This window comes from Pseudomonas sp. PS1(2021), assembly GCF_020405165.1.
GTDB lineage: Bacteria > Pseudomonadota > Gammaproteobacteria > Pseudomonadales > Pseudomonadaceae > Pseudomonas > Pseudomonas aeruginosa.
Genome location: NZ_CP084484.1, coordinates 7,242,592 through 7,468,891, shown reverse-complemented (window position 1 = coordinate 7,468,891; position 226,300 = coordinate 7,242,592). Strand labels below are relative to the sequence as shown.

Genomic DNA, 226,300 nt, shown 5'->3' with positions numbered 1-226,300 from the left:
AGTCATATCCGGTTTCGCCTCTTTCTTGCGCCTCCAGGGCGCAGAAGTGGAAGAGATTTTCGAACGCTCGGCGATCAACCCAGATGTATTAGGTGATCCGAACCAGCCGATATCCCTGCCGGCGTTTCTGAAGGCAATCGATACCGCAGCATTGCTGACGGATAGCGATAACTTTGGCCTTTGGTTGGGTAATCAGTACCGCCCCGAGTACTTGGGCTTATGGGGCTATATCGGCCTCTCGTCCGCCACACTTGGCGAAGCGCTATTGAACATGAGTCGGTACTTCCCCGAATTCCAGAGCCGCAGCTCGCTCAAGGTCAGCCATCACCAGGGCAAAGTGCGCGTTGAGTACGGGTTGCTTGATGGCAGCATTGTCAGCCGGCGACATGATGCAGAAATGACGTTGGGCAACGTGTTCAATATGATGCGCAGGGCTTTAGGCGAGTGCTGGGCTCCGCTAGGGATGGTCTGAAGTAGCCACGTATTTCTGGCCGACTACAGACCTCGCTGTTTTTTGAAGCGATCCATCGATCAAAAAGCGCTCAGATCGTCGTCTTATGTAGGGTTTTTAGCCGCTACGCGTACCCCGTAGCGGCTATTCGCCGTGTTACAGGCGCACCTCTCCTGTGTTCGCGAGTAAATGCCGCCGCGCCATCCACAGATTCGACAGCGCAAACAGCGTAATCAGTTGTGCGGTGTTCTTGGCCAGGCCACGGAAGCGCACCTTGGTGTAACCAAACTGGCGCTTGATCACCCGGAATGGATGTTCGACCTTGGCACGTACCTGCGCCTTGGCCTTCTCGATTTTGCGCTTGGCCTTGTACAGCGGGCTGCGCTTGCTCAGTTGCTGGTAAGTGCTGCGCCGCGCCGCAATCTGCCAGATGACCGAGCGGCCTGCATGCTCGGCACGCTTCTCGACGCCGGTATAGCCGGCATCGCCGCTGACCAGGTTCTCTTCGCCGTGCAGCAGCTTGTCCACCTGGGTGACATCGGCCACGTTGGCCGCCGTGCCCACCACGCTGTGTACCAGGCCGGATTCGCTGTCGGCGCCGATGTGCGCCTTCATGCCGAAGTAGTACTGGTTGCCCTTCTTGGTCTGGTGCATCTCGGGATCGCGCTTGCCGTCCTTGTTCTTGGTCGAGCTCGGCGCATGGATCAGCGTGGCGTCGACGATGGTGCCCTGGCGCAGCGACAGGCCACGGTCGCCCAGGTAGCCATTGATCACCGCCAGAATCCCGGCCGCCAGCTCGTGGCGCTCCAGCAGGCGACGGAAGTTGAGGATGGTGGTTTCGTCGGGGATACGCTCCAGGCTCAGCCCGGCGAACTGGCGCAGGATGGTCGTCTCGTACAGCGCTTCCTCCATCGCCGGGTCGCTGTAGCCGAACCAGTTCTGCAACAGATGCACGCGCAGCATCGCCATCAGCGGATAGGCGGGACGACCGCCTTCACCCTTCGGGTAGTGCGGCTCGATCAGGGCGATCAGGCCCTGCCACGGCACCACCTGTTCCATTTCGATCAGGAACAGTTCCTTGCGGGTCTGCTTGCGCTTGCCGGCGTACTCGGCGTCGGCGAAGGTCATCTGCTTCATCGGAAAGCTCTGCGGGTGAAGTCGGCGGATTTTGCCAAATCAGGAAGTCTTTTTCAGAGTTTCCCTAGAGGTGCACTTCAGCCATGGCCGACCGGAGTGCTGGCACGATCATCAGAAAGCGTTTCGTACCGAAGTTCGATTCGAACAGGGCTCCAACGCGCTGATTTTGAATGCTTCGGATCTATCCCGAGCCATGCCTGGCTCGGATCCCCAGCTTCTTCTCATCGCCAAGCAAAGCTTCAGCGTGTTGCGTCTCTCCAGTTCGGTGCGCTTCACCGTGGCCGAACGCGTGCGGTCCGAAATCGTAGAGTCCATCCATGCTGGGGTGCCACGTATCGAGCAGGTGGCGGACCGCTTAGGGCTCCCGGTTTGGACATTGACCCGCCAACTCAAAGACGAGGGGCATACCTTCTCCAGCCTGTTCGATTCAGTGCGCAAAGAGCTAGCTTGTTACTACCTCGAAAAAACCCCAATGAGCATCTCCAGACTCGCCGAACTTCTTGGGTATACAGAGACCTCTAGCTTTACCCACGCTTTCAATCGTTGGGCTGGGGTTTCTCCCAAACGCTGGAGGGAGCGGGCACGCGGCTCGGAAGGAATCGAAGAGCAGTTGTAGTGGTCAACTAATCCCGAATACTACGTCTGGCTTTTCTCGGGCGAACGCAGCCTTACATAGCCGTTAGAGCGATGTCGCTAGGGCACTCTGCAAATAAGCAGCACTGGATACTCACAGGAGAGGCAACACATGGACGAGAAGGCTGGCGTTATCGCGGATATTCTTCTGTACGTAATCACGGATCGTGCCACCTCACCTAGGCGTTCGTACCGTTTTTCATTGGCGTGCGCCAGGTAAAGTGCAGCACGAGTGTCGTGAACAAGAAGAACGGAAGGCCGACACCGAATGAAATTTTTTCTGTCATCAATAGACCGGCTCCTCCACCTACCAGCGCTGCAAGTATCAGAAACAAAATATCGCTTTTCCGCTTGGCTGGACGCACAAAGTATCTGAGCAAAGTCTGCATATTTACTCCAGTTTTCTAGTCTTAGAAGAACTCTCGAATAACCAACATCACGGCCAGACCGATCATAATCACGCCGGAAATTCTTCCTACGAGCCGTGCAACATTTGGACGGGTTCGCAATGCCTTGTTCGCCCCGAAGCCCACCATTGAATAGACCACCGAGCAGCTCGCCGTATAAACCAAGCCGAGAGCCAGGATTTGAGCGGGGATGCTCCAGCTAGCTGTTTCAGACGTCCACGGCGGCAAGAAGGCGAGGAAGAAGATGAACGCCTTGGGATTTAAGCCACTGACAAGCGCCCCCTGTCGGAACCAAGTCATCCAGTTGCCCCCATTTTCGGCTCCGCTATCAGCATGCGGGATAGGCGGATTGCGCAGCATCCCATAGCCCAGCCATGCCAAGTACATGGCGCCAGCTACGGTGAGGATAGCCATGAGAACCGGGTTACCGGCGATCAGTACGCCCACTCCCGCAGCAATCAAAATGGTCAGTACCACATACCCGGCCAGCAGCCCCAGAACGGAAGCGCCAACGCCTCGGTTGCGGATTCCAGCCGAGATCGCATATGCCCAGTCAGCGCCGGGCGTGAAGACAAAGAGAAGTGAAAAGGCCCAGAAAGCCACCAGTGTTGATTCGCTCATGCTGGCTCCAGGGGACTGAAGATAATCTGTGATGTATGCATGTTGAACTCGGAGTAAAAATCACCGCCCGTACCTATCCCGGAAACCAAGTCTGAGGTGGGTACGGTGCGTGGTAGATAAGCGTCAGAGATTTACTTGTGCAGCGAGAGACCCTTGATGGCCTTGTCGACTGCTTTTTTGGAGCCGCGAATGGCAATGCCGACGAAATCCATGTTGGCCGGATCCTCCTCTAGGAAGACCTTTCGATTCGCCTCGTCATGACCGGTAGAGAACATGGCGAACACATACGGCAGCATGGTCAGCTCACGCTCCAGGCCTACACGGTGGGCCTTCTGAATTTCCTCAAGATTGGCCTCGAAGATCAGCATTGGCTGGCCTGACATGTTTCCGTAGCAATGGCCGTTGGCATCCACGTAGGGCTGACCCATGACCTCAGGCGCTGCTGATGGGATGCCGCTTGCAAGAAAGGCGACGACGTTCATCCGCTGCCACATGGCAAGGTCATTGCGGACGATGATCGCTACTTTAGTGTCGAACATTTCGTACTCCTTCAAAACTGAACAGTGATGATGGAGTCGAGAGCTGGTTTCAGTCTGTTAGATTTGTGCACAGCCGCTGATAGGCTGCTGGTGTAAGGCGGTAAGCGCGGCGGAACCATACGCCCATATGGCTTTGATCGGAAAAGCCTACTTCGGCGGCCACTTCTGCTGCGGGCTTGCCAGCGGCCAGCAACGCTCGAGCAGCTCGCAGTCTGAGCCTAATCAAATAGGCGTGCGGCGTCTGGCCATAGGTACGCTTGAACTGCCGGGTGAGCCTGAAACGGTCAATGCCAGTGTAATTGGCAAGCTCATCGAGGCTGACGTCCGTGGCCATCAGAACATGCAGGAAATCTCTGGCCCTTTCTATCACGGGCGCCGACTCGGCCTTGTCTGATTGCTGCGTAGGTCGCAGGTGCTTGGAAAGTACCTCCATGAGGAGGTCCAGGCTCTCATCTCTAGCAAGACGGCCGTCGTTCTGATGAATAGCCAAGAAGGCGCGCTGTATCGCATCCCTGAGGGTGACATCGTCGGTCAAGGTGTTGCGAAAGGCGGCACCGAGAGAGGATGCATCTCCCACTCCGAGGCGGTCTGTCATGCTCGATACCCACCTCTGTGGGAGATAGAGCATGCCGTAGGTGAAGCCCTCAGGTTCGGGGGCGAAGCCATCATGCAGAGCGCCTGGCTCGATCAACATCGACCTGCCCGGTGTGCTGGTATACGTTGAGCGATTGCAGCTGAAGCGCTGCATGCCTTGGTGCGTCACTCCCACCAACATCTCATCATGATCGTGGGGATCGTAGGCGTGGCCTTGGAAGTGCGCATGCACGCTTTCGATCCCAGTATCCTGATCGCGGCGAATGTTGATCCAATCACTTCCGATTTGGCCATCGGACGGAAGAGTCATTTGAACACCTATGCTCTGGTCGTCGATGCTGAGCTAGCACTTTAGACGACTATTCTACTCCTTCGAGATTGAGCTGGTTACTCGGCGTACTGAGCGATGCCATTGCCGAACGACCAGTTCTCCTTCTTGACCTCCACCAGACTGATGAAAACGTCTTCCAGGCGCACGACTGCCTGCTCGTTGAGGCCCTTTGCGATGGTTTTGTAGAGCAGCTTTTTCTGCTCAGTCGTGCGACCTTCATTGAGTGTGATCTGGATGAAAACCTGCCCATCCGAACGCTTGATACCCAGATACTCGGGATCGTTCACCAGCCGATTGTTCTCATGTTCGGTCAGCACCTGGAAGTTGTCATGATCAGGAACGCTGATCGCTTCCCTCATGGCTTGGTACACGATCTGGCCCACCTTCTGAATGTGCTGAGGGTCGGAGTTTTTCTTGGTGTCGATACGAACCAAAGGCATGGCTGTCTCTCCTGGTAGGGGCGGCTTGGCGAAGCGCTGTCAGACCAAGGTCATCGGTACTGAAGCGGAATGTATGGGTTGCGCAAAATAAGATAATAACCATAATCTAATTTAGCAAGCGAACGGGCCCTAAGACACGGGGCCAAATTTCAACGTGTGGAGTCGAGCAATGGCAGAGCCCATCTATCTGGAAGACCTGGCGGTGGGAGATGTTTTCCTCAGCGACCATTACACGCTGGATGCCGAGCAAATCATTCGGTTTGCGACGGAGTTCGATCCGCAACCCTTTCACCTTGACCACCACGCTGCTCGTGACACATTTTTCCAGGGACTTGCCGCGAGTGGTTGGCAGACGGCCAGCATCACAATGCGCTTGTTGGTAGCAAGCCTGCCGCTGGCACGTGGCATCATTGGCGCCGGTGCAGAGATGGCCTGGCCTCAAGCGACACGCCCCGGTGACGTGCTGCGCGTCACCAGTAAAATCATCAGCATCACGCCGTCTCTATCCAAGCCAGACCGGGGAATCGTGGTGGTTGAATGCATCACGTCTAATCAGAAGGATGAGGTCTTGCAGCGGATGGTGACCACGATCTTGTGCTTCAAAAAATCTGGATGACACCATGGGACGCTCATCGCAGTCCAAAGCCAAAGAGAACCGTGCTCAGATAGTTCAGACGGCATCACGTATGTTTCGTGAGGCGGGTGTCGAGGGTGTGTCCGTAGCTCAGATAATGGCCGCCAATGGCATGACAGTTGGTGGTTTCTATAAGCACTTTGAGTCGAAGGACGCCCTGATTGCCGAGGCATTCTCCATCGCGTTTGAGCACTCTCTTGAGGCCTGGGATGAAGTTTTCATCCGAGCGGATCAAGCTGCTGAAGACAGAGCCTCTTCGTTGGTTCGTCAGTACCTCCGCAATAGCTCGGCGAAGAATCGCTGCCCCCTGTTGGCATTTGCCCCCGACGTAGCGACTGGAGGGGTGGATCAAACAGGCGCGTTAGCTTACGAAGCGGGCGCGAAAAGTCTGCTCGATAAATTCATGGAAGAGAGAGTGGATGAAGTGGGCGATCTGGCTCAGCCCACTGAAGCTGAAAACGAGGCATTGGTGATTTTCGCTGCCATGGTTGGGACGCGACTGTTGGCTCAATCGGTCGGCCAGAGCCTTTGGGTTCGAGCGATGGAGGCCGCTGTTAACAAGGCTGCCCGTAAGCAAAAAGCATGCAGATAACTTTCCGCCGATGAATCAGATGACGCGGTTGAGCGATGGTTGTATCTCGCAGTTGCGAGGATGATTGGATCGGTCGCAAGCATCTCCTTAACTAGCTTTTGCCGACAACCGCGAACGGCGGCTTTGGGCTGTTCTCTGCCGGTCATGTCCACGAATCGTGCTGGTCAAATCCGATGTAAATGACTGGTCAGGTCGAATGCAAATGGGTGGGCAAGTCTGTGCAATTACCCACCCCAGAATACATTCGCATGGAGATAGAAGGCCGCGCACGTCTTGCAGACTACTTCTCCCATGACATTCTGAATGAGGCGCAGGATAGTTATGGTGCGGCGGCGCATCTGAGGAAGGTACTCTTCCCACCATGTAGCTGAAGCCTCTCGCTTCGACAAGCTCACAAAGAGCTTCGCAACACTGTAACTGCTCACCATCGAGAACAATTAAATGGAAAGAATCACCTGGTTTGCCGCAGACAACCCCGAGAAGAAACGCATTCCGGAATGGCGCCGCTCATGCGGCTTCAGCGACAAAGGAACTGTTTTCGTGCCCGCCGCCATGGCAGGAGACGAGACAGAATTCAATGTGATGCTATGCGCTCAGGGTGACCGACAACATGTTGCGATACACCTCGATCATTACTTCGTCCCCAGCACCTGGCTCAAGCAGGAATTTCCCAAGCACCTCGAACTGATCGAGATCATCGAGAACCGTGTCCATCTGGCTATTGCGGAAATGTCCCAACAGCAAGCGACATCTGAAACGCTCTAAATTTGCGCGCCGCAAGCATGACCCCGAGCTTCAGCAGATTGCTTGAAAGCGCGGAGAATCCTCGGGACGCAGGCCATCGCCACCCAGATCAAACCGCCAATACCCAACGTCATGCCAGGCATTGAGCTTGAACCCGACCTGGGGAAACGTCCCGATGTGCTGGAAACCGAGTCGCTCATGCAGCCCAACACTGCCTTCGTTCGGCAAGGAAATTTCGGCATACGCAGAGCGATAGCGCCATGCTCTCCTCGAGGAAAGACCACCTCCTGCCAAAGTCTTCACATCACAGCAGCACCCAAAGCAATTGTGAACAGTCAGGGAATAGCGCTTTGGCGTACCTATCGCGCTCTGACCGCTAGGCGCTGAGATCATCCATCATCAGTCGTAGCGGCGCGGCTTTTGCGCCAAGGTGAACAAGTCGGGAGAGGTTATCCGGTTTGAAAAATGTCCGCTGTCAAGTCTTTCATGCAGACATGCAGCGGGACAAAAGGTCTTATGGGGTAATAGGTTAGGCTAGATTCCAGCCGTTGTGTGCTCTTGCTGCTTTTCGAGCTAGGTGCCGCATAGGCGCTTCGCGGTGGTAAACGCAAGGGCACCGCAGCAGGCAAGGTCGGGTCAGTCATCATAGTCCTGCCCTCCCAAAAGGCTCCGCAAAAGCGAAAGCGCAGCCAGTAGGCTGCGCTTTCTTGGTGAGCGGATGGCGGATGCGTCCGCATCGTCAACCTGACTTCGGGAGTGCAGCCTTGCTCCCGCCTCCCTTCCTGAATCCCCGGTCGCCGGCCATGAACGCCTCCAACATATGCGGGATCAGCGTCGTAGCATCGACCGCCTCGCCATACGCCTGCGCGTGCAGCGCGGCGTAGCGGTCGAGGTCAGCCTTGAGGCTGGCCGGACACGAGAACGTGAGCTTCGTGCTTTCGGTCTTGGGCAGTGGCCCCAGCCGCAGTTTCTTGGCCGTGCTCATTGCATGGCCCCCCTTTGGAAGAACATCGGCTGGTACGGCCGCAACACCAGATCGCGGTTGACGATGATCCGCACAGGCAAGCCCGGCCGCTCGGTCAGCGTCGGCTGGATATTCATGTTGCGCCGGGTCATCTCCTGGCCGACCTGGTTGATGCTGTCCTGCGCGCTGTCGCGCCCGGCAATCACGATGCGGTTGCCATCCTGCCGGTTTTCCGGCGCGGCCAGCTCGGCACCGACGCCAAGCAGGGTCGTCAGCGCCGCACCCGCGAAGACGCGATCCCAATGCCAATCGACCCCATCCTCCAGGCCGGCATAGCCAGCAGGATCGGTGCCCGCAAGGTTGTCGAGCTTCAGCGATGACGTGTCCGGCAGGATGACGCGGTTCCACACCACCTGCACGCGGCTCTGTCCATAGCTAACCTGGCTGTTGTATTTGCCGAGGATGCGCGATCCCTGCGGGATCAGCAGGAACTTGCCTGTGGCCGTGTCATAGATCGGCTCCGTCACCGTGGCGATCACGTCGCCCGGCAAATCCGACTTGATACCCGTCACCAATGCTCCGGCGATCACCGTTCCGGCCATGACCTGATACGGCGAGGATGGCATTTGCAGATTGCCGGAATTACGGGTTTCTGTAGAGCCTCCTTTCAGGAACGCCTTTTTCTGGTCTTGCCGGTTCTGCACGGTGGTCGGGTCGGATGGCTGGGCCGCCGTCGAGGCCGGCCCGGCGGCCAGCGGGTCGAAGCCGGCCAAGGCACTGCCAGGCGCAGCCGCAGCGGCTTGCGCCGTGACCGGCGCGGTGGCCTTGCCCTGGCTGCCCGAGCGGAAGAACACCGTCGAAGCCGCCGCGGCATCGGCCTCTTTGCGCCTCGCATCCTCCGGGTCGTGGCCCGGTGGCGCATATGTCTGCGTCACCGGCTGCTGCGACTTCACAATGGCCGGGCCGAGATCACCCGGCAGCGGTGGCCCCAGCTCCGGCACCTTGGCCGGCAGCTTGGAATAGTCCGAAGGCAGGCCGTCCAGCCCTTCGGACTTCGAGACGCGATCCACGTTGTACAAATCGGTCTGCTCGGCAGGACTGCGCCGATGCGGCTGCAACGACCAGATCGTGGCGCCGAGCACGGCGACCGATAGGCCGCCGACAAGGATGGCCAGCGTGCGCCGATTCAGGCGCGTGACCGGGCGCGGCTGGGCGCGCAGCGCCACCGCTTCGGGCGCTACCTTGCCCGCCTGTGGCGCGGCAAGGTCGGGGGTATCGTCCTGGCTCATGGTCACTTCCTCCGCGTTCCACCGGAAACGCCATCTGTGCGTTCGATCCGCACCACGTCGCCCTTGTCCCCTCCCAGGCGCAGCTCGGCCGCACCGAACAGGCGATCCACGATGTAGTACGGCGCGCGGAAGCGGTAGTTCACCAGTTGCCCGTCGCCTTGCGCGCCGATCACGAACAGCGGCGGCAGCTCGCCCTGAGCAATGCCCGGCGGAAACTGGATGTAGACCTTTTCGCCATCGTCGAAGGCGCGCAGCGGCTTCCACGGCGGATTGCTGCCGCTGACCGCGTAGCGGAATCGGATCTTCTCCAACGACAGGCCCGCATCGACCGGCGCGGCGGCGCTGGCCGCCTGCGCCTGGCGCTGCAAGGCCAGCATCTTGTCCTTCGGGTACTCCCAGGACACCGACGCCATCCACGTCTTCTCGGTCGAAGTCAGTTCCAGCAGGTACGTCCTGCGGCTGGTGGTGATGACGAGGTTGGTCTTGAGCCCCGAGCGGATGGGCTTGACCATCACATTGACACGCAGCGCATCGCCGCTACCGCTCGATGTGTCCCCGACGATCCAGCGCACCGTATCGCCCGCGGCCACCGTCATCAGCTCCTCGCCCGGCTGGAGCGCGATCACGGTCACGCGGCCCACGGCTGCATAGACCTGGTACAGCGCGCCATCGGTGAAAGGCCACACCTGAATCGCGTTGACGTAGCCTTCGCGTGTGGGCGCGATGCGCGCCTCGGCGTTGGCGCGGGACACGCGCACGGTTTCATCAGCGGGTTCCGGCGTGGGCTTGGCATCCGGCACAGGTTTCATCTGTGCCGGCATCGGCAGTACCTGCGGCACGGCCACCACCTCCACAGGCGCAGGCGGCTCCGGCAGCGGCTGGGCCTGCACCGGTTCATCGAGCGAGATGGACGGCGGCGGCTTGCCCTGCGTGGCGCAGCCAGAGAACAGCACGGTCGAAGCCAGAAGCATCACCGGCAAGGCGGATTTACGGAAAAGATCATTCATGGTTTTGCTCCTTCGTTTCCTTCCAGTTCGCGGCTCCACGACAGGCCGTTGACGTAGATGCCCAAGGGGTTCTTGCGCAGGCGCTGCTCGGTACGCGGGGTTTGCAGCACCGTGGAAACCACCGCGTTCCAGCGTTCGGTGCGATCCAGCGCGCCGTTCACAAAGCGCGTCTCCGTCCAGCGCACGTTGAACGACGTGTCGCTGGCGCGGGTCACACTGGACACCTGCACCGTCACTGACTCCTTGCCGATGCGCGCGAACGGGTCATTCGTGCGGGCGTACTCGTTGAGCACGACCGCGCCTTTGTCGGTCGTGTAGTCGTAGGCATCGAGCCAGTTCTGCCGCACCACGATGGGGTCGATGGACAGCGAGCGCACCAAGCCGATGAAGCGGCCCAGGTGGTAGGCGATCTGCGCATCGCTGGGCTTGTAGGGCGTGGCGGCTTCGCCGACGGCGCGCACCTGGCCCGCGTTGTCCACCTCGATGACGTAGGGCGTGACGATGGACTGCGCCGAGCGCCAGACCAGCCCGCCCGCCATCAGCGCGGCCAAGGTGAGGCAGCCAAAGGCCATGAAGCGCCAGTTCTTCGCCTGCACGCGGGCCGAGCCGATGCGCTCGTCCCAGACCTGGGCGGCGGATTGGTACGGGGTAGCAGGCTGCGGCGTATCGGCGTAGCGCACCTGCGGTCGTTTGAATCGCATGGGAGTTCTCCTTATGAATCGGAATCGCGCAAGGTCGGGCCTTGGCTGGAGCTGCCACCGTCGCCACCGCGCAGCGTGTGGGCGGCGGTCGTCGCGGCATGGGTGAGCTGCTGCCTGCGATGCAGGCGCTTGGCCCAGGCAGGCTGCGCAGTGGATGGGGTTGGCTCGTTTGCCGCCTGCGCGGCCCCGGCCCCCGACGCCGATCCGGTGTCGTCGGGCCGGAAGGCAGCGGCGACACGCTCTTTCATCGAGCGTGCGCCCTCGGCCACCTTCTGCCCGACCGCCTGCGCGCCAGTCTTGGCGACATTGCCCACGCCAGCGGCAGCGCCCTTGGGGCCGCCGCCGGCGGATGCAGAACCTGCCTGAAACGCTGACCGGGCGCTGCTGGCGGCTCCGGTGGCGGCCCGCGCTCCGCTGCCCGCCAGCTTGGCTGCGGCGGGCGCCATACGCGCCCCGGCAGCTACCGCACTACCGACGCCCGTGGCCGCAGCGCCCACGGCGACAGCAGCACCGGCCGCGCCCAGCGCGGCACCGGCCATCGCACCCGCGCCGAGCTGCGGCCCGCCGGACACCAGCCCGGTCGCAATGCCCGGCCCGAAGATGCCCAAGGCCAACAGCGTCAGCGAGGCCAGCATCACGACCACGGAGTGGTCGATGGATGGCTCGGCCGGCTGTACTTGAAACTCGGCGAACAGCCCGGAGCCGATGCCCACGATGACCGCGAGCACCAGCACCTTGATGCCCGACGACACCACGTTGCCCAGTACCTTCTCGGCGAGGAACGCGGTCTTGTTCCAGAGTGCGAACGGCACGAGCACGAAGCCCGCGAGCGTGGTCAGCTTGAACTCGATGAGCGTGATGAAAAGCTGGATCGCGAGCACGAAGAAGCACAGCAGGACGATCAGCCACGCGAGGAACATCACGACGATGGGCGTGATGTTCACGAACACCTCGGGAAAGCCCGCCATATCGCCGATCTGCTTCAGGATCGGCGCCCCGGCGTCGATGCCGACCTTCGCCAGCCGGCCCGGTTGCAGGAAGTTCTCCATGCTCAGGGTCGAGCCGCTGGCCGTCAGGCCCAGGCCAGCGAAGGAGCGGAACACGATGCCGGCCAGCCAGTTGAAGTTGCCGATGATGTAGGCGAAGGCGCCGACGTACAGCACCTTGCGGATCAGCTTGGCGATCACGTCCTCACCCTGGCCGGTGGCGTGGCTCATCGCCCAGAACAGCCCGGCGAGCGTCATGTCGATGGCGATCAGCGTGGCGGTCAGAAACGCCACTTCGCCGTGCAACAGGCCAAAGCCCGAGTCGATGTAGCGCGAGAAGGTGTCGAGGAAGCGGTCGATGATCGTTACGTCGTTCATGGCGAGTCCTCCTGCCCAGGCGTATCGGCATCGGCGGGTTCATCGAAGCTGGGCGGAATCGGCGGCAGGTCGGCGAGCGTTTGGTACTCGCCCGGCTCGGCCTGGCCGGAAAGAAAGCGCCGCAGGTCGGCCTGGGCCACCTGCGCGCAAAACGCGCCGTCGTGCGCGCCCGTGCTGCACTGCGCGCGCAGCGCGTGCAGCCGGGCCGGGTCGGCGGCGAGCGCATTCACCTGCACCTGCTGCGGCCGGTCACAGCCGGCCAGCACAAGCGCATGAACGGCGAAAGCGAACACGACGGGCGTGCGTTGCATGGCGGCCTCCATCAGCGGTTGTAGAAATTGACGGGCTGCGGCGTGTACGGCGTGCCAGTGCCCAGGAAGCGGCGCGTCACCTCGCGCCCGCGCTCCGTGGCCGCCGCCTGCCGCGCCAGTTCCAGCGAGGCCGCGCGGTCTTGCGTGATCTGGAGCCGCTGCGTCTGGATCGACTGCTTGGCCTGCAAGGCCAGCAACTGGTTCATGGCCTGCATCGCTTGCAGCGCGCCCTCGGCCGACTGGCTCTTGCCCACGAGGTCGGCCAGCACGCTTTCGTCGTCGCTCAGGTTCTGCGATGCCTGGGCCTGCATCTGCATGGTGGTCTGCAGGCCGTTGAGCGTGTTCTTCCAACGCTCCTGTGCATCGAGGTACATCTGATTGCCGCTCACCGTGGCGGCGTACTTCTCGGGGTACAGACGCGCGAACTCGCGGTCGATGCTTGTCACGTCGTAGGCCAAGCCCTTGGCCTGCGCGATCAGTCGCTGGGTGGTCGCCAGGTTCGCGCGCAACTGGCCGACCACGCTGGACGGCAGGCTGGCCAGATTGCGCGCCTGGTTGATGAGCATTTGCGCTTCGTTCTGGAGCTGGCGGATCTGGTTGTTGATCTGCTCCAGTGTGCGAACCGCCGTGAGCGTGTTCTGCACCAGATTGGTCGGGTCGAGCACGATGTCGCCGACGCCGAACAGCGCGTGCGCAGGCTGTGCGATGCCGAAGGCGAGCACGCAGGCGGCGGTCAGCGCGGCGAGTTTCGAGGCATGGGTTTTCATAGCAGGTTCTCCTGGGGGTGGTCAGCGGTACGGAGGGAACCCGGCGCGAGGCCGGGGAACGAGGGCAGCAGGTCAGCCGCCCAATCGAGGCCGCGATGGCGCAGCCAGGCGCCCGCGAAGCCGGGCACACCGGCATCCAGCAGCACACGGTCTATGTCGCGCTGGTCTTGCGGCGTGGAAGCGCCCGCGAAGGCCAGCGTCGCCGGCCCCAGGTCGAGGTCGAACACGCGGTTGCCGAGGCGGGATTGGTAGTAGTAGTCGCGCTTGGGCTGCGCGGTGGCGACGATCTCGATCTGCCGGCTGTTGAGGCCGAAGCCCTCGTAGATCGTGCGAATCTGCGGTTCGGTCGCTTGCGGGTTCGGCAAGAAAATCCGACTCGCGCAGCTTTCGATGATTGCAGGTGCGATGGCCGAGTCCTTCACGTCCGCGAGCGACTGCGTGGCGAAGATGACGCTGACGTTCTTCTTGCGCAGCGTCTTGAGCCACTGGCGGATGCGCGCCGCGAATACCGGGTCATCGAGGAACAGCCACGCTTCATCAAGGATCAGCAAGGTGGGCGCACCATCCAGCCGCTCCTCGAAGCGCGCGAACAGATAGCGCAGCACCGCGAGCACAGCGGCCTTGCTGTGCATCAGCTCCTCCATCTCGAACGCCTGCACGTCGGCCGTGCCAAGGCGGTCGTGGTCGGCATCCAGCAGCCTGCCGTGCGCGCCGCCCAGGACGTAGGGCGCGAGTGCCTGGCGCAAGGTGTTCGATTGCAGCAAGGCCGTCAGGCCCGTGAGCGTGCGCTGTTCCACCGGCGCGCTGGCCAGGCTCCCCAGCGCAGACCAGATGGCCGCCTTCTCGTCCGGGCCGACGGCCGCACCTTCGTGCAGCAGGCGGCCTTCCACCCATTCGCTGGCCCAGGTGCGGTAGCCCTCGCGGTCGATGCGCGCCAGCGGCTGGAAGGCGATCTCGTCATCCGCGCCCAGGTCGTAGTGTTCGCCGCCCATGCCCAGGATGGCCGCGCGGATCGAGCGCCCCATGTCGAAGGCGAAGATGCGCGAGCCGCAATAGCGGCGGAACTGCATCGCCATCGTCGCCAGCAGCACCGACTTGCCCATGCCGATGGGGCCAACCACCAACGTGTTGCCCACGTCGCCGATGTGCGTCACCAGCCGGAACGGCGTGGCGCCGTCTGTGCGCGTGACGATCAGCGGCGGCCCATCGAGATGCGCATTGCGTTCCTGGCCGGCCCAAACCGCCGACACCGGCATCAGGTGCGCCAGGTTCAGCGTCGAGACGATGGGCTGACGGACATTGGCGTATGCGTTGCCCGGAATGGACGAAAGCCACGCATCCACGGCGTTGAGCGTTTCGGGGATGGTGACGAAGCCCCGGCCCTGGATGACGCGCTCCACCATGCGCAGCTTCTCGTCAGCTACGGCGGCGTCCGCGTCCATGACGGTGACGGTCGCTGTCAGGTAGCCGAAGGCGACTTGATCGCTGCCCAGCTCCTGCAAGGCAACGTCGGCATCTGCGGCCTTGTTGTTGGCGTCGGTATCGACCAGCGGGCTTTCCTGCTGGAAGATCGTCTCGCGCAGCAGCGCGATGACGTTCTTCCTTTTCGCAAACCACTGGCGGCGCAGGCGGGCGAGTTCTTTTTCCGCCTCGGCTTTGTCCAGGCACAGAAAGCGCGTACTCCAACGATACGCAAAGCCGAGGCGGTTGAGGTCGTCCAGAATCCCCGGCCAGGTCGAGGTCGGGAAGCCCCGCACCGACACCACGCGCAGGTGCTGGTCGCCCAGCATCGGCGCCAGGCCGCCGACCAGCGCGGAGTCGGTCAGTAGCGCGTCGATGTGGAACGGCACTTCGGGAACGCCGACGCGGTAGCGTCGCGTCGAGACGGTCGCGTGCAGATAGGTCAACGTCTGGCTGTCATCGAGCCAGGCGATTTCCGGCATCACGCCATCGAGCAGGTCGAAGATGCGATCCGTTTCAGCGACGAAGGCGTGCAGCCGTTCGCGCCAATCCACGCCTTCGGTCGGCCAGTTTTCATACAGCAGGCCCGCGGCGCGGGCGCGGGATTCCTCGGACGGCAGGTAGGCCAGCGTCAGGTGATAGCCGCTCTCGAAGTGGTTGCCCGAATCCTCGAAGGCGGCGCGGCGTTCTTCATCGACCAGCCAGGACAGCGGTTCGGGGAAATCGGAGTGCGGGTAGTCGGCGGCAGACCGGCGCTCGGCTTCGATGAACAGCGCCCAGCCCGAACCCAGGCGGCGCAGCGCGTTGTTCAAGCGCGCCGATGTGGCGATCAGCTCGCCTTGCGTCGCACTGTCGAGGTCGGGGCCACGAAAGCGCGCCGTGCGCTGGAAACTGCCGTCCTTGTTCAAGACGACGCCCGGCGCGACCAGCCCGGCCCAAGGCAGCCAGTCGGCAAGCAGTGCGGGCCGCTGGCGGTATTCGGCAAGGTTCAGCATGGCGGCGTCCCCTCACACGTCCAGCAGCGGGCGGTGCTTGATGTGCCGCGCGAACACGGCCATGAACTGCGGATCGACGCGCGCGCCCCACATCGCCAGCGAATGGCCGACGATCCAAAGCACGACACCGGGAATCCACAGTTGCAGGCCCAGCCCGACGGCGGCGGCCAAGGTGCCGTTGGCGATCGCCACGGTGCGCGGGGCACCGCCCAGCAAGATCGGCTCGGTGAGCGAGCGATGCAGCGGCACCTCGAACCCGGCCGCGAAGGCGTCCGGGGCACTCATACGACGGCCCCGCCCGAGAAGCTGAAGAACGACAGGAAGAAGCTCGAAGCCGCGAAGGCGATGGACAGACCGAAGACGATCTGGATCAGCTTGCGAAAGCCGCCCGACGTGTCGCCGAAAGCGAGCGCGAGGCCCGTGGCGATGATGATGATGACCGCGACGATACGCGCCACCGGCCCCTGGATGGATTCCAAGATGGATTGCAGCGGGCCTTCCCAGGGCATCGAGGAGCCGGCGGCTTGCGCAGTGCCCGCAAGCAGCAGCATGAAGGCAGCGAGCATCAAGCCTTGCATGGCCGGGCGAGCCAGACCATCCAACCGTGCGGGGCTGGAACGACGGGGAAGCGGATTTACAGAAATACGGAAAGCATCAACGTGCGTCATGGCAGTTCTCCAGAAAGGTCGAGGGATGGGGAAGTCGCCGCAGCGGATGCGGCATCGGGAAGTGGCGGCAGCTCGGGAAACGGTGTTTCCATCGCATCCGCCAGTCGGTAGCCCACGCCATCGAAGCCGATGACGCGGGCGATGCTCTCGATACGGCGCTTGCGTCCGCGCCCGGCGATGTGGATGACCACGTTGACCGCTTCCGCGATCAGCGCACGGGGCGGGTTCACCGCCACTTCGAGAATCAGTTGCTCCAGGCGCAGCAACGCGCCCAGCGCGGAGCCGGCGTGGATCGTGGCGATGCCGCCCGGATGGCCGGTGCCCCACACCTTGATGAGATCCAGCGCCTCGGCGCCGCGCACCTCGCCGACGACCACGCGATCCGGGCGCAGGCGCATGGACGAGCGCACCAGCTCGGTCATGGACACCACGCCCGCCCGCGTGCGCAGCGGAACGTGGTCGCGGGCCACGCATTGCAGTTCCACCGTGTCTTCGAGCACCAGCACGCGGTCGCCCGTCGCGGCGATTTCCGCGAGCAAGGCGTTGGCGAGCGTGGTCTTGCCGCTGCTGGTGGCACCGGCGATCAGGACGTTCTGCCGCTCGCGCACCGCGCGCACCAGAAAGCCAGCCTGGGAGACCGTCATCATCCCGTCCACAACATACCGCTCCAGCGGAATCACGCCGATGGCGCGCTTGCGCAGCGCGAAGGCCGGCCCCGGCGCGGCCGGCGGCAAGATGCCCTCGAAGCGTTCGCCCGTTTCGGGCAGCTCGGCGGACAGCAGCGGCTGGCCGCGGTGGACTTCCGCGCCGACGTGGGCTGCGACCAGCCGGATGATTCGCTCGCCGTCCGCCTCGGACAGCTCCACGTCCATCGGCGCGCGCCCCGAGGACAGGCGATCCACCCATAGCGTCCGGTCGGGGTTGAGCATCACCTCCACCACGTCCGGGTCTTCGAGCGCGGCGGCGATCAGCGGCCCCATCGCCGTTCGCAGCATCTGGATGCGGCGGTCGAGTGAGGTGGCGTATGACGAGGGAACGGCGCTCATGAGGCACGCTCCTGCGCTTCGGCAACTGCCGCCGCGTCATCCATCCGCATCGGGTCGGGGTGCAGTTCCTCCACCACATCGCGCACCAGGCTGCGCCCGCGCAGCAAATGGCGACCGAGCTGCTCGACGAACTGCTCGAAGCGGGCCTTGCCCTGGGCGCGAGCGGCATCCTGATGGGCCTCGGGCACGGGTGTGCTCACCGTGAGGAAATAGCGGATGAACAGCGCCAATGTTTCGATGGCAATGTTCTGGTCGCGCTCCAGGCGCTCGGCGTGGCGCGACAGGCGGTCCAGCCGCTTGGCAATTGCCGCCTCGCGCTGGTCGGCCGCATCGGGCGACAGCCAGGAGGCCAGGGCCGCCGCGACGATGCTGGACTTGGACACGCCCTTCTTGGCGGCCAGTTCATCGAGCCGCTTGCTGTGCTCCGGCTGGATGAACACATTGAGGCGGTGTTGGGTCATAGGTCGATTCCGTCGTCAGGGTCGAGGGAAGCCAGCCGGGCCGTGCGCTGCAGGGCCGGATCGAGCTGGCGAGGAAGGGGATGCGGCATGTCGTCGTCATCGAGCAGCCCGAGGTCGGCTGCGGGCGCAACCAGGTCGGGGTCGTAGGTGACGGCTTCGGAAAGTTCGGGCTGGCGGCGTGGGCCGCTGTCGTCGGCCGAACCCAGGTTCTCCAGCCCATCGGCGGCGTCGGCCGTCGGTGCGACCGGCATGGCGGGAATCGCCAGCCCGCTCCAGTCGTCGGCGCGTTCCGGTGGCACATCGGCATAGCGCCCCTGCATGGACAGGGTTGCAAGCACCGGCGGCGGAAGCACGCGCCGCTTGAAATTGCTGTCCGCGTAGTAGCGCAGCTTCTTGGCCTTGATGGGCGCCACGCTGGACACCATCACCACGGCCTCGTCGGGCGGAAGCTGCATTACCTCGCCCGGCGTGAGCAGCGGGCGCGCGGTTTCCTGCCGCGACACCATCAGGTGGCCCAGCCACGGCGCGAGCCGATGGCCGGCGTAATTGCGTTGGGATTTCAGCTCGGTGGCGGTGCCCAGCGTCTCGGAGATGCGCTTGGCGGTGCGCTCGTCGTTGGTGGCGAACGTCACGCGCACATGGCAGTTGTCGAGGATCGAATGGTTCTGCCCATACGCCTTGTCGATCTGGTTGAGCGACTGCGCGATGAGAAAGCTGCGGATGCCGTAGCCGGCCATGAAAGCCAGGGCCGTCTCGAAGAAGTCCAGGCGGCCTAGCGCCGGGAACTCGTCGAGCATCAGCAACAGCTTGTGGCGGCGCTCGATGCCGTCGGAGCCGTCGAGCGACTCGGTGAGGCGCCGCCCGATCTGGTTGAGGATCAGGCGGATCAGCGGCTTAGTCCGCGAAATGTCCGAAGGCGGCACTACCAGATACAGCGATATGGGGTGCTCGGCGGAAATGAGATCGGCGATGCGCCAGTCGCAGCGCGAGGTGACTTCGGCCACCGTGGGATCTCGATACAAGCCGAGGAAGCTCATGGCCGTGGACAGCACGCCGGAGCGTTCGTTGTCGCTCTTGTTGAGGACTTCGCGTGCAGCGGATGCCACCACGGGATGCGGGCCATCGCCCAGGTGCGACGTGGTCATCATCCGGTGCAAGGTCAGCTCGAACGGGCTGGCCGGGTCGGAGAGGAAGTTGGCGACACCGCGCAGCGTCTTGTCCTCGCCCGCATAGAGCACATGCAGGATGGCGCCGACCAGCAGCGCGTGCGAAGTCTTCTCCCAGTGGTTGCGCTTTTCCAGCGCTCCTTCTGGGTCAACCAAGATGTCTGCAATGTTCTGCACATCGCGCACCTCATGCGCGCCGCGCCGCACTTCCAGCAGTGGGTTGTAGGCCGACGACTTCGCATCGGTCGGGTTGAACAGCAGGCAATGCGAGAAGCGCGAGCGCCAGCCGGCGGTGATGCTCCAGTTCTCGCCCTTGATGTCGTGAATGACGGCCGATGCAGGCCAGCTCAACAAGGTGGGAACCACCAGGCCCACGCCTTTGCCCGAGCGGGTGGGCGCGAATGTCAGGACGTGTTCCGGGCCTTCATGGCGCAGGTACTGCTGGCGATGCAGGCCGAGGAACACGCCCGCAGGCTGGTCAAGGCCCGCCTTGTGGATGTCCTCCGCATTGGCCCAGCGGGCCGAGCCGTAGGTCGTGACCAGCTTGGACTGGCGCGAGCGCCAGATCGACATGCCGATGGCAACTACCATCGCGATCAGGCCGCTGCCTGCGGCAATGGCACCGCCCGCGTCGAAGATATGCGGCGCGTAGGCGTCGAAGAAGAACCACCACTCGAACAGGCCCCAGGGGTGGTAGACCGGCGTACCGAAGAAGTCGAACCACGGCGAGCCCAGGCGTAGCTGGTAGCCCAGGGCCGCTGCTGTCCATTGCGTGGCGCTCCATACGCCAGCGATCACGATGCCGAAGACGACGGCAATCTGACCGAACAGCACGTTCGTTCCTTGCATTGGTCAACCTCCCACTACGGCACAGGAACGTGCCGTAGTGCCGAGGATCAAGGCGAGCGTGCAGGCCGGTCAAAGACCGTTATGGCGGGGATTCAGGCCAAAAGAGCCAGACTTCTTGCGGTGGCGAAGACAATAAAAATGCCGCATGCGCGAGCGCGCTGCGGCGTGATGAGGTAACTGCGAGAACTTTGTCGCGGCGCCGCGACGGAAGGTTACCTTATTGGGACTTCTGCTCCGGCCGGTCACCAAAGAAGCGGCGATTCGCGGCCTCGGCGGCACGTCGGCAGAGTTCTTCGCCGGCCTTCGCGCGCTCTTCCTTGCACAGGCGCTGGACTTCCTTGAGACGCTCAGGATGGGCCACGAGGAAGTCCACGGTTTCCGTCGGTTGGGATGGCCCACAGGAGGCTGTCAGTGCAGCGGCCATCAGCAGCGACAGGAATCGGGGCATGGCTTGGGTCCTTTCAGCAGGTGGATCAGGAGTCCTCGGCGGCGCTGGAGCCATCCGCCGAATCAATGGAGTCCACTCGTGCGATGAACCGAGCCAGCATTTCGGAGGGCTCCACGTCACGGTGCAGCAGATACGTGGCCAGCATCTGCGACTTGCCCGCCAAGCGCCGGGCCACAACACCTGGCCCACGGCCGGATGCAATGTGCGCGGCGCCCGCCAAACCAAGTGCCAATCCGGCGGAGACTAAGGTCATCATCACCTCATAGGACGCCACGCGCTGGGCGATCAGTGGCTGTTGCTCGTAGCGCTGCAAAACGCGATCAACTTGGCGTGCATGGCCTTCGCATATCGCCGGATCGCATAGCGCCAGCGGATAGCGCAGCACTTCTTCCAACGGAACGTGCTTGTGGGCCAGCACAGGATGGCGAGCTGGGACCGCCACCATCAGCTCGTCTTCCCACGCAGGCCTGACCACAATGCCGTCGCCCACCTCTTCGGCCATCGAAAAGCCGACGTCATACAGGTCATCGTGCAGACCCTTGATCTGTTGGTCCAACGGCATCTCAAATAACCGAATGTCAATCTCTGGATCTTCCTCTCGGCACCGTGCCAGCAGCGTCGGCATTCGCGAGGGCGTGATGCCATCGGACAAAGCGATGCGCAACTGTCCCTGAAACCCACTGGCGGCGGACTTGACGCCGTCACACGCCTGTTTCAGAGCTTCGAAGATTCGCGGCACCCGCTCCAGGAATGCCATTCCGGCAAAGGTCAGGCGGGTGCTTCGCGTGGTTCGCGTGAACAGTTGCGCCCCGAGCTCTTCCTCTATCTCCTTGATGGTGCGCGACAAAGGGGACTGATCGATGTGCAGCTTTTCCGCTGCGCGGCCAAAGTGAAGTTCTTCGGCCACCGCTATAAAGCAACGCAAATGCCGAAGCTCCATGGTGTATCTCATCCAAGTTAAAAGGCCTTGACGAGTTCCGGCACAGCCGCGAACAGGTCCGCCTCCAGCCCGTAGTCGGCCACGCTGAAGATCGGCGCCTCCGGGTCCTTGTTGATCGCCACGATCACCTTGGAGTCCTTCATGCCCGCCAGGTGCTGGATCGCCCCCGAGATGCCCGCCGCCACGTACAGCTGCGGCGCCACGATCTTGCCGGTCTGGCCCACCTGCAGGTCATTGGGCGCGTAGCCCGCATCCACCGCCGCGCGGCTCGCGCCGATGGCCGCGCCCAGCTTGTCGGCCAGCGGGGTGATGACTTCGTCGAATTTTTCCTTGCTGCCCAGCGCACGGCCGCCGGAGACGATGATCTTGGCCGCCGTCAGTTCGGGCCGGTCGCTCTTGGCGATTTCGCTGCCCACGTAGCTGCTCTTGCCGGTGTCTGCCGCTGCGGTTGCCGTTTCCACTGCTGCGTTGCCTCCGGTCGCCGCTGTGGCGTCGAAGCCGGTGGTGCGCACGGTGATGACTTTGGTGGCGTCGCTGCTTTGCACGGTGGCGATGGCATTGCCGGCGTAGATGGGGCGTTCGAAGGTGTCGGCGCTCACCACCTTGGTGATGTCGCTGATCTGGGCGACGTCGAGCTTGGCGGCCACGCGGGGGGCCACGTTCTTGCCGCCGGCCGTGGCCGGGAACAGGATGTGGCTATAGTTGCCGGCGATGGCCAGCACCTGGGCGGCCACGTTCTCGGCCAGGCCGTGGGCCAAGCCTGCGGCGTCGGCGTGGATGACCTTGGCGACACCGGCGATCTGGGCGGCGGCTTGTGCGGCAGCACCGGCATTGTGGCCGGCCACCAGCACGTGCACGTCGCCACCGCAAGCGGCTGCAGCCGTCACGGTGTTCAGGGTTGCGCCCTTGATGGATGCGTTGTCGTGTTCAGCAATAACGAGTACCGACATTTAGATCACCTTCGCTTCGTTCTTGAGTTTTTCGACCAGGGCGGCCACGTCAGCCACCTTCACGCCGGCGCCGCGCTTGGCGGGTTCGGTCACCTTCAGGGTCTTCAGGCGCGGGGCGACTTGAACGCCGAGGTCTTCGGGCTTGATGGTGTCCAGCGGCTTTTTCTTGGCCTTCATGATGTTGGGCAAGGTGACGTAGCGCGGTTCGTTCAGACGCAGGTCGGCGGTGATGACCGCGGGCAGCGTGAGGCTAAGGGTTTCCAGGCCGCCGTCCACTTCGCGGGTCACGGCTGCCTTGTCGCTGGCGAGCTCGACCTTGGAGGCGAAGGTGGCTTGCGGCAGACCGGCCAGCGCCGCCAGCATCTGGCCGGTCTGGTTGCAGTCGTCGTCGATGGCCTGCTTGCCCAGGATCACGAGGCCGGGCTGTTCCTTGTCGATCAGGGCCTTAAGCAGCTTAGCCACGGCCAGCGGCTGCAGTTCTTCATTGGTCTCGACTAGGATGCCGCGGTCGGCACCGATGGCCATGGCGGTGCGCAGCGTCTCCTGGCATTGAGACACGCCGCACGAGACGGCGACGATCTCCGTTGCCGCGCCTTTCTCCCTGAGCCGCACAGCCTCTTCGACGGCAATCTCGTCGAAGGGGTTCATGCTCATCTTGACATTGGCGATGTCCACGCCGCTGCCATCGCTCTTGACGCGGACCTTGACGTTGTAGTCAACCACCCGCTTGACGGGAACCAGGATTTTCATGGGAGGGTTTCCTTTCAGGATCATTCAGAGTTGATCGTCCGCCAGGGCCAGCGTGCTGGCGGCGCCGCCCGTGACGATGTCGCGCAGCATCGGCGCCTGCACCAGGACATGCGCCGCGTAATGGCTGGCTGTGGCGCGCTTGGTACCGAGAAAGCCCGCATCGCCCGCGCCCGCCGCGAGTTGCGCGGTAGCGGCTTCGGCCATGCGCGCCGACAGCCAGCCGCCGATCACGGTGCCCGCCAGCCGCAGGAAGGGCACGGCGCCCGCCGCGCACTGCGCGGGTTGACCGTCGTGGGCCAGCAGCCAGTCGACCGCTTCGTCCAGCGCCTGGGCAGCGGCTGCCAACGCGCGGCCGATCTGCGCCAGCACTGCATCGGGCGATTCGACCAACCGGCGCGCATCGCCGTCGATGCGGCCCAGCAGCGCCTTCAGCGTGCGCCCGCCCTCGCGTGCCAGCTTGCGGCCGATCAGGTCGTTGGCCTGGATGCCCGTGGTGCCTTCGTAGATGGTCGTGATGCGCGCGTCGCGCATGTGCTGGGAGGCGCCGGTTTCCTCGACGTAGCCCATGCCGCCATGCACCTGCACGCCGTCGGACGTGATGCCCTGCGCGCTGTCGGTACACCAGCCTTTGACCACCGGTATCAGCAGGCCGACCAGGGCCTGCGCCTGCGCGCGCTCCTGCGCATCGGCGTGGCCCGCGGCGCGGTCCATCTGACCGGCGCAGAAGTAGGCCAGCGCGCGCATGGCCTCGGTGCGGGCCTTCATGTCCATCAGCATGCGCCGCACGTCCGGGTGGCCTGCGATGGCGGTGCTGCCGCTGATCAGCGGCTTGCCCTGCACCCGCTCCAGCGCATAGGCGCGTGCGCGCTGGTAGGCGCGCTCGGAAATGCCCACGCCTTCCAGGCCAACGTTCAGCCGCGCGTGGTTCATCATGGTGAACATGCAGGCCAGCCCCTGGTGCGGCTCGCCGACCAGGTAGCCGATAGCGCCGCCGCTGTCGCCAAAACTCATCGACGCCGTGGGGCTGCCGTGGATGCCCATCTTGTGCTCAATCGACGTGCAGGCCAAGTCGTTGCGTTCGCCCAGGGTGCCATCGTCGTTGACCAGGTACTTCGGGCACAGGAACAGCGAGATGCCTTTCACCCCCGGTGGCGCATCGGGTAGGCGCGCCAGCACCAGGTGCACGATGTTCTCGGCCATGTCGTGCTCGCCCCAGGTGATGAAGATCTTGTTGCCGCTGACGTGGTAGTGGTCGCCCTCGTGTACGGCACGGCTGCGCAGCGCGGCCAGGTCAGAGCCGGCCTGGGGCTCGGTGAGGTTCATGGTGCCCGTCCAGCGGCCCTCGACCATGGGTGCCAGGAAGCGGCGCTGGAGTGCGTCGCTGCCATGGTGCGCAATGGCCTCCACCGCGCCCAGCGTGAGCATCTGGCACAGGCTGAACGCGAGGTTGGACGACTTCCACATCTCCAGCACGGCGGTGGAGACCAGCGTGGGCAGGCCCTGGCCGCCCCATTCGGTGGCAGCGGGCATGCCGTTCCAGCCGTTCTCGCAGAAGCTGGCCCAGGCTTCGCGAAAGCCGTCGGCGGGCGTGACCCGACCATCGTGCCAGCGCGCGCCCTGCACGTCGCCGGGGCGGTTGAGCGGATCCAGCACGCCAGCGGCGTAATTAGCCGCCTCCTGCAGGATGGCCTCGACCAGGTCGGGCGTGGTTTCTTCATGGTCGGGCTGGGCGCAGATCGCGTCCAGGCCGCCGACCTCTTTCATGGCGAACAGCATTTCGCGCAGGGGGGCTATGTAGACAGACACAGCGAATTTCCTTGATGGCTACGATCAGGCGTTTTGCGGCGTCTGTTGCGACGGGCGCAACTCGCGTGCAGCCTCTTGCGGGCCCACCGACGCCGGGCCGCCATGCCTGATGAACGCCAGGGCGATCGAGCCGATGATTCCGAAAGCCCCGATCACCAGGAAGTTCTGCTCCAGCGGCAGCTCAAGCGCAACGATCTGGCCGATTAGCAGCGGCGCCGCGATCGCGCCCAGGCGCCCCACGCCGGAGGCCATGCCGATGCCGGTCGAGCGGATGGACATCGGGTAAAACTGCCCGCAGTAGGCATAGGCCACCAATTGCGCGCCGGTGGTGCAGGCGCCGACCGCGCCGATGATCAGATAACGCAGCTCGGTCGAGGTCTGGAACGTCATCAGGTACAGCAGCACGCCGCCCAGCGCATACATCCCCACCAGCACCCACTTGATGTTGAACTTGTCGGCGAGCCACCCGCCTCCCACGGCACCGATGATGGCGCCAACGTTCAGCGCGATCACGAAGCTGAGGGCAGACCCCAGGCTGTAGCCAGCCATAGCCATCAGCTTGGTCAGCCAGCTGCTGAGCGCATAGACCATGAACAGGCCCGAGAAGAAGGCGATCCAGAACAGCACCGTGCTCGGGCCTCGCCCGTCCTGGAACAGCCGGGAGACCGGCGCACCCGCCACGCGGTCGGCGGTGGGCACGACGAACTGGGCGTCCGCCGGGTGCTTGACTCCCGGCTGGAGATTACGGGCCACTTCGGCCAGTTCGCCGTTGCGGCTGCGCGAGATCAGGTAGGTCATTGATTCCGGCACCAGCTTCAAGATGAACGGAATCAGCAGGGCCGGCACACCCGCTGCGATGAAAACGACCTGCCAGCCGTACTCGCCGATCAGCTGCTTGCCGAGCACCGCGGCCAGGATGCCGCCCAGTGCGTAGCCCGAAGTCATCAGCGCCGTCATCAGGCTGCGGATCTTCTTGGGCGAGTACTCGACCATCTGTGCCACGATGACCGGCAGCACACCGCCAATCCCCAGGCCCGCGATGAAGCGCACCACGCTGAAGCTGATGGGATCCTTGGTGAATCCGGCGGCCGCGGTGAACACGCTGAACAGCATAACGCCAATGGAGAGGGCCCAGCGCCGACCAATCCGGTCGGACAGCGTGCCCAGAACCATGGCGCCGAACATCATGCCGAACAGGGCCGAACTGGCCATGAAACCGGCAGTCGATGCGTTTACGCCCATCTGCTGCATGATGGACGGCAGGGCGATGCCCATCACGGCGATGTCATAGCCGTCGATGATGAGAATCAACAGGCACCACAGAAGCACCTTGGCATGAAAGCGGTTGAAGCGAGCGTCGTCGGCGAGCTTCGGCATGTCGATTTAGCACACGTGTTTGTCTCCTTTGAGTTAGGTTCTGGATCGCGGGGCGGCGGTCATCGCCGCTCCGCTACATGTCGTCCAGCGCACACAAGGAATCGTAGGTGCCGGTGCTGCGAGCCGCGATGACGAAGCGCCCCAATCGAATGACAAACGGCCCCTTTCTGAGAGCGCTGTTCAAGTGCGCCAAGAGGTCAAGCGTCAAGCTGAATATGGTCGCCGCGTGCGGCTGATGTTCCAGCACGAAGGGCGCTTCTGCCTGCTGGGAACACCCCGGCAGTGTTGGGCGCCCAGGGGCTCACGCCCCATCGTCGGCGCACGCCTGCAACGCCAGGACCTGTTCGCCTTCGCCGCCGTCAGCACGCACGATGGCGTGATGGACTCTCTGGTGCTGCCCTGGGCCAACGCTGAGACGATGCCGGTGTTTCTGGCCGAGATGGCGCGACGCCATGCCGTCGAGTTCATCATGATGGTCATGGATCAGACGGGTTGGCACATCGCGGGTCACTTGGATGTGCCACAGAATATGCGCCTAGAATTTCCGCCACCCTACAGCCTTGAGCTGAACCCGGTCGAGCATCTGTCGAAGGTGCCGTGCCAGGACTGGTTTGCGAACACGGTGTTCAAAGAACTGGAGGCCGTACACGACGCGCTGGCGCAAGGACTCATTGCTCTCGAAACACATCAGCAAAGAACCCAGTCAATGACAGGCTTGATTGGGTTACTTCTATATCCTTGAGGGCAATTTAGTGCATCAGGCGAGCCGATAGCGCATTACACCGTCTTCGTCTTCTGCAGACACGATTTCCCCACGCTGGTCGAGATAGTTCAGGTGGGCGAGCGTCTCTCCGGTCGCGAGGTTGAGGTGCATTTGCTCCGCAACAATGGACGAGCGGTACAGGGCGCGAACCAGGTCGATGACCCTCAGAGGCTGCGCAAGTTGTTGCCTGACGCGGTCGGTGCCTCTGACGGTGCTCGCACGCAGTTGCTCCAACCGTAGGTGCAGGCCATGGAAAGGTTCGTTGTGGGCAGGCAGAATCAGGGCGCTCCCAGGTACGCGTTGCATCAACCGGTCGATGGAATCGAGCCAACCCTGCAGAGGATTCGCATGCGGCTCGGTGGCGTACACGGAGGTATTGGAACTGATCCTGGGAAGAACCTGATCCCCCGATATCAGCAAATCCAGTTCGCGCGAGTAGAAGCACGCGTGCTCGGGGGAATGTCCTGTGCCGACGATGACTTCCCATTCCTGGTCCCCGATCCGCAACATCTGGCCATCCGTGAGCCGCACAAAGCTGTCAGGCAATGGATGGATCATTTTACCGAAGTCACCGAACCGGGTGCGGTACTCATCCACCTCGGTGTCGCTCCATCCGGCCCTCCGATAGAAGCGAACGCCATCGACTGGCGCTTCCCGCCCCGTATCGGCAAGCATCACCCGACAGCTCAAATACTCGTCTCGTGTCATCCAAAGCGCGCATTCGAAGCGACGTGTCAACCATCCCGCCATGCCCACATGATCCGGGTGCATGTGCGTCGCTATCACACGGGAGATGGGACGGCCGGCTAGCGGCCCCTGCGGAGCGAGCAAGGCGAGCCACGCGTTCCTGACGTCCACGCTGCGAATGCCCGTGTCCACGACCGCCCAACCAGGACCGTCGCTCAATGCCCAGAGGTTGATGTGATCCAGGGAAAACGGCAGCGGCATGCGCAGCCACAGCACACCTGGCTTGATTTCCGTGGCTTGGCCAGGGAGTGGGAGGTCCGAGAACGGATACGAAAGTGCCGAGGCTGCGTTGGTCATGATGCTTGATTTACATTCTGGCAGTGCCGCTCCAAATGGCGCACAGCCATCACTCCTATCCAGTGCGAGTTCAGTTTTAGCTTAGGAAGCTTAGAAGTCAGCCTCGACGGGTGGCAATGACGAATGACCTCGATAGGCTGACGGAAAGCGTCTGCTTCCTGCCGCAGCCTGTCGCTGCGATGCCGTCGGTGCAACTGCCAGGGCTGCAAACAGTCTCTTGAGCGCACGAGAGCCTCGCTCGATGTGGGCCAAGGCCCGGCAGCTATGAAGGCGCCGATCTTCTCAGTGGTCGGCTACAGCCTCGTGGCCGTGCCGGAATTGGTCGAATGCCTCTATGTAGGGTGCTGCCCGCTGCGCGAGCGGGCGCGGTAGGCTCCCGGCGCGCTGCCGGTCCAGACCTTGAAGGCGCGCTGGAAGGCGGTGCTGTCGGTGAAGCCCAGGTCGGCGGCGATGGCGATGAGCGAGGCTTCGCTGCTGGTCAGGCGCACGATCGCCATGTCGCGCCGCAGTTGGTCCTTCAGTGCCTGGAAGGAAGTGCCCTCGGTGGCCAGGTGCCGCTGCAACGCGCTCACCGACATGTGCAGGCGCTGCGCGGTGACGGCCAGGTCGGGCCATTCGGGGCTGGCCCGCTGCAGCACCATGCGGACCCGCGCGCTGGCGCTGCGCTCGTTCAGGTGCGGCCCCACCACGTTGCCCGGCGTGGCGCGCAGGAAGGACTGCAGCGCGTCCCGATCGCGCCGCACCGGCTGTTTGAAGGCGTCGGCGTCGAACCAGGCGGCCGTGCGCGGCTGCCCGAAGCACAGCGTACCGGAAAAGATGCGCCCGTAGCTCATCGCATGGAGCGGCTGCGCAAAACTGAAGTCGAATCGCTGCGGCACCAGCCGGCCGCCGTGCAGCCACAGCAGCAAGCGCCAGAACACGCGCAGCAGATGTGCGTGAAGGAATTCGGCATGTGCGCCCGCGCCGCCGCGCATCTCCAGCGCGAAGCCCCCCAGCGCGCCCTCGGTCACGGGCACCAGCGCCACGTCGTCCTGCAGCAGGGCGAAGGATTCGCTCAGGCGACGCAGGGCGTATGACAACGAATGGGCAGTGAACGCGCTGCGCACCATTAGCGCGAAGCTGCCCGGGCGCATGGGCCGCCCATGCAGGTAGCCCAGGCACTCGTCGTTCAGGCTGTCCTTGACGGCGATAAACAGCGCGTTGAACTGCTCCACGGTTACGCGCGAATCCTCCAGATCCAGTAGCGATTCGCTGATGCCTGCGCGCCCCAGCACGCCCTCCAGCCATTCTTGCGTGGCCAGCCCCTTGCCGCGCGCGCCGTCCAGCAGGCCATGCACGGCAAAGATAGGAGCGGTGAAGACGGGTTGCAGCATGGCGTGTTATCGAAGGGGTCAACGCCGGTCGCACGGGCCGAACGAAGTTATTTGTCAGTTGATTGAGGCAATCCGCCATCGCCCTTGCAGGGGCCAATTATTACGATTGTCGCATCCCCCAAAGCACTTCGGCAGTGGCGCTGTGCGGAACGCCCGGCGCGGGGTCATAAGCCAACATAATACAAGGAGACACGCTCATGCTGCCACAGCTGTATCGCCACGCCTGGATGGACGGCGAGATCGACGCCTTTCGCGAGCAGGTGCGCCGCTACGTTGCCGCCGAATTTACTCCCCAGCTCGACGAATGGCGCCGCCAGGGCTACATCCCGCGCGAGGTCTGGCGTCCGTTCGGCGAGATGAGCTTTCTGCTGCCCGAGATGCCCGAGACCTATGGTGGTGCCGGCGCCAGCCTCGCCTACCAGCTGGTGGTGCAGGACGAACTGGCCAAGGCCGAGATGCCGGTCAATATCGCGGTGCACACCATCGCTTCGCATTACATCCTGGACTTCGGCACCGAAGCGCAAAAGCAGCGCTGGCTGCCCAAGGTGACGAACGGCGAGATGCTGGCCGCAATCGCGATGACCGAGCCGGGCTGCGGCTCGGATCTGAAGGCCATCTCCACGCGGGCCCGGCGCGACGGCGACCACTACGTGATCGACGGCGCCAAGACCTTCATCACCAACGGCTTCACCGGAAACCTGCTGATCGTCGCGGCGCGCACCAGTGGCGCGGGTAGCAAAGGGGTGTCGCTGTTCGTATTGGAGACCGAGAACCTGCCAGGCTTTCGTGTGGGCCGCCTGCTTGAAAAGATCGGCATGCAGGCCTCGGACACGGCGGAGCTTTTCTTCGACAGCGTGCGCGTTCCAGCCGACCAACTGCTGGGGGGCGTTGAAGGCCAAGGCTTTGGGCAACTAATGGGCGCGTTGCCCTACGAACGCATGGTCATTGCAGTGCCGGCGGCGGCCGTCATCGACCGGGCGTTGGAGCTCACCATCGAATACACGAAGCAGCGCAAGATATTCGGCGCGCCTCTGTTCGACATGCAGACAACGCGCCAAAAGCTGGCCGAGATGGCGACCATCGCGCATGTGGTGCGCAGCTTCGTCAACGACTGTACCCAGCGACTGCTGGACGGCACACTCGACAACGAGGCCGCCTACATGGCCAAGTGGTGGTGCACCGAACAGCAGTGCCGCGTGGTGGACGAGTGTCTCCAATTGTTCGGCGGCTACGGCTACATGGCCGAGTACCCGATCGCGCGGATGTATGCCGCTTCGCGAGTGCAGAAGATCTACGGCGGTGCCAACGAGGTCCTGAAAGACCTGGTTTCGAGGAAGCTGTGAACATGCCGCACACGTCGCACACGCTGCAGTTGCCGCTGCACGGCGTCCGTGTGGTGGAGTTTGAGGGCATCGGTCCAGGCCCTCTGGCCGCCAGGATGCTGGTCGACATGGGCGCCGAGGTGATCGCGCTGGCACGGGCCGAGCAGGCTGCTGGGGCGCAGCGGCTGGGCGGGACGGTGGAGAACCCGCTGCACCGCGGTAAGAAGGTGGAGGTCATCGACCTGAAGTCGCCCGGTGGCAAGGCGCGCGCACTGGAGCTGATTGCCCAGGCCGACGCCCTAATCGAAGGCTTTCGCCCCGGTGTGATGGAACGACTGGGCTTCGGCCCCGCCGCATGCGCGGCGCGCAACCCCCGCCTGGTTTACGGCCGGATGACGGGCTGGGGCCAGGACGGCCCGCTCGCCCAGACCGCGGGCCACGACCTGAACTACGTCGCCCTGACGGGCCTGCTGTCGCTGTCGGCGCACAGGGGGCAGGCGCCCATCGTGCCGCCCTCGGTACTCGGGGACGGTGCCGGGGCGCTGGGCATGGCTTTTGGCATCGCCTGCGCGCTGGTCGATGCACGGGCCACCGGCCGTGGCCGGGTTGTGGACGCAGCCATCGTCGACATCGTGGCCATGCTAGGCACGCTGGTGCACTGGATTCGCGCCAACGGGCAGATCGACGGCGCACAGCCGAGCCCGTTCCACGATTCGCCGTTCTATGACGTGTACGTCTGCGCCGACGGCGGCTTCATCAGCCTCGGCGCGATCGAGCCGCCGTTCTACGCATTGCTGCTGTCCAAGTTGGGCCTGGCGGACGTGAACCCTGCAGACCAGTACGACACGGCGGCGTGGCCAGCGCTGAAGGAGCGCATCGCGGCCCTCATCCGCACCCAGCCCCAGGCGCACTGGTGCGCGCTGCTTGAAGGCAGCGACGCCTGCTTTGCGCCCGTGCTCAGTCTGGCCGAGGCGGTGCGGCATCCGCACAACGCTGCAAGGGGCATCTACCAATTGAGCCCCTCGGGCGCTATCGACGCAGGCCCGGCCCCGCGGTTCCAAGCACTCGATGCAACCACCTAGGAGACAAGCAATTGACCAGCACCGTCCAGTCCACAAAGCCCATTCGCGGCTGCCCGTCCACCACGGGCAACGAGCGCCAGCTCAACACCACCACGCTCATCCGGCACGCTGCGCGCACCCACGGGGACCAGGAGATCGTCTACCGCACACCCGATGGCGGCTGGGATCGCTACACCTATGCCGATTGCTACGCGCGCGTCTGCCGAAGCGCCAATGCGCTGCGCGCGCTCGGCGTTGCACCGGGCGATCGGGTCGGTATCCTGGATTGGAACAGTCGGCGCCACTTCGAGTTGTACTGGTCCATCCCCGGCCTGGGCGCGGTCATGCTGCAGATGAACTTGCGCCTGGGCGCCGAGGATCTGGGCTACGTGGTCGACCACAGCGAGGTGTCCTACGTTTGCGTGGACGAAACATTACTGCCCATTGCCGAATCCGTCGCGGCGAATTCGCCCCAGATCAAGGGCTGGATCGTCATGACTGACAAGCCACTGGACCAGATCAAGACCACGCTGAAACCGCTGCTGCACTACGAAGACCTGCTGGCCGCCGCCGACACGAAGATCGACTGGCCCGAAATCGACGAAACGTCGGCCTACAGCGCCTGCTACACCACCGGCACCACGGGCAAGCCCAAGGGTGTGTACTACTCGCACCGCGGCATCTACCTGCACTCCACGGCCATGGCCACCAATCTGGGAATGACGCTGAACGACTGCGTCATGCTCATCACGCCCATGTTCCACGGGCAATGCTGGGGCCTGCCGCAGGCCGCCACGCTGCTCGCCGACAAGATCGTGCTGCCGGGCCGCTACGTTGCCGAAGACACGAAGCCGCTGGTCGATGCCATGATCGCCGAGGACGTGACGGTCACCAACGGCGCACCGGCCATCTTCCAGCCCATGCTGCATTACATCGAGACGCTGCCGGTCAAGCCGGACTTCAGTCGCATGCGCATGCTGTCCGGCGCCTCCGAGCCGCCGCTGTCGATGATGATCGGTTTCTACGACCTCACGGGTGCCGAGGTGGTGCATGCCTACGGCGCCACAGAAGCCACAACGCTGGTGACGATGAACCGCCTCAAGTCCACGCTCAAGAAGCGCCTGACCAAGGACGAGCGGTGGAACCTCAAGCGCAAGCAAGGCCTGGTTCTGACCGGGGTGGACATCCGCATCCTCGATGCCGACGACAAGGACTTGCCACACGACGGACAGTCGGCAGGCGAGATCTGTCTGCGCGGCCCCTGGATAACGGTCAGCTACCACGACATGCCCGATTCCGGAGACCGCTTCCTTGAGGGCGGATGGTGGCGCTCGGGCGATGTTGGCACGGTGGACGAGAACGGCTACCTCAAAGTCACCGACCGCATCAAGGACGTGATCAAGAGCGGTGGCGAATGGATTTCTTCCATCGACATGGAAAACCTGCTCATGAGCCACCCGGCCGTACGCGACGCCGCGGTGGTCGGCATTCCCCATGCGAAGTGGCAGGAACGGCCGCTGGCCCTGGTGGTGCTGAGGCCGGGCCAGCAGGCGACCCAGGAGCAATTGCAGGAACACCTAACCAGCGCCTTCGCCAAGTGGCAGTTGCCAGACCAGATTCTGTTTGTCGAAGCCATCCCCAAGACCAGCGTTGGCAAGCTCGACAAGAAGCGCATCCGCATCGAGCATGCGGGCCGCTACGCTGAGTGAGCCAACCTTTTTGCACCAGGAGAAGAACATGAATAACCATGAACCCGTCATAGTCGGTGCGTTGCGTACACCCGTGGGCAAGCGCGGGGGGCGCCTGCAGAAATGGCACCCCGTCGATCTGTTGGGCGAGACGCTGCGCCAGTTGGTCGAGCGCTCCGGCATCAACCCCGCCGATCTGGACGATGTGATCGTCGGCTGCGTGCTGCAATGGGAGCAACAGCACGGTAACCTGGGTCGTCATGCCGTATTGGCGGCGGGGCTGCCCGAATCCGTCCCGGCGGTGACGGTTGACCGGCAATGCGGCTCCGGCCAGCAGGCGGTGAGCTTTGCCGTGCATGGCATCCAGGCGGGCGCTTACCAACTGGTCATTGGTGCCGGGGTTGAGTCGATGTCGCAGGCCCCAATGCCGCCGTCGTTCAAGCCCGGCGCGCCGCTGGGCTCGCAATACAGCCCGCGTGAGCTGGCGCGCTACCAGGACAACCCGCTGATACCGCAAGGCACTTCGTCGGAGTTGATGAACAAGCGCTTCGGCCTCACGCGCGAGGCCCTGGACGCGTTCGCCGTGCGCAGCCATCAGCGCGCCACCGAGGCGACGCAGGCCGGCCGCATCAAAGATCAGCTGGTGCAGCTGACCGAGGATCCGGCCGACCCGAACAGCCCGATCGTCGCTGCCGACGAAGGCGTGCGCGCCAACCCCGACCCCGAGAAGATGGCCACGCTCAAGCCGGTGTTTGCCGCCAACGGCACCACCACCGCCGGCAACTCGTCGCAGGTCAGCGATGGTGCCGCCGCGCTGCTGATTGCCAGCCGCGCTTATGCCAAGCAGCACGGCCTGAAGCCGCGTGCGCGCTTCGTCAGCACCGCCGTGGCCGCCGCCGATCCGGTGATCCAGTTCACCGCCGTGCTCGATTCCACCCGCAAGGCACTGAAGGAAGCGGGCCTGAGCATCAACGACATCGATCTGTTCGAGGTCAACGAGGCCTTCGGCGGCGTGCCGCTCATGTTCCAGCAGGAATTCGGCGTCCCGGACGACCGCCTCAACGTCAACGGCGGCTCGATAGCCATCGGCCATCCGCTGGGCTCCACCGGCGCGCGGATGCTCACCGACCTGCTGTACGAGCTGGAGCGCCGGGGTGGTCGCTATGGCCTGCAGACCATTTGCGAGGCCTCGGGCACGGCCAACACCACCATCATCGAGCGGCTGGCATGAGCGGGGCCAACATGAGCGAATCCAGCGAAGTGCTCGTCAGCCGCGAAGGCGCCATCGTCACCTTGACCATCAACCGCCCCCGTGCAAAGAACAGCTTGAACCGCGCGGTATTCGATGGCCTGCGCGCGCAGCTTGCGCAACTGCGCGACGACGATGCCGTGCGAGCCGTCATCATCACCGGCGCCGAGGGCGTGTTTTGCGCCGGAGCTGACATCACGGCGTTCGAGGTGCTGCGCGCCGCGCCGCTGCTGGGCGATCGCGCAGCGACGGGCTGGGACTTCTTTTCGGAACTGGGGAGCTTCCCCAAGCCCGTCATTGCGGCGGTGGAAAAGGTCGCGCTGGGCGGCGGCATGGAACTGGCGCTGGCCTGCGACATCGTGATCGCCGGCGAGTCAGCCAAGTTTGGCGTGCCGGAAGTCAAGCTGGGCGCCATTCCCGGTGCCGGCGGCACCCAGCGCCTGATCCATGCCATCGGCAAGTCCAAGGCGATGGCTCTGCTGCTGACCGGTGATTTCATCGACGCCCGCAAGGCCTGCGACGTCGGCATCGTCGCCGAAGTGACGGCTGACGGCCAGGCCCTGCCGACGGCGTTGGCGATGGCCAGCCGGATTGCGGCCAATTCGCCGCTGGCCGTGGCGCTCGCGAAAGATGCGGCCTTGGCCAGCTTTGAAACTCCGCTCGCGCAGGGCCTGGAGCATGAGAAGCGCAATTTCTTCGTCGTTTTGCGTTCGGCCGACAACCTGGAAGGGCAAGCGGCATTCCTGGACAAGCGTGCCCCCAACTTCACTGGCCAATAACGCCTGTCTGTCATCTATCAAGGAAAAACCATGAAACTGAATTCCGACATTTCTGCCGTCATCACCGGGGGGGCTTCCGGTCTGGGAGCTGCCACGGCCCGGCTCTTGGCCAGCCACGGCGTCAAAGTCGCCATCTTCGACATGAATGAAGCCGTCGGCCAGGCGTTGGCAAGCGAGCTTGGCGGCGTTTACTGCAATGTGGACGTGACGTCCGAGGAGCAGGTGGACGCAGCCTTCGCCAAGGCCCGCGCCGCGATCGGGCAGGAGCGCGTTCTGGTCAACTGCGCCGGCACGGCCGACGCCGTCAAGACTGTCAGCCGCGACAAGAAAACCGGCGAAATCCGCCCATGCGCGGCAGATCGTTTCAATCGCATCATTCAGATCAACCTGGTGGGCAGCTTCCGCTGCATCGCCAAGTCAGCTGCGGGCATGTTGACGCTCGCGCCGCTGGCCGATGGCGACCGCGGCGCCATCGTCAACACCGCTTCGGCCGCCGCGCAGGACGGCCAGGTCGGCCAGGCCAGCTATGCGGCCAGCAAGGCAGCCATCGTGGGCATGACCCTGCCAATCGCGCGCGACATGATGGACGAAGGGATCCGGATCAACACCATCATGCCGGGGATCTTCGGTACACCGTTGCTGCTGGGCCTGCCGGACAACGTCAAACAGGCGCTGGCGGCCAGCGTGCCCTTTCCCAAGCGTTTAGGCGACCCCGATGAATTCGCGCAGGCCGTCGAGTTTCTCGTTACTTGCGGCTACATGAATGCCGAGTCCATTCGTGTGGATGGTGCCATTCGCATGGCGCCGCGCTGACGCTGAAATTTTGATCAATCAGGGAACGTCAGCATGCCTGGAAATCCGGTAATTCTCGAAAAGAATGGTGCCGTCGCGACCATAACACTCAACTCGCCAAAAAAAATGAATGCGTTGAGCACGTCGGTCGTAAACGTGCTCGCTGGTGTCATTGCAGATGTCGAACGCGATGGCTCGATTCGAGCTTTGCTGCTGCGCGGCGAGGGCCGGATGTTCAGTTGCGGAGGCGACATCGAAGAAATGGTGGCCGCAGGCGATGCGTTGTCTACCTTGGTCGATGACGAACTGAGAGTGGCCGAAAGCATGATTCCTCAATTCGCCAGCCTGCCGTTCCCGGTAGTCTGCGCCGTACAAGGCGCGGTAGCCGGAGGCCGGAGGCGGTCTCGGGCTTGCCTTGGCCTCTGACTACCTGATTGCCGCAAGTGGGACGAAGTTTGTGGCGGCCCATACCGGCCTCGGATACGCGGGGGATTTCGGCATCAGCTGGCTACTTCCACGCGCAGTGGGTGGACGACGCGCACGAGACATGATCTTGACCAATCGCGTAGTCAGTTCGGACGAGGCCTTGGCCTGGGGATTGGTCGAGAAAGTGGTTCCTGGCGAGAGCCTGCTGGGCGAAGCGCGGCGTATGGCGGTGCAATTTTCGGTCGGACCAACGCAAGGTTATGCGGGCGCCAAGCGCCTGCAACTCGCTGCCTTCGAGAGTGATCTGGCGACCTCATTGAGGCTGGAGGCGGCCGAAATGAATCGAGCCTCGAAAACCACAGATTCGCTGGAAGCGGTTCACGCGTTCGTCGCAAAGCGAGTCCCGCAGTTTGCCGGACGCTGAACGGCTGTAGACGCATCCGGTCGGTAGGTGCTCAATCGCTGCTGGCGTCAGGTAACGGATAAACCCTGCTGCCGTCGGATTTGCCAGGATAGGGTGCCACCATGTACCTGCCCAGAAATCAGCATGCCGAGTCGTTGTTCGATGACCGGCGTCCATGGCACCAAGCTGAACCCCATACCATCATCGAGCATGGCAAAGCGGCCACTGGCGAGCATGAGGCTGCGCCGGTAGATGCCGGTCACGCGCTGGCCATCGGCCGCCAGACGGTGTTCCAGCCCGGTTTCGGTGGCAATATCCTTGGCAGCCCGAATCACATCCCGATCGCGTAGTGTCGCCAATAGATTGCGCGCGAGGATTACGCGCTGCCCGCGCCGCTCTGCCAGCCCCTGTTCGGCCAGGAATTCGGCGCGCTGCTGCATCGCCTGGTTGACCTCGCTGCCAAAGCCCAGGTTGCCCAGGCCCGAGCCGCCGCCGATCAACTGCTGGTCGAGCCAGGTGGCTCCGATCACGCGGGCCTGCCGCTCGATGGGCAGGTGCGATTTCAGCTCCACCGCCACGCCGCCCAGGCGCTGCGCATCGTAGCGACGGCCCTGCTCGGGCAAGTCGTCCGGCACCTTCCATAGCCCCTCGGCCACCCGTTCCACGATACCGGCACGGCGCAAGGCTTCCAGCCGGCGGACGTGGGACGCGACCACTTCCTGCGGATCGCGGCCGGGCACGGCCTGACCCTGCGCGATGGCAAGGTGGTGGTCGGTGCGGTACAGGCCATCGCTCGCCAACGCGGCGATGTTCTTGTCGGCCGCGCGCACGTCAGCCGATCTCCTTGCCTCCACCACGGCGCCGGTCGGATAGTTCGCCAGCTCGTCGCGGGCGTTGAGCGCAACGTAGTGGGCCTTGCCGTCCACGCCGTCGATGACCAGATAGCCCCGGTCGTGCAGTTCGTCGGCCAGCCCCTTCGCGGCCACGCGGCCGAGGATGGTTCGGCCATCGTCCCCAGGCTCGAACACCGCCAGTTCGCGTGGCTCGCCGCGCATGGCCCGCTGCATGGTGCGGATGATGTCGCCGCGCTCGCCCAGGGCGCGCAGGGTCTTTTCCGCATCGTTGTGGACGGTCCACGTGCCGGGCTGGGCCTCGTCGGCCAGGCCCAGGCGCTGCAAACGCTGCAACCTGCCGATCAGCAGCAGACGCTGGCGTTGCAGTCGGGGTTCGTTGAGCCGTTCGACATGCACCATGCCATCGTCGCCGGCCTCGCGCTTCAAGGTGCGATCCAGGCTCGTCCACCGCTCCTGATCCACCTCGCGCCGCAAGGTCTGCTGGATCTCCAGCTCGGTGCGCGGCCCCAGCCATTCGGTCGCCAGTTCGGCGGCGCGATGGCGGAACCCATCGGCGATGTAGTCGCCCGCGATGATGAGGTCTTTGCCGGTGTCGTCGCGCCCGCGCACGACGATGTGCGTGTGCGGGTTGTCGGTGTTCCAGTGATTGACGGCCACCCAATCGAGGCCCGTGCCAAGGTCGGCCTCCATGCGACCCATGAGGTGCCGGGTATAGGTGCGCAGGTCTTCCAGCTCCGCGCCATCTTGGGGGTTGGGGAGCAATGGAACTGAAAACCAACGTAAGCCGAATTAGAGTTCGTTTTACTCGTCAGCGACTGCCCGCCGCGTCAGGATAGTTGTCGTGTGAGTTGATTCGATGAGTCTTGGTCGGTGGGCGGAAGTGAGAGCCGTGTGGCGCGTTATTCGATAGAGCATCGGGAGTGGGTGGTGCGGCAGATGATGCCGCCCTTGAACCGGACGGTGCCGGAGCTGGTGGAAGCGACAGGCATTACTGATGCCACCCTGTATGCTTGGCGCAAACAGGCCAGAGCAGCGGGAGCAGTGGTGCCGGGAGATGGACAGCAGGCCGACCAGTGGTCGAGCCAGGACAAGTTTCGGGTGGTGCTGGAAAGCGCCAGCCTCAATGCGGCTGAGCTGGCGGAGTACTGCCGGCGCAAAGGCCTGTATGTCGAGCAGATCAACGCCTGGCGCGAAGCCTGCGAGCAGGCCAACAGCCTGGCTCAGCCGATCAAGACCCGGCGCGAACGCGAAGAGGAAAAGGCCGCGAAGAAGCGCATCAAGCAGCTGGAGCGTGAACTGCGGCGCAAGGATGCGGCGCTGGCAGAAACCGCGGCTCTGCTGGTGTTGCGAAAAAGCCGAGGCGCTCTGGGGAAGGACGAGGACGAATGATCAGCGCCCCGGATCGCCGTGAAACGCTGCAGTTGATCGAGGACGCCGTGGCGGCGGGAGCGCGGCGGGCGCAGGCCTGCGCCGAACTGGGCCTGTCGCTGCGCAGCCTGCAGCGCTGGCAGCACTGCCCGGAGGATCGGCGTCCTTCGGCACAGCGAGCTGAGCCGGCCAACAAGCTGACCCCGCAAGAGCGCCGCCGCGTGCTGGAGGTCGCCAACCAGCCCGAGTTTGCCAGCCTGCCGCCGCAGCAGATCGTGGCGCGGCTGGCCGATCAGGGCACCTGGCTGGCCTCGGAGTCGACCTTTACCGGTTGCTGAAGGACGCCGAACAGCAGCATCCACGCGGTCGTAGCCGCCCACCGGTGAAACGAGCGCTGACGACCCATGTGGCCGACGGCCCGAACCAGCTGTGGTGCTGGGACATCACCTGGCTGCCGACCACGGTCAAGGGCCGTTACTTCTACTGGTACATGATCAAGGACGTCTACAGCCGGAAGCTGGTGGCCAACGAGGTGCATGAAAGTGAAAGCGCCGAGCAGGCCGCCCAGCTGCTACGCCAGGCCTGCCTACGTGAACAGCGGGCAGGCCAGCCGCTGGTACTGCACTCGGACAACGGCAGCGCGATGAAGGGCTCGACCATGCTGGCGGCCATGCAGAACCTGGGTGTGATGCCCTCGTTCAGCCGCCCGCGGGTGAGCAATGACAACGCCTATGCCGAGGCCTTGTTCCGCACGGCGAAGTACTGCCCGCTGTGGCCGGAGCGGCCCTTCGACACGCTGGAGCAGGCCAGGAACTGGGTGAACAGCTTCGTGGCCTGGTACAACCATGAACATCGCCACAGCGCCCTGAAGTTCGTGACCCCGGCGCAGCGACATACTGGCCAGGCGGAAGAGTTGCTGCGCAAGCGTATCGAGCTGTACGAGGCGGCGCGTGCACGGCACCCGGAGCGCTGGAGCGGCAACATCAGGAACTGGGTGCTGGCACCAATCGTGTGCCTGAACCCGGAGCGGGAAGCGGTACTGCAGCAAACATCAAAGGCAGCGTGACACGCTCACGCGACAACTACCTTGAAAATCGCCGACTGCGAATTAACGAACTTTGATTCGTGAGAAAGGTTTATTGCACTGATTTTCGGGTGTTGGTGACCTTTCCTCGCGATAGCGGAAACGGTTTCATAAAACGGTCGTTTTTCGAAACTATCCAGACGTTGCAAGGGTTTGCGGGGCAGCGACTGAGCTTAAGTGCACTTTCTGTTCCGTTGCTCCCCCAACCCCGGATACAAATCTGGGGAGAATTTCGCTGGGCAGAAATGCTGCAAGTGCAAGCACGATCTGTTGCCCGACACAGGGAGTCACCGGCAGGCCCGCAGACTGGCGTTTTTCTTTACGAACGGCCAGGTACCGCGCCAGTATGGGTTGCTGTCTGGTACGAGCTGCTGGACGATGGTTCACGCCGCAAGCGCAGCAAAGGTTTCAGCTTCGGCACACCCAGAGCAAAATTCTCAACATCAGAACAGGCAGAGGCAGCGGCAATTGAGCGCCGAAATCTTGAGGAAGCACGTTGGTATAGTACGGTCGGTGTTCGTGAGCAGCGCCGTGTCAGTACGCTCTGACTTACAGCCATCGCCTAGCCAACTGTCAATGAATCCTTGACAGTTGGCCTTCATGGCCCGTCCGCAGCAGTTGGGTTCCCTCCAGTGTGAGGCATAGTTGTTCTCATATCTGGAGGTGATCCAATGTCTTTCGCTTATACGCACGAACAACTGCCAGCAATCAACTCGCTGGCCCGCCTGGTCAAACTTGTGGCTTTCGCCGGTACCGGTAAGACCACAACGCTAGTTGGCTACGCTCAGGCGCGACCGAATAAGCGCATCCTGTACCTGTGCTACAACAAGAGCGTCGAAATCGTCGCCAGGGAAAAGTTCCCTCTTCATGTGACGTGTAAGACCTCCCACGCGATGGCCTTTGGGCCGGTGGGTTCCAAGTACCAACACAAGCTCACAGGCAACCTGCGGCTGACCGATATCGCCCGTGCCATATCCAGCCAGAGCTGGGATTTCGTCCGCGCCGTTCAGGACACCCTGAATGCATTCCTCGCCAGTGCCGATGACTGCATTTCCATGGACCATGTGCCTTCGAGCCGGCTCAAGAACGAGCGCATGAAACGCGCGGCGGAAAAGATCGTCTCAAGTGCTGAGCATGTGTGGGGCCGGATGCTCGATGTGCGGGACGAATCGGTGCAGATGACCCAGGACGGTTACTTGAAGGCTTACGCGCTCTCCAGGCCCGATCTCTCAAGCCGCTTCGATATTGTTATGTGTGACGAGGCTCAAGACGTAAATCCACTGCTGGCCGGCTTTCTCGCTGACCAGGCGCGCTACGGAATGGGCGTGGTTGTATGCGGCGACGGCCACCAGATGCTCTACCGATTCCGGGGCGCGGTTGATGCGCTTGACGCAAACTGGCTCGACCAGGCGGAAACCCACTACCTCACACAAAGCTTCCGCTTCGGTCCTGCCGTGGCAAAGGTGGCGAACATGATTCTGCATTTCAAGGGGGAGTCGCGCCCGCTGGTAGGCCTTGGTGAGCCTACCCGCGTGACCAAGACTCTGCCTGTGGATCTGGAGCACCGCGCTGTGCTCTGCAGGACAGTCATCGGCGTGATCGAGACAGCCCTGATCGCACAGGCCAAAGGAGACAAAATCTTCTGGGCAGGCGGCATCGACAGCTACCACCTGCAAGACATTGAGGATCTGCATTCGCTTTCCAAGGGTCGAAGGGAGCTGATCAAGAACAAGCGGTTGCTGCAGGAATATCCTGATTACGACCTCTACGACGAGGTGGCGAACGAGAGCCAGGATAGCGAAATGCTTCGCACCATTCGGGTTGTGACGCAGTACAAGCACAACCTCCCCGAGTTGTTCGACAAGCTTCGCCGCACGGCGGTAAAGGACGAGCTAGAAGCCAGCTTGACCGTCAGCACCGCTCACCGGGCCAAGGGGCTTGAATGGGACGCTGTAGCCCTGAGTGACGACTTCAGCTTCGAGCCGTTCCACCCGGAGAACACCCGCGAGAAGTTCGAGGACGAAATGAACCTGCTGTATGTCGCCTGCACACGAGCGATGAAGGTGCTGGCGATCAATGGCCCGGTGCTTGAAATCATGGGGGAATTTGTTGGGCGGCGAGACGGAACGCGCCCAGCCGGTGGTCGCGCACGCCCCGGCGCCCTTGCCCAGAGCGAACGGGGACTCGCCGCGGCGCTCGGCCTAGCTGCGTCACAAGCCGCGCGCGATGACCATCCGCTGCACGTCGCTGGTGCCTTCGTAGATCTGGCACACGCGCACGTCGCGGTAGATGCGCTCGACCGGGAAGTCCTTGAGGTAGCCGTAACCGCCCAGGGTCTGGATCGCCGCGGAGCACACCCGCTCGGCCATCTCCGAGGCGAACAGCTTGGCCATCGAGGCCTCGCTCAGGCATGGCAGGCCGGCTTCGCGCAGGCAGGCGGCGTGGTGCACCATCTGCCGCGCCACGGCGATCTGGGTGGCCATGTCGGCCAGGCGGAACGCCACCGCCTGGTGCTCGATGATCGGCTTGCCGAAGGTGACCCGCTCATGGGCGTAGTCGCGCGCCGCCTCGAACGCGGCGCGGGCCATGCCCACCGCTTGCGCGGCGATGCCGATGCGCCCACCTTCCAGGTTGGCCAGTGCGATGCGGTAGCCCTCGCCCTCCTCGCCCAGGCGCAGCTCGGCCGGGATGCGCACCTCGTCGAGCTGGATCTGGCAGGTGTCCGAGGCATGCTGGCCGAGCTTGTCCTCCACCCGCACCACGGAGAAACCCGGCGTGTCGGTGGGTACGATAAAGGCGCTGATGCCCTTCTTGCCGGCCCCCGGGTCGGTGACGGCGAAGACGATGACCATGCCGGCATGACTGCCGGAGGTGATGAACTGCTTGGCGCCGCTCAGCACGTAGTGCCCGCCGTCGCGCCGGGCGCGGGTGCGCAGGTCGCTGGCGTCGGAGCCGGCCTGCGGCTCGGTCAGGGCGAAGGCGCCGAGCATGCTGCCTTCGGCCAGCGGGCGGAGAAAGCGCTGTTTCTGCGCCTCGCTGCCGTATTTCAGGATCGGCATGCAGCCCACCGAGTTGTGCACGCTCATGATGGTGGAGCAGGCGCCATCACCCGCCGCCACCTCTTCCAGGGCCATGGCGTAGGCCAGGTGGCCGGTCTCGGCGCCGCCCCACTGCTCCGGCACCAGCATGCCCATGAAACCCAGCTGGCCCATCTCGGCGATGGCCTCGGCGGGGAAGCGATGCTCACGATCCCAGTCGGCGGCGAAGGGTTTGAGCCGTTCCTGGGCGAACTGGCGTGCCATGTCGCGGATCAGTAGTTGTTCTTCGTTGGGCAGCATGGCTGGCTCCGATAATGCGGGTTAATCAATGACACGAACCATGGTGCGCACGGCCTAGGTGGCCCCGTGACACCCTACAGCCATCAATACAGCTCGATGGCTACCGCCGTGGCCTCACCGCCGCCGATGCACACCGCGGCCACGCCGCGCTTGTAGCCGCGCTGCTGCAGCGCCGCGAGCAGGGTCACCAGAATGCGCGCGCCGGACGCGCCGATCGGGTGGCCGAGGGCGCAAGCGCCGCCGTGCACGTTGAGCCTGGCGTGGGGGATGTCCAGATCGCGCATGGCGACCATGGGCACCACGGCAAAGGCCTCGTTGATCTCGAACAGGTCCACCTCGTCCAGGCTCCAGCCGCTGCGCGCCAGCACACGCTGGATCGCGGTGACCGGCGCGCTGGTGAACAGGTTCGGCGCCTGGGCGTGGCCGGCATGGGCGACGATGCGCGCCAGCGGGCTCAGGCCGCGCCGCTCAGCCTCGGACTGGCGCATCAGCAGCAGGGCCGCGGCGCCGTCGGAGATCGAGCTGGAGTTGGCCGCGGTCACCGTGCCGCCGTCGCGGAACGCCGGCTTGAGCGTGGGGATTTTCTCCGGCCTGGCCTTGGGCGGCTGCTCGTCGGCGGCGATCAGGCGCCGCTCGCGCCCGGCCGGAGCCTCGACCGCGACGATCTCGTCGGCAAAATGGCCGGCCTCCATCGCCTGCTGCGCCCGGCGCAGCGACTCCAAGGCGTAGGCGTCCTGCTCCTGGCGGGTGAAACCGTAGCTCTGCGCGCAGTCCTCGGCGAAGGTACCCATCAGCCGGCCGCGCTCGTAGGCGTCTTCCAGGCCGTCGAGGAACATATGGTCGAGCACCTGGCCGTGGCCCATGCGATAGCCAGCGCGGGCGCGCGGTAGCAGGTAAGGCGCGTTGGACATGCTCTCCATGCCGCCGGCCACCAACACCTCGGCGCTGCCGGCCAGCAGCTGGTCGTGGCCGAGCATCAGCGCCTGCATGCCCGAGCCGCACATCTTGTTTAACGTGGTGCACTGCGCCGCCTGGCTCAGGCCCGCGCCGAGCGCTGCCTGGCGCGCCGGGGCCTGCCCCTGGCCGGCCTGCAGCACGCAGCCCATCAGCACGGTATCCACCGCCTCGGCCGCGAGGCCGGCGCGCTCCAGGGTGGCGCGAATGGCGGCGGCGCCCAGTTCGGCGGCGGACAGGCCGGCCAGGTCACCGAGAAAACCGCCCATGGGGGTACGGGCGGCGCTGACGATCACGACCGGATCGGTTGCAGACATGGTTGTCTCCTGAAAGTCGTTGGGGTGCCATGGGTTGCGGTCAAGCCGCAATCCGGGTCATGTGTCGGTTACTTCGCCGCCATACGCAGCGCGCCATCGAGGCGGATCACCTCGCCGTTGAGCATGGGGTTCTCGACGATGTGGCGCACCAGCGCGGCGTATTCCTCGGGGCGGCCCAGGCGCGGCGGGAACGGCACGCCGGCGGCCAGCGAGTCGCGCACCTCCTGCGGCATGCCGGCCATCATCGGCGTCTCGAAGATGCCCGGGGCGATGCACATCACGCGGATGCCCGAGCGCGCCAGCTCGCGCGCCGCCGGCAGGGTCATGGCGGCCACCCCGCCCTTGGAGGCGGCATAGGCGGCCTGACCGATCTGCCCGTCGAAGGCCGCCACCGAAGCGGTATTGACGATCACCCCGCGCTCGCCCTCGGCATTCGGCGGGTTCTGCGCCATGGCCTCGGCGGCCAGGCGTAGCAGGTTGAAACTGCCGATCAGGTTGACCTCGACGGTGCGGCGGAAGCTGTCCAGGCCATGCACGCCACTGCGCCCCAGTATCTTCTCGGCCGGTGCGATACCGGCGCAGTTGACCAGCCCGTGCACGGCGCCAAAGGCCTCCAGTGCCTGCGCCACGGCCACACGGCCATCCTCCTCGCGGGTGATGTCGGCCTGCACGAAGCGGGCGCCCTCGCCCAGCTCTGCGGCAGCGCGCTGCCCCGCTTCGGCATTGATATCCAGCAGCAGCACCTTGCCGCCCTGGCCCAGCAGCTGACGGGCAGCGGCCAGGCCCAGGCCAGAGCCGCCACCGGTGATCATAAATACGGAATCTTCGATACGCATAGCACGCTCCAGCAACGAGTCAGAACCATGCTCGCGCCGAGCGCCGCCGTCGACAATGGCGAAAGTCGTCTATCGATCTGAGCGCTTTGGACAATCGGGCGTCGGGTGCATCAACGCGCGGTACTGCCCCGGCGTAGAGCCGGTCCACTTCTTGAACGCCTTGTAGAAGGCGCTGATATCGGCGAAACCGAGCACGCCGGCCAGCTCGACGAAATCGCCCTCGCCGGCATCCAGGCGGGTGATAGCCAGTTCGCGCCGCACCTGATCCTTGAGCCCCTGGTACGACTGGCCCTCCTGGGCCAACTTGCGGCGCAGGGTCGAGGGCGCCATGTAGAAGTGGCTGCTGAGCGCCTCGAAGTCGGGCCAGCGTGCGGCGCTCAGCGAGCGCAGATAGGCACGAATACGCGCCCCCAGGCTTTGCGGGTCGCGGTAGCGCACCAGGATATTGGCTGGTGCGCCGGCCAGAAAGCGCTTCAGTTCGCGCTCGCTGCGGCGCACCGGCTGCGCCAAGCAGTCGGCGTTGAACAGCAGGCGGCTGGAGGGGCGCTCGAAGCGCAGGTTGTCGCAGAACATCACCCGGTAGTCTTCGAGATAGCCCGGCGCGGGACAGCGCAGGTCGATGCCGAGGATCGGCAGGCGCCGGCCGGCCAGCCAGCACAGCAGGCCATGCACCATCAGCCACAGGGTGAAGTAGGCGAAGGCCCGACTGTGCTGACCGTCCGGCTCGTCCAGGGCGATTTCGGCCAGGCTGCCCTGCTGCACCAGGCGCGGGCTGAGGCCGTCGAAGACCAGGCCGCAGAAGGCCAGCACCCGTTCCAGCGCCGCGCCCAGGGTGGGCTCGCGCAGGGCGATGGCAGCCATGAAGGAGAAGCTGCCGGCCTTCATGCGCCGGGCGTTCATGCCGAAGAACTCGTCGTCCATGCTCGCCGCCAGAGCGCGCCAGAGCTGGCCGTAGAGCGCCGAAGGCACACGCCCGTAGGGGCGCTCCAGCGCCTGTGCAGGCAGGCCGACGCGCTCCAGCAGCGCCGCCACGTCGAGCCCGCGGCGGCGCGCCTCGAGCAACGCCTCGCCGACCAGTTGTACCGAGATGGTGCCCTTCTCCACTGCCATGCCGCCCCGCGTCAGCCCCGTCCTGCAACGCGGCCCAGTTTGCCTGCGCCGCCGACGCGAGGCCAGCCGCTCAGCGGCCGACCAGGCGCAGCGGCGGTGCCAGCTCAGCCTGCATCAGTTCGCGCATGCGAAACTTCTGCACCTTGCCGGTTACTGTCATGGGGAACTCCTCGACGAAGCGGAAGTGGCGCGGCACCTTGAAGTGCGCGATGCGCCCCTTGCAGTACTCGGCGAGCGCCTCGGCGGTGAGTGCCTGATCCGGGTGCAGCTTGACCCAGGCGGCCACCTCCTCACCGTACTTGCTGTCGGGAATGCCGATCACCTGCACGTCGGCCACCGCCGGGTGGGTGAAGAGGAACTCCTCGATCTCGCGCGGATAGATGTTCTCGCCGCCGCGGATGATCATGTCCTTGCTGCGCCCGACAATCTTCAGATAGCCCGCCTCGTCCATCACCGCCAGATCACCGCTGTGCATCCACTTGGCCTCGTCGATGCTCTCCTGGGTCGCCTCCTGGTTGTTCCAGTAGCCGAGCATCACGCTGTAGCCGCGGGTGCAGAGTTCACCGATCTGCCCGCGCGGCACCACGTTGCCCTGTTCGTCGACCAGCTTGGTCTCCAGGTGCGGTTGGGTGCGCCCGACGCTGGCCACGCGCAGCTCCAGCGGATCGTCGGCGGCGCTCTGGGTCGACACCGGGCTGGTCTCGGTCATGCCATAGGCGATCTGCACCTCGGCCATATGCATCTGCTCGATCACCCGCTTCATCACCTCGATCGGGCAGGTGGCACCGGCCATGATTCCTGTGCGTAGGCTGGACAGATCGAATTCGGCGCGGCGCGGATGATCCAGCTCGGCGATAAACATGGTCGGCACGCCATAAAGCACCGTGGCGCGTTCCTCGGCCACCGCCTGCAGGGTGCTCAGCGGGTCGAAGGCATCGCCCGGATAGATCATGGTGCTGCCGTGGGTCAGGCAGCCGAGGTTGCCCATGACCATGCCGAAGCAGTGGTACAGCGGCACCGGGATCACCATGCGGTCGTGCTCGCTCAGGCCCAGGCTCTCGCCGACCATGTAGCCGTTGTTGAGGATGTTGTAGTGGCTCAGCGTCGCACCCTTGGGAAAGCCGGTAGTGCCCGAGGTGTACTGGATGTTGATCGGGTCGTCGAACTGCAACTGGGCCTGACGACGACGCAGCACGTCGCGCGAGATCTGCCCGGCCAGGCCAAGCAGCTTGGCCCAGCCGAGCATCCCGGCGGTCGGCGTGCGCCCCAGGCTGATCACTCCGCGCAGGTCGGCAAGCCGCGTGGCATGCAGCCCACCGGGCGGGCTATCGGCCAACTCCGGGATCAGCTCGGCGAGCATGGCGTGGTAGTCGGAACTCTTGAACTGCTCGGCACAAATCAGCCAGCGGCAGCCGGACTGCTTCAGTACGTACTCCAGCTCGCTAAGACGGTAGGCCGGATTGATGTTGACCAGGATCGCGCCGACCTTCGCCATGGCGAACTGAGCGATGCACCACTCGGCGCAGTTCGGTGCCCAGATGCCGACCCGATCGCCCGGCAGCAGGCCGAGGGCGAGCAGGCCGCGGGCGCAGCCCTCGACTACCTCGGCTAGTTCGCCCCAGCTGTAACGAAGACTCTGATGGCGCACTACTAGCGCCTCTCTGCGTGCGTGCAGGCGCACCGTAGCGTCGAAGGCTTCGCCTATGGTCATGGCCAGCAGGGGGTTGTCCTGCGGGCCGCGGGTGTAGCTGAGCTGAGTCATGTCGGTACCCATTTGTTGTGCTTGTTATGGGGAATCCGCGAGCGCGGAGATCGCCGGCACTCCCAACAGGAAGCATGCCAAGGAGACGCAAGCCGTCTGTTCCCAGCGCCTGCTACCGCTGCGCGGTTTCAATCGGAGCGGTGCAGCTGTCTCGTTTTGCGACAGCTGTATGTCTTCGATACAGCCTGGCCAGCCCCGCGACCGCCAGCGGAAGCCCGCAGACGCAATCTGGCACGGCCTTGCCGGCACTGGCACAGGCGTTGCTTAAGCCCCGACACAAAACCACAACAAGAGGCTTCGTCCATGGAAACCCTACCGCTACACCGCAAAACCCTCGATTTCCTTGCCCGACCGCAACGCATGCTGATCGGCGCCCAGTGGCTGGATGCCGCCAACGGCAATAGCCTGCAGGTGCGCAACCCGGCCACCGGCGAGCCGCTGGCCAGCGTACCCTCGGCCAGCGCCGTGGACGTGGATCAGGCCGTGCAGGCTGCCCGCCGCGCCTTCTACGACTCCGCCTGGAGCCGCACCCGCCCGCGCGAGCGGCAGAACCTGCTGTGGCGCCTGGCCGAACTGATCGAGCGCGACGCCGACGTGCTGGCCGAGCTGGAATGCCTGAACAACGGCAAGAGCGCCCAGGTGGCCCGCGCCATGGACGTACAGCTGTGCATCGACTCTCTGCGCTACATGGCCGGCTGGGCCACCAAGATCGAGGGCAGCACGGTGGAGCCGTCCCTGCCCCTGATGCCGAACGAGGATTTCCACGCCTATATCCGCCGCGAGGCGGTGGGGGTGGTAGGCGCCATCGTGGCCTGGAACTTTCCGCTGCTGCTGGCCTGCTGGAAGCTCGGTCCGGCACTGGCGAGCGGTTGCACCCTGGTGCTCAAACCGGCCGACGAAACCCCGCTGAGCGCACTGAAGCTCGCCGAACTGGTTCAGGAAGCCGGCTACCCGGCCGGGGTGTTCAACGTGGTCACCGGCACCGGCCTGAACGCCGGCGCGGCGCTGTCCAGCCACCCCGGAGTGGACAAGCTGACCTTCACCGGCTCCACCGAGGTGGGCAAGCAGATCGGCAAGGCGGCCATGGACAACATGACCCGCGTGACCCTGGAACTGGGCGGCAAATCGCCGACCATCGTGCTGGCTGATGCCGACCTGCAGCAGGCCGCCGCCGGCGCCGCCAGCGCCATCTTCTTCAACCAGGGCCAGGTGTGCTGCGCCGGCTCGCGCCTGTACGTGCAGCGCAAGCACTTCGACAACGTGGTGGCCGACATCGCCGCCATCGCCAACGGCATGAAGCTGGGCAACGGCCTCGACCCCAGCGTGCAGATGGGCCCGCTGATCTCCGCCAAGCAGCAGGATCGGGTCACCGGCTACATCAACCTGGGCCGCGAACTGGGCGCCACCGTTGCCTGCGGCGGCGAAGGCTTCGGCCCCGGCTACTTCGTTCAGCCGACGGTGCTGGTGGACGTCGACCAGCGCCACCGCCTGGTCCAGGAGGAAATCTTCGGCCCGGTGCTGGTGGCCATGCCCTTCGACGATATCGACGAGGTGGTGCGCCTGGCCAACGACAACCCCTATGGCCTGGGCGCCAGCATCTGGTCCAACGACCTCGGCGCGGTGCACCGGATGATTCCGCGCATCCGCTCCGGCTCTGTGTGGGTCAACTGCCACAGCGCCCTCGACCCGGCCCTGCCGTTCGGCGGCCACAAGCTCTCCGGCATCGGCCGCGAGATGGGCGCCGCCGCCATCGAGCACTACACCGAACTGAAAACGGTGATGATCAAGCTGTGAGTTTTACGGGTGGGGGGCTGTCCCGAGCGGCCCTCTGCCCTTTTTTTATTCCGGGCGCGCCGGTGGCGCGCCATACACCACGCAGGCAAGCGGCCTGCTACCCCTGTTCCATCCCCTTGAGCTTGCGATACAGCGTCGCGCGGGCGATACCCAGGCTGCGCGCGGCGGCCGAAAGGTTGCCGCCGGCGGCCTCCACCGCGGCGCGAATGGCCCGCGCCTCGGCAAGCTGCAGCGTACTCCCCGCCTCCAGCGTCAGCCCTTCCCCCGCCACCGTCGCGGCCTGTTCGCCGCGGCCTGCGCGCACCTCGTCCGGCAGGTGCTGCACACCGATCTCGCCGTCATCCTCGGCCAGCGCCGCAGCCAGGCGCAGGCACTGGTAGAGCTGGCGGATATTGCCCGGCCAGTGATAGTCCAGCAGCGCCTGCAGCGCCGGCGGGCTCAGCTGGAGAGGCTGCTGTGCGGTGGCCTCGGCGCGCAGCAGGTGCTGGATCAGCGCCGCCAGGTCGCGTCGCTCGCGCAGTGCCGGCAGGCTCACGCGCAGGCCGTTGATGCGGTAGTAGAGATCCTCGCGAAAGCCCTGCTCGGCGCTGAGCTGCTGCAGGTCGCGGTGGGTGGCGCAGATCAGCGCGCAGTCCACCTTGATCAGCTGGTTGCTGCCCAGGCGGCTCAGGCTGCGCTCCTGCAGCACGCGCAAGAGACGGCCCTGCAGCTCCAGCGGCATGTCGCCGATCTCGTCGAGAAACAGCGTGCCCTTGTGCGCCTGCTCGATCTTGCCGATGGCGCCGCCCTTGCGGCTGCCGGTGAAGGCGCCTTCGACATGGCCGAACAGCTCCGACTCGATCAGGCTGGCCGGAATCGACGAGCAGTTGATGGCCACGAAGGCTTCGCCGGCCCGCGCACTGCTCTCGTGCAGCAAGCGGGCGAAGACCTCCTTGCCGGTGCCCGTCTCGCCATTGATCAGCACCGGGATGTCGCGGGCGAAGGCCTTGCGCGCCCGCGCCAGGGCATCCTGCAGCGCCGGGTCCTGCAGGCAGGCACCACTGTGCGGCGTCGGCAGCGGCTCGGCGCTGCGCCGCGGGCGCGGCGCCTCGGCCAGCATCGGCGCCGTTCGCTGAGGCGGGCCCTGAGTGATGCAGGCGTGCAGCTCGCCGCCGTGGTGGCTGCGCAGGCGCAGCGGCGCACTGAGGTCATGGCGGCGAAAACAGGCGGCGTGGGCGAAGGGCATGTCGAACAGCTCGGCGAAGTCCAGGCCCGCGCGCACCTCGCCCATACGCAGCAACTGGCCGGCGATGCGGTTGGCGCAACGCAGCTTGCCCGCCGGGTCAAAGGCCAGCAGCCCCTCCAGCGGCGTGCCGAGTATGTCCAGGCGATAGTGCAGGTGTACCAGCAGCACGTCTCCGAGCTGGGCGAACAGGCGGTTCTCAATGGCACGGGCGGCGAACACCAGCGACTCCAGAGTATAGACCGAGGATGCACCCTGCCGGCTGCTGGCGTCCAGCACCCCGACTATGCCGCCGTCCAGGCCGAAGATCGGCGTAGCCAGGCAGGAGAACTGACGGGCCTCCTCCAAATAGTGCTCCTCGCCGACGAAGAACACCGAATCGCCCTCAGCCAGCGCGCAGCCCGGCGCGGTGGTGCCGATGTTCTGTTCGGACAGCTGCGCGCCGACACGGAAAACCTGTTTCAGCTCGCGGCTGGCGCTACCGCGCCCGCTCAGGCTGCTAAGCACCACACCTTCGAGGTCGATGCAAGCCAGCATCCAATCCTGGGGGGCCAGCGCCGCGTGCAGCTGCTGCATCTCGGGCATGGCGCATTCCAGCAGCAGGCGGTCGCGCTCGGCGATCTGCTTGCCAGTGGCCACCAGCGGCGCCTCGAACAGCAGTTTGTCGCGCGGGCACAGGCCGTAATTCTGCGAACGCTGCCAGGAACGGGCGATTACCTGGGAATCGACCAAATGCTTAGCCGAGGTGGGCGTCGCGGCGGGGTCGCTCGATCTGTGCATGTCATATGTCTCACGCCAGGTGTCTCGAACTGCGCCAGCCCGGCCCGAGCCACTGTCTCAGATCGAGACAGCGATACAACGAGACGGCGCCCGCACTCTGTTCGACGACTCTTGTTGTTATATAAGCCATTGATTCAATTAGTCCAATTTGCGAAATAGAAAACTGGCACAGACTCTGCTCAATGACTTCACAGCGTCCGGGAAAAACCGGTACGACTACGATCTTAAACAAAAACAATAAAGGTGATGTCATGAAAATGAGCATAGATGCGGCTCGGCCCAAACCGGCCCGGCAGTGGCTGCATGCTTCGCTGTTCGGCCTGCTGAGCAGCTTTTGCGCCGGTGCCTCGGCGCTCGACGTAGACGCCGGCGATTACACCGCAATGCCTGCCGGCACCAACGTGGGCTTGCTCTACTACCAGCACGCCGAACGCAACCGCCTCTACGCCAACGGCGACAAGCTGCCGCTGGACGCCGGCCTGGATTCGGATATCGGCATCCTGCGCGGCGTGCACTTCATGGAGCTGGGCGGCTACATCGTCGACCCGCAGTTCCTCCTGCCCTTCGGCAACATGCGCGCCAAGGACGACCTGTCGGCCCTGGGCAGCGACAGTGGCACCGGCGACCTGATGCTGGCCGCCACCGTATGGCTGGTGAACCAGCCGGAGCAACGCCGCTACTTCGGCATCAGCCCCCACCTCTGGCTGCCCACCGGCAGCTACGACAACGACCGCGCCATCAACCTCGGCGAGAACCGCTGGATAGGGTGCACTGCAGGCCGGCTACATCGAGGGCCTGGGCGACAAGTTCAGCCTCGACCTGGTGGGCGACGTGACCTTCTTCGGCAAGAACGACGACTTCGGCCCCGCCAGCCAGACTCTCAAGCAGAAGCCGCTGTTCCAGGCCCAGGCGTTCCTGCGCTACCACGTCAACGAACGCTTCGACCTGCGCGCCGGCGTCTCGCGCCTGTGGGGCGGCGAGACAGAAGTGGACGGCCTGGACATGAACGACAAGCCGAACACCAGCAAGTTCAGCGTCGGGGCCAGCTGGTTCGTCACCCCGAGCGACCAGCTGATGGTCAACTTCGGCCGCGACATCTCGGTGGACAACGGCTTCAAGGAGCAGGGACGGGTCAACCTGCGCCTGCTACACGTTTTCTAAGCACCGCCGCTTGCCTTCCCATTCCAACAACAACAGGAGTTTCGCGTGATGCCTAACCTCACCCAATCACGCCGTTTCGTCTGCCTGCTCACCGCGCTGCTGGTCGCCACAGGCGCCCAGGCCGCCAAGGTCGACGAGGCCGCCATCCGTGCCAGCGAGCAAGACGGCAGCGAATGGCTCAGCCATGGCCGCACCTACGCCGAGCAGCGCTTCAGCCCGCTCAAGCAGATCGACGCCGGCAACGTCGGCAAGCTGGGCCTGGCCTGGTACCTGGATCTGGAAAACAACCGTGGCCTGGAGGCCACCCCGCTGGTGTCCGACGGCGTGCTCTACGCCTCGCTGTCCTGGAGCCGGGTGATGGCCGTGGACCTGCGCAGCGGCAAGCGCCTGTGGCAATTCGATCCCCAGGTGGATCGCGGCCGCTCCCGCTACGCCTGCTGCGACGCGGGCAACCGCGGCGTCGCCCTATGGAACGGCAAGGTCTACGTCGGCGCCCTGGACGGTCGCCTGATCGCCCTTGACGCCAAGACCGGCCGCGAGGTCTGGAGCGAGCAGACCACCGACCCGGCCAAGCCCTACAGCATCACCGGCGCCCCGCGCGTCGTGAAGGGCAAGGTGATCATCGGCAACGGCGGCGCCGAGTACGGCGTGCGCGGCTTCTTCTCCGCCTACGATGCCGAGACCGGCAAGATGGCCTGGCGCTTCTACACGGTGCCGGGCGACCCGGCCCAGCCCTACGAGCACCCCGAACTGGCCGCAGCGGCCAAGACCTGGAAGGGCGACCAGTACTGGAAACTCGGCGGCGGCGGCACTGTGTGGGACAGCATGGCCTACGACCCGGAGCTGGACCTGCTGTACATCGGCACCGGTAACGGCTCGCCGTGGAACCGCGAGATCCGCAGCCCGGGCGGCGGCGACAACCTGTACCTGTCGTCGATCCTCGCTCTGCGCCCGGACAGCGGCAAGCTGCTCTGGCATTACCAGACCACGCCGGGCGAAGCCTGGGACTTCACCGCCACCCAGCAGATCACCCTGGCTACCCTGGAGCTGGACGGCAAGCCGCGCAAAGTGCTGATGCAGGCGCCGAAGAACGGCTTCTTCTATGTGCTCGATCGCGCCACCGGCGAACTGCTCTCGGCGGAAAAGTTCGGCAAGGTGACCTGGGCCGAGAAGGTAGACCTGGCCACCGGCCGTCCGGTAGAGGTACCCGGTGCGCGCTACGAGAAGGAGCAGGTGGTGATGTGGCCGAGCCCGTTCGGCGCGCACAACTGGCACTCCATGTCGTTCAACCCGCAGACCGGGCTGATGTATATCCCCTACCAGGAGATCCCCGGGGTCTACCGTAACGAGGGGGCCGCGTTCAAGAAGATCGACGGTTTCAACACCGGCACCGGCTTCAGTGACACCCACGAGATTCCCCGCGAGGCGGTGAGCGGCGCCTTGCTGGCCTGGGACCCGGTTCGCCAGCGCGAGGCCTGGAGCGTGCCCCACAGTTTCTACTGGAATGGCGGCACCTTGAGCACCGCTGGCAACCTGGTATTCCAGGGCACGGCCGATGGTCAGCTGCACGCCTATTCGGCGGACAAGGGACAACGCCTGTGGAGTTTCGCCGCGCAGACCGGGATAGTCGCCGCCCCCATCAGCTTCAGCCTGGACGACGAACAATATGTGGCGGTCATGGCCGGCTGGGGCGGCGTGGCCCCGCTGCTCGGCGGCGACGCGGCACTGGCCCCCGGGGTGCGCAACCTCAGCCGCCTGCTGGTGTTTAAGCTCGGCGGCCAGGCCGGCCTGCCGCCGCTGCCACAGGCGACAACGGTCGCCGTGCAGCGCACGCCGCAACCGGTCGAGGCGAGCGCCGCGGATGTGGACGCCGGTAAGCTGTTGTACGGCAACTACTGCTCGATGTGTCACGGCGTCGGCGCGGTCAGCGGCGGCCTGATCCCCGACCTGCGCCATACGGATCAATGGCGTCGCGACAACTTCCAGCAGATCGTCCGGGACGGCATCCTCCGCCCGCTGGGCATGCCATCCTTCAAGAACTCGCTGAGCGCGTCCGAGGTGGAACAGATCAAGGCCTATGTGATGAGCCGCGAATACGACGACTACCTCAAGGCGCAGCAAGCCGCCAAACCCTGACCCCCACGGGCGGGTTCGGCCCGCCCGTGAATACCACCCCAACCACCGGAGGAACAACAACATGTGGACTAAACCTAGCTACACCGACCTGCGCATCGGCTTCGAAGTGACCCTGTACTTCGCCAACCGTTGAGCCAGCTGCGGCGTGCCCGGCGCGCCGCGTTTCCCGCCCCGGCCTGCCGGGGCCTGATTTTTTTTGCCGCGCGAGGCCCAGATGCATATCCAGATTCTCGGTTCCGCCGCCGGCGGCGGTTTCCCCCAGTGGAACTGCAACTGCCGCAACTGCCGCGGCGTGCGCGCCGGTACCCTGCGCGCGCAGCCGCGTACCCAGTCGTCCATCGCCATCTCCGACGATGGCGGCGAGTGGATCCTGTGCAACGCCTCGCCGGACATTCGCGCGCAGATCGAAGCCTTCCCGGCGCTGCAGCCTGCGCGCCAGCTGCGCGACACGGCGATCGCCGGCATCGTCCTGCTCGACAGCCAGATCGATCACTGCACCGGCCTGCTGACCCTGCGCGAAGGCTGCCCGCACCAGGTCTGGTGTACCGAGATGGTCCATCAGGACCTGACCAGCGGCTTTCCGCTGTTCAACATGCTCAGCCACTGGAACGGCGGCCTGCAGCACCAGCTGATCGAGCTGGATGCCAAGCCGTTCACCATCCCCGCCTGTCCTGGGCTGCGCCTCACCGCCATCGCCCTGCGCAGCAGCGCGCCGCCGTATTCGCCGCACCGCGGCAATCCGCATCCGGGCGACAACATCGGCCTGTTTATCGAGGACCTGCGCACGGGGGGAACCTTGTTCTACGCCCCCGGCCTGGGTCAGGTGGACGAGCCGCTGCTGGGCTGGATGCGCCGCGCCGATTGCCTGCTGGTGGACGGCACGCTGTGGCGCGACGACGAGATGCGCCGGTGCGAGGTGGGCGACAAGCTCGGCAGCGAGATGGGCCATCTGCCGCAGAGCGGCCCAGGCGGCATGCTCGAGGTGCTCGATGGCCTGCCGGCGGCGCGCAAGATCCTGATCCATATCAACAACACCAACCCGATTCTCGACCTGGACTCGCCCGAGCGTGCCGAACTGGACGCCCGCGGCATCGAGGTCGCGTTCGATGGCATGAGCATCCACCTGTAACGGGCCAACAACAAAAATCTGGAGCGTCGATGAGCCAAGCTGCCCTGAGCCCTGCCAAATTCGAGCAGGCGCTGCGCGCCAAGGGCGCGCTGTACCACATTCATCACCCGTTCCATCGCGCCATGTATGAAGGCCGCGCCAACCGCGAGCAGATCCAGGGCTGGGTGGCCAATCGTTTCTACTATCAGGTCAATATCCCGCTGAAGGATGCAGCGATTCTCGCCAACTGCCCAGATCGCGAGACCCGTCGCGAGTGGATGCAGCGCATCCTCGATCACGATGGTGCGCCCGGCGAGGACGGCGGTATCGAGGCCTGGCTGCGCCTGGCCGAGTCCGTCGGCCTCGACCGCCAGCAGATGCTGTCGCAGGAGCTGGTGCTGCCCGGAGTGCGCTTCGCCGTCGATGCCTACGTCAACTTCGCCCGCAGAGCTAGCTGGCAGGAGGCAGCCAGCAGTTCGCTGACCGAGCTATTCGCCCCGCAGATCCATCAGTCGCGCCTGGATGCCTGGCCGCAGCACTACCCGTGGATCGACGCCAGCGGCTACGATTATTTCCGCAAGCGCCTGAAGGAGGCGCGCCGCGATGTCGAGCACGGTCTGCGCATCACCCTCGAACACTACCGCACCTTTGATGCCCAGCAGCGCATGCTGCAGATCCTGCAGTTCAAGTTGGACGTACTGTGGAGCATGCTCGACGCCCTGAGCATGGCCTACGAACTGCAGCGCCCGCCATACCACACGGTGACCGCCGAACGCGTCTGGCATCGGGGGATCGCCCTGTGAGCGGCTTCGACCGTCGCCTGGTCCCGCGCCTGCGCCCCGGCTACCGCCTGCAATGGGAACCGGCGCAGCAGGCCCATGTACTGCTCTACCCGGAGGGCATGGTCAAGCTCAACGACAGCGCCGGCGCCATCGCCAGCCTGATCGACGGTCGACGCAGCGTTGCCGCCATCGTCGCCGAACTGAAGGCGCGCTATCCCGAGGTCGCGGAGTTGGGCGACGACGTTGAACAGTTTATGGAGGTGGCCCGTGACAAGTTCTGGCTGCAACTCGCCTGACACCCCGCTCGGCCCGCCGCTCTGGCTGCTGGCCGAGCTGACCTATCGCTGCCCGCTGCAGTGCCCGTACTGCTCCAACCCGCTGGATTTCGCCCAGCAGGGCACCGAGCTGTCGACCACCGAGTGGATCGAGGTGTTTCGCCAGGCCCGTGAGCTGGGCGCGGTGCAACTGGGTTTTTCCGGCGGTGAGCCGCTAGTGCGTCAGGATCTGGCCGAGCTGATCGCGGCGGCACGTGGCCTGGGCTACTACACCAACCTGATAACCTCCGGCATCGGCCTGACCGAGGCTCGCATCGCCGAGTTCGCCGCGGCGGGCTTGGATCATATCCAGATCAGTTTCCAGGCCGCCGACGAGGAGGTGAACAACCTCTTGGCCGGCTCGCAGAAGGCCTTCGCCCAGAAGCTGGCGATGGCCCGTGCGGTCAAGGCCCACGGCTATCCGATGGTGCTCAACTTCGTCACCCACCGGCACAATATCGACAATATCGAGCGCATCATCAGGCTGTGCCTTGAGCTGGAGGCAGACTTCGTCGAGCTCGCCACCTGTCAGTTCTATGGCTGGGCGGAGCTCAACCGCGCTGGGCTGCTGCCGACCCGTGCGCAGCTGGAACGCGCCGAACGCATTACCAATCAATGGCGTGACAGGCTCGCGGTCGAGAACCACCCGTGCAAGCTGATCTTCGTCACCCCGGATTATTACGAGGAGCGCCCCAAGGCCTGCATGAACGGCTGGGGCAGCCTGTTCCTCGACATCACCCCGGACGGCACCGCGCTGCCGTGCCACAGCGCGCGGCAGCTACCGATCGAGTTCCCCAACGTGCGGCAGATGCCGCTGCGACAGATCTGGCACGACTCGCCGGGCTTCAACCATTTCCGCGGCGACGCCTGGATGCCCGAGCCCTGCCGCAGCTGCGACGAGAAGCACAAGGACTTCGGCGGCTGTCGCTGCCAGGCCTTCCTGCTCACCGGCGACGCCAGCAACGCCGACCCGGTGTGCAGCAAGTCGGCCCATCACGGCGTGATCCTCACCGCCCGCGATGAGGCCGAGCAGGCCGAGCAAGCCATCGCCGAGCTGACCTTTCGCAACGCCGCCACCTCACGATTGATCGCCCGGGTTCGCTGAATGCCCAGCCCAAACGTGCAGCACCTGCGCCTGAGCAATGGCCTGCACGTGACCCTGCTGCACGCGCCTTGGCTGAACCGCTGCGGCGCCGCCCTGCGCATCGACGCCGGCAGCCACGACGAGCCTCCGGAGTACCCGGGACTGGCGCATTTCCTCGAACACCTGGTGTTTCTTGGCAGCCGCCACTTCACTGCGCAGGACAGCCTGCTGCCCCTGACGATGGAGCACGGCGGCCAAGCCAACGCCAGCACCCGCGAACGCCACACCGACTACTTCTTCGAGCTACCGACGACCGCTGTCGATGCCGGCCTGGAGCGGTTGTGCGACATGCTCGCCGCGCCGGCCCTGGACCTGCGCCAGCAGCACGCCGAGCGCGAGGTGCTGCACGCCGAATACTTGGCCTGGTCGCGCGACGACCTGAGCGCCGCCAGCAGGGCCCTGGCCGAGGCCGTGCCGGCGCAGCACCCGCTGGCACGCTGCCACGCCGGCGAGCGCGCCAGCCTGGCGCTGCAGCAAGAGGGGTTTCAGCAGGCCCTGCGCCGCTTCCACCGGGATTTCTACCACGCCGGCCAGGCCCGCCTGGTGCTGCTCGGCCCGCAGCCGCCGGAGCAATTGCGCGAGCTCGCCGAACGCGAGGGCAATCGCCTGCGTGCCGCTACGCCCACGCCGCGCCCGCCGCCGCCGGCCCTGCTGCCGCCGCGCCACAGCCGCGTGGCGATGGCGCGCCCCGGTCTGTGCCTGCTGTTTACCCTGCAGCAACTGCCGGACGGCGCCGCGCCGGCGCTGCAGTGGCTCTGCCAGCAACTGCAGCACGACGCCCCCGGCGGCTGGGCCGCCAGCCTGGCCGAACGCGGCCTGGGCGGTCCGGTACAGGCGAGCCTGGCCTACCACCACCAGGATCAGGCACTGCTGCAACTCGACCTGGGCAGCATCGCCGCGGACGGCGAAACCGCGGTGCTCGAGCTGCTGTTCGACTGGCTGGCGTTCTTCGCCCGCCAGGACTGGGGCGCGCTGAGTACCGAACATCGGCGCTGGCTGGCGCGCCAGGCCTGTGCGGTGGAACCGCTGGGCCTGCTGCGCCACTGGCTGCAGGCCGGCGAGACGCCATCACTGGATGAGGCCGTGCTGCGCGAGATCCTGCCCCAGCTGCATCCCGGCAACCTGCTGCGTCTGGTTGGCCGGTGCGGTGCGCTGGCGCCGTCCGCGTCCGCCCCGCCGCACTGGCAGCTGCCGCCGGCCAATCCCTGGCTGCAGCAGCGCGGCCCGAACCGCGCGACGGCCTCGCCCGAGGCCGCCGGCCTGCGCCGCGAGCACCTGCCCGGCGGCCATGGCCATGGCGCGCTGTTGCTCCGCTGGCAGGCAGCGCCGGGCTGCTCGCCGCCCGGCGGCCTGCTGCAGGGCGCCGTGCAAGCGCTCGCCACGACGACCCGGCGCGCCGGCTTGGAGCTGGGTCTGAGTTCCGGCGGCGAGCTGTGTGAGTTGCGCCTGAGCGGACCCGCGCCGCTGCTGCCGGACCTGCTGCGCGCCAGCCTGGACGCCCTGGACAATGCCCCGCTTCCCCAGCCGGCGCCGACGCCCTCGCCATCCGCGGCGATGTTCCTGCGCCGCCTGTGGCAACGCCTGGAAAGCGAGCTGACGCGCCAGCTGCATCCGCCTGGCGACCCGGTGAGGTTGAGCGATTGCCGCCGCGACGGCCTGGCCCTGGGCCTGGACGACGCGCAGTGGCACGCGGTCTGTGCGCTGTGGAACGCGGCGCCGGGGCAAGCCGGGCGCTGGCCGTCGCAGCGCCCGCGACTGGAGCAGCGGCTGTGGCTGGAGGTCGAGCCGATGGCCGGCGAACAGGCGCTGCTGCTGTTCGTTCCGAGCGGCCAGGGTAGTGCCGCCGAACAGGCGGCCGCGCGCCTGCTCGGCCAGTGGCTGCAGGCGCCCTTCCATCACCACTGGCGTCAGCGACTGGGGCTGGGCTACGGCGTGTTCGCCGGTCATCGGCGCCTGGCCGGGCTGGATGGCCTGTTGTTCGCCGTGCAATCGCCATACGCCGACGCCCACACGCTGCTCGGTCATGTGCAGGCCTTTATCGACGCCCAGCGCGTACCACTGGCAGGTCTCGACCTGGCGCGCCAGCGCGAACTGCTGCTGGCCCGTCTCGCCCCCGCAAAACTAGCCCCGGGCGAGGCCGCGACCCTGCTCTGGCAACTTGGGGACGACGCTGGACAACTGCAGCGGCTGCGCGAGGCGGTGGCCGCGCTCGATTCGGAGGCCCTGGATCGGGCCCTGCTGGCGCTGGGCTCGCCCGCCGCCGGCTGCTTCTGCCTGGCCACCGGCGCGCCTGCCGATTCGCGCTGGCGCCCGTCGGCCTAGAGACTCGGCAGGTAGACCATCTGCGTCGACTCGCCCAGCAGCAGGTCGCGATTGAGTTCGGCGCAGGCACGCAGGTACTCGGCCACCAGGGTGACTCGCTTGAGCTTGCGCAGATCCTCGCTGTAGTACATCCAGAACTGCCGCATCACCTCGACTTCGTCCGGCAGTACCGCCTGCAGGCGCGGATCGGGGCCGGCGAGAAAACACGGCAGTATCGCCAGCGCGCGGCCCTCCAGGGCCGCGTGGTACTGAGCGACCACGCTGGTGCTGCGCAGGCGGCTGTGCGCACCGGGCAGCAGGTCGTTGAGGTACAGCAGCTTGAAGCTGAACGCCAGATCCTCGACGTAGGTGACGAAGGCATGCCCGGCCAGGTCGTCGCGGCTGCGGATCGGCGCGTGGTTGGCCAGGTAGCCGGGCGTGGCGTACAGGCGCAGGCGGTAGTCGCACAGCCGCGAGCAGACATAGGGGCCGCGTTCCGGGCGTTCCAGGGTGATGGCGATGTCCGCCTCGCGCCGCGACAGGCTGATGAAGTGCGGCACCGGCAGGATGTCCACCGAGATGTTCGGGTAGTGGTCGAGAAAATGGCTCATCTGCGCCGTGACGAAGCAGGAGCCGAAGGCCTCGGTGCAACCGATGCGCAGATGCCCGGCGAGCCCGCCGGTGCTGCCGGAGACCTGTTCGCAGGCGACCTGCAGCGTGCCCTCCAGACTCTCCACGTGCCCCAGCAGGCGCTGCCCCTCGCTGGTCAGGACGAAGCCGGCGCTGCGTGACTTCTCGAACAGCAGCGCGCCCAGGCTCTGTTCCAGGCCGCGGATGCGCCGCGACACCGTGGTGTAGTCCACTCCCAGCCGACGCGAAGCCGCGCTGGCGGTGCGACTGCGCGCCACCTCGAGGAAAAAGCGCAGGTCGTCCCAGTTGATTCGCTCCATAGCTGTGCTTTTTTGCATATGAGTCAGGCTTATTTGTCAATTCATAGAGTAAATACGCCTACATATACTCCCTGTCACAACGCCTGACCAGATCGGGCCGGCCCCTCCAACAACAATTCAGGGCTTAGCGCATGAACGCATGGTCCATCACCGGCGTGTGCGGCGGCTGCGGATCGCTCCGCGGCAGCGCCGTCGACGACGACCCGCCTCCCCCCACCCGCCCGGGCACTGCTCTCCCACGTACCCAGCGTCCGCGTCCCACACGCGACGACATCTGCAGCGATCCGACAACAACAACCACGGAGCACCAGCATGAGCAGCCACGCCAACCATGCCCTGACCTGCGCACTGATCCGCAGCAATCCCAAGTTCCAGCGCCTCGCCCGCCGCCGCGCGCGCCTCGCCTGGGCCCTGAGCGCCCTGGTGCTGGCCCTCTACTACAGCTTCATCATGCTGGTGGCCTTCGCTCCCGGTTGGCTGCACCTGCCGCTGTACGCCGGCAGCCACCTGAGCCTGGGCCTGCCGCTGGGAGCTGCGCTGATCCTGCTGTGCTGGCTGCTCACCGCCTGGTACGTGCGCAGCGCCAACCTGCATTTCGACGCCATCAGCGCGCAGATCCTCGAGGAGTCCCAGGTATGAAACGTCCAGCCCTTCTGCTCGCGCTCTGTGCACCACTGGCCGAGGCCGCCCCCCTGACGGCCGAGCAACAGCCGCTCAACCTGCACGCCATCGGCATGTTCTTCGTCTTCGTCCTCGCCACCCTGGCGATCACCTGGTGGGCGGCGCGGCGCACCCGTTCGGCCGCCGATTTCTACAGCGCCGGCGGCGGTATCAGCGGCTTCCAGAACGGTCTGGCGATCGCCGGCGACTACATGTCGGCGGCCACCCTGCTGGGCCTGTCCAGCCTGGTCTTCGCCCGGGGCTACGACGGCTTCGTCTACATCATCGGCTTCTTCGTTGGCTGGCCCATCGTCACCTTCCTCATGGCCGAGCGCCTGCGCAACCTGGGTCGCTACACCTTCGCCGACATCGTCTCCTACCGGCTGGACCAGACCCGCGTGCGCAGCTTCGCCGCGCTCGGCTCGCTGACCGTGGTGTGCTGCTACCTGGTGGTGCAGATGGTCGGCGCCGGCCAATTGATCAAACTGCTGTTCGGCCTCGACTACAGCACCGCGGTAGTGGTGGTCGGCGCGCTGATGCTGGTCTACGTGATTTTCGGCGGCATGCTCGCCACCACCTGGGTGCAGATCACCAAGGCGGTACTGCTGCTTGGCGGCGGCACTACCCTGGCAGTGCTGGCACTGGCGCGTTTCGACTTCAGTTTCGAGACGCTGGCCGAGCAGGCCGTGGCCCTGCATGCCAGCGGCGCGCAGATCATGGGCCCCGGCTCCCTGCTGGCCGACCCGATCAATGCGGTGTCGCTGTCGCTCGGCCTGGTCTTCGGCATCGCCGGCCTGCCGCACATCCTGATGCGTTTCTTCACCGTGCCCAACGCCCGCGAGGCGCGGCGCTCGGTGCTGTTCGCCACGCTGTTCATCGGCTTCTTCTTCCTCGTGGTCTGCGCCCTGGGCTACAGCGCCATCGTCATAGTCGGCGGCGACCCGCAGTACTTCGTCGACGGCAAGCTCGGTGGCGCCCTGATCGGCGGCGGCAACATGGTGGCCATGCATCTGGCCAAGGCAGTGGGCGGCGACCTGTTCCTCGGTTTCCTCTCCGCCGTGGCCTTCGCCACCATTCTCGCGGTGGTCGCCGGCCTGGCCCTGGCCGGCGCCTCGGCCATCTCCCATGACCTCTACGCCTCGGTGCTGAAGAAAGGCCGCGCCAACGAGAAGGACGAGATGCGCGTCTCGCGCATCGCCACGGTGGCCATCGGTATGGTCGCCATCGGCCTGGGCATTCTCTTCGAGCAGATGAACATCGCCTTCCTGGTCGGCCTGACCTTCGGCGTGGCCGCCTCGGCCAACTTCCCGGTGCTGATCATGGCCATGTACTGGGACGGCCTGACCACCCGTGGTGCGGTCTATGGCGGCCTGGCCGGCCTGATCAGCGCCCTGGCCCTGGTGATCGGCTCGCCCTCGGTGTGGGTCGGCGTGCTGGGCCATGCCGAGGCGCTGTTCCCCTACGACCAGCCCGCGCTGTTCTCCATGCCGCTGGCCTTCGTCACCATAGTGCTGGTCTCCAAGCTGGACCGCAGCAAGCGCGCCCAGGCCGAGCGCGCCGCCTACGCCGACCAGTTCGTGCGGGCCCAGACCGGCTTCGGCGCAGCCGCCGCCAGCAGTCACTGACGCGACCCACGTGGCGCCAACCCCTGGCGCCTCCCTGGGGCGTAAGGCCCCAAGCGCGACCAAGTTCCTTGCGTCGCGCTTTTTTATGCCTGCGTATCAGGTCCTTCCCTTCACCCCCACCGCCGGGCCGGACCGTCGAGAAGCCATGGGGGACATCGCTGCGGGACATGCAACATTTTTGCATATCGCACCTGAATCCATACGTGTTCTTATCCTAACAATGCCTACCTATACTGGACTCACCAGCCTGGTGATAAAACCGGGCCAGTCCCAACAAAAATAAACAAGGGCACTCGCCATGAAACCATCCTCCGCTGCCACCCTCCTCCCGCCATCGACCGCCCGCATGTGCCTCGTCCATGCCGGCCACCGCGCCGCCTGACCGCCCGTACCGCGCCGATCGCAGGAGAACCGCCATGAACCGCAACAGCCAACCCTTCGTCGCCGCACGCGACTTCCTCCTGGCCCACCGCACCGACTACGCCGCCGCGGTGCGCGACTTCCGCTGGCCGCAGTTGCACCAGTTCAACTGGGCACTGGACTACTTCGACGCCATGGCCGAGGGCAACCAGGCGCCGGCGCTGTGGATAGTCGAGGAAGACGGCAGCGAGCAGCGCTACAGCTTCGCCGAACTGGCCGAGCGCTCCAACCGCGTGGCCAACCACCTGCGCGCCCTCGGCGTGCGCCGTGGCGAACGCATGCTGCTGATGCTGGGCAACCACATCGCCCTGTGGGAAACCATGCTCGCCGCCTTCAAGCTCGGTGCCGTGGTGATCCCGGCCACCGCCCTGCTCACCGCCGAGGACCTGCGCGACCGTATCGATCGCGGCCAGGTGCGCCACCTGGTGGTGGGCAGCGAGCACACCGGCAAGTTCGCCGACCTGGCCGCAGGCTGCACGCGCATCTGCGTCGGTGCACCGGTGGCGGGCTGGACGCCGCATCAGACCTACGCGGAGCACGCCAGCGCGTTCACTGCCGAGGGCACCACCCTGGCCACCGACCCCATGCTGCTGTACTTCACCTCCGGCACCACCAGCAAACCGAAGATGGTCCTGCACAGCCACCAGAGCTACCCGGTCGGCCACCTCTCGACCATGTACTGGATCGGCCTGCAGCCGGGCGACCTGCACCTGAACATCTCCTCGCCGGGCTGGGCCAAGCACGCCTGGAGCTGTTTCTTCGCGCCGTGGAACGCCGGCGCCTGCATTTTCATTCACAACGTCGCCCGCTTCAGCGCTCCGGCCCTGCTCGGCGTGCTGGAAAAATACGGCGTCACCAGCCTGTGCGCGCCGCCCACGGTATGGCGCATGCTGATCCAGGAAGACCTGGCCAGCCTGAAAGGCCGCCTGCGCCTGCGCGAACTGGTGGGCGCCGGCGAGCCGCTCAACCCGGAGATCATCGAGCAGATCCAGCATGCCTGGGGCCTGTGGTTGCGCGACGGTTTCGGCCAGTCGGAAACCACCGCCCTGGTCGGCAACACCCCCGGCCAGCCGCTCAAACCCGGGTCCATGGGCCGTCCGCTGCCCGGCTACCGGGTGTGCATGCTCGACCCCGACGGCCAGCCGGCCAGCGACGGCGAGGTGGCCCTGCCGCTGGAGCCCCATCCGCTGGGCCTGATGCTGTGCTACGAGGACAGCCCGGAGAAGACTGCCGAGGTGATGCGCGGCGGCTACTACCGCACCGGCGACACCGCGTCGGTCGACGCCGACGGCTACGTCACCTTCGTTGGCCGCGCCGACGACGTGTTCAAGGCCTCCGACTACCGCATCAGCCCCTTCGAGCTGGAGAGCGCACTGATCGAGCACCCGGCGGTGATGGAGGTGGCGGTCGTGCCGAGCCCGGATCCGGTACGCCTGGCCGTGCCCAAGGCCTTCCTCATCCTCGCCCACGACGAACCCGGCAGCGCCGCGCTGGCGGAAAACATCCTGGCCTTCGCCCGCGAGCACCTGGCGCCCTACAAGCGGGTGCGGCGCATCGAGTTCGTCACCGAGCTGCCCAAGACCATCTCCGGGAAGATCCGCCGGGTCGAACTGCGGCAGATGGAAGTGCAGCGCCGCCAGGGCGAACGCGGCGCGCAGGAATACTTCGAAGAAGACTTCCCGCAGCTCAAGGGCTGAAACCGGGCCGGCGCGCCGGCCCTCCGCAAATCACCCCGACCGCTCGGCCGCACCGGCCGAGGGGACCCACTCGACCTCAAGAAAGCAGGCAGGACCGAAAATGACCTCTTCCAGCGTTCCCAGCGTCAAGCTGCTCATCAACGGCGAATTCGTCGAATCCAAGACCACCCAGTGGCGCGACGTGGTCAACCCGGCCACCCAGCAGGTGCTGGCCCGCGTGCCCTTCGCCACCGCCGCCGAAATGGACGCCGCCGTGGCCGCCGCCAAGGAAGCCTTCAAAACCTGGCGCAAGACCCCGATCGGCGCCCGCGCGCGGATCTTCCTCAAATACCAGCAACTGATCCGCGACAACATCAAGGAGCTGGCCGCCCTGCTCACCGCCGAACAGGGCAAGACCCTGCCCGATGCCGAAGGCGACGTGTTCCGCGGCCTGGAAGTGGTCGAGCATGCCGCCAGCATCGGCACCCTGCAGATGGGCGAGCTGGCCAACAACGTCGCCGGCGGCGTCGACACCTACACCCTGCTGCAACCCCTGGGCGTATGCGCCGGCATCACCCCGTTCAACTTCCCGGCGATGATCCCGCTGTGGATGTTCCCCATGGCCATCGCCTGCGGCAACACCTTCGTGCTCAAGCCGTCCGAGCAGGACCCGCTGGTGACCATGCGCCTGGTCGAACTGGCCCTGGAGGCCGGCGTGCCCAAGGGCGTGCTCAACGTCATCCATGGCGGGGTCGATGCGGTGAACCTGCTGTGCGACCACCCGGACATCAAGGCGGTGTCCTTCGTCGGTTCGACCCAGGTCGGCACCCACGTCTACAACCGCGCCAGCCAGAACGGCAAGCGCGCCCAGTGCATGATGGGAGCGAAGAACCACGCCATCGTGCTGCCCGACGCCAACAAGCAGCAGACCCTCAACAACCTGCTCGGCGCCTCCTTCGGCGCCGCCGGCCAGCGCTGCATGGCCCTGCCGGTGGTGATCCTGGTCGGCGAGGCGCAGGCCTGGCTGCCGGAGCTGATCGAACGCACCAAGACCCTCAAGGTGAACGCCGGCACCGAGCCGGGCACCGATATCGGCCCGGTGATCTCCTGCGCCGCCCTGGAGCGCATCACCGGCCTGATCGTCAAGGGCGTCGAGGAAGGCGCCAAGCTGGAACTGGACGGTCGCAACCCGCACGTGCCGGGCTATCAGGACGGCAACTTCGTCGGCCCGACCATCTTCTCCGGGGTTACCGCGCAGATGACCGTGTACCGCGAGGAAATCTTCGGCCCGGTGCTGTGCGTGATGCAGGCCGCCAGCCTGCAGGAGGCGATCGACATCATCAACGCCAACCCGAACGGCAACGGCACCGCCCTGTTCACCCGCTCCGGCGCCGCCGCGCGGCACTTCCAGGAAGAGATCGACGTCGGCCAGGTGGGCATCAACGTGCCGATTCCGGTGCCGGTGCCGCTGTTCTCCTTCTCCGGCTCGCGCGCCTCCAAGCTCGGCGACCTGGGCCCCTACGGCAAGCAGGTGGTGACCTTCTACACCCAGACCAAGACCGTCACCCAGCGCTGGTTCGACGAGGATGCCGACGGCGGTGCGGTGAACACCACCATCACCCTGAAATGACCACCCGGGCCGGCGCCCGCGCGCCGGCCCCGCCAGGAACACGCCGATGAACTACGAAACCCTGCTGGTCGAGGTGCGCGAGCGCGTCGGCCTGATCACCCTCAACCGGCCGCAGGCCCTCAACGCGCTGAACAGCCAGCTGATCGCAGAACTGAACCAGGCCCTCGACCGCCTGGAGGCCGACCCGGAGGTCGGCTGCCTGGTCATCACCGGCTCGGCCAAGGCCTTCGCCGCCGGCGCCGACATCAAGGAAATGGCCGACAAGGGCTTCCCGCAGATCTACCTCGACGACTTCTTCGCCGCCGCCGACCGCATCGCCGCGCGGCGCAAGCCGATCATCGCCGCGGTGGCCGGCTACGCCCTGGGCGGCGGCTGCGAACTGGCGCTGATGTGCGACTTCATCTACGCCGCCGACAACGCCCGCTTCGGCCTGCCGGAGCTGAGCCTGGGGGTGATCCCCGGCATCGGCGGCACCCAGCGCCTGACCCGCGCGCTGGGCAAGGCCAAGGCCATGGAGCTGTGCCTGACCGGCCGCCAGCTGCATGCCGAAGAAGCCGAGCGTGCCGGCCTGGTGGCCCGCGTGCTGCCGGCCGCCGAGCTGCTGGAACGCACCCTGGAAGCGGCCCGCGGCATCGCCGGCAAATCGCTGCCGGCGGCGATGATGATCAAGGAATGCGTCAACCGCGCCGAGGAGATCGGCCTGGCCGAAGGCGTGCGTTTCGAGCGCCGCCTGTTCCACTCGCTGTTCGCCAGTCACGACCAGAAGGAAGGCATGCAGGCCTTCGTCGCCAAGCGTGCGCCGAACTTCCGCCATCACTGAATCGCTGCCGCCACCCTCATCTACGGAGTATCCACCATGCATATCGGATTTCTCGGCCTCGGCAACATGGGCGCCCCCATGGCCCGCAACCTGCTCAAGGCCGGCCACAGCCTGACCGTCTTCGACCCCTTCACCCAGGCGGTCGCCGCGCTGGTGGAGGCCGGCGCCAGCGCCGCCGCCTCGCCCACCGCGGTGGCCAAGGCCGGGGTCGAGGCGATCGTCACCATGCTGCCGACCGCCGCCCACGTGAAACAGGTCTACCTGGGCAAGGACGGCCTGCTGGCCCATGTCGGCCAGGGCGTGTTGCTGATCGACAGCTCCACCATCGACCCGCTGAGCGCCCGCGAGGTGGCGACCCTGGCCATCGCCCAGGGCAATCCCATGCTCGATGCACCGGTCTCCGGCGGCACCGGCGGCGCCGCGGCCGGTACCCTGACCTTCATGGTCGGCGGCTCGGTCAGCGTGTTCGACCAGGCCCTGCCGATTCTCTCGGCCATGGGCAAGAACGTGGTGCACTGCGGCAGCGCCGGCAACGGCCAGGTGGCCAAGATCGCCAACAACATGCTGCTGGGCATCTCCATGGTCGGCGTCGCCGAAGCCATGGCACTGGGCGTGGCCCTGGGCATGGACGCCAAGGTGCTGGCCGGCATCATCAACACCTCCAGCGGTCGTTGCTGGAGCTCGGAGCTGTACAACCCCTTCCCCGGCGTGCTGGACAACGTGCCCGCCGCACGCGGCTACAGCGGTGGCTTCGGTAGCGACCTGATGCTCAAGGACCTCGGCCTGGCCACCGATGCCGCACGCCACGCGCGCCAGCCGGTGCCGCTTGGCGCCACCGCCCAGCAGCTGTACCAGACCTTCAGCCTGCAGGGCCATGGCGGCCTGGACTTCTCCGCGATCATCAACCTGTTCCGTCGGGAAGCCTGAACATGAGCCAGGAGCAAGCGGTACTGGCCGAGGTGCGCAACGGCATCGGCCATCTGACGCTGAACCGCCCCGAGGGCCTCAACGCCCTCGACCTGCCCATGGTGCGCCTGCTCTGCCGCCACCTCTGGGCCTGGGAGCAGGACCCGGCGATAGTCGCCGTGGTCCTGCGTGCCGCCGGCGGCAAGGCCTTCTGCGCCGGCGGCGACATCCGCATGCTGTACGAGAGCCAGCGTGCCGGCGACAACCAGAACGTGCTGTTCCTCGAAGAGGAATACGCCCTCGACGAATACCTGCACGGCTACGCCAAGCCGGTACTGGCGCTGATGGACGGTTACGTGCTGGGCGGCGGCATGGGCCTGGCCCAGGCCGCTTCGCTGCGAGTGATCACCGAGCGCACGCGGATGGGCATGCCCGAGGTCGGCATCGGTTTCTTCCCCGATGTCGGCGGCAGCTACTTCCTGCCACGCCTGCCGGGCGAACTGGGCCTGTACCTGGGTGTCACCGGCGTGCAGGTGCGCGCCGCCGACGCGCTCTACGCCGACCTGGCCGACTACTGCCTGGCCAGCGAACGGCTCGCCGAGCTGGACGCCCGTCTCGACCAGCTGCAGTGGAGCGACTCGCCCCACGAGGACCTGCGCGCGCTGCTCACCGAGCTGGCCACCGTGCGCATCCCCGGTTCCGAGCTGAAGGCCTTGCGCCCGGCGATCGACCAGCATTTCGCCCTGCCCGACCTGCTGGCGATTCGCGACGCGCTGCGCCGCGAGAGCCGCCCGGAGCTGCGCGACTGGGCCGAGGAGACCCTGCGCGTACTCGACAGCCGCTCGCCGCTGGCCATGGCGGTGACCCTGGAGCTGCTGCGCCGCGGCCGCTACCTGAGCCTGGCCGACTGCTTCGCCCTGGAGCTGCACCTGGATTACCAGTGGTTCGCCAAGGGCGACCTGATGGAAGGCGTGCGCGCCCTGATCATCGACAAGGACAAGCAGCCGCGCTGGAACCCGCCCACCCTGGATGAGCTGGCGCCGGCGCGGGTGCAGGCCTTCTTCAACGGCTTCCGCCCGGCCTCCGGCAAGCCCCTTCGCACCGCCTGAGCGCAGGAGAACATGATGAACGATCTGCAACTGACCGAAGAACAACGCATGATCCGCGACATGGCGCGCGACTTCGCCCGCAGCGAGGTGGCGCCGCACGCCCAGGCCTGGGAGCAGGCCGGCTGGATCGACGACGCCGTGGTGGCGCAGATGGGCGAACTGGGTCTGCTCGGCATGGTGGTGCCGGATGCCTGGGGCGGCAGTTACACCGACTATGTGGCCTATGCCCTGGCCGTGGAGGAAATCTCCGCCGGCGACGGCGCCCTCGGCGCGCTGATGAGCATCCACAACTCGGTGGGCTGTGGGCCGCTGCTCAAGTACGGCAGCGCGGCCCAGCAGGACGCCTGGCTGCCGGCGCTGGCCAGCGGCCAGGCCATCGGCTGCTTCTGCCTGACCGAACCGCAGGCCGGCTCCGAGGCCAACAACCTGCGCACCCAGGCGCTGCTGCAGGACGGTCACTGGGTGCTCAACGGCGCCAAGCAGTTCGTCAGCAACGGCAAGCGTGCGCAGCTGGCAATCGTCTTCGCGGTCACCGATCCTGCGCTGGGCAAGAAGGGCCTGTCGGCCTTTCTGGTGCCGACCGACACTCCCGGCTTCGTGGTCGAGCGCAGCGAGCACAAGATGGGCATCAAGGCCTCGGACACCTGCGCGGTGACCCTGCAGGACTGCCGCATTCCGCAAGACAACCTGCTCGGCGAGCGCGGCAAGGGCCTGGCCATCGCCCTGGCCAACCTCGAGGGCGGGCGTATCGGCATTGCCGCCCAGGCCCTGGGGATCGCCCGCGCGGCCTTCGAGGCGGCGCTGGGCTACTCGCGCGAGCGCGTGCAGTTCGGCAAGCCGATCGCCGAGCACCAGAGCGTGGCCAACCTGCTGGCCGACATGCACACCCGGCTCAACGCCGCGCGCCTGCTGATCCTGCATGCCGCGCAGCTGAAGAGCGCCGGCCTGAGCTGCCTGTCGGAGGCCTCGCAGGCCAAGCTGTTCGCCTCGGAAATGGCCGAATGGGTGTGTTCCAAGGCCATCCAGATCCACGGCGGCTACGGCTACCTGGAGGACTTCCCGGTGGAGAAGTACTACCGCGACGCGCGCATCACCCAGATCTACGAGGGGTCCAGCGAGATCCAGCGCCTGCTGATCGCCCGCGAGCTGGCGCACTACCCGCTCTGACGCAACGGCGGGCGCCACGCACCCGCCCTTCTGCCGAACCTGCCGCGGAGTTGTCCGGGCTCGACCTGCAAGCGGCGAGGCGCTGCGCAATCTCGGCGACCTCACCACATCCATCGCCAGCACTACCCTGGAGCAAGTCCACGTGAGCGAAGATATCAACCAGAACGTCACCCAGGCCGAGGACAGCGCCCCGGAGCAGTTCCGTGTCTAGCCCGGTGGCACGCCCGGCGCCGCGCAGCAAGGCCGGAATACGCTATCAGGATGCCCAGCGTGCGGCGCTGGAGCTGTTCGCCGAGCGTGGTTTCAGTCGCGTCGGCATGCGTGACCTGGCCGCCCATATGGGTATCGCCGCCGGCTCGCTGTACAACCATATCGAGAGCAAGGAAGCGCTGCTGTTCGAGTTCATCGAGGAGTTCTACAGCGCCCTGACGCTGGGCGCCGAACAACTGCTCAAGAGCCAGCCCGACGCCAGGAGTCGGCTGCGCGCGCTGCTCGAACGCCACTTGCAGTTGCACCAGAGCATGCCCTTGCACTTTCGTCTGGCCGAATACGAGCTGTGCTGCCTGCCACCCGAGCCGCTGGAGCAGATCCTCGAGCTGCGCGAGCGCTACGAACAGCACTGGCTGCAGGCCGTGGCGCCGCTGTGCGGCCAGGCGCCAGACGCTGTCCGTCGCGGCGCGGTACGGGCCATCGTCTCGCTGCTCAACCAGCTGCCGGCCTGGACCCAGGCTGCCTGCGACGAGCCCGCCAGCCGCCTGCGCCTGCAGCAGGAGATGGTCCTGGGCGCGCTGGCTGGCGCGCTCGGCATGGCCGTTCACACCTTCTGACGGCATCGTCCGTACTTGACAGGGGTGCTTTTCCAGCTTTACGTTAACGTAAAGGTAAACGAGAGCACCCCGATGCCCACCACCTACTCCATCTCCGACCTGGCCCGCGAACTGGACGTGACGCCGCGCGCCATCCGCTTCTACGAGGAGCAAGGCATGCTCGCCCCCGAGCGCCGCGGCCAGGAGCGCATCTTCAGCCCCCGCGATCTGGTCACCCTGAAACTGATCCTGCGCGGCAAGCGCATCGGTTTTTCCCTGGCCGAGTGCAAGGAGCTGATCGACCTCTATGACCCCAGCAGCGGCAACCGCAAGCAGCTGGAAACCTTCATGGAAAAGATCGCCGCACGCCGCGCCCAGCTCGAGCAGCAGCTGCTGGACATCCGGCAGATGCAGCTGGAGCTCGATACCGCCGAGGAGCGCTGCCTGGCAGCCCTGGCCGAAACCGACATGTAGGGTGCGTCGCGCCCCCCCAACCGACCCGGTGCGCACGGCGCACCCCAAAACAACAAAAGGTGTCCCATGAGCTACCCCACCCTCAACTTCGGCCTCGGCGAAACCATCGATATGCTGCGCGACGCGGTGTATCAGTTCTCTCAAGCCGAGCTGGCCCCGCGCGCGGCGCAGATCGACCGTGACAACGAGTTCCCCGCGGACATGTGGCGCAAGTTCGGCGACATGGGCCTGCTGGGCATGACCGTGGAAGAGGAATACGGCGGCACCAACATGGGTTACCTGGCCCACGTGGTGGCCATGGAAGAGATCAGCCGCGCCTCGGCCTCGGTCGGCCTGTCCTACGGCGCGCATTCGAACCTGTGCGTCAACCAGATCCGCAAGAACGGCAGCCACGAGCAGAAGCTCAAGTACCTGCCCAAGCTGTGCTCCGGCGAGCACGTCGGCGCCCTGGCCATGAGCGAGCCCAACGCCGGCTCCGACGTGGTGTCGATGAAGCTGCGCGCGGAAAAACGCGGCGACCGCTACCTGCTCAACGGCAACAAGATGTGGATCACCAACGGCCCGGACGCCAACACCTACGTGATCTACGCCAAGACCGACATCAACGCCGGCTCGCGCGGCATGACCGCCTTTATCGTCGAGCGCGACTTCAAGGGCTTCTCCCGCCACCAGAAGCTGGACAAGCTGGGCATGCGCGGCTCCAACACCTGCGAGCTGGTGTTCGAAGACTGCGAGGTGCCGGAAGAAAACATCTTGGGTAGCGAAGGCGGCGGTGTGCGCGTGCTGATGAGCGGCCTGGACTACGAGCGCACCGTGCTCTCCGGCGGCCCCACCGGGATCATGAGCGCCTGCATGGACGTGGTGCTGCCCTACGTGCACGAGCGCCAGCAGTTCAAGCAGTCCATCGGCGAATTCCAGCTGGTGCAGGGCAAGCTGGCCGACATGTACGCCGGCATGAACGCCTCCAAGTCCTACCTGTACAACGTCGCCAAGGCCTGCGACCGCGGCGAGGAATCGCGCAAGGACGCCGCGGCGGTGATCCTCTACACCGCCGAAATGGCCACCAAGATGGCCCTGGACACCATCCAGCTGCTCGGCGGCAACGGCTACACCAACGAGTACCCGGCCGGCCGCCTGTTGCGCGACGCCAAGCTCTACGAGATCGGCGCCGGCACCAGCGAGATCCGCCGCATGCTGATCGGCCGCGAGCTGTTCAACGAAACCAAGTAATCCGTAGGGTGCGCCATGCGCACCAAAACAACGGCAGGGTGCACACGACGCACCCTACAGGAAGCGACCATGGCCATCCTGCATACCCAGATCAATACCCGCTCCCCGGAGTTCGCCGCCAACAGCGCGGCCATGCTCGAGCAGGTCGCCGACCTGCGCGCCCTGCTCGCCCGCCTGCACGAAGGCGGCGGCGAGAAGGCCCAGGCGCGCCACACCGCGCGTGGCAAGCTGCTGCCGCGCGAACGCATCAACCGCCTGCTCGACCCCGGCTCGCCCTTCCTGGAGATCGGCCAGCTCGCCGCCCACGAGGTCTACGGCGAAGAGGTACCCGCCGCCGGGGTGATCGCCGGCATCGGCCGGGTCGAAGGCGTCGAGTGCATGATCGTGGCCAACGACGCCACGGTAAAAGGCGGCAGCTACTACCCGCTGACCGTGAAAAAGCACCTGCGCGCCCAGGCCATCGCCCGCGAGAACCGCCTGCCGTGCATCTACCTGGTGGACTCCGGCGGCGCCAACCTGCCGCGCCAGGACGAGGTGTTCCCCGACCGCGAGCATTTCGGGCGGATCTTCTTCAACCAGGCCAATATGAGCGCAATGGGGATTCCCCAGATCGCCGTGGTGATGGGCTCCTGCACCGCCGGCGGCGCCTACGTGCCGGCGATGAGCGACGAGACCATTATGGTGCGCCAGCAAGCGACGATCTTTCTGGCCGGCCCGCCTCTGGTCAAGGCCGCCACCGGTGAAGTGGTGAGTGCCGAGGAGCTGGGCGGCGCCGATGTGCACTGCAAGACCAGCGGCGTGGCCGACCACTATGCCGACGACGACGAACATGCCCTGGCCCTGGCCCGGCGCAGCATCGCCAATCTCAACTGGCGCAAGCTCGGCCAGCTCGACGCCCGCGCGCCCATCGCCCCGCGCTACCCGGCCGAGGAGTTGTACGGGGTGATTCCGAGTGATGCCAAGCAGCCGTTCGACGTGCGCGAGGTGATCGCCCGTATCGTCGACGACTCGCAGTTCGATGAATTCAAGGCGCTGTTCGGTACCACCCTGGTGTGCGGCTTCGCCCGCATCGACGGCTACCCGGTGGCGATCCTGGCGAATAACGGCATCCTCTTCGCCGAGTCGGCGCAGAAAGGCGCGCACTTCGTCGAACTGGCCTGCCAGCGCGGCATTCCGCTGCTGTTCCTGCAGAACATCACCGGCTTTATGGTCGGGAAAAAATATGAAGAGGGCGGTATCGCCAAACACGGCGCCAAGCTGGTCACCGCCGTGGCCTGCGCCCAGGTGCCGAAGTTCACCGTGATCATCGGCGGTAGCTTCGGCGCCGGCAACTACGGCATGTGCGGCCGCGCCTACGACCCGCGTTTTCTATGGATGTGGCCCAACGCCAAGATCGGCGTGATGGGCGCGCAACAGGCCGCGGGCGTGCTGGTGCAGGTCAAGCGCGAGCAGGCCGAGCGCGCCGGTCAGCACTATTCGGACGAGGACGAGCAGCGCCTCAAGCAGCCCATAGTCGAGCAGTACGAGAAGCAGGCGCACGCATACTACTCCAGCGCCCGACTGTGGGACGACGGCGTGATCGACCCGGCGCAGACCCGCGAAGTGCTGGCCCTGGCCCTGTCGGCCAGCCTCAATGCACCGATCGAGCCGACCCGTTTCGGTGTGTTCCGCATGTAATCCGTGGGAGGGGCTTCAGCCGCGACAACCGCGCTACAGGTCGCGGCTAAAGCCCCTCCCACACCGAATCCAATGTATCGGTGCGCACGGCGCACCCTACGGAATGACCATGACCGACTTCACCACCATCGAGCTTGCAAAAGACCCGCGCGGTTTTGCCACCCTGTGGCTCAACCGCCCGGAGAAGAACAACGCCTTCAACGCCGCGATGATCCGCGAGTTGATCCTCGCCCTCGACGCCGTTGGCGAGGACAAGAGCCTGCGCTTTTTGCTGCTGCGCGGCCGCGGCAAGCACTTTTCTGCCGGCGCCGACCTGGCCTGGATGCAGCAGGCCGCCGAGCTCGACTACAACGCCAACCTCAATGACGCCCGCGAGCTGGCCGAGCTGATGTACAACCTGGCCGCCCTGAAGATCCCCACCCTGGCCGTGGTGCAGGGCGCGGCCTTCGGCGGTGCGGTGGGCCTGGTCAGTTGCTGCGACATGGCCATCGGCGCCGAGGACAGCCTGTTCTCCCTGTCCGAAGTGCGTATCGGCCTGGCCCCGGCGGTGATCAGTCCCTTCGTGGTCCAAGCACTGGGCGAACGCGCGGCCAAGCGCTACGCACTGACCGCCGAGCGCTTCGACGGCCACCGCGCCCGCGAGCTCGGGCTGCTCGCCGAGACCTGCCCGGCCGCCGAACTCGATACCCAGGCCGAGGCCTGGATCGCCAACCTGCTGCTCAATAGCCCGCAGGCCATGCGCGCCAGCAAGGACCTGCTGCGCGAAGTCGGCAGCGGCGAACTGACGCCGGCCCTGCGCCGCTATACCGAGAACGCCATCGCCCGTCTGCGCGTCAGCGCCGAAGGCCAGGAAGGCCTGCGCGCCTTCCTCGACAAACGCACGCCCGCCTGGCAGGAGCAACAAGCATGAACCTCAAGCCTATCGACACCCTGCTGGTGGCCAACCGCGGCGAGATCGCCTGCCGCGTGATGCGCACGGCCAAGGCCATGGGCATCCGTACCGTGGCGGTGCACAGCGCCATCGACGCCACGGCGCGGCATGTGCGCGAGGCCGACCTGGCGGTGAATCTGGGCGGCGCCAAGCCGGCGGAAAGCTACCTGCTGATCGACAAGCTGATCGACGCGGCCAGGGCCAGCGGCGCCCAGGCCATCCACCCCGGCTACGGCTTTCTCTCGGAAAACGCCGGTTTCGCCCGCGCCATCGAAGAAGCCGGGCTGATCTTCCTCGGCCCGCCCGCCTCGGCCATAGACGCCATGGGCAGCAAGTCCGCGGCCAAGGCGCTGATGGAGGCCGCCGGCGTGCCGCTGGTGCCCGGCTATCACGGCGAAGCGCAGGATATCGACACCTTCCGCCAGGCCGCCGAGCGCATCGGCTACCCGGTGCTGCTCAAGGCCGCTGCCGGCGGTGGCGGCAAGGGCATGAAGGTGGTCGAGCGCGAAAGCGAGCTGGCCGAGGCCCTGGCCAGCGCCCAGCGCGAGGCGCAGTCGTCGTTCGGCGACTCGCGCATGCTGGTGGAAAAATACGTACTCAAACCGCGCCACGTGGAAATTCAGGTATTCGCCGACCAGCACGGCCACTGCCTGTACCTGAACGAGCGCGACTGCTCGATCCAGCGCCGCCACCAGAAGGTGGTGGAAGAAGCCCCCGCCCCCGGCCTGTCACCCGAACTGCGCCGCGCCATGGGCGAGGCGGCGGTCAAGGCCGCCCAGGCCATCGGCTACGTCGGCGCCGGCACCGTGGAATTTTTGCTGGACGAGCGCGGCGACTTCTTCTTTATGGAGATGAACACCCGCCTGCAGGTGGAACACCCGGTCACCGAGCTGATCACCGGCCTCGACCTGGTGGCCTGGCAGATTCGCGTCGCCCGCGGCGAGGCGCTGCCGATCACGCAGGAACAAGTGCCGCTTAACGGCCACGCCATCGAGGTGCGCCTGTACGCGGAAGATCCGGACCACGACTTCCTCCCGGCCACCGGCACCCTGGCGCTGTACCGCGAAGCCGCCGCCGGCCCCGGCCGACGTACCGACAGCGGCGTGGCCCAGGGCGATGTGGTCTCGCCCTTCTACGATCCCATGCTCGGCAAGGTCATCGCCTGGGGCGAGAACCGCGAGGAAGCGCGCCTGCGCCTGCTGGCCATGCTCGACGAAACCCTGGTCGGCGGGGTCAAGACCAACCTGGCCTTCCTGCGTCGCGTGCTGGCCCATCCGGCCTTCGCCGCCGCCGAGCTGGACACCGGCTTTATCCCGCGCCACGAGGCGCAGCTGCTGCCACCGCCCAGCGAGCTGCCGGAGGCCTTCTGGCAACTGGCGGCCGATGCCTTTATCCAGAGCGAAGCCGCACACCGTCGCGCCGACGACGCCCATTCGCCCTGGGCCGCGCGCAGCGGCTGGCGCAGCGGCGGCCCGGCGGAGATCGAACTGCACCTGAGCTGCCAGGGCAGCAGCCGCAAGGTGCGCGCCAGCGGCCAGGCGCATCTGCAGGGCGACAGCCTGCTGGTGCCCGGCGCGGCGCAGCAGCGCCTGCCCGCGATCCGCCAGGGCGACACCCTGTACCTGCAATGGCAGGGAGAACTGCACGCGGTCAGCCGCTTCGACCCGATCGCCGCCGCCGAGGCCAGCCATCATCAGCACGGCGGCCTGACCGCGCCGATGAACGGCAGCATCGTCCGCGTACTGGTCGAGCCGGGCCAGGCCGTGGAGGCCGGCACCGCCCTGGTGGTGCTGGAAGCGATGAAGATGGAACACAGCATCCGCGCGCCCGAGGCCGGCACGGTCAAGGCCATCTACTGCCGCGAAGGCGAGCTGGTCGGCGACGGCGCGGTGCTGGTGGAATTGTCGTAGGGTGTCGCGGGGCCGCCTAGGCTTTGCGCACCAACGGCTGCGTTGGTGGATGTAAAAAGCGACATCCACCCTACGCTGTCGTGCGTCATGCGCAGCAAGCGCCCTAAGATAGCCAAACCCCATGGTGCGCACGGCGCACCCTACGCCACCGCGCACGCGCGATGACAACGGATACATACGAGGAACCCCGATGAGCCTGCCCAAATCCGTACGCCTGGTCGAAGTCGGCCCGCGCGACGGCCTGCAGAACGAGAAACAGCCGATCAGCGTGGCCGACAAGGTGCGCCTGGTGGACGACCTGAGCGCCGCCGGCCTCGGTTATGTCGAGGTTGGTAGCTTCGTCTCGCCCAAATGGGTGCCGCAGATGGCCGGCTCCGCCGACGTCTTCGCCGCCATCCAGCGCCAGCCGGGCGTCACCTACGCCGCGCTGACGCCGAACCTGAAAGGCTTCGAGGCCGCCCTGCAGGCCGAGGTCGAAGAGGTGGCGGTATTCGCCGCCGCCAGCGAGGCCTTTTCGCAGAAGAACATCAACTGCTCCATCGCCGAGAGTCTGGAGCGCTTCGTGCCGCTGATGGAGGCGGCCAAGGCCGCCAAGGTGCGCGTGCGCGGCTATGTGTCCTGCGTGCTCGGCTGCCCCTACGACGGCGAGATCGACCCGGCGCAGGTCGCCAGCGTCGCCCGCGAGCTGTACGCCATGGGCTGCTACGAGGTATCGCTCGGCGACACCATCGGCACCGGCACGCCGGGCAAGACCCGCCACCTGATCAACGTGGTCGGCCGCGACATCCCCCGCCACCTGCTGGCCGGACATTTCCACGACACCTACGGCCAGGCCCTGGCCAATATCTACGCCAGCCTGCTCGAAGGCATCCAGGTGTTCGACAGTTCGGTCGCCGGCCTCGGCGGCTGTCCCTACGCCAAGGGCGCCACCGGCAATGTCGCCACCGAGGACGTGCTCTACATGCTGCAGGGTCTGGGCATCGACACCGGCATCGACATGGACAAGCTGATCGCCGCCGGCCAGCGCATCTGCGAGGTGCTGGGCAAGGCCAACGGTTCGCGGGTGGCGCGCGCACGCCTGAGCCGATAAGCCCGTAGGGTGGATGACGCTTTGTTCATCCACCAATCCTCACCACGGTGTCACGCCATGGTGGATCGGTGAAGCGTGATCCACCCTACGCTCCGAGCCACCTTGCGTTTCGCGCCAGTTGCCGTGGTGGCGTCACTGCGGCAGAAGGTCGGTCGCGTGGCGATAAGCGTCGCTGCGCGTCAAGGCAACCCCGTCCGCTTGCGCTAGGGTAGAAAGTACCGACAAGCAACGACGAGGACCGGCCATGCAGCAGCCTCTCTGGACGCCCTCCGCCGAACGTATCGCCGCTACCCGCCTGGATGCCTTCCGCCGCCTGATCAACCGGCGCCACGGCCTCGAACTGGCTGACTACCCGGCCCTGCACGCCTGGAGCATCGAACAGCGCGAGGCCTTCTGGCAGGCCATCGTCGATTTCTTCGAGATTCGCTTCAGCGCGCCCGCCGAGCGGGTGCTGCGCGAGGGCCCGGCCATGCCCGACGCCGATTGGTTCCCCGGCGCCCGGCTGAATTTCGCCGAACACCTGCTGCGCCGCCGCGACCCGCATCCGGCGCTGGTGGCCGTGGGCGAAGACGGCAGCCGCGAGCAGCTCAGCTACCTGGAGCTGGCCGGGCATGTCGCTGGCCTGCAGCGCAGCCTGCGCGCGGCTGGCGTGGGCGTCGGCGACCGGGTCGCGGCCTTTATGCCCAACACCTGGCAGACGGTGGTGGGCATGCTCGCCGCCACCAGCCTCGGCGCCACCTGGTCGTCCTGTTCGCCGGACTTCGGCACCCAGGGGGTGATCGACCGCTTCGGCCAGATCGAGCCCAAGGTGCTGATCGCCGCTGCCGGCTACCGCTACGCCGGCAAGAATCTGGACCTGGCCGCCAAGCTGGGTGAAATCCTCGAACGCCTGCCGAGCCTGGAGCAACTCGTCGTCGTGCCCTACTCCCGGCCCGAGGCGAAGCCCGCCGACTTCAGCACCCAGGCCCGAGTGTCGCTGTGGCAGGACTTCTACCGCCCCGGCGGCGAACCCGAATTCACCGCCGTGCCCTTCGACCAGCCGCTATACATCCTCTACTCCAGCGGCACCACCGGCGTGCCCAAGTGCATCGTCCACGGCGTGGGCGGCACCCTGCTGCAGCACGTCAAGGAACTCGGCCTGCACACCGACCTGACGGCCAACGATTGCCTGTTCTACTACACCACCTGCGGCTGGATGATGTGGAACTGGCTGGTCTCCGGCCTGGCCCTGGGCGCCACCCTGGTGCTGTTCGACGGCTCGCCCTTCCATCCGGGGCCCGAACGCCTGATCGAGCTGATCGATGCCGAGGGCATCAGCATCTTCGGCACCAGTGCCAAGTACCTCGCCGCGCTGGAGAAGGCCGGCGCCAAGCCACGCGAAACGCACAAATTGCAACGCCTCAAGGCGCTTCTCTCCACCGGCTCGCCGCTGGCCCACGAGAGCTTGGGGTTGGGGGAGCAACGGAACAGAAAGTGCACTTAAGCTCAGTCGCTGCCCCGCAAACCCTTGCAACGTCTGGATAGTTTCGAAAAACGACCGTTTTATGAAACCGTTTCCGCTATCGCGAGGAAAGGTCACCAACACCCGAAAATCAGTGCAATAAACCTTTCTCACGAATCAAAGTTCGTTAATTCGCAGTCGCTGACGAGTAAAACGAACTCTAATTCGGCTTACGTTGGTTTTCAGTTCCATTGCTCCCCAACCCCCATGATGAGGTTTTGCAGCAGGCCGACACGCTGGATGCTGGCGGCGAGTTCGGGAATGGACATGCGCGGGGTCTTGCGCACGTTGCGGCCAGTCGGCCGCGACACCAGCCGCGACAGAGGGACAAGAATCAGGTTCTTGGTCGGGTCGGCGGTTTCCAGCGGGATAGCGGCGGCGGTGTTGAGGGCGCGGGCTTCGGTTTGGGTAATGGCGTTCATGGTGATAACTCCTAACGGTTCAGGGATGCAGCAACGAGGGATGCGGCAAGGGCTGCTGCCTGCCCCTGCCGCGTGGGGAATCAGGCTTTCAATTGGCGCATGCCATCGGCCAGCAGCCAGAGGGCGCGATTCAGTCGGATGTTTTGGTCGATGCCCTGCACCGGGCGGGTTTGCTGCCGGCGTCCGTTGGCGCTGCGCCCGCGCAGGCCGCCTTGGGTCAGGTTCTCTTGCGTGCGGTTGAACACGCTCCACAAGTCCGGGCGGCGGTCATCAAAGCGGCGCGGCATCAGGATTTGCGATTCGGTGATGGGTGCGGGCTTTTTATCGGTGGGGTCGTACTTGAGTGCCAGCGCGGAACGGGCGAACACTTCGGCCTCGCCTTCGTCCAGCGTGATGGCGCGCATGGCATCGCGGGAATCCTTCACCCGGTCGAAGCCGCGCAAGACTTCGTAAGCGCCTTCGATGACATGCCCGGAAACATCGCCCTTGTGCGGCACGCGCACATCGGCCACGGTGTCGCCGCAGACAAGGCCATTGCTGCACACGAACCGGAACATGCCGGCCAGCATCTGATAGCTGCTCGTCCCGTCATGCGAGTTCAGCAACACAATTTCATTGGCCTCCGCGCCGTTGATCTGGCTGGCGTGGCGCAGGCGCAGCATGTGTTTGGTGTGCTCGCGCTTACCTTGGTCGCGCACGCGGGTCTGCGTCACCATGAAGGGCTGGAACCCTTCTTTGCGAAGCTCGGCCAGCACGGCGGCGGTGGGGATATAGGCGTAACGCTGCGAACGGCTTTCATGCGGCGCGTCCGCGAAGATGGACGGCGCTACGCGGTGAATCTGGTCATCGGTCAGCGGGTAGTCGCTGCGCAGCGAGGGGGAACGGGAAGCGAATCGGGATGCGAGTTGCATGGTCTTTCTCCTGACGAAAAGGGTTTGCTGTTCACACCGCACACCGGATTCCTAGATTCGGAGCCCAGCCTTTCGGCTGTTCGGTGCGGTCGGCACGAGGAACCCGGTTGGCCCTGTTGCCACCGTCTTTCCTGAGTTCATCGCCCGCGGCCAAAGGAGCGCGCGGACGGGGGCCGTCAAGGAAACAAGCGCGGGGTTGGTGCGGCCCGCAGGCGCAGCCGAGGACACGGCCCTGCGCGCCTTGACGGCACACGGAAGCGGGCTACGGTCGCGGACAAGGTGATGAAGTCAGGGGAGACGGCTGGACATGGCAACGGCCGCCCTTGTGTGACGAACCGCACGGCAAGCGAAGCGCGCAGGCCCGGATCTGGAAGCCGGGCCGGAGGCGTCAGCCGAGCGGAGCGAGGGAACGATGGAAGCCCGTCAGGGGCGAAACCCCGCAGGGGGTTCGATGCGCAGCACGACAGCGCGACCGGCCATGTTTTCTGGCCGGGGACGCCCATCCCGCCTTTGCCTTGGCGCTGCTGGAGCTGATGCCGAAATCGGTGCGTTTTTGAGCGAATTTCGACTGGAGACAAAGAAGGTGCCTGCCTATCGTGAAGGCTTCCCAACTTCGGAGAGTTCCCGTGACACAACAACCTTGCACCGAGGCTTCAACGACCAGCGCATCACCGTCAGGCATCTTTCTGCCCTCGATGGTCTGGACGACCGACCGCGAGACAGTCGCAGCGGAGAAAAAGCGGCTGCTGGCCCTGCATCAGCAGCTCAATGCCGTGGTGAACAACGCGCACCATGCCGACGAATGCGCCACCTGGCACATGATGGCCGAGGCGTCGCTGTTCCAGTTGGATCAAGACATTGACGCGCTGTTCGACTGGCTGGAAGCCAATGAGCGCGGACAACGGCGAGAGCGCCCGGACAGGATGTACGACTGACGCCATACAGTGCCGATCCGGCGCCAGCCGGTTCGGCGGCATCGAGGGGCGCGAAGGCATTAAGCCGCGTCGTCAGGGCGCAGGCTGGATTCCGCGACTGGCATCCAGGGCGAGGTCGAATTGATGAAGTAGCGTCGGCCGAGCGCGTACAGCCCGCAAGGCCCGGCAGGCTGATAGAACCCGGTGACGCGGCGATGGAACTGTGCGCCGAAGTCGTTGGTGTAGATCACCGCGTCGCCGATCTTGAAGCGCAGCGGCTGGCCGTTCTCCGGCGCGAACGGCTTGTGCGCGTCGTGCTGTGCCGAAACTTCGATGACCCAATCGTGATGGCTGCTCATGACATGAACTCCTGAAAGGTTGCCGGGCGGAATTGCCCGCCCCTTTCGGGGCACGGCGCAGCGCAAGCAGTCAGGGGTCGCAGACGGCCGCCAGGACGCAAGCGCGCACAAGCGCGCGCCGCCCTTGACGGCGAGAACGCCGTGGCACGATGAAGGGAACAGCAAGACCGCCCACACCCTCCATGCGCCTCGGCGCGGCAGATTCGCCAGACACCATCTGGCTTTTTCGAGGTGGCATTGCGCGAAAGCGCGAAGGACGCGGATACAGCAAAAAAAATGGCGCGTCGTCCCGAAGGACAACGCGCCGGATGGTGGCTGTGCGATCAATGCGCGGTCATCGCCTGCAACTGCTCGATCACGCCGGGTTCAACGAACACGCAGGGCTGCTTGTCCTCGATAGGCACGTTGAACACATCGGCGAATACCTCGCGTTTCAGGTGCGCCAGGCGGCCCGTGCGGTACGCCTGTTCGGGCTTCATGCGGCCGCTGGCCTGTGAGCCGCTGCGCTGCGGGTCGCATTCGACCAAGGCGACAAAGCCATCGTCGGACAGCTTCTGATGTTCCGGGCACAAGCCCCAGCCTGTCGCCGTGTGGCGCTCCATGCTCGCGCGCAGGCGCTTGTCCAGCAGGATCGCGCCGGTGTCGAAGCGAGCGCCGCAGACCAGGCAAACGTGTTGTTCGAGGGAAACGTGCGATTTGTCGTTCATGACGATCTCCGGTTGCACGGGCGGAATTGCCCGGAACCGTCGCCAGCACGACGCAGCGCAGCCGTCAGGGGTCAAGGACGGCCACGGGCCGCAAGCGTGCTCGCACGCGCAGCCCTTGACGGAGAGAACGACGTGATACGGTGAAGGGGACAGCAAGACCGCCCCACGTCATGCACAAACCTTGGCATGCTGAATTTCCGAAACACTGTCTCGGATTTCCGTGGCGGTCAGCGTGAGCCGCGCGCCACCGCCAGCAGAACGCCGAAGCCGACCAGCAGCCCGCCGAAAGCACGGTCGATCCAATGGCGCACCGCCAGCAGCCGGTCGCGCACGGCCCCGGCCGAGAAGCACAAGGCGACCAAGGCGAACCAGGCCATGTGCGCCACGGAGATGAAAGCGCCATAGCCGATCTGCACCGCCAGCGGGGTGTCCGGCCGCACCACCTGCATGAACAGGCTGACGATGAACACCGTGGTCTTGGGATTCAGCGCATTGGTCAGGAAGCCGGTGCGCAGCGCCGCCGCATCCGACAGCGGCGCCACGGTGCTGTCAGCCAGCGCGCCGGCAGGCTTGGCCCGCAGCATCTTCACACCGAGATAGACCAGATACGCGGCACCGACCAGCTTGATGGCATTGAACAGCCACAACGACTGCTGGATCAGCAGGCCCACGCCGACCAGCGTATAGGTGACATGCACCAGCACGCCCAGGCCGATGCCCAGGGCCGTCAGCACACCGGCGCGACGCGACAGCATCAGGCTGTTGCGCGTGACCATCGCAAAGTCCGGCCCAGGGCTGATGACAGCCAGCAAGGTGATTGTGATGACAGCTATCAGTTCTGGCATGGCGTATCCTGTCGAATAACAACGAATTGTCGAGATACTACCGACGAAAATCCCCAGTGAATAACGATGCTTTCTGACAAGAATGGTGAGCTGGAATCACCATTGACCGACACGCGCCTGCCTTCGCTGCTGGCCTTGCGCTGCTTCGAGGCAGCGGCCCGGCTGGAGAATTTCAGCCGGGCCGCCGACGAACTGCACCTGACCCACGGCGCGGTCAGCCGGGCCGTGGGTCTGCTCGAAGACGAGCTGGGCGTGGCCCTGTTCGAGCGCCGCAGCCGGCGCGTGTTCCTGACCGATGACGGGCGCACACTGGCGCGCGCCGTGGGCAATGGCCTGGATCTGATGCGGCAGGCCGTCGGCGAGCTGCGTGCCAGCGCCCGCCAGGGGCGGCGCTGGGTGCTGTCGTGCGAGCCGACCTTGCTGATGCGCTGGCTGATCCTGCGCTGGCCGGACTTCCAGGCCCGGCATCCGGGGATCGACGTGCATCTGGTGGCCGGCGGCGGGTCGTTCTCCTTCGCCAGCGGCATCGACCTGGCCATCCGTCGCGACGACTTCCCCTGGCCCGAGGGCTACCACGCCGAACCCTTGTTCGCGGAAAAGGTCGGCCCGGTCTGCCGCCCCGACAAGGTGGCGACCTGGTTCTCCACGAAGAAGGCCGGCGCCGTGCTCAAGGCCGGCGCACCGCGCCTGCACACGCGCACGCGGCCGGGCGCATGGTCGGAATGGGCGACGGCCGCAGGCCAGCCCGTGTCGGACGCGCCGGGGCAGACCTTCGAGCACTTCTATTTCAGCTTGCAGGCGGCCGTGGCCGGCCTCGGCGTCGCCATCGGCCCCTGGCACCTGGTGCGCGACGATCTGGACAGCGGCGTGCTGGCCGCGCCGCTCGGCTTCATCGAAGACGGCTCGCGTTACTGCCTGCTATCGCCCCAGCCCCTGCCGCCCGATGGGCCGCAGGCCGACTTGCTGGCATGGTTGCGGGCAATGGCCTGAGCGAGCTGCGGACGCAGCAAAAAGGGGCCGAAGCCCCTTCGGTCAGAGCAGGCCGTGTTCGGCAAATGAAGTGGTCTTGCTGCCCGCCACGATGATGTGATCCAGCGTGCGGACATCCACCAGCGCCAGCACCTCCTTGAGCTGCTTGGTCAGCACCTTGTCTGCGGCGCTCGGCTCCGGGTTCCCGCTCGGGTGGTTGTGCGAAATGACGACTGCCGCCGCGTTGTGACGCAGGGCCGTCTTGACCACTTCGCGCGGATGCACCTCGGCCGAGTCGATCGTGCCGCGGAACATCTCGGCATACTCGATCAGGCGATGCTGTGTATCGAGGAACAGCACCGCGAACACCTCATGCTCGAAGCCGGCCAGCTTGGCGCGCAGGTACTCCTTGACGGCCGCCGGCGACGTGAATGAATCCCCGCGCTGCATCTTGTGCTCGATGGCCTGGCGCGCAGCTTCCAGAATCTGGTCGGCCGTCGCCGGCCCAGAGTGTGTAAAAACATCCCGGTAAACCCTTGCTATGATTTCCGAGAATCTCATCGCAAGGGACGCCCATGAAACGGTTTATCCAGGGTGAACATCGAGGTCAAAGCACCTTACTTCCCGAAAGCCTCGACGACTACGTCAGCGATACCAATCCGGTTCGGGTGGTTGACGTTTTCGTCGATGAACTCGATTTGGCCAATCTAGGTTTTGATGGCGTCATTCCAGCCGAAACCGGCAGACCTGCCTACCACCCGGCGATCCTGCTGAAGATCTACATCTACGGTTACCTAAACCGAATTCAATCGAGCCGACGTCTGGAGCGAGAAGCCCAGCGCAACGTCGAACTCATGTGGCTAACCGGGCGTTTGATGCCCGATTTCAAGACCATCGCCAACTTCCGAAAAGACAACAGCAAGGCCATTCGCGGCGTCTGCCGCCAGTTCGTTTTGCTCTGCCAGCAGTTGGGGTTGTTTGACGAAAACCTGGTTGCCATCGACGGCAGCAAATTCAAGGCAGTGAACAACCGTGACCGCAATTTCACCAGCGCCAAACTGAAGCGGCGCATGGAAGAAATCGAGGCGAGCATCGGCCGTTATTTGGCTGCGCTCGATGCGGCTGATCGACAGATTCCTAGCGCCTCCGCGCCAGACATTGCCAGCCTGGAAGATAAAATCGCCAAGCTCAAATCGCAGATGAAAGAGCTTCAAGGGATCGAAACTCAGCTCAACGATTCCCCTGACAAACAGGTTTCGCTGACCGACCCGGATGCCCGTTCGATGATGACGCGCGGCAGCGGTATCGTCGGCTACAACGTGCAGACGGCGGTCGATACGCAGCACCATTTGATTGTTGCTCATGAGGTCACCAACAGAGGTTCTGACCGCGACCAACTCAGCTCGATGGCCAAGCAAGCTAGGGAAGCCATTGGCGCAGAAACATTGTCGGTAGTCGCCGACCGAGGCTACTTCAAGGGTGAAGAAATCCTCGCCTGTCACGATGCAAACATCACCGCTTATGTGCCAAAGCCGATGACTTCAAGCGCCAAGGCTGATGGCCGGTTCAACAAAGATGCCTTCGTTTATGACGCGACGAAAAACGAATATACATGCCCGGCTGGAGAGGCACTGATTTGGCGATTCTCCAGCGTTGAGAAAGGCATGAATATGCACTGTTACTGGAGTTCAAAGTGCCAGAGTTGCGCGCTGAAAACCCAGTGCACGCCAAGCACAAATCGTCGAGTAAGGCGCTGGGAACATGAAAGCGGTGCTGGAGGAAATGCAACGCCGGCTGAACCAAGCACCGGAGATGATGCGGGTTCGAAAACGGACTGTTGAGCATCCCTTCGGGACGCTCAAACAATGGATGGGAGCAACGCACTTCCTGACTCGAAAACTGAATGGGGTGAGCGCAGAAATGAGCTTGAATGTGCTCGCCTACAACTTGAAGCGGGTGATGAAAATCATCGGCACCGAAGGCTTGTTGAAGGCGATGGCGGCGTAAAAGCCCAGCTTTTACTGCCCCAAGAGGTGCCAAAGCGCTTCATACGCGCTCTGAAGCGTTACCGGCGCTGATCGTGGTAAATAATCGGGAAATCGCCACGCCCAGGAGCAATGGGCTGAAGCACGCAAGATAAGAAAGTGTTTTTACACACTCTGGGCCGATAGCGGCCGCGACCATCGCGCACCATGAGCGGAGAATCGACGGAAGGAAGAAGGGTCAGTTGCGACATGATCGTGCTCCGGTTGCTCGGGCGGAATTGCCCGGAACCGTGGCGAGCACGGCGCAGCGCAAGCAGTCAGGGATCGAAGACGGCCATCAGGCCGCAAGCGTGCGAGCACGCGCAGTCATTGACGGCGAGAACGCCGTGATACGGTGAAGGGAACAGCAAGACCGCCCACACCCCGCCCACTGCACAAAGTCGGCTTTTGGGGCAAGCGGAGCGCGCAGGCCTGTGGGGCCAAAAGCGTCAGGGAAGATTTCCCAGACACTGCCTGGGAAATTTCCATAGCGACGACCGAGGGCCGAAGGCGTCAGGGGAAAAAGCCGGATGGCCGCGATTCGGCACGAAGCGCGGGGCGCAGCCCGCGCACCCGACGGCGGAACGCCGGGACGCCCAACATGGGCATCGAAGGAACAGAGGAATTGGGGGAACTGCTGCGCTGGAACACGCCATGCTTGTCCGGTGGCGTTCTTTCCCTTGGCTCTTATCCGGCTCCTAGACCAGGCAGGCAGGGCATCTTGGGCAGCGAGGAACGGGCGCTAAACCCGCATGGGGACTGGCTTTCCGGCGATCAGGCCGCTTGAAAATTCTGCTTGACAAAACTATCGAACAGGTTATCGACACCGGCGCTCAGCTTGACGTTGCGAGTCACCCGGTAGGCGCCGTTGAGCGAGAAGACGCCGAAGCCGGCGCTCTTGTCGAAGTCCTTGCCGACCACGTTGCCCTGGTCCCTGGCGATGCGATTCTGCGGCGCGACCACCCGCCACAGGCTGCCGGCACTCCAGTCGCCTTCCTCGTAGGTCAGGCCGAAGCGCGCTTCCAGCGGCGGGATCTGCGGCAGCGCGCGGTCGTCCGAGCTGTTCTTGCCCCAGGCATAGGCCAGGCTGGCGTCGGTCTTCCAGTTGCCGGTGAGCTGGTAGGAAGCGCCCAGCTCGCCGCCCATGATCCGCGCGTCGACGTTGGTCGCCTGGGTCGAGGAACCCATCATGCCCTCGCGATAGCTGAACAGGATGAAGTCCTGGACCACCCCGACGTAGCCGGAGGCCCAGGCCTGCAGCTTGTCGCCGTTGTACTGGAGGCCGAAGTCGAGCTGGGTGGTCTTTTCCGGCTTGATCTTGTCGAAGGCGTTGACCGACCCGTTCGGCCCGCGCTTGGGCGAGAACAGCTCCCAGTAGTCGGGGAAGCGCTCGGCATGGCCGAGGCCGGCGTAGAGGGTGGTCGGCGAGTCGGCGAGGTCGTGCTCGTAGCGCACGAAGCCGCTGGGCAGGGTATCGGCGCGGGTGTCGTTGGCCGTCGGGTTGGCCATGGCGTGGCCCATGTGCCCGGACTTCAGGGTCTGCCGGTAGTCCTTGACCGAGGCGCGGTCCAGGCGCAACCCGCCGATCAGCCGGTCGCGCTCGGCGGCGAACCAGGTCAGTTCGCCGAAGGCCCCGTAGTTGTGGAACACCGCGTCCTTGCTCCAGGGGAACTGGTCGGCGTCGGTGTAGTAGTCGGTCATCATGTCGTACTTGGAGCCGCGCGCGCGGTGCTCGTTGCGCATGGCGTCGACCCCGGTGACCAGCTTGAAGTCGTCCCAGCGCCAGGTGGCCGCCAGGCGACCGCCGAGGGTGCGTCGGTCCACCTGGGACGCCATCGGCATGGGCATCATGCTGGATGGGTCGGGAGTGCGCAGGCGGAAGTTGTCCATGATGTGGTCGGCGTAGTTGTAGTAGACCTGTGCCTCGACCTTCTCCAGCACATCGCTGACGTTCGATTTGACGAAGCGCAGGCCCAGGCTCTCGCGCTTGAACTGCGAGCCGTCCATGCCGCGCCCGGCGTAGCGTGCCTCGCCGTCGCCCTTGCCGGCGGTGAGTTCGATCAGGGTGTCCTCGTCGGGGGTCCAGCCGACCGCGACGTCGCCGTTCCACTTCTTCCAGCGCGACGGCACGGTATTCCCGGCGCCGTCCTCGTAATCGTCGGACTGCGCGTGGTTGCCGGTGAAGCGCAGGTAGCCGAGCCGGTTGCCGGCGGCGGCGTCCAGCACCTTGTCGAAGCGGCCATTGGAGCCGGCCAGCAGGCTGGCGTTGACCCGCGAGCCGAGTTCGCCGAAGCGCTCCGGCTCACGCTCGAAGAGGATCGTCCCGGCCGACGCGCCCGGCCCCCAGAGCACCGTCTGCGGGCCCTTGATCACGGTGAGCTTGTCGTAGGTTTCCGGCGAGATGTAGGAGGTCGGCGCGTCCATCCGGTTCGGACAGGCACCGAGCATCATGCCGCCGTTGGTGAGGATGTTCAGGCGCGAACCGAACATCCCGCGCAGCACCGGGTCGCCGTTGCTGCCGCCGTTGCGGATCACCGCGAAGCCGGGAATGGTCTTCAGGTAGTCGGCCCCATCGCTGGCCGGCACCGGTTGGCGCGGCTCCTTGGGATTGGTGACGATGGTCAGCGGCGAACTCTGGGCGACTCCGGTGACCACGCTCGGCGCCAGCTCCACGGCGTGATCCTGGTGCTGGGAGTGCTCCTCGGCCAGGAGCGCCGACGGAGACAGGGCCAGGCCGCACAGTGCGGCGAAGGCTCCCGCCCAGCGGCGGCGTTGTGCGAGACGGGCAGGGTCGAAGCTGAAAGCGGCGGTCGGGCAGGCGTTGCCGGCCGCTCGTTGTTGAGTAGACATACGTTTTTCCATGATCTATGTGACTTCCGCCCCGCCCCCACGGCGAGCAGGCACCCGGCCAGGCTCGCGTCACCGGCGCGGCGAAGACGCGCCGGTGCCCCCAGGAAGCGGCGGCTATCGGATTGAAAGAGGTCAGGCGATCAGGAACGGCGGCGCACGGGTACGGGCGCCGGGAAACACCGGCGAGGCGACGAACGCCTCGTTCAGGAAAGCGACGGCGGGCGCCGTCGCGAAGGGAACGGAGAACAGCGCCAGGCAGGCGTCTTCGGTGAGCGGCGGGCTGTGGAACAACAGGCTGCAATAACCACACTTCTCCCAGAGCACGTCGCTGGCCAGGCGATTGCCTTCCTCGCCGCCCATCCCCGGCATGCCGGCATGGACGACGGAGCGCTGGGCATCGGAACAGCCGGCATGGGCCATGTCGCCATGGTCCATGTTCTCGTGGGACATGCCTTCGTGGCCCATCCCCACGCCCATCGGCATCGGGTGGTCCATCGGCATCGACTGGGAGATTAACGGCCCGACGAAGATCATCAGCATGGCGAACAGAGCCAGCCATGCACCGATGCCTTGTCGTTTCAGAGTGGTCGCCACCTGCGACTCCCGCCGTCTTGAATGAAGACCACCGCGTAGCGGGCCGGATGGCCGCTCGCGCCGGGTCATGCCGAAAAGAAGAATGCGCCTGTCGTTATACGACCCAGGCACGGGGAACGAAATGATCGCACAAGGGCGGCTGGCTCTTCTGCGGCATGGGGCCGCAGAATTTTCCATTGCGGAGAGCGTGCCGGCGGCGCAATCGAGGACAAGCTTTCACCGCCGGGAAAGAATAAAAACCCACAAAAGCCGCACAAATGGGAGATTCTACTAATTTTCCTTTAATGCTTGCCATTCAAATGCAGTCTCACTAGTGTGGTACGCATGAAAACACCACACACCCTCATCCTGCTCCGCCAACACGCCTGCCTGTGCCTGGTCAGCCCGCGACTGCGTGGCTGAGCGACGCTTCTCTTCATCTCGTCACTGCGTTCGCCTGGCCCCGCCGGCCCAGGAACCGACTCCAAAGGATTAGCCCCATGAGCATGTTGAAAGACCCTTCGCAGAAATACCGCCCATTCCCGGCCATCAATCTGCCCGACCGCACCTGGCCGTCGAAGACCATCACCGAGGTGCCGATCTGGTGCAGTTCCGACCTGCGCGACGGCAACCAGTCGCTGATCGAACCGATGGACGCGGCGAAGAAGATGCGATTCTTCAAGACCCTGGTGCAGGTCGGCCTGAAGCAGATCGAAGTGGCCTTCCCGTCGGCTTCCGATACCGACTTCAACTTCGTCCGCGAGTTGATCGAAGGCAACCACATCCCGGACGACGTCACCATCCAGGTGCTGACCCAGGCCCGCGAAGACCTGATCACCCGCACCTTCGAATCCCTGCGCGGGGCGAAGAAGGCCATCGTCCACGTCTACAACGCCACCGCCCCGTCGTTCCGCCGCATCGTCTTCAACCAGGACAAGCAGGGCGTCGTGGACATCGCCACCAACGCCGCGAAACTGATCAAGAAGCTGGCCGCCGAGCAACCGGATACCCAGTGGTCGTTCCAGTACTCGCCGGAAATCTTCAGCTCTACCGAGCTGGAGTTCTCGGTGGAGGTCTGCAACGCGGTGATCGACGTCTGGCAACCGACCCCGGACAACAAGATCATCCTCAACCTGCCGGCCACCGTGGAGTGCGCCACGCCGAACGTCTACGCCGACCAGATCGAATGGTTCGGCCGCCACGTCGACAAGCGTGACAGCGTGATCATCAGCCTGCACACCCACAACGACCGTGGCACCGGCGTGGCCGCCACCGAGCTGGGCCTGATGGCCGGCGCCGACCGCGTCGAAGGTTGCCTGTTCGGCAACGGCGAGCGCACCGGCAACGTCGACCTGGTGACCCTGGCCTTGAACATGTACACCCAGGGCCTGCATCCGCAACTGGACTTCTCCGACATCGACGCGGTGCGCAAGGTGGTCGAAGAGTGCAACCAGTTGCCGGTCCACCCGCGCCATCCATATGTCGGCGACCTGGTCCATACCGCTTTCTCCGGCTCGCACCAGGATGCCATTCGCAAGGGCTTCGCCCAGCAGAAGGAAGACGCGATCTGGGAAGTGCCGTACCTGCCGATCGATCCGGCCGACATCGGCCGCGACTACGAAGCGGTGATCCGGGTCAACAGCCAGTCCGGCAAGGGCGGCATCACCTTCCTGCTCGAACAGGAGTACGGCATCAGCCTGCCGCGGCGCATGCAGATCGAGTTCAGCCAGGTAGTGCAAGGCGAGACCGACCGTCTCGGCCTGGAAATGACCGCACAACAGATCTACTCGCTGCTGGAAAACGAATACCTCAAGGCGACCTCGCCCTACGTCCTCGCCAGCCATCGCCTGCAGGAAGAGAACGGCACCAGCGCCGTCGACCTGGAAGTCTCCTTCGACGGCGAGAAGCAGCACTGGCGCGGGATCGGCAAGGGACCGCTGGAAGCCTTGGTGGCCGCCCTGCCGGTCAAGGCGGAAATCATGGACTACCATGAGCACGCCATCGGCGCCGGCGCCAATGCCAAGGCCGCGGCCTATATCGAGATCCGCCTGGAGGGCCAGCGCCCGCTGCACGGCATCGGCATCGACGAGAACATTACCACCGCCAGCTTCCGCGCCCTGTTCAGCGCGCTGAACCGCGCGGTGACCCAGGCCGAGGCCAAGGCGGCCTGACCGGCACGGAAGGGAAAAAGGGAGCCAGGCGGCTCCCTTTTTTCATGGGATCTTTCAGCTGAGTCGCTTCACTCATCCTCGCCGCTGGCGCTGACCGCTCCCAGGCAACGGAGCTGGTACGCCCCCTCCCCTGTGGTCAGGCGCCAGGACTCGCCATCGGCCTGGGGCTCGGCTTCCATCACCGCGTTGTAGGAAAAACGCCACTCGCGACGGGTGCGTCCATCCAGGCTTTCCACCGCCAGCACCCAGTCTTCGCTGGCGAACGGCTGGTCGGCTTCCGCCGCCAGGTCCGCCTGGTCCAGCAGGTTCTCGTTGAGTTCGAAGCGCCAGGCGTGCAGACCGTCGATCTCGAGCATGTCGGCGGTTTCCAGTTCATCGAGCAGGTAGCGTTGTGTAGTCATGGCCAGTCATCGCGGATAAAGAACTCATGATAAGGCAAAGCGCGGGCTGCCCCTCACACCATCAGCATCACCACCGGGATCGCTACCGACAGGACCACCAACATGAACAGCAGGCCGATCCCCGCCGCCCGCCAGTTGGAAATGAACGCTCCGCCCGCTGCCTTGTGGCTGTCCAGGGCCGGACCGAAGGCTGATTTGGCGTAGTAGACCATGCCGAATATCTGCGCCACCGTGAAGCCGATCGAGGGGATGTTCTCCGGCAGTATCGCGCCCAGAACTGGCAGCAGGACAAACAGGCAGAGGCCGACCAGCCAGGTTTTCCCGACTTCCTGCGCCCGTCCCAGGCGACGGAGATTCACCGCCGCGAGGAAGGCACCGGCCAGGGGCGTGCCAATGAAGGTACCCAGACCGATCGCGGAAAGCCTGTACAGCGGCTCGCCATGGGTGGCGTCAGGCTCGTCCAGGCGGGCCTCCGGTGGGCGGAACGGATTCTCGGTGTCGCTGTTCATGCGTGTGCTCCCTGCGGATATTTACTGAAGCTTTACCAGGGCCGGCATTGGAAAATCCCGGCAACCGGCAGAGTCTATAGGACGCTGCGCGCCGGCTGAACATTCCGCACCCGCCGGGAGTCACAGCAAGACGTGCGAACGAAAGCGCCCACACAGGACCGCACTCAGGAGGGATGACGCATGACCACACGCAAACTCGGCAACTCCGGCCTGGAGATACCGGCACTGGTATTCGGCGGCAACGTCTTCGGCTGGACTGCCGACGAAAGCACCTCCTTCAGGCTGCTGGACGCCCTGCTCGACGCCGGCCTGAACTGCATCGACACCGCCGACGTATATTCGCGCTGGGTTCCCGGGCACCAGGGCGGCGAGTCGGAAACCCTCATCGGCAAGTGGCTGAAACGCACCGGCAAACGCGACCGCATGGTGATCGCCAGCAAGGTCGGGATGGACATGGGCAATGGCCACAAAGGCCTATCCGCCGCCTATATCGAGCAGGCCCTGGAGCGCTCGCTACGACGCCTGCAGACCGACTACCTGGACCTCTACCAGTCGCACACCGACGATCCCCACACCGACCTGGAGGAAACCCTTTCCACCTATGGCGAACTGATCAAGAAAGGCAAGGTACGGGTCATCGGCGCCTCCAACTACGACGCCCGGCGCCTCCTCGAAGCACGCCAGGTCAGCGCCCGGCTTAACCTGCCGAGCTACCAGAGCCTGCAACCCGAATACAACCTGTACGATCGCGCCGACTACGAGACCAACCTGGAGCCGACGGTGGAAGAACTCGGTATCGGGGTGATCAGCTACTACTCGCTGGCCAGCGGCTTCCTCAGCGGCAAGTACCGCAACCAGGCCGACACCGCCGGGCGAGCCCGGGGAGAGAAGGTGAAGGGTTATCTCAACGAGCGCGGCGTGGCCATCCTCGCGGCGCTCGACGAAGTGGCCGAGCAGTACAACGCCAACCCGACCCAGGTCGCCCTGGCCTGGCTCATCGCTCGTCCGACGGTGACCGCGCCGATCGCCAGCGCCACCAGCCTGGAACAGCTCGACGACCTGATCGCCGCCACCCACCTGAAGCTCGACGAACAGGCGATCCACCGCCTGGACAGCGCCAGCGCCTATTGACCGACCTGCCGTCGAGGGCGGCCTCGCCCCGTTGAGTGGAGCGGATAACCGTATCGCGGCTATCCGCTCCGCATCGACGGGAAAGCCTTAGCTGAAGCGCGCCAGCAGCGAACCGATGTCCAGGTCGCCCTGCGGCGCCTGGCCGTCCGGCGTCAGCTTGTTGACCAATTCCGGCAGCAGGCTGCTCAGGTGTTCGGCCGCCTCGCCCTGGCTGACTCCGGCGGAGTCCGCCAGTTGCTGCAATTGACCGTCGCCGAAGACCCGGGAAATGTCTGCCGCCGACACCGACTGGTTCGGCCCACCGCCGATCCAGGAATTCAGGGCATCGCCCAGGCCTGCGTTCTGGAGCATCTGGAACAACCCGCCGAGTCCGCCCAGTGAGCCGGCCTCCACGCCCGGCGCCGCCTGCCCGGCACCGCCCGCGGCGCCACCGAGCAGATCGCCGAGGACGCCACCCAGCCCGCCGCTCGCGGCCCCGCCGCCGGCACCACCAAGGATGCTGCCCAGCGAACCGAGCAGACCACCGCCATCGCCACCGCCCTGTGCCGCACCGCCCTGGCGCGACATCAGCATGGTCACCAGCCCGATCAACAGGGCCACTTTCGGATCGCGAGCACCTCCCTGTCCTTCAGAGCCACCCAGCGCCGAACCGAGAATCGAATCGAGCAGTCCCATTGGTCTTCCTCCTGATCTGATGCCCACGGCGCGGCGCCGCGGGATACGGGTAACTCCATTCCCGGCACTGCGCCATCATGCGCAGCGCCGGGTCATGGCCTCGGACATCGACCGGAAGCGGACGTTCCGGCACTCAAGGATGGATTTCGAAGCGATCCGCGTCCATGTAGGCCGGGAAACGCTGGCGATAGGCCGCCAGTGCCGCCGCGTCCAGCCGGACGCGGAACACGCCGTCGGCGTCCGCCGCGTTGAACAGGCTGTCGCCCTGGAAGTCCAGGACCTGGCTATCCCCAGCGTAGCGCAAGGCGTTGCCGTCTTCGCCGATACGGTTCACCGCCACCACGTAGCAAAGGTTCTCGATCGCCCGCGCCGGCAGCAGGCGGTTCCAGTGCTGTCGACGAGGCGCGGGCCAGTTGGCGGTGTAGAGCAACAGGTCGGTGTCGTGCGGGTCGCGGCTCCACACCGGGAAACGCAGGTCGTAGCAGATCAGCGGGCGCACCCGCCAGCCCTTGAGTTCGAACAGTTCCTGGCGTTCGCCGGGACTGTAGTGCTCGTGTTCGCCGGCCATGCGGAACAGATGGCGCTTGTCGTAGTGCAGCATCTCGCCGTCCGGACGCGCCCAGAGCAGGCGGTTGCGATGGCTGCCGTCGGCGAGCTGGACGATCAGGCTGCCGGTGACCACCGCGCCAAGGCGCCGGGCCTGCTCCAGCAGCCAGGCATGGGTCGGCCCCAGTTCGGGCTCGGCCTGCTCGGCCGAAGCCATGCTGAAACCCGTGGTGAACATCTCCGGGAGGACCACCAGGTCGGCACCGGCGGCGCTCTCCAGCAGGGCGGCGAAATGCTCGCGGTTGGCCTGGGCGTCGTGCCAGACCAGGGAGGATTGGACCAGGGCGATGTCCAGGTCCGGCAGAACCGTCAGATCGCGCATAGCTTTTCCGCTGCCTGACGCAGCGTCTCCTCGCGTTTGGCGTAACAGAACCGGACCAGCCGCATGGCGTCCGGAGCCTTTTCATAAAACACCGAAACCGGGATCGCCGCCACTCCGTGTTCGCGGGTCAGCCACTCGGCCATGGCCACGTCGTCCAGGTCCGGACGGATGGCCGAATAGTCCACGCACTGGAAGTAGGTGCCCGGCGCACGGGTAAAACGGAAGCGAGAGTCCAGCAGCAGGTCGCAGAACAGGTCGCGCTTGGCCTGGTAGAAGCCGGGCAATTGCCGCAAGTGCTCCGGATGGCCGGCCATGTAGTCCGCCAATGCCCATTGCAGCGGCGTGACGCCACAGAAGTTGACGTACTGGTGAACCTTGCGCAGCTCCGCGCTGAGCGCCGGCGGCGCGACCACGTAGCCGGTCTTCCAGCCGGTGACGTGGTAGGTCTTGCCGAACGAACTGACCACGAAGGAACGCGGATACAACTCGTCGTGGGACAGCACGCTGGTATGGGCGACACCGTCGAACACCAGGTGCTCGTAGACCTCGTCGCTGATCAGATAGATATCCCGGTCGCGGATCAGCGCGGCCAGGCGGTCCAGTTCCTCGCGGCTGATCAGCGCGCCGCTGGGGTTGTGCGGGGTATTGATGATGACCAGCCGGGTACGCGGCCCGATGGCCTCGGCCATGCGCTGCCAGTCGATGGAGAAGTCCGGCAGCGCCAGCGGCACGTGCACGCAACGCCCGCCGGCGAGTTGCACGGAGGGTTCGTAGCTGTCGTAGGACGGGTCGAGCACCACCACTTCGTCGCCCGGATGGACCAGCGCCTGGATCGCGCTGAAGATCGCCTCGGTCGCCCCCGGCGTGATGGTCACCTCGCTGTCGGCGCTCACCCGGCGTCCATAGAACTGCTCGATCTTCTTCGCCACCTGCTCGCGCAGGGCCGGCAAGCCGGTCATCGGCGCGTACTGGTTGTGCCCGGCGGCGATATGCCTACCTACCGCCTCGCGCAACTCCGGCGGGCCGTCGAAATCGGGAAAGCCCTGGGAGAGGTTGATCGCGCCACACTCGGCGGCCAGTTGCGACATGCGGGTGAAGATGGTGGTGCCGACATTCGGCAGCTTGCTCTGAATCATCGGGACTTCCTGCAGAGACTCGCCGGACGACAGCCCGGCCAGACGGGTGGCAGGGCAGGATAGCCGATCCAGGAGCGACGCTGCAGGGGCACGCCTTAGAAAAAACCGTGACCGCTTCAGGTCAGAGGGGAATATGCGCCAGGCGATGGCGCAGGACGAATAACCACCTCGCGATCATTCGTCGCCACGACAGGGAATCGGCGGTCAACGCCGGCGGCCTGGTTCGTCCCGCGGGCTACAGCCGCGGCCAATGAAAAAGGCCCGACAGGGATCCCTGCCGGGCCTTTCGACGAAGGAAACGCCACCCTCAGCGGCGCTTGTCCTTCTTCTTCTTCTCGGCTTTCTTGTGGTGCGACATCAGCCGGCGCTTCTTGTTGACCTGGCGCGCGGTGAGCGAGTTCTTCTTGCCCTCGTAGGGGTTCTCGCCGCCCTTGTACTCGATGCGGATCGGCGTACCGACCAGCTTCAATACCCGCCGGTAGGTCTTCTCCAGGTAGCGGGTATAGGCCTTCGGCACCGCGTCCACCTGGTTGCCGTGGATCACGATCAGCGGCGGATTGGCGCCGCCCAGGTGGGCGTAGCGCAGCTTGATCCGGCGACCGTTGACCATCGGCGGCTGGTGCACCTGCACGGCGTCCTCGAGGATGCTGGTCAGGCGGCTGGTCGGCCAGCGGGTCACCGCCGAACGGAAGGACTCCTGGACCGACTTGTAGAGATGGCCGACGCCGGTGCCATGCAGGGCCGAAATGAAATGGATGTCGGCGAAGTCGACGAACAGCAGGCGCCGCTCCAGTTCGGTCTTCACGTAGTCACGCTCGGCCGCCTCCATGCCATCCCACTTGTTCAGGGCGATGACCAGGGCACGGCCGGTCTCGAGGACGAAGCCGAGCAGGTTGAGGTCGTGCTCGACCACCCCTTCGCGGGCGTCCATGACGAAGATCACCACGTTGGCGTCCTGGATCGCCTGGAGGGTCTTCACCACCGAGAACTTTTCCACCGCCTCGAAGATCTTGCCGCGACGCCGCACGCCAGCGGTGTCGATCAGGGTGTACTTCTCCTCGTTGCGCTCGAACGGGATGTAGATGCTGTCGCGGGTGGTGCCGGCCTGGTCGTAGACGATCACCCGCTCTTCGCCGAGCATGCGGTTGACCAGGGTCGACTTGCCCACGTTGGGCCGGCCGATGATGGCAATCTTGATCCCGTCCTTCTCGCTGGGACCGGGAATCCGGGTCGGTTCCTCGCCTTCGGCGACCTCTTCGCTGGCCGGCTCGCCCTCGCCCTCTTCCTCCGCGTTGTCCTTGGGGAAGATCCCCAGGGCTTCCTGCAGCATATGGTTGATGCCGCGACCGTGGGCGGCGGCGATCGGCAGCGCATCGCCCAGGCCCAGCGGGCTGAACTCGGCGCGAGCGAGATCGGGATCGATGGTGTCGACCTTGTTGGCGATCAGGAAGCTGCGCTTGTTCCGCTTGCGCAGGTGCTCGGCGATCATCTGGTCGGCGGCGGTCATGCCGGCGCGCGAATCGACCAGGAACAGGACGGCATCCGCCTCCTCGATGGCCTGCAACGATTGCTCGGCCATTTTCGCATCAATGCCTTCCTCATCGCCGGAGATGCCTCCGGTATCGATGACGATATAGGTGCGGCCCTGCCAGCGCGCCTCGCCGTACTGGCGATCGCGAGTCAGGCCTGCGTACTCCGCCACGATGGCGTCGCGCGACTTGGTCAGGCGGTTGAACAGAGTGGACTTGCCGACGTTCGGGCGACCCACCAGGGCAATAACGGGAACCATGCGGCTCTCCACGAGAATTCAGAAAACACAAAGGCCGCTGACGTCGGACGGCAGCGGCCGGACACTTGAAACCCAGTCTAGCGGATGGTGTAGGCGACGAGCTTGCCACCGTTGCCGAACACGTACATCCAGCTCCCGACCACCAGCGGACGAACCCGCACGCCATCGCTGTCGACCCGCTCGCGACCGACGAAGCGACCGTCCACCTGGCTCAGCAGATGCACGTAGCCTTCCAGGTCGCCGACCACCACGTTGCTGGAGAACACCGCCGGAGCCGACAGTTGGCGACGCGCCAGGGCGTCGTTGTTCCACAGCGAAGAGGCACCGCGCGAGTCCAGGCCTTCCACCGAACCGCTGGCCTGGCTGACGTAGATATTGCCGAAGCCTTCGGCGACGCCGACGTAGCTCGACGCTTCGCGCTGCCAGAGCAGGCGGCCGCTGTTCACGTCCAGCGCCGCGGCACGGCCCTGGTAGCTGACCACGTAGAGGGTGTCGCCGGACAGCAGGAGGCCGCCGTCGATGTCCACCACGCGATCCAGTTCGGAACGCCCCTGGGGAATCGCTACCCGCTGCTCCCAGATCGGCAGGCCGCGCTGTACGTCGACCGCCACCACCTTGCCGCTGGCCAGGCCGGCGAGGGCCATGTTGCCGGCGATCAGCGGCGCGCCGGTGCCGCGCAGGGTCAGCACCGGCACGGTGCTTTCGTAGATCCAGCGCTGGTCGCCGCTGGCCGCATCGAGGCCGATCAGCTTGTCGTCCTGGGTCTGCACCACCACCACGTCGCCATTGGTGGCCGGCGCCGACAGCACTTCGCTGTTGACTCGCTTGGTCCACTTCTTCTTGCCGGTGGCTTCGTCGAGGGCGATCACGTCACCGCGCAGGGTACCCACCAGCACCAGGCCGTAGCCAACGCCGACACCGCCGGAAACCGGACGTTCCAGGTCCTTCTTCCAGAGCACGTCGCCGGTCTCGCGCTGGATCGCCATCACCCGCCCTTCGGCGGACGCGGCGTAGATGGTGGAACCATCGACGGCCGGTTCGAGCAGGTTGTACAGGTCGCCCTGACCATCACCGACCGAGCGGCTCCACTGCTTGCTCAACACGACTTCCTCTTTGAAGTCGGTCAGTTCGGCGGGCGGGAGTTCCTTCTTGCTGTTGCTGCTGCAACCCACGACCGCCAGGGCCAGGGCGAGCAGCGCCGCGTGTTTCCATTGCACCATCTCAGGCCTCTCCCTTGGACAGGTCGTCGAGCTTGATCTGCAGGGCATCGCCGGCACCGTCTTCGGGCAGCGACTGCTTGGCTTTCTCGTAGGCCGCGCGCGCCTCGTCGGTGCGCTTGAGCTGCACCAGCAGGTCGCCCCTGAGCTCCTCGCGGGTCGAGACGTAGGCCTTGTCGGCATCTCCATCGAGCAGCTTCAGGCCTTCCTCGACCTTGCCCTGGGCCGCCAGGACCCGGGCCAGGCGCTGCCGCGCCAGTTCGCCGAGGGTGGCGTCGGCCGGCTTGTCCATGACCGCCTTCAGCTCGGCAACGGCGTCATCCAGCTTGCCGCTGTCGACCGCGACCTTGGCCACGAACAGGCTGCCGTACTGGGCATAATGGGTGCCGCCGAACTCGCTCTTCAGCTTGCCGGCCAGCTCCGCCACCTTCGCCGGATCCGGCTGGCCGGTCGGATTCAGCGCGGTTTCGATCAGTTGCTGGTAGACGATCGAGGCGCCCTGCGCCTGGTTGGTCTGGTACTTCTGCCAGGCCTGCCAGCCGAATACCACTGCCAGCGCGAGGATGCCGCCGGTGACCAGGGGCTTGCCGTTGCGCTGCCACCAGTCCTTGATCTGCGCCAGGTCTTCGTCTTCGGTACGCGATGTCACCCCAATCACTCCTATTCTTTATGTTCTCAAGCCTGTGCCAGACAGGCTGCCAGGTGCTCGGGCAGAGCATCCCAGGCAATGCTTTGTTGCTCGCCCTCGTCACGCAGGGGCTTGAAACCTACCACGCGATTGGCCACCTCGTCCTCCCCGAGGATCAGGGCAAAGCGCGCGCCGCTCTTGTCGGCCTTCTTGAACTGACTCTTGAAGCTGCCGGCGCCGGCGTTGACCAGCAGGCGTATGCCGGGAATGGCGCTGCGCAACTGTTCGGCCAGGGTCAGGGCGGCCAGCTCGGCCGGTTCGCCGAAGGCGCAGACGTAGAGGTCGGCCGGACGGTTCAGTTCGGCGGGGATCACCCCCAAGGTTTCCAGCAGCAGCACCAGGCGTTCCACGCCCATGGCGAAACCGACGCCCGGAGTCGGCTTGCCGCCGAACTGGCTGACCAGCCCGTCGTAGCGGCCACCGCCGCAAACGGTGCCCTGGGCGCCAAGCTTGTCGGTGACCCACTCGAAAGCCGTGCGGCAGTAATAGTCCAGGCCGCGCACCAGCTTCTGGTTGATTTCGTAGCGCAGTCCGACAGCATCCAGGCGGGCCTTGAGACCCTCGAAGTGGGCGATCGATTCTTCGTCGAGATAGTCGTGCAGGGTCGGCGCGCCGACCAGCAATGCCTGGGTGCTCTCCACCTTGCTGTCGAGGATTCGCAGCGGATTGGTGGTCATGCGCCGCTGGCTGTCTTCGTCGAGTTGCTCGAAGCGCTCCTGCAGATAGGCCACCAGGGCCTCGCGATAGCGTGCGCGGGCCTCGCTGGAACCGAGGGTGTTGAGCTGCAGGGTCACCGCGTCGGCCATGCCGAGCTTCTGCCACAGGCGCCAGGTGAGGATGATCAACTCGGCGTCGATGTCCGGACCGGGCAGGTTGAAGACTTCCACGCCGATCTGGTGGAACTGCCGGTAGCGACCTTTCTGCGGTTTCTCGTAACGGAACATCGGCCCGGTGTACCAGAGCTTCTGCACTTGACCACCGCCGCTCAGGCCGTGCTCCAGCACGGCGCGCACGCAACCGGCGGTACCTTCCGGACGCATGGTCAGGGATTCGCCGTTGCGGTCGAGGAAGGTGTACATCTCCTTGTCGACCACGTCGGTGCCTTCGCCGATGCCGCGGGCGAAGAGTTCGGTGAACTCGAGGATGGGCAGGCGGATCTCGCTGTAGCCGTAGCCGTCCAGCAGGCCGGCGAAGGTGCGTTCCAGATAGCGCCAGGCCGGAGTCTGCTCCGGCAGGATGTCGTTCATGCCACGAATGGCTTGCAGGGACTTGCTCACGTAGGGTCCTTAAACGGGTCAGCCGCGGGCGATCAGGCTCGCATCGGCTTCGGCCTTCTCGGCCGCCTTCTGGCGGATCAGCCGTTCCAGCTCGTCCACCAGGTTGTCGTTGGTCAGTTTCTGCGACGGCTTGCCGTCGATATACACCAGGTTCGGAGTGCCGCCGGTGAGGCCGACATGGGCCTCCTTGGCTTCGCCCGGACCGTTGACGACGCAACCGATCACGGCCACGTCCATCGGTACCAGCAGGTCCTCCAGGCGCCCTTCCAGCTCGTTCATGGTCTTCACCACGTCGAAGTTCTGCCGCGAACAGCTCGGGCAGGCGATGAAGTTGATGCCACGGGAGCGCAGGTGCAGGGACTTGAGGATGTCGAAACCGACCTTGATCTCCTCGACCGGATCGGCAGCCAGGGAAATCCGGATGGTGTCGCCGATTCCCTCGGCCAGGAGCATGCCCAGCCCCACCGCCGACTTCACCGTGCCGGAGCGCAGGCCGCCGGCCTCGGTGATGCCCAGGTGCAGGGGCTGCTCGATCTGCCTGGCCAGCAGGCGATAGGCGGCGACGGCCATGAAGACGTCGGAGGCCTTGACGCTGACCTTGAAGTTCTGGAAGTCCAGCTTGTCGAGATGATCGACGTGGCGCATGGCCGATTCGAGCAGGGCTTCCGGGGTCGGTTCGCCGTATTTCTTCTGCAGGTCCTTTTCCAGCGAACCGGCATTGACGCCGATACGGATCGGGATGTTGCGCTCGCGCGCGGCATCGACCACGGCCTTGACCCGGTCCTCGCGACCGATGTTGCCCGGATTGATGCGCAGGCAGTCCACTCCCAGCTCGGCGACGCGCAGGGCGATGCGATAGTCGAAGTGGATGTCGGCGACCAGCGGCACGTTGACCTGCTGCTTGATCTTGCCGAACGCCTCGGCGGCGTCCATGTCGGGGACGGAAACCCGCACGATGTCCGCACCGGCATCTTCCAGGCGGCGGATCTGCGCGACGGTGGCAGCGACGTCGCAGGTCTCGGTGTTGGTCATGCTCTGCACGGCGATCGGCGCATCGCCGCCCACCGGGACGTTGCCGACCCAGATTTTCCGAGACTTGCGGCGAATGATCGGAGAAGCGCTATGAATGCTCATTGTCCTACCTTCAGACGGGCCGTTTCGCCGCGGACGAAGGGGGTCACGTCCACCGGCTGGCCGTTGTAGCTGACCTGGGCGCCGCGAGCGAAACCGAGGCGCAGCTCCAGCGGGGCCTTGCCGGCCAGTTCCAGGCTGTCGCCCTTGCGCTTCAGCGCGCTGACCAGGACCTTGCCGTTGGCGTCGGTGACCTGGGTCCAGCAATCGGCGACGAACTGTACCTTGACCACCCCCTGGCCCTCGCCGGCCACCACGGGCGCGGCGGCAGGTTCGCTCGGCGCTGGCGGGGCGGCCGGACTGGCCGTCGCCGGAACGGCTGGAGCATTACCGGGAGCAGGAGCCGTGCCGGCAGGCGCGGCGGTAACAGGCTGCTGGGGTGCGGCGGGGGTGCCCTGGGCCGGAGCGGCGGGAACCTGCGCGCCCTCGCTCGCCACCGGCGGCGAACCCTCGGCCTGGGCGGCGACTTCCGGAGAAACCTCGGCGGGCGCTTGCTCGCCTTCCTTCTGCGCTTCGATCACCGCCTGGTCTTCAGGCTCGTCCAGGGTATGGATCTCGGTGGTGCCGTCGGCGCTTTCCACTTCGACATGCTCGAGGCTCAGACCGGCGGTTTCCGGCGTGCGCGCGGAATGCTCCTGCCACCAGAAGTAGCCGAAGCCGATCAGCAGGGCGAGCAGTAACAGACTGACGATACGCAGCACGTTGCGCGACAGGCGCACCGGCTCGGCGACCCGTCCCAGGCTCTGTACGGTGCTGCCGCTGGCATTGGTGCCGGTGAAATGGTCGAAGCTGTTGACCAGCTCGGCCTGGTCGAGGCCCATGAGCTTGGCGTAGGCGCGGATGTAGCCGCGCGAGAAGGTGTGCCCCGGCAGCTTGTCGAACGCGCCGTTTTCCAGCTGACGCAGCGAATTCTCGGTCAGGTTCAGTTGCCCGGCCACCTGCGACAACGACAAGCCCTTCTGCTCGCGCGCCTGGCGCAGGGTTTCCCCGGGGTTCTGACGGGAAGCGGTGGCTACGACTTCGGGCTGCGGCGCTTTCATCATTTTTCCGCCTGGAATTCCTGATATTCGGGAGAGCCTGGGTACAGGCGTTTCAACTGCAGGCCATAGCTGGCGGCCGTGTCGCGGTCCTCGAAGACCTTCGCGAGACGAATGCCCAGCAACAGGCTGCGGGCGTTCTGCCCGCCGCCCTGGGCAAAGAGATCATAGTACTGGCGAGCCGGCACGTACTCGCGCTCCTTGTAGAGCAGGTCGGCCATCTCCAGCGCGACGCTGGGCTGGTTACGGTTCAGACGCAGGGATTTCTCGAAGTACTCCTTGGCCTGGGCCGGTTTCTTCATTTGCAGCGAAACCAGGCCGAGGTTCTCGAAGACCCGCGAGCGCTCGGGATAGAGGGTGTCCTGGCTGGCCTCCAGGAGACGCTGGTAGGCCTCCTCGTAGCGCTTCTGCTCGTAGAGGAAACCGCCGTAGTTGTTCAGTACCCGGGCATTGCGGCTATCGCTGGCGAGCGCCTTGCGGTACTCCTCGTCGGCCAGCTTGGGCTCCATCTCGGTCTGGAACACCACCGCCAGCGCGGCATGCGCGTCGGCGCTGGAAGGGTCGATCTCGAGGGCCTTGCGCAGCGGCACCTTGGCCTGCTCGGTATTCCCCCGCTGGAGATAGCCGAGGCCGAGCTGGATATAGGCATCGCGCGCCTCGTCACGGCCCTTGTCGGTTTTCAGGGGATTCTGATCTCCGCTCGTCACGCAGCCTGTCAGCCCAACAGCCAACAGGAACACCAGCGCGGCGCGTACAGTCATCGGAACCCTCCTCTCACTCAATTTCGATTCGCCGCCGACTCGGACTCGGCCAGTTGGCGCACGGCAATATAACGTTCGCTCCGGCGGGTACGATCCATGACCTGGCCGACCAGTTGGCCACAGGCCGCGTCGATGTCGTCGCCGCGGGTGGTACGCACGGTCACGTTGAAGCCGCCCTTGTGCAACATGTCCTGGAAACGCCGGATGGCATTGTTGCTCGGGCGCTCGTAGCCGGAGTGCGGGAATGGATTAAACGGAATCAGGTTGATCTTGCAAGGCGTGTCTTTCAGCAATGCGATCATCTGCTCAGCATGCTCGGGCTGATCGTTGACATCCTTGAGCAGGGTGTACTCGACGGTCAGCACGCGCTTCTCGCCGAGCCGGGAAATATACCGGCGGCAGGCATCCAGCAGCATGCCCAGCGGATACTTCTTGTTGATCGGCACCAGCTTGTTGCGCAACTCGTCGTTCGGTGCGTGCAGCGACAGGGCCAGGGACACGTCGATCACCTCGCCGAGCTTGTCGATCATCGGCACCACGCCGGAGGTGGACAGGGTCACCTTGCGCTTGGAAATACCGTAGCCGAGGTCGTCCATCATGATGTTCATGGCGGCGACCACGTTGTCGAAGTTCAGCAGCGGCTCGCCCATGCCCATCATCACGACATTGGTGATGGCGCGGTCGATCTTGGCCGGAACGGTACCGAACGACTTGTTGGCGATCCACACCTGGCCGATCACCTCGGCGGCGGTGAGGTCGCTGTTGAAACCCTGCTTGCCGGTGGAGCAGAAACTGCAATCCAGGGCGCAGCCCGCCTGGGAGGACACGCACAGGGTGCCGCGTCCGCCCTGGGGGATGTACACGGTCTCGACGCAACTGCCGGACGCCACCCGGACCACCCACTTGCGGGTGCCGTCGGCGGAGATGTCCTGGCTGACGATCTCGGGACCGCGTATCTCGGCTGAGGCCTTGAGCTTTTCGCGCAAGGCCTTGCCGACGTTGGTCATGGCGTCGAAATCGTCGACGCCAAAGTGGTGAATCCACTTCATGACCTGGCCGGCCCGGAAACGCTTCTCGCCGATGGACTCGAAGAACTGTTCCAGCTGCGGCTGGGTCAGGCCCAGCAGGTTCACCTTGCCGGCGGTGGTCGTTGTCATGGCTTCACCCTCACCCACGCTCGATCAGCGAATGCGCTCGCAGACTTCGGTAGCCGCGAAGAAGTAGGCGATCTCGCGAGCGGCGGAAGCTTCGGAATCGGAACCGTGGACGGCGTTCTCGTCGATGGAGACGGCGAAGTCGGCGCGGATGGTACCGGCGTCGGCTTTCTTCGGATCGGTGGCGCCCATCAGCTCGCGGTTCTTGGCGATGGCGTCCTCGCCTTCCAGGACCTGGACTACAACCGGACCGGAAGTCATGAAGGAAACCAGGTCCTTGAAGAACGGACGCTCTTTGTGCTCGGCATAGAAGCCGCCGGCTTCACGCTCGGACAGCTGAACCATTTTAGCGGCGACGACGCGCAGGCCGGCTTTCTCGAAGCGGGTCAGGATTTCGCCGATCACGTTCTTGGAAACGGCGTCCGGCTTGATGATGGACAGGGTGCGTTGCAGTGCCATTGGTAAAACTCCGAAACAAGGTTGTCTAGCATGGGCGGCCCCGCCAGCGGGGCGGGACGCCGTGATTCGTTCAGGACGCTGACGAAAACGGCCCGAAAGGGCCGGAATCAGCGTGGCTGCGCCTGGCATCGGGCCCGGCGCGCCTAGCCTGGAATGCGCCCGCGGGCGATTTCAGGCCTTACCTAAAATAAAACCCGCGAATTATACGCGGGTTCCCGGCAAATGCGTAGGGCGGGCCTATGGCTAGTCCCGTTCCTCGATCCAGGCGGCCTGGATGGCCTCCAGGACTTTCTCCCCGCTACGCTGAGGATCGTCGGAGAACTCTGGAAGTTCCACCACCCAGCGCCGCAGATCGACGAAGTTGACGTATCGCGGATCGACCTCCGGCTTGCTTTCGTCGAGCTGGATGGCGATTTCCAGCACATCGGTCCATTTCAGGCTCATTGCACGCTCCTCTCTACCGCCGGGCTCAGTGGCCTTCCGACACCTGGTTGATGGTGTACTTGGGAATCTCGACCACCAGGTCTTCGTCGGCCACCACTGCCTGGCAGGATAGCCGCGAATCGGGCTCCAGACCCCAGGCCTTGTCCAGCATGTCGTCTTCGAGTTCGTCGGACGGCTCCATGGAATCGAGGCCTTCGCGGACGATTACGTGGCAGGTCGTGCAGGCGCAGGATTTCTCACAGGCATGCTCGATCTCGATGCCATTGCGCAACGCGGCATCCAGGATGGTTTCGCCGGGCTTCGCCTCGAATACCGCCCCCTCGGGGCAGTGGTCGGCATGGGGCAGAATCACGATCTGCGGCATCTTCGCTTATTCCTCGATTTCGTTGAGCCGGCGGCCGGAGAGCGCGGCCTTGACGGTCGCGTCCATCCGCCGTGCGGCGAAAGCGTCGGTCACCTGGGACAGGCGCTTGATCTGGTTCTCGATGGCCGCGGTGTCGCTACCACCGGCCAGTTCACGCAAGGTGTCCATCTGCGCCGTGATGGCCAGGCGCTCCTCTTCGTCCAGGAGCCGCTCGCCGTCGACGTCCAGCGCCGACTGCACGGCCTCCAGCAGCCGCTGCGCCTCGACCTGCTGTTCGCGCAGGGCGCGGGCAGCCTTGTCGTCGCCGGCGTAGTCGAAGGAGTCCTTGAGCATCCGCGCGATCTCGCCGTCGGTCAGCCCATAGGACGGCTTGACCTGGATGCTGGCCTCGACGCCGGAACTCAGTTCGCGTGCGGACACGCCGAGCAAGCCGTCGGCGTCGACCTGGAAGGTCACCCGGATTTTCGCCGCGCCCGCCACCATCGGCGGAATGCCGCGCAGCTCGAAGCGCGCCAGCGAACGACAATCCTTCACCAGCTCGCGCTCGCCCTGCAGCACGTGGATCATCATGGCCGTCTGGCCGTCCTTGTAGGTGGTGAACTCCTGGGCGCGCGCCACCGGGATGGTGGTATTGCGCGGAATCACCTTCTCCATCAGCCCGCCCATGGTTTCCAGGCCGAGCGACAGCGGAATGACGTCCAGCAGCAGCAATTCCTCGCCGCGCTTGTTGCCGGCCAGGGCATCGGCCTGGATGGCCGCGCCGATGGCGACCACCTGGTCCGGATCGATATCGGTCAGCGGCTCGCAGCCGAACAACTCGCCAACCGCCGTGCGCACACGGGGCACGCGGGTCGAGCCACCGACCATCACCACCGAGCGGATTTCTTCCAGATCGACACCGGAGTCGCGCACCGCTCGGCGGCAGGACTTCAGGCTGCGAGCGACGAACGGCTCGATCAACTCGTCGAGCGTCGCCCGGCTCAGCTCGCCGCTCCAGTCGCCGTAGGCGACCCGGACCGACGCCTCGTCGGTAAGACGCTCCTTGGCCGCACAGGCGATTTGCAGCAACTGCCGCTGGCTGCCCGGGTCCAGATCGGCAGAAAGGCCAGCCTGCTCGATCACCCAGCCAGCGATGGCATGGTCGAAGTCGTCGCCGCCCAGGGCCGTATCGCCGCCGGTGGCCAGGACTTCGAAGACACCGCGGGTCAGGCGCAGGATGGAAATGTCGAAGGTTCCGCCACCCAGGTCGTAGATGGCCACCAGGCCTTCCGCGCCCTTGTCCAGGCCGTAGGCCACGGCGGCGGCGGTCGGCTCGTTGAGCAGGCGCAGGACGTTCAGTCCGGCCAGGCGCGCGGCATCCTTGGTAGCCTGGCGCTGGGCGTCGTCGAAATAGGCCGGCACAGTGATCACCGCACCCACCAGCTCGCCACCGAGGGTGGTTTCGGCGCGCTGGCGCAGCTCACGCAGGATGTCCGCCGAGACTTCCACAGGACTCTTCAACCCCTGTACGGTCTCGATGAAGGGCATGTGCGACTCGCCCTGGCGGAAGCGGTAGGGCAATTGCTCGCCCAGTTGCTTGACGTCCTCCAGGCCGCGCCCCATCAGGCGCTTGACCGAAATGACGGTATTGAAGGGATCCTCCGCGGCGGCCGCGCGGGCGCTCTCGCCCACTTCCGCCCGCTCGGCGTGATAACGCACCGCGGAAGGCAGGATCAGGCGTCCCTGCGCATCCGGCAAGGGCTCGGCGACGCCGCTACGCACCGCGGCGACCAGCGAATTGGTGGTACCCAGGTCGATCCCAACCGCCAGGCGACGCTCATGGGGCTTGGGACTCTGACCGGGCTCGGCGATCTGCAGTAGGGCCATGCTCTGTCTTAACTATGGGGTGCGGCCCGGGGGCCGCAGGGATTAATCGTCGAGTCGCTCTTCCAGCTGGCGCACTTCCTGCGCGAGCTTGTCGAGGAACTGCATGCGACGGACCAGGCGCTCGGCCTCTTCGCGGCGCTGCGCATCGTCCCAGCACGCGGCGAACTCACGCTCCAGCTCGGCCTGGGCGGCCTTGAGCCGACGCTTGAAAGTCGCCACGCCGGCCAGGTCGGCGCTGTCCTGCAACTCCTCCAGCTCCTCGCGCAGCTGCATCTGCTGCAGGAGAAACTCCGGATCCTGCACCGTAGCCTCCAAGGGCAACTCGTGACCACTCAGGGTCAACAGGTACAGGGCCCGGCGCGGAGCGCTCTTCAGGGTCTGGTAGGCCTCGTTCAGTTGCGCCGCGCGTTCCAGGGCGAGACGCTGCTCGCGCTCGGGAGCGTCGGCGAAACGGTCGGGATGGACGCTGCGCACCAACTCGCGATAGCGCTGGCCGAGCTCGTCGAGATCGACCAGGAAAGCCGGTTGCAGGTCGAACTGGGCGAAATGACAGGGTTTACCCACGCCGGCCTCAGACGTTGAAGCTTTCGCCGCAGCCGCATTCGCCACGAACGTTGGGATTGTTGAACTTGAAGCCTTCGTTGAGCCCTTCGCGAGTGAAGTCCAGCTCGGTGCCATCGAGATAGACCAGGCTTTTCGGGTCGATGATGACCTTCACGCCATGGCTCTCGAAGACCAGGTCCTCGGCCGCCAGTTCATCGACGAATTCGAGGACATAGGCAAGCCCGGAACAGCCAGTGGTGCGCACGCCAAGACGGATACCCTCGCCCTTGCCGCGCCCCTCGAGGGAGCGCTGCACGTGTTTGGCGGCGGCTTCGGTCATGCTGATGGCCATTGCAACTCCTTACTCGTCACGAGCGGCTTAGAGCAAACCCTTCTTCTGCTTGTAGTCGCGAACGGCGGCCTTGATGGCGTCTTCGGCGAGAACGGAGCAGTGGATCTTCACCGGCGGCAGGGCCAGCTCTTCGGCGATGGTGGTGTTCTTGATGGTTTCCGCCTCGTCCAGGGTCTTGCCCTTCATCCACTCGGTGGCGAGGGAGCTGGAGGCGATCGCGGAACCGCAACCGTAGGTCTTGAACTTGGCGTCTTCGATCACGCCCTGCTCGTTGACCTTGATCTGCAGGCGCATCACGTCGCCGCAGGCCGGCGCGCCGACCATGCCGGTGCCGACGTTGGGATCGGCAGCGTCGAGCTTGCCGACGTTGCGCGGGTTTTCGTAGTGGTCGATGACCTTTTCGCTATATGCCATGGCTAATCCTCACGTTTTTCCGGGGCACGAGGCGCTCAGTGCGCCTGCCATTCGACCTGGGACAGGTCGACGCCCTCTTTGTACATATCCCACAGCGGCGACAGTTCGCGCAGCTTGGAAACGGCCTCGACCACCTTCTTCGCGGCATAGTCGATCTCTTCCTCGGTGGTGAAGCGACCGAAGGTGAAGCGGATGGAGCTATGCGCCAGTTCGTCGTTGCGGCCCAGGGCGCGCAATACGTAGGACGGTTCCAGGGACGCCGAGGTACAGGCCGAACCGGAGGAGACCGCGAGGTCCTTGAGCGCCATGATCAGCGACTCGCCCTCGACGTAGTTGAAGCTGACGTTGAGGTTGTGCGGGACGCGGGAGGTCATGCTGCCGTTGATGTAGAGCTCTTCCAGGCCATCGATCTGCGCGAAGAAGCGGTCGCGGAGCGCCAGCACGCGGGCGTTCTCCTGGGCCATTTCTTCCTTGGCGATGCGGAACGCCTCGCCCATGCCGACGATCTGGTGGGTGGCCAGGGTGCCGGAGCGCATGCCGCGCTCATGGCCGCCGCCGTGCATCTGGCCCTCGATGCGAACGCGCGGCTTGCGCCGGACATAGAGCGCGCCAATGCCTTTCGGGCCGTAGGTCTTGTGCGCGGAGAAGGACATCAGGTCGACCTTGAGCTTGTCCAGGTCGATCTCGACCTTGCCGGTCGACTGTGCGGCGTCGACGTGGAACAGCACGCCGCGGGAGCGGGTCAGCTCGCCGATGGCGGCGATGTCGTTGACGGTGCCGATCTCGTTGTTCACGTGCATGACCGAGACCAGGATGGTGTCGTCACGCAGCGCCGCCTCGACCAGAGCCGGAGTGATCAGGCCATCTTCGCCCGGCTCCAGGTAGGTCACTTCGAAACCTTCGCGCTCCAGCTGGCGACAGGTGTCGAGGACCGCCTTGTGCTCGATCTTCGAGGTGATGATGTGCTTGCCCTTGCCCGAGTAGAAGTGCGCGACGCCCTTGATCGCCAGGTTGTCGGACTCGGTGGCGCCGGAGGTCCAGACGATCTCGCGGGGATCGGCGTTGACCAGTTCGGCCACCTGGCGACGGGCGTTCTCCACGGCTTCTTCGGCTTTCCAGCCGAACACGTGGGAACGCGAAGCCGGGTTGCCGAAGTTGCCGTCCATCAGCAGGCATTCGCTCATTTTCTGGGCGACGCGGGGATCGACGGGAGTGGTCGCGGAGTAATCGAGGTAGATCGGCAATTTCATCAGGTAACTCCTACAGGCTGGCGCCCTGCTCAGTCGATGGCGGACGCTTCAATCTTGTCGAGACGAGGCGTCTTGCCTGAGCAACGGCGTTCGTCCTGGCGCAGCGCGACCTCCTGGACCTCCTGGCGGCTGACCAGATCGGCCAGGCTGATGCCGCTGAGGAACTCATGGATCTGCAAACTGAGGTCGCACCACAGGTGGTGGGTCAGACAGGTATCGCCGGAGTGGCAATCGCCCTGCCCCTGGCAGCGGGTCGCGTCGACGGATTCGTTGACCGCGTCGATCACCTGCGCCACATGGATGCCCGACATATGGCGGGACAGCTGGTAGCCGCCGCCCGGGCCGCGCACGCTGGTCACCAGGTTGCCACGGCGCAACTTGGCGAACAGCTGTTCGAGATAGGACAGGGAAATGCCTTGGCGTTCGGAGATATCGGCCAGCGAGACCGGACCTTGCTGAGCATGCAGCGCCAGGTCGAGCATGGCGGTTACGGCGTAGCGGCCTTTGGTGGTCAGACGCATGGGCTTTTCCCATCGGGATCATTCGGGGTTGACGCGGATTATGCTCTTATCCGAGTAATTAGGTCAACTATAAGACCGATCAAATTACTCAGGATTAGGCAAATTCAGGGCGCTACATGCTAGCAGAAAGCCGCCGGCCGCGCATTACGCGGCCGGATTGCCGTCCTCATCCTTGACTCCGGCGAAATCTTCCTCGCGCAATACCGGCAGGTCCTTCGCGCAGTAGTCGCTACCCAGGGCAGTGAGCGCCTGGCACATGCCCTCGAGCCGGCCGTCGACGGCCTGCAGGTGATCGAGCAACTGACCAATGGCACGCGCCACCGGGTCCGGCATGTCCTGGCTGACCCCATAGGCATCGAAGCCGAGCTTCTCCGCCATCGCCTGGCGCTTGGCCTGCTGCTCGGAGTCCTCGCGCATGATGATCCGCCCGGGAATGCCGACCACGGTGGCACCCGGCGGGACTTCCTTGGTCACCACGGCGTTGGAGCCGACCTTGGCGCCCTCGCCGACGGTGAACGGGCCGAGCACCTTGGCACCGGCACCGACCACTACGTTGTTGCCGAGGGTGGGGTGGCGCTTGCCCTTGTTCCAGGTGGTGCCGCCCAGGGTAACACCCTGATAGAGGGTGACGTCGTCGCCGATCTCGGCGGTTTCGCCGATGACGATGCCCATGCCGTGGTCGATGAAGAAGCGCCGGCCGATCCTGGCCCCCGGGTGGATCTCGATGCCGGTCATCCAGCGGCCGAAATTGGACACCAGGCGCGCCAGCCACTTCCAGCCGGACGTCCACAAGCCGTGGGCCAGCCGATGCAGCCAGACGGCGTGCAGGCCCGGATAACAGGTGAGGACCTCGAGTGCGTTGCGAGCCGCCGGATCACGGTGGAATACGCTTTGGATATCTTCACGCACACGTTCGAACATCAGTCGTCACTCCGCTTGTAGGACAGGCCTCGGGCCACCTTCTGGGTTTCGGTCAGGATCCCGCGCAGGATATTCATTTCCAGCTTGCTGATCGCGCTGCGCCCATACAGGCGCCGCAACCGCGACATCAGGTGGCGCGGCTTCTCCGGATCGAGGAAGCCGATATCGATCAGCGTCCTCTCCAGATGCGCGTAATAGAGTTCCAGCTCGTCGGCCGTCACCAGCTCGGTGTTGAGCATCGAGGTGGACTCGAACTTTTCCATCTTGGTCGGCTTGCCCTGGGCCGCCAGCCACGCCATGCGCACCTCGTAGGTGAGCACCTGGACCGCGGCCGCCAGGTTCAGCGAGCCGAACTCGGGATCGGAGGGGATATGCACATGGAACTGGCAGCGCTGCAATTCTTCGTTGGTCAAACCCGCATATTCGCGCCCGAATACCAGGGCCACCTCGCCATTCGCCTCCAGGTGCTCCAGGCAGGTCGTCGCGCACTCGCGCGGATCCAGCAGCGGCCAGGGAATCCGCCGGTCGCGGGCGCTGGTGCCGAGCACCACGCTGCAGCCGCTCAGGGCCTCTTCCAGGGTGTCCACCACCCTTGCGGCGTCGAGGATGTCGGTGGCGCCGGAAGCCCGCGCCACCGCGTCGCCGTGGGGAAAGCTTTCCGGCTGCACCAGCACCAGTTGCGACAGGCCCATGTTCTTCATGGCACGGGCCGCCCCGCCGATGTTGCCGGGATGACTGGTGTTGACCAACACCACACGAATACGGTCGAGCAACGCCGATGCTCTCCAACGCCAAGTTACTGAAGGGTGTGAAATCCTACAGCAGAGGTCAGCTTTATACCATGCGGCCGACAGGTCGCCCTTCAAACGCCATCGGTTTCTGCTAGAATGGCCGGCTTTCTTTAACGACCCAGGTGACCTCTCCATGCAGCCTATGCTGAATATCGCCCTGCGCGCCGCTCGCAGCGCCGGTGAACTGATTTTCCGCTCCATCGAACGCCTGGATGTCATCTCGGTCAACGAGAAGGATGCCAAGGACTACGTCACCGAAGTCGATCGCGCCGCCGAGCAGACCATCGTCGCCGCGCTGCGCAAGGCCTATCCGACTCACGCGATCATGGGCGAGGAAGGCGGCTTCATCGAAGGCAGCGGCGAGGGCGCCGATTACCTCTGGGTGATCGATCCGCTGGACGGCACCACCAACTTCATCCATGGCGTACCGCACTTCGCCGTGAGCATCGCCTGCAAGTACAAGGGCCGCCTGGAGCACGCCGTGGTCCTCGACCCGGTACGCCAGGAAGAATTCACCGCCAGCCGCGGTCGCGGCGCCGCCCTCAACGGTCGCCGCCTGCGCGTCAGCGGCCGCAAGAGCCTGGAAGGCGCCCTGCTCGGCACCGGGTTCCCGTTCCGCGACAACCAGATCGACAATCTCGACAACTACCTGAACATGTTCCGCAGCCTGGTCGGCCAGACCGCCGGCATCCGCCGCGCCGGCGCCGCCAGTCTGGACCTGGCCTACGTCGCCGCCGGACGCTACGACGCCTTCTGGGAATTCGGCCTGTCCGAATGGGACATGGCGGCAGGCGCCCTGCTGGTACAGGAAGCCGGCGGCCTGGTGAGCGACTTCACCGGCAGCCACGAATTCCTCGAGAAGGGTCACATCGTCGCCGGCAACACCAAATGCTTCAAGGCACTGCTGACCACCATCCAGCCGCACCTGCCGCCGTCGCTGAAGCGCTGATCCGCCGCTGACGAAGAACCCGGCCTGGCGCCGGGTTTTTCATCTCCATGAAAATGCACAAGGGCGCCCGCGGGCGCCCTTGTGCATCATTGCGACAGTCAGGCTCAGCGCAGCGTTTCGCCCTGGCTGAGGATCAGCCGGCCATTCTTGTCGACCGGGATCTGGCTGCCCGGATCGCGCTCCATGCGGATCTGCCCGGCCTTGCCGTCGAGCATGTACTTCACGTCATAGCCGACGACCTTCTCGCTGCTGTCGTGCACGGTGCTGCAGCGGGTTTCGGTGGTGGTGTAGGTGTCACGCTCCTGCATGCCTTCCTGCACCTTGTTGCCGGCGTAGCCGCCGCCGACGGCGCCGGCCACGGTGGCGATCTTCTTGCCGGTACCGCCGCCGATCTGGTTGCCCAGCAAGCCGCCGACCACCGCACCGATGGCGGTACCGGCGATCTGGTGCTGGTCCTTGACCGGACGCTGGCGGGTCACGGCCACGTCCTTGCAGACCTGGCGCGGCGTCTTGATGGTTTCCTTGACCGGCTGGACAGCGACGACCTCGGCGTAGTCGGGACCGCGATCCACCAGGCTATAGGTGGCTACCGCGCCACCTGCGGTCACGCCTACGGCACCCAGAACGGCCCCGACGAGCATCGACTTGTTCACATGTACCTCCTGGCTTTCATCCAATGCGGGCTATGTTCGCCCTTTGCCTTGCCTAGGACTGGGCAAAAACCACCAAGTTCCAGGCTCCCGACAAACGTTTCGTTGGCGCAGATACGAAAACTCCCGCCAAAAGCGGGAGTCCTCGAGTGACCGGCAGGCGCCGGAGTGCCGAACCAGAGCGCCTCAGGGGCGATCGTCGACGGTGTCCTTGGCCTGCGGCGGGATCAGGTCCTCGCTGGTCAGGTTCAGCCAGATCAATACCACGTTGGCGATGTAGATCGACGAGTAGGTACCCGCCATTACACCGACGAACAGGGCGATGGAGAAACCGAACAGGTTGTCGCCGCCGAAGAACAGCAGCGCGGCGATAGCCAGCAGCGTGGAAACCGAGGTGGCGATGGTACGCAACAGGGTCTGGCTGGTGGAGATGTTCAGGTTCTCGACCAGATCGGCCTTGCGCAGCACGCGGAAGTTCTCGCGCACCCGGTCGAAGATCACGATGGTGTCGTTCAGCGAGTAACCGACCACCGCCAGCACAGCGGCGAGGACGGTCAGGTCGAAGGTCACCTGGAAGAACGACAGCACGCCCATCACGATGATCGCATCGTGCACCAGCGAGAGGATCGCACCGAGGGCGAACTTCCACTGGAAGCGGAAGCCGACGTACAGCAGGATGCCGCCCAGCGCCAGGAGCATGCCGAGGCCGCCCTGGTCGCGCAGTTCTTCACCCACCTGCGGGCCGACGTACTCGACCCGCTTCAGGTTCGCCGGGTTGCCGGCATCGGCCTGCTGCAAGGCGGTAGCGACCTTCTTGCCCAGTTCCGGGTCCTCGCTGGGCATCCGCACCAGCACGTCGCGGGCGTCGCCGAAGCTCTGCACCACGGCGTCCTCGTAGCCGGCGCCGACCAGTTGACCACGCACCTTGCCGAGATCGGCCGGTTGTTCGTAGGTCAGCTCGATCAGCGTACCGCCGGTGAAGTCGAGGCCGAAGTTGATGCCCTTGGTGAACCAGCTGCCCAGGGCGATGACGGTCAGGATCAGGGTGACGGCAAACGCGACGTTGCGGATGCCCATGAAGTTGATGGTACCGATCTTGATATTCATCTCAGTCCCCTTAGATCCACAGCTTCTTGAAGTCACGCCCGCCGAAGATCAGGTTGACCATTGCGCGGGTGACCATGATGGCCGTGAACATCGAGGTGATGATGCCGAGCGACATGGTCACGGCAAATCCTTTCACCGGGCCGGTGCCCATGGCGTAGAGGATGCCGCCGACCAGCAGCGAGGTCAGGTTGGCGTCGAGGATCGCGGTGAAGGCACGGTTGAAGCCTTCGTGGATCGCCCTCTGGACCGACATGCCATTGGCCAGTTCCTCGCGTATCCGCGAGAAGATCAGCACGTTGGCGTCCACCGCCATGCCCATGGTCAGCACGATACCGGCGATGCCCGGCAGGGTCAGGGTCGCGCCGAGGATCGACATCAGCGCCACCAGCATGACCATGTTGAAAGCCAGCGCAACGGTGGCGATCACGCCGAAGAAACGGTAGATGACGATGATGAACAGCGATACGAAGAGCATGCCCCAGAGCGACGCATCGATACCCTTGGCGATGTTGTCCGCCCCCAGGCTCGGGCCGATGGTGCGTTCTTCGGCGAAGTACATCGGCGCAGCCAGGCCGCCGGCACGCAGCAGCAGGGCCAGCTCGGAGGACTCGCCCGGGCCATCGAGGCCGGTGATACGGAACTGGTTGCCCAGCGGCGACTGGATGGTCGCCAGGCTGATGATCTGCTTCTCTTCCTTGAACGCCGGAACCGCGACCTCCTTCTCGACGCCATCGACCATCTGCTTGGTGTAGCGGGTCACCGGCTTCTGCTCGATGAACACCACCGCCATGCTGCGGCCGACGTTGTTGCGGGTGGCGCGGTTCATCAGCTCGCCGCCATGGCCATCCAGGCGGATGTTCACCTGCGGGCGGCCGTTCTCGTCGAAACTGGCGCTGGCGTCGGTGACCTGGTCGCCGGTGATGATCACCCCGCGCTCCAGCGGCACCGGCGGCCGGCGCGGCTCGCGGAACTCGAAGGTCTCGGTGGCGGACTTCAGGGCGTCCGGCTCGGCGGCCAGGCGGAATTCTAGGTTGGCGGTCTTGCCGAGGATCCGCTTGGCTTCCGCGGTGTCCTGCACGCCCGGCAGCTCGACCACGATGCGATTGGCGCCCTGGCGCTGCACCAGCGGCTCGGATACGCCCAGCTCGTTGACCCGGTTGCGGACGGTGGTGAGGTTCTGCTTGATGGAGTATTCGCGGATTTCCGCCAGTTTGGCCTGGGTCAGGGCGACGCGCAGGACCTGCAGGCCGTTGCGCTCTTCGGGCACGACCTCGAAATCGCGGAAGTCCTTGGCGATCAGGCTGCGCGCCTTGTCCAGGGATTCGCTGTCGGTGAAACCGAGCTGGATCGCGCGATCCTGGATCGGCAGGCTGCGGTAGCGCACGCGCTCCTTGCGCAGCAGGCTCTTCACTTCGCTTTCATAGACCTTCAGGCGGGCATCGACCGCCTTGTCCATGTCCACTTCCAGCAGGAAGTGCACACCGCCGGACAGATCCAGGCCGAGCTTCATCGGGCTGCCGCCCAGCTTGCGCAGCCACTCGGGAGTGGTCTGGGCCAGGTTCAGCGCCACCACGTAGTCGTCGCCCAGGGTCCGGCGCACCACTTCCTTGGCGGGAAGCTGGTCGTCCTGCTTGACCAGGCGGATCAGGCCGCCCTTCTTCGACAGGCTGTCGGCCTTCACCGCGATACCGGCGTCGGTCAGCGCCTTGGCAGCGCGGTCGACATCGGCCTGGGTGACCTGCAGCGCCGTGCTGGCGCCGCTGATCTGCACCGCCGGGTCGTCCGGGTAGAGGTTGGGTGCGGAATAGATGAACCCGACGGCGAGGACCGCCAGGATCAGCAGATATTTCCACAGAGGATACTTGTTGAGCATGACACCGCCCGTTATGACGCGGGGCGCCTTGCGCGCCCCGTCATGTGTTTAGGTGAAAATCAGATCGCTTTCAGGGTGCCTTTCGGCAGGGTCGCGGCAATCGCGGCCTTCTGGAACTTCAGCTCGACGTTGTCGGAAACCTCGACCACGACGAAATCGTCGGCGACCTTGGTCACCTTGCCGGCGATACCGCCGGAAGTGACGACTTCGTCACCTTTTTGCAGGTTGCCCAGCAGGTTCTTGTGTTCCTTGGCGCGCTTGGCCTGGGGACGCCAGATCATCAGGTAGAAGATGACCAGGAAACCAACCAGGAAGACCCACTCGAAACCGGTGCCGGCCGGGCCAGCGGCTGCCGGAGCGGCTGCGTCGGCGTAGGCAGCGGGAATTAGAAAGCTCATGTAGCACTCCTGTCACAAAGCAATAGAGTTGGATAAAGGAAAGTCAGGCATCCAGCGGCGGCGTGGGAAGGCCGCGCTTGGCATAGAAGGCATCGACAAAGGCGGCCAATGTACCCTGTTGGATTGCCTCGCGCAAACCAGCCATAACCCGCTGATAATGCCGCAAGTTGTGGATGGTATTGAGCATGCTACCGAGCATTTCCCCGCACTTGTCCAAGTGGTGCAGATAGGCGCGGGAAAAATGTTTGCAGGTGTAACAGTCGCAGGTCGGGTCGAGCGTGGAGTCGTCGTGCTTGTGTACCGAGTTGCGGATCTTGATCACCCCGCTGTCGACGAACAGGTGGCCGTTGCGCGCATTGCGCGTCGGCATCACACAGTCGAACATGTCCACGCCGCGGCGCACGCCTTCCACCAGGTCTTCCGGCTTGCCCACGCCCATCAGGTAGCGCGGCTTGTCGGCCGGCATCTGCGGCGGCAGGAAATCGAGCACGCGAATCATCTCTTCCTTCGGCTCGCCCACCGACAAACCACCGATGGCCAGGCCGTCGAAGCCGATCTCCTGCAAGCCATCCAGCGAGCGCAGGCGCAGGTCCTCGTGCATACCGCCCTGGACGATGCCGAACAGCGCCGACGGGCTATCGCCATGGGCGATCTTCGAGCGCTTGGCCCAGCGCAGCGACAGCTCCATGGAGCGCTTGGCGACGTCATGGTCGGCCGGGTACGGCGTGCATTCGTCGAAGATCATCACGATGTCCGAGCCCAGGGCGCGTTGCACCGCCATGGACTCCTCCGGCCCCATGAAGACCTTGGCGCCGTCCACCGGCGAGGCGAAGGTCACGCCCTCCTCCTTGATCTTGCGCATGGCTCCCAGGCTGAACACCTGGAAACCGCCGGAATCGGTGAGGATCGGGCCTTTCCACTGCATGAAGTCGTGCAGGTCGCCGTGGCGCTGGATCACCTCGGTGCCCGGGCGCAACCAGAGATGGAAGGTGTTGCCGAGGATGATCTGCGCGCCGATGTCCTCGATGTCGCGCGGCAACATGCCCTTCACCGTGCCGTAGGTGCCCACCGGCATGAAGGCCGGGGTCTCGACCACGCCGCGGGGGAAGGTCAGGCGGCCGCGACGGGCCTTGCCGTCGGTCGCCAGCAGCTCGAAGTTCATGAAGCTCATGGATCAGTCCTCGGGTCCGCGGGGCGCGGGATTGCGGGTGATGAACATGGCATCACCGTAACTGAAGAAGCGATAGCCCTGCGCCACCGCCGCGGCGTAGGCGGCCATGGTCTCCGGGTAGCCGGCGAAGGCCGAGACCAGCATCAGCAGGGTGGATTCGGGCAGGTGGAAGTTGGTGACCAGGGCATCGACCACATGGAACGGCCGGCCCGGGAAGATGAAGATGTCGGTGTCGCCGCTGAACGGCTTCAGCTCACCGTCGCGTGCCGCGCTTTCCAGCGAGCGCACGCTGGTGGTGCCGACGGCGACTACCCGGCCGCCGCGGGCCCGGCAGGCGGAAACCGCGTCCACCACGTCCTGGCCGACCTCCAGCCATTCGCGGTGCATCACATGGTCCTCGATACGCTCGACACGCACCGGCTGGAAGGTACCGGCGCCGACATGCAGGGTAACGAAGGCGGTATCCACCCCCTTCGCGCGGATCGCCTCGAGCAGCGCCTCATCGAAGTGCAGGCCGGCGGTCGGGGCCGCCACCGCACCGGCGCGCTGGGCGTAGACGGTCTGGTAGCGCTCGCGGTCGGCCGCATCGTCCGGTCGGTCGATATAGGGAGGCAACGGCATGTGCCCGACCCGCTCCAGCAAAGGCAGCACAGGCTCGGCGAAAGCGAGTTCGAACAGGGCATCGTGGCGTTGCAGCATCTCCGCGCTGCCACCACCTTCGACGAGGATCCGCGTGCCGGGCTTGGGCGCCTTGCTGGCGCGTATGTGGGCAAGCACCCGGTGCTGGTCGAGCACGCGCTCGACCAGGACTTCCAGCTTGCCGCCGGATTCCTTCTGGCCGAACAGGCGCGCCGGGATCACCCGGGTATTGTTGAACACCATCAGGTCGCCCGGACGCAGGTAGTCCAGGAGATCGGCGAATTGTCTGTGGGCGAGGGTTCCCGTCGGGCCATCCAGCGCCAACAGGCGGCTTGCGCGGCGTTCAGGCAGGGGATGACGGGCGATCAGGGCCTCGGGCAAGTCGAAATGAAAATCGGCGACACGCATGGGGAGACTCTCGAAAGGCCGCGTAGCTTACCGGAAATGTGTTTTCCCCGCCACGAACCCGATTGACCAACGGTAGGCGCCTCCCTATACTGCGCCGCCATTGCCTCGGTGGCGGAATCGGTAGACGCGGCGGATTCAAAATCCGTTTCTGGCGACAGAGTGAGAGTTCGAGTCTCTCCCGAGGCACCAAAAAAGCCCGCAAATATTTGATTTTTCGGGCTTTTTCGTTTCTGGCGGCGTAAACATGGCGTAACCAGAAAAAGAGCCGTCCGACACACAGGTTAAATCCCGTCGAACAATCCGCCGAGGGCGTCAAGCTCCCACTTCATGATTACCAGTTCGCCAGTGACCTCGGCCGCTGCTGGCCGCTAGTCGGTGTTGCTGTAGCGGATATCCAAGCGTTTCATATGGAAGGGATCAAGGCAGTGCGCCTGTGGGCCAAAGATCTGCCTGTGAAGTGAGGCGCTCGCAAGAGGGGGCCTCGATGGGAATGAAGCATCGACGTCATGCCGATATCCATTGTCCATAACACGAGAAACGGCAGGGTCACACTGTCCGAACGGTGATTTCGGAGCGTCGCACGCCATCGCTGCTCTTCGTACGCATGGCGTGAAGCGCTTCGCACCCAGGTATCCGGACATTGCCCCAAAGACTGGTCCGTTACTCTTTCCCTGAATGGGGTGGGGCATCTTTACCACCGCAAACCGCCTGGTCGGAACAGACGCGAATGGAAAACGCCTGATCACCGCCAGGGCCGGAGCACGCGGGGCCCCCTGTTGTGTAGATCCTTACGGGATTCCTCATTTCAATCGCGTTCTGAATGGTGGAAAGTAGTCGAGCCTGCGCTTGCCAAGCCTCGGGCCAGTTTCCCGGATACGTAGCGATCGTTATTACTTTTCCTGCATCGGTGCCATCTATCCAAGAGTCGAAGGAGTTCCCTGTGGGCTGGTCGAACCCCTCAGTATCCAGCTTAATTTTCGTGGTTATGGTATTCGAGGCGTAAGGTTCGTCAACCGCGTAATCGGTTATGTAACCCGCACCGCACAGCCAGAACTGAGTACTGTCCTTGGCGGATTTTTTATTCTCTGTCAATGGCAACGCCAGTGCTTGGGAGACAATTACACTAAGTAGCAGGCTGATGCTCAAGGTGCTGAGAGTCTTTTTATGTTTCTTGACGAGAGCCACCTGCTTGAGTGAATAATTTACCTGCAACTTGTGAAAGCTTTCCATAATCTGACTCCTCATCTTCAAATGGCTTGAACGCTTGGAATGCAGCGATTACTCTATATGTTGGGCAGGAGGTTGAAAGTAATTTATCGCTAGCTGCTAGATGATTTAAAGGATCTCTATGTTGCGGACTAGATAATCATGAACGTCGGAGTGTAATCCCATCTAGCCGCATCCGAAATTTTTCCATTTTGTGGTTCTATAATCTTCAACTCTCCAGAGTAGTTGACGAAAAAGTTGACTGCATGACCATCCCCTCCCGTCTTGGATGCACCGAAAAGTATGCCGACTGCATAGGCGCGCTGGAGTTTCAAGGCCTGACTGTCTTTGTATGCCTGCAATGATGCATAGGCTTTGAAGGCAAAGCTAAAGTCATCACACTCAAAAACATCATTTTTATACGAAACAGATGTCGATGAGCGGAAATTTTTATATATTGAATTTATTTTATTCTCATCCACGAGCTCGCATTCATAATTCGCTAGCTGCACGTTCACCTGCGAAAAGCTTATGTCTGGCCAGGTAGCCTGGCCTAGTGCAAAGATGGCAGGGTTGGCAAGGAAGAAAGTATGGATCGTGAATCTTATAGGTGTGTAACTTGTTTTACTCCCTATATAGACGTCTCCATCGTCTTCGCACAGAGCCATTGTTCCGTCGCTCGTTGTAAGAGAATTATCGCTCGCTAGATAGAACCTGAGGTCTGGGGTTGAGGAGTTCGTGTATTTTTCACCGCCCCAGAATGCCCACTGCCAACTGGCGGGCAAGGTACCATTTGAATGAAGCCAGACATGATTGTATGGCCAGCCTAGTAAAATTGTCGACGGGCTTTCTTGGGTCGGAGGAGAACTGAAAGTAACGCCGAATATCCAGTTTCCATGTTCCTCCTTATCCACCATCTGCGCCCAATTCCAATCACTGGACTCTGTCTTTCCATTTTTGGCAGCGAGAATACGCCCCTGAGAATCAGCGAGTAGATATGCTCTGTTGGCATCCAACTGCTCGAGGGTCAACGGTTCGCTGAGAATTAGAGGTATGCCGAGGGACTGGAAGATGCTTGGCTCTTCCTTGGTTTCATGCTTCTCTTGAAGAGTTTCGCATGGAGCTCGCTCTGCCTGACCTGGCTCTGGCTTTTGCATATATGCCTCTTTTTGTATGGGTGTCATTTTTCTTTTTGGCCGTCGAGAATTTTTATACCTTTCCTTGATTTTCGCTTTTTTCAAGGACTGGGGAAGCCGTTAATTTTCACAGGGATATTTTCATTTTAATATATCGAATCGACTATTAATAGCATTTCGTTTGCTAGAGCAAGGGAGGTTCTCTTTGCGCCTTTGACTTGAACTCGCTATATAAGCTTTTTTGCTTTCTGAGTTTTAGTGACTCTATCCGAGCGGCACTTACTTAACCATCCTTGAACTCCCCTTTTTTGGCTTCCGTACTCTTTGCTTAGCGCACTGGGATTAGTAGTGGATAGGGTTTTAGCCTTCGTTTGAGGGCTCTCTGAATCGCCCCGGGTTTCGTAGACACCTCTTTGCCTTAAACTGAGGCCAATTAGGAGGTGCCATGAGCAACCCGCGTTACCCCGAAGAATTCAAAATCTAAGCAGTCAATCAAGTGACCAAAAAGAAGCTGCCTGTCGCTGATGTAGCGGCCCGTCTCGGCGTGTCGACGCATAGCCTCTATGCCTGGATAAAGCGCTACAGCAAACCTCAAGAAGAACGGCAGCAGGACGATGATCAGCACGCTGAACTGCGTCGTCTGCGAGCCGAACTAAAGCGCGTCACTGAAGAGCGAGATATCTTAAAAAAGGCCGCCGCGTACTTTGCCAAGGAGTGCGGTTGAGGTACGCCTTTATCAAGCAGCGAGCCGGCAACTATTCCATTCGACGGCTTTGCCTGACGCTGAAGGTCCATCCCAGCGGTTATTACGCCTGGTTGTCTGAGCCGCAATCGGCACGCGCTAAAGACGATCAGCGACTGCTGGGTTTGATCAAGCATTCTTGGCTGGAGAGCGGCACCGTTTATGGCTATCGCAAAATCCATGACGATCTGCGCGAGGTCGGTGAAGTTTGCGGGCGCCATCGTGTGGCAAGGCTGATGCGTCTTGAAGGACTGCGCTCTCAGACAGGTTATCGACGCCGCCCTGGAAAGTACGGCGGTAAGCCAGCGGTCGCCTCGCCCAATTTGCTGAAGCGCCAATTCGATGTAGTGGAACCCAACAAGGTTTGGGTAACCGACATCACCTACATTCGTACGTATGAAGGCTGGTTGTATTTGGCGGTGGTGTTGGATCTTTTTTCTCGTCAGGTCGTTGGCTGGTCAATGAAGGCGCAGATGACCAGTGATTTGGCTATTAATGCGTTGTTGATGGCGGTTTGGAGGCGTAAACCGAAGCAAGAGGTGATGGTTTATTCCGACCAGCGCAGCCAGTACAGCAGCTCCGATTGGCGCAGCTTTTTGAAGGCAAACAATTTGGTTGCCAGCATGAGTCGTCGAGGCAACTGTCATGACAACGCCGTGGCCGAGAGCTTTTTCCAGCTTCTGAAACGAGAACGGATCAAGCGGAAAATTTACACCACGCGGGAAGATGCTCGTAGCGATGTGTTCGATTACATCGAAATGTTCTACAACTCAAAACGCCGACATGGTTTCAACAATCAGCTGTCACCGCTAGAGTTTGAAAAGCGTCATGCAATGAACTTGCAATGTGTCTAGAGAATCCGGGGCGATTCAGCCAACTGCGCACTGCCGAGCGTAGCTCGCATTCCTGACCGGCATCTGACCCAACGAAGACTCTAGATCAAACACATGGTTTCTGTAAGTATGCAGGCGCGGTTCAATCTGTAGGAGTCGTAACCACTCCAGCAAAGTCAGCCTGGCTATCGAGCAACTTTCGACATGGGGGGTATTGCAAAATAAAAAATAGATTTACATCTAATTTAAGTCCCTCCCGAGCACCATCCTAACTTCCCAAGCGTTTCCAGGGGGAGCCCAGGACAGCAGAGAAACCGGCCTTCGCGCCGGTTTTTTGTTGTCTGCGATCTGATCCGGCCTGCAAATAAAAAAAGGCAGCGCTGGAGTCGAGACGCTGCCTTTACCCGAACTGCTGTCTTCCCAGCTCGGCGAAAAAAATCTACCACAGCCGAAGCAAAAAAATAGCCCCGCGGATGCGAGGCATTTTGTCGTTCCAGAGGCGATGCAGGGCTTGCACCTGCTCGACCTGCGGGCCTTTTGTCCCATCCGTAACGAAGAAGCTGAGTGGCTGCCCCTCGCCGATGGACTTGTAGCCGCTAGCCTCGATCTGCCGGAAGTGCGACGACGGAAGCGTCCTGCCCCTCCTGCACAGTCAGGCTGGAAAGCAAACTCTCCAGCGGCATCGGCCGGCCGATCAGGTAGCCCTGCAGGTAATCCACCCCGCGGGCGGCCAGGTAGTCACGCTGCTCGGGAGTCTCCACGCCTTCGGCGACGATATCCAGGTCGAGCTTGGCGGACAGCTCGACGATGCTGTCGAGAATATGCCCGGAAAGAGTATCGATGCCGATGCGGGCGACGAAGCTCTGGTCGATCTTCAGGCAGTCCACCTGGAACTTGCGCAGGTAGGCCAGGCTGGAATGTCCGGTGCCGAAATCGTCGATGGCGATCTTCACTCCCAGGGCATGCAATTCGTCGAACAGGCGGTCGGTGACTTCGCTCGACTCGATCAGCTCGCGCTCGGTCAGTTCCAGGACCAGGGTGATGTGCCCGGGCGGAAACGCCGCCAACAGCTCGCGACAGTCGTCCACCAAGGCCAGATCGTGGCAATGGGTGGCGCTGATGTTGAAACCGATGTGGAAGCCCGGCTCCAGCTTCCCGGCATGCCCGCCGAGGTCTTCCGCGACCTGGCGCATCAGCGCGCGCGTCATCGGTACGATCAGTCCCGAGCGCTCGGCGAAAGGTATGAACAGGTCGGGCCGGATCAGTCCCTCGCGCGGATGACGCCAGCGCATGAGCACCTCGACGCCTATCCAGCGTCCACCCTGGCCGGGACTCAGCGGCTGGTAGTAGGGAATGAACTCGTTGGCCTCCAGGGCCCGGCGCAGTTCGCTGCTGGGCGAGGCGACCCGCCTGGATAGCCAGTAGCACAGAGTGCCGGCCAGCAGTCCGAAGAACAGTAGCAGGCCGAACATCGCCGGGTTCTGCGAGCGGATCGATCGCCATTCCTCGCCCTCGGGGAAGCCCGACAGCACCCGCAACGGATAACGCTGCGAAGCGAGCGATACGGCGGCGACCTCATAGGTGGGCGGCGCGTCGCGGTGAGTGCGGCCCTCGGCATCCAGCCAATTGGGACCGACCACCAGCACCTGGCGGCTGCGTCGGTCAACGAGGTCCAGTACGTAGCTCAAGTAGCGCCCGTCGATCGCCGCCAATACCCCGCGCTTGCCGTCGAAGTCCCGCAGGACCAGCAGCGCGGCGTCCGGCGTGACCTGGTTGCCGGGCATCAGCAGGAGGCGTCCGTCGACATAGTTCTCGATCCGCACCGGCTCGTCGAAGCCGCCGAACAACGACGTGCAATAGATCGTATTGTCGCGCGTCAAATTGACCGAGCGCACGAACGGCATGATCGCCACTTGCTCGCGCAGCGCCAGCTCGGCCTCGGGACAAGGACGCCCCGCCACCGGCATGACCTTGCGCGCCGCCAACGCAGCGTTGTCGAGCATCCGTTCGAACTGCCGCACCGCATTCCCGGCTGCCTGCTCGGACGTCTCCTGGAGGCTTCGCTCGGCCTGCCAGTAGAGGATGAGCAGCCCCAGGACGATCGGCATCACCCCGACCAGCACGGACAACGACAGCCGGAGCGCCTTTCTCCTAGCTCGCTTCACCGGAATCGGCATAGAAAAGACTCGTAATGATTGGGGTCTGCGCAAAGACTAGAACAGCCGGGGAAAAGCGTTGCCCGGGTGGGCGGCGCAAGCTGCGGATGGACGTATAATCCCCGGCTTTGCCCCGCACGGAACACGCCGATGCCGAAACACATGCTTTCTCCCCAGGGCGACTATGCCCCTGCCGGTCTGATCCGCCGCCTGGCGGCGATGTTCTATGACTTCCTGCTCTGCGTGGCGCTGATGATGGTGGTCACCCTGGTCTACCAGCAAGGCATCCTTCGACTGATCTACGGCAGCGACCATCTGCGCGAACTGGCCGACCGCGGCGCGCTGATCGGCGACCCGCTGCTCTCGACCTTGCTGGTGTTCGCCCTGTTCGGCTTCTTCGCCAAATTCTGGACCCACAACGGCCAGACCCTGGGCATGCAGGTCTGGGGACTGCGCGTGCAGAACCGCGACGGCAGCGCCATCAGCCTGCTCCAGGCGCTGCTGCGCTTCATGATCGCCATCGCCTCCTGGCTGTGCCTCGGCCTCGGCTTCCTCTGGATGCTCTGGGACAAGGACAAGCGTACGTGGCACGACCGCTATTCGGAGAGCCAGGTGGTCAGGCTGCCGAAGAACACTCACAAGAAGTGAGCGAAACAGGTCCGCAGAACGCGCTGTTTTGGCCTTTGTCGCGCCGGCGGCCAGGCTCCAGCCCGACGCGACAAGGAAGCACAAAGGCCACCCGTGGGTGGCCTTTTTTCATACCCGGCCGCCGGGCCTGTCAGCCCGCCCGGCGTAGCAGCCAGACACCCGCCAGTGCGCAGATCGAGGCGGGGATCACCACCGCCAGCAGCGGCGGGAAGTCGAACACCAGGCTGGAGGGTCCGAGCAGGTCCTGGGCGATGCGGAAGACGAAGCCCACCAGCACGCCGGTGAAGATCCGCTGGCCCAGGGTCACCGAGCGCAACGGACCGAAGATGAAGGAAATCGCCATCAGCACCAGCGCGGCGGTCACCAGCGGTTGCAGGACCTTGGTCCAGAACGCCAGCCAGTAGCGGTTGTTGTTCAGGCCCTGGTCGGCGAGATAGTGGATGTACTGCCAGAGACCGCTGATAGACAGCGCCTCGGGCTCCATCACCACAGTGTTCAGCAGTTGCGGGCTGAGCTGGGCATCCCAGCGTTCGGTCGGTAGCTTGACCACCTCGGAACGCTTTTCCCTCGGATGCAGCAAGGTGGTGGTGACCTCTTCCAGTTGCCAGTGATCGGTCTCGAAGCGCGCGCGCTTGGCGAAACTGGCCGATTCCAGGCCACGCTGCTCGTCGAAGCGGTAGCGGGTCACGCCGTACAGCACGCCATTGGGCTGCACCGCGTTGATGTGGATGTACTCGCGCCCCTGGCGATGCCACAGACCGCGCTTGGAGCTTTGCGAATCGCCGCCGCCCTGGGCCAGGGCGCGGCCGCTCTGGGCGATGTTCTCGGTCCAGGGCGCGACGTACTCGCCAACCAGGATGCCGGCCAGCATCAGCACCAGCATCGGTTTCATCACCGCCCAGACGATCCGCGACAGGGATACCCCGGCCGCGCGCATGATGGTCAGTTCGCTGTTGCTGGCCAGGGTGCCGAGGCCGACCAGGCAGCCGATCAGCGCCGCCATCGGCAGCATGTCGTAGGCGCGCCGTGGCGCGGTGAGGAAGATGAAGCGCAGGGCGTCGCCGATGCCGTAGCTGGCGCTGATGTCGTTGAGTTCGTCGATGAAGGCGAACAGCAGCGCCAGGCCAAGGATCACCCCGAGCACCGCGAGGATCGCGACGAAGACGGTGACACCGATGTAACGATCGAGCTTAACCATGCGCCACCTCGCGACCGGCACGGGAGGACGCCAGCTTCAGGCGCAAGGGTTCCCAATAGAACAGAAGAAGACCGATCGCCAGGAATAGTCCGTGGACCCACCACAGGCCGATGGCCATGGGGATCTTGCCTTTGTCCAGTTGGCCACGGACAGCGATCAGCAGGGCCAGGTAGCCCATATAAAGGAGGATCGCCGGCAGCAGCTTGAGGAAGCGCCCCTGGCGTGGGTTGACCCGCGACAGCGGCACCGCCAGCAGGGTCACCACGAACACCAGCAGCGGTGTCGACAGGCGCCACTGCAATTCGGCCTGGTAGCGTGGGTTGTCGCTGCCGAACAGGTCGGCGGTGGGCACCGCGTCACGCTCGCTCACCTCGCTGCTGGCCTCGGGCTTGGGCAGCATCACGCCATAGGTGTCGTACTGGATCGCCCGGTAGTTGGCCTGCCCGGGATTGCCGTCGTAGCGGTAGCCGTTGTGCAGGATCAGGTAACGGCTGCCATCCGCCTGGATGTTCTGGGTGCCCTTCTCCGCCACCAGGATGGAGATGCCGCGTTCCTGGTTGCTGCTGTTGAGGTCCTTCTGCGAAATGAAGATGCCGGCCAGTTCGCCGCGATCCTTCGACAGTTCCTCGGTATAGGTCACCCGGGTACCGTCGCGCATTGCCTGGAAACGGCCCGGGACCAGGGTGTCGAACTCGGTCAGGGTATCCTGCTTGTTCAACAGCAGGGCGAACTGGTTGATGCCCTGGGGCGCCAGGAACAGGCTCAGCCAGGCCACCAGGATCGCCACCAGCAGCGCCGGGGCCATGGTATAGCCGAGCAGGCGCTTCTGACTCATGCCGGTCGCCGAGAGCACGGTCATCTCGCTTTCCAGATAGAGTCGCCCGTAGGCCAGCAGGATGCCGAGGAACAGGCCAAGCGGCAGGATCAGCTGCAGGAAGCCGGGAATCCGGAACGCCATGATCAGGAACAGCGAACCGGGGTCGAGCAACCCCTGCGCCGCTTGCGCCAGGTACTTGATGAAACGGCCACTCATGATGATCACCAGCAGCACGGCGCTGACGGCGCTCATGGTGACCAGCACTTCACGGGACAAATAACGGAAAACGATCAATCCGGACACTCCTGGGTTGCCAGGCTCTGACGGGGCCCGTCGGCCCCGTCATCACGCGTTTCCGGCCATGGCGGCATGGCGCGGAGAAAATAGCCGGCATTATCCTGCGATTCGGCGGGCCTGTCACTGCGCAGGCCGAACCAAGAGCCCGATAGACCGTCGAGGCGAACGCTCGTTCAGCGCTTGCCGATTTATTCGACGACTGTCGCTGGCTGCTCGCCGCCCTCTCCGAGATGACGGACGAACCAGTCTGCCGCAGCCTGGCTGGTGGCGTCGAAATGCTCGATGTACGGCGTGAAATGGCCGCCGGCGAGCATCAGCAGCCGCTTGGGCGGCAACGCCCGCTGGTAGGCCTCCAGGCAAAGGTCAGTGGGCGTGAGCAGGTCCCGGTCGGCGACGATCATCAGCAGCGGCGTGGGGCTGATCCGCGCCATGTGAATGCCTGGCTCGTTCTCCCGCGCCAGCTCGGCGCTACGCAGAGTCACCCGGTTGCGCCAGCTCGGCGCCAGCGCCGCGCTGTCGGTGAAGAACCGGTGGGCGTCCGCGCCGGCCATCGCGCAAGGCTCGTCGGGGCCCGCGGCGACCGCCGGCAACAGCGCCGGCGGCAAGCCCTCGAAGCGCCGCTGGCGGTCCGCGTCGAAGCTTGCCAGCAATGCCGGCAACTGCTCGGCGCGGGTCCGGCGCAACGCCGAGGCATGGCCGCTGACGGTCGGCACCTGCGCCACCACGCATTTCACCCGCCGATCCAGTGCGGCCACTTCCAGCACATGTCCGCCGCTGTAGCTGGTTCCCCAGATGCCGATGCGGCTGGCGTCGACCCGGGTCTGGGCGCCCAACCAGGTGATCGCGTCGCGATAGCCGCGACGCTGCATCACCGGATCGATTTCCTGGCGCGGCTCGCCGTCGCTGTCGCCGAAGTTCGGATGATCGTAGAGGAGCACGACGAAGCCGGCGGCGGCGAATACCTCGGCGTAACGGTCCAGGTACTGCTCCTTCACCCCGGAAAAACCGTGCGTCATGACGATCGCCGGCCGCTCGGCACGCGCCTCCGGCAAATACAGCCAGCCGCGCAGGGCGACACCCTCGGAGCGGAATTCCACGTTCAGTCGTTGCATGCTTGCCTCCCGGGGCAGTCGTCTGGAAACGGGCCCAGCATAGGAATCCTGCCGCGTCGGCGCCGTCCGCCAACGGACGAAGGCTACGCCGAATCGGACAAGGCGAAGTAGCGGCTCGGCGTGCTCCCGGTCAGGCGTCGGAACATGGCACTGAATGCGCTGGGCGTCTGGTAGCCGAGATCCACGGCGATCCGCGCCACCGCTTCGCCAGCCGCCAGGCGTGGCAGGGCGGCGGCCAGGCGCACCTGGTGGCGCCAATGGACGAATGTCACTCCCAGTTGGGAGAGAAACAGCCGTGCCAGGGTCCGCGAGGACGCCCCCACGTAGCGCGCCCACTCCTCCAGCCCGCGAGGGTCGGCCGGGTTCTCCAGCAGCGCCTGGCAGACTCTTCCCAGGCGTCGGTCCGCGGGGTCGGGCAAGGCCAGGGGCTGTTCCCGCGACCACTCCAGTTCGTCCAGCAGCACCGCCATCAACCGCCCCTCCCGGCCGCGCTCGTCGTACAACAACGGCAGGCCGGCGGCGCGCACGATCAACTCGCGCAACAATGGGCTGACCATCACTCCGCGCGGCACCCGGGGGAATTCCGGCGGGCAGGACTGCGGCCGGGCATAGACGGTGTGCAAGCGGACCTCGCCGCGCGCCAGCATCGCGTGCGCCATCCCCGCCGGCATCCATACCGCGCGCTGCGGCGGGACCAGCCATAGCGTGCGACCGACATGCAGTTCGATCACGCCCGACAGGGCATGGATCAACTGCGCCCGCTCGTGCCGGTGCTCGGCGACCACGAACCCCGCCGGGAAGGTCTTGGCCATGACCCCGAGCGGCCGGCCGACTCGCTGGTAATCGCGCGGATCGGTACTCCGGGCGGGATCCGCGACTGGTTTGCTGGCGGGCACGGTGCGACTCCTGCGGAACGAAACGTTCATTATAGGGACGCGGCATGGCCGCGGGTTCCCATGCGTACACAGTCGTGCCAGACACGCCGCAGTTGTGCGACCATGTGCGGCAACGGCCGGGAGGCACCGCCAACCCGGCTCCGGCGCTGTAGAACCTCGGTTGCCATCCTCGGCATGGAACGACCCCCGCCGCAACGACTAAGCTGTCGCTGCCTGCGTCACCGCCCCGGCGGCGACCGTCAGTCCTTGGGACGAATCGTGCTCGGAACAATCGCTTACCGCTAACGGATGCCGCCCCTTGCGCCATCCCGACTGTCTGTATTGGGGACCTCTTCCATGGAATTCCTTGTTAAAAGCGTACGCCCGGAAACCCTGAAAACCGCCACCCTGGTGCTCGCCGTAGGCGAAGGCCGCAAGCTCGGCGCCAGCGCCAAGGCGGTCGACGACGCCACCGGCGGCGCCATCAGCGCAGTGCTCAAGCGTGGCGACCTGGCCGGCAAGGTCGGCCAGACCCTGCTCCTGCAGAGCCTGCCCAATCTCAAGGCCGAGCGCGTGCTGCTGGTCGGCGCCGGCAAGGAGCGCGAACTGGGCGACCGCCAGTACCGCAAGCTGGCCTCCGCCGTGCTGTCGACCCTCAAGGGCCTGGCCGGCGCCGATGCCGCGCTGGCCCTCGGCGATCTCGCGGTGAAAGGCCGCGATGCCCACGCGAAGGCGCGTCTGCTGGTGGAAACCCTGGCCGATGGCCTGTACGTGTTCGATCGCTACAAGAGCCAGAAAGCCGAGCCGCTGAAACTGAAGAAGCTGACCCTGCTCGCCGACAAGGCCGACAGCGCCGCCGTCGAGCAAGGCAGCAAGGAAGCTCAGGCCATCGCCAATGGCATGGCCCTGACCCGCGATCTCGGCAACCTTCCGCCGAACGTCTGCCATCCGACGTTCCTCGGCGAGCAGGCCAAGGGCCTGGCCAAGGAGTTCAAGGGCCTGAAGGTCGAGGTCCTCGACGAGAAGAAACTGCGCGAGCTGGGCATGGGCTCGTTCCTCGCCGTCGCCCAGGGCAGCGACCAGCCGCCGCGGCTGATCGTCCTGCAATACAACGGCGCGAAGAAGGACCAGGCCCCGCACGTGCTGGTCGGCAAGGGCATCACCTTCGACACCGGCGGCATCAGCCTCAAGCCGGGCCTGGGCATGGACGAGATGAAGTTCGACATGTGCGGCGCCGCCAGCGTCTTCGGCACCTTCCGCGCGGTGCTCGAACTGCAGTTGCCGATCAACCTGGTCGGCCTGCTGGCCTGCGCCGAGAACATGCCCAGCGGCGGAGCCACCCGTCCGGGCGACATCGTCACCACCATGAGCGGGCAGACCGTCGAGATCCTCAACACCGACGCCGAAGGGCGCCTGGTGCTGTGCGATGCACTGACCTACGCCGAGCGCTTCAAGCCTCAGTCGGTGATCGACATCGCCACCCTCACCGGCGCCTGCATCGTCGCCCTGGGCAGCAACACCTCGGGCCTTATGGGCAACAACGAAGCGCTGGTCAGGCAACTGCTCAAGGCCGGCGAGTTCGCCGACGACCGCGCCTGGCAATTGCCGCTGTTCGACGAATACCAGGAACAGCTGGACAGCCCGTTCGCCGACATCGCCAACATCGGCGGGCCGAAGGCCGGCACCATCACCGCCGGCTGCTTCCTCTCGCGCTTCGCCAAGAAATACCACTGGGCGCACCTGGACATCGCCGGCACCGCCTGGATCAGCGGCGGCAAGGACAAAGGCGCCACCGGCCGCCCGGTTCCGTTGTTGACCCAGTACCTGCTGGAACGGGCCAAGTGACCCGGGTCGATTTCTACGTGATCCCCAGCGCCGATCCGTCGGCGCGCCTGCAGGTCGCCTGCCGCCTGGCCGAGAAGGCCTGGCGGCAGGGCATGCAGGTCTACCTGCATTGCGCCGACGAGGCGCAGCGCAGCGAGTTGGACGGCCGCCTGTGGAGCTTCCGCGGCGAGGCCTTCATTCCTCACAGCCTGGCCGAGGAAGACGCCGAGGCGCCCGTCGCCCTGGGCCTGGGCGAGCTCCCGGGGAACCATCGCGACCTGCTGATCAACCTGACCCTCGAGGCCCCCGGCTTCGTCCCGAACTTTTCGCGGGTGGCCGAACTGGTGGTCGAGGAGCCGGCGATCCGCCAGGCGGCACGGGATAAATTCCGCTTCTACCGGGAGCAGGGCTATCCTCTACAGGACCATCGCCTGCCGCGTATCTGAAGTGCACGACCATGGACAGCCACAAACCGACACAACCCCCGGAGCAGTTGCTCGATGACCTGGAGTCGATCCACGACCTGCTCTACGAACGGAACGAGCCGCCCTTGCTGACCGAATCCTTCGAGCCGGACAACATTCCCCTGCTCTCCGACGTCGTCTCCCCCGGTACCGCCCCGCGCGCGCCAGAGCCGCAGACCGCGGCACCCACCACGGCAGGGCTGGCGCCCGCCGAACAGGAGCGCCTGGACGACGAGTTGCGAGCGTCCGCCGAACTGATCCTGCAGGAAGTCATCGACGACTTCGCCCCGCAGATCGAAGCCGAACTGCGCCGCCGCCTGCAAGCCCGCCTGGGTCGCCTGCTCGGCCAACGCAACGGCTGATCCGGACGCGGCGGGCGCCCGCCGCGGCCCGCGGCCTTACCCCCGGGCCGCCATCCCCGCTATACTCCCGGACTTTCTTCGCATTTTCCCCAGCCATATTCAGCTTTGGTCCCTTTCGCATGGACAAGACTTACCAGCCGCACGCCATCGAGACTTCCTGGTACGAGACCTGGGAGTCCAACGACTACTTCGCTCCGAGCGGCGAAGGCCAGCCCTACACCATCATGATCCCGCCGCCGAACGTGACCGGCAGCCTGCACATGGGCCATGGCTTCAACAACGCGATCATGGACGCGCTGATCCGCTACCGCCGCATGCAGGGCCGCAACACCCTGTGGCAGCCGGGCACCGATCACGCCGGCATCGCCACCCAGATGGTGGTCGAGCGCCAGCTCGGCGCCCAGGGCGTGAGCCGCCACGACCTCGGCCGGGAGAAGTTCCTGGAGAAAGTCTGGGAATGGAAGGAACAGTCCGGCGGCAACATCACCCGGCAGATTCGTCGCCTGGGCTCCTCGGTGGACTGGTCGCGCGAGCGCTTCACCATGGACGACGGCCTCTCCGAAGCGGTCAAGGAAGCCTTCGTGCGCCTGCATGAAGACGGCCTGATCTACCGCGGCAAACGCCTGGTGAACTGGGACACCAAGCTGCACACCGCGATTTCCGACCTGGAAGTGGAAAACCACGACGAGAAGGGCCACCTCTGGCACCTGCGCTACCCGCTGGTGAACGGCGCGGAGACCAGCGAAGGCCTGGATTACCTGGTGGTCGCCACCACCCGTCCGGAAACCCTGCTGGGCGACGCCGCGGTCGCGGTGCACCCGGAAGACGAGCGCTACGCCAAGCTGATCGGCCAGTTCGCCGAACTGCCGATCGTCGGCCGGCACATCCCGATCATCGCCGACGAGTACGTCGACCGCGAATTCGGCACCGGCTGCGTGAAGATCACCCCGGCCCACGACTTCAACGACTACGAAGTGGGCAAGCGCCACGACCTGCCGCTGATCAACATCTTCGACAAGAACGCCGCGGTGCTGGCCCAGGCCCAGGTGTTCCACCTCGACGGCAGCGTCAACCCGAACCTCGACCCCAGCCTGCCGCAGAGCTACGCCGGCATGGACCGCTTCGCCGCGCGCAAGGCCATCGTCGCCGAGTTCGAGGCCATGGGCCTGCTCGAGAAGGTCGACGACCACGCGCTGAAAGTACCGAAGGGCGACCGCTCCGGCACCGTCATCGAGCCCTGGCTGACCGACCAGTGGTACGTCAGCACCAAGCCGCTGGCCGAAGACGCCATCGCCGCCGTGGAAGACGGCCGTATCCAGTTCGTGCCCAAGCAGTACGAGAACATGTACTTCTCCTGGATGCGCGACATCCAGGACTGGTGCATCAGCCGCCAGCTCTGGTGGGGCCACCGCATCCCGGCCTGGTACGACGAGGCCGGCAACGTCTACGTCGGCCGCGACGAGGTCGAGGTGCGCACCAAGCACAAGCTCGGCAACGAGGTCGAGTTGCGCCAGGACGAAGACGTTCTCGACACCTGGTTCAGCTCCGGCCTGTGGACCTTCTCCACCCTCGGCTGGCCGCAGCAGACCGAGTTCCTCAAGACCTTCCACCCCACCGACGTACTGGTCACCGGCTTCGACATCATCTTCTTCTGGGTCGCGCGGATGATCATGCTCACCATGCACCTGGTGAAGAACCCCGACGGCACCCCGCAGATCCCGTTCAAGACCGTCTATGTCCACGGCCTGGTGCGCGACGGCCAGGGCCAGAAGATGTCCAAGTCCAAGGGCAACGTGCTCGACCCGCTGGACATCGTCGACGGCATCGACCTCGATACCCTGCTGCAAAAGCGCACCAGCGGCATGATGCAGCCGAAGCTGGCGGAGAAGATCGCCAAGCAGACCCGCGCCGAATTCCCCGAAGGCATCGCCAGCTACGGCACCGACGCCCTGCGCTTCACCTTCTGCTCGCTGGCCTCCACCGGCCGCGACATCAAGTTCGACATGGGCCGCGTCGAAGGCTTCCGCAACTTCTGCAACAAGATCTGGAACGCCGCCAACTTCGTCATCGAGAACACCGATGGCCAGGACACCGGGGTCAACGGCGAGCCGGTCGAGCTGTCCTCGGTCGACCGCTGGATCATCTCCCAGTTGCAGCGCACCGAGCAGGAAGTCACCCGCCAGCTCGACGCCTTCCGCTTCGACCTGGCCGCCCAGGCCCTCTATGAGTTCATCTGGGACGAGTACTGCGCCTGGTACCTGGAGCTGGTCAAGCCGGTGCTGTGGGACGAGAACGCCCCTATCGAGCGCCAGCGCGGCACTCGTCGCACCCTGATCCGCGTGCTGGAGACGGCCCTGCGCCTGGCGCACCCGTTCATGCCGTTCATCACCGAGGAAATCTGGCAGCGCATCAAGGGCCAGGCCGGCAAGGAAGGCCCGACCCTGATGCTGCAACCCTGGCCGGTGGCCGACGAAGGCAGGATCGACGCCGCCGCCGAAGGCGACATCGAGTGGGTCAAGGCGCTGATGCTCGGCGTACGGCAGATCCGCGGCGAGATGAACATCTCCATGGCCAAGCGCATCGACATCATCCTCAGGAACGCCTCGCCCAGCGACCACCGCCGCCTGGCCGACAACGAGCCGCTGCTGATGAAACTGGCCAAGCTGGAAAGCATCCGCGTGCTGGAAGCCGGCGAGGAAGCGCCGATGTCCGCCACCGCCCTGGTCGGCGACATGGAAGTATTGGTGCCGATGGCCGGCCTGATCGACAAGAGCGCCGAACTGGGGCGCCTGGACAAGGAGATCCAGCGCCTGGAAGGCGAGGTCAAGCGCGTCGGCGGCAAGCTGTCCAACGAAGGCTTCGTCGCCAAGGCCCCGGCCGACGTGATCGACAAGGAACGCGCCAAGCTCGCCGAGGCCGAACAGGCCCTGGCCAAGCTGGCCGAGCAACGGCAGAAGATCGCCGCGCTCTAACTCCAGCGCCCGCCTCCCAGAGGCGGGCGTTTTGCTTTCACTCGCTTAGAGGCATCGGTACTTCGCTGCGGAAACCGCAGACCTCGCACACCAACCGACGCCGGATCGGCCACAGCGGTACGTTGAGCAGCAGGATCCCAAGGAAGGCCAGGCGGCGGCCGGCCACCTTCCAGGCCACCTGGTCGCTGCCACAACGCAAGCACTGGAACTCGCTGCTGCCCTGCTCGGCCCGCAGCGCCTCGCTTTCATCGGTGGCCAGCAGCGCCACCGCGTCTTCGCGACAGACCATGGGCACTTGCAGGCGCACGCCGCCCAGTGCGTTGGAGTACAGCCACTGCATGTTGATGGTGTGCTCGTCGGCGACGAACGCCGGAATTCCAGCGGCCTCCAGGCGGGCGCGAGCGATCTGCGCCTCCAGGGGATGGGAAAAACGGCCGATGGTCGTGAGCATGTCGCCTCCTTTCGGTCACGGTCCGACGCCGACACCTTACCCGGATCCCCCCCAGCGGTAATCCCACCGCAAGAAAAAACATCAAACCTGCTGACGACTTGCGCGAAAAATGCGATGTTTCGGCCACGCTGTACCCGCACCGCCCAATCAGAACAATTCGCTACAGCGCGCCAATACAATCAGGAGATCGCCGCATGATGCAGGCCTATAAGAATAAATGGTTGCCCCTCAGTGCCCTGGCCCTTGGCATGGCCCTGTCCTTCGGCGCCAACGCCGAAGAGCAGAAGTCGGTGGCCGTGACCGCCATCGTCGAGCACCCGGCGCTGGACGCCGCTCGCGACGGGGTCAAGGAGGCCCTCCAGGAGGCCGGCTACGAAGACGGCAAGAACCTCAAGTGGCAGTACCAGAGCGCCCAGGGCAACACCGGCACCGCCGCGCAGATCGCCCGCAAGTTCATCGGCGACAAGCCCGACGTGATCGTCGGCATCGCCACTCCGTCGGCCCAGGCGCTGGTGGCCGCGACCAAGAGCATCCCGATCGTCTTCAGCACCGTCACCGACCCGGTCGGCGCGCACCTGACGCCGAGCTGGGAAGCCTCCGGCACCAACGTCACCGGGGTTTCCGACATGCTCGCGCTGGACAAGCAGATCGAGCTGATCAAGAAAGTGGTGCCGGGCGCCAAGCGCATCGGCATGGTCTACAACCCGGGCGAAGCCAACTCCGTGGTGGTGGTCAAGGAGCTGAAGGAACTGCTCCCGAAGATGGGCCTGAGCCTGGTCGAAGCCTCGGCACCGCGTTCGGTGGACGTCAGCTCGGCGGCGCGCAGCCTGGTCGGCAAGGTCGACGCGATCTACACCAACACCGACAACAACGTGGTGTCCGCCTACGAGGCGCTGGTCAAGGTCGGCAACGACGCGAAGATCCCGCTGATCGCCTCCGACACCGACAGCGTCAAGCGCGGCGCCATCGCCGCCCTCGGCATCAACTACAAGGAGATGGGCAAGCAGACCGGCCGCATGGTGGTGCGCATCCTCAAGGGCGAGAAGCCGGGCGAGATCAAGCCGGAGACCAGCGACAACCTGCAGCTGTTCGTCAATCCCGGGGCCGCGCAGAAGCAAGGCGTGACCCTGTCCGACGAACTGCTCAAGTCGGCCGCGGAAGTCATCAAGTAAAAAAAGCGGCCGCCGGCCGCGGGCGTTCCGCCCGTGGCCGGACGGCACGATAATCCTGCCTTCACGCACTCGGTTACGAAGTCATGTCTCTGTTTTCCCTGTTCGGTGCCCTGGAGATCGGCCTGATCTTCAGCCTCGTGGCACTCGGCGTGTTCATCTCCTTCCGCCTGCTGCGCTTCCCCGACCTCACGGTGGACGGCAGCTTCCCGCTCGGCGGCGCGGTCTGCGCGACCCTCATCGCCCTTGGCTGGGACCCGTACAGCGCGACCCTGGCGGCCACCGCCGCCGGTGCACTGGCCGGGCTGGCCACCGGCCTGCTCAACGTCAAGCTGAAGATCATGGACCTGCTCGCCAGCATCCTGATGATGATCGCGCTCTACTCGATCAACCTGCGCATCATGGGCAAGCCCAACGTACCGCTGATCGCCGAGCCGACATTGTTCACCCTGCTGCAGCCGGAATGGCTCAGCGACTACGTGTTCCGGCCGCTGCTGCTGGTGTTCATCGTGATCGCCGCGAAGCTGCTGCTGGACTGGTTCTTCACCACCCAGAAAGGCCTGGCGATCCGCGCCACCGGCTCCAACCCGCGGATGGCCCGTGCCCAGGGGGTCAACACCGGCGGCATGATCCTGCTCGGCATGGCCATCTCCAACGCGCTGGTGGCGTTGGCCGGCGCGCTGTTCGCGCAGACCCAGGGCGGCGCCGATATCTCCATGGGTATCGGCACCATCGTCATCGGCCTGGCGGCGGTGATCGTCGGCGAGAGCATCCTGCCCTCGCGCCGGCTGATCCTGGCGACCCTCGCGGTGATCCTCGGTGCCATCGTCTACCGCTTCTTCATCGCCCTGGCGCTGAACAGCGATTTCATCGGCTTGCAGGCCCAGGACCTGAACCTGGTCACCGCGGTGCTGGTCACCGTCGCCCTGGTGATTCCGATGATGAAGAAACGCCTGCTCGGCAAGAAGGGAGCCTGACCATGCTCAGCGCGAAGAACCTGAAGATCACCTTCAACCCCGGCACCCCCATCGAGACCCGCGCCCTGCGCGGCCTGTCGCTGGACATCCCGGCCGGCCAGTTCGTCACCGTGATCGGCTCCAACGGCGCCGGCAAGTCGACCTTCCTCAACGCAGTCTCCGGCGACCTGCCGATCGACAGCGGGCAGATCCTGATCGACGACGAAGACGTCACCCGCAAGCCGGCCTGGGCCCGCGCCAACCGCGTCGCGCGGGTGTTCCAGGACCCCATGGCGGGTACCTGCGAGGACCTCACCATCGAGGAGAACATGGCCCTGGCGCAGCGTCGCGGGACCGGTCGCGGCCTCGGCAGGGCGGTGCAGGCATCGATGCGCGACGGTTTCCGGGAAAGCCTGGCGACCCTCGGCCTCGGCCTGGAGAACCGCCTCGGCGACCGCATCGGCCTGCTCTCCGGCGGCCAGCGCCAGGCCGTCAGCCTGCTGATGGCGGCGCTGCAGCCGTCGCGTATCCTGTTGCTCGACGAACACACCGCGGCGCTCGACCCGCGCACCGCCGACTTCGTCCTGCATCTCACCGCACGGATCGTCGCCGAGAAGAAACTCACCACCATGATGGTCACCCACAGCATGCGCCAGGCGCTGGACGTGGGCGAGCGCACGGTGATGCTGCACCAGGGCCAGGTGGTGCTGGACGTCTCCGGCGAGCAACGCAAGGGCCTCGACGTACCGGACCTGCTGGCGATGTTCGAGAAGGTGCGCGGCGAGAAGCTCGCCGACGACGCCCTCCTCCTCGGCTGACAGGGCCGCTGCGCCTCTCCGCGGCGAAGCGGGGAGGCGCCGTCGACCTGCAGCAGATCAAGGCGCGATCCGCGTCCGTCTGCCACACTCGCAGGCATCCTCCCGCTCAGATGCCCGCATGAACCTCGAACTGCTCTGGGTGGTCGGCCTGCTCGCCACCACCGTCGCCCTCTTCATCCACAACCGCCTGCGCCTGGACGTGATCGCCCTGCTGGTGATCATGGCCTTCAGCGTCAGCGGAACCCTTACCCTCAACGAAGCCCTGGCCGGCTTCAGCGATCCCAGCGTGATACTGATCGCCGCGCTGTTCGTGATCGGCGAAGGCCTGGTGCGTACCGGGGTGGCCTACCAGGTCGGCGACTGGCTGATCGCCCGCGCCGGCAGCAGCGAAGCGCGCCTGCTGGTACTGCTGATGCTGGCGGTGGCCGGGTTGGGCTCAGTGATGAGTTCCACCGGGGTGGTGGCGATCTTCATCCCGGTGGTCCTGAGCATCGCCGCCAAGCTGAAGATCCCTCCGGGCCGGCTGATGATGCCGCTGGCCTTCGCCGGACTGATCAGCGGCATGATGACCCTGGTCGCCACGCCACCGAACATGGTGGTCAACAGCGAGCTGGCGCGCGAGGGTCATGCCGGCTTCGGCTTCTTCGCCTTCACCCCGATAGGCCTCATGGTGCTCGCCATCGGCGTGGCCTACATGCTGCTCACGCGCAACTGGCTGAACGCCGCCAGCCCGGCGGAAGTCGGCGCGCCGAAGGCACGGCGGACCCTGCGCGACCTGATCCGCGACTATCGCCTGGCCGGCCGCGAACGGCGCCTGCAGGTCCAGCTCGGCTCGCCGTTGATCGGCAGCACCCTGGAAGAACTGCAACTGCGCACCCGCCTGGGCGCCAACGTGGTCGGCCTGGAGCGGGTACGCAAGTTCCACAGCGAGGTGGTCAAGGTCGGCGGCAGCACCGAGCTGAAGGCGGGCGACGTGTTGCTGCTGGACGTCTTCGCCCCTCCGGAGGACATGGACCGGCGCTGCGCCGAGCTGAACCTGGTGCGCCTGCCGTTCCGCGCCAGCTACTTCATCGACCAGTCGCGGGAGGTCGGCATGGCCGAGGTGACTCTGCCGCCGGACTCCACCCTGCTCGGCAAGAGCGTCCTGGAACTGGGCTTCCGTTCGCAGTACGGGCTCAACGTGGTCGGCCTGCGTCGCGACCACGAAGCGCTCACCGACGGCATGCTGGAAGAGAAGCTGCGCCTGGGCGATACCCTGCTGGTGATCGGCGCCTGGAAGGCGATCCGCCAGTTGCAGGGACGCAACCGCGATTTCCTGGTGCTCAGCCTGCCGGCGGAGATCGACGAGGTGGCGCCGGCCCTGAGCAAGGCGCCGCACGCCCTGCTCAGCCTGGCCGTGATGGTGGCGCTGATGGTCAGCGGGGTGGTGCCCAACGTGGTCGCGGCACTGGTCGGCTGCCTGTTGATGGGCCTGTTCCGTTGCATCGACATGGACGGCGCCTACCGCGCCATCCATTGGCAAAGCCTGGTCCTGATCGTCGGCATGCTGCCCTTCGCCCTGGCCCTGCAGAAGACCGGCGGTATCGACCTGGTGGTCTCGCTGCTGGTCGACGCCCTCGGCGACGCCGGCCCGCGCGTGCTGCTGGCCAGCCTGTTCCTGCTCACCGCGGCCATCGGCCTGTTCATCTCCAACACCGCTACCGCGGTGCTGATGGCGCCGATCGCCATCGCCACCGCCAAGCAGATCGGCGCCTCGCCCTACCCCTTCGCCATGGTGGTGGCGGTGGCGGCCTCGGCAGCCTTCATGACGCCGATTTCCTCGCCGGTGAACACCCTGGTGCTGGGCCCTGGCCAATACCGCTTCGGAGACTTCGTCCGGATCGGCGTGCCATTTACCCTGCTGGTGATGTTCGTCTGCGTGCTGGTGATTCCGTGGCTGTTTCCATTGTGACCGGGCCAGGAGCGCGCCGCTCGGCAGAAACACTGGCCAGCCTCCGGCGGATGTGAATAATGCCCGCCTCGCCGTCACGGAAACCGAGAACATGCCCCGCCCGACCAGCCCGCATCCCGACGCCGAGCGCAAGAGCGCCAGCCCGCTGCACCCGCGCAATCGCCACCTGGGACGCTACGACTTTCCGCGCCTGATCGCCGGCAGCCCGGAACTGGAGCGCTTCGTCATCCTCAATCCGTACGGCAGGCAGAGCATCGACTTCGCCGATCCGGCGGCGGTGAAAGCCTTCAACCGCGCGCTGCTGCAACAGTTCTACGACGTACGCGAGTGGGATATACCCGATGGTTACCTGTGCCCGCCCATTCCCGGTCGCGCCGACTACCTGCACTACCTGGCCGACCTGCTCGGCGCCAGCCACGATGGCCTGATTCCACGCGGTCCCGGCCTGCGTGCGCTGGACGTCGGAACCGGAGCCAACTGCATCTACCCGCTGCTCGGCCACCACGAATACGGCTGGCGCTTCGTCGGCGCCGACATCGACCCGCAATCGCTGGCCTCGGCCGCTGCGATCCTCGCCGCCAACCCACGCTTCGCGGCTGCCATCGAGTTGCGCCGGCAGCCTGATCGCAGGCAGATATTCCAAGGCCTGATCGGCGTCGATGAGCGCTTCGACATGACCCTCTGCAACCCGCCCTTCCACGCCTCGCTGGACGAAGCCACGCGCGGCAGCCGGCGCAAGTGGAAGAACCTCGGCAAGCTCGACCCGACCCGTACCCTGCCGCTACTGAACTTTGGCGGCCAGGGCGCCGAGCTGTACTGCGAGGGCGGCGAAGCGGCCTTCCTGGCCGGCATGGCCGAGGAAAGCCGGGCGTTCGCCACGCAGGTGTTCTGGTTCACCACCCTGGTATCCAAGGCGAGCAACCTGCCGAACCTCCAGGAGCGCCTGAAGACGTTGGGCGCCAGCGATATCCGCGTGGTGGACATGGCCCAGGGACAGAAGCAGAGCCGCTTCGTCGCCTGGACCTACCTCGACAAGAAGCAGCGCCGGGCCTGGCGCAAGGAGCGTTGGACAGCAGCCCTCCTGGAACCACTGGGCGAATAGCCAGCACGCCTCTCCACCCGGATCCGCTGCCGAGCCAAGAATCGGACACCCCAAGGTGTCCGTTCGTGACGTCCTTCTTTTACGACCGGTCAGGCCAGATCAAGGCCGCGCATCCTCAGGCGTACATCCTGTTCCTGGACCTCGCCTGAACGTTCCGGTTTGCTTGCCAGGTCGAGAGCATCGAGCAGTCCCTGGCTATGGCCACTCTGCTCCCCCAGGGCCGCCTCTTCGAGGACCCGGCGGGTCACTCCCTGCTCATCGCTGGCGCTCAGCAGCACGCGCATGTCGGTCTCTTTGTTATAGAGAATCTCTTTTTCATTCTTGTAGTTCGATATCCCGCTGACATCGATTCCGGACCTGCCGAACACGGTGGATATCGTGCCCTGCCCGAAGCTCCTCGCGACACCGGGGTTCAGGGAGGTGGAGAGATAGCCGTCGTCGTGGCCAACCTTGCCCTCTTCCACGGCGTTGAAGGCATCCCCGCCACGGGTGCCACGGAAAGTCTTCACTACCTGTTCAGCCTGTCCGCTCTTCTCGAAGGCCGCGGACATACCTTGGTCGATCAGCTTTTGTCCCGCATCCAGCTCCTGCCCCTGACGCAGAGCGCGATTCAGGTCCGCGTAGTGAATGCCGGTGTAGAGACCAAGCGCCATCACTTCGGCGTCACTGTGGATGCCACCAGGCTGTCTGCCCAGGTACTTTTCCGCATCCGCCCCGAACCGCTTCACCAGGCCATCCGCCAGCGCCTTGTCGGCCGATACTCTGCTGACCTCGCTCTCTACCGCTTGGCGCAACAGTGCGACCTCGCTCATTACCTGATGCAACTGGTCGGTGATTTCGCGCCGCAGTTCCGGGCTTGCGTCGAGCACCAGTTGACTCGCGGCACCGCCGGTGGTGCCCCACTGCTGCAGCGCGATCCCGCCGATGCTCCGTTCGAGCAGGCGGCCAGCCTGGATACAGGACTCCTCGACCTGGCTGCCGGCACGAATGCCGGCCAAGGCGGTGCTCAGCGAACGCAGCGCCCCATCTCCGCTGGCCAGGCGGGAGTGCTCCCGGGCCAGTCCTTCCGGTGTCAGGGTCGCCAGCTCGCTCGCCTTGTCGAGTCCCTTCAAGGTCATGGGCAATGCCTGCTGCAGCACCATCTGCTTGAACACGACGGCCGAGGACATGACCGCAGGCTGCGCGTCCTGACTGGGCTGCGGGCCGGTGCGGGCGTGGGAGCCCAACAGCTTGCCCAGCCAGTCCATGATCGCCACGAAGGGACGCACGAGCGCCGCGCCCAGGCGAGCGAGCAGCCCCTCACCCTTCGGCGCGTCCTGGCGCTGGGCCAACTGCTGCGCTTCACTGGGGGTGGCGACCTGGCGGGCCTCAATCTGTCCCAAACGCCCACTGGCGGCCTGGTGCAATTCGACGGCGAAAGACGGACTCTGCTGAAGCGATTGAATATGCATGATGGTTGCCTTCTCCTGATGTTTCTCCGCCAGTCTAGGAACGGGAAACCCCATCGCCTATCAGGATTGGCCGCCGTTTTTTCACTGGAATCGGCAGCGGCAAAACCTAAAAAAAGAGAACCACGATTAACAGTCTCTCCGGGCTGGCACTGCTCTAATGGCTGCCTCCAGTGACTCGGAACACGCCATGAATCCACTCTACCGCGCCGCCATCCACCAGCTTTTTCTCGCTCTCGATCTCCCGACGCCCAACGACGAGGAGAGCGTACTCAGCCTGCAGGTGGGCCCGCATCTCTGCCATCTGGCAGAACATCCGACCGATCACCTGTTGATGTTCACCCGCCTGGAAGGACAAGGAGACGCTACGGCCAGCGAGCAGAACCTGTTCAGCCAGGACCCTTGCAAGCCGATCCTGGGCCGCGACCCCGAAAGCGGCGAACGGCTGCTCTGGAACCGCCAGCCCTTGCAGTTGCTGGACAGGGCCCAGATCCACCATCAACTCGAACAACTGGTCGCCGCCGCCGAAGAGCTGCGCTAAGCCCAGTCGGGCGAAAGGAGCCGATGCCGCAGGTTCTGCTTTCCTCGAAGAACCCCGGGGCTGAACTCCAGTGACCATGCCGAGCCAGCCGGAGCACCTGCCCTCGAGGCAGCCGGCTGCCACTGCCCGGGGGCAGTTCCAGCTGCGTCAGCCCATGCAGCGCGTGCGAACAGAGGGGAGCCGAGGGACCGGGTGGCAGGAGCGAGATGCGACTTCGCGCTATCGACGGGCGTCCGGCTCGCTCCACCGTCGCCGTCCTCGCACCCTGCTCCCTCGTACCGGCAGTCCCCGTCAGCTCCAGCGGACGTTGAGCACGAAGAAGTTCGCCAGCACCCAGACCACCAGCAGCAGGTGGGTCAGTTGCAATCCCTCCTGGCGGATCCAGTAGCCGAACCAGAGCCCGCCCAGCAGCATGCCGAAGAGGAAGCCGAGGGCCGCGCTCAGGGCCAGGTTGAGCCAGGGCCGGGCCGTCTCCAGGCCGGCGCCGAACAGCAGTTCGTAACAGCCGGTCCAGGCCGTGACGACGGCAGCGACCTGCAGCGCGACGATGATCGACAAGGCCAGGCGGTGCATGAGCGGCGAGCGCACCGCCCGCGCCAGCAAGGGCATGTCGATCGCGGGCGGCTGGGCCAGGGGAGCCATCGACATGGTCACGCCGATCGCCCCCACCGAGCTGGCGAAGGCCTGCAGGTTGTTGATCAGGGCGAGGCTCAGCCACAGGGCGAAGCCGAGGCAGCAGGTGAGCTGGAAGATCATCAATGAAGTCTGGGTGTCCATTCCGGGTCCTTTGCAGAGTACGGGCGGTCGTCGCTCGACGCCCTTCCGGCGCCAACGAGCGCAGGGCCTGCGCTGATCGGGAGGAACGGCGGGAACGCCGGATGGCACTCTAGGACCTGAACCTAACTTGAGGTCAACAGCGACGGCAGGTCTCCGTCGTCCCGGATTGACAAATCGGAAATTCCCGATATCCTCGCCGCCATGGACCTGCTCGAAACATTCAAAGCCCTGTCGAACCGGACACGCCTGGAAATCCTGAAAGGCCTGAAGGACCCGGCGAAGAACTTTCCTCCGCAGGACGAGGGCGACGTCGACACCGTGGGCGTCTGCGTCAGCAGTATCCAGGAGGGCGTCGGCCTGTCGCAGTCGACCGTGTCCGATTACCTAGCGATCCTGCAACGGGCGGGCCTGGTCGAAGTCAGGCGGATCGGCCAATGGACCTACTACAAGCGCAACGAAGCGAATATCCGTGCCCTCGTCGAGCTGATCGGCGCGGAACTGTAGTTCTTTCTACGCCACAATATATCGAAAATTCCCGATATCCCTTTTTACCGAAACGAGGATATGCAATGAAAGCGTTGATACTCAAGGCGTTTGGCGGTCCGGAATCCTTCGAGCTGCGCGAGGTGCCCAAACCGGTGCCGCAGGCGGGACAGGTATTGGTGCGGGTCCATGCGACCTCGATCAATCCGCTGGACTACCAGGTCCGTCGCGGCGACTACCCCGACCTGGTAGCGCTTCCGGCCATCACCGGGCATGACGTGTCCGGCGTCGTCGAAGCGGTAGGGCCGGGAGTGACCGCCGTCGCACCGGGAGACGAGGTCTGGTACACCCCGCAGATCTTCGAAGGCCAGGGCAGCTATGCCGAGTACCACCTGGCAGCGGAAGGCATCATCGGCAGGAAGCCCGCCGCGCTGAGCCACCTGGAGGCGGCGAGCCTCAGCCTGGTCGGCGGCACGGCCTGGGAAGCGCTGGTCGCACGCGCGGCGCTGAGGGTCGGCGAAAGCATCCTGGTGCACGGCGGCGCCGGCGGCGTCGGGCATGTCGCGATCCAGTTGGCGAAGGCCATGGGAGCCCGGGTCTTCACCACAGTGCGCGAGGTCAACTTCGAGTTCGCCCGCCAGATGGGCGCCGATGTGCTCATCGACTACCAGAAGCAGGACTACGTCGAGGCCATCCTGCGGGAAACCGGAGGCCGCGGCGTCGACGTGGTGTTCGACAGCATCGGCGGCGACACCCTGTCGCGCTGCCCCGAGGTGCTCGCGCAGCTCGGCCGCGTGGTCAGCATCGTCGACCTCGCCCAGCCGCAGAACCTCCTCCAGGCCTGGGGCAGGAACGCGAGCTATCACTTCGTCTTCACCCGGCAGAACCGCGGCAAGCTCGACGAGTTGAGCGCCCTGGTCGAGCGCGGCCGGTTGCGCCCGCATGTCGGCGCCGTCTATTCGCTTGCCGACATCCCCCTCGCCCACGCCCGCCTGGAGAGTCGCGACAATGGCATCCGGGGAAAAATCGCGATCGCGGTCGAGCCGTTGGTCGATCCCGCACAGGCGTTCGCCCGCTGACGCCACGGCGCGGAACGGGCCCCGATCGCGGCCCGCCCCGGCATGTGCCCGGTACCGACCCGCAGCACCCAGGTCGGGGCGGCCAGCCGACGAACCGAGGCCGGGCGCAGGCGGAATCGAGCCGTTCGAGGGGCGCCAGCCTGGCGCCTCGCGGGCTCAGACCGGCGGCGTCTCGAGGAACACCGGCAACCCCTCCGCATAATCCGAATAGCTTGCCAGTTCCGGGTATTCGCTGGCGGCGACCCGCTCCGCGACCACCAGTTGGCTGAAGCGCCAGGCCACCGCGACGGTCACCCCGACCAGCTCGATGCCACCGTCGCGTGCCAGCGGCTCCTGGCGCAGCGCTGCCTCCAGCCAGTCGTAGGCCGCCAGCAACTGCCCCTCCACCCGCTCCAGCCAGGGGCCGTGGCGGCGTTCCTCGGGACGCAGGTTCAGTTCGTAGTAGATCTGCACGGATTTCTCGCAGGCCACCAGCGCCGCGCCGATCAGACTCAACGCCCGTGCACGGGCCTGCGGCCGTTGCGGCAGCAGACTGCGTTCGCGGCCGGCCAGGCACTCCAGGTAATCGAGGATCAGGCTGGAGTCCATCAGCACGGTGCCATCGTCCAGCACCAGCGTGGGCGCCTTGACCATCGGGTTGAACAGGCTGAACGCCTGGAAATTGCGGAACACCGACAGCGGGCGGTGCTCGTAGGGCAGGTCCAGCAGGCGCAGGGCGATGGCGACCCGGCGCACAAAAGGCGAATCCAGCATACCGATCAGTTGCATCGCGGCATCCTTTGTCGATGATTAAGCGCCGCTAAGAGGGCGACGCCTGGGAAAATCACTCTAGTCGTTGCACAACGCGAAAAATATCGAGATAAATTCAGCGAATCCTTTAGAAAAACTTACATGAGCGACCTCCCTCCCCTCACCGCCCTGCGCAGCTTCGAAGCGGTCGCCCGGCTCGGCAGCATCAGCCAGGCCGCCAGCGAGCTGCACGTCACCCACTCAGCGATCAGCCAGCAGATCAAGCTGCTGGAAAACCTCCTCGGCCTGGCCCTGTTCGTCCGCGAGGGGCGCGGCCTGCGCCTGAGCGAGAACGGCCGGTTCTACGCCCTGCAGGTACGCGCCTCTCTGGGCGAGATCGCCGACGCCACGCGGGTGGTGCGGGCGCGTCCACGGGAGGGTGAGCTGGTGGTCACGGTGATGCCGTCCTTCGGCCTGAACTGGCTGCTGCCGCGCCTGCCGCGCTTTCGCGAGCGCCATCCGCACTGTCGCGTGCGGCTGGTGGCCAGTCTTGACGTGCAGAACCTGCGCCAGGGCCTGGCCGACCTCGGCGTACGCATCGGCAAGGGCGACTGGGAAGGGGTCGGTCGGGAACGCCTGTTCGACGACGAGTTGCTGATGGTCGCCGCGCCCGACTTCAACGGCGGCCGCCTGCCGCGCACGCCGAGCGAGATCGTCGCCTGCCCTACACTGCGCTCCACCGAATCCTGGGCGCTCTGGTGCCAGCGCGCCGGCGTGGCGGAACCGCAGCACGGACTGCTGATCAATGACTCGAACCTGCTGCTGGAAGCCGTGCGCCTGGGCCAGGGCATCGCCCTGGAGCGTCGCAGCCTGGTCGCCGGCGCCCTCGCCGAGGGCCGCCTGGTGCAACTGGGCGACATCCGCGTGCCCTACCCCTATCCCTACTGGCTGGTCTGGCCGCAGCGCGAGCCGCCGAGCGACCGCCACCAGGCCTTCGCCGACTGGCTGCGCGAGGAGGCCCGGCGCTACCAGGCCGAGCAACCGCCGCTCAGCGAATGAAGTTGCGGCTGATCTCGCGGAAGCGGTCGCTGCCGGCGCGTTCCATCCATTCGAAGGCGACCATCTCCCGCGACACGATCATCGCCCCGGCCTGGCGCATCCGCTCCACGGCCAGCGCCTTGTCGCTCGGCCGCCGCGAGCCGATCGCCTCCTCCACGACGAACACTTCGCGACCACGGCCAAGCAGGTCGAGCACGGTCTGCAGCACGCAGACGTGCGCCTCGCTGCCGCAAACCACGAACTGCCGGCGGTCGCCGCCGGGCGCGCGCAGCAGGGCGCCGTCGGCGGCGGCCGAGAAGTCCAGCTTCTCGAGGATCTGCGTGGGCTCCAGCTCATCGCGCAGGGCCGCCACCGTCGGCCCCAGGCCCTTGCTGTACTGCTCGCTGGCCAGCACCGGCACGTCCAGTGCGCGGGCCACGCGCAACAACCACTGGCTGTACTCGACCAGCGCCGGACCGTCGTCGATGGCCGGCAGCAGGCGTTCCTGGATATCGACCACCAGCAGGGTCGAGGTTGCGGCGCGGATCAGCATGGCGTCCTCCTTCGGTTCGACGTCTCGGTTCGTCTGGCTTAGGCTTGCACGGCACGGGCGCCATGGACAGCGCGTCCTCCCACAACCCTAGCAGGAGCCTGCGATGAATATCAGCCTGCATTTCGAATCGCGCCTGCAGGCCAGCCCCGAACAGCTCTGGCGGTGGATCACCTCGGTGGACGGGATACTCCGCGAGATACGCCCGTTGCTGAGCATGAGCGTACCGCCCGGTATCCGCAGCCTCGAAGACCTGGAGGTAGTGCCCCGGCGCCCGCTGTTCCGCAGCCACATGCGCCTGTTCGGCTTGCTGCCGCTGGGCACTTCGCAACTGACCCTGCTGGAGCTGACGCCCGGCCACGGCTTCATCGAACAGTCGCCGATGACCGGCATGCGCCTCTGGCGCCACGAGCGACGCATCCTGCCGACACCGGGCGAGGCCGGGGAATGCCTGCTGGTCGACCAGTTGACCGTGCGCCCGCTATTCGCCGCCGGACTGGTACGCTGGTTCCTCACCCGCATCTTCCGGCATCGCCACCGGGTGCTCTGCCGGCAGTTCCGCACGGACCGCCGGTGACCCTCGGCTACGCTGAGGAGTGCGCCCGCCCGCATCCGTCATACCCTTCTGGAGAGCAGCACAAGGACCGCTCATGAATCGCATCAAGCACCTGCTCAAGGACCTCGCCATCCTGATCCGCGCCAACCTCTGGCTGATCCCGGTGATCGCCGCCCTGGTCGCCGCGGTGTTCTATTTCGTCGCCCCGCCGCCGCCGATGAGCGCGACCATGGCCACCGGCGCCGAGGGCGGCGGCTACGCCGTGTTCGCCGGCAAGCTCCGGGAAAAGCTCAAGGAGCAGGGCTTCGAACTGAAGCTGGTGCCCAGCGCCGGCTCGCGCGACAACCTGGAGCGCCTGCTCGGCACCGGCGAGGTCGACATCGCCCTGGTCCAGAGCGGCCAGGAGCGCCAGCTCGAAGCCGGGCAGGCGCGCCAGTTGCAGACCCTCGGCGCGGTCTACCAGGAGCCGCTCTGGCTGTTCCACCGCAGCAACGTGCACATCGACCAGCTCAGCGACCTGCTGCACCTGCGCCTGGCCATCGGCAGCGACGGCAGCGGCACCCACGCCGCCACCGAGGCGATCCTGCAGGCCAACGACATCGCCCCGGGACACTATCCGATCACCTGGGAAGCCCGCGGCGGCAACGCGGTGGTCGACGACCTGCTGGCCGGCAAGCTGGACGCGGCGTTCATCGTCGGCCCGGCGGAGAACCCGGCGATCCAGAAATTGGCCGACAACGACCAGCTTCGCCTGGTCAACTTCCGCCGCAGCGCCGCCTACGAGGCGCGCATGCCGTTCCTCAAGCGGGTCGAGGTCGGCGAAGGCCTGCTCAACCTGCCGCGCAACGTGCCGGAACGAAACATCAGCACCCTGTCGCCGGTGGCCACCCTGGTGATCAACGAGCGCTTCCACCCGGCGCTGATCCCGCTGGTACTGGAAGCCGCGCGCGAGGTGATGAAGGACGGCAGCCTGCTCGACAAGCCCGGCGCCTTCCCCAGCGCCGAGCCGCGCACCCTGCGCCTGCACGAGGACGCCGAGCGCTACTACAAGAGCGGCCTGCCGCTGCTGCAGCGCTACCTGCCGTTCCGCATCGCCTCCCTGGCGGACCGCTACATCATCCTGCTGATCCCGTTCATCGCCATCCTCATCCCGCTGATGAAGTCCATCGGCCCGCTGTATCGCTGGCGCATCCGCGCGCGCATCTACCGCTGGTACCGCTACATCCGCGACATCGACCGCAAGCTCGACAGCGGTACCGACGCCGAGCAACTGAGAAGCGAGATCGAGCGGCTGGAGAAACTGGAGAGCGAGCTGAACACCGTGGAGGTGCCGCTCTCCTACTACCACGAGCTGTACGAGCTGCACCTGCACCTGAACTTCGTGATCAAGCGCCTGCACGGTCTGCAGGAACGCCAGGCGACGCAGGCAGAAGCCGGCAACCTCGGGTAAACTGGCCGATCCGCGGGCGCGCCAGCGGCGTGTCCCGCAGCGTCGCGGAAACCTGCGCGGCGCCGCCGATTACCTGAAAGGTCGAACCTGACATGCCGATCCATCACGCCATCGTCCACCTGATCGAGAAGAAGCCCGACGGCACCCCGGCCGTGCTCCACGCGCGCGACGCCGAGTTGGGCGACTCCCAGGCCATCGAGAACCTGCTGGCCGACCTCAACGAAAGCTACAACGCCAAGAACAAGGCCTGGGGCTTCTTCCAGGGCGAGTCCGGGGCCTACCCGTTCAGCGGCTGGCTCGGTGAGTACTTGGAGGGCGATCGCGACTTCGTCGGCTTCAGCCGCGAAGCGGTCGAACACCTGCAGAAGCTGATGGAGGAGTCCAATCTCTCCACCGGCGGCCACATCCTGTTCGCCCACTACCAGCAAGGCATGACCGACTACCTGGCGATCGCCCTGCTGCACCACAGCGAAGGCGTGGCGGTGAACGAGTCGCTGGAGGTCACCCCGTCGCGCCACCTGGACCTCGGCCAGTTGCACCTGGCCGCGCGGATCAATATCTCCGAATGGCGCAACAACAAGCAGTCGAAGCAGTACATCTCGTTCATCAAGGGCAAGGGCGGGAAGAAGGTCTCCGACTATTTCCGCGACTTCATCGGCTGCCAGGAAGGGGTGGATTCGCCGAGCGAGACGCGCACCCTGCTGAAAGCCTTCAGCGATTTCGTGGAAAGCGAGGACATGGCCGAGGAACAGGCCCGCGAGAAGACCGAGACGCTGGTCGACTACGCCACCTCCCAGGCGCGCATCGGCGAGCCGATGACCCTCGACGCGCTTTCGGAACTGATGGACGACCAGCAACCGCGGGCGTTCTACGACTACATCCGTAACAAGGACTACGGCCTGTCGCCGGAAATCCCGGCGGACAAGCGCACCCTCAACCAGTTCCGCCGCTTCACCGGCCGCGCCGAAGGCCTGTCGATCAGCTTCGAGGCGCACCTGCTGGGCTCCAAGGTGGAATACGACGAAGAGCGCGACATGCTGATCATCCGTCAGTTGCCGACCCAGTTGAAGGACCAGCTCAAGCGGCGCAAGGACTGACCCGAGCCGCCCCGGAGCGCCGCCGGCGCTCCCTTTCCCTCCTCAGCCGCAGGCCCAGTCGAAGCGCATGTCGCGGAAATCGAGCTGGGCGTTGCCGCCGCCGAAGTTGTAGCCGCCCAGGTATTCCTCGAACTCTACGTAGAAGGGACTCATCTCCGGTACGCCCTGCACCGGACGCATGGTGCCGCCGATATGGTTCGGCAGGTGCCCTTCCACCCAGGGATGCTCGCGGTAGTTGTCGCGCTCGATCTTGCCGTCCAGCCAGTAGTGCGGCAGCTGGTAGCCGCCGTCGCCGTATTCGCTGGGCACCACCCCGGCGTTGGGGTCTTGCGCCCGCGCCGTCCAGCGCAGGGGGTAGCGCTGCTGGTGGCCGGCCGCCGGGCGGCCACCGAGGGCGCGCAGCAGGTAGTAGTCGTCCTCCGCCCAGTCCGGCACGAAGCTGGCCGCCGAACCAGCCTCCAGCCACTGCGGCGGCTCGGTCTGCGCCAACAGCGGGTTGCCCGCCGGCAGCGCCGGCGGCTGGCAGGGCGCGCCGCTGAATTCAGCGGCGTCGAGCAGGATCAACGCATAGGCGCCGCCGAGGATGTCCTCCATCCGATGCAGACGCGGATGGCTATTGCGCCCGGCCTCCCAGAACGGCCGCAGTTCCGCTTCGGCCGGCGGTTGCGCGGGCGGATCGATGAGCATCTCGCGAATGCCGTCGACGCTGGTCGGTCCACCGTCGTTCTGGTCCGGGGCGAGGGAGAAGAAGCTCAGCGCGACGATCTCCGGGCCATGCACCCGGTAGTCCTCCGGCAGCAGCAGGGTGAAGCCGTGCATCAGCGGATAGCCGGTGTCCGGATCCAGCGGCCACTGCTCCGGACGGATGCCCGGCGGCAGGCCGAAGCACCAGCCGTGGTTGGCTTCGCCGGCGTGCGCGGCGTCGTTGACGATTTCGATGTCGTAGGCGTTCATGGCCACTCCCTGGTCGGTTTTTCCTGTTCCCGGCCACGCCGGCCGGGTGTCGCAGTGTAAAACGGAGTCCCCCGCAGGCGAAGGACTTTCAGCCCAGGCCCACGCCGAGCGCGGTGCCCAACCCATAGGTGAAGGCCGCGGCAAGGGTACCGACCAGCACCTGGCGCAACGCCGAGAACGCCAGCGGCCGCCCGGTGAAACGGGCGGTGACCGCGCCGCTGAACAGCAGCGCAAGCAGGCTGAACAGCAGGCTTGCGACCAGCGCCGCGGCACCGTCGAGGAACAGGAACGGCGCCACCGGCACCAGGGCGCCAAGGGAAAACAGCAGGAACGACGTGCCCGCCGCGTTCCACGGGTTGCCGCCCAACTCCGTCGGATCGATGCCGAGGGCCTCGCGGGACAAGGTGTCCAGCGCGCCACGACCGTCGTTCATCAGTTGCAGGGCCACGCGCCGGGCGGACACCTCGCTCAGCCCCTTGGCAGTGAAGATATCGATCAGTTCCTGGGTCTCGGTGTTCGGGCAGAGCCTGAGCAGGCGTTCTTCCTCGGCGATGCGCTTGCTCGCCATCTCGCGGGCGTTGGTCACCGACAGCCACTCGCCGAGGGCCATCGAACAGGCCCCGGACACCAGTCCGGCCATCCCGGTGAGGACGATGGACGAATGCGCCATGCTCGCACCCGCCACGCCCATCACCAGGCACAGGTTCGACACCAGGCCATCGTTGGCACCGAGCACCGCGGCGCGCAGCTTGGTGCCGGCGTCGCGGTCCGGCCTCGCCTCGGGCAACGCGCACTGCGGCGGATCGGCGTCCGGCCGCAGCGGCGGGGTCTCCGCCGGCATGCCTCAACGCGCCTCGATGCGAAAGCCCAGGCGCGGGAAATGCACATGCACGGTACCCGCCCGCGGGTCTTCGCGGCGCAGGATGAGTTCCTCGCTGCCGGCGAAGAGCAGTTCGCCCTGTACCGCGTCGACACCGTAGTCGGTGGCGGCGATGGCGACCGCCTGGCCGGGCAGGAAACCGTTGGGGTCGCTGAAGGATTCGTCCGGCAATGCCGCGGGCTGGCTGCCGCGAGCCACCTCCAGGGCTTCCTCCGCACTCATCTCGGCTGGCGCGCCATGGCCGAAGCCGAGCACCCGGCCCAACCAGGCCTGCACCTGCGGGTAGTCGTCGACCAGCGGCGCGGTGACCGGCGTGCCCTTGAGGAACCACAGGCAGTGCGCCACGGCAAAGTCGGCGACGGACGCTTCGCCGAACAGGAAATCGCCGTCCTCGCGCGACAACTGGCGCTCCAGTCGCGCCATGAATGCCGGCCACTGGTGGCGCGCCTGTTCCAGCGGCAGGCGGCCGGCGCTGCCACCGCTGAACAGCTGGCTGCGATCGGCCATGAAGGCCTTGAGGAATTCCGGCGGCAGCTTGCCGAAGCGCACGGCGATGGACTCCGGGGCGAACGCCAGGCTTACCGCGTGCTGGAACAGCACCGCGTCGGCCCACTGGGCGAAGCTCGCGGCGACCATCTCCTGGCCTTCGGGGAACAGCGCCGGGACCGCCTTTTCCTGCTCCAGGCGACGGGCGATCAACGCGGTATCGCAATACACATCGGCGCCGACCTGCAACACCGGGGTCTTCCGATAGCCGCCGGTCAGCGCCACCAGGTCCGGCTTGGGCATCACCGGCGGAATCATCACCGAGCGCCAGGACAGTTGCTTGAAACCGAGCAGCAGGCGCGCCTTCTCGGCGAAGGGCGAAGTGGGATAGTGATGCAGGATCAGCTCTGACATGGGCGCCTCCGGGCGGATGTGAGGCACCAGCTTAGCGCGGCTGGGAAAACACGCCTATGACAATCCGGGACATGAAGGGCACCCCATCGCCTGGCCCGATGGGCCTGGCGATGGGCGCGCTCAATCCAGCCGGCACCCCTGGCGGGTGATGGTCATCCGCCGGTACGCCGCACGCGGCGCCTCGCGCGCCTCCAGGGCGGCGAGGAACTCCCGGGGTCGGTCCAGCGGCAGGCCGGTGAGGAAGGCGCTATCCAGCTCCCACCAGCGTGAGGCGAGCAGGCCCTCGATGATCTCCGGCGGATGCCGGTAGCGGATCACCTGCGCCGGAGTCCCGGCGACGATGGCATAGGGCGGCACGTCGCGAGTGACCACGGCGCGCGTGGCGATGATCGCCCCAGTCCCGACCTTGACACCTTCCATCACCATCGCGCTGTGCCCGATCCAGACGTCGTGGCCGATTTCCGCGTAGCTCAGCGCCGGCTCGTAGCGCAGCGCGGTGCCGGTGTGCTGGAAGGGGTGGCTGCTCACCCAGTCGCTGGGATGGGTGTGTTTTTCCTGGCCGATGAAGCAGTCCGAGCCGATCGAGCAGAAACGCCCGATGGACGCCACCAGGGACAGGTCGGTGCCGCTGCGCACATAGCTGTAGGCGCCGATCTCCAGCCTCGGCGGGACGATGCGCAGGTGGCCGAGTTCGACCCGCTCCTCGAGCACCAGCGTGGTGCGCTTGCCGACACTGGCCGGGCCGCCGGCCAGCTTGCAGCCGCGGCGGCGGATCCAGCGTTTCCACCAATGATTCTTCAGATAGCCCACGAATACCCCATGACCGCAGATGAACGTCCTAGATTGCCGGCTCGCCGACCTCGCGCAACACCGGTACGCCGACCAACAGGCGCTCCTTGGCGCGCTTGCTCAGGGCCTTGATCGCCCGCTCGCGGCGCAGGGCGTCGCCCTTGCTGGCGCAGGCCTCGACGTAGACCAGCGCGCGGGCGGGGCTGGAATGGAAGAACCGCGCGCCCTTGCCGCTGCAATGAGTGTCGAAGCGGCGCAGCGGATCGTCGCTGATGCCGCAGTACAACGCGCCGTTTTCCGCCCTCACCAGGTAGACCGACCAACACTTCCCGATCGCCGCCGTGGCGGCCGTCGCCTCACTCACTCCAGACCCGCTCCCGCATCCGCTCGCAATACGCCACCAGGCGCGGATAGCCTCGCGCCACATGGCTGAGTGGGGTATCCAGGGTCGCCTCGATGAGGTTGGCGAGGATACCGTAAGCGGCGGCATCGGCGCTGCACGGATGTTCGCCGCCGTAGTACGGGACCTGGCCAAGCAGGCCGTCGAGGGCATCGAGGTCGTCGCGGGCGAAGGCCAGCAGTTCGTCCCTGCCGTGGACCCCGAGTCCCTGCGCCCTGAGGGTAGCGCGGACCTTGCGGCGCATGGCCCAGGCCACCGCGTCGCGCACGCCGAATGGCAGCGAGCCGAAGAACACCGGCTTGAGCACGCGCCAGCTGTCCTCGTCGAACCAGCGGAAATACAGCATCAGGTAGTACAGGTGTTCGTCGCACAGGCGCGTGATCGCCCGTGCCCAGCCCTTGCCCCGGGCATCCAGGCCGGCGTCGAGAGTGACCCCGTAGCGCTCACCGAGGGTACGGATGACGATCTCGCTGTCACCGATCGCCTCGCCCTCGATACGCACGTAGGGCAGCTTGCCCTTGGGCGCCTTGCGCGGGTCGCTGACGACCTTCACCTGATACTCCAGGCCGGCCAGGCGCAACCAGGTTTCCAGTTTCAGGCAGTAGGGACTGGCATTGGGTACGTTGAATGCGGCGGGAAACTGGAAGAGCGTGATCATCGCGGCGTCCTGCGGGTTGTCCGCGGCGAGCTTAGGAGATTATCCGCGCTTCGGCCACCGACAGCCTCAGCCGGCCGCCGGATGGGCAGCCTGGTAGGCGGCCAGGCCCTTGCGCGCCTGCCCGCGGATCGCCCGCTGCACCGGCGGCGCCCAGCCCAGCAGCAGGCCCTTGGCGCCAAGCGCCTGGCGGCTCCAGCGCCACAGGTCGAACTGGTCGCGGTGCTCGACGATCAAACCGTCGGCGAAGCGGAAACGGGCCTCGATGCGATTCTCCACCCTGCGCCCGGTCTGGGTGAACAGGTAGTGGGCCACCCATTGCGCACGCCCCTCGTTCTCGTCGGCGCGGACGTTCGCGTAGTCCAGGCGGAAGTCCCGCGCCCGGCTGGTCAGCAGGCGCCACATGTCGCCCACCTCGCGCCCGCGCAGTTCGCCGAAGGCCGGGTCGTGGAAGGTCGCCTGGGGAGCGTAGCAGGCCGCCATGGCCTCGCCGTCGAGGCGCTGGAAGGCCTGGTAGAAGCGCTCGATCAGTTCGGCGTTGGGGTGGGCCATGCGGGGTTCCTTGCGATGATAGGGACTTGCCAGGCGTCCCCAGGCGGGAACGCCGTCGTGCCGGGTCGTTTCAGCCGAACCACTCGCGGGCGCTGCGCCAGAGGCAGATACCGACGAAATAGGCCGAGGCGGCGAACCACAGGCCGAGCAGGATCGGCAGGTCGGCCGGCTGCTGAACGATCAGCAGACCGCTGCTGATCAGCCAGACGAAAGTCACGGCGATGTTCAGCGGCATGAACTGGCGCACGCGGAACGGGTGGAGGAACTTCATCCGGGTCAGGGTCAGGGCAGCCAGCACCAGCACCGTGGCGAGGTTGACCCAGGGGTGCAGGTCGAGCACGTAGAAGTACACCGCCACCACGTTCCAGGCGGCCGGGAAGCCGACGAAGTAGTTATCGGTGCTCTTCATGTTGACGTTGCAGAAGCAGAACAGCGATGAAACCAGGATCACGCCCACCGCCAGCAGCTCGAAATGCTCCGGCAGGGGGATGTAGCGGTAGATGAAGATGGCCGGGATGAACACGTAGGTCAGGTAGTCGATCACCAGGTCGAGCACCGAGCCGTCGAAATGCGGCAGCATTTCCTTGACTTCGTACTTGCGCGCCAGGGTGCCGTCGAGGCCGTCCACCAGCAGGGCCAGGCCGAGCCAGAGCAGGCAGGCCTGGGGTTTGTTGTCGACCAGCGCGAGCAGGGCCAGCAAGGCCAGGATCACGCCGCTGGCGGTGACGGCGTGGACGCCCCAGGCCTTGGCTTTGTTGATGGGAGTCATCGATAGGTTCACGGGCATTTCTCTTGTTCGGTGTTCGGCATGACGCGTCGCTCTATAGTGCACCGGCACCGGTGCGTCTGTCTGTTATCGGATTGTCGGTGCTGGCGAGAGTTCAGCCAGCCCCGCCGGTCAGCGAATCGGCGGCGCATAGTGCAGGCCGCCGAGATTCCATTGCGCGTTGAGGCCGCGCGGCATCTTCAGCGGGCTGCCGTCGCCGACGTTGCGGGCGAAGATCTCGCCATAGTTGCCGACCTGGCGCACCATCTGCACCACCCAGTCGCGCGGCAGTTGCAAGTCCTTGCCAGCGTCGCCCTCGCTGCCGAGCAGGCGGGCGACGTCCGGGTTGCGGCTGTCCCTGGCCTGGCGCTCGACGTTGCTCGAGGTGACCCCCAGCTCTTCCGCGTTGAGCAGGCCGTACAGGGTCCAGCGAACGATGTTGAACCAGGCTTCGTCGCCCTGCCGCACGGCCGGGCCGAGCGGCTCCTTGGAGATCACTTCCGGCAGTACCACGTACTGCTCCGGCTTGGCCAGCTTCAGGCGCTGGGCGTAGAGCTGCGACTGGTCGGAGCTGAGCACGTCGCACTGCCCCGCCTCCAGGGCACGGGCGCTCTTCTCGTAGCTGTCGTCGAGCACCGCCTTGTAACGGATGCCGTGGGCCCGGAAGTAGTCCGCCACGTTCAGCTCGTTGGTGGTGCCGGACTGGATGCACACCGTCGCGTCCTTCAGTTCGCGGGCGCTGGACACGCCGAGCTTGCGATTGACCAGGAAGCCCTGGCCGTCGAAATAGGTGACGCCGGTGAAGTGGATGCCCAGCGCGGTATCCCGCGAGCTGGTCCATGAGGTGTTGCGCGACAGCAGGTCGACCGTGCCGGACTGCAACGCCGAAAACCGCTCGGTGGCGGACAGCGGGGTGAAGCGCACCTTCTCGGCATCGCCGAACAGCGCGGCGGCCAGCGCCCGGCAGATGTCGACGTCGAGCCCCTTGAAACGGCCCTTGGCGTCGGCGTAGGAGAACCCCGGCAGGCCGTCGCTGACGCCGCACTGCACGTAGCCCTTGCGCTTCACCGCATCCAGCGTCGCACCGGCCTCGGCCGTGGCGCTGGCGCCGAGGCAGACGGCGGCCAGCAGCAGCCAGGTACCTTTCATTATTGTCATCTGTTCGCCACTCCCTTCGCCGCCCCTGGGTGAACCGCCGGCCCCGCGCCGGTCGCTTCCCGGGCCGGTCGCCGCACTGTAACCGCAAGCGCTGCGGCACCGGCAGAGGCAGCCGGCGGCGCGACGGCGGCGGGCGACGAACGGCGTACCCGGCGCACTTCCCTTAGCAAAGCGCATCCGCGGGAAATTGGCGAATGCATGATCTGCGACAATCTGGCCGACTTGCGAGCGGGAAAGCGCCTGTTGTCGAATGGTCCTCCCATTCCGAACGCATATGCCCCCTGCCTGGAGCCGTCATGAGCGAACCCCTGATCCTCGATGCCCCGAATGCCGACGCCTGTATCATCTGGCTGCACGGCCTGGGCGCCGACCGTACCGACTTCAAACCGGTGGCCGAAGCCCTGCAGATGGTCCTGCCGAGCACCCGCTTCATCCTCCCCCAAGCGCCGAGCCAGGCGGTGACGGTCAATGGCGGCTGGGTCATGCCGAGCTGGTACGACATCCTTGCCTTCAGTCCAGCGCGGGCCATCGACGAAGACCAGTTGAACGCCTCCGCCGACCAGGTCATCGCTCTCATCGATGAACAGCGCGCCAAGGGCATCGCCGCCGAGCGAATCATCCTCGCCGGTTTCTCGCAGGGCGGCGCGGTGGTCCTGCATACCGCCTTCCGCCGCTACGCCCAGCCGCTCGGCGGGGTGCTGGCGCTATCCACCTACGCGCCGACCTTCGACGACCTGGCGCTGGACGAGCGCCACAAGCGGATTCCGGTCCTGCACCTGCACGGCAGCCAGGACGACGTGGTCGACCCGGCGCTTGGCCGCGCGGCCCATGACGCCTTGCAGGCGCAGGGCGTGGAGGTGGGCTGGCACGACTACCCGATGGGCCACGAGGTGTCCCTGGAGGAAATCCACGACATCGGCGCCTGGCTGCGCAAGCGCCTCTGACGCCCGGAGCTTCTCTCAGACGGCGTGCAGCCGGTAGTTCAGCGCGTAGCCGCCGAGCAGCTCTTCCAGCGCCGCCTGGCGTCTTTCGTCAAGCGCGGGAACGTGCAGGTGGGCGAGCTGGCCGTGGCGCTCGTCGGCGACCACCTCCACGCGGATATCCTCGGCGATCCTCCGGCTTTCCTCCTCCAGCACCCGGCGGATCGCGTCCAGGCGCAGCGCCGGCTTGAAGGTCTTGCCCACCGCGGTGACCGGCATGCTCTCGATCAGCCAGATATCCTTGGGCACCGCCGCGCGCTCCGGTACGTGGCGGCTGGCGTGCTCCAGCAGCTCTTCCTCGCTGGCGCTGGCGCCGGGCTTGAGCTGGATATACGCCACCGGCAGCTCGCCGGCCTTGGCGTCCGGCTTGCCCACCGCCGCCGCCAGGGCCACGGCCGGATGCCGGTGCAGCGCTTCTTCGATCATCTGTGGGTCGATGTTGTGGCCACCGCGAATGATCAGGTCCTTGCTGCGCCCGGTGAGCCAGATGTAGCCGTCCTCGTCGATACGACCGAGGTCGCCGGTATTGAACCAGCCATCGCCGACCCAGATATCGCGGTTCCGGTCCTGTTGCAGGTAGCCCTTGAACACCGTCGGGCCCTTCAGGCAGAGGTTGCCCACCTCGTTCGGCGCGGCATCGCGCAGGTAATTGCCCTCGCCGTCGAGCACCACGACCTTCACCTGGCAGTACGGTAGGCGCAGGCCGATCGAACCCGGCCGGCGCTCGCCGCCACGCGGGTTGCAACTGGTGCCGCAGGTACCTTCGGTGAGGCCGTAGCCTTCGATCACCTTGAGCCCGGTACGCGCCTCGAACTGGCGGATCAGCTCCACCGGCATCGGCGCCGCGCCGCACAGGGCGAAACGCAGGCTGGACAGGTCGCGGCCATCGCTGGGGACCTGCAGCAACGCCGCGTAGATGGTCGGCACGCCACTGAAGCTGGTGACCCGGTAGCGCTCCACCAGCTTCCAGAAGTTCTGGATCAGGGTCGGATTGCGGTAGCCCTGGGGCCCGGCCAGGAGCACCTGGGCGCCGCGATGGAAGGGCGCCAGGCCGGTAACCATCACGCCGTTGACGTGGAACAGCGGCAGGCCGCAGAGCAGCACGTCGTCCACCCCGTAGTCGGCGTTCAGGCCCATGATCTCGGCCATCGCCACCTCGTTGAAGTGGCTGTGCGGCGCCAGCTTCGGCGTGCCGGTGGTGCCGCCGGTATGGAAATAGGAAGCGACGTCGTCCGGATGGATCGCCCGTCCGCTCTCCAGGCGGTCTGCCGGGCAGTCGGCGATCAGCGTATCGAAGTCCAGCACGCCCTCCGGCAGCGGCCCGCGCTGGGCCTTGAGCGCCTCGCGCTGCGGCGCCGGCAACAGGTTGGCCGGATCGACCACGACGATCGCGTACAGCTCCGGCAGCTGCGCGCGCAGGCCGGCGACCTTCTGCCACAGGTCGGTGCCGGGGAACGGCGCCAGGGTCACCAGCACCCGGGTGTTGGAGGCGCGGATCAGCTCGGCGATGTGCTCCGGCTCCAGCAGCGGGTTGATCGCATTGACGATCCCGGCAGCCTCGCCGCCCCAGATCACGTAGTGGGTCTGCGGCAGGTTGGGCAGCAGGAAGGACACCGCCTGGTGGCTTTCCAGGCCCAGCCGGTGCAAGGCGTTGGCGGTCTGGGTGACGCGGGCGAACAGCTCGGCATAGCTGATCCGCAACGGTTCTTCGGCGGCGCTGCCATGCAGCAGGCAGCTCAGGGCGATACGCTGGCCGTGGCGCTGGGCCGAGCGTTGCAACAGTTCGTAGGTGCTGGACGGCAGGTCGCGCTGTTCCAGCGGCACGCGCTCCAGGGCTTCGATATCGCTCAGCCCGACGATCGATGGGGACGGATTCATGGTTTTCTTGTTCTTCCGTTGGTGAGTGGGCGGACACTCGCCGGATCGCTCCGGCACCGTCCCGAAGATGCCACCCCCGTCGTCGCCCTACCGTTGTCTTTTTGTAGCGCGCCACCGGTCGCGCGCACGAGTCCTCCCGAAGGCTGCCCCGGGAGCTTCGCGCAGCCCCCTCCAGGCCCCGTCCGGCCAGGGCTGGAGGGCGCCGGCCAAGCATGGATTTCTCCCCGCTGGCAACATGCTTTACACTGGCGCCCGTTCATTCCTTAACCACTACGAGATGGCCGTGCTCAAAGCACTCAAGAAAATCTTCGGCAAGGCCGACGGAACCCAGCCGCAGAGCGGTTCCTCCCCGGTCCCGCAAGGCCCTGCCGGCGCTACCGTGAAAGGTACCGCCCCCACCGGCGAAAAGCCGACCGAGAAACGCCCACGCAAACCGCGCCCCCCGCGCGCCGACAACGAGTCCGGCGCCCCGCGCGCCGCTGAAAAGGCCGAGAAAGGCGAAAAGCCCGCCAAACCCGCCGGCAAAGAAGGCCGGGACGCCAAGCCGCGCAGCGACAAGCCGCGCCGCGAACGCAAGCCGAAGCCGGTGGACAACTGGAAGTTGGAAGACTTCGTGGTCGAACCGCAGGAAGGCAAGACCCGCTTCCACGACTTCAACCTCGCCCCGAGCCTGATGCACGCCATCCATGACCTCGGCTTCCCCTACTGCACCCCGATCCAGGCGCAGGTACTGGGCTTCACCCTGCGCGGCCAGGACGCCATCGGCCGCGCCCAGACCGGCACCGGCAAGACCGCCGCGTTCCTCATCTCGATCATCACCCAATTGCTGCAGACCCCGCCGCCGAAAGAGCGCTACATGGGCGAGCCGCGCGCGCTGATCATCGCCCCGACCCGCGAACTGGTGGTACAGATCGCCAAGGACGCCGCGGCGCTGACCAAGTACACCGGGCTGAACGTGATGACCTTCGTCGGCGGCATGGACTTCGACAAGCAACTCAAGCAGCTGGAAGCGCGCTTCTGCGACATCCTGGTAGCCACCCCAGGCCGTCTGCTGGACTTCAACCAGCGCGGCGAGGTGCACCTGGACATGGTCGAGGTGATGGTCCTCGACGAAGCCGACCGCATGCTCGACATGGGCTTCATCCCGCAGGTCCGGCAGATCATCCGGCAGACCCCGCACAAGGGCGAACGCCAGACCCTGCTGTTCTCGGCGACCTTCACCGACGACGTGATGAACCTCGCCAAGCAGTGGACCGTCGATCCGGCGATCGTCGAGATCGAGCCGGAGAACGTCGCCAGCGATACCGTCGAGCAGCATGTCTACGCCGTGGCCGGCAGCGACAAGTACAAGCTGCTGTACAACCTGGTGGCGCAGAACAACTGGGAACGGGTGATGGTCTTCGCCAACCGCAAGGACGAAGTCCGCCGCATCGAGGAACGCCTGACCAAGGACGGCATCAGCGCCGCCCAGATGTCCGGCGACGTGCCGCAGCACAAGCGCATCCGCACCCTGGAAGGCTTCCGCGAAGGCAAGATCCGCGTCCTGGTGGCAACCGACGTGGCCGGCCGCGGCATCCACATCGACGGCATCAGCCATGTGATCAACTTCACCCTGCCGGAAGACCCGGACGACTACGTGCACCGTATCGGTCGTACCGGCCGCGCCGGCGCCTCGGGCACCTCGATCAGCTTCGCCGGCGAGGACGATGCCTTCGCCCTGCCGCCGATCGAAGAACTGCTGGGCCGCAAGATCACCTGCGAGATGCCGCCGGCCGAACTGCTCAAGCCGGTACCGCGCAAGCACTGAACGCAGGCGTGGAGAAAAAAGGCGAAGCCATCCGGCTTCGCCTTTTTCGTTTCTGCGACACGCAGGTGCCGCCGTCGGTCATCGAGGCGGGTCGGCGCTTGCCCGGCAATACCTTAAAGTCCAGAATGGACAAATTGTTTACATCCATTCCGGAGATCGCATGAGCGCCGCCACTCCCCTGATCGTCCAGCAGGCCGAAGCCGAGCAACTGCTCGCCCGTATCGACGTCCTCCAGGCCATGCGCCAGCTGTTCCTCGACCTGGCCGCCGGCCAGGCGCTCCAGCCGGCCCAGCAACTGGTGGAGTTCCCCGCCGGTCGCGGCGACTTCATCAACTACCTCGGCGTGCTCGCCCAGGAACAGGTCTACGGAGTCAAGACTTCACCCTACATCGTTCGCGAACAGGGCCCGTTGGTCACCGCCTGGACCCTGCTGATGTCGATGCAGACCGGCCAGCCCTTGCTGCTCTGCGATGCCGCCCGGCTGACCACCGCGCGCACCGCCGCCACCACCGCCGTGGCGGTGGATGCCCTGGCTCCGGCCGAAGCCGGCCGCCTGGCGCTGATCGGCAGCGGACCGGTAGCCCATGCCCACCTGCAATACGTGAAGGGCCTGCGTGACTGGCAGGGCGTGCGAGTCCATTCGCCGTGCCTGGACGAGCGCCGCCTGCAAAGCCTGCGCGCCATCGACCCGCGCGCCGAAGCCGCCGGCAGCCTGGAGGAAGCGCTGGACGAAGCCGATGTGATCCTGCTCTGCACCTCCTCGGCCCGAGCAGTGATCGACCCGCGCCAACTCAAGCGCCCGGCGCTGGTCACCTCGATCAGCACCAACGCGCCCCGCGCCCATGAGGTACCGGCGGAAAGCCTGGCGGCCATGGACGTCTATTGCGACTACCGGCACACCACCCCAGGCTCCGCCGGCGAGATGCTGATCGCCGCCGAACAGCATGGCTGGAGCCCCGAGGCGATCCGCGGCGACCTCGCCGAACTGCTCAGCGGCCAGGCGCCACGTCCGGAATACCGGCGCCCGGCGTTCTTCCGCTCGATCGGCCTGGGCCTGGAAGACGTAGCCCTGGCCAACGCCCTCTACCGCCTGCGCCAGGCAGGCTGATCGCGTGATGCAGGAGAGCAGCATGATCGAAGCGGATTACCTCGTCATCGGTGCCGGCATCGCCGGCGCATCCACCGGCTACTGGCTGTCGGCCCACGGCCGGGTCGTGGTGCTGGAGCGCGAGGCGCAGCCCGGCTACCACTCCACCGGCCGCTCCGCCGCGCAATACACGGTGGCCTACGGCACACCCCAGGTGCGCGCGCTCACCGCCGCCAGCCGGGCCTTCTTCGACAACCCGCCGGCCGGCTTCTGCGAGCATCCGCTGCTCAGCCCGCGTCCGGAAATGGTGGTCGACTTCAGCGACGATCCGGAAGAACTCCGCCGTCAATACGAAAGCGGCAAGGCGCTGGTGCCGCAGATGCGCCTGCTGGACGCGGAACAGGCCTGCTCGATCGTGCCGGTGCTGCGTCGCGACAAGGTCTTCGGCGCCACCTACGACCCCACCGGCGCCGACATCGATACCGACGCCCTGCACCAGGGCTACCTGCGCGGCATCCGCCGCAACCAGGGGCAGGTCCTGTGCAACCACGAAGCGCTGGAGATCCGCCGGGTCGACGGCGCCTGGGAAGTCCGCTGCGACGCCGGCAGCTACCGCGCGGCGGTGCTGGTCAACGCCGCAGGCGCCTGGTGCGACGCCATCGCCGGGCTGGCCGGCGTCCGCCCGCTGGGCCTGCAGCCCAAGCGCCGCTCAGCCTTCATCTTCGCCCCGCCGCCGGGCATCGACTGCCACGACTGGCCGATGCTGGTCAGCCTCGACGAATCCTTCTACCTGAAGCCGGACGCCGGCATGCTGCTCGGCTCGCCGGCCAACGCCGATCCGGTCGAGGCCCACGACGTGCAGCCCGAGCAACTGGACATCGCCACCGGCATGTACCTGATCGAAGAAGCCACCACCCTCACCATTCGCCGCCCGGAACACACCTGGGCAGGGCTGCGCTCGTTCGTCGCCGACGGCGACCTGGTGGCCGGCTACGCCGCCGATGCGGAAGGCTTCTTCTGGGTCGCCGCCCAGGGCGGCTACGGTATCCAGACCTCGGCGGCGATGGGCGAGGCCAGCGCCGCGCTGATCCGCCACCAGCCGCTGCCGGCGCACCTGCGCGAGCACGGCCTGGACGAGGCGATACTGTCGCCGCGCCGCCTGTCCCCCTGATGACCCGGCGGCGGGTTTGCGGCACACTCGCCTCGCCCGCCGTCCCACGAGAGTTCCTGCGCATGAGCCCGAGCCAAGACCCCAGCCTGGAGAACTACCGGGCGATCGCCGACGGCATCGCCACCCTGTTCTTCCCCCACGCCGAAGTGGTCCTGCACGACCTGCGCAGCCAGCGGGTCGACTACATCGCCAACAACCTGTCCAAGCGCGAGGTCGGCGACGACTCGGCGCTGGAAGACATGCTCGAAGGCGATAGCGACGAGCGCAACATCGGTCCCTACGAGAAGCTCAACTGGGACGGGCAGAAGATCCGCTCGGTCAGCACCGTGCTGCGCGACTCCGCCGGCCAGCCGCTGGCGGTGCTGTGCATCAACCTGAACATCAGCCTGTTCGAGAGCGCCAAGGCGGCACTCGACCTGTTCCTCTCGCCGAGCAAGCTGATCCCGCAACCGGACGCGCTGTTCCGCGACGACTGGCAGGAGCGCATCAACACCTTCCTGCACGGCTGGCTGCGGCAGCGCCAGCTCGGCTTGAACCTGCTGACCCGCGAGCACAAGCGCGAACTGGTCCTGGCCCTGCACGCCGAGGGCGCGTTCAAGGGCAAGAGCGCCGCCAACTATGTGGCCAACGTGCTGAACATGGGCCGGGCGACGGTCTACAAGCACCTCAAGGAGCTGAAGGAAGGCGGCGACTGACGGCAGCCGCCGCCGGCGAGCGGTCAGTCGCCGTAGATGTCGCTCTTGAAGTACTTGCCCTCGATGCGCTTGTAGGTCCCGTCGGCACGAATCGCGTCGATCGCCGCGTTGAGCTTGCCGACCAGCTCGGCGTCCCCCTTGCGCACCGCGATCCCGGCGCCCTCGCCGAAGTATTTCGGGTCCTTGAACTCCGGCCCGACGAAGGCGTAGCCCTTGCCGCGCGGGGTATCGAGGAAGCCGGTCTGCAACGGGATGGAGTCGGCGAAGGTGGCGTCGAGGCGGCCGGCCACCAGGTCCAGGTAGATCTCGTCCTGGCTGGTGTAGCGCACCACTTCGGCACCGGCCTTGGCCAGCACCGCACTGGCGAAGCGGTCGGCGGTAGCGCCGCGCTGCACGCCGATGCGCTTGCCGGCCAACTGGCTGAAGCTGTCGTCGAGCTGGGCGCCTTCCTTCATCACCAGGCGGCCCGGCGTGAAGTAGTACTTGTGGGTGAAGTCCACCGAGCGCCGGCGTTCCTCGGTGATGGTGATGGAGGACAGCGCGGCGTCTATCTTGCGAACTTTCAGCGAGGGAATCAGGCCATCGTACTCCTGCTCGATCCACTGGCACTTCACCTGCATCTGCGCGCACAGCGCGTTGCCGATGTCGTAGTCGAAGCCGGCCAGTTCGCCTTCGGCGGTCTTGAAGGAAAACGGCGGGTAGGCGGCCTCGATGCCGATCCGCAGGTTGCCATCGGCGGCGACGGCGGATCCGCTGGCGAGCACGCCGAGCAGCAGGCCTCCCAGCAGGTTCTTGGTGTTCAGCGACTTGATCATGGACGACTCCAGGGGTGACGAAGGTGCGCCCGCGGCCCGGGCAGGAAACAGACGGTGATCCGCCTTTATACTTTTCGTCCAATCTGGACCAAAAAGTATACATCGTCAATCGCCGTCCCTCCTCCGCTACCCCTCCTTACCTCCTTCGAGGAATAGGCCCGCCGGCCCGCGGGACTTAGTCTTGAGCCATACACAGCCACCCCGCGAGGTGTTCCGCTACGCAGACATCACCCCTTGCTCCATTTCAGCTATCACGGTTAAGGCTCTATTTACGCCTGGATCCCCGCGTCACGCTCATGCCGCGGGGATTTTTTCGTTTCGTCAACGCCCTTGAAAGGCTTCGCTACCCGTCGCAAGCCGCGCTCCGCCAGCTAGCGCGTCCAGGTCGGCGCCGAGCGCGAGTACCGAAGGGTGCCTGAGCGACGTACGGGACTAGGCCGGGCTGGACATGCCCGGCCACCCGGACGCGCGGCGCAGCTAGGTGATCGCACGCAGTTCCTGCGACGGTTATGCCGTGATGTTTTCCGGGGGCGAGCTGTACAGCAGCGAGACCGGCGACGAGACCCTGCTGGCCTACCAGAAGAGCGGCCTCGCCCTGGCCGCTGGCGAAGGCCCGCTGGAGGCGCCCCGAGTCGCCTCAGCCGCCGCTCATGTTCATGAAGCGCAGCACCTGCACCTCGCCGGCGGCGCTGAATTCATGGCGCGCCGGCTTGCGCTGGAGCGCCTCGCCGATCGCTTCCAGCAACGGTCCGTCGTGCAGTGGGTGGCGGCGCAGCAGCGCGCGCAGGTCGAGCGAATGCTCGTGGCCGAGGCACAGCAGCAGGCGGCCCTCGACGGTCAGGCGCAGGCGGTTGCAGGTGGCGCAGAAGTTGTGCGAGTGCGGCGAGATGAAGCCGATACGTGTCTGCGGATGCTCGACCAGGCGCACGTAGCGCGCCGGCCCGCCGCTCTGCTCGGCGCTGTCGAGCAAGGCGTGGCGCTGGGCGATCAGCGCGCGTACTTCGTCGCTGGAGCAGAAGCTCTCGCCACGTTCGCGGCCGACCTGGCCAAGCGGCATCTCCTCGATGAAGCTGATATCCAGGCCGCGGGCGATGGCGAAGTCCACCAGCGCCGGCACCTCATCGGCGTTGCGCCCCTTCATCACCACCGCGTTCAGCTTGATCCGGCGGAAACCGGCGGCCTGGGCGGCGTCGATGCCGGCCAGCACCTTGTCCAGCTCGCCGTTGCGGGTGATCGCCCGGAAGCGCAGCGGATCGAGGGTATCGAGGCTGATGTTGAGACGCGACAGGCCGGCGTCGTACAACGGCCGGGCGTAGCGCACCAGTTGCGAGCCGTTGCTGGTCATGCACAGTTCGCGCAACCCCGGCAGTGCCGCCAGGCGCTCGCACAGGCCGACGATGCCGGGCCGCACCAGCGGCTCGCCGCCGGTCAGGCGCAGCTTGCGCACACCGCCGGCGACGAACAGCCGGGCGACCCGCTCGATCTCCTCCAGGGTCAGCACCTGCTGGCGCGGCAGGAAGCGCATGTCCTCGGCCATGCAGTAGACACAGCGGAAGTCGCAACGGTCGGTGACCGACAGGCGCAGGTAGTCGATCTGTCGGCCTTGGCCATCGATCCAGTCGGTCATGTCCTGGGTACTCCGATTGATGTGCGGGAGGGAGAGGGAAACATCGGCACCGAAGGCTATTGCACCAGCGCCCCATCCGCGTCCTCGAAGGCGAAGCCCTCGATACAGGCGTCTCCCGCCAGCACGCCGATGTACTGCCCCACGGCCCGCTGCAACACCTGCGCTTGCAGGTGCGCGGCGATCTGTGCGCGGGCCGCGTCGAAGTCGAGCGGCTCGCCGCCTTCGCGCGCCAGCAGTTCCACCACATGCAGGCCATAGCGGCTTTCCAGCGGATGCTCGAGCAGCCCGGGCGCGCGGCGCAGCAGGCGCTTCTCGAATTCGGGGACGGTCTGCCCCGGCTCGATCCAGCCAAGGTCGCCACCCGACTCCTTCGACGGGCAGGCGGAAAAACGCCGGGCCAGGTCGACGAAGCGCTCGGGATGCCCGCGCAACTCGTCGAGCAGCTCCGCGGCCTGCTTGCGCGCCGTCTCGCGGCCCTCCAGGTCGTCCGGCGCGCAGGCCAGCAGCACATGGCGCAATTGCAGGCGCCAGGGGCCGAGCAGGCGTCCCGGATTGGCCGCGTACCAGGTCCGGCAGGCGTCTTCGTCGGCTTCCGGGACCTGCACCTCTTCCTCCAGCAATTGGCGGATGCGCGCTTCCTCCGGCGTCTCGCCGTCTTCGCAGCGGGCCTCGATGCCCAGCGCGTCGGCCCGTTGCAGGAGCAACTGGCGGACGATCAGCGCACGGCAAGCGGCCTCCAGCGCCAGCGCGTAGCTGTCCGCCGGGTGGTATTGCAGCTCGCGGGCCAGCAGGTCTTCGCCGATGGCCACGCCGTTGACCTTCAGTTGCGGCAGTTCGACCTTCTCGACGCGTTCTTCGTAGTGGGAGCAACTCATGATCGATCACCTCGGTTCGGCGGGCCGGCGCCGGATGCGCCGGCCGCCCAGGGTTCAGGCAGGACGTTTCTGACGCACGATCTGGTAGCGCCGGCCCAGGTACCACACCGGCGCGCTGACGATGTGAACCAGGCGGGTGAAGGGGAACAGCACGAACAGGGTAAGGCCCAGGCCGACGTGCAGCTTGTAGACCAGGCCCACCGGCGCGATGGCCTCGGCCGCCGCCAGCGGACGCAGGGTGACGATGGCCTGGGCCCAGTCGGCGAGCATCACCATCACCGAGCCATCCATGTGATGGGTCGAGGCGACGATGGTGGAGAGGCCGAGGATCAGCTGGGCGTAGAGCACCAGCAGGATCATCAGGTCGGAGGCGTTGCCGGTGGCGCGCACCCGCGCGTCGGTCAGGCGGCGCAGGATCAGTCCGCTCAGGCCGATGAAGCAGAGCACGCCGAAGAAGCCGCCGGAGACCATCGCCAGCAGTTGCTTGTTCTCGGTGCTGATCAGGTGGTGGTAGACCGAGGCCGGGGTCAGCAGGCCGACGAAGTGGCCGGCGAGGATGAACAGCACGCCGACGTGGAACAGGTTGCTGTATACCCGCATGCCCTTCTTGCTGAGCATCTGGCTGGAACCGGCCTTCCAGGTGTACTGCGAGAGGTCGAAGCGCGCCCAGCTGCCGACCAGGCAGATCAGCAGCGCGACATAGGGATAGATCCCGAAGAACAGAAGATTGGTCGACATGCTCAGACTCCTTCGCGGGCCGCGCGGTACTGCATCTGCGGTACCGGCTGGGCGACCCATTGCAATGGTTGTTCGGTGGACGCCGTCGGACGGCGGCCGCTGCTCGACGGGCAACCGCCGGCAGGGTCGGTGAAGCTCACCGGGGTTTCCTCCCAGGCCCGGTCGATGGCCTCCAGGCTGTCGTCGCGCTGTTCCTGGGCCTGGTCGCGACGCAACGCGCCGAGGTCCGGGCGCTCGCCGCCGAGTTCCAGCAACGCCTCGAAAATCGCCGCGTAGGCGCTGCCACGTTCCTCCAGGCGCAGCGCCAGCAGGCCGAGGATGTGCGCCACTTCGGCGAGCCCTTCGCTGGCCGCCGCGAACGGCAGCAGCGACAGGTATTCGAGGTACAGCGGCAGGTAGTCCGGCAGCTCCGGTACGTCGATTTGCAGGCCGGCCCCGGTATAGCGGTCGAGCAGGTCGACCATCGCCTGGCCACGGTCGCGGCTCTCGCCGTGGACGTGCTCGAAGAGCAGCAGCGAGACCGAGCGGCCGCGCTCGAAGAGACCGTCGTAGCGCGCCTGGACGTCCAGCAGGTCGCCCTGGCAGAGCTCGTTGAGCAGCGCCGCGAGGCCGTCGCGCAGCGCTTCCGGCAGTTCGCAGGTGCGGATCAGCGCATGCAGGCCGAGGCTCTCCTCGCGCAGCTCGGCGCGTGGATAGTCGAGTAGCAGGGCGAGCAGGCGGAACAGTTGGCTGTGATCGTTCATGGCGCTCACTCCTGGATCTGCACGACCTGGATCACGTCGCGGCGGTTGGTCGGCTTGCCGCCGAACAGGTTGACGGCGGAGTTGCTGCCGCCGGAACAGCCGTTGCCGAAGCTGAAGCCGCAGCCGGAACGCTCGGCGAAGGCATCGGAAAGCGCTTCCTCGCGGTGCGCGCTGGGGATCACGAAGCGATCCTCGTAGTTGGCGATGGCCAGGTAGCGGTACATCTCCTCCACCTGCTCCACGCTCAACCCGACCTTGGCCAGCACCTCCAGGTCCTGGCGGCCTTCGACGTGCTCGGCGCGCTTGTAGGCGCGCATCGCCAGCAGGCGCTTGAGCGCCAGCAGCACCGGCGCGGTGTCGCCGGCGGTGAGCAGGTTGGCCAGGTACTGCACGGGGATGCGCAGCGACTCGACGTCCGGGATCACCCCGTCGCTGCCGATGTGCCCCTCGGCGGCGGCGTTCTGGATCGGCGACAGCGGCGGCACGTACCAGACCATCGGCAGCGTGCGGTATTCCGGGTGCAGCGGCAGGGCCAGCTTCCAGTCCATCGCCAGCTTGTACACCGGCGACTTCTGCGCCGCCTCGATGACGCTGTCGGCCACCCCGTCCTTGCGCGCCTGGGCGATCACCGCCGGGTCGAACGGATCGAGGAAGATCTCCAGTTGCTTCTCGTACAGCTCGCGCTCGTTCTCGCAACTGGCCACTTCGTGGATGCGGTCGGCGTCGTAGAGCAGCACGCCGAGGTAGCGGATGCGCCCGACGCAGGTCTCCGAGCAGACGGTGGGCTGGCCGGCCTCGATGCGCGGGTAGCAGAAGATGCACTTCTCGGACTTGCCGCTCTTCCAGTTGAAGTAGATCTTCTTGTACGGGCAGCCGGAGATGCACATCCGCCAGCCGCGGCACTTGTCCTGGTCGATCAGGACGATGCCGTCCTCCTCGCGCTTGTAGATCGCCCCGCTCGGGCAGGACGCCACGCACGCCGGGTTCAGGCAGTGCTCGCAGAGGCGCGGCAGGTACATCATGAAGGTGTTCTCGTACTCACCGTAGATGTCCGCCTGGACCTGGTCGAAGTTCTTGTCCTTGCGCCGCTTGGCGAACTCGGTGCCGAGGATCTCCTCCCAGTTCGGGCCCCACTCGATCTTCTCCATGCGCTGCCCGGAGACCAGCGAGCGCGGGCGCGCCACCGGCTGGTGCTCGGCCTTGGGCGCGGTATGCAGGTGCTGGTAGTCGAAGTCGAACGGTTCGTAGTAGTCGTCGATCTCGGGCAGGTCCGGGTTGGCGAAGATGTTCGCCAGCACGCGGAACTTGCCGCCGATGCGCGGGCGGATCGAACCGTCTGCCGCGCGCACCCAGCCGCCCTTCCACTTCTCCTGGTTTTCCCATTCCTTCGGGTAGCCGATCCCGGGCTTGGTCTCGACGTTGTTGAACCAGGCGTACTCCATGCCTTCGCGGCTGGTCCAGACGTTCTTGCAGGTGATCGAGCAGGTGTGGCAACCGATGCATTTGTCGAGGTTCAGCACCATGCCGACTTGCGAACGAATTTTCATGGCGTCTCTCCTCAAATGTCCTGGGGCAGCGGTTGCGGCAGGGCGTCGCCGCCGAGTCCGCCGTGGCGGGGTTCGTCCAGCCAGTCGACCTTGCTCATCTTGCGCACCACGACGAACTCGTCGCGGTTGCAGCCGACCGTGCCGTAGTAGTTGAAGCCCCAGGCCTGCTGGGCGTAGCCGCCGATCATGTGGGTCGGCTTGAGCACCACGCGGGTCACCGAGTTGTGGTGGCCGCCACGGGTGCCGGTGGTCTCGCTGCCGGGTACGTTCACGATGCGTTCCTGGGCGTGGTACATCATCACCATGCCGTCCTTGACCCGCTGGCTGACCACCGCGCGGCAGGTCGCCGCGCCGTTGGCGTTGAACACCTCGACCCAGTCGTTATCGACGATCCCGGCCTTGGCCGCGTCGTGCTCGCTGAGCCAGATGATCGGACCGCCGCGCGACAGGGTGAGCATCAGCAGGTTGTCGCTGTAGGTGGAGTGGATGCCCCATTTCTGGTGCGGGGTGATCCAGTTCAGGGTGATCTCCGGGTTGCCGTTGGGCTTCCTGTTCAACAGTTTCTCGGTGGTCCGGGTGTTGACCGGCGGCCGGTAGCTGACGAAGCCTTCGCCGAACGCCTGCATCCACGGGTGATCCTGGTAGAACTGCTGGCGACCGGTGATGGTGCGCCACGGGATCAGCTCGTGGACGTTGGTGTAGCCGGCGTTGTAGCTGACGTGCTCGTCCTCGAGGCCGGACCAGGTCGGGCTGGAGATGATCTTGCGCGGCTGCACCTGGATGTCGCGGAAGCGGATCTTCTCGTCTTCCTTGGGCAGCGCCAGGTGGGCGTGCTCGCGGCCGGTGATCTTCGACAGCGCTTCCCAGGCCTTGACCGCGACCTGGCCGTTGGTTTCCGGAGCCAGGGCGAGGACCACCTCGGCGGCGTCGATGGCGCTGTCGATACGCGGCCGGCCCTGGCTGACGCCGCTCTCGACCACGCGATGGTTGAGGTCGCCGACCAGCTTCACTTCCTTCTCGGTGTTCCAGCCGATGCCCTTGCCGCCGTTGCCCAGCTTGTCCAGCAGCGGACCGAGCGAGGTGAACTTGCGGTAGACGTTCGGGTAGTCGCGCTCGACCAGGTGCAGCGTCGGCAGGTTGCGTCCCGGCATCGGCTCGCACTCGCCCTTCTTCCAGTCATGGCCGTCGCCGCCGAACGGCTGCGCCAGCTCGGTGGGGGTGTCGTGCAGCAGCGGCACCGTGACCAGGTCCTGCTCCACGCCGAGGTGGCCTTCGGCGACGGCGGAGAACTTCTTGGCGATGGCCTTGTAGATCTCCCAGTCGCTCTTGGCTTCCCAGGCCGGATCGGTGGCCGCCGACAGCGGATGGATGAAGGGGTGCATGTCGGAGGTGTTGAGGTCGTCCTTCTCGTACCAGGTAGCGGTCGGCAGGACGATGTCCGAGTACATGCAGGTGGAGGACATGCGGAAGTCCAGGGTGGTGACCAGGTCGAGCTTGCCCTCGGCACCGTCGTCGACCCAGTCGACCTCGGTGGGACGCGGACCGCCGGCCTTGCCGAGGTCATCGTTCATCACCCCGTTCTTCGCCCCGAGCAGGTACTTGAGCATGTACTCGTGGCCCTTGCCGGAGGAGCCCAGCAGGTTGGAGCGCCAGATGAACATGTTGCGCGGGAAGTTCTGCGGATCGTCCGGCGATTCGCTGGCGAAGCGCAGGCCGCCGCTCTTCAGTTCGCGCACCACGTAGTCGGCGACCGGCAGGCCGGCGGCCTCGGCCTCGGCGGCGATGCGCAGCGGGTTGCGGTTCAGTTGCGGCGCCGACGGCAGCCAGCCGAGGCGTTCGGCCTGGATGTTGTAGTCCAGGGCGTGTTCGGCGAAGCGGCTGGCGTCGGCCAGCGGCGACAGCACCTCGTGCATCGACAGCTTCTCGTGGCGCCATTGCGAGCTGTGCAGGTAGAAGAAGCTGGTGCCGTTCATCTGCCGCGGCGGCCGGCTCCAGTCCAGGCCGAAGGCCAGCGGCGCCCAGCCGGTCTGCGGGCGCAGCTTCTCCTGGCCGACATAGTGCGCCCAGCCGCCGCCGCTTTGGCCGATGCAGCCGCACATCATCAGCATGTTGATGACCGCGCGGTAGTTCATGTCCATGTGGTACCAGTGGTTCATCGCCGCGCCGATGATCACCATCGCCTTGCCGCGGGTCTTGTCGGCGCTGTCGGCGAACTCGCGGGCGACCTGCGTCGCGCGCGCCGCCGGAACGCCGGTGATGCGCTCCTGCCAGGCCGGGGTATAGGGCGTGTCGGCGTCCTCGTAGGAGGTCGCCACGTTGTCGCCGCCCAGGCCGCGGTCGATGCTATAGTTGGCCATCTGCAGGTCATAGACGGTGGCCACCCGCAGGCGCTTGCCGTCCGCCGCGACGATCTCGCGGAACGGCACCCGGCGCAGCAGTACCTCGTCGTTGGCGACGCCCTTGAAGTGCGGGTGCTCCTGCCCGGCGAAATACGGGAAGGCCACCTCGCAGGCATGTTCCGGGCCATCGAGCAGCGACAGTTGCAGGCGCGTCTGGTCACCGCTCCTGCCGTCCAGCTCGGCGATGTTCCACTTGCCTGACTCGCCCCAGCGGTAGCCGATGGCGCCGGTGGGCGAGACCAGCCCGCCGCTGCGCTCGTCGTAGGCGATGGTCTTCCACTCGGGGTTGTTGTCCTGGCCGAGGTTGTCCGCCAGGTCGGCGGCGCGCAGGTAGCGGGTCGGCTTGAACGCGCCGCCGGCGTGTTCTTCCAGCAACACCAGCATCGGCATGTCGGTGTACTGGCGGCAGTAGTCGACGAAGTAGGCGCTCGGCCGGTCGAGGTGGAACTCCTTCAGGATCACGTGACCGAAGGCCATGCCCAGCGCGGCGTCGGTGCCCTGCTTGGGGTTGAGCCAGAGGTCGGTGAGCTTGGCCACCTCGGAATAGTCCGGGGTGATGGAGACGGTCTTGGTGCCCTTGTAGCGCACCTCGGTGAAGAAGTGCGCGTCCGGGGTCCGCGTCTGCGGCACGTTGGAGCCCCAGGCGATGATGTAGCTGGAGTTGTACCAGTCGGCCGACTCCGGCACGTCGGTCTGCTCGCCCCAGATCTGCGGGCTGGCCGGCGGCAGGTCGCAGTACCAGTCGTAGAAGCTCAGGCAGACCCCGCCGATCAGCGACAGGTAGCGGGCGCCGGCGGCGTAGCTGACCATCGACATGGCCGGGATCGGCGAGAAGCCGATCACCCGGTCCGGACCGTAGGTCTTGGCGGTGTAGACGTTGGCCGCGGCGATGATCTCGGTGACCTCGTCCCAGCTGGAACGGACGAAGCCGCCCAGGCCGCGCTGGCTCTTGTAGCTCTTCGCCTTGGCGGCGTCCTCGACGATGCTGGCCCAGGCGTTCACCGGGTCGCCGTGCTGCGCCCGCGCCTCGCGCCAGAGCTTGAGCAACGGCTTGCGCACCTTCGGGTACTTCAGGCGGTTGGCGCTGTAGATGTACCAGGAATAGCTGGCCCCGCGCGGGCAGCCGCGCGGCTCGTGGTTGGGCAGGTCCGGACGGGTGCGCGGGTAGTCGGTCTGCTGGGTTTCCCAGGTGATCAGGCCGTTCTTCACGTAGATCTTCCAGGAGCAGGAGCCGGTGCAGTTCACCCCGTGGGTGGAGCGCACGATCTTGTCGTGCTGCCAGCGCTGCCGGTAGGCACCTTCCCAGGCGCGGCTCTCGTTGCTGGTCTCGCCGTGGCCATCGGCGAATTCGCCCTGCTTCTTCTTGAAGAACTGCAGGCGGTCGAGCAGGTGACTCATCTTGATCTCCTCACCCGGTCTGTGCCGGGCGTTACAACGCTAATCAGGGGTTGCCGCGGGCTGCTGCCGACGGACTCAACAGGGACTCTCCGCACCCTTGCGCGCGTACCACCACCAGGTGGCGACGATGCAGCTCAGGTAGTAGGCGATGAACACGTAGAGGGCGCCCTCGGCGCTGCCGGTCATGTGCAGCGAGGTGCCGAACGCCTTCGGGATGAAGAACCCGCCGAAGGCGCCGATGGCGGCGGAGAAGCCGATCACCGCGGCCGACTCCATGCTCGCGTTGCGCGCCGCGCCGGCTTCGTCGGCCCGGCCGTCGCGCACCCGCCGGGCCCACTCGTTGCGGAAGATCACCGGGATCATGCGGAAGGTTGAGCCGTTGCCGATGCCGGCGAAGAAGAACAGCAGGATGAAGGCGCCAAGGAAGCCGAAGAAGTTGCCCTGGCCGCCGTCGCCCGGCAGGAAGGCGATCACCGCGAACACCCCGCCGATCATCAGCGCGTAGTTCCACAGGGTGATCCGCGCGCCGCCGAACTTGTCCGCCAGCCAGCCGCCCAGGGGCCGGCTGAGGGCGCCCACCAGCGGACCGAGGAAGGCGTATTGCAGCGGGTTGACGTCGGGGAACTGGGTCTTGCTGAGCATCGCGAAGCCGGCCGAGAAGCCGATGAACGAGCCGAAGGTGGCCACGTACAGCCAGCACATCAGCCAGTTGTGCTTGCGCTTGAAGATCACCGCCTGGTCGCGGAACGAGGCCTTGGCGTCGGCGATGTCGTTCATCCCGAACCAGGCCGCGACCGATACCACGGCGATGAACGGCACCCAGATCCAGCCGGCGTTCTGCAGCCACAGGCGACCGCCGTCGCCGAGCTGCTGCGGCTCGCCGCCGAAGGCGCCGAACAGGCCGCCGGCCACCGCCAGCGGCACGGCGAACTGCATCACCGAGACGCCGAGGTTGCCGAGCCCGGCATTCAGGCCGAGGGCGGTGCCCTGCTGGCTCTTCGGATAGAAGAAGCTGATATTGGACATGCTCGAGGCGAAGTTGCCGCCGCCGAAGCCGCAGAGCAGCGCGATCAGGGCGAACACCCAGTACGGGGTGCTCGGGTCCTGCACGGCGAAGCCCAGCCAGATGCACGGGATCAGCATCGAGGCGGTGCTCAGGGCGGTCCAGCGACGACCGCCGAAGATCGGCACCATGAACGAATAGAACACCCGCAGGGTGGCGCCGGAGATCGACGGCAGCGCCGCGAGCAGGAACAGCTGGTCGTTGCTGAAGGCGAAGCCGGCGCTGTTCAGGCGCACAGTCACCGTGCTCCAGATCATCCACACGGCGAAGGCGAGCAGCAGCGCGGGGATCGAGATCCACAGGTTGCGGCTGGCGATGCGCTTGCCGTTGCGCGCCCAGAACTCGGGGTCCTCGGGGCGCCAGTCGAGCAGCAGCGGTCCCCGTGCGGCTTTCAGTTGGGTATTGGCGATCATGCCCATGACGGCATTCCTCAGGAGTGGGTGGGAAGGGTGGGAGGAAGGTCGACGTCGGCCGAGGCGGCCTGGCCGTCGATGCGGCGTTGCTGCTTGATCGCGTAGTGCATCCAGACCATGCAGACCACGGTCAGGCCGAACAGCAACATGAAGCAGGAGGAGCGCACGCCGATGTGGTCGGCGGCGTAGCCGAACAGGATCGGCAGGCAGAAGCCGCCGAGGCCGCCGATCACCCCGACCATGCCGCCGACGGTGCCCATGTTGCTCGGGTAGTAGTCGTGGATGATCCGGTACACGCTGGCCTTGCCGAAGCCCTGGGCAATGCCGACGACGAACACCAGGAAGGTGAACAGCCAGACGTTCAGGCCGATGCCCAGGCTGAGGTCGCCCTGGATGCCGTGGATGGTCATGGTGGTCTGCGGGTAGGAGAGGAAGAACAGGCACACCAGGCAGACCCAGAACACGCCCCAGTTCACCGAGCGCGCGCCGTAGTGGTCGCTGAACCAGCCACCGAGGGCGCGGATCAGGCCGGACGGCAGGGTGAACAGCATGGTGATGAAGGACGCGGTCTTCAGGTCCAGGCCGTATTCGGCGATGTAGTACTTCGGCAGCCACAGGGCCAGGGCGACGAAGCCGCCGAAGACGAAGAAGTAGTACAGGCCGAAGCGCCAGACGCGCAGCTCGGCGAGCGGCGCCAGTTGCTTGGCCAGGGTCGGCCGCTGGCTGGCCTCGGCGGCACCCTTGAGGTGCGCCGGATCGGTCCAGGTGAACAGCCAGAACAGCACGGCGGTGACCAGCATGGCTACCGAGTAGACCTGCGGCACCATGCGCCAGCCAAAGGCGACCACGATCACCGGCGCCACCAGGTTGGTGATCGCCGCGCCGGCATTGCCAGCACCGAAGATGCCCATCGCGGTGCCCTGGCGCTCCTTCTCGAACCAGGCCGAGGTGTAGGCGATGCCGACCGCGAAGGAGCCGCCGGCCAGGCCGACGAACAGGCCGAGCACCAGGTAGTGCCAGTACTGGCTGGCGAAGGCCAGGCCGTAGATCGGGATGGCCACCAGCAGCATGTGGATGAAGAACACGATGCGGCCGCCGAAGCGGTCGGTGATCAGGCCCAGCGGCAGGCGCACCAGGGAGCCGGTGAGGATCGGCAGGGCGACCATCAGGCCGAACTGGGATTCGCTCAGGCCGAGCTCGTCCTTGATGCGGATGCCGATGATCGAAAACATCGTCCACACGGCGAAATTCACCGCGAAGGACAAGGTACTCATGCCGAGGACGGAGTACTGTTTCTGACGTAGGGAAGCCATGGCTAAACTCTCTGCACGGACAGCGTTCAGCGAGAGCCTAGGGAAGGTGTTCCTATGCAAATTTGATAGGAATCAATGAAATACCGGCCGTTCCGTGCCTAGATGCGCGCCCCTACCTCGAAAGAGGTACGGCTGAAATTATTGCGCAACTCACTGTTTTAAAAGGCTTTTCTCATGAACAAGGCGACCGCGCCGGACGCTGACCAGCGGGACAGATTCTTTGGAGGTAGTGACAGGGCCGGAAAGCCGATCCTGCGCCGCTCCCTGGTAGTCCGCTTCGGCTGCTACCTCACCCTGCTGGTATCGCTGGCGCTGATCGGGATGTTCAGCGCCCTGCTCTTCGCCGACTACACGCACCAGGACGCCGCGGTGATCAACCACGCCGGCTCGTTGCGCATGCTCACCTACCGGGTCGCCCTGGAGCCCAGCCTGGAAGGCCGCCAGGCGCTGCTCGGGACCCTCGGCGAACGCCTCGACAGCGGCGACATCCGCCGCCTGCTGCAACGCCAGGACGCCGACGACCCGATCCGCCAGTTGCACCAGGAGCTGCGCGAGGGCCTCGCGCGCCTGGACCCGCGCGCGCTGCCCGGACGCGCCGTGCTGGACGCCTACGTCGGCGACATCGACCGTTTCGTCGGCATCCTCCAGGCCAAGGCCGAGCGCCGCTCGCAACTGCTCAGCACGGTGCAGGGCCTGTGCCTGTTCCTCAGCCTGCTGGTGGTGTTCGTCACCCTCTACGACCTCAGCTATCACGTCATCGGCCCGCTGCGCGAACTCACCAGCACCGCCCGCCGCCTGGGCCGCGGCGAGCTGGACGCGCGGGTCACCTACAGCGGCGAGGACGAACTGGCGCAACTGGGCGAGCGCTTCAACCAGATGGCCGGCGAGCTGAAGAGCATCTACGGCGACCTGGAAGAGCGCGTGGAGGACAAGACCCGCGCCCTCTCGCAGAGCCACCAGCGCCTCGAACTGCTCTACGCCAGCGCCCGCCGGCTGGGCGAGAACCCCTACGACAGCCGCACCCTGCAACCGCTGCTGAACCAGTTGGAGAAAGTGCTCGACGCCGGCCGCGTGACCCTCTGCCTGAACAAGGACGGGGTCGAGCGCGCCTACAGTTCGCTGACCACCACCGAGCGCCCGGCGGACTTCTGCCTGCAGGGCGACTGCGGTAGCTGCCGCGAGCAGGCCAGCGCCTGCGACCAACCCTCGTCCCTGGCCCAGCCATTGCTGATGCAGCCCCTGTCCATCGCCGGCCACCGTTTCGGCGAACTGTTCATCGAAAGCCGCAGCGGCCGCCTGGAGAACTGGCAGCAGCAACTGATCGAGACCTTCTGCGACAACATCGCCCGCACCTTCGCCCTGTCCCTGCAACAGGAACAGGAAAGCCGCCTGGCCCTGTTCGCCGAGCGCGGCACCATCGCCCGCGAACTGCACGACTCGCTGGCACAGTCGCTGTCCTACCTGAAGATCCAGGTCAGCCGCCTGGGCACCCTGCTCAAGCGCGAGGCGCCGGCGGAGAAAATCGAGGACACCCTCGACGAACTGCGCGAAGGCCTCAACGGCGCCTACCGGCAACTGCGCGAACTGCTCACCACCTTCCGCCTCAGCCTCGACGAGCCGAGCCTGGAAGCCGCGCTGGGGAACGCCGTGGCCGAGTTCGGCGAGCGCGGCGAGGTGACGATTGAACTGGACAACCGCCTGCAACACGTGCCGCTGAGCCCCAACGAGGAAATCCACGTCCTGCAGATCGTCCGCGAGGCGCTCTCCAACGTGGTTCGCCATTCGCAGGCGCAACGGGCCTGGGTGCGCCTGAGCAGCCAGGCCGACGGCCAGGTGAGCATCGCCGTCGAGGACGATGGCGTCGGCTTTGATCCGCAGCAGAACCGCAGCGGCCACTATGGGCTTACCATCATGCAGGAGCGCGGCCAGACCCTCGGCAGCCAGTTGCGCTTCGAAGCGCGCGCGCCCCACGGCACGCGAGTGCTCTTCAGCTTCGTGCCGACCGCCCTGCAACCCTCCGCCGCCAAGGAGCCGACCCCATGACGGACATGCCAGCCACCGCCGACGAACCGGTTCGCCTGCTGCTGGTGGACGACCATCCGATGATGCGCAAGGGCGTCGCCCAGTTGCTCGAACTGGAAGACGACCTCAGCGTGGTCGGCGAGGCCGGCAGCGGCGAGGAAGCCCTGCGCCTGGCCGCCGAGCTGGACCCGGACATGATCCTGCTGGACCTGAACATGAAGGGCATGAACGGCCTGGACACCCTGCGCGCGTTGCGCGAGGCCGGAGTCGACGCGCGCATCGTGGTGTTCACCGTGTCCGACGACAAGGGCGACGTGGTCAACGTCCTGCGCGCCGGCGCCGACGGCTACCTGCTCAAGGACATGGAGCCGGAGCGCCTGCTCGAGCACATCCGCCAGGCCGCCACCGGACAGATGACCCTCAGCCCGCAGTTGACCCAGATCCTCGCCCAGGCCCTGCGGGGCGACGACCGCTCGAAGAGCCTCGACGAGCTGACCGAGCGCGAACGGCAGATCCTCCGCCAGATCGCCCACGGCTACAGCAACAAGATGATCGCGCGAAAGCTGGACATCACCGAAGGCACGGTGAAGGTCCATGTCAAGCGGGTGCTGCACAAGCTCGGCATGCGTTCGCGGGTCGAGGCCGCGGTGTGGGCGGTGGAGAACGACCTGGTGTGAGCCGCGCGCGGGCTTGATTCCGGTCAAGAAATCCACCGCGGCGCTGCGTCGATACTGGCGGCTTCCTTCCACGAGGCGCCCGTCATGATGTTCGAACGCAGCCCCGACGATCCCCTTCCCCTGGTCTACGCCTGCTCCGGCTGCTCCAACGTGGCGCAACTGGCCAACGATCTCGCGCTGCGCCTGGATCGCGCCCGGCTGGCGGAGATGTCCTGCATCGCCGGAGTCGGCGGCGACGTCCCGCTGCTGGTCCGCCGGGCCCGCTCCGGGCGACCGATCCTGGCCCTCGACGGTTGCCCGCTGCATTGCGTGAAAGGCTGCCTGGCGCGCCACGAGGTAGTCCCGACCCTGCACCTGACCCTCAGCGAACACGGCCTGAAGAAGCGCTACGGCGAGGACTGCGAGGCGCAGGACGCCGAGCGCCTGTTCGTCGAACTGGAGCGTCTGCTGACGCCGGGCGGCAAGCGCCGCTGCGAATGACGGCGAGGCCGGGGGCGGCGGCTATCCCCAGCCTGCCGAAACCCGCATCCCCGCCTTTCGGCCTCCCTCGCGCATATCGCGGCGCCTCCGCCGCGTAAGCGTGCCCGTACCGCCTGCGATACGCAGCAGTGCGCTAGGATGTCCCCTCGGCTTCGAAGAAAGGACATTTCAATGCTGATCGGTGCGCTGCTGGTTCTCACCTGGGTCATCCTCCTCGTCCGATACCCGGCCAAGGCCCTGCCGGTCTCCCTGGCGGCTCTCGCCGGGCTGGGCCTGGTGGCGGCCTGGGTGATCTGGCAGGACAACGACGAAAGCCGCCACCTGCAACGCCAGGAACTGCGCCTGAGCTATGCGCCGGAACGCTGTCCGGTGGACCGGCCGCTGGCGGTCGAACTGAAGAACGGCAGCGACCGTCCGTTGCTGGAGCTACGCTGGAGGATCGCCGCCTACCGCCCCGGCGACAGCGTCAACCTGGCCGACACCAGCTTCGACAGCCCGCGCTACCGGGCGCCGAACGCCCTGCTCGGCGGCGACAGCTGGCACGATTGCCTGCCGCTGCCGCCGCTGCGTCCGGGCTATCGCGCCAGCACCCTGGAATTCCGCGCCGAACGCCTGGACGGGCGTTTCGGCAACTGACCGAGGGAGGACCCGATGGAAACCCGCCGTCTGTTCGACCAGGGCTCCGCTGCCTACGCCAGCGCCCGCCCGCGTTATCCCGATGCGCTCTACCGCCATCTCGCCGGGCTCTGCGGCCAGCGCCGGCGCGCCTGGGACTGCGCCACCGGTACCGGCCAGGCCGCGCTCGGCCTGGCGCAGTACTTCGGCGAAGTCCTCGCCAGCGACACCAGCGCGCAGCAGATCGAACACGCCGTTGTCCATACGGGTATCCGCTACAGCGTGCAGGACGCCGAAGCCACCGACTATCCCGACGCCGCCTTCGACCTGGTCTGCGTAGCCCAGGCCTGGCACTGGTTCGACCATTCGCGCTTCAACCGCGAGCTGCTGCGCGTGCTGCGTCCCGGCGGCGTGTTCGCCGCCTGGGGCTACGGCTGGTTCAGCATCGACGCGCAGATCGATGCCGCCATCGACGAGGAATACCTGCGCCCGATCGGCCCGTACTGGGCGCAACAGAACCGCCTGCTGTGGAACGCCTACCGGGATGTCGAGCTGCCGCTGGGCGAACTCCCCGCGCCGGCCTTCGTCATCGAGCAACAATGGAGCCTGGCCCGGTTGTTCGACTACATGGCCACCTGGTCGGCCAGCCGCCTGTGCCGCGAGGCGCAGGGCAACGCTTTCGTGCGCCAGGCCCTGCAACGGGTCGCCGCGCTCTGGGGCGAGCCGACCTCGACACGCAGGGTTCGCATGCCGCTGGCGCTGCGGATCGCGCGCAAGGACGCCTGACCGAGCCTTCGAGCGGTTTTCCGCGGCCGGCGAATCCAGTACGGTAGGCCGCCCTCCTTCCAACTCCCAGCCAAGGAACGCTGCCCATGAGCCAACCCGTCGCCTTCGTCACCGGCTGCTCCAGCGGCATCGGCCGCGCCCTCGCCGACGCCTTCCAGCGCGCCGGCTACCGGGTCTGGGCCAGCGCGCGCAAGGAGGACGACGTGCGTGCCCTGGCCGAGGCCGGCTTCCAGGCGGTGCAACTGGACGTCAACGACGCCGCCGCGCTGGCCCGTCTGGCCGAGGAACTGGAAGTCGAAGCCGCCGGCCTCGACGTGCTGGTCAACAACGCCGGCTACGGCGCCATGGGTCCGCTGCTGGACGGCGGCGTCGAAGCCATGCGCCGGCAGTTCGAGACCAACGTGTTCGCCGTGGTCGGCGTGACCCGCGCGCTGTTCCCGCTACTGAGGCGCAAGTCCGGCCTGGTGGTGAACGTCGGCAGCGTCTCCGGCGTGCTGGTCACGCCCTTCGCCGGCGCCTACTGCGCCTCCAAGGCCGCGGTGCATGCGCTGAGCGATGCCCTGCGCCTGGAGCTGGCACCGTTCGGCGTCGAGGTGCTGGAAGTGCAGCCGGGCGCCATCGCCTCGAACTTCGGCGCCAGCGCCAGCCGCGAGCTGGACAGCGTGGTCGACGAACGCTCGCCCTGGTGGCCGTTGCGCCGGCAGATCCAGGCGCGCGCCGCGGCATCCCAGGACAATCCCACGTCCGCCGAAGACTTCGCCCGCCAGTTGCTAGCCGCCGTGCAGCGCCGTCCGCGCCCGCCGCTGGTGCGCATCGGCAATGGCAGCCGGGCCCTGCCGGCGCTGGCCCGCTGGCTACCGCGCGGCCTGCTGGAGCGGCTGCTGAAGAAGCGCTTCGGTCTCGACACGCGCCTCTGAAACCGCCAGGAGATACCGCCATGGGCGACCGCCTTGCCGTACCCATCCGCTACTACGCCCTGGCCGGGATCGCCGCGGCGATCCTGCTCAACGTGCTGCTGCGCGGGGTGGTCCGCTTCGGCGGCCTGCCGGCCAGCCTGCTGATCGCCGCGCTGGTCGCCGGCGGCCTGGCCTGGTGGTTCGCCCGTGCGCAGCGGCGCTGGCCGACCTGGGGCGAGCGCTTGCGCCTGGTCGCCCTGTATGGCGGAGTGCTCGGGGTCCTTTACCTGCTGCTGGTCGGCCTCGCCTCGCTGAAAGGCGATCCCAGCCCGGCGGCACTGCTCATCGTGGTGCTGCACTACCTGTGCTATCCGGCGCTGTTGCTGGTGTTCTTCTCCGGCAGGGTCTATGGATTCTTCCTGCGCTGACAGGTGAGGCTGCCTCAACGAATTCTTCACATTCTCTTCAGCTCGGCTTGACCCGCCCTCGCCTAGTGTTGGCCACCCACCGCACGAGGCCGACATGCACCGTTCACCGCTCGCCTGGCTCCGCCTGCTCCTCGCCGCCGTGCTCGGCGCCTTCCTGCTCGGCGGCCCGCTGCATGCCGCCGAGACTGCCGCCACGCGTTCGCCAGCCTGGGCGCAAGCGGTCGACCCGTCGATCAACCTCTACCGCATGAGCCCCACCCTCTATCGCAGCGCGCTGCCCAACGCACAGAGCGTCGCGCTGCTGCAACGCCTGCAGGTGAAGACGGTGGTCAGCTTCATCAAGGACGACGACCGCGCCTGGCTGGGCCAGGCTCCGGTGCGGGTGCTCAGCCTGCCGACCCACGCCGACCGGGTCGACGACGCCGAGGTGCTCAGCGTCCTCCGCCAGTTGCAGGCCGCCGAGCGCGAAGGCCCGGTACTGATGCACTGCAAGCACGGCAACAACCGCACCGGACTGTTCGCCGCCATGTACCGCATCGTCGTGCAGGGCTGGGACAAGCAGGCCGCGCTGGAGGAAATGCAGCACGGCGGTTTCGGCGACGAGGACGACATGCGCGACGCCAGCGCCTATGTGCGCGGCGCCGACGTCGACGGCCTGCGCCTGGCGATGGCCAACGGCGAATGCAGCCCGTCGCGCTTCGCCGTCTGCCATGTGCGCGAGTGGATGGCCCAGGCGCTCGACCGGCCGTAAACACGCGCAGGGCCGAAAGGCTTGGTCCCGTCACGCAAGTTTGGCACCCTTGGGACTCGCCGCCGCACGCGGCGGCCCACTTCGACAGCCGCGACGAGACTCCCATGAGCGATGCCCCGACCTCCCCGCGCTTCAGCGCCGCCACCAGCACCCGCCTGCTCGACCATGCGCAACTGGAGGCGCTCTGCGCCGACTATGACGGCTTCCTTCTCGATCTCTGGGGCGTAGTGATGGACGGCGCCGAGGCGTTCCCCGGCGCCCTTGCCTGGCTCGCCCGGCGGCACGCCGAAGGCCGCCCGGTCTGGTTCCTCAGCAACTCGTCCAGCAGCGTGGCGGAAATGAGCGCCGGGCTCGAGCGCCTGGGCATCCGGCGCGACTGGTTCGCCGGCATCACCACGTCCGGCCAGTTGACCATCGACGCCCTGCTGCAAACCGCCGAATACCGGCGTGGCGGTATCTACCTGGCCGGCGTCGGCCTGGCCCAGCAGAGCTGGCCGGCGGAAATCCGCGAGCGCTTCGTCGAGGACATCGCCCAGGCGGCGCTGATCGTCGGCGTCGGCAGCTTTCCCCAGGATGAACTGGAACAGCGCTTCGCGCCCCTGCGCGGCGCCACCGACCTACCGTTCCTCTGCGCCAACCCGGACCGCGTGGTGGTTTCCGGCGGCCGCACGGTATACGGCGCGGGCATGCTCGCCGAGCTGTTCAGCGAGGAAGGCGGCCAGGTCAGCTGGTACGGCAAGCCCGACCCGGCGGCCTTCCGCATCGCCCAGCGGCAACTGGAAGCGCGCGGCGCGCGGCACATCCTGTTCGTCGGCGACTCGCTGGTGACCGACGTCCCCGGCGCCCTCGCCGCGCGCATCGATACGCTCTGGCTGGGCGCCACCGGCATCCACCGCGAAGCCCTGGGCGCCGAGTTCAACGGAGCACTCGACGAGGAGCGGGTCAGGTCGCTGCTGCACGGCTATCCGATCCGACCGCACTTTGCCGCGCCAGGGCTGGTCTGACCCTCAAAGGTCGGAAAAAGGATGCACGCATGCACTGGCTGGACTACCTGCAATGGCCCGCCATGCTGGTCACGGTGGTGGCCGCCTGGCTGGTGGCGTCGGCGCATCGGCGAAGACGCAAGGTCGGCTTCTGGGTGTTCCTCGCCAGCAACCTGCTGTGGATCGCCTGGGGCCTGTACGCCCAGGCCTATGCGCTGATCCTGCTGCAGGTCTGCCTGGCGGCGATGAACCTGCGCGGCACCCATCGCAACGAAGCGCCACAGGACAGCGCCTGATGGCCGCCAACGAAAACGCCCGCCATGACGGCGGGCGCTCGCTTTGCGAAGGCTGCGCTCAGTGCGCCCCCTCGCTTTTCTCCAGCGGCTGGCCGGCGTAGATACGACGCACCAGCGGGCCGATGGAAAGCCCCTGGAGCAGGATCGATACCAGCACCACGATGTAGGTCAGGCTGAGGATCAGGTCGCGCTCCGGCCCCAACGGCAGGGACAGCGCCAGCGCCACCGAGACGCCGCCGCGCAGCCCACCCCAGACCAGGATGCGGATGGTGCCCGCCGGTACCTGCCGGTTGGCGCCACGGAAACGGCGCAGGACCAGGATCGCCGGGCCCACCGTGAGCAGGCGCGAGACCAGCACCGCGCCGCCTAGGGCGAAGGCCGCCGCCACGTGCAGCCAGGAGAACGGCAACAGCAGCAGCTCCAGGCCGATCAGGGCGAACAGCAGGGCGTTGAGGATCTCGTCGATCAGTTCCCAGAACTTGTCCACGTAGCGCCGGGTCTCGTCCGACATCGCGTAGTGGCGTCCGTGGTTGCCGATGATCAGCCCGGCCACCACCATCGCGATCGGCGCCGATACGTGCAGGCGCGCGGCCAGCGCGGCACCGCCGATGACCAGGGCGAGGGTCAGCATGACCTCCACCTGGTACTGGTCGATGCCGCGCATCATCACGAACACGCCGTAGCCGAGCACCGCACCGAAGACCACGCCGCCGATGGCTTCCTGGACGAAGAGGATCGCCGTGGCGCTGACCGTGGGCGCCTCGCCGAGCTGGAGGATGCCGAGGATGATGGCGAACACCACCACCGCGGTGCCGTCGTTGAACAACGACTCGCCGACGATGGTGGTCGCCAGCGGTTTCGGCGCGCCGGCGGACTTGAGGATGCCGAGCACGGCAATGGGGTCGGTCGGCGAGATCAGCGCGCCGAACAGCAGGCAGTAGATGAAATCCACCTGCCAGCCGAACAGCGGGAAGGTGTAGTAGGCCAGGCCACCGATGACGAAGGTGGCGATCAGCACCCCGGCGGTGGCCAGCAGGCCGATCGGCCACTTGTAGCTGCGCAGGTCGGAGAGGTCGACGTGCAGTGCGCCGGCGAACAGCAGCGCGGGCAGGAACCAGGTCATCAGCACTTCGGAGAAGTCGATGCGGCGGATGATTTCCTGCATCTCCACCTCGAGGATCGGATAGCCCAGTTCCGACAGCCCCTGGACGATCAGCGAGAACACCAGCGCCGTGGCCATCACGCCGATGGTCGGCGGCAGGCGGATGAAGCGGTAGTTCACGTAGGTGAGCAAGGTGGTCAAGGCAATGAATGCCGCGACGAGATCGAGCATGACGCGGGGTACTCCCTTAGCAGAAGGTAAAACACCTACCCCAAAAGGCCGATCCGTGAACCGTGGGGTGCGAATGTCTGGAAAAGCCCGAGAAAATTTCGGAACCCGCATCATAACCGCAGAAAAGCCCTGGACGTCCAGCGCACCGATACGGTGCATGGCGCGCCGCCGACGCGGCAGCGCCATTATCGACCGCTTCCCCGGGGAAAATTTCTTCGTTCGCCCCCAGCCCAGGCGAGACGGCGGCTGCGGCCGCTTGCCCAGGCCCGGTCATGGCACAAGCATGGCCGTTTCGTTGAACCTCCGCGAACGACGAACGGTCAACCCTTTCGGGGTCGGGAATTCGGTGCCCATCCGAAGCCTTTGATTTCCGGCCTGTTTCCGCGCTTCGACGAAGCGCCCGACAGCGTAGCCAACGCTCATTCCGAAGGGAGTCCCGACCATGGTGAAAACCTGTGGCAAGGCCCTGCTCGGCCTCTGCGCCGCAGCCGCCGTACTGGCCTTGCTGATCCACTGGATCACCCCCGCGACCATCCTCCACTACCGCGAGGACCTGCTGTTCTACTTGCAGGCCCACCTGGTGCTGGTCTTCAGTTCGATGGCGGCCGCCCTGCTGGTCGGCGTGCCGGCCGGCATCCTGCTCAGCCGTCCCGGCATGCAGGCCCAGGCCGAACGCCTGATGCAGGTGTTCAACGTCGGCAACACCATCCCGCCGCTGGCGGTGCTGGCCATCGCCCTGGCGATCATCGGCATCGGCAACGGCCCGGCAATCCTCGCCCTGTTCCTCGCCTCGCTGCTGCCGATCGTGCGCAACACCTACGAGGGCCTGCGCAATGTCTCGCCGGCGCTGAAGGAAGCCGCCACCGGCATCGGCATGACGCCCAACCAGGTGCTGCTGAGGGTGGAACTGCCGAACGCGGTGCCGATCATCGTCGGCGGCGTGCGCGTGGCCCTGGCGCTGAACGTCGGCTCCGCGCCGCTGGCGTTCCTGATCGGCGCCAACAGCCTGGGCAGCCTGATCTTCCCCGGCATCTACCTGAACAACCACCAGCAACTGCTGCTCGGCGCCGCCTGCACGGCGCTCCTCGCCCTGCTGCTGGACGCCCTGGTGGTGCTGTTCAGCCGCATGTTCCTGGAACGCGGCCTGACCGCCAAGGAGGCCTGATGAACCGACTGATCCGCTCACTCTGCCTGGCCTGCGCCGGCCTGTTCGCCGCCGGCCTGGCGCAGGCGGAAACCCTGCGCATCGGCGGCAAGACCTTCACCGAGCAGCGCATCCTCACCGCCATCACCGCGCAGTTCCTGCAGAAGCGCGGCTACGACGTGACGGTCACCACCGGCCTGGGCAGCACCCTGGCCCGCGCCGCCCAGGAAAGCGGCCAACTGGATATCGTCTGGGAGTACACCGGCTCGTCGCTGATCGTCTACAACCACATCGACGAGAAGCTCGACGCCGCGGCTTCCTACCGCCGGGTCAAGCAACTCGACGAAGCCCAGGGCCTGGTCTGGCTGAAGCCGACCCGCTTCAACAACACCTATGCCCTGGCCATGCCCGAGGAACAGGCCGAGCGCCTGGGCATCCAGAGCGTCAGCGATCTCGCGCGGGTGCTCGCCGAACAGCAGGAGGCCGAGCCCGGGAGCACCCACCTGTTCGCCATGGACCCGGAGTTCGCCGGCCGCCCCGACGGCCTCGGCCCCATGAGCGAGCTGTACGGCCTGCACTTCACCCGCAACGACATCCGCCAGATGGACGCCGGGCTGGTCTACACCGCGCTGAAGAACCGCCAGGTGTTCCTCGGCCTCGTCTACACCACCGACGGCCGCCTGAAGGATTTCAAGCTGCGCGTGCTGAAGGACGACAAGCAGTACTTCCCCTTCTACAACGCCGCCCCGGTGGTGCGTAAGGAGGTCATGCAGCGCCATCCGGAGTTCGCCACGCTGTTCGATCCGATCATCGAGCGGCTCGACGACGCCACCATGCAGGCGCTCAACGCGCGGGTCGATATCGAGCAGCAGACGCCACAGAAGGTCGCCGCCGACTTCCTCCGCGAACACCACCTGCTCGACGACGGCCAGGCCGGCCAGGGAGGTAGCCAGTAATGGACTTTTTCAGCGTGCTTTCCCATCTCGACTGGTCCCAGGTCGGCCAGCTCACCCTCCAGCACCTGCTGCTGGTACTGGTCGCCGTAGGCCTGGCGATCCTCGTCGGCGTGCCGCTGGGCGTGCTGATGACCCGCTTCACGTGGCTGGCCGGCCCGCTGCAGGGCGCCGCCACGGTGATGCTGACCATCCCCTCGATCGCCCTGTTCGGCCTGCTGATGCCGGTCTACTCGGTATTCGGCCAGGGCCTCGGGCCGCTGCCGGCGATCACCGCGGTGTTCCTCTATTCGCTGCTGCCGATCCTGCGCAACACCTACCTCGCCCTGACCGGCGTCGAAGCGGGCATCCGCGAGGCCGGCAAGGGCATCGGCATGACCTTCTGGCAACGCCTGCGGATGGTCGACATTCCCCTCGCGGTGCCGGTGATCCTCGCCGGCGTACGCACCGCCGTGGTGATGAACATCGGCGTGATGACCATCGCCGCGGTGATCGGCGCCGGCGGCCTGGGCGTGCTGATCCTCACTTCCATCAGCCAGAGCAACATGCCGATGCTGGTGGTCGGCGCGGTACTGGTCAGCCTCCTGGCCATCGTCGCCGACCTGCTGCTGCAATGGCTGCAACGCATCCTCACCCCCAAGGGACTGCGCGCCAGCGCGCACTGACAGGAGCCGAACATGATCGAACTGGACAAGCTCAGCAAGACCTTCACCCAGAAGAACGGCAAGGAGTTCCGCGCCGTCGATTCCGTCAGCCTGACCGTGGAGAAAGGCGAGATCTGCGTCTTCCTCGGCCCCTCCGGCTGCGGCAAGACCACCACCCTGAAGATGATCAACCGGATCATCCCGCCGACCTCCGGCCGCGTGCTGATCGACGGCCAGGACACCGCGGACCTCGACGAAGTCACCCTGCGCCGCCACATCGGCTACGTGATCCAGCAGATCGGCCTGTTCCCGAACATGACCATCGAGGAAAACATCATGGTCGTGCCGCGCCTGCTCGGCTGGGACAAGGCGCGCTGCAAGGAGAAGGCCCGCGAGCTGATGAGCATGGTCAAGCTGGAGCCCAAGCAGTACCTGCAACGCTACCCGCGCGAACTCTCCGGCGGCCAGCAGCAGCGCGTCGGGGTGATCCGCGCGCTGGCGGCGGACGCGCCGCTGCTGCTGATGGACGAGCCGTTCGGCGCGGTCGACCCGATCAACCGCGAGTCGATCCAGAACGAGTTCTTCGAGATGCAGCGCAAGCTCGGCATGACCGTGATCATGGTCAGCCACGACATCGACGAAGCCATCAAGCTGGGTGACAAGGTGGCGGTGTTCAAGAGCGGCCGGCTGCTCCAGTACGACCACCCGGACACCCTGCTGGCGCACCCGGCGGACGAGTTCGTCAGCGCCTTCACCGGCCAGGACAGCACGCTCAAGCGCCTGCTCCTGGTGCGCGCCGAAGACGCCGCCGACAGCAGCCTGGTCACCGCCCGGCCGCAGACCCCGGTGGCCGAGGCGCTGGAACTGATGGACGAGAACGACCGGCGCTACCTGATCGTGGTGGATGACCAGGGCAAGGGCCTGGGCTACGTGCGACGCAAGGACCTGCGCCGCCAGGAGGGCACCTGCGCGCCGTTCGTCACCCCGTTCCGGGTCACCGCCAGCCACGACGAGCACCTGCGCATCCTGTTGTCGCGGATGTACGAGTTCAACAGCTCCTGGCTGCCGGTGCTCGACCCCGACCAGCAGTTCCTCGGCGAGGTCACCCAGGAATCCATCGCCGACTACCTCAGCTCCGGCCGCTCGCGCGGCGGCAAGGGCCTGATCGTGTCGCCGGCCGAACAGGTCGGGGCCTAGGCCGCCGGGTGGATATTCACCGCCGGCAGCCGCCAACCGCAGCGTATTCCTGGCGAGTGGCGCCCTCTTCCGCCCCGCCGAAACGAAAAAGCCCGGCATCCGCCGGGCTTCTCCCTGCCCCTTCCACTCAACCGGCCCGCCCCGGCGCCTGCGCCGCCGAGGCCTGGTCGTCGCGCCCTTGCGGCTTGACGATCACCGTGCAGGTGATCCCCGCCGAGAGCAGCACGCCGTCCGGCACTTCGTCGATGTGTACCCGCACCGGCACGCGCTGGGCCAGGCGCACCCAGTTGAAAGTGGGGTTGACGTCGGCGGTCAGCTCGCGGCTTTCCGGGTTGTCGCGGTCGTAGATGCCGCGGGCGATGCTTTCCACGTGGCCCTTGAGGTGTTCGCCGCTCATCAGCTGCATGTCCACCGGGTCGCCTTCGCGGATGTACGGCAGCTTGGTTTCCTCGAAGTAGCCGTAGACCCAGTAGGAGTTCTTGTCGATCACCGCCATCTTCGCCTCGCCGACCCGCGCGTAGTCGCCACGGTGCACGTTGAGGTTGGTGACGTAGCCGTCGACCTGCGCCACCACCCGGGTGCGCTCCAGGTTCAGGCGCGCGGCGTCGAGCTGGGCCTTGGCCTGCTCGTAGTCGGCCATCGCCGCGGCGGCGGTGTTGTGGGCGTCGTCGCGGCTTTCGCGGGAGACCACCATCTCATCCATTTCCGCGCGCCGCCGGGCGTTCAACTGGCGCATCTCCAGGGTCGCCTTGCGCGAGGCAACCAGCGACTCGGCCTGCTTCACCGCAATACGGTAGTGGTCGGGGTCGATCTGCATCAGCAGGTCGCCTTTCTTCACCAACTGGTTGTCGCGCACCGGGACGTCGACGACGATCCCGGAAACGTCGGCGGCGACATTGATCACGTCGGCGCGCACGCGACCGTCACGGGTCCAGGGGGTGTCCATGTAGTTGACCCACAGGGTCCGCCCGATGAATACGGCGACCAGCAGGATCAGCAGGGTCGCCAGCAGGCTGATTACGGATTTCAAGGTCATGGTCGGCTCACGATAACGAAGAGGTGCGCTACCGCCTCAGCGGTAGATGGTCAGGGACAGGCCGCCGTACAGGCAGGCGAACAGGCTGACCCGGAACAGCGCCGGGTGCCAGGTGAAGCGATACAGGCCAACCGAGGCGAAGATCCGGTCGAGCCCCCAGGTGAGCGCCGCGGCGATCACGAACAACAGCGTCAGGGTCGGCATGTAGACCCCATGGATGGCGATTTCACGAGGCATGGACGGTACCTTGGCCGCTCGTCCGGCCGGCCAGTTCGGTCAGTGGCGAGGTCGGCGCGAGCAGGGAAGAACGGATGAAGTGCAGGTAGCTGCGCACCCGCCGTAGCGGCGAGCTGTCGAAGTGCGGCGCGCAGGGTTCGTCGGTGTGCCTGGCCGCGTGGATGGCCTGGTCGACAGCCGCCAGGGCGCGCTCCAGGTTCTCCGCACCGGGGCGCACGAACAGCCGGATCAGGGCCCGCCCCATGGCGCGGATCGCCTGGCGCCAGGGCATGGCCTCGGCGTAGCAGGGTTCGTCCGGCAGGCGTTCCTGCTCGCGACGCAGCTCGATGATCGCGTGGCCGACCTCGAGCACCAGGAACATCCAGCGCAGCAGCCCGCGCTGCACGTCCGGGCGCCCGGCGGCGACGCCATAGGCCTGGTTCAGCAGGTCGCGGGTACCGCTTTCGAAGGCCGAGCCAAGCCCCCTGCTCCTGCCGCTGATGGCGAACACCACGCGCATCCGCAGGTCGCGCTCGAGGCGCTTCCACAGCCAGGCGCTGTTGGGCGGCAGAATGACCGCGGCGGCCGCGGCCGAGAGCAGCATCGAGAGGATCAGGGCGATGTACTCGTTGATCACGTGGGCCGGGTCGTAGACGGTCAGGTTCGCCGGCACCGAACCGAAGCAGAAGAACACCAGCAGGCCGAGACCGTAGCCGGCCCACTGCGGCCGCGAGGAGATGAACGCGCCGAGGGCGAACACCGGCGCCAGTACCAGGCATAGCAGCGGGAAACCGTCGATATGCGGGTAGACGAAGAACATCTCGCTGAAGCCGAGCAGCGCCGCCGCCATGGTGCCGATGGCCATCTGCATGGCGACCTTCTTCGGGTTCGGCGCCGCCGAGGCCAGCGCCGAGACCGCCACCGCGTTGAGGGCGAAGGTGCCGCCGCTGGGCCAGGTGCTGTAGATCCAGAAACAGCCGAACAGCAGGATCATCAACCCGGTGCGCATCCCCGCCACTGCCGCCGCCACCGCGTTGGCCTTGGCGGTGAAGGCGTCCTTCCACTGCTCGCGCTCGTGGCGGTGGGCGGCCAGCGAGGCATGGGTCAGGGCGTAGTCGTGCATCTCCTCGGCGAAACGGTAGAGCAGCTCGGCGGCGGTATTGAAGTCCAGCCGCGCCTCTTCGCCCGGCTCCCGCGCCAGCAGTTCTCCGCGCGCCTGGCGGATGCGCGCCATCAGGCGTTCGCGGCAGTCGGCGAGGCGCTGGGCGAAGCGCTCGGCGTCATGGTCGGTGACGGCGCGGCCACGGATCTCCTCGAGCAGCCCGGTGATTTCCTCCAGGCACGGTTCGAACGCTTCCAGCACCTGGGTGGAGCCCTGCGCGCGCAGGCGTTCGAGCAGTTGGTGGAGGGCGTGGAAACGGGTATTCATGGCCATGAACTCGCTGCTCAGGCGAATCAGCCGGCCATTGCGCAGGCGCATGTGCGGATCCTCGAAGGCGCTCGCCGCGCGCATCGTCTCCAGGCCCACCGCCTGGGCGGCGAAGGCCACGTTGCTGCTTTCGAAGCGCTCGCGCCCGCCGACCCCGCGCAGGCTGTCGAGGACGAACGCGGCGAACAGGCCGAAGCGCACGTACAGCGCATTGCGCATCGCCGCGCTGGTGGTCTGCGGCATGATCACCGCGCTGACCACCCCCGAGCAGAGGATCGCCAGGCTGATTTCCAGGACCCGCCAGATCGCCTGCATGAAGGCGCCTTCCGGATGGCTGGTGGCGGGAATGCCGATCAGCGTCGCGGTGTAGCCGGCGAGCACGCAGGCGTAGGAGCGGAAGTCACGGTAGCGGGCGGCCCCGGCGGTGCAGAGGCCGATCCAGATCGCCGAGCTGAGCAGGAACAGCACTCGCTCCTGGGCGAACAGGGCGATCAGGGTGACCATCACGCTGAGGCCGACCAGGGTGCCGAGGATGCGGTAGAAGCTCTTGGCGAACACCTGGCCGCTCTGCGGCTGCATGACGATGAACACGGTGATGGTCGCCGTGCTCGGCTGCGGCAATTCCAGACGCATCGCCAGCCAGAGGGTCAGGAAGGCCGCGCAGAGCACCTTGAACACGTAGATCCAGGTCGCCCCGTCGCTGCGCGCCCACTCGGCCAGCGCGCGCCGCCACTCGTCGCGGCTGGGCAGGGCGAAACCAGCGGAGCGGCCACTCATCGCGAAGACACCGCTCTGACCGGGACGTTCTCCGGCGCCAGCTTCCGCTGCGCCGGCGTATCGGCGCCGGCCCCGACGCCGCCGCCGAGGGCGGTGAGCAGGCTGGCGTGGGCGGCCAGCCGGGCGGCCTGCACCTGCTCCTGGACCAGTTGCTGCTGGAACAGCCGGGTCTGCGCGTTGAGCACGTTGAGGTAATCGGTGAGGCCGCGCTGGTAGGCCAGGGTGGCGATATCGTAGGTCTTCTGCGCGGAAGCCACCGATTGCGCGGCGAAGTCCTTCTGGATGTCCACCGAATGCAGGCGGATCAACTGGTCGGAAATGTTCTTCAGCGCATCCACCAGGGTCTGGTTGTATTGCTCCACCGCCGCGTCGTAGCCGGCCGCCGCCTCGCCCAACTGCGAACGCAGGCGGCCGCCGTCGAAGATCGGCAGGGTCACCGCCGGGCCGGCGCTGTAGGTGTACTTGGCGCTGCGGAAAAACTCCAGCATGCCGCCGCCGACGGCACTGAAGCCGACCGAGGCCATCAGGTCGACGTTGGGGTAGAAGTCGGCGCGCGCCACGTCCACGCCCTTGGCCAGGGCGGCGACCTGCCAGCGGCGGGCGACCACATCCGGGCGGCGACCGAGCAGTTCGGCCGGCAAGGCGCTGGGCAGGCTCGGCTGCGCCGCCAGGTTCAGGCTTGGCCGGCGGATCGTGCGGCCCTCGCCCGGGCCCTTGCCGGCCAGGGCGGCGAGCAGGTTGCGGGTGAGCTGGATTTCTTCGTCGATCACCTCGATGCGGCGCTCGGTCTCGGGCAGCGGCACTTCCGCCTGGCTGACCTCGAAATGCGTGCCGATGCCGCCGCGCAGGCGACGCTGGGCCAGGGCGAGGATGTCGCGCTGCTGTTGCAGCATGGCCTTGGCGATGTCCATCTCGGCGTACTGCAACGAGAGCTGGACGTAGGCGCGGACGATGTTGCCCTCCAGCTCGAGCTGCGCCTGGCGCGCCTCGGCGGCGGCCATGTGGGCCAGGTCGACGGCGCGCTCGCTGTCGCTGCGGTCGCGCCCCCAGAGATCGAGCTTGTAGTTCAGGCCGATCTCGGTGGAGTTGTTCCAGGAAGTGGTCCGCGCCAGGTCGCCGGGGCCGTAGAAATAGTCGTCCGGCCAGCGGTGGCGGACCAGCGAGCCCTTGCCCTCGATCTGCGGCGACTCGATGGACTCCACCAGCCCGGCCATGGACTTCGCCTGGCGTACCCGCGCATGGGCTACCGCCAGGCCTGGATTGCCGTCCAGCGCCTTCTCGATCCAGGCGTCCAGCTGCGGATCGGCATACACCTTCCACCACTGCGCCTGCGGCCAGCCGGCCTCGCGGGCGGCAGCCTGGATCGCATGGTCGGTGGCCAGGGCGTTGGCGTCGAGCGTGGCGGCCTCGGGGGCGATATCGCCTGTACTGACACAACCGGATATTGCGGAGAAAACGACGAGAAAACCGACGAAGGAGCCGACCAAGGTCAGTTCCTTCCTGAGAGCACGCGGCACGTTGTCTGATCCTGGAGGGGCGAAGCACGGAATTTGAACGGTACGGGCGCCGTTCAACCCGCTCGAGCGTTCGTGCGCTCGGGGGCCGATGAATTTTAAGAGGCTGGCGGCTGCTGATAAGCTGGCTCAAGTGCGATTGTTTATTGCGTAATGTGAAATAATCCGCCCTCGCAACAATCTGACACACTTCTGCGCGTGCCTAGGAGGCCCCGTCGATGGACACCCTGCAAAACATGCGAGCCTTCGTCTGCGTGGCGGAAACCGGAAGCTTCACCGCGGCGTCCCAGCAGCTCAACACCACCACCGCCTATGTTTCGCGGGCGGTGGCCAACCTCGAGACGCACCTGCGCACCCGCCTGCTCAACCGTACCACTCGTCGCATCGCCCTCACCGAGGCCGGCCAGCGCTACCTGCTGCGCTGCGAGCAGATCCTCGCCTACGTCGAGGAAGCCGAGGCCGAAGCCAGCGATGCCCATGCCCGTCCCGCCGGCAAGCTGAAGCTGCATTCGATGACCGGCATCGGCCAGCACTACGTGATCCGTGCCATCGCCGGCTACCGCCAGCAGTACCGCGACGTGACCTTCGATCTGACCATGGCCAACCGCGTGCCGGACCTGCTCGACGAGGGCTTCGACGTGGCCATCGTGGTGGCCTCCGAGCTGCCCGATTCCGGCTTCATTTCCCAGCGCATCGGCGAGACCTACAGCATTCTTTGCGCCTCGCCGGAGTACCTGCGCCTGAACGGCACGCCGAGCGAGCCTTCGGAGCTGGCCAGCCACGACTGCCTGCGCCTGGTCAGCCCGGTGGTGCCGCTGGATCGCTGGCTGTTCGACGGTCCCAACGGCCAGGAAATGGTCTCCATCGGCGCCTCGCCGTTCCAGGTCAATGTCGGCGACGCCATGACCGAGGCAATCCGCTCCGGGCTGGGCATCGGTATCCTGCCGGTGTATTCGGCCATCGAGGACCTGGGCAAGGGCACCCTGGTGCGGGTCCTGCCGCAACACCGCCTGCAACAGCTCAACGTCTATGCGCTGTACCCTTCGCGGCAGTATCTCGACGCGAAGATCAAGACCTGGGTGGAATACCTCAAGGAAAGCCTGCCCGGCCTGCTCCAGCGCGACGAAGCGGCGCTGGTGGAGCTGGGCCTGGAACTCGGAAGACCCTCCTGAGCCGATAATCGCCCGCCCAGTGGCGGGCCCCTGCCCGCCGCTTCGATGGCGGTGGTATGGTCGGCGCTTTCGCTCCCGCTTGCAGAGTCCCGTCATGAAAAAGAACGTCTTCGTCTTCAGTCGCCTCGCCCCCGAGCATCTCGAACGCCTGCAATGCCAGTTCAACGTCCGCGTGCTCGAACCGAAACAGGGCGACATCGACGCCCAGTACGCCGCCGCCCTGCCCGATACCCACGGCATGATCGGCGTCGGCCGGCCGCTCGGCGCCAGGCAACTGGAACAGGCGAAGCAGCTGGAAGTCATCTCCAGCGTCTCGGTCGGCTACGACAACTATGACCTGGACTACCTGAACCGCCGCGGCATCGCTCTCACCAACACGCCCGACGTCCTCACCGAGACCACCGCCGACCTCGGCTTCGCCCTGCTGATCAGCTCCGCGCGACGGGTCGCCGAGCTGGACGCCTGGGTCAAGGCCGGGAACTGGAAGCGCACCGTCGACGCCCCGCAGTTCGGCACCGACGTGCATGGCAAGAAACTCGGCATCCTCGGCCTCGGCCGGATCGGCGCGGCCATCGCCCGGCGCGGCCGTTTCGGCTTCGGCATGCAGGTGCTCTACCACGGCAACAACCGCAAGCCGGAACTGGAACAGGAACTCGGCGCGCGCTTCCTCGGCTTCGACGAACTGCTCGGCGAGGCCGACTTCGTCTGCGTGGTGGTGCCGCTGGGAGCGCAGACCCGGCAGTTGATCGGCGCGCGCGAACTGGGCCTGATGAAACCCTCGGCGATCCTGGTCAACGTCGCCCGCGGCCAAGTGGTCGACGAGGCCGCGCTGGTCGCCGCCCTGCGGGAGAAACGCATCCTCGGCGCCGGCCTGGATGTCTACGAGAAGGAACCGCTGGCCGAATCGCCGCTGTTCGCCCTGGACAACGTGGTGACCCTGCCGCACATCGGCTCGGCCACCCACGAGACCCGCCGGGCCATGGCCGAGCGGGCGCTGCAGAACTTCGAGGCGGCCTTGCGCGGCGAGCGACCGCTGGACCTGGTCAATCCGCAGGTGTGGCGACGCGGCTGAGCGCGCCTCCCTCTCCGCTAGGTCGAGCGCGCCGGCCCGGCCAGCGCCGGCGCCTTCGGCTTGCGGAACACCAAGACGTTGCCGAGCATCACCAGGACCAGCCCGGCCAGCGCCGGTGCGGTCCAGCGGTAGCCCTCGGCGAAGGCCGAGATGTTCAGCGCCACCACCGGGAACAGCACGGTGCAGTAGGCGGCGCGATCCGGACCCATGCGCCCGACCAGGGTCAGGTAGGCGGTGAAGCCGATCACCGAGCCGGGGATCGCCAGGTACAGCAGCGAGCCGACGTAGCGCGCGCTCCAGTCGAAATTCAGCGGCACGCCCTGGAACAGGCACAGCGCCAGGAGGATCAGGGTGCCGTAGAGCATGCTCCAGGCATTGCCGGTGAGCGGGCGGATGCCGGCCTTCTGTTGCAGGCTGGAAAGCATGTTGCCGGTGGAGAAGCACAGCGTGCCGAGCAGGGCCAGGCCGAGGCCGTAGAAGGTTTCCGGGGTGGCCTGGTGACCCACCAATTCCGGCCAGAACAGCAGCCCCAGGCCGAGCAGGCCGAGACCGCCACCGGCCATCACGTTCGACGCGATGCGCTGGCCGAACCACAGGCGGGCGTTCAGCGCATTCCACAGGGTGGCGGTGGAGAACACCACGGCCACCAGGCCGCTGGGAATCCACTGGCTGGCGGTATAGAAGCAGATGAAATTCAGGCAGAACAGGCATACGCCCTGGGCCATGCACAGGCGTTGGCCCCGTGCGTCGAGCCTTTGCAGGCGGCGGCCGAGCAGCAGCACGGCGAACAGCACCAGCGCCGCCAGGGCGAAGCGGTAGGCGATCGACAGGGTGATCGCCACCGGGCCCATCTGCAGCTTGATGGCGATCCAGGTGGTGCCCCAGATGAGCACGGTGAGCAGGTACAGCGAAAGATTCATGGCGACTCCGCAACGACAGGATGCCGTCAGTCTGCGGGCGAGGCCGGGCGCGACCATTGTCCATTCTTGCGCTTTTCATCCGCCGCCTCTCGCGGCAGCGTCCGGGCGCGGGTAGCATGGCCGGCATGCACCAACCCAGTGATTTCCAGGTATTCCGCACCCTCGACCGGACCTCCAATGCGCGCCTGCTGCGCAGCAGCACGCTCAGCGACGGCCTGGCGCTCGCCCATTGGTACCGCGACGAAGCGGAGATCCTCGGCTACAGCGACCCCGGCCATCACACCCTGTCGCTCTACCTGCAGGGCGGCTGGCAGACCTTCCGCCGCGATCGTCCCGGGCTCTATGGCGGCCCCGACCGCTTCTGCGTGATGCCGGCCGAACACCACTCCGACTGGGCGGTGACACGCGGCCTGGGCTTCATGCACCTGTACATCAGCCCGGAACGCCTGGCCGGCGCGGCGGTACGCACCCTCGATTGCGAACCGCGCAGCCTGCAACTGGAGGAGCGCACCTACATCCAGGACGAGCCGCTGGCCGCCCTGTGCCGGACCCTGGAACGACAGGACTGGAACGAACCCGGCGAGCGCCTGCTATGCACCAGCCTCGCCCACCAGGCGGTGGACCACCTGCTGCTCACCGGGTGCGGCAGGCGTACCGACGTACGCTGGCAGGGCGGGCTGGCCGCGCACGTGCGGCGGCGCCTGGCCGACTACATCGAAAGCCACCTGGAGCAGCCGCTGGAACTGGGGTCGCTGGCGGAGCTGGCGGCGCTCTCCGAGTACCACTTCGCGCGCATGTTCCGCGTCTCCTTCGGCCTGCCGCCGCACCGCTACGTGCTGGAACGACGCCTGGCGCGGGCCCGCGACCTGCTGGCGTACTCCGCGCAGTCGCTCCAGGAGGTCTCGCTGGCCTGCGGCTTCGCCAGTCCGAGCCATTTCAACCGGCGCTTCCGCGAAGCCCATGGCGCCACCCCGGGGCAGTACCGCGCCGCCCTGAAAGCCTCCTGAAAGCCAGGCGCCGACAGCCTGCGGTTGTAGGCAGGCATTCCCGCAGCATAAAATGATAACTATTATCATTCGTTAATCCTTCTGCTCCGGGAATGTCCAGGTGTCGAGCGCCGACCTCGCCCACGCGGCCGCGTTGCATACCCTCTACAGCGACCACCACCACTGGCTCACGGGCTGGCTGCGGCGCCGCCTCGGCTGCCCGCAGAACGCCGCCGACCTGGCCCAGGACACCTTCGTCAAGGTCCTGGTTTCGCGCCAGGCCGCGCGCATCGACGAACCACGCGCCTTCCTCACCACCATCGCCCGCCGCGTGCTGTGCAACCACTACCGCCGCCAGGACGTCGAGCGCGCCTACCTGGAAGCCCTGGCCAGCCTGCCCGAGCGGGAAGTCCCCAGCGAAGAGACCCGCGCCATCGTCCTGGAGACCCTGGTCGAGCTGGACCGTCTGCTCGACGGTCTGCCGCCGCTGGCCAAGGAGACCTTCCTGCTGGCCCAACTCGACGGCCTGGGCTACGCCGAGATCGCCACGCAGCTGGGCATCTCCCTGAGCAGCGTCAAGCGCTACATGCTCAAGGCTGCGCAACGCTGCTACTTCGCCGAGCTGCCATGAGCCTGCCCGCCGCACCCAAGGTGCCGCCGCAGGTGGCTGAACAGGCCGTGCGCTGGCTGGTCGAGCTGCAGGGCGACGCCGACGACGAACGCCTGCGCCAGGCCTGGCAGCGCTGGCGCCAGGCGGCCCCGGAACACGAGCAGGCCTGGCGCCACATCGAGGCGGTCAACCAGCGCCTGGCCGGGATAGGCACGCCACTGGCCCTGGCCGCCATCAACGCACCGCATTCGCCGCAACGCCGGCGCGCGCTGAAGACCCTGCTGCTGGTCCTGGCCGCCGGCGGCAGCGCCTGGGGCCTGCGCGAGAGCGGCAGCCTGCAGCGCTGGAGCGCCGACTATGCCACCGGCGTCGGCGAACGCCGGCGCCTGGCCCTGGCCGACGGCAGTCGCCTCGAGCTGAACAGCGACACGGCGGTGGATGTCCGCTTCGATGCCGGCGAACGGCGCCTGCTCCTGCTGCGCGGGGAAATCCAGCTCAGCACCGGCCACGACCCGCGCCCGCTGCACGTGTACAGCGCGGAAGGCCGGCTGCGACCGGTGGGCACCCGGTTCGACGTGCGCCAGTTCGCCGGACGCACCCGCGTCGCCGTCCACGAAGGCGCGGTACAGGTGGAGAACCACGCCGGCCAAGGCCTGCTGCTGCCCAGCGGCCGGCAGCTGGACTTCGACCGCGAGCGACTCGGCGTTCCGCAGCCGTTGCCGGTCGGCAGCGGCGCCTGGACCGACGGCATGCTGGTGGCCGCCGGCATGCGCCTGGACGAATTCCTCGCCGAAGTCGCGCGCTACCGCCCCGGCCGGCTGGGCTGCGCCCCGCGCATCGGCGGCCTGCGGATTTCCGGCAGCTATCCGCTGGACGATAGCGAGCGGATCCTCGCCACCCTGCCGGCGGTGCTGCCTGTGGAGGTACGGCGCGTCACCCGCTACTGGGTCGGCGTGCACCCGCGCGAATGAGCGGAAAGATATTTCCGCGTACCTGAGCCTTTTTCCCCACCTCGCGTGACAGAGGAGGAAAGCCAACCTCGAAAGATCCACTGGAGTGTCCCTCATGTCCCCGTCACGCGCCCTGTCGCCGCTCAGCCGCGCCCTGCTCCTCGCCTGCCTCGGCGGTCCCGTCCTGGTTTCCGCCGGCAGTGCCTGCGCCGCCGAGATCCGCACCGATGCCCGCCAGTACTACCGCCTGCCTGCCGAGCCGCTGGAGCAGGCGCTGAACCACCTAGGCCGCCAGGCCGGCGTGCTGATCGCCTTCAGCCCGGAACAGACCGCCGCGCGACGCAGCCAGGCGCTGGACGGCGAGTACACCCTGGAGGAAGCCCTGGCCGCCCTGCTCGCCGGCTCCGGCCTGGAGGCGCGCGCCCGCGGCGACGGCGCCTATACCCTGGAGGCGCTGCCGGTGGAAGACCCGGCCAACCTGCAGGCGCTCACCGTGGTCGGCGACTGGCTGGCCGACGCCAGCGCCGCCGACGTCTTCGAGCATCCCGGTGCGCGCGACGTGGTCCGCCGCGAGCAGTTCCAGGCCCAAGGCGCGGCCAGCACCCGCGAAGTGCTGGAGCGCATTCCCGGGGTCAGCGCGCCGCTCAACAACGGCACCGGCAGCCACGACCTGGCATTGAACTTCGGCATTCGCGGCCTCAACCCGCGCCTGGCGTCGCGCTCGACGGTGCTGATGGACGGCATCCCGGTGCCCTTCGCCCCCTACGGCCAGCCACAGTTGTCGCTGGCGCCGGTGTCCATCGGCAACATGGACGCGGTGGACGTGGTCCGCGGCGGCGGCGCGGTGCGCTACGGGCCGCAGAACGTCGGCGGCATCGTCAACTTCGTGACCCGGGCGATCCCCGAGGACTTCGCCACCAAGCTCGACGTGCACAGCGAACTCAGCCCCAGCTCCAGCCAGGACGGCCTGAAGACCACCCACAACGTGCTGATCGGCGGCACCGGCGCCAACGGCCTCGGCGGCGCCCTGCTCTACTCCGGCACCCGCGGCGGCGATTGGCGCGAGCACAGCGATACGCGGATCGACGACCTGTTCCTCAAGGGCCGCTTCCAGCCCAGCGACGAACACACGTTTTCGGCGATGACCCAGTACTACGACGGCGAGGCCGACATGCCCGGCGGCCTCGGCACCGCGGCCTACCGCGACGACCCGTACCAGTCGACCCGTCCCTACGACAAGTTCTGGGGCCGCCGTACCCTGGCCAGCGCCAGCTACGAATACACCCCCAACGCCAGCCAGAAGCTCAACGTCACCGGCTTCTTCACCAAGACCCTGCGCAGCGGCTACCTCGACCAGGGCCGCAACCTCACCCTGTCGCCGCGCGAATACTGGGTGCGAGGCCTGGAAACCCGCTTCAGCCAGGGCTTCGAGCTGGGCGAAAGTCGCCACGAAGTGGGCATCGGCCACCGCTACGTCAACGAAGCCAGCCACGAGCTGCGCTACTGGACCCGCGCCGACAGCGGCCAGCTACCCAGCACCGGCAGCCGCAACGACCGCGACACCCGCGGCAGCACCGAAGCCAACGCGTTCTACATCGACGATCGCATCGACATCGGCAACTGGACCATCACCCCTGGCATCCGCTACGAGAAGATCGACTCCGAACAGAAGAACCTGCTGAAGAACAGCAAGGACAGCGGCCGCTACAACGCCTCGCTGCCGGCGCTCAACGTGACCTACCACCTCACGCCGAGCTGGAACCTCTACGCCAACACCGAGGGCTCGTTCGGCACCGTGCAGTACAGCCAGATGGGCAAGGCGGTGCGCAGCGGCGACATCGAGCCGGAGAAGGCCCGCACCTGGGAACTCGGCAGCCGCTACGACGACGGCATCCTGCGCGCCGAACTGGGCGCCTTCCTGATCAACTTCGACAACCAGTACGAGAGCAACCAGCAGACCGACAGCGTGACCGCCCGCGGCAAGACCCGGCACAAGGGCATCGAGGCGGCGATCGCCTACGACCTGGCCGATCTCGACCCGCTGCTCTCCGGCTTCGACGTCTATGCCAGCTACGCCTACGTCGACGCGAGCATTCGCGAGGACGGGCCGAACAAGGGCAACCAGGTGCCGTTCTCCTCGAAGCACAAGGGCACCCTTGGCGCCAACTATCGCACCGGCGCCTGGAGCTACAACCTCGACGGCAGCTTCCAGACCAGCCAGTACGCCGACAACGCCAACACCGAGAGCGAAAGCGCCGACGGCAGCACCGGGCGGATCGCCGGCTGGATGGTCTGGAGCGCGCGCGGCACCTACGACTTCGGCCCGCAACTGAACGACCTCAAGCTCGGCCTGGGGGTGAAGAACCTGTTCGATCGCCGCTACTACACCCGCTCGTTCGACGACAACAACAAGGGCCTCTACGTCGGCCAGCCGCGCACCCTGTACGTACAGGCCTCGGTCGGTTTCTGAATGAAGACCGCGGGAGCGCATGGCGCAACGGCGGACGATCGCCAGCGATCATCCGCCCTCCCCGCCGCCGGGCCTGGTTACCCTCAGGCCCGGCGTCACTTCCAGTTCGGATCGCTCTCCAACTGTTTCATCAGCAGCTCGCGGACCTGCCTGGAGGGTTCGCCGTACCAGCGATAGGTGGCGTACTTGCTCGGCGTCTGCATGACTTCGGCGGGCTCGTCCGGCAGGCTCACCTGCAGCCCGTAGGCGGCACTCTTGTCGCCGCGGAACGCCACCAGCAGGCGGTTGTTGCCGCAATCGTGGGGTTTGCAACTGTTGGCCAGGACGTAGGGCTGGCCCTCCAGGCTCAGGCTGGTGGACGGGGAACTCGGGCCGCTGGCGTCGGAAACCCATTTCGGCACGTCGCTCTCGCCCTTGAACATGGCATGCCAGGTGGCCTTGTAGCCGGGCTGGCCGAGCAGTTCGAACAGCCGCGGCTGCTCCTCGGCCTGCGCCGGCGCCCAGTGCAGCGCCGCGCCCAGCAACGCCAGGGAGAGCAGTCTGGATACTCCGTTCATGGTGATTTCCTTCGATCGGGTGAAATGAAAGCAGTCTATCCGGCGGTGGCCGCCGCTGGCTGCTTGGAACGGCACGACTGCGACAAGTTCGCTGTCCACCGGCAATTCCATCGATCGCCGGATGACAGGCATCCCGACGCGCCGCGTTTTACCGCTATAATCCCGCGTTTTTCCGGGCCGTCCCGCGCCCACGCCAACGGATTCCAGCAGGCACGCATCCATGACCACTCAGGCCGCCGAAGTCGCGAAGCGCCGTACCTTCGCGATCATTTCCCACCCCGACGCCGGTAAGACCACCATCACCGAGAAGCTCCTGCTGATGGGCAAGGCGATCGCCGTCGCCGGTACCGTGAAGTCGCGCAAGTCCGACCGCCACGCCACGTCCGACTGGATGGAGATGGAAAAGCAGCGCGGCATCTCCATCACCACCTCGGTGATGCAGTTCCCCTACCGCGAGCACATGATCAACCTGCTCGACACCCCCGGCCACGAAGACTTCTCCGAAGACACCTACCGCACCCTGACCGCGGTGGACTCGGCGCTGATGGTGCTCGACGGCGGCAAGGGCGTCGAACCGCGGACCATCGCCCTGATGGAAGTCTGCCGGCTGCGCGACACGCCCATCGTCAGCTTCATCAACAAGCTCGACCGCGACATCCGCGACCCCATCGAGCTGCTCGACGAGATCGAGGCGGTGCTGAAGATCAAGGCCGCGCCGATCACCTGGCCGATCGGCTGCTACAAGGACTTCAAGGGCGTCTACCACCTGGCCGACGACAGGATCATCGTCTACGTCCCGGGCCACGGCCACGAGCGCATCGAGACCAAGGTCATCGAAAAGCTCGACTCCGACGAAGCCCGCGCCCACCTCGGCGATCTCTACGACAATTTCGTCGAGGAGCTGGAGCTAGTGCAGGGCGCCTGCCACGAATTCGACAAGGACGCCTTCCTCAAGGGCGAGATGACCCCGGTGTTCTTCGGCACCGCGCTGGGCAACTTCGGCGTCGACCAGGTCCTCGACTGCATCGTCGACTGGGCGCCGCAGCCGCTGTCGCGCGCCACCCACGAACGCAGCGTGGAGCCGACCGAGGAGAAGTTCTCCGGCTTCGTGTTCAAGATCCAGGCGAACATGGATCCCAAGCACCGCGACCGCATCGCCTTCATGCGCATCTGCTCGGGCAAGTACGAGAAAGGCATGAAGATGCGCCACGTGCGCCTGGGCAAGGACGTGAAGATCGCCGACGCGCTGACCTTCTTCTCCTCCGAGCGCGAGCAACTGGAAGAGGCCTATGCCGGCGACATCATCGGCCTGCACAACCACGGCACCATCCAGATCGGCGACACCTTCAGCGAAGGCGAGAACTTCGGTTTCACCGGCATCCCGCACTTCGCCCCGGAACTGTTCCGCCGCGTGCGCCTGAAAGACCCGCTGAAGTCCAAGCAGTTGCGCCAGGGCCTGCAGGAACTGGCCGAGGAAGGTGCGACCCAGGTGTTCTTCCCCGAGCGCAACAACGACATCATCCTCGGTGCGGTGGGCGTGCTGCAGTTCGACGTGGTCGCCAGCCGCCTGAAGGAGGAATACAAGGTCGAGTGCGCCTACGAGGCGATCAACGTCTGGTCGGCACGCTGGATCGAGTGCGATGACGAGAAGAAGCTCAAGGAGTTCAAGGACAAGGCCTTCGAGAACCTCTCCGTGGACGGCGGCGGGCACCTCACCTACCTGGCGCCGACCCGCGTCAACCTCAGCCTGATGGAAGAACGCTGGCCGGACATCCGCTTCCGCGCGACGCGCGAGCATCACTGATCGCACGGGAGGAGCCAGGAACAGCCTACCTGTCTCCTCCCCCGGCGGTCTCGGCGCAGGGCGGATAACCCTATCGCGGCTATCCGTCGCTCCAGCGCGATATCGGCGGACAGTCCCTGCGCAGGCAAAGCGAACGCGACGCTGCGCGAAACGCCTCCTTCCCTCCTCCCAGGCTCCCCTCCCCATCGCGCCATCGCTCCGTACGCCTGCGCCTTTCGCAGGCGGGTGACGAGACTTCCAGGTAGGAAATCCCTTCAAGCGCAACCAGGCAAGGACGCGGTTGCCCAAGCCGTTTCCGAAGGTGCCTCCTGAGCAGTTCAGATAGGTTGTCCGCCCCCGAGTGGCACGGCAGAGTGCCAGGGTTTATCTCATAGGGACTTGAGCATGAGCGGCAAACCCGCTGCGCGCCTGGGCGATCCGACCGCGTGTCCGCTGCCGGGCCACGGCAGCAACCCGATCGTCGGCGGCTCGCCCGACGTCTTCTTCGACCATCTGTCCGCTGCCCGCCAGGGTGACGCCACCGCCTGCGGCGCCACCCTCAGCGCCAACGTCATCGCCAACGTACTGATCAACGGCAAGCCCGCCACCGTGGTAGGTAGCGTCGGCACCCACGGCAACCTGGTGGTCGGCGGGGCGGGCACGGTGCTGATCGGCAACAGCGGCGGCGGCGCACCCGCTCTCGCCCTCGCCCCACCGAAGCTGTGCCTGCAATGCCTGCTGCTGGCGGCACGCCGCAACCAGGCCCTGGTGCCCCTGGAAAGCCTCGGCGGCGCACCGTGAGCCGGCTCCAGCCGGCGCTCGCGGCGCCTACGCCGGACAGCCGCCTGTTCGCCCTGGCGGACGGCGCCCGCTACCTGACCCTGGACACCCGCCTGGAAAAGGCCGCGGGGGAAATCCGCTCGCGCTGGCTGCTGGCCGGGAGCGAGCTGGACGAAATCGCCCATGCCGGGCCGGTCCTGATCGAATTCATGGACAGCGCCTCGCTTTCGTCATCGGGCGAATTCCTCGGCTGGCTGCGCGACTGGGACCGCCGCTCGCCCATGACCTCCTGGCTGTGGAGCCGGGCGTCCTTCGAAAACCTCGCGAAACACTTCGCCGGGCTGCTCTTCACCCGCATGCCCGACGGCCGCCGGGCGCTGTTGCGCTACTACAGCCCGGAAGTGCGCCGGGCGCTGGAGCAGGTCATGACCGCGCGGCAATGGACGCAAGTGATGGCGCCGCTGGAGCGTTGGCAGGTCTGGCAGCCCCTGCAGGGCGGCTATCTCGTCTATGACCGGGAAACGGAGCGGACCGCCGATGCTTGAACTGGATGCCGGCCAACTGGATCGCCTGCAACGGGTCCGCGACGACGAAGTCATCGAGCGGGTCCTGCTGGAGGTACGCCGGGAGGCTCCCGCCTGGCTCGAACGACGCGGCCTGCTGCCCGCCATCCGGCAACTCGGCGAGCTGCGCGCGACGGCGCTGGAACTGGGTATCGAAGAGCCCGGGACGATCGAACGCTTTCTCCTGCACGGCCTGGCCTTCCCCGGCTTCCAGGACACGCCGGCGTTTCTCGCGCACATGCGCCGGCCGCTGGCTGACAGCCCGGAACAACGCTTCCAGGACTACGAACGGATCGTCGAGTTTCGCCTGGCCAGCCAGAAATGGCGCGCGTACGAAACCTCGGGGAGACCGGCATGAGCGGCATAGGCGCGCTTTTCCGACCGCTGCCCCGCATGGGTCCGCGGCTGCCCTTCGAACTACCCGCGCCGCCCCGGCCGCACTTGCCGATGCCGGCGCCGCGCCCGCTGCCGCGACCGGCCCCCGGCGCGCTGCCCAGGCCGGTACCGCGTCCGATGCCGGTGCCGCAGACCCTGCCCAGGACCGAGACCGGCACGCTGAGCCGCGACCGGACCCGGGAAGCCGAGCGCGATTGCAGCAAGAGCCAGGGCCGCGACAAGGACTGCGTGGAGTGCCCGCCGTCCCGGGGCGAAATGGCCATCGCCAATAACGGCAAGGGCCACAGCATGTCGGACCTGTCCGCGCGCTACCAGCAGTGGGTGACCAATTTCCCGTTTCCCCACGAATGGTTCTGGAGCGGCACCTGGTGGGACGGCTTCGACGAGCCGCGCTGCACCCTGCTGGAGGCGAAGGCCAACTACGCCTTCCTGTTCGTCCCGCTGCTCGGCGTGCCCAGGCCCTGGGCGCGGGCCAAGGTGAAGTCGGACCTGCTGCAGAAGGCCGAGGTCCACAGCGACAAGGCCCGACCGACCCCGCCGGTGTTCGTCGAATGGCACTTCCTGCAGCGGATCGTCTACGAGTACTGCGCCGCGGAGTACCTGCGCATGGGACTGGCCAACCTGAAGGCATTCTGGAATCCGATGCCGGGAACGGACGAGCACGACGACTACCAGGAAACCCGCGCGAAGGAACAGGAAGAGATGAAAAGGTTTTGCGAAGAGAACCCGGGGTATTGCGCATGACGGACGCCAAGGCTTTCAGGCGCTACATATTCGAGCTGTACTTCGATCCGGCACGGCTCCTCGAACTGGACGACGACCAGCACCTGCAACGGATAGAGCGCTTCCTCGATGCCCTCGCGCCCCTCCATCCGGTGCTGGAGAACTGGTACCTGTGCGGCGACTCCCTGCGCGACGCCCTCAGCCACAACGTCACCGAGCACCGCCAGGATCTCGCCAAGGCCCTGTCGCGTGACCGGCGCACCCGGGCGGTGGAACTGGTGCTATGGAACGGCGAGGAGGATCCGCTCAAGGGCGGGTTGTCGCTGGACTACGAGGCCAGCGGCAGGGCCGTCTCGACCAGGCTCCAGTTGGAAGATGCCGGCAGCCTGCTGCAGGTGTTCGACGCACCGGCTTCCTCCTTCGTCGCGATCTTCCTCGCGGCGCTGGAAATCTGGCCCGAAACGACCTGGGGCATGCTCGCTCCGCATACGTATTTCGTACACCAGCGGACCTTCCCGGACCGCCGCAGCATCGGCTGGATCGGCTTCTGCCCGCATCCGCTAAGGGCCACGGACTTCCCGGCGGCTACGGAGCTGGTCGACATTCCCGGCCGTGGCACCCTGCTGCTGAACGGCCGCGAACCGATGGACGAAACCCGTCGCGAACATTTCGAGCGCGTCGGCGAAGCGGACATCAAGCTGATGGAACTGGGCTACCTGCCGCCGCTGCGCGGCTGACGACGTACGAACCTGGTGGGGCCTCCGTTCCGTGGGGCGAATACGCCACCGGCGTTATCCGCCGGTATCCCGCCGCAACGGCGGATAACCGCAGGCGGTTATTCGCCCTACCAGGCCCACGTGCCATGCAGCAAGGCCACCCTGGAGTGACCTCCGTTCCGTAGGGCGAATAACGCCACCGGCGTTATCCGCCGGCATCCCGCCGCAACGGCGGATAACCGCAAGCGGTTATTCGCCCTACCAGGTCCACGTGCCACGCAGAAGGCCACCCTGGAGGGGGCTCCGTTCCGTAGGGCGAATAACGCCACCGGCGTTATCCGCCGATATCCCGCCGCAACGGCGGATAGCCGCAAGCGGTTATTCGCCCCACCAGGCCCACGTGCCACACTGGAAGGCCACCCTGGAGGGGGCTCCGTTCCGTAGGGCGAATAACGCCACCGGCGTTATCCGCCGGCATCCCGCCGCAACGGCGGATAACCGCAAGCGGTTATTCGCCCTACCAGGCCCACGTGCCATGCAGAAGGCCACCCTGGAGGGGGCTCCGTTCCGTGGGGCGAATAACGCCACCGGCGTTATCCGCCGAGATCCCGCCACGACGGCGGATAACCGCAAGCGGTTATTCGCCCTAGGCCCACGTGCCACACTGGAAGGCCACCCTGGAGGGGGCTCCGTTCCGTGGGGCGAATACGCCACCGGCGTTATCCGCCGAGATCCCGCCACAACGGCGGATAACCGCAAGCGGTTATTCGCCCTACAGGCCCACGTGCCATGCAGAAAGGCCACCCGAGGGTGGCCTTTCTGCATGGCGACCAACGCCACGGGCGCTATCCGCTGCCTACCTGCGGTGCTTCTTCATCGCCACCCGGCGCAGGTCGATACCGATCACCACCGGGTCGTGGTCGGAGGCCCGGTACGGCTCGGCGTTGTACAGGCTGTCCTGCTGCCGAGGGGTCTTGAACTCGACGTTGTAGTCCAGCACCCGGGGCTCGTCGGCGTTGATGTGCCACTCCACCGCGCCGCGTACCTGGCGCGCCAGGCTGGCGTTGGCGAGGGCGTGGTCAAGGTAGCCGGACTGCCCGGAGAACACGTAGGAATAGCCCTTTCCTGCGCCCGCCTGACGCGCCACCAGGTCGGTGTAGCCGGCGCTGCGGATGACGTTCACCGGGTCTTCCTTGGCATAGGAATTGAGGTCGCCGATGATCAGGCGGTCAGGCTCCTTGGCGCCCGTCGGATCGCCCGCCAGCCAGTCCACCAGGGCCTGGGCGGCGCGCGCCCGGGTCAGGTTGCAGTTGCCCTGGCCGTCGCCGGTGTCCGGGTCGCCGTCGCAGGCCGAGCCCTTCGACTTCAGGTGGTTCACCGCGATGGTCAGGCGTTCGCCGCCATTGATCTCCTGGAAGGTCTGGGCCAGGGTCGGACGGTTGCGGGTATCGTCGAACTCCGGGTTCACCGAACTGTCGAGCACCGCCGCGGATCGATAGGTGCGGACCTTGTCGCCGCGATAGATCAGCCCCACGGCAATCTCGTCGCTGCCCAGCTTCGCCCGGTTCGGGTTGACGAAGGCATAGCGCTGGCCCTGGGGCAGGCTGGCGTTGAGGCCGTTGACCAGGTCGGCGATGGCGCTGAACTCGCCGTAGCCGTCGTTCTCGATCTCCATCAGGCCGACGATGTCCGCCTTCGAGGCGAGGATCGCCGCGACGATCTTCGCTTTCTGCCGTTGGAACTCCTCGGCCGTGTTGGCTCCGCGCGAGGTGGGGAAACCGCCGCCCTTGCCATCGCCGTTGAAGTAGTTGAGCACGTTGAAGCTGGCCACCCGCAGGCGCCCTTCCACCGCCGGCTGGGCCGGACGCGGATTGGCCGCCTCGAAGGTCGGCGTCTGCAACGGCTGGATACGGTAGCTGCCGGCCGAGTAGTCGAGCACGCCGTCGATGGCGCTGGTACGGTCGCCGACGCGCAGGCTGTTGTAGGCGCTCAGTTCCGGTGCCGGGTAGCGGATCGGGTCGGGGTTCTGCCCGCTGCGGCCGTCGTCGAGGAGAATCCGGTCGAGGTCGTTGCGCGCCTGCATGGCCTTGGCCTGTTCGCCGGGAGCCACCACGTTGGTCGGAGTCATCTGGCGGCCGCCGGAGGACAGCAGGACCTCGCCGTAGCGGCCGAGGTTGTAGACCTCGTTGACGGTCAGCGTCTGGCGGAGCTGCACGCGCATGCCTTCGTAGCGCTCCAGCGCATCGGCGCTGGCCAGCGGCAGGCTGATGCCGGCCGGCGTCGGCAAGGCCACGCCGCTCGCCAGGACGCTGACCTGCAGCGGCCCGACCAGTTCGGTGAGGCCGTTGAACTCGCGGACCTGGCCGGTCACCCGGACGCGGTCGCCGAGCTTGACGTCGCTGCCGTTGCCGCCGTCGTAGACGAAGATGCCTTCGGAGGTCGCCGGGTCGCCGTCCACCGTGGCATCTTCCTGCTGCACGTAGAAGCCCTTCAGCTCGCTGGCGTTCTGGAAGTCGCCGACCACCACGCCCTCGATGGCGACCCGCTGGTTCACCAGCGGACTTTCGGCTCCGGCGCCCTGCACCTCGTGGATCGGTCGCAGGCCGGCCTCCTCGCCGCCGCCGGGCTCGCCAGCGCCATGCTGGCCGAGGTTGGCGAAGGTGTCGCGCGGGTAGCCCAGCCATTGCGCCGCCGGGTCGAAGGCGTCGCTGGGATCGCTGTCGCCGTCGCGGATGTCGGCCTTGCGCACCAGGCTCCGGTCGAGGGTCTGCACATCGCCGCTGCCCCAGGTCGTGCCGGGGTTGAAGCCGACCTGGCCGAGGCTGTCGAGGATCTCGCCGCTGCGCCGGCGCAGCAGCACCGCATCGTTGCCATTGAACCAGCTGCCTTCCACCCGCTGGCTGGCCAGCGCCAGCAACGCCGGGTCGGCCACGCCGTTGGCGAGGACGAAGGTCTTGCCCGGCGCCAGGCTGCCGCTCAGGTCGATGCTGCGGCCCGCCGCGCTGGCGCCGTTGAAATAGAACTCGACGCGGTAGGCGGAGAGGTCGAGGACCTGGCTGCCGCTGTTGTAGAACTCCAGCGCCTTGTTGTTGCCGCTGCCTTCGACATACTCGGAGATGATCAGCTCGGCGGCGTTGGCCACCGGCAGGCCCAGCAGGGCCAGGCCGCCCAGCAGGGCGGCGTTACGCAAGGGGTGCATCGGGATACTCCTTTATCGGAATGGGGTCGCCGCGGCTCAGGCGCCGTCGGGCTGCAGTTCCTGGGAAAACACCGGCTCGCCGTCGAGGTCGCGCAGGGTGACGGTGAGCGCGCGGCTTTGCGCATCGATCTCCACCTCGCCGAAGAACTGGTAGCCGGCGAAGGGGGAACTGTTCTGGACCAGCGGGGCCTTCTGGAACATCACCTGCGGGCCGAACGTGCCATCCAGCGCGTTGGGTCCGAAACTACCGGCATTGAGAGGCCCGGCGACGAACTCCCAGAACGGCGCGAAGTCCTTGAACGCGGCGCGCTCCGGGCTGTAGTGGTGGGCTGCGCAGTAATGCACGTCGGCGGTCAGCCAGACGGTGTTGCGCACCCCGGCGCGCTGGACGAAGCGCAGCAGATCGGCGATCTCCAGCTCGCGGCCGAGGGCGGCGCCGTCATTGCCGTTGGCGATGGCCTCCCAGCGGTCGCGGCCCTGGGCGTCCTTGCCATCGGGCACGCAGAGGCCGATCGGCATGTCGGCGGCGATCACCTTCCACTGCGCACGCGAACCGCGCAACTCGCGCTTGAGCCATTGCAACTGCTCACGGCCGAGGAAATCGGTGGCGGCGCTGCGCCGCGCCTGCAGGTTGGCGCTGTTGCCGCCGCGGTAGCTGCGCATGTCGAGGACGAACACGTCGAGCAAAGGGCCGTAGGCGACCTTGCGGTAGATCCGCCCGTCGCGCCCCTGGCGCTGGAAGCGCAGCGGCGCGTATTCGAGGAACGCCTGGCGTGCACGGGCCGCCAGCACGTCGATGTCCTTCACCTGGTAGCGCTCGTCGAGCTGCTTGCTGGAGGACCAGTTGTTGGTGGTCTCGTGGTCGTCCCATTGCCAGATCTGCGGCACCTCGGCGTTGAAGCGGCGCAGGTTGTCGTCGAGCAGGTTGTAGCGGTAGTTGCCGCGGAACTCGTCGAGGGTCTCGGCGACCTTGCTCTTGGCCTCGGTCACCCGGTTGCGCCAGATGCGCCCGCTCTCGGTCTCGATGCGTTCGGGGATCGGCCCATCGGCATAGATGGTGTCGCCGCTGTGCAGGAAGAAATCCGGCTGGCGCCGGCGCATGGCTTCGTAGATACGCATGCCGCCGATATCCGGATTGATCCCGAAACCTTGCCCGCAGGTGTCGCCGCTCCAGACGAAACGGATATTGCGCGCCTCGCTCGGCGCACTGCGCAGGTGGCCGAACCAGGGCTTGCTCAGGCTGCCGTCGCGGGCATCCTCGAAGCGCACCCGGTAGAAGATCGACTGGTCGGCCGGCAGGCCACGCAGGTCGATGCGCGCGGTGTAGTCGAGGCGCTCGTCGGTGACCGGCGAGACCAGCCGACGCGGCTCGCTGAAGACGCTACGGGTGTCCCATTCGACGATCATCCGCGCCGGGCGGTCGGTGCGGCTCCAGACCAGCGCGCGGTCGCCCTGCACGTCGCCGGATTGCACGCCATCGGTCAGCTTCGGCCGCGCCCTGGGCGAGGCGATCACCGCCGGCGCGCCCAGCGCCGGCAACAGCAGTCCAGCGCCCAGGCCTTGCACGACGCGGCGGCGCTTGAGGTCCATCCCACTCATACCGGAGTTCTCCGCAGGCTTCACGAAGGTCCGGTTTACCGGGGCAAGTTGACAGGGGCGTTACGGGGACAGACAGGCTATCCGTTTGGTCAGGGGAAACGCCCATTCGCTCCGCGCCGCCCATGCGGCAACGAACCGGGCGTTGCCTCGCTGAAAAGAGCTTCAGTGAGTTTCAGGCTTCAGGGAATACACCCAATCGGAGGGGCGCGCCCAGCGACATTGGCGTCGCTATACGCCCCTTTCCACCGACCTCAGCCGCCCCGCGCGCCCTGGACCGGCCCCTGGGGCGCCTCGCCGCGCTCCTCCTGCACTGCCCGTCCGGCCCGTTCCACGGCGTTCCACAACCAGGGCGGCAGGTGCTCCGGGTCGAGGCTGTCGAGGAGGTTCTTGACCGCCAGGCCCAGCTCGGTGTCGCCCTCGATCACCAGGCGGCGGCGGAAGAACAGGGTATCCGGGTCCTCATGCCGGCTGGCCAGCAGCAGGAAGTCGCGCCAGTCGCCACGGATGGTCACGCTGGCCCGTGGCCGTTCGACCAGGCGCAGGCCGCCGGGCACCCGGGTGACGCACCAGCCGACGCCGAGGTCCCTGACTTCCAGGCGCAGCCAGCGACCTTCCAGCAGGTCGAAGGCGCCCTCCTCCAGCGGCTGGGCGAACAGCCGGTTGGCGACCCGTTGCAGGACCAGGTGCTGGAGCCCGCGCGGAACCTTCGCCGCCAGCGGCAACAGGCGTCCGGCGACGCCGAGGAGCAGGCGTTGGCGGTTCAGCATAGCCCTGCCTCCTCTGCCCGCAGCATCCCCGGCCGGCCGTGCCAGTAGCCGTTGCAGCCTTCCACAGCGAGCGGCGGAGCGGCACCCTTGCGTACCCGGTCGAAGGCCGCGATCACCTCGGCCATGCCCTGCGCCCGAGGACTCAGGCGTAGCAGGTCAGCGCCGCTATGTTCCAGCGAGCGGTAGTCGGCCAGCAGGTTGCTGACCTTGCCGGACATGGTCTGGATGCCGTTGAGGGTGAACAGCGCCTCGCCCTCCTGGCTGAGCAGCGGGATACCTTCGGGATACTGCTGGCAGCAGAACTGGCAGTCGTCCTTGGGCCGGTTCTCCGCCCGCGCGGTGAAGCAGCGCGCCGAGTAGGCCAGCGGCAGGTGACCGTAGGCGAAGACCTCGGTCTGCAATTGCTCCAGGCCCAGCTGCGCAGCCTGGTCGAGCACCCCGCGCAGCAGCTTGCCGGAGACTTCCACCGGCGGAATCCAGCGGCGCATGCCCCAGGAATACAGTTCGGCCAGGGCATGACCGTTGTAGAGGTTCAGCGCCGGACCGCCGACAAAGGGCACGCCGCGCTGGCTGAGGTAATAAACGGCGGCCATGTCGTTGGCCTCGACCCGGAGTTCGCCGTTCTCGCATAGCCGGCGCAGGCTGGACAGCTCCGAAGCGGCCTCGATCAGCGCCAGCCCGGAGAGCACCAGCTCGGCACGGGTCGCCTGCGCCAGCTCGCGGGCCAGCGCCTGCCAGTCATTCAGGGACAGCGCCCGGCGCTTGGCGCAGACGGTCTCGCCGAGGTAGATGACGTCGAGCGGCTGGCTGGCCATCTCGGCGTAGAAATCGAATATCTGCCGCTTGTCCCAGTAGAACAGCAGCGGTCCCAGGCTCAGTTTCATCGCGGCGGTCCTCACTGCCAGGAACGGTGATAGGCGCCCAGGGTGGTCTGGTGCCCTTCGGAAAGTCCGGCCAGCGCGCGCTGCCATTGCGGCTGCACGCTATAGGCGCCCGGCGCGCTGGCGTAGCTGTCCAGCGCCTGGCGCCAGACCCGGGTGACCTGCTCGACGTAGGCCGGGCTGCGCTGGCGGCCTTCGATCTTCACCGCCGCCACGCCGATTTCCGCCAGTTGCGGGACCAGGTCCAGGGTGTTCAGGCTGGTCGGTTCCTCCAGCGCATGGAAGCGCTGGCCATTGACCAAGAAACGGCCCTTGCAGAGGGTCGGGTAGCCGGCCGCCTCGCCGGCGGCGTAGCGGTCGATGAGCACTTCGTTGAGGCGCGAGGTCAACCCCTCCGGTTCCTCGCTCCAGCGCACCGCCCTGGCCGGCGAACAGACGCCGCAGAGGTTCGGCGACTCGCCGGTGACGTAGGAGGACAGGTGGCAGCGGCCCTCGGCCATGATGCACAGGCTGCCGAAGGCGAACACCTCCACCGGCACCGGGCTACCGGCCGCCACCTGGCGTACCTGCGCCAGCGATAGCACGCGGGGCAGGACCGCGCGACGGATGCCGTAGCGTTCGTGATAGAGGGCCAGGGCCGCGGCATTGGTTGCCGAGCCCTGCACCGACAGATGCAGGTTGAGCCGCGGATGACGCTTCGCGGCATAGCCGAGCACCGCCACGTCGGCGGCGATCAACGCATCGACGCCGAGGTCGGCGGCCTGGTCCACCGCGCGCTGCCAGCGCTCCCAGCCCTGCGCGCTGGAATAGGTGTTGACCGCTACGTAGAGCTGCCGCCCGGCCTCGTGGACTCGCCGCAGGCCTTCCTGCAACTGGCGTTCGTCAAGGTTGAGGCCGGCGAAATGGCGGGCGTTGGTGTCGTCGCGGAAACCGACGTAGATGGCATCGGCGCCCTGTCGCAGGGCCGACTTCAAGGCGGGCAGGCTGCCCGCCGGACAGACCAGTTGCATGGGGTTGCTCCTCTGGCGAAAAACGCGCTCCGCGGCAGTGGGCAACCCCGGGGCACAGGCGCCACACTCTAGAAAGACGCTCCCGGTCGGCGCTTGACCGGGATCAAGAAGGCCTCAGGCCATCAGTGCGGAGAACGGCAGAAAGTCGATCGCATCACCCACGCCCAGGGTGGCGCCGCGCTCGATCACCGCCAGCCCGTCCGCCCAACTGGCGGCAAGCAGCATCGCCGAGCCCTGCTGGGGGTGGATTTCCACCCGCCCCCGCTCATCGAGCCGCGCCCGCAGGTACTGGCGACGCGCCCGCGGTTGCGGCCAGTCGAAGGCCGCCGGCAACGCCAGCGGCCGCGGCACTACGTCGAACAGTCCCTGCTGGCGAAGCAGGAACGGACGCGCCACCAGTAATGCGGTGACCAGCGCCGCCGCAGGGTTGCCGGGCAGCCCCAGCCAGGGCTTGCCGGCCACGGAGCCGAAGGCGAACGGCTTGCCCGGCTGGATCGCCAGGCGCCACAGGTTGACCTCGCCAAGCTCGGCGATGGCGCGCTTGAGGTGGTCTTCCTCGCCTACCGAGACACCGCCGCTGGTGACCAGCGCGTCCCATTCGGAGGCCGCCAGGCTGAGCGCATCGCGGCTGGCCACCAGTTCGTCGGCGAGCACTTCCTCGTCGTGCACCTCGAAGCCGAGGCCGCGCAGCAAGGCGCCGATGCAGTAACGGTTGGCGTTGTAGATCTGCCCGGCCAACAGTGTCTGGCCGGGCTCGCGCAATTCGTCGCCGCTGCTCAGCAGGCCGATGCGCAAGCGCCGACGCACCGAGACCGTGGCGACGCCGAGACTCGCCAGCAGGCCGAGCTCCTGCGGGCGCAAGCGCTGTCCGGCACGCAGCACCGGCGCGCCGCGACGCAACTCCTCGCCGCGCCGGCGCACATGCTGGCCGGCGCTCACCGGCGGCAACTGCACGCGCTCGCCGTCGACCACGCAGAGTTCCTGCGGCACCACGCAGTCGGCGCCGGTCGGCAGCGGCGCGCCGGTGAAGATCCGCGCCGCCTGGCCCAGCGGCAGGCTCATGCCGCGGGTGTCGCCGGCGGCGATCCGCGCGCCGACCGTCAGGCTGCCGCCGCTGCGCGGCAGGTCGGCGGAGCACAAGGCGTAGCCGTCCATCGCACTGTTGTCCCAATGCGGCAGGTCCATCGGCGCCAGCAGGTCCTCGCCGAGCACTCGTCCCAGCGCCCGCTCCAGGGCCAGGCTCTCGCAGGCTGGCGGGCGCGGCGCGCGCGCCAGCAGTTCGGCCAGCGCCTCGTCGAGCGGGCGCAGTTGGCCGCCATCGCAGGCGCAAGCGCTCACGAGCGGCACCCGCAGCCGGCCACCGGCGCCACGGCTGGCGGGGTCTTCAGGTGCGGGACGAAATTGCACGGGCGGGTGCGGCTGTCCAGTTGCGCCAGGAGAATCTCGTTCCAGGCGGTGCGACAGGCGCCCGGCGAGCCGGGCAGGCAGCACACCAGGGTACCGTTGCTGAGCCCGGCCAGCGCCCGCGACTGGATGGTGGAAGTGCCGATCTCGCGCTGCGAGACCTGGCGGAACAGTTCGCCGAAGCCCTCGACATCGCGCTCGAACAGCGGCCCGACCGCCTGCGGGGTGTTGTCCCGCGCGGTGAAGCCGGTGCCGCCGGTGATCAGGCCGACCTGTACCTCGGGGTCGGCGATCCAGGCCGAGACCACCGCGCGGATCTGGTAGATGTCATCGGTCTTCAGGCTCCGCTGGTGCAGGCGATGACCGGCGGCCAGCAGCGCGTCGGCGAGGGTCTGGCCGGAAGTATCGGTTTCCAGGGTACGGGTGTCGCTGACGGTGAGGATGGCGATGTTCAGCGGCTGGAAGGTGGAGGTGGCCAGGTGGCTCATGGAAGGGGGTCCTAGGAACGGGCGATGCCTCAGCCTGAACCGCGGGCCCCCGGCTGGCTATTCCTCCGAAGAGGTAAGCCGGCGGCGCGAGGAGGTAGACGTCACTCCTCCCAGCGCTGCGCGGCGGCCTGGTCGCTGCAGCGGCCTTCGACCCAGCGCGGGCCTTCGGCGGTGTCTTCCTTCTTCCAGAACGGCGCGCGGGTCTTCAGGTAGTCCATGACGAAGTTGCAGGCGTCGAACGCCGCCTGCCGGTGGGCGCTGGCGCAACCGACGAAGACGATCGGCTCGCCCGGCTCCAGGCGGCCGATGCGGTGGAGGATCTCCAGGCGCAGCAGCGGCCAGCGCTGCCCGGCCTCGGCGGCGATCTTGCCGAGGGCCTTCTCGGTCATGCCCGGATAATGTTCGAGGAACATCCCGCCGACCTCGCGACCGTCGTTGAAGTCGCGCACGTAGCCGACGAAGCCGACCACCGCGCCGATGCCGACGTTCTGCGCATGCAGGGCGTTAAGCTCCTGCCCCGGATCGAAAGCGGCCTGCTGGACGCGGATGGCCATGGGTTCAACCTCCGGTGACGGTGGGGAAGAAGGCGACTTCGTCGCCGTCCTGCAACGGCTCGTCGAGGCCGCACAGTTCCTGATTGCGCGCACA

At 65.9% G+C, this 226,300-nt stretch carries 210 protein-coding genes, 1 tRNA gene and 9 pseudogenes (2 of these 220 running past the window's edge); 98 read left to right on the top strand and 122 right to left on the bottom strand.

The window, feature by feature from the left end:
* On the top strand, positions 1-472 hold the 3' portion of the coding sequence (locus tag LE197_RS35390; RefSeq protein WP_226033819.1) for an AraC family transcriptional regulator ligand-binding domain-containing protein. It extends 56 nt beyond the left edge of the window; only the last 472 of its 528 coding nucleotides appear in the window; its start codon lies beyond the left edge, outside the window; the stop codon is at positions 470-472.
* Between the two features lie 135 nt (positions 473-607).
* On the opposite strand, the gene LE197_RS35385 is transcribed toward LE197_RS35390, so the two are convergent.
* The gene (locus tag LE197_RS35385) at positions 608-1,588 is read right to left on the bottom strand and encodes an IS5-like element ISPpu21 family transposase (RefSeq protein WP_019437692.1); all 981 of its coding nucleotides are present in this window, start codon (positions 1,586-1,588) and stop codon (positions 608-610) included.
* A gap of 31 nt (positions 1,589-1,619) precedes the next feature.
* Here LE197_RS35385 and LE197_RS35380 point away from each other — a divergent pair, with 31 nt between their 5' ends.
* Positions 1,620-2,204, top strand: a complete 585-nt coding sequence (locus LE197_RS35380; protein WP_226033818.1) for a helix-turn-helix transcriptional regulator — start codon at positions 1,620-1,622, stop codon at positions 2,202-2,204.
* Between the two features lie 196 nt (positions 2,205-2,400).
* Here the strand turns inward: LE197_RS35380 and LE197_RS35375 are convergent, their stop codons facing one another.
* The 5 genes from LE197_RS35375 to LE197_RS35355 all read right to left on the bottom strand — a co-directional run bounded on the left by LE197_RS35375 (position 2,401) and on the right by LE197_RS35355 (position 5,153).
* Positions 2,401-2,610, bottom strand: coding sequence for a hypothetical protein (locus tag LE197_RS35375; RefSeq protein ID WP_226033817.1), 210 nt, complete (start codon positions 2,608-2,610; stop codon positions 2,401-2,403).
* 21 nt (positions 2,611-2,631) lie between these two features.
* Entirely contained in the window at positions 2,632-3,249 is a 618-nt protein-coding gene (locus tag LE197_RS35370) for a LysE family translocator (protein WP_226033816.1), read from the bottom strand.
* A gap of 131 nt (positions 3,250-3,380) precedes the next feature.
* Complete coding sequence (locus tag LE197_RS35365) at positions 3,381-3,788, bottom strand: DUF2000 domain-containing protein (protein WP_226033815.1); 408 nt, start codon at positions 3,786-3,788, stop codon at positions 3,381-3,383.
* Positions 3,789-3,837: 49 nt separating this feature from the next.
* Positions 3,838-4,692, bottom strand: coding sequence for an AraC family transcriptional regulator (locus tag LE197_RS35360; RefSeq protein ID WP_226033814.1), 855 nt, complete (start codon positions 4,690-4,692; stop codon positions 3,838-3,840).
* 77 nt (positions 4,693-4,769) lie between these two features.
* Entirely contained in the window at positions 4,770-5,153 is a 384-nt protein-coding gene (locus LE197_RS35355; protein ID WP_124212907.1) for a tautomerase family protein, read from the bottom strand.
* A 169-nt stretch (positions 5,154-5,322) separates the two neighbouring features.
* Here LE197_RS35355 and LE197_RS35350 point away from each other — a divergent pair, with 169 nt between their 5' ends.
* The 3 genes from LE197_RS35350 to LE197_RS35340 all read left to right on the top strand — a co-directional run bounded on the left by LE197_RS35350 (position 5,323) and on the right by LE197_RS35340 (position 7,144).
* On the top strand, positions 5,323-5,769 hold the full coding sequence (locus tag LE197_RS35350) for a MaoC family dehydratase (RefSeq protein WP_124212908.1): 447 nt from the start codon (positions 5,323-5,325) through the stop codon (positions 5,767-5,769).
* Between the two features lie 4 nt (positions 5,770-5,773).
* Entirely contained in the window at positions 5,774-6,379 is a 606-nt protein-coding gene (locus LE197_RS35345) for a TetR/AcrR family transcriptional regulator (protein WP_124212909.1), read from the top strand.
* A 441-nt stretch (positions 6,380-6,820) separates the two neighbouring features.
* Positions 6,821-7,144 carry a hypothetical protein gene (locus LE197_RS35340; RefSeq protein ID WP_124212910.1) on the top strand — a complete coding sequence of 108 codons (324 nt, stop codon included), beginning with the start codon at positions 6,821-6,823 and terminating at the stop codon, positions 7,142-7,144.
* A 30-nt stretch (positions 7,145-7,174) separates the two neighbouring features.
* Here the strand turns inward: LE197_RS35340 and LE197_RS35335 are convergent.
* The 20 genes and pseudogenes from LE197_RS35335 to LE197_RS35240 all read right to left on the bottom strand — a co-directional run.
* A pseudogene (locus tag LE197_RS35335) lies at positions 7,175-7,378 on the bottom strand (N-acetyltransferase family protein); the annotation flags it as partial.
* A gap of 484 nt (positions 7,379-7,862) precedes the next feature.
* A complete protein-coding gene (locus tag LE197_RS35330) occupies positions 7,863-8,108 on the bottom strand; it encodes a DUF2274 domain-containing protein (RefSeq protein WP_023123298.1) in 246 nt (81 codons plus the stop codon).
* The gene (locus LE197_RS35325) at positions 8,105-9,376 is read right to left on the bottom strand and encodes a TrbI/VirB10 family protein (protein WP_023123299.1); all 1,272 of its coding nucleotides are present in this window, start codon (positions 9,374-9,376) and stop codon (positions 8,105-8,107) included. Before LE197_RS35325 ends, LE197_RS35330 begins: the two co-directional genes overlap by 4 nt.
* Positions 9,377-9,378: 2 nt before the next feature.
* Positions 9,379-10,383, bottom strand: coding sequence for a P-type conjugative transfer protein TrbG (trbG, locus tag LE197_RS35320; RefSeq protein WP_023123300.1), 1,005 nt, complete (start codon positions 10,381-10,383; stop codon positions 9,379-9,381).
* Positions 10,380-11,084, bottom strand: a complete 705-nt coding sequence (trbF, locus tag LE197_RS35315) for a conjugal transfer protein TrbF (protein WP_020230340.1) — start codon at positions 11,082-11,084, stop codon at positions 10,380-10,382. Before trbF ends, trbG begins: the two co-directional genes overlap by 4 nt.
* Before the next feature lie 11 nt (positions 11,085-11,095).
* Entirely contained in the window at positions 11,096-12,448 is a 1,353-nt protein-coding gene (trbL, locus tag LE197_RS35310) for a P-type conjugative transfer protein TrbL (protein ID WP_023123301.1), read from the bottom strand.
* Positions 12,445-12,759 (bottom strand): hypothetical protein, encoded by a 315-nt coding sequence (locus LE197_RS35305; protein WP_023123302.1) that lies wholly within the window; start codon positions 12,757-12,759, stop codon positions 12,445-12,447. The genes trbL and LE197_RS35305 overlap by 4 nt, the downstream gene beginning before the upstream one ends.
* 11 nt (positions 12,760-12,770) lie before the next feature.
* Positions 12,771-13,526, bottom strand: a complete 756-nt coding sequence (trbJ, locus tag LE197_RS35300) for a P-type conjugative transfer protein TrbJ (RefSeq protein ID WP_023123303.1) — start codon at positions 13,524-13,526, stop codon at positions 12,771-12,773.
* A complete protein-coding gene (gene trbE, locus LE197_RS35295; RefSeq protein WP_023123304.1) occupies positions 13,523-15,982 on the bottom strand; it encodes a conjugal transfer protein TrbE in 2,460 nt (819 codons plus the stop codon). Before trbE ends, trbJ begins: the two co-directional genes overlap by 4 nt.
* Positions 15,983-15,994: 12 nt before the next feature.
* Positions 15,995-16,267, bottom strand: coding sequence for a VirB3 family type IV secretion system protein (locus LE197_RS35290; RefSeq protein WP_023123305.1), 273 nt, complete (start codon positions 16,265-16,267; stop codon positions 15,995-15,997).
* The gene (locus LE197_RS35285) at positions 16,264-16,650 is read right to left on the bottom strand and encodes a TrbC/VirB2 family protein (RefSeq protein WP_023123306.1); all 387 of its coding nucleotides are present in this window, start codon (positions 16,648-16,650) and stop codon (positions 16,264-16,266) included. The genes LE197_RS35290 and LE197_RS35285 overlap by 4 nt, the downstream gene beginning before the upstream one ends.
* A complete protein-coding gene (gene trbB, locus LE197_RS35280; protein ID WP_023123307.1) occupies positions 16,647-17,696 on the bottom strand; it encodes a P-type conjugative transfer ATPase TrbB in 1,050 nt (349 codons plus the stop codon). The genes LE197_RS35285 and trbB overlap by 4 nt, the downstream gene beginning before the upstream one ends.
* Positions 17,693-18,157 (bottom strand): hypothetical protein, encoded by a 465-nt coding sequence (locus LE197_RS35275; RefSeq protein ID WP_023123308.1) that lies wholly within the window; start codon positions 18,155-18,157, stop codon positions 17,693-17,695. Before LE197_RS35275 ends, trbB begins: the two co-directional genes overlap by 4 nt.
* Positions 18,154-20,172 (bottom strand): conjugal transfer protein TraG, encoded by a 2,019-nt coding sequence (locus tag LE197_RS35270; protein ID WP_023123309.1) that lies wholly within the window; start codon positions 20,170-20,172, stop codon positions 18,154-18,156. The genes LE197_RS35275 and LE197_RS35270 overlap by 4 nt, the downstream gene beginning before the upstream one ends.
* A gap of 217 nt (positions 20,173-20,389) precedes the next feature.
* The gene (locus LE197_RS35265) at positions 20,390-20,620 is read right to left on the bottom strand and encodes an EexN family lipoprotein (RefSeq protein WP_012436230.1); all 231 of its coding nucleotides are present in this window, start codon (positions 20,618-20,620) and stop codon (positions 20,390-20,392) included.
* Positions 20,621-20,645: 25 nt separating this feature from the next.
* A complete protein-coding gene (locus tag LE197_RS35260; protein ID WP_012436229.1) occupies positions 20,646-21,560 on the bottom strand; it encodes a LysR family transcriptional regulator in 915 nt (304 codons plus the stop codon).
* 17 nt (positions 21,561-21,577) lie between these two features.
* Complete coding sequence (locus tag LE197_RS35255) at positions 21,578-22,510, bottom strand: electron transfer flavoprotein subunit alpha/FixB family protein (RefSeq protein WP_012436228.1); 933 nt, start codon at positions 22,508-22,510, stop codon at positions 21,578-21,580.
* On the bottom strand, positions 22,511-23,260 hold the full coding sequence (locus LE197_RS35250; protein WP_012436227.1) for an electron transfer flavoprotein subunit beta/FixA family protein: 750 nt from the start codon (positions 23,258-23,260) through the stop codon (positions 22,511-22,513).
* A gap of 24 nt (positions 23,261-23,284) precedes the next feature.
* Positions 23,285-25,066, bottom strand: a complete 1,782-nt coding sequence (locus LE197_RS35245; protein ID WP_012436226.1) for an acyl-CoA dehydrogenase — start codon at positions 25,064-25,066, stop codon at positions 23,285-23,287.
* A gap of 24 nt (positions 25,067-25,090) precedes the next feature.
* Positions 25,091-26,443 carry an MFS transporter gene (locus tag LE197_RS35240; protein WP_226033813.1) on the bottom strand — a complete coding sequence of 451 codons (1,353 nt, stop codon included), beginning with the start codon at positions 26,441-26,443 and terminating at the stop codon, positions 25,091-25,093.
* Positions 26,444-26,627: 184 nt separating this feature from the next.
* Between LE197_RS35240 and LE197_RS35235 the strand changes: the two genes are divergently transcribed.
* Positions 26,628-27,185 (top strand): transposase, encoded by a 558-nt coding sequence (locus tag LE197_RS35235; RefSeq protein ID WP_023123311.1) that lies wholly within the window; start codon positions 26,628-26,630, stop codon positions 27,183-27,185.
* A 15-nt stretch (positions 27,186-27,200) separates the two neighbouring features.
* Here the strand turns inward: LE197_RS35235 and LE197_RS35230 are convergent, their stop codons facing one another.
* On the bottom strand, positions 27,201-28,250 hold the full coding sequence (locus LE197_RS35230) for an MBL fold metallo-hydrolase (protein WP_023123312.1): 1,050 nt from the start codon (positions 28,248-28,250) through the stop codon (positions 27,201-27,203).
* A 332-nt stretch (positions 28,251-28,582) separates the two neighbouring features.
* Entirely contained in the window at positions 28,583-29,623 is a 1,041-nt protein-coding gene (locus LE197_RS35225; RefSeq protein ID WP_023123314.1) for an AraC family transcriptional regulator, read from the bottom strand.
* A 197-nt stretch (positions 29,624-29,820) separates the two neighbouring features.
* Here LE197_RS35225 and LE197_RS35220 point away from each other — a divergent pair, with 197 nt between their 5' ends.
* From LE197_RS35220 to LE197_RS36990, 8 genes are read left to right on the top strand one after another with little or no spacing between them, the layout of a single operon-like run.
* A complete protein-coding gene (locus tag LE197_RS35220; RefSeq protein WP_023123315.1) occupies positions 29,821-30,966 on the top strand; it encodes an acyl-CoA dehydrogenase family protein in 1,146 nt (381 codons plus the stop codon).
* 2 nt (positions 30,967-30,968) lie between these two features.
* On the top strand, positions 30,969-32,027 hold the full coding sequence (locus LE197_RS35215) for a CaiB/BaiF CoA transferase family protein (protein ID WP_226033812.1): 1,059 nt from the start codon (positions 30,969-30,971) through the stop codon (positions 32,025-32,027).
* An 11-nt stretch (positions 32,028-32,038) separates the two neighbouring features.
* Positions 32,039-33,715, top strand: a complete 1,677-nt coding sequence (locus LE197_RS35210) for a long-chain fatty acid--CoA ligase (protein WP_226033811.1) — start codon at positions 32,039-32,041, stop codon at positions 33,713-33,715.
* 28 nt (positions 33,716-33,743) lie between these two features.
* Complete coding sequence (locus tag LE197_RS35205; RefSeq protein WP_121380346.1) at positions 33,744-34,925, top strand: thiolase family protein; 1,182 nt, start codon at positions 33,744-33,746, stop codon at positions 34,923-34,925.
* A gap of 11 nt (positions 34,926-34,936) precedes the next feature.
* Complete coding sequence (locus LE197_RS35200) at positions 34,937-35,722, top strand: enoyl-CoA hydratase/isomerase family protein (RefSeq protein WP_226033810.1); 786 nt, start codon at positions 34,937-34,939, stop codon at positions 35,720-35,722.
* Positions 35,723-35,752: 30 nt separating this feature from the next.
* Positions 35,753-36,535, top strand: a complete 783-nt coding sequence (locus LE197_RS35195) for an SDR family oxidoreductase (RefSeq protein ID WP_023123320.1) — start codon at positions 35,753-35,755, stop codon at positions 36,533-36,535.
* Positions 36,536-36,568: 33 nt separating this feature from the next.
* A complete protein-coding gene (locus LE197_RS36995; protein WP_230965136.1) occupies positions 36,569-36,940 on the top strand; it encodes an enoyl-CoA hydratase/isomerase family protein in 372 nt (123 codons plus the stop codon).
* A gap of 31 nt (positions 36,941-36,971) precedes the next feature.
* Positions 36,972-37,364, top strand: coding sequence for an enoyl-CoA hydratase/isomerase family protein (locus LE197_RS36990; protein ID WP_253279287.1), 393 nt, complete (start codon positions 36,972-36,974; stop codon positions 37,362-37,364).
* Positions 37,365-37,411: 47 nt separating this feature from the next.
* Here the strand turns inward: LE197_RS36990 and LE197_RS35185 are convergent.
* Positions 37,412-38,950: pseudogene (locus LE197_RS35185) on the bottom strand (DUF3363 domain-containing protein); the annotation flags it as partial.
* A gap of 138 nt (positions 38,951-39,088) precedes the next feature.
* Between LE197_RS35185 and LE197_RS35180 the strand changes: the two are divergent.
* The 3 genes and pseudogenes from LE197_RS35180 to LE197_RS35170 form a co-directional block, all read left to right on the top strand.
* Positions 39,089-40,631 (top strand): annotated as a pseudogene (locus tag LE197_RS35180) (IS3 family transposase).
* 59 nt (positions 40,632-40,690) lie between these two features.
* A complete protein-coding gene (locus tag LE197_RS35175) occupies positions 40,691-41,197 on the top strand; it encodes a hypothetical protein (protein ID WP_124084233.1) in 507 nt (168 codons plus the stop codon).
* 123 nt (positions 41,198-41,320) lie between these two features.
* Positions 41,321-42,784, top strand: a pseudogene (locus LE197_RS35170) (UvrD-helicase domain-containing protein); the annotation flags it as partial.
* 75 nt (positions 42,785-42,859) lie between these two features.
* Here the strand turns inward: LE197_RS35170 and LE197_RS35165 are convergent.
* From LE197_RS35165 to LE197_RS35145, 5 genes are all read right to left on the bottom strand, one after another.
* On the bottom strand, positions 42,860-43,987 hold the full coding sequence (locus tag LE197_RS35165) for an acyl-CoA dehydrogenase family protein (RefSeq protein WP_023123323.1): 1,128 nt from the start codon (positions 43,985-43,987) through the stop codon (positions 42,860-42,862).
* Positions 43,988-44,070: 83 nt separating this feature from the next.
* Positions 44,071-45,258 carry an acetyl-CoA C-acyltransferase gene (locus tag LE197_RS35160; RefSeq protein WP_023123324.1) on the bottom strand — a complete coding sequence of 396 codons (1,188 nt, stop codon included), beginning with the start codon at positions 45,256-45,258 and terminating at the stop codon, positions 44,071-44,073.
* Positions 45,259-45,326: 68 nt separating this feature from the next.
* Positions 45,327-46,094 carry a 3-hydroxyacyl-CoA dehydrogenase gene (locus tag LE197_RS35155; RefSeq protein WP_023123325.1) on the bottom strand — a complete coding sequence of 256 codons (768 nt, stop codon included), beginning with the start codon at positions 46,092-46,094 and terminating at the stop codon, positions 45,327-45,329.
* A 69-nt stretch (positions 46,095-46,163) separates the two neighbouring features.
* Entirely contained in the window at positions 46,164-47,204 is a 1,041-nt protein-coding gene (locus LE197_RS35150) for an AraC family transcriptional regulator (RefSeq protein WP_023123326.1), read from the bottom strand.
* Positions 47,205-47,274: 70 nt separating this feature from the next.
* Positions 47,275-48,966 (bottom strand): AMP-binding protein, encoded by a 1,692-nt coding sequence (locus LE197_RS35145; protein WP_226033809.1) that lies wholly within the window; start codon positions 48,964-48,966, stop codon positions 47,275-47,277.
* Positions 48,967-49,269: 303 nt separating this feature from the next.
* Here LE197_RS35145 and LE197_RS35140 point away from each other — a divergent pair, with 303 nt between their 5' ends.
* Positions 49,270-50,760 carry an aldehyde dehydrogenase family protein gene (locus tag LE197_RS35140; RefSeq protein ID WP_226033808.1) on the top strand — a complete coding sequence of 497 codons (1,491 nt, stop codon included), beginning with the start codon at positions 49,270-49,272 and terminating at the stop codon, positions 50,758-50,760.
* A 97-nt stretch (positions 50,761-50,857) separates the two neighbouring features.
* Here LE197_RS35140 and LE197_RS35135 read toward each other — a convergent pair whose 3' ends face one another.
* Entirely contained in the window at positions 50,858-52,762 is a 1,905-nt protein-coding gene (locus LE197_RS35135) for a sigma-54-dependent Fis family transcriptional regulator (protein ID WP_226033807.1), read from the bottom strand.
* A 251-nt stretch (positions 52,763-53,013) separates the two neighbouring features.
* Here LE197_RS35135 and LE197_RS37400 point away from each other — a divergent pair.
* The 8 genes and pseudogenes from LE197_RS37400 (at position 53,014) to pqqF (ending at position 61,729) form a co-directional block, all read left to right on the top strand.
* Positions 53,014-53,923 (top strand): annotated as a pseudogene (locus LE197_RS37400) (transporter).
* Between the two features lie 48 nt (positions 53,924-53,971).
* Positions 53,972-56,059, top strand: a complete 2,088-nt coding sequence (locus LE197_RS35125; protein WP_226033806.1) for a PQQ-dependent dehydrogenase, methanol/ethanol family — start codon at positions 53,972-53,974, stop codon at positions 56,057-56,059.
* Positions 56,060-56,120: 61 nt separating this feature from the next.
* Positions 56,121-56,192, top strand: coding sequence for a pyrroloquinoline quinone precursor peptide PqqA (pqqA, locus tag LE197_RS35120; protein ID WP_003239771.1), 72 nt, complete (start codon positions 56,121-56,123; stop codon positions 56,190-56,192).
* Between the two features lie 81 nt (positions 56,193-56,273).
* On the top strand, positions 56,274-57,188 hold the full coding sequence (gene pqqB, locus LE197_RS35115) for a pyrroloquinoline quinone biosynthesis protein PqqB (protein WP_226033805.1): 915 nt from the start codon (positions 56,274-56,276) through the stop codon (positions 57,186-57,188).
* Between the two features lie 29 nt (positions 57,189-57,217).
* Positions 57,218-57,970, top strand: a complete 753-nt coding sequence (gene pqqC / locus LE197_RS35110; protein WP_226033804.1) for a pyrroloquinoline-quinone synthase PqqC — start codon at positions 57,218-57,220, stop codon at positions 57,968-57,970.
* Entirely contained in the window at positions 57,967-58,245 is a 279-nt protein-coding gene (gene pqqD / locus LE197_RS35105) for a pyrroloquinoline quinone biosynthesis peptide chaperone PqqD (protein WP_023123334.1), read from the top strand. Before pqqC ends, pqqD begins: the two co-directional genes overlap by 4 nt.
* Positions 58,217-59,368 (top strand): pyrroloquinoline quinone biosynthesis protein PqqE, encoded by a 1,152-nt coding sequence (pqqE, locus tag LE197_RS35100; RefSeq protein ID WP_023123335.1) that lies wholly within the window; start codon positions 58,217-58,219, stop codon positions 59,366-59,368. The genes pqqD and pqqE overlap by 29 nt, the downstream gene beginning before the upstream one ends.
* On the top strand, positions 59,369-61,729 hold the full coding sequence (pqqF, locus tag LE197_RS35095; protein WP_023123336.1) for a pyrroloquinoline quinone biosynthesis protein PqqF: 2,361 nt from the start codon (positions 59,369-59,371) through the stop codon (positions 61,727-61,729).
* Here pqqF and LE197_RS35090 read toward each other — a convergent pair.
* Complete coding sequence (locus LE197_RS35090; RefSeq protein WP_031654918.1) at positions 61,726-62,676, bottom strand: LysR family transcriptional regulator; 951 nt, start codon at positions 62,674-62,676, stop codon at positions 61,726-61,728. The two genes, pqqF and LE197_RS35090, sit on opposite strands and share 4 nt — an antisense overlap.
* Before the next feature lie 294 nt (positions 62,677-62,970).
* On the opposite strand from LE197_RS35090, the gene LE197_RS35085 reads away from it, so the two are divergent.
* The 16 genes and pseudogenes from LE197_RS35085 to LE197_RS35010 form a co-directional block, all read left to right on the top strand.
* Entirely contained in the window at positions 62,971-63,297 is a 327-nt protein-coding gene (locus tag LE197_RS35085) for a DUF485 domain-containing protein (protein ID WP_023123338.1), read from the top strand.
* The gene (locus LE197_RS35080; protein WP_023123339.1) at positions 63,294-64,943 is read left to right on the top strand and encodes a cation acetate symporter; all 1,650 of its coding nucleotides are present in this window, start codon (positions 63,294-63,296) and stop codon (positions 64,941-64,943) included. The genes LE197_RS35085 and LE197_RS35080 overlap by 4 nt, the downstream gene beginning before the upstream one ends.
* A 416-nt stretch (positions 64,944-65,359) precedes the next feature.
* Positions 65,360-67,060, top strand: coding sequence for an AMP-binding protein (locus tag LE197_RS35075; protein WP_023123340.1), 1,701 nt, complete (start codon positions 65,360-65,362; stop codon positions 67,058-67,060).
* A gap of 100 nt (positions 67,061-67,160) precedes the next feature.
* Complete coding sequence (locus LE197_RS35070; protein WP_023123341.1) at positions 67,161-68,669, top strand: CoA-acylating methylmalonate-semialdehyde dehydrogenase; 1,509 nt, start codon at positions 67,161-67,163, stop codon at positions 68,667-68,669.
* 46 nt (positions 68,670-68,715) lie between these two features.
* Entirely contained in the window at positions 68,716-69,489 is a 774-nt protein-coding gene (locus tag LE197_RS35065; protein ID WP_003239749.1) for an enoyl-CoA hydratase, read from the top strand.
* A 36-nt stretch (positions 69,490-69,525) separates the two neighbouring features.
* On the top strand, positions 69,526-70,416 hold the full coding sequence (gene mmsB / locus LE197_RS35060; RefSeq protein ID WP_023123342.1) for a 3-hydroxyisobutyrate dehydrogenase: 891 nt from the start codon (positions 69,526-69,528) through the stop codon (positions 70,414-70,416).
* 2 nt (positions 70,417-70,418) lie between these two features.
* Positions 70,419-71,504, top strand: a complete 1,086-nt coding sequence (locus tag LE197_RS35055; protein WP_023123343.1) for an enoyl-CoA hydratase/isomerase family protein — start codon at positions 70,419-70,421, stop codon at positions 71,502-71,504.
* Positions 71,505-71,519: 15 nt separating this feature from the next.
* Positions 71,520-72,671, top strand: coding sequence for an acyl-CoA dehydrogenase family protein (locus tag LE197_RS35050; RefSeq protein ID WP_023123344.1), 1,152 nt, complete (start codon positions 71,520-71,522; stop codon positions 72,669-72,671).
* A gap of 203 nt (positions 72,672-72,874) precedes the next feature.
* Positions 72,875-73,498, top strand: a complete 624-nt coding sequence (locus tag LE197_RS35045; protein WP_023123345.1) for a TetR/AcrR family transcriptional regulator — start codon at positions 72,875-72,877, stop codon at positions 73,496-73,498.
* Positions 73,499-73,570: 72 nt separating this feature from the next.
* Entirely contained in the window at positions 73,571-73,951 is a 381-nt protein-coding gene (locus LE197_RS35040) for a MerR family transcriptional regulator (RefSeq protein WP_003239740.1), read from the top strand.
* A gap of 66 nt (positions 73,952-74,017) precedes the next feature.
* Positions 74,018-75,181, top strand: coding sequence for an isovaleryl-CoA dehydrogenase (locus tag LE197_RS35035; RefSeq protein ID WP_023123346.1), 1,164 nt, complete (start codon positions 74,018-74,020; stop codon positions 75,179-75,181).
* Positions 75,182-75,250: 69 nt separating this feature from the next.
* Complete coding sequence (locus LE197_RS35030; RefSeq protein ID WP_023123347.1) at positions 75,251-76,858, top strand: carboxyl transferase domain-containing protein; 1,608 nt, start codon at positions 75,251-75,253, stop codon at positions 76,856-76,858.
* A gap of 109 nt (positions 76,859-76,967) precedes the next feature.
* Complete coding sequence (locus LE197_RS35025; protein WP_023123348.1) at positions 76,968-77,768, top strand: gamma-carboxygeranoyl-CoA hydratase; 801 nt, start codon at positions 76,968-76,970, stop codon at positions 77,766-77,768.
* Positions 77,765-79,699, top strand: a complete 1,935-nt coding sequence (locus LE197_RS35020) for an acetyl/propionyl/methylcrotonyl-CoA carboxylase subunit alpha (protein ID WP_023123349.1) — start codon at positions 77,765-77,767, stop codon at positions 79,697-79,699. Before LE197_RS35025 ends, LE197_RS35020 begins: the two co-directional genes overlap by 4 nt.
* Before the next feature lie 190 nt (positions 79,700-79,889).
* Positions 79,890-80,789, top strand: coding sequence for a hydroxymethylglutaryl-CoA lyase (locus LE197_RS35015; RefSeq protein WP_023123350.1), 900 nt, complete (start codon positions 79,890-79,892; stop codon positions 80,787-80,789).
* A gap of 244 nt (positions 80,790-81,033) precedes the next feature.
* Positions 81,034-82,233, top strand: a pseudogene (locus LE197_RS35010) (AMP-binding protein); the annotation flags it as partial.
* A gap of 263 nt (positions 82,234-82,496) precedes the next feature.
* Here LE197_RS35010 and LE197_RS35005 read toward each other — a convergent pair.
* Both LE197_RS35005 and LE197_RS35000 read right to left on the bottom strand, forming a co-directional pair.
* A pseudogene (locus LE197_RS35005) lies at positions 82,497-82,712 on the bottom strand (chromosome partitioning protein ParB); the annotation flags it as partial.
* An 80-nt stretch (positions 82,713-82,792) separates the two neighbouring features.
* The gene (locus tag LE197_RS35000) at positions 82,793-83,623 is read right to left on the bottom strand and encodes a DUF932 domain-containing protein (RefSeq protein ID WP_043154539.1); all 831 of its coding nucleotides are present in this window, start codon (positions 83,621-83,623) and stop codon (positions 82,793-82,795) included.
* Between the two features lie 626 nt (positions 83,624-84,249).
* Between LE197_RS35000 and LE197_RS34995 the strand changes: the two genes are divergently transcribed.
* The gene (locus LE197_RS34995) at positions 84,250-84,558 is read left to right on the top strand and encodes a hypothetical protein (protein WP_052158434.1); all 309 of its coding nucleotides are present in this window, start codon (positions 84,250-84,252) and stop codon (positions 84,556-84,558) included.
* Positions 84,559-84,617: 59 nt separating this feature from the next.
* Here the strand turns inward: LE197_RS34995 and LE197_RS34990 are convergent, their stop codons facing one another.
* From LE197_RS34990 to LE197_RS34980, 3 genes are all read right to left on the bottom strand, one after another.
* A complete protein-coding gene (locus tag LE197_RS34990; RefSeq protein ID WP_043154534.1) occupies positions 84,618-84,896 on the bottom strand; it encodes a hypothetical protein in 279 nt (92 codons plus the stop codon).
* Between the two features lie 323 nt (positions 84,897-85,219).
* On the bottom strand, positions 85,220-85,603 hold the full coding sequence (locus LE197_RS34985) for a hypothetical protein (RefSeq protein WP_043154531.1): 384 nt from the start codon (positions 85,601-85,603) through the stop codon (positions 85,220-85,222).
* A 227-nt stretch (positions 85,604-85,830) separates the two neighbouring features.
* The gene (locus LE197_RS34980; RefSeq protein WP_043154526.1) at positions 85,831-86,448 is read right to left on the bottom strand and encodes a LysE family transporter; all 618 of its coding nucleotides are present in this window, start codon (positions 86,446-86,448) and stop codon (positions 85,831-85,833) included.
* A gap of 66 nt (positions 86,449-86,514) precedes the next feature.
* Here LE197_RS34980 and LE197_RS34975 point away from each other — a divergent pair, with 66 nt between their 5' ends.
* The gene (locus LE197_RS34975) at positions 86,515-87,438 is read left to right on the top strand and encodes a LysR family transcriptional regulator (protein ID WP_043154523.1); all 924 of its coding nucleotides are present in this window, start codon (positions 86,515-86,517) and stop codon (positions 87,436-87,438) included.
* A 42-nt stretch (positions 87,439-87,480) separates the two neighbouring features.
* On the opposite strand, the gene LE197_RS34970 is transcribed toward LE197_RS34975, so the two are convergent.
* Positions 87,481-87,978 (bottom strand): JAB domain-containing protein, encoded by a 498-nt coding sequence (locus tag LE197_RS34970; protein ID WP_226033803.1) that lies wholly within the window; start codon positions 87,976-87,978, stop codon positions 87,481-87,483.
* Between the two features lie 14 nt (positions 87,979-87,992).
* Between LE197_RS34970 and LE197_RS34965 the strand changes: the two are divergent.
* Positions 87,993-89,424 (top strand): annotated as a pseudogene (locus tag LE197_RS34965) (IS1182-like element ISPmo1 family transposase).
* Between the two features lie 58 nt (positions 89,425-89,482).
* Here the strand turns inward: LE197_RS34965 and LE197_RS34960 are convergent.
* From LE197_RS34960 to LE197_RS34950, 3 genes and pseudogenes are all read right to left on the bottom strand, one after another.
* Positions 89,483-89,653 (bottom strand): hypothetical protein, encoded by a 171-nt coding sequence (locus LE197_RS34960; protein WP_226033802.1) that lies wholly within the window; start codon positions 89,651-89,653, stop codon positions 89,483-89,485.
* Between the two features lie 565 nt (positions 89,654-90,218).
* Positions 90,219-92,303, bottom strand: a pseudogene (locus LE197_RS34955) (TonB-dependent copper receptor); the annotation flags it as partial.
* A gap of 120 nt (positions 92,304-92,423) precedes the next feature.
* The gene (locus LE197_RS34950) at positions 92,424-92,885 is read right to left on the bottom strand and encodes a DUF2946 domain-containing protein (RefSeq protein WP_003092760.1); all 462 of its coding nucleotides are present in this window, start codon (positions 92,883-92,885) and stop codon (positions 92,424-92,426) included.
* 479 nt (positions 92,886-93,364) lie between these two features.
* On the opposite strand from LE197_RS34950, the gene leuA reads away from it, so the two are divergent.
* Positions 93,365-95,035 (top strand): 2-isopropylmalate synthase, encoded by a 1,671-nt coding sequence (gene leuA, locus LE197_RS34945; RefSeq protein ID WP_003092766.1) that lies wholly within the window; start codon positions 93,365-93,367, stop codon positions 95,033-95,035.
* Positions 95,036-95,103: 68 nt separating this feature from the next.
* Here the strand turns inward: leuA and LE197_RS34940 are convergent, their stop codons facing one another.
* Positions 95,104-95,436, bottom strand: a complete 333-nt coding sequence (locus LE197_RS34940; RefSeq protein WP_003092770.1) for a DUF5629 family protein — start codon at positions 95,434-95,436, stop codon at positions 95,104-95,106.
* A 53-nt stretch (positions 95,437-95,489) separates the two neighbouring features.
* Complete coding sequence (locus tag LE197_RS34935; RefSeq protein WP_003143130.1) at positions 95,490-95,945, bottom strand: hypothetical protein; 456 nt, start codon at positions 95,943-95,945, stop codon at positions 95,490-95,492.
* Positions 95,946-96,125: 180 nt separating this feature from the next.
* Here LE197_RS34935 and LE197_RS34930 point away from each other — a divergent pair, with 180 nt between their 5' ends.
* Complete coding sequence (locus LE197_RS34930) at positions 96,126-97,076, top strand: aldo/keto reductase (protein WP_003107361.1); 951 nt, start codon at positions 96,126-96,128, stop codon at positions 97,074-97,076.
* An 87-nt stretch (positions 97,077-97,163) separates the two neighbouring features.
* On the opposite strand, the gene LE197_RS34925 is transcribed toward LE197_RS34930, so the two are convergent.
* From LE197_RS34925 to trmJ, 22 genes are all read right to left on the bottom strand, one after another.
* The gene (locus LE197_RS34925) at positions 97,164-97,751 is read right to left on the bottom strand and encodes a YidB family protein (RefSeq protein ID WP_003113804.1); all 588 of its coding nucleotides are present in this window, start codon (positions 97,749-97,751) and stop codon (positions 97,164-97,166) included.
* A gap of 133 nt (positions 97,752-97,884) precedes the next feature.
* On the bottom strand, positions 97,885-98,679 hold the full coding sequence (locus LE197_RS34920) for an amidohydrolase (protein WP_003106646.1): 795 nt from the start codon (positions 98,677-98,679) through the stop codon (positions 97,885-97,887).
* Entirely contained in the window at positions 98,667-99,815 is a 1,149-nt protein-coding gene (locus tag LE197_RS34915) for a pyridoxal phosphate-dependent aminotransferase (protein ID WP_003106648.1), read from the bottom strand. Before LE197_RS34915 ends, LE197_RS34920 begins: the two co-directional genes overlap by 13 nt.
* A 307-nt stretch (positions 99,816-100,122) precedes the next feature.
* Positions 100,123-101,604, bottom strand: coding sequence for a ribosome biogenesis GTPase Der (gene der, locus LE197_RS34910; RefSeq protein ID WP_003092786.1), 1,482 nt, complete (start codon positions 101,602-101,604; stop codon positions 100,123-100,125).
* Positions 101,605-101,681: 77 nt separating this feature from the next.
* A complete protein-coding gene (bamB, locus tag LE197_RS34905) occupies positions 101,682-102,824 on the bottom strand; it encodes an outer membrane protein assembly factor BamB (RefSeq protein WP_003092789.1) in 1,143 nt (380 codons plus the stop codon).
* A gap of 1 nt (position 102,825) precedes the next feature.
* Positions 102,826-103,470, bottom strand: a complete 645-nt coding sequence (locus tag LE197_RS34900; RefSeq protein ID WP_023083323.1) for a YfgM family protein — start codon at positions 103,468-103,470, stop codon at positions 102,826-102,828.
* A gap of 26 nt (positions 103,471-103,496) precedes the next feature.
* Positions 103,497-104,786, bottom strand: a complete 1,290-nt coding sequence (hisS, locus tag LE197_RS34895) for a histidine--tRNA ligase (RefSeq protein WP_003092797.1) — start codon at positions 104,784-104,786, stop codon at positions 103,497-103,499.
* Positions 104,787-104,804: 18 nt separating this feature from the next.
* Positions 104,805-105,920, bottom strand: coding sequence for a flavodoxin-dependent (E)-4-hydroxy-3-methylbut-2-enyl-diphosphate synthase (ispG, locus tag LE197_RS34890; RefSeq protein ID WP_003092800.1), 1,116 nt, complete (start codon positions 105,918-105,920; stop codon positions 104,805-104,807).
* Positions 105,917-106,960, bottom strand: a complete 1,044-nt coding sequence (locus tag LE197_RS34885) for a helix-turn-helix domain-containing protein (protein ID WP_003137852.1) — start codon at positions 106,958-106,960, stop codon at positions 105,917-105,919. The genes ispG and LE197_RS34885 overlap by 4 nt, the downstream gene beginning before the upstream one ends.
* Complete coding sequence (gene pilF / locus LE197_RS34880) at positions 106,957-107,715, bottom strand: type 4a pilus biogenesis protein PilF (protein WP_003092804.1); 759 nt, start codon at positions 107,713-107,715, stop codon at positions 106,957-106,959. Before pilF ends, LE197_RS34885 begins: the two co-directional genes overlap by 4 nt.
* 17 nt (positions 107,716-107,732) lie before the next feature.
* Entirely contained in the window at positions 107,733-108,872 is a 1,140-nt protein-coding gene (gene rlmN, locus LE197_RS34875; protein ID WP_003092809.1) for a 23S rRNA (adenine(2503)-C(2))-methyltransferase RlmN, read from the bottom strand.
* Between the two features lie 24 nt (positions 108,873-108,896).
* Positions 108,897-109,328, bottom strand: coding sequence for a nucleoside-diphosphate kinase (gene ndk / locus LE197_RS34870; RefSeq protein WP_003092811.1), 432 nt, complete (start codon positions 109,326-109,328; stop codon positions 108,897-108,899).
* A gap of 243 nt (positions 109,329-109,571) precedes the next feature.
* The gene (iscX, locus tag LE197_RS34865) at positions 109,572-109,772 is read right to left on the bottom strand and encodes a Fe-S cluster assembly protein IscX (protein ID WP_003092814.1); all 201 of its coding nucleotides are present in this window, start codon (positions 109,770-109,772) and stop codon (positions 109,572-109,574) included.
* A 25-nt stretch (positions 109,773-109,797) separates the two neighbouring features.
* Complete coding sequence (gene fdx / locus LE197_RS34860; RefSeq protein ID WP_003092818.1) at positions 109,798-110,136, bottom strand: ISC system 2Fe-2S type ferredoxin; 339 nt, start codon at positions 110,134-110,136, stop codon at positions 109,798-109,800.
* A gap of 6 nt (positions 110,137-110,142) precedes the next feature.
* Complete coding sequence (gene hscA, locus LE197_RS34855; RefSeq protein ID WP_003143122.1) at positions 110,143-112,002, bottom strand: Fe-S protein assembly chaperone HscA; 1,860 nt, start codon at positions 112,000-112,002, stop codon at positions 110,143-110,145.
* Positions 112,003-112,044: 42 nt separating this feature from the next.
* Positions 112,045-112,566, bottom strand: coding sequence for a co-chaperone HscB (gene hscB / locus LE197_RS34850; RefSeq protein ID WP_003092824.1), 522 nt, complete (start codon positions 112,564-112,566; stop codon positions 112,045-112,047).
* Between the two features lie 7 nt (positions 112,567-112,573).
* The gene (iscA, locus tag LE197_RS34845) at positions 112,574-112,897 is read right to left on the bottom strand and encodes an iron-sulfur cluster assembly protein IscA (protein WP_003100617.1); all 324 of its coding nucleotides are present in this window, start codon (positions 112,895-112,897) and stop codon (positions 112,574-112,576) included.
* A gap of 27 nt (positions 112,898-112,924) precedes the next feature.
* The gene (gene iscU / locus LE197_RS34840) at positions 112,925-113,311 is read right to left on the bottom strand and encodes a Fe-S cluster assembly scaffold IscU (RefSeq protein ID WP_003092829.1); all 387 of its coding nucleotides are present in this window, start codon (positions 113,309-113,311) and stop codon (positions 112,925-112,927) included.
* Between the two features lie 35 nt (positions 113,312-113,346).
* On the bottom strand, positions 113,347-114,561 hold the full coding sequence (locus LE197_RS34835; protein ID WP_003092832.1) for an IscS subfamily cysteine desulfurase: 1,215 nt from the start codon (positions 114,559-114,561) through the stop codon (positions 113,347-113,349).
* A 29-nt stretch (positions 114,562-114,590) separates the two neighbouring features.
* Positions 114,591-115,082: a Fe-S cluster assembly transcriptional regulator IscR gene (iscR, locus tag LE197_RS34830; protein ID WP_003092836.1), complete on the bottom strand. Its 492-nt coding sequence runs from the start codon at positions 115,080-115,082 to the stop codon at positions 114,591-114,593.
* A gap of 144 nt (positions 115,083-115,226) precedes the next feature.
* The gene (gene cysE, locus LE197_RS34825) at positions 115,227-116,003 is read right to left on the bottom strand and encodes a serine O-acetyltransferase (RefSeq protein WP_003100615.1); all 777 of its coding nucleotides are present in this window, start codon (positions 116,001-116,003) and stop codon (positions 115,227-115,229) included.
* Positions 116,003-116,776 carry a tRNA (cytosine(32)/uridine(32)-2'-O)-methyltransferase TrmJ gene (trmJ, locus tag LE197_RS34820; RefSeq protein ID WP_003092842.1) on the bottom strand — a complete coding sequence of 258 codons (774 nt, stop codon included), beginning with the start codon at positions 116,774-116,776 and terminating at the stop codon, positions 116,003-116,005. Before trmJ ends, cysE begins: the two co-directional genes overlap by 1 nt.
* 151 nt (positions 116,777-116,927) lie before the next feature.
* On the opposite strand from trmJ, the gene suhB reads away from it, so the two are divergent.
* Entirely contained in the window at positions 116,928-117,743 is an 816-nt protein-coding gene (gene suhB, locus LE197_RS34815) for an inositol-phosphate phosphatase (protein WP_003092845.1), read from the top strand.
* A gap of 104 nt (positions 117,744-117,847) precedes the next feature.
* On the opposite strand, the gene LE197_RS34810 is transcribed toward suhB, so the two are convergent.
* The 6 genes from LE197_RS34810 to queA all read right to left on the bottom strand — a co-directional run bounded on the left by LE197_RS34810 (position 117,848) and on the right by queA (position 123,989).
* On the bottom strand, positions 117,848-118,396 hold the full coding sequence (locus LE197_RS34810; protein ID WP_003092848.1) for a glycine zipper 2TM domain-containing protein: 549 nt from the start codon (positions 118,394-118,396) through the stop codon (positions 117,848-117,850).
* Between the two features lie 183 nt (positions 118,397-118,579).
* The gene (gene secF / locus LE197_RS34805) at positions 118,580-119,500 is read right to left on the bottom strand and encodes a protein translocase subunit SecF (RefSeq protein WP_003100612.1); all 921 of its coding nucleotides are present in this window, start codon (positions 119,498-119,500) and stop codon (positions 118,580-118,582) included.
* 10 nt (positions 119,501-119,510) lie between these two features.
* A complete protein-coding gene (gene secD, locus LE197_RS34800; RefSeq protein ID WP_003100609.1) occupies positions 119,511-121,373 on the bottom strand; it encodes a protein translocase subunit SecD in 1,863 nt (620 codons plus the stop codon).
* Between the two features lie 59 nt (positions 121,374-121,432).
* Positions 121,433-121,771 (bottom strand): preprotein translocase subunit YajC, encoded by a 339-nt coding sequence (yajC, locus tag LE197_RS34795; RefSeq protein ID WP_003092856.1) that lies wholly within the window; start codon positions 121,769-121,771, stop codon positions 121,433-121,435.
* 43 nt (positions 121,772-121,814) lie between these two features.
* Positions 121,815-122,933: a tRNA guanosine(34) transglycosylase Tgt gene (gene tgt, locus LE197_RS34790; RefSeq protein WP_003100607.1), complete on the bottom strand. Its 1,119-nt coding sequence runs from the start codon at positions 122,931-122,933 to the stop codon at positions 121,815-121,817.
* Between the two features lie 12 nt (positions 122,934-122,945).
* Positions 122,946-123,989 carry a tRNA preQ1(34) S-adenosylmethionine ribosyltransferase-isomerase QueA gene (gene queA / locus LE197_RS34785; protein ID WP_003100606.1) on the bottom strand — a complete coding sequence of 348 codons (1,044 nt, stop codon included), beginning with the start codon at positions 123,987-123,989 and terminating at the stop codon, positions 122,946-122,948.
* Positions 123,990-124,091: 102 nt separating this feature from the next.
* On the opposite strand from queA, the gene LE197_RS34780 reads away from it, so the two are divergent.
* Positions 124,092-124,178 (top strand) — tRNA-Leu (locus LE197_RS34780).
* Between the two features lie 471 nt (positions 124,179-124,649).
* Here LE197_RS34780 and LE197_RS34775 read toward each other — a convergent pair.
* Positions 124,650-125,219, bottom strand: a complete 570-nt coding sequence (locus LE197_RS34775; protein WP_003453764.1) for a hypothetical protein — start codon at positions 125,217-125,219, stop codon at positions 124,650-124,652.
* A 128-nt stretch (positions 125,220-125,347) separates the two neighbouring features.
* Positions 125,348-126,352, bottom strand: coding sequence for a lectin MOA-related protein (locus tag LE197_RS34770; protein ID WP_196752275.1), 1,005 nt, complete (start codon positions 126,350-126,352; stop codon positions 125,348-125,350).
* Positions 126,353-126,827: 475 nt separating this feature from the next.
* On the opposite strand from LE197_RS34770, the gene LE197_RS34765 reads away from it, so the two are divergent.
* Positions 126,828-127,927, top strand: a protein-coding gene (locus LE197_RS34765; protein ID WP_223683517.1) for an IS3 family transposase whose coding sequence is annotated in 2 segments (ribosomal slippage) — positions 126,828-127,011 and positions 127,011-127,927 — 1,101 coding nt in all. Because the reading frame shifts where the segments join, the coding sequence is not laid out codon by codon here.
* 575 nt (positions 127,928-128,502) lie between these two features.
* Here the strand turns inward: LE197_RS34765 and LE197_RS34755 are convergent.
* Positions 128,503-130,083: an EAL domain-containing protein gene (locus LE197_RS34755; protein ID WP_023083321.1), complete on the bottom strand. Its 1,581-nt coding sequence runs from the start codon at positions 130,081-130,083 to the stop codon at positions 128,503-128,505.
* Positions 130,084-130,212: 129 nt separating this feature from the next.
* Between LE197_RS34755 and LE197_RS34750 the strand changes: the two genes are divergently transcribed.
* The gene (locus LE197_RS34750) at positions 130,213-130,710 is read left to right on the top strand and encodes an RDD family protein (RefSeq protein ID WP_003100603.1); all 498 of its coding nucleotides are present in this window, start codon (positions 130,213-130,215) and stop codon (positions 130,708-130,710) included.
* 130 nt (positions 130,711-130,840) lie between these two features.
* On the opposite strand, the gene lptG is transcribed toward LE197_RS34750, so the two are convergent.
* The 4 genes from lptG to LE197_RS34730 all read right to left on the bottom strand — a co-directional run bounded on the left by lptG (position 130,841) and on the right by LE197_RS34730 (position 135,030).
* Positions 130,841-131,908, bottom strand: coding sequence for an LPS export ABC transporter permease LptG (lptG, locus tag LE197_RS34745; RefSeq protein WP_003092863.1), 1,068 nt, complete (start codon positions 131,906-131,908; stop codon positions 130,841-130,843).
* Positions 131,901-133,019, bottom strand: coding sequence for an LPS export ABC transporter permease LptF (gene lptF, locus LE197_RS34740; RefSeq protein ID WP_003092864.1), 1,119 nt, complete (start codon positions 133,017-133,019; stop codon positions 131,901-131,903). Before lptF ends, lptG begins: the two co-directional genes overlap by 8 nt.
* A gap of 191 nt (positions 133,020-133,210) precedes the next feature.
* The gene (locus LE197_RS34735; RefSeq protein WP_073666534.1) at positions 133,211-134,134 is read right to left on the bottom strand and encodes an alpha/beta hydrolase; all 924 of its coding nucleotides are present in this window, start codon (positions 134,132-134,134) and stop codon (positions 133,211-133,213) included.
* An 83-nt stretch (positions 134,135-134,217) separates the two neighbouring features.
* Positions 134,218-135,030, bottom strand: coding sequence for an AraC family transcriptional regulator (locus LE197_RS34730; protein WP_023109699.1), 813 nt, complete (start codon positions 135,028-135,030; stop codon positions 134,218-134,220).
* A gap of 336 nt (positions 135,031-135,366) precedes the next feature.
* Between LE197_RS34730 and LE197_RS34725 the strand changes: the two genes are divergently transcribed.
* From LE197_RS34725 to LE197_RS34710, 4 genes are all read left to right on the top strand, one after another.
* A complete protein-coding gene (locus LE197_RS34725; protein WP_003092867.1) occupies positions 135,367-136,854 on the top strand; it encodes a leucyl aminopeptidase in 1,488 nt (495 codons plus the stop codon).
* A complete protein-coding gene (holC, locus tag LE197_RS34720) occupies positions 136,851-137,279 on the top strand; it encodes a DNA polymerase III subunit chi (RefSeq protein ID WP_023109698.1) in 429 nt (142 codons plus the stop codon). Before LE197_RS34725 ends, holC begins: the two co-directional genes overlap by 4 nt.
* Positions 137,280-137,290: 11 nt before the next feature.
* Entirely contained in the window at positions 137,291-137,659 is a 369-nt protein-coding gene (locus tag LE197_RS34715; RefSeq protein WP_003453779.1) for a hypothetical protein, read from the top strand.
* Positions 137,660-137,778: 119 nt separating this feature from the next.
* Positions 137,779-140,631 (top strand): valine--tRNA ligase, encoded by a 2,853-nt coding sequence (locus tag LE197_RS34710; protein WP_073666533.1) that lies wholly within the window; start codon positions 137,779-137,781, stop codon positions 140,629-140,631.
* 37 nt (positions 140,632-140,668) lie between these two features.
* Here LE197_RS34710 and LE197_RS34705 read toward each other — a convergent pair whose 3' ends face one another.
* Positions 140,669-141,082 (bottom strand): DUF2007 domain-containing protein, encoded by a 414-nt coding sequence (locus LE197_RS34705; RefSeq protein WP_023109697.1) that lies wholly within the window; start codon positions 141,080-141,082, stop codon positions 140,669-140,671.
* A 194-nt stretch (positions 141,083-141,276) separates the two neighbouring features.
* On the opposite strand from LE197_RS34705, the gene LE197_RS34700 reads away from it, so the two are divergent.
* The 5 genes from LE197_RS34700 to rlmF all read left to right on the top strand — a co-directional run bounded on the left by LE197_RS34700 (position 141,277) and on the right by rlmF (position 147,078).
* Complete coding sequence (locus LE197_RS34700) at positions 141,277-142,254, top strand: ABC transporter substrate-binding protein (protein WP_003092876.1); 978 nt, start codon at positions 141,277-141,279, stop codon at positions 142,252-142,254.
* 83 nt (positions 142,255-142,337) lie between these two features.
* On the top strand, positions 142,338-143,228 hold the full coding sequence (locus LE197_RS34695) for an ABC transporter permease (RefSeq protein ID WP_003092881.1): 891 nt from the start codon (positions 142,338-142,340) through the stop codon (positions 143,226-143,228).
* A gap of 2 nt (positions 143,229-143,230) precedes the next feature.
* On the top strand, positions 143,231-144,025 hold the full coding sequence (locus LE197_RS34690; protein WP_023089420.1) for an ABC transporter ATP-binding protein: 795 nt from the start codon (positions 143,231-143,233) through the stop codon (positions 144,023-144,025).
* Between the two features lie 118 nt (positions 144,026-144,143).
* The gene (locus LE197_RS34685; RefSeq protein WP_003100585.1) at positions 144,144-145,976 is read left to right on the top strand and encodes an SLC13 family permease; all 1,833 of its coding nucleotides are present in this window, start codon (positions 144,144-144,146) and stop codon (positions 145,974-145,976) included.
* Between the two features lie 91 nt (positions 145,977-146,067).
* Positions 146,068-147,078: a 23S rRNA (adenine(1618)-N(6))-methyltransferase RlmF gene (gene rlmF / locus LE197_RS34680; protein ID WP_003092887.1), complete on the top strand. Its 1,011-nt coding sequence runs from the start codon at positions 146,068-146,070 to the stop codon at positions 147,076-147,078.
* Between the two features lie 89 nt (positions 147,079-147,167).
* Here the strand turns inward: rlmF and exoS are convergent, their stop codons facing one another.
* Positions 147,168-148,529 carry a T3SS effector bifunctional cytotoxin exoenzyme S gene (gene exoS / locus LE197_RS34675; protein WP_073666532.1) on the bottom strand — a complete coding sequence of 454 codons (1,362 nt, stop codon included), beginning with the start codon at positions 148,527-148,529 and terminating at the stop codon, positions 147,168-147,170.
* 187 nt (positions 148,530-148,716) lie between these two features.
* Between exoS and LE197_RS34670 the strand changes: the two genes are divergently transcribed.
* Positions 148,717-149,067 (top strand): CesT family type III secretion system chaperone, encoded by a 351-nt coding sequence (locus LE197_RS34670; RefSeq protein ID WP_003111148.1) that lies wholly within the window; start codon positions 148,717-148,719, stop codon positions 149,065-149,067.
* 291 nt (positions 149,068-149,358) lie between these two features.
* Here the strand turns inward: LE197_RS34670 and LE197_RS34665 are convergent, their stop codons facing one another.
* On the bottom strand, positions 149,359-149,844 hold the full coding sequence (locus LE197_RS34665) for a DUF2165 family protein (protein ID WP_003111147.1): 486 nt from the start codon (positions 149,842-149,844) through the stop codon (positions 149,359-149,361).
* Between the two features lie 201 nt (positions 149,845-150,045).
* Between LE197_RS34665 and LE197_RS34660 the strand changes: the two genes are divergently transcribed.
* Both LE197_RS34660 and LE197_RS34655 read left to right on the top strand, forming a co-directional pair.
* Positions 150,046-150,348 (top strand): ArsR/SmtB family transcription factor, encoded by a 303-nt coding sequence (locus tag LE197_RS34660; protein ID WP_003092893.1) that lies wholly within the window; start codon positions 150,046-150,048, stop codon positions 150,346-150,348.
* A gap of 65 nt (positions 150,349-150,413) precedes the next feature.
* Entirely contained in the window at positions 150,414-151,406 is a 993-nt protein-coding gene (locus LE197_RS34655) for a zinc-dependent alcohol dehydrogenase family protein (RefSeq protein WP_073666531.1), read from the top strand.
* 156 nt (positions 151,407-151,562) lie between these two features.
* On the opposite strand, the gene LE197_RS34650 is transcribed toward LE197_RS34655, so the two are convergent.
* A complete protein-coding gene (locus LE197_RS34650) occupies positions 151,563-152,174 on the bottom strand; it encodes a glutathione S-transferase (RefSeq protein WP_003113789.1) in 612 nt (203 codons plus the stop codon).
* Positions 152,175-152,297: 123 nt separating this feature from the next.
* On the opposite strand from LE197_RS34650, the gene LE197_RS34645 reads away from it, so the two are divergent.
* Positions 152,298-153,194: a LysR substrate-binding domain-containing protein gene (locus LE197_RS34645; RefSeq protein ID WP_003100573.1), complete on the top strand. Its 897-nt coding sequence runs from the start codon at positions 152,298-152,300 to the stop codon at positions 153,192-153,194.
* Here the strand turns inward: LE197_RS34645 and LE197_RS34640 are convergent.
* The gene (locus LE197_RS34640; RefSeq protein WP_003100571.1) at positions 153,184-153,726 is read right to left on the bottom strand and encodes a hydrolase; all 543 of its coding nucleotides are present in this window, start codon (positions 153,724-153,726) and stop codon (positions 153,184-153,186) included. The two genes, LE197_RS34645 and LE197_RS34640, sit on opposite strands and share 11 nt — an antisense overlap.
* Before the next feature lie 103 nt (positions 153,727-153,829).
* Here LE197_RS34640 and LE197_RS34635 point away from each other — a divergent pair, with 103 nt between their 5' ends.
* The 3 genes from LE197_RS34635 to yejK all read left to right on the top strand — a co-directional run bounded on the left by LE197_RS34635 (position 153,830) and on the right by yejK (position 156,826).
* On the top strand, positions 153,830-154,300 hold the full coding sequence (locus LE197_RS34635; RefSeq protein ID WP_003100569.1) for a hypothetical protein: 471 nt from the start codon (positions 153,830-153,832) through the stop codon (positions 154,298-154,300).
* A 73-nt stretch (positions 154,301-154,373) separates the two neighbouring features.
* The gene (locus LE197_RS34630) at positions 154,374-155,729 is read left to right on the top strand and encodes a TAXI family TRAP transporter solute-binding subunit (RefSeq protein ID WP_196752274.1); all 1,356 of its coding nucleotides are present in this window, start codon (positions 154,374-154,376) and stop codon (positions 155,727-155,729) included.
* A gap of 92 nt (positions 155,730-155,821) precedes the next feature.
* Entirely contained in the window at positions 155,822-156,826 is a 1,005-nt protein-coding gene (gene yejK, locus LE197_RS34625; RefSeq protein WP_003113787.1) for a nucleoid-associated protein YejK, read from the top strand.
* A 42-nt stretch (positions 156,827-156,868) separates the two neighbouring features.
* Here yejK and LE197_RS34620 read toward each other — a convergent pair whose 3' ends face one another.
* The 9 genes from LE197_RS34620 to LE197_RS34580 form a co-directional block, all read right to left on the bottom strand.
* The gene (locus tag LE197_RS34620; protein WP_003119277.1) at positions 156,869-157,780 is read right to left on the bottom strand and encodes a hypothetical protein; all 912 of its coding nucleotides are present in this window, start codon (positions 157,778-157,780) and stop codon (positions 156,869-156,871) included.
* 88 nt (positions 157,781-157,868) lie between these two features.
* Positions 157,869-158,621 carry a VIT1/CCC1 transporter family protein gene (locus LE197_RS34615; protein ID WP_003143097.1) on the bottom strand — a complete coding sequence of 251 codons (753 nt, stop codon included), beginning with the start codon at positions 158,619-158,621 and terminating at the stop codon, positions 157,869-157,871.
* Between the two features lie 3 nt (positions 158,622-158,624).
* On the bottom strand, positions 158,625-159,560 hold the full coding sequence (locus LE197_RS34610; protein WP_003092916.1) for a glutathione S-transferase family protein: 936 nt from the start codon (positions 159,558-159,560) through the stop codon (positions 158,625-158,627).
* A gap of 120 nt (positions 159,561-159,680) precedes the next feature.
* Positions 159,681-160,370 (bottom strand): CatB-related O-acetyltransferase, encoded by a 690-nt coding sequence (locus LE197_RS34605; RefSeq protein ID WP_003105028.1) that lies wholly within the window; start codon positions 160,368-160,370, stop codon positions 159,681-159,683.
* A gap of 28 nt (positions 160,371-160,398) precedes the next feature.
* Positions 160,399-160,713, bottom strand: coding sequence for a GIY-YIG nuclease family protein (locus LE197_RS34600; protein WP_003119275.1), 315 nt, complete (start codon positions 160,711-160,713; stop codon positions 160,399-160,401).
* Positions 160,706-161,407 carry a glutathione S-transferase C-terminal domain-containing protein gene (locus LE197_RS34595; RefSeq protein WP_003092922.1) on the bottom strand — a complete coding sequence of 234 codons (702 nt, stop codon included), beginning with the start codon at positions 161,405-161,407 and terminating at the stop codon, positions 160,706-160,708. The genes LE197_RS34600 and LE197_RS34595 overlap by 8 nt, the downstream gene beginning before the upstream one ends.
* A 66-nt stretch (positions 161,408-161,473) precedes the next feature.
* Positions 161,474-161,956, bottom strand: a complete 483-nt coding sequence (locus tag LE197_RS34590; RefSeq protein ID WP_003113784.1) for a nuclear transport factor 2 family protein — start codon at positions 161,954-161,956, stop codon at positions 161,474-161,476.
* Between the two features lie 70 nt (positions 161,957-162,026).
* Positions 162,027-162,743: a phosphatidylcholine synthase gene (pcsA, locus tag LE197_RS34585; RefSeq protein WP_003105024.1), complete on the bottom strand. Its 717-nt coding sequence runs from the start codon at positions 162,741-162,743 to the stop codon at positions 162,027-162,029.
* Between the two features lie 111 nt (positions 162,744-162,854).
* Complete coding sequence (locus LE197_RS34580) at positions 162,855-163,880, bottom strand: amino acid ABC transporter substrate-binding protein (protein WP_003119272.1); 1,026 nt, start codon at positions 163,878-163,880, stop codon at positions 162,855-162,857.
* Positions 163,881-164,176: 296 nt separating this feature from the next.
* Here LE197_RS34580 and LE197_RS34575 point away from each other — a divergent pair, with 296 nt between their 5' ends.
* The gene (locus LE197_RS34575; RefSeq protein ID WP_003105021.1) at positions 164,177-164,824 is read left to right on the top strand and encodes an alpha/beta hydrolase; all 648 of its coding nucleotides are present in this window, start codon (positions 164,177-164,179) and stop codon (positions 164,822-164,824) included.
* A 15-nt stretch (positions 164,825-164,839) separates the two neighbouring features.
* Here LE197_RS34575 and LE197_RS34570 read toward each other — a convergent pair whose 3' ends face one another.
* Positions 164,840-166,738: an acyl-CoA synthetase gene (locus LE197_RS34570; RefSeq protein WP_057393067.1), complete on the bottom strand. Its 1,899-nt coding sequence runs from the start codon at positions 166,736-166,738 to the stop codon at positions 164,840-164,842.
* A 283-nt stretch (positions 166,739-167,021) separates the two neighbouring features.
* On the opposite strand from LE197_RS34570, the gene rhlB reads away from it, so the two are divergent.
* The 4 genes from rhlB to dauR all read left to right on the top strand — a co-directional run bounded on the left by rhlB (position 167,022) and on the right by dauR (position 171,498).
* Positions 167,022-168,545, top strand: coding sequence for an ATP-dependent RNA helicase RhlB (rhlB, locus tag LE197_RS34565; protein ID WP_031761570.1), 1,524 nt, complete (start codon positions 167,022-167,024; stop codon positions 168,543-168,545).
* A gap of 160 nt (positions 168,546-168,705) precedes the next feature.
* Positions 168,706-169,653, top strand: a complete 948-nt coding sequence (gene dauB / locus LE197_RS34560; protein WP_003119268.1) for an NAD(P)H-dependent anabolic L-arginine dehydrogenase DauB — start codon at positions 168,706-168,708, stop codon at positions 169,651-169,653.
* A 22-nt stretch (positions 169,654-169,675) separates the two neighbouring features.
* Positions 169,676-170,803, top strand: coding sequence for an FAD-dependent catabolic D-arginine dehydrogenase DauA (gene dauA, locus LE197_RS34555; RefSeq protein WP_196752364.1), 1,128 nt, complete (start codon positions 169,676-169,678; stop codon positions 170,801-170,803).
* Positions 170,804-170,865: 62 nt separating this feature from the next.
* Positions 170,866-171,498, top strand: a complete 633-nt coding sequence (gene dauR / locus LE197_RS34550; protein WP_003113779.1) for a transcriptional regulator DauR — start codon at positions 170,866-170,868, stop codon at positions 171,496-171,498.
* A gap of 23 nt (positions 171,499-171,521) precedes the next feature.
* Here the strand turns inward: dauR and LE197_RS34545 are convergent, their stop codons facing one another.
* The 9 genes from LE197_RS34545 to LE197_RS34505 form a co-directional block, all read right to left on the bottom strand.
* A complete protein-coding gene (locus LE197_RS34545) occupies positions 171,522-172,313 on the bottom strand; it encodes an ABC transporter substrate-binding protein (protein WP_003118292.1) in 792 nt (263 codons plus the stop codon).
* A gap of 637 nt (positions 172,314-172,950) precedes the next feature.
* Positions 172,951-173,940, bottom strand: a complete 990-nt coding sequence (gene moaA / locus LE197_RS34540; protein WP_003092949.1) for a GTP 3',8-cyclase MoaA — start codon at positions 173,938-173,940, stop codon at positions 172,951-172,953.
* Positions 173,941-173,996: 56 nt separating this feature from the next.
* A complete protein-coding gene (locus LE197_RS34535; protein ID WP_061363182.1) occupies positions 173,997-174,815 on the bottom strand; it encodes a peptidylprolyl isomerase in 819 nt (272 codons plus the stop codon).
* A gap of 54 nt (positions 174,816-174,869) precedes the next feature.
* Positions 174,870-175,553 carry a respiratory nitrate reductase subunit gamma gene (gene narI, locus LE197_RS34530; protein ID WP_003092953.1) on the bottom strand — a complete coding sequence of 228 codons (684 nt, stop codon included), beginning with the start codon at positions 175,551-175,553 and terminating at the stop codon, positions 174,870-174,872.
* 2 nt (positions 175,554-175,555) lie between these two features.
* On the bottom strand, positions 175,556-176,296 hold the full coding sequence (gene narJ, locus LE197_RS34525; protein WP_003092956.1) for a nitrate reductase molybdenum cofactor assembly chaperone: 741 nt from the start codon (positions 176,294-176,296) through the stop codon (positions 175,556-175,558).
* Positions 176,297-176,301: 5 nt separating this feature from the next.
* Entirely contained in the window at positions 176,302-177,843 is a 1,542-nt protein-coding gene (narH, locus tag LE197_RS34520; RefSeq protein WP_003092958.1) for a nitrate reductase subunit beta, read from the bottom strand.
* Positions 177,844-177,854: 11 nt separating this feature from the next.
* Positions 177,855-181,640 carry a nitrate reductase subunit alpha gene (locus LE197_RS34515; protein ID WP_003092960.1) on the bottom strand — a complete coding sequence of 1,262 codons (3,786 nt, stop codon included), beginning with the start codon at positions 181,638-181,640 and terminating at the stop codon, positions 177,855-177,857.
* Between the two features lie 75 nt (positions 181,641-181,715).
* The gene (gene narK2 / locus LE197_RS34510; protein WP_023088087.1) at positions 181,716-183,122 is read right to left on the bottom strand and encodes a nitrate/nitrite transporter NarK2; all 1,407 of its coding nucleotides are present in this window, start codon (positions 183,120-183,122) and stop codon (positions 181,716-181,718) included.
* Positions 183,123-183,133: 11 nt separating this feature from the next.
* On the bottom strand, positions 183,134-184,429 hold the full coding sequence (locus LE197_RS34505) for a nitrate/nitrite transporter (RefSeq protein ID WP_073666529.1): 1,296 nt from the start codon (positions 184,427-184,429) through the stop codon (positions 183,134-183,136).
* 174 nt (positions 184,430-184,603) lie between these two features.
* Between LE197_RS34505 and narX the strand changes: the two genes are divergently transcribed.
* The 10 genes from narX (at position 184,604) to LE197_RS34455 (ending at position 192,363) form a co-directional block, all read left to right on the top strand.
* Positions 184,604-186,472 (top strand): two-component system sensor histidine kinase NarX, encoded by a 1,869-nt coding sequence (gene narX / locus LE197_RS34500; protein WP_003105296.1) that lies wholly within the window; start codon positions 184,604-184,606, stop codon positions 186,470-186,472.
* Positions 186,469-187,128, top strand: coding sequence for a two-component system response regulator NarL (gene narL, locus LE197_RS34495; RefSeq protein WP_003092968.1), 660 nt, complete (start codon positions 186,469-186,471; stop codon positions 187,126-187,128). Before narX ends, narL begins: the two co-directional genes overlap by 4 nt.
* Positions 187,129-187,212: 84 nt before the next feature.
* Positions 187,213-187,608 (top strand): anaerobic/virulence modulator AnvM, encoded by a 396-nt coding sequence (gene anvM, locus LE197_RS34490; RefSeq protein WP_003092971.1) that lies wholly within the window; start codon positions 187,213-187,215, stop codon positions 187,606-187,608.
* Between the two features lie 171 nt (positions 187,609-187,779).
* Positions 187,780-188,244, top strand: coding sequence for a hypothetical protein (locus LE197_RS34485; protein WP_003092973.1), 465 nt, complete (start codon positions 187,780-187,782; stop codon positions 188,242-188,244).
* Positions 188,245-188,259: 15 nt separating this feature from the next.
* On the top strand, positions 188,260-189,009 hold the full coding sequence (locus LE197_RS34480) for a class I SAM-dependent methyltransferase (RefSeq protein WP_023117152.1): 750 nt from the start codon (positions 188,260-188,262) through the stop codon (positions 189,007-189,009).
* An 86-nt stretch (positions 189,010-189,095) separates the two neighbouring features.
* On the top strand, positions 189,096-189,926 hold the full coding sequence (locus LE197_RS34475; RefSeq protein WP_004351549.1) for an SDR family oxidoreductase: 831 nt from the start codon (positions 189,096-189,098) through the stop codon (positions 189,924-189,926).
* A 20-nt stretch (positions 189,927-189,946) separates the two neighbouring features.
* The gene (locus LE197_RS34470; RefSeq protein WP_003113771.1) at positions 189,947-190,333 is read left to right on the top strand and encodes a hypothetical protein; all 387 of its coding nucleotides are present in this window, start codon (positions 189,947-189,949) and stop codon (positions 190,331-190,333) included.
* A 94-nt stretch (positions 190,334-190,427) separates the two neighbouring features.
* Positions 190,428-191,084 (top strand): tyrosine phosphatase TpbA, encoded by a 657-nt coding sequence (gene tpbA, locus LE197_RS34465; RefSeq protein WP_003105672.1) that lies wholly within the window; start codon positions 190,428-190,430, stop codon positions 191,082-191,084.
* Between the two features lie 104 nt (positions 191,085-191,188).
* Positions 191,189-192,088: a TIGR01459 family HAD-type hydrolase gene (locus LE197_RS34460; protein WP_003118288.1), complete on the top strand. Its 900-nt coding sequence runs from the start codon at positions 191,189-191,191 to the stop codon at positions 192,086-192,088.
* 29 nt (positions 192,089-192,117) lie between these two features.
* Positions 192,118-192,363, top strand: coding sequence for a YgjV family protein (locus tag LE197_RS34455; RefSeq protein ID WP_003092978.1), 246 nt, complete (start codon positions 192,118-192,120; stop codon positions 192,361-192,363).
* Between the two features lie 58 nt (positions 192,364-192,421).
* Here the strand turns inward: LE197_RS34455 and LE197_RS34450 are convergent, their stop codons facing one another.
* Positions 192,422-193,696 (bottom strand): cation:proton antiporter, encoded by a 1,275-nt coding sequence (locus tag LE197_RS34450; protein ID WP_003105667.1) that lies wholly within the window; start codon positions 193,694-193,696, stop codon positions 192,422-192,424.
* Positions 193,697-194,138: 442 nt separating this feature from the next.
* On the opposite strand from LE197_RS34450, the gene LE197_RS34445 reads away from it, so the two are divergent.
* Genes LE197_RS34445 through LE197_RS34430 form a run of 4 tightly spaced genes read left to right on the top strand, consistent with a single transcriptional unit; the run spans position 194,139 to position 197,634 of the window.
* A complete protein-coding gene (locus LE197_RS34445) occupies positions 194,139-194,861 on the top strand; it encodes an ABC transporter permease (RefSeq protein ID WP_003092982.1) in 723 nt (240 codons plus the stop codon).
* Entirely contained in the window at positions 194,861-195,796 is a 936-nt protein-coding gene (locus LE197_RS34440) for a glycine betaine ABC transporter substrate-binding protein (RefSeq protein ID WP_003118286.1), read from the top strand. Before LE197_RS34445 ends, LE197_RS34440 begins: the two co-directional genes overlap by 1 nt.
* Complete coding sequence (locus tag LE197_RS34435) at positions 195,796-196,458, top strand: ABC transporter permease (RefSeq protein ID WP_003092985.1); 663 nt, start codon at positions 195,796-195,798, stop codon at positions 196,456-196,458. Before LE197_RS34440 ends, LE197_RS34435 begins: the two co-directional genes overlap by 1 nt.
* Positions 196,459-196,470: 12 nt before the next feature.
* Positions 196,471-197,634, top strand: a complete 1,164-nt coding sequence (locus tag LE197_RS34430; RefSeq protein WP_003113768.1) for a betaine/proline/choline family ABC transporter ATP-binding protein — start codon at positions 196,471-196,473, stop codon at positions 197,632-197,634.
* Between the two features lie 127 nt (positions 197,635-197,761).
* Here the strand turns inward: LE197_RS34430 and LE197_RS34425 are convergent, their stop codons facing one another.
* Genes LE197_RS34425 through LE197_RS34410 form a run of 4 tightly spaced genes read right to left on the bottom strand, consistent with a single transcriptional unit; the run spans position 197,762 to position 202,579 of the window.
* On the bottom strand, positions 197,762-198,670 hold the full coding sequence (locus tag LE197_RS34425) for an HlyD family secretion protein (RefSeq protein WP_003113767.1): 909 nt from the start codon (positions 198,668-198,670) through the stop codon (positions 197,762-197,764).
* 36 nt (positions 198,671-198,706) lie between these two features.
* The gene (locus LE197_RS34420) at positions 198,707-198,907 is read right to left on the bottom strand and encodes a DUF1656 domain-containing protein (RefSeq protein WP_003082823.1); all 201 of its coding nucleotides are present in this window, start codon (positions 198,905-198,907) and stop codon (positions 198,707-198,709) included.
* Positions 198,897-201,092, bottom strand: a complete 2,196-nt coding sequence (locus LE197_RS34415; RefSeq protein WP_003092992.1) for an FUSC family protein — start codon at positions 201,090-201,092, stop codon at positions 198,897-198,899. The genes LE197_RS34420 and LE197_RS34415 overlap by 11 nt, the downstream gene beginning before the upstream one ends.
* Complete coding sequence (locus LE197_RS34410) at positions 201,089-202,579, bottom strand: efflux transporter outer membrane subunit (protein WP_003105655.1); 1,491 nt, start codon at positions 202,577-202,579, stop codon at positions 201,089-201,091. The genes LE197_RS34415 and LE197_RS34410 overlap by 4 nt, the downstream gene beginning before the upstream one ends.
* 245 nt (positions 202,580-202,824) lie before the next feature.
* Here LE197_RS34410 and LE197_RS34405 point away from each other — a divergent pair, with 245 nt between their 5' ends.
* A complete protein-coding gene (locus LE197_RS34405; RefSeq protein WP_003092994.1) occupies positions 202,825-203,778 on the top strand; it encodes a LysR family transcriptional regulator in 954 nt (317 codons plus the stop codon).
* A gap of 94 nt (positions 203,779-203,872) precedes the next feature.
* Positions 203,873-204,850, top strand: a complete 978-nt coding sequence (locus LE197_RS34400; RefSeq protein ID WP_033952586.1) for a 2-hydroxyacid dehydrogenase — start codon at positions 203,873-203,875, stop codon at positions 204,848-204,850.
* A gap of 17 nt (positions 204,851-204,867) precedes the next feature.
* Here the strand turns inward: LE197_RS34400 and LE197_RS34395 are convergent, their stop codons facing one another.
* Positions 204,868-205,770 carry a DMT family transporter gene (locus tag LE197_RS34395; RefSeq protein WP_003092997.1) on the bottom strand — a complete coding sequence of 301 codons (903 nt, stop codon included), beginning with the start codon at positions 205,768-205,770 and terminating at the stop codon, positions 204,868-204,870.
* A 125-nt stretch (positions 205,771-205,895) separates the two neighbouring features.
* Between LE197_RS34395 and mdrR1 the strand changes: the two genes are divergently transcribed.
* From mdrR1 to fecA, 4 genes are all read left to right on the top strand, one after another.
* A complete protein-coding gene (gene mdrR1, locus LE197_RS34390; RefSeq protein WP_003132628.1) occupies positions 205,896-206,777 on the top strand; it encodes a transcriptional regulator MdrR1 in 882 nt (293 codons plus the stop codon).
* A 100-nt stretch (positions 206,778-206,877) separates the two neighbouring features.
* Complete coding sequence (locus LE197_RS34385) at positions 206,878-207,387, top strand: sigma-70 family RNA polymerase sigma factor (RefSeq protein ID WP_003092999.1); 510 nt, start codon at positions 206,878-206,880, stop codon at positions 207,385-207,387.
* Positions 207,384-208,337 (top strand): FecR domain-containing protein, encoded by a 954-nt coding sequence (locus LE197_RS34380; RefSeq protein ID WP_073666526.1) that lies wholly within the window; start codon positions 207,384-207,386, stop codon positions 208,335-208,337. Before LE197_RS34385 ends, LE197_RS34380 begins: the two co-directional genes overlap by 4 nt.
* A 94-nt stretch (positions 208,338-208,431) precedes the next feature.
* On the top strand, positions 208,432-210,786 hold the full coding sequence (gene fecA / locus LE197_RS34375) for a TonB-dependent Fe(3+) dicitrate receptor FecA (RefSeq protein WP_073666525.1): 2,355 nt from the start codon (positions 208,432-208,434) through the stop codon (positions 210,784-210,786).
* Between the two features lie 95 nt (positions 210,787-210,881).
* On the opposite strand, the gene ivy is transcribed toward fecA, so the two are convergent.
* On the bottom strand, positions 210,882-211,343 hold the full coding sequence (gene ivy, locus LE197_RS34370) for a lysozyme inhibitor Ivy (protein ID WP_003093002.1): 462 nt from the start codon (positions 211,341-211,343) through the stop codon (positions 210,882-210,884).
* A gap of 220 nt (positions 211,344-211,563) precedes the next feature.
* Between ivy and LE197_RS34365 the strand changes: the two genes are divergently transcribed.
* The 6 genes from LE197_RS34365 (at position 211,564) to tsiT (ending at position 216,325) form a co-directional block, all read left to right on the top strand.
* Entirely contained in the window at positions 211,564-213,147 is a 1,584-nt protein-coding gene (locus LE197_RS34365; protein ID WP_003093004.1) for a peptide chain release factor 3, read from the top strand.
* 384 nt (positions 213,148-213,531) lie between these two features.
* On the top strand, positions 213,532-213,927 hold the full coding sequence (locus LE197_RS34360; RefSeq protein WP_003104235.1) for a PAAR domain-containing protein: 396 nt from the start codon (positions 213,532-213,534) through the stop codon (positions 213,925-213,927).
* A complete protein-coding gene (locus LE197_RS34355) occupies positions 213,924-214,451 on the top strand; it encodes a DUF4123 domain-containing protein (RefSeq protein WP_003093008.1) in 528 nt (175 codons plus the stop codon). Before LE197_RS34360 ends, LE197_RS34355 begins: the two co-directional genes overlap by 4 nt.
* Positions 214,444-214,827 (top strand): hypothetical protein, encoded by a 384-nt coding sequence (locus tag LE197_RS34350; protein ID WP_003132626.1) that lies wholly within the window; start codon positions 214,444-214,446, stop codon positions 214,825-214,827. The genes LE197_RS34355 and LE197_RS34350 overlap by 8 nt, the downstream gene beginning before the upstream one ends.
* Positions 214,824-215,609, top strand: a complete 786-nt coding sequence (gene tseT, locus LE197_RS34345) for a type VI secretion system effector protein TseT (protein ID WP_003104240.1) — start codon at positions 214,824-214,826, stop codon at positions 215,607-215,609. Before LE197_RS34350 ends, tseT begins: the two co-directional genes overlap by 4 nt.
* Entirely contained in the window at positions 215,606-216,325 is a 720-nt protein-coding gene (gene tsiT / locus LE197_RS34340) for a type VI secretion system immunity protein TsiT (RefSeq protein ID WP_003161898.1), read from the top strand. Before tseT ends, tsiT begins: the two co-directional genes overlap by 4 nt.
* Positions 216,326-217,160: 835 nt before the next feature.
* On the opposite strand, the gene LE197_RS34335 is transcribed toward tsiT, so the two are convergent.
* The 9 genes from LE197_RS34335 to moaD all read right to left on the bottom strand — a co-directional run.
* Positions 217,161-219,503 carry an endonuclease/exonuclease/phosphatase family protein gene (locus tag LE197_RS34335; RefSeq protein WP_003104243.1) on the bottom strand — a complete coding sequence of 781 codons (2,343 nt, stop codon included), beginning with the start codon at positions 219,501-219,503 and terminating at the stop codon, positions 217,161-217,163.
* 36 nt (positions 219,504-219,539) lie between these two features.
* Complete coding sequence (locus LE197_RS34330) at positions 219,540-221,102, bottom strand: alkaline phosphatase D family protein (protein ID WP_003110915.1); 1,563 nt, start codon at positions 221,100-221,102, stop codon at positions 219,540-219,542.
* A 251-nt stretch (positions 221,103-221,353) separates the two neighbouring features.
* Positions 221,354-221,869, bottom strand: coding sequence for a ubiquinone anaerobic biosynthesis accessory factor UbiT (gene ubiT / locus LE197_RS34325; RefSeq protein WP_003104247.1), 516 nt, complete (start codon positions 221,867-221,869; stop codon positions 221,354-221,356).
* On the bottom strand, positions 221,863-222,753 hold the full coding sequence (locus LE197_RS34320) for a U32 family peptidase (RefSeq protein WP_003093019.1): 891 nt from the start codon (positions 222,751-222,753) through the stop codon (positions 221,863-221,865). The genes ubiT and LE197_RS34320 overlap by 7 nt, the downstream gene beginning before the upstream one ends.
* A gap of 11 nt (positions 222,754-222,764) precedes the next feature.
* On the bottom strand, positions 222,765-223,760 hold the full coding sequence (ubiU, locus tag LE197_RS34315) for a ubiquinone anaerobic biosynthesis protein UbiU (protein WP_003093020.1): 996 nt from the start codon (positions 223,758-223,760) through the stop codon (positions 222,765-222,767).
* A 114-nt stretch (positions 223,761-223,874) separates the two neighbouring features.
* On the bottom strand, positions 223,875-225,098 hold the full coding sequence (gene glp, locus LE197_RS34310) for a gephyrin-like molybdotransferase Glp (protein ID WP_003114306.1): 1,224 nt from the start codon (positions 225,096-225,098) through the stop codon (positions 223,875-223,877).
* On the bottom strand, positions 225,095-225,652 hold the full coding sequence (moaB, locus tag LE197_RS34305) for a molybdenum cofactor biosynthesis protein B (protein WP_003093023.1): 558 nt from the start codon (positions 225,650-225,652) through the stop codon (positions 225,095-225,097). The genes glp and moaB overlap by 4 nt, the downstream gene beginning before the upstream one ends.
* A 101-nt stretch (positions 225,653-225,753) precedes the next feature.
* Positions 225,754-226,206 (bottom strand): molybdopterin synthase catalytic subunit MoaE, encoded by a 453-nt coding sequence (gene moaE / locus LE197_RS34300; protein WP_003093025.1) that lies wholly within the window; start codon positions 226,204-226,206, stop codon positions 225,754-225,756.
* A gap of 4 nt (positions 226,207-226,210) precedes the next feature.
* Positions 226,211-226,300 carry the end of a molybdopterin converting factor subunit 1 gene (gene moaD / locus LE197_RS34295; RefSeq protein WP_003093027.1) on the bottom strand. 162 nt of this gene lie beyond the right edge of the window, so the window shows 90 of its 252 coding nt (coding positions 163-252); its start codon lies beyond the right edge, outside the window; it ends in the stop codon at positions 226,211-226,213.

What these genes read in the sequence shown, in the direction of transcription:
- LE197_RS35385 (WP_019437692.1), bottom strand. Translation starts at nt 1,588, where the DNA reads ATGAAGCAGATGACCTTCGCCGACGCCGAGTACGCCGGCAAGCGCAAG.
- LE197_RS35375 (WP_226033817.1), bottom strand. Translation starts at nt 2,610, where the DNA reads ATGCAGACTTTGCTCAGATACTTTGTGCGTCCAGCCAAGCGGAAAAGC.
- LE197_RS35370 (WP_226033816.1), bottom strand. Translation starts at nt 3,249, where the DNA reads ATGAGCGAATCAACACTGGTGGCTTTCTGGGCCTTTTCACTTCTCTTT.
- LE197_RS35365 (WP_226033815.1), bottom strand. Translation starts at nt 3,788, where the DNA reads ATGTTCGACACTAAAGTAGCGATCATCGTCCGCAATGACCTTGCCATG.
- LE197_RS35360 (WP_226033814.1), bottom strand. Translation starts at nt 4,692, where the DNA reads ATGACTCTTCCGTCCGATGGCCAAATCGGAAGTGATTGGATCAACATT.
- LE197_RS35355 (WP_124212907.1), bottom strand. Translation starts at nt 5,153, where the DNA reads ATGCCTTTGGTTCGTATCGACACCAAGAAAAACTCCGACCCTCAGCAC.
- LE197_RS35350 (WP_124212908.1), top strand. Translation starts at nt 5,323, where the DNA reads ATGGCAGAGCCCATCTATCTGGAAGACCTGGCGGTGGGAGATGTTTTC.
- LE197_RS35345 (WP_124212909.1), top strand. Translation starts at nt 5,774, where the DNA reads ATGGGACGCTCATCGCAGTCCAAAGCCAAAGAGAACCGTGCTCAGATA.
- LE197_RS35340 (WP_124212910.1), top strand. Translation starts at nt 6,821, where the DNA reads ATGGAAAGAATCACCTGGTTTGCCGCAGACAACCCCGAGAAGAAACGC.
- LE197_RS35330 (WP_023123298.1), bottom strand. Translation starts at nt 8,108, where the DNA reads ATGAGCACGGCCAAGAAACTGCGGCTGGGGCCACTGCCCAAGACCGAA.
- LE197_RS35325 (WP_023123299.1), bottom strand. Translation starts at nt 9,376, where the DNA reads ATGAGCCAGGACGATACCCCCGACCTTGCCGCGCCACAGGCGGGCAAG.
- trbG (WP_023123300.1), bottom strand. Translation starts at nt 10,383, where the DNA reads ATGAATGATCTTTTCCGTAAATCCGCCTTGCCGGTGATGCTTCTGGCT.
- trbF (WP_020230340.1), bottom strand. Translation starts at nt 11,084, where the DNA reads ATGCGATTCAAACGACCGCAGGTGCGCTACGCCGATACGCCGCAGCCT.
- trbL (WP_023123301.1), bottom strand. Translation starts at nt 12,448, where the DNA reads ATGAACGACGTAACGATCATCGACCGCTTCCTCGACACCTTCTCGCGC.
- LE197_RS35305 (WP_023123302.1), bottom strand. Translation starts at nt 12,759, where the DNA reads ATGCAACGCACGCCCGTCGTGTTCGCTTTCGCCGTTCATGCGCTTGTG.
- trbJ (WP_023123303.1), bottom strand. Translation starts at nt 13,526, where the DNA reads ATGAAAACCCATGCCTCGAAACTCGCCGCGCTGACCGCCGCCTGCGTG.
- trbE (WP_023123304.1), bottom strand. Translation starts at nt 15,982, where the DNA reads ATGCTGAACCTTGCCGAATACCGCCAGCGGCCCGCACTGCTTGCCGAC.
- LE197_RS35290 (WP_023123305.1), bottom strand. Translation starts at nt 16,267, where the DNA reads ATGAGTGCCCCGGACGCCTTCGCGGCCGGGTTCGAGGTGCCGCTGCAT.
- LE197_RS35285 (WP_023123306.1), bottom strand. Translation starts at nt 16,650, where the DNA reads ATGACGCACGTTGATGCTTTCCGTATTTCTGTAAATCCGCTTCCCCGT.
- trbB (WP_023123307.1), bottom strand. Translation starts at nt 17,696, where the DNA reads ATGAGCGCCGTTCCCTCGTCATACGCCACCTCACTCGACCGCCGCATC.
- LE197_RS35275 (WP_023123308.1), bottom strand. Translation starts at nt 18,157, where the DNA reads ATGACCCAACACCGCCTCAATGTGTTCATCCAGCCGGAGCACAGCAAG.
- LE197_RS35270 (WP_023123309.1), bottom strand. Translation starts at nt 20,172, where the DNA reads ATGCAAGGAACGAACGTGCTGTTCGGTCAGATTGCCGTCGTCTTCGGC.
- LE197_RS35265 (WP_012436230.1), bottom strand. Translation starts at nt 20,620, where the DNA reads ATGCCCCGATTCCTGTCGCTGCTGATGGCCGCTGCACTGACAGCCTCC.
- LE197_RS35260 (WP_012436229.1), bottom strand. Translation starts at nt 21,560, where the DNA reads ATGGAGCTTCGGCATTTGCGTTGCTTTATAGCGGTGGCCGAAGAACTT.
- LE197_RS35255 (WP_012436228.1), bottom strand. Translation starts at nt 22,510, where the DNA reads ATGTCGGTACTCGTTATTGCTGAACACGACAACGCATCCATCAAGGGC.
- LE197_RS35250 (WP_012436227.1), bottom strand. Translation starts at nt 23,260, where the DNA reads ATGAAAATCCTGGTTCCCGTCAAGCGGGTGGTTGACTACAACGTCAAG.
- LE197_RS35240 (WP_226033813.1), bottom strand. Translation starts at nt 26,443, where the DNA reads ATGCCGAAGCTCGCCGACGACGCTCGCTTCAACCGCTTTCATGCCAAG.
- LE197_RS35230 (WP_023123312.1), bottom strand. Translation starts at nt 28,250, where the DNA reads ATGACCAACGCAGCCTCGGCACTTTCGTATCCGTTCTCGGACCTCCCA.
- LE197_RS35225 (WP_023123314.1), bottom strand. Translation starts at nt 29,623, where the DNA reads ATGCTGCAACCCGTCTTCACCGCTCCTATCTTTGCCGTGCATGGCCTG.
- LE197_RS35220 (WP_023123315.1), top strand. Translation starts at nt 29,821, where the DNA reads ATGCTGCCACAGCTGTATCGCCACGCCTGGATGGACGGCGAGATCGAC.
- LE197_RS35215 (WP_226033812.1), top strand. Translation starts at nt 30,969, where the DNA reads ATGCCGCACACGTCGCACACGCTGCAGTTGCCGCTGCACGGCGTCCGT.
- LE197_RS35205 (WP_121380346.1), top strand. Translation starts at nt 33,744, where the DNA reads ATGAATAACCATGAACCCGTCATAGTCGGTGCGTTGCGTACACCCGTG.
- LE197_RS35200 (WP_226033810.1), top strand. Translation starts at nt 34,937, where the DNA reads ATGAGCGAATCCAGCGAAGTGCTCGTCAGCCGCGAAGGCGCCATCGTC.
- LE197_RS35195 (WP_023123320.1), top strand. Translation starts at nt 35,753, where the DNA reads ATGAAACTGAATTCCGACATTTCTGCCGTCATCACCGGGGGGGCTTCC.
- LE197_RS36995 (WP_230965136.1), top strand. Translation starts at nt 36,569, where the DNA reads ATGCCTGGAAATCCGGTAATTCTCGAAAAGAATGGTGCCGTCGCGACC.
- LE197_RS35165 (WP_023123323.1), bottom strand. Translation starts at nt 43,987, where the DNA reads ATGCTGCCCAACGAAGAACAACTACTGATCCGCGACATGGCACGCCAG.
- LE197_RS35160 (WP_023123324.1), bottom strand. Translation starts at nt 45,258, where the DNA reads ATGTCTGCAACCGATCCGGTCGTGATCGTCAGCGCCGCCCGTACCCCC.
- LE197_RS35155 (WP_023123325.1), bottom strand. Translation starts at nt 46,094, where the DNA reads ATGCGTATCGAAGATTCCGTATTTATGATCACCGGTGGCGGCTCTGGC.
- LE197_RS35150 (WP_023123326.1), bottom strand. Translation starts at nt 47,204, where the DNA reads ATGGCAGTGGAGAAGGGCACCATCTCGGTACAACTGGTCGGCGAGGCG.
- LE197_RS35145 (WP_226033809.1), bottom strand. Translation starts at nt 48,966, where the DNA reads ATGACTCAGCTCAGCTACACCCGCGGCCCGCAGGACAACCCCCTGCTG.
- LE197_RS35140 (WP_226033808.1), top strand. Translation starts at nt 49,270, where the DNA reads ATGGAAACCCTACCGCTACACCGCAAAACCCTCGATTTCCTTGCCCGA.
- LE197_RS35135 (WP_226033807.1), bottom strand. Translation starts at nt 52,762, where the DNA reads ATGCACAGATCGAGCGACCCCGCCGCGACGCCCACCTCGGCTAAGCAT.
- LE197_RS35125 (WP_226033806.1), top strand. Translation starts at nt 53,972, where the DNA reads ATGCCTAACCTCACCCAATCACGCCGTTTCGTCTGCCTGCTCACCGCG.
- pqqB (WP_226033805.1), top strand. Translation starts at nt 56,274, where the DNA reads ATGCATATCCAGATTCTCGGTTCCGCCGCCGGCGGCGGTTTCCCCCAG.
- pqqC (WP_226033804.1), top strand. Translation starts at nt 57,218, where the DNA reads ATGAGCCAAGCTGCCCTGAGCCCTGCCAAATTCGAGCAGGCGCTGCGC.
- pqqF (WP_023123336.1), top strand. Translation starts at nt 59,369, where the DNA reads ATGCCCAGCCCAAACGTGCAGCACCTGCGCCTGAGCAATGGCCTGCAC.
- LE197_RS35090 (WP_031654918.1), bottom strand. Translation starts at nt 62,676, where the DNA reads ATGCAAAAAAGCACAGCTATGGAGCGAATCAACTGGGACGACCTGCGC.
- LE197_RS35085 (WP_023123338.1), top strand. Translation starts at nt 62,971, where the DNA reads ATGAGCAGCCACGCCAACCATGCCCTGACCTGCGCACTGATCCGCAGC.
- LE197_RS35080 (WP_023123339.1), top strand. Translation starts at nt 63,294, where the DNA reads ATGAAACGTCCAGCCCTTCTGCTCGCGCTCTGTGCACCACTGGCCGAG.
- LE197_RS35075 (WP_023123340.1), top strand. Translation starts at nt 65,360, where the DNA reads ATGAACCGCAACAGCCAACCCTTCGTCGCCGCACGCGACTTCCTCCTG.
- LE197_RS35070 (WP_023123341.1), top strand. Translation starts at nt 67,161, where the DNA reads ATGACCTCTTCCAGCGTTCCCAGCGTCAAGCTGCTCATCAACGGCGAA.
- LE197_RS35065 (WP_003239749.1), top strand. Translation starts at nt 68,716, where the DNA reads ATGAACTACGAAACCCTGCTGGTCGAGGTGCGCGAGCGCGTCGGCCTG.
- mmsB (WP_023123342.1), top strand. Translation starts at nt 69,526, where the DNA reads ATGCATATCGGATTTCTCGGCCTCGGCAACATGGGCGCCCCCATGGCC.
- LE197_RS35055 (WP_023123343.1), top strand. Translation starts at nt 70,419, where the DNA reads ATGAGCCAGGAGCAAGCGGTACTGGCCGAGGTGCGCAACGGCATCGGC.
- LE197_RS35050 (WP_023123344.1), top strand. Translation starts at nt 71,520, where the DNA reads ATGAACGATCTGCAACTGACCGAAGAACAACGCATGATCCGCGACATG.
- LE197_RS35040 (WP_003239740.1), top strand. Translation starts at nt 73,571, where the DNA reads ATGCCCACCACCTACTCCATCTCCGACCTGGCCCGCGAACTGGACGTG.
- LE197_RS35035 (WP_023123346.1), top strand. Translation starts at nt 74,018, where the DNA reads ATGAGCTACCCCACCCTCAACTTCGGCCTCGGCGAAACCATCGATATG.
- LE197_RS35030 (WP_023123347.1), top strand. Translation starts at nt 75,251, where the DNA reads ATGGCCATCCTGCATACCCAGATCAATACCCGCTCCCCGGAGTTCGCC.
- LE197_RS35025 (WP_023123348.1), top strand. Translation starts at nt 76,968, where the DNA reads ATGACCGACTTCACCACCATCGAGCTTGCAAAAGACCCGCGCGGTTTT.
- LE197_RS35020 (WP_023123349.1), top strand. Translation starts at nt 77,765, where the DNA reads ATGAACCTCAAGCCTATCGACACCCTGCTGGTGGCCAACCGCGGCGAG.
- LE197_RS35015 (WP_023123350.1), top strand. Translation starts at nt 79,890, where the DNA reads ATGAGCCTGCCCAAATCCGTACGCCTGGTCGAAGTCGGCCCGCGCGAC.
- LE197_RS35000 (WP_043154539.1), bottom strand. Translation starts at nt 83,623, where the DNA reads ATGCAACTCGCATCCCGATTCGCTTCCCGTTCCCCCTCGCTGCGCAGC.
- LE197_RS34990 (WP_043154534.1), bottom strand. Translation starts at nt 84,896, where the DNA reads ATGAGCAGCCATCACGATTGGGTCATCGAAGTTTCGGCACAGCACGAC.
- LE197_RS34985 (WP_043154531.1), bottom strand. Translation starts at nt 85,603, where the DNA reads ATGAACGACAAATCGCACGTTTCCCTCGAACAACACGTTTGCCTGGTC.
- LE197_RS34980 (WP_043154526.1), bottom strand. Translation starts at nt 86,448, where the DNA reads ATGCCAGAACTGATAGCTGTCATCACAATCACCTTGCTGGCTGTCATC.
- LE197_RS34975 (WP_043154523.1), top strand. Translation starts at nt 86,515, where the DNA reads ATGCTTTCTGACAAGAATGGTGAGCTGGAATCACCATTGACCGACACG.
- LE197_RS34970 (WP_226033803.1), bottom strand. Translation starts at nt 87,978, where the DNA reads ATGAGATTCTCGGAAATCATAGCAAGGGTTTACCGGGATGTTTTTACA.
- LE197_RS34960 (WP_226033802.1), bottom strand. Translation starts at nt 89,653, where the DNA reads ATGTCGCAACTGACCCTTCTTCCTTCCGTCGATTCTCCGCTCATGGTG.
- leuA (WP_003092766.1), top strand. Translation starts at nt 93,365, where the DNA reads ATGAGCATGTTGAAAGACCCTTCGCAGAAATACCGCCCATTCCCGGCC.
- LE197_RS34940 (WP_003092770.1), bottom strand. Translation starts at nt 95,436, where the DNA reads ATGACTACACAACGCTACCTGCTCGATGAACTGGAAACCGCCGACATG.
- LE197_RS34935 (WP_003143130.1), bottom strand. Translation starts at nt 95,945, where the DNA reads ATGAACAGCGACACCGAGAATCCGTTCCGCCCACCGGAGGCCCGCCTG.
- LE197_RS34930 (WP_003107361.1), top strand. Translation starts at nt 96,126, where the DNA reads ATGACCACACGCAAACTCGGCAACTCCGGCCTGGAGATACCGGCACTG.
- LE197_RS34925 (WP_003113804.1), bottom strand. Translation starts at nt 97,751, where the DNA reads ATGGGACTGCTCGATTCGATTCTCGGTTCGGCGCTGGGTGGCTCTGAA.
- LE197_RS34920 (WP_003106646.1), bottom strand. Translation starts at nt 98,679, where the DNA reads ATGCGCGATCTGACGGTTCTGCCGGACCTGGACATCGCCCTGGTCCAA.
- LE197_RS34915 (WP_003106648.1), bottom strand. Translation starts at nt 99,815, where the DNA reads ATGATTCAGAGCAAGCTGCCGAATGTCGGCACCACCATCTTCACCCGC.
- der (WP_003092786.1), bottom strand. Translation starts at nt 101,604, where the DNA reads ATGGTTCCCGTTATTGCCCTGGTGGGTCGCCCGAACGTCGGCAAGTCC.
- bamB (WP_003092789.1), bottom strand. Translation starts at nt 102,824, where the DNA reads ATGGTGCAATGGAAACACGCGGCGCTGCTCGCCCTGGCCCTGGCGGTC.
- ispG (WP_003092800.1), bottom strand. Translation starts at nt 105,920, where the DNA reads ATGAGCATTCATAGCGCTTCTCCGATCATTCGCCGCAAGTCTCGGAAA.
- LE197_RS34885 (WP_003137852.1), bottom strand. Translation starts at nt 106,960, where the DNA reads ATGATGAAAGCGCCGCAGCCCGAAGTCGTAGCCACCGCTTCCCGTCAG.
- pilF (WP_003092804.1), bottom strand. Translation starts at nt 107,715, where the DNA reads ATGACTGTACGCGCCGCGCTGGTGTTCCTGTTGGCTGTTGGGCTGACA.
- rlmN (WP_003092809.1), bottom strand. Translation starts at nt 108,872, where the DNA reads ATGACAACGACCACCGCCGGCAAGGTGAACCTGCTGGGCCTGACCCAG.
- ndk (WP_003092811.1), bottom strand. Translation starts at nt 109,328, where the DNA reads ATGGCACTGCAACGCACCCTGTCCATCATCAAGCCGGACGCCGTTTCC.
- iscX (WP_003092814.1), bottom strand. Translation starts at nt 109,772, where the DNA reads ATGAGCCTGAAATGGACCGATGTGCTGGAAATCGCCATCCAGCTCGAC.
- fdx (WP_003092818.1), bottom strand. Translation starts at nt 110,136, where the DNA reads ATGCCGCAGATCGTGATTCTGCCCCATGCCGACCACTGCCCCGAGGGG.
- hscA (WP_003143122.1), bottom strand. Translation starts at nt 112,002, where the DNA reads ATGGCCCTACTGCAGATCGCCGAGCCCGGTCAGAGTCCCAAGCCCCAT.
- iscA (WP_003100617.1), bottom strand. Translation starts at nt 112,897, where the DNA reads ATGGCCATCAGCATGACCGAAGCCGCCGCCAAACACGTGCAGCGCTCC.
- iscU (WP_003092829.1), bottom strand. Translation starts at nt 113,311, where the DNA reads ATGGCATATAGCGAAAAGGTCATCGACCACTACGAAAACCCGCGCAAC.
- LE197_RS34835 (WP_003092832.1), bottom strand. Translation starts at nt 114,561, where the DNA reads ATGAAATTGCCGATCTACCTCGATTACTCCGCGACCACTCCCGTCGAT.
- iscR (WP_003092836.1), bottom strand. Translation starts at nt 115,082, where the DNA reads ATGCGTCTGACCACCAAAGGCCGCTACGCCGTAACCGCCATGCTCGAC.
- cysE (WP_003100615.1), bottom strand. Translation starts at nt 116,003, where the DNA reads ATGTTCGAACGTGTGCGTGAAGATATCCAAAGCGTATTCCACCGTGAT.
- suhB (WP_003092845.1), top strand. Translation starts at nt 116,928, where the DNA reads ATGCAGCCTATGCTGAATATCGCCCTGCGCGCCGCTCGCAGCGCCGGT.
- secF (WP_003100612.1), bottom strand. Translation starts at nt 119,500, where the DNA reads ATGAATATCAAGATCGGTACCATCAACTTCATGGGCATCCGCAACGTC.
- secD (WP_003100609.1), bottom strand. Translation starts at nt 121,373, where the DNA reads ATGCTCAACAAGTATCCTCTGTGGAAATATCTGCTGATCCTGGCGGTC.
- yajC (WP_003092856.1), bottom strand. Translation starts at nt 121,771, where the DNA reads ATGAGCTTTCTAATTCCCGCTGCCTACGCCGACGCAGCCGCTCCGGCA.
- tgt (WP_003100607.1), bottom strand. Translation starts at nt 122,933, where the DNA reads ATGAACTTCGAGCTGCTGGCGACCGACGGCAAGGCCCGTCGCGGCCGC.
- queA (WP_003100606.1), bottom strand. Translation starts at nt 123,989, where the DNA reads ATGCGTGTCGCCGATTTTCATTTCGACTTGCCCGAGGCCCTGATCGCC.
- LE197_RS34775 (WP_003453764.1), bottom strand. Translation starts at nt 125,219, where the DNA reads ATGGAAAGCTTTCACAAGTTGCAGGTAAATTATTCACTCAAGCAGGTG.
- LE197_RS34770 (WP_196752275.1), bottom strand. Translation starts at nt 126,352, where the DNA reads ATGCAAAAGCCAGAGCCAGGTCAGGCAGAGCGAGCTCCATGCGAAACT.
- LE197_RS34755 (WP_023083321.1), bottom strand. Translation starts at nt 130,083, where the DNA reads ATGCCGATTCCGGTGAAGCGAGCTAGGAGAAAGGCGCTCCGGCTGTCG.
- LE197_RS34750 (WP_003100603.1), top strand. Translation starts at nt 130,213, where the DNA reads ATGCCGAAACACATGCTTTCTCCCCAGGGCGACTATGCCCCTGCCGGT.
- lptG (WP_003092863.1), bottom strand. Translation starts at nt 131,908, where the DNA reads ATGGTTAAGCTCGATCGTTACATCGGTGTCACCGTCTTCGTCGCGATC.
- LE197_RS34735 (WP_073666534.1), bottom strand. Translation starts at nt 134,134, where the DNA reads ATGCAACGACTGAACGTGGAATTCCGCTCCGAGGGTGTCGCCCTGCGC.
- LE197_RS34725 (WP_003092867.1), top strand. Translation starts at nt 135,367, where the DNA reads ATGGAATTCCTTGTTAAAAGCGTACGCCCGGAAACCCTGAAAACCGCC.
- LE197_RS34715 (WP_003453779.1), top strand. Translation starts at nt 137,291, where the DNA reads ATGGACAGCCACAAACCGACACAACCCCCGGAGCAGTTGCTCGATGAC.
- LE197_RS34710 (WP_073666533.1), top strand. Translation starts at nt 137,779, where the DNA reads ATGGACAAGACTTACCAGCCGCACGCCATCGAGACTTCCTGGTACGAG.
- LE197_RS34705 (WP_023109697.1), bottom strand. Translation starts at nt 141,082, where the DNA reads ATGCTCACGACCATCGGCCGTTTTTCCCATCCCCTGGAGGCGCAGATC.
- LE197_RS34700 (WP_003092876.1), top strand. Translation starts at nt 141,277, where the DNA reads ATGATGCAGGCCTATAAGAATAAATGGTTGCCCCTCAGTGCCCTGGCC.
- LE197_RS34695 (WP_003092881.1), top strand. Translation starts at nt 142,338, where the DNA reads ATGTCTCTGTTTTCCCTGTTCGGTGCCCTGGAGATCGGCCTGATCTTC.
- LE197_RS34690 (WP_023089420.1), top strand. Translation starts at nt 143,231, where the DNA reads ATGCTCAGCGCGAAGAACCTGAAGATCACCTTCAACCCCGGCACCCCC.
- LE197_RS34685 (WP_003100585.1), top strand. Translation starts at nt 144,144, where the DNA reads ATGAACCTCGAACTGCTCTGGGTGGTCGGCCTGCTCGCCACCACCGTC.
- rlmF (WP_003092887.1), top strand. Translation starts at nt 146,068, where the DNA reads ATGCCCCGCCCGACCAGCCCGCATCCCGACGCCGAGCGCAAGAGCGCC.
- exoS (WP_073666532.1), bottom strand. Translation starts at nt 148,529, where the DNA reads ATGCATATTCAATCGCTTCAGCAGAGTCCGTCTTTCGCCGTCGAATTG.
- LE197_RS34670 (WP_003111148.1), top strand. Translation starts at nt 148,717, where the DNA reads ATGAATCCACTCTACCGCGCCGCCATCCACCAGCTTTTTCTCGCTCTC.
- LE197_RS34665 (WP_003111147.1), bottom strand. Translation starts at nt 149,844, where the DNA reads ATGGACACCCAGACTTCATTGATGATCTTCCAGCTCACCTGCTGCCTC.
- LE197_RS34660 (WP_003092893.1), top strand. Translation starts at nt 150,046, where the DNA reads ATGGACCTGCTCGAAACATTCAAAGCCCTGTCGAACCGGACACGCCTG.
- LE197_RS34655 (WP_073666531.1), top strand. Translation starts at nt 150,414, where the DNA reads ATGAAAGCGTTGATACTCAAGGCGTTTGGCGGTCCGGAATCCTTCGAG.
- LE197_RS34650 (WP_003113789.1), bottom strand. Translation starts at nt 152,174, where the DNA reads ATGCAACTGATCGGTATGCTGGATTCGCCTTTTGTGCGCCGGGTCGCC.
- LE197_RS34645 (WP_003100573.1), top strand. Translation starts at nt 152,298, where the DNA reads ATGAGCGACCTCCCTCCCCTCACCGCCCTGCGCAGCTTCGAAGCGGTC.
- LE197_RS34640 (WP_003100571.1), bottom strand. Translation starts at nt 153,726, where the DNA reads ATGCTGATCCGCGCCGCAACCTCGACCCTGCTGGTGGTCGATATCCAG.
- LE197_RS34635 (WP_003100569.1), top strand. Translation starts at nt 153,830, where the DNA reads ATGAATATCAGCCTGCATTTCGAATCGCGCCTGCAGGCCAGCCCCGAA.
- LE197_RS34630 (WP_196752274.1), top strand. Translation starts at nt 154,374, where the DNA reads ATGAATCGCATCAAGCACCTGCTCAAGGACCTCGCCATCCTGATCCGC.
- yejK (WP_003113787.1), top strand. Translation starts at nt 155,822, where the DNA reads ATGCCGATCCATCACGCCATCGTCCACCTGATCGAGAAGAAGCCCGAC.
- LE197_RS34620 (WP_003119277.1), bottom strand. Translation starts at nt 157,780, where the DNA reads ATGAACGCCTACGACATCGAAATCGTCAACGACGCCGCGCACGCCGGC.
- LE197_RS34615 (WP_003143097.1), bottom strand. Translation starts at nt 158,621, where the DNA reads ATGCCGGCGGAGACCCCGCCGCTGCGGCCGGACGCCGATCCGCCGCAG.
- LE197_RS34610 (WP_003092916.1), bottom strand. Translation starts at nt 159,560, where the DNA reads ATGTCAGAGCTGATCCTGCATCACTATCCCACTTCGCCCTTCGCCGAG.
- LE197_RS34595 (WP_003092922.1), bottom strand. Translation starts at nt 161,407, where the DNA reads ATGATCACGCTCTTCCAGTTTCCCGCCGCATTCAACGTACCCAATGCC.
- LE197_RS34590 (WP_003113784.1), bottom strand. Translation starts at nt 161,956, where the DNA reads ATGGCCCACCCCAACGCCGAACTGATCGAGCGCTTCTACCAGGCCTTC.
- pcsA (WP_003105024.1), bottom strand. Translation starts at nt 162,743, where the DNA reads ATGCCCGTGAACCTATCGATGACTCCCATCAACAAAGCCAAGGCCTGG.
- LE197_RS34580 (WP_003119272.1), bottom strand. Translation starts at nt 163,880, where the DNA reads ATGACAATAATGAAAGGTACCTGGCTGCTGCTGGCCGCCGTCTGCCTC.
- LE197_RS34575 (WP_003105021.1), top strand. Translation starts at nt 164,177, where the DNA reads ATGAGCGAACCCCTGATCCTCGATGCCCCGAATGCCGACGCCTGTATC.
- LE197_RS34570 (WP_057393067.1), bottom strand. Translation starts at nt 166,738, where the DNA reads ATGAATCCGTCCCCATCGATCGTCGGGCTGAGCGATATCGAAGCCCTG.
- dauB (WP_003119268.1), top strand. Translation starts at nt 168,706, where the DNA reads ATGAGCGCCGCCACTCCCCTGATCGTCCAGCAGGCCGAAGCCGAGCAA.
- dauA (WP_196752364.1), top strand. Translation starts at nt 169,676, where the DNA reads ATGATCGAAGCGGATTACCTCGTCATCGGTGCCGGCATCGCCGGCGCA.
- dauR (WP_003113779.1), top strand. Translation starts at nt 170,866, where the DNA reads ATGAGCCCGAGCCAAGACCCCAGCCTGGAGAACTACCGGGCGATCGCC.
- LE197_RS34545 (WP_003118292.1), bottom strand. Translation starts at nt 172,313, where the DNA reads ATGATCAAGTCGCTGAACACCAAGAACCTGCTGGGAGGCCTGCTGCTC.
- moaA (WP_003092949.1), bottom strand. Translation starts at nt 173,940, where the DNA reads ATGACCGACTGGATCGATGGCCAAGGCCGACAGATCGACTACCTGCGC.
- LE197_RS34535 (WP_061363182.1), bottom strand. Translation starts at nt 174,815, where the DNA reads ATGAGTTGCTCCCACTACGAAGAACGCGTCGAGAAGGTCGAACTGCCG.
- narI (WP_003092953.1), bottom strand. Translation starts at nt 175,553, where the DNA reads ATGTCGACCAATCTTCTGTTCTTCGGGATCTATCCCTATGTCGCGCTG.
- narJ (WP_003092956.1), bottom strand. Translation starts at nt 176,296, where the DNA reads ATGAACGATCACAGCCAACTGTTCCGCCTGCTCGCCCTGCTACTCGAC.
- narH (WP_003092958.1), bottom strand. Translation starts at nt 177,843, where the DNA reads ATGAAAATTCGTTCGCAAGTCGGCATGGTGCTGAACCTCGACAAATGC.
- LE197_RS34515 (WP_003092960.1), bottom strand. Translation starts at nt 181,640, where the DNA reads ATGAGTCACCTGCTCGACCGCCTGCAGTTCTTCAAGAAGAAGCAGGGC.
- narK2 (WP_023088087.1), bottom strand. Translation starts at nt 183,122, where the DNA reads ATGGGCATGATCGCCAATACCCAACTGAAAGCCGCACGGGGACCGCTG.
- LE197_RS34505 (WP_073666529.1), bottom strand. Translation starts at nt 184,429, where the DNA reads ATGGCTTCCCTACGTCAGAAACAGTACTCCGTCCTCGGCATGAGTACC.
- narX (WP_003105296.1), top strand. Translation starts at nt 184,604, where the DNA reads ATGAACAAGGCGACCGCGCCGGACGCTGACCAGCGGGACAGATTCTTT.
- narL (WP_003092968.1), top strand. Translation starts at nt 186,469, where the DNA reads ATGACGGACATGCCAGCCACCGCCGACGAACCGGTTCGCCTGCTGCTG.
- anvM (WP_003092971.1), top strand. Translation starts at nt 187,213, where the DNA reads ATGATGTTCGAACGCAGCCCCGACGATCCCCTTCCCCTGGTCTACGCC.
- LE197_RS34485 (WP_003092973.1), top strand. Translation starts at nt 187,780, where the DNA reads ATGCTGATCGGTGCGCTGCTGGTTCTCACCTGGGTCATCCTCCTCGTC.
- LE197_RS34480 (WP_023117152.1), top strand. Translation starts at nt 188,260, where the DNA reads ATGGAAACCCGCCGTCTGTTCGACCAGGGCTCCGCTGCCTACGCCAGC.
- LE197_RS34475 (WP_004351549.1), top strand. Translation starts at nt 189,096, where the DNA reads ATGAGCCAACCCGTCGCCTTCGTCACCGGCTGCTCCAGCGGCATCGGC.
- LE197_RS34470 (WP_003113771.1), top strand. Translation starts at nt 189,947, where the DNA reads ATGGGCGACCGCCTTGCCGTACCCATCCGCTACTACGCCCTGGCCGGG.
- tpbA (WP_003105672.1), top strand. Translation starts at nt 190,428, where the DNA reads ATGCACCGTTCACCGCTCGCCTGGCTCCGCCTGCTCCTCGCCGCCGTG.
- LE197_RS34460 (WP_003118288.1), top strand. Translation starts at nt 191,189, where the DNA reads ATGAGCGATGCCCCGACCTCCCCGCGCTTCAGCGCCGCCACCAGCACC.
- LE197_RS34455 (WP_003092978.1), top strand. Translation starts at nt 192,118, where the DNA reads ATGCACTGGCTGGACTACCTGCAATGGCCCGCCATGCTGGTCACGGTG.
- LE197_RS34450 (WP_003105667.1), bottom strand. Translation starts at nt 193,696, where the DNA reads ATGCTCGATCTCGTCGCGGCATTCATTGCCTTGACCACCTTGCTCACC.
- LE197_RS34445 (WP_003092982.1), top strand. Translation starts at nt 194,139, where the DNA reads ATGGTGAAAACCTGTGGCAAGGCCCTGCTCGGCCTCTGCGCCGCAGCC.
- LE197_RS34440 (WP_003118286.1), top strand. Translation starts at nt 194,861, where the DNA reads ATGAACCGACTGATCCGCTCACTCTGCCTGGCCTGCGCCGGCCTGTTC.
- LE197_RS34435 (WP_003092985.1), top strand. Translation starts at nt 195,796, where the DNA reads ATGGACTTTTTCAGCGTGCTTTCCCATCTCGACTGGTCCCAGGTCGGC.
- LE197_RS34430 (WP_003113768.1), top strand. Translation starts at nt 196,471, where the DNA reads ATGATCGAACTGGACAAGCTCAGCAAGACCTTCACCCAGAAGAACGGC.
- LE197_RS34425 (WP_003113767.1), bottom strand. Translation starts at nt 198,670, where the DNA reads ATGACCTTGAAATCCGTAATCAGCCTGCTGGCGACCCTGCTGATCCTG.
- LE197_RS34420 (WP_003082823.1), bottom strand. Translation starts at nt 198,907, where the DNA reads ATGCCTCGTGAAATCGCCATCCATGGGGTCTACATGCCGACCCTGACG.
- LE197_RS34415 (WP_003092992.1), bottom strand. Translation starts at nt 201,092, where the DNA reads ATGAGTGGCCGCTCCGCTGGTTTCGCCCTGCCCAGCCGCGACGAGTGG.
- LE197_RS34405 (WP_003092994.1), top strand. Translation starts at nt 202,825, where the DNA reads ATGGACACCCTGCAAAACATGCGAGCCTTCGTCTGCGTGGCGGAAACC.
- LE197_RS34400 (WP_033952586.1), top strand. Translation starts at nt 203,873, where the DNA reads ATGAAAAAGAACGTCTTCGTCTTCAGTCGCCTCGCCCCCGAGCATCTC.
- LE197_RS34395 (WP_003092997.1), bottom strand. Translation starts at nt 205,770, where the DNA reads ATGAATCTTTCGCTGTACCTGCTCACCGTGCTCATCTGGGGCACCACC.
- mdrR1 (WP_003132628.1), top strand. Translation starts at nt 205,896, where the DNA reads ATGCACCAACCCAGTGATTTCCAGGTATTCCGCACCCTCGACCGGACC.
- LE197_RS34380 (WP_073666526.1), top strand. Translation starts at nt 207,384, where the DNA reads ATGAGCCTGCCCGCCGCACCCAAGGTGCCGCCGCAGGTGGCTGAACAG.
- fecA (WP_073666525.1), top strand. Translation starts at nt 208,432, where the DNA reads ATGTCCCCGTCACGCGCCCTGTCGCCGCTCAGCCGCGCCCTGCTCCTC.
- ivy (WP_003093002.1), bottom strand. Translation starts at nt 211,343, where the DNA reads ATGAACGGAGTATCCAGACTGCTCTCCCTGGCGTTGCTGGGCGCGGCG.
- LE197_RS34365 (WP_003093004.1), top strand. Translation starts at nt 211,564, where the DNA reads ATGACCACTCAGGCCGCCGAAGTCGCGAAGCGCCGTACCTTCGCGATC.
- LE197_RS34360 (WP_003104235.1), top strand. Translation starts at nt 213,532, where the DNA reads ATGAGCGGCAAACCCGCTGCGCGCCTGGGCGATCCGACCGCGTGTCCG.
- LE197_RS34350 (WP_003132626.1), top strand. Translation starts at nt 214,444, where the DNA reads ATGCTTGAACTGGATGCCGGCCAACTGGATCGCCTGCAACGGGTCCGC.
- tseT (WP_003104240.1), top strand. Translation starts at nt 214,824, where the DNA reads ATGAGCGGCATAGGCGCGCTTTTCCGACCGCTGCCCCGCATGGGTCCG.
- tsiT (WP_003161898.1), top strand. Translation starts at nt 215,606, where the DNA reads ATGACGGACGCCAAGGCTTTCAGGCGCTACATATTCGAGCTGTACTTC.
- LE197_RS34335 (WP_003104243.1), bottom strand. Translation starts at nt 219,503, where the DNA reads ATGCACCCCTTGCGTAACGCCGCCCTGCTGGGCGGCCTGGCCCTGCTG.
- LE197_RS34330 (WP_003110915.1), bottom strand. Translation starts at nt 221,102, where the DNA reads ATGAGTGGGATGGACCTCAAGCGCCGCCGCGTCGTGCAAGGCCTGGGC.
- ubiT (WP_003104247.1), bottom strand. Translation starts at nt 221,869, where the DNA reads ATGCTGAACCGCCAACGCCTGCTCCTCGGCGTCGCCGGACGCCTGTTG.
- LE197_RS34320 (WP_003093019.1), bottom strand. Translation starts at nt 222,753, where the DNA reads ATGAAACTGAGCCTGGGACCGCTGCTGTTCTACTGGGACAAGCGGCAG.
- ubiU (WP_003093020.1), bottom strand. Translation starts at nt 223,760, where the DNA reads ATGCAACTGGTCTGTCCGGCGGGCAGCCTGCCCGCCTTGAAGTCGGCC.
- moaB (WP_003093023.1), bottom strand. Translation starts at nt 225,652, where the DNA reads ATGAGCCACCTGGCCACCTCCACCTTCCAGCCGCTGAACATCGCCATC.
- moaE (WP_003093025.1), bottom strand. Translation starts at nt 226,206, where the DNA reads ATGGCCATCCGCGTCCAGCAGGCCGCTTTCGATCCGGGGCAGGAGCTT.